Origin of the sequence: Imperialibacter sp. EC-SDR9, assembly GCF_902498805.1 — a bacterium.
In the GTDB taxonomy this organism is placed as follows: domain Bacteria; phylum Bacteroidota; class Bacteroidia; order Cytophagales; family Cyclobacteriaceae; genus Imperialibacter.
The window spans coordinates 1-218,448 of record NZ_LR701580.1 but is presented as its reverse complement, the minus strand read 5'-3'; the positions used below and the strand labels follow the sequence as shown (position 1 = coordinate 218,448).

The 218,448-nt window shown below is 46.6% G+C and carries 185 protein-coding genes and 2 tRNA genes; 83 read left to right on the top strand and 104 right to left on the bottom strand.

Annotation, left to right across the window (positions count from 1 at the left end; genetic code table 11):
• Window positions 1-179: 179 nt before the first annotated feature.
• From GC130_RS10390 to GC130_RS10380, 3 genes are all read right to left on the bottom strand, one after another.
• Window positions 180-1,430 carry a GAF domain-containing sensor histidine kinase gene (locus tag GC130_RS10390; RefSeq protein ID WP_151998230.1) on the bottom strand — a complete coding sequence of 417 codons (1,251 nt, stop codon included), beginning with the start codon at window positions 1,428-1,430 and terminating at the stop codon, window positions 180-182.
• Window positions 1,431-1,626: 196 nt separating this feature from the next.
• A complete protein-coding gene (locus tag GC130_RS10385; protein ID WP_151998229.1) occupies window positions 1,627-4,254 on the bottom strand; it encodes an ABC transporter permease in 2,628 nt (875 codons plus the stop codon).
• Window positions 4,251-4,589, bottom strand: a complete 339-nt coding sequence (locus GC130_RS10380; RefSeq protein WP_151998228.1) for a PadR family transcriptional regulator — start codon at window positions 4,587-4,589, stop codon at window positions 4,251-4,253. The genes GC130_RS10385 and GC130_RS10380 overlap by 4 nt, the downstream gene beginning before the upstream one ends.
• A gap of 393 nt (window positions 4,590-4,982) precedes the next feature.
• On the opposite strand from GC130_RS10380, the gene GC130_RS10375 reads away from it, so the two are divergent.
• Window positions 4,983-8,456: a DUF2341 domain-containing protein gene (locus GC130_RS10375; RefSeq protein WP_151998227.1), complete on the top strand. Its 3,474-nt coding sequence runs from the start codon at window positions 4,983-4,985 to the stop codon at window positions 8,454-8,456.
• Between the two features lie 568 nt (window positions 8,457-9,024).
• On the opposite strand, the gene GC130_RS10370 is transcribed toward GC130_RS10375, so the two are convergent.
• On the bottom strand, window positions 9,025-10,035 hold the full coding sequence (locus GC130_RS10370; RefSeq protein WP_151998226.1) for a cytochrome d ubiquinol oxidase subunit II: 1,011 nt from the start codon (window positions 10,033-10,035) through the stop codon (window positions 9,025-9,027).
• Window positions 10,028-11,344 (bottom strand): cytochrome ubiquinol oxidase subunit I, encoded by a 1,317-nt coding sequence (locus GC130_RS10365; protein WP_151998225.1) that lies wholly within the window; start codon window positions 11,342-11,344, stop codon window positions 10,028-10,030. Before GC130_RS10365 ends, GC130_RS10370 begins: the two co-directional genes overlap by 8 nt.
• A 366-nt stretch (window positions 11,345-11,710) precedes the next feature.
• Between GC130_RS10365 and GC130_RS10360 the strand changes: the two genes are divergently transcribed.
• Window positions 11,711-12,193, top strand: coding sequence for a hypothetical protein (locus GC130_RS10360; protein WP_151998224.1), 483 nt, complete (start codon window positions 11,711-11,713; stop codon window positions 12,191-12,193).
• Here the strand turns inward: GC130_RS10360 and GC130_RS10355 are convergent.
• Entirely contained in the window at window positions 12,190-12,828 is a 639-nt protein-coding gene (locus GC130_RS10355) for a 2OG-Fe(II) oxygenase (RefSeq protein ID WP_151998223.1), read from the bottom strand. The two genes, GC130_RS10360 and GC130_RS10355, sit on opposite strands and share 4 nt — an antisense overlap.
• Window positions 12,829-13,288: 460 nt before the next feature.
• On the opposite strand from GC130_RS10355, the gene GC130_RS10350 reads away from it, so the two are divergent.
• The 4 genes from GC130_RS10350 to nspC all read left to right on the top strand — a co-directional run bounded on the left by GC130_RS10350 (window position 13,289) and on the right by nspC (window position 17,368).
• A complete protein-coding gene (locus tag GC130_RS10350) occupies window positions 13,289-13,768 on the top strand; it encodes a hypothetical protein (protein ID WP_151998222.1) in 480 nt (159 codons plus the stop codon).
• A gap of 529 nt (window positions 13,769-14,297) precedes the next feature.
• Entirely contained in the window at window positions 14,298-14,756 is a 459-nt protein-coding gene (locus tag GC130_RS10345; RefSeq protein WP_151998221.1) for a hypothetical protein, read from the top strand.
• Between the two features lie 191 nt (window positions 14,757-14,947).
• A complete protein-coding gene (locus GC130_RS10340) occupies window positions 14,948-16,153 on the top strand; it encodes a saccharopine dehydrogenase family protein (protein ID WP_151998220.1) in 1,206 nt (401 codons plus the stop codon).
• A 75-nt stretch (window positions 16,154-16,228) separates the two neighbouring features.
• Complete coding sequence (gene nspC / locus GC130_RS10335; RefSeq protein ID WP_151998219.1) at window positions 16,229-17,368, top strand: carboxynorspermidine decarboxylase; 1,140 nt, start codon at window positions 16,229-16,231, stop codon at window positions 17,366-17,368.
• Here the strand turns inward: nspC and GC130_RS10330 are convergent.
• Window positions 17,360-18,745, bottom strand: coding sequence for a M20/M25/M40 family metallo-hydrolase (locus GC130_RS10330; RefSeq protein ID WP_151998218.1), 1,386 nt, complete (start codon window positions 18,743-18,745; stop codon window positions 17,360-17,362). The two genes, nspC and GC130_RS10330, sit on opposite strands and share 9 nt — an antisense overlap.
• A gap of 86 nt (window positions 18,746-18,831) precedes the next feature.
• Between GC130_RS10330 and GC130_RS10325 the strand changes: the two genes are divergently transcribed.
• Window positions 18,832-19,578 carry a TIGR00730 family Rossman fold protein gene (locus tag GC130_RS10325; protein ID WP_201568406.1) on the top strand — a complete coding sequence of 249 codons (747 nt, stop codon included), beginning with the start codon at window positions 18,832-18,834 and terminating at the stop codon, window positions 19,576-19,578.
• Between the two features lie 5 nt (window positions 19,579-19,583).
• Here GC130_RS10325 and GC130_RS10320 read toward each other — a convergent pair whose 3' ends face one another.
• The 6 genes from GC130_RS10320 to GC130_RS10295 form a co-directional block, all read right to left on the bottom strand.
• Window positions 19,584-20,657, bottom strand: a complete 1,074-nt coding sequence (locus GC130_RS10320; RefSeq protein WP_151998217.1) for an alanine racemase — start codon at window positions 20,655-20,657, stop codon at window positions 19,584-19,586.
• 76 nt (window positions 20,658-20,733) lie between these two features.
• Entirely contained in the window at window positions 20,734-21,183 is a 450-nt protein-coding gene (locus GC130_RS10315) for a GNAT family N-acetyltransferase (protein WP_193217825.1), read from the bottom strand.
• Window positions 21,170-22,621 carry a sodium:solute symporter gene (locus tag GC130_RS10310; RefSeq protein WP_151998215.1) on the bottom strand — a complete coding sequence of 484 codons (1,452 nt, stop codon included), beginning with the start codon at window positions 22,619-22,621 and terminating at the stop codon, window positions 21,170-21,172. Before GC130_RS10310 ends, GC130_RS10315 begins: the two co-directional genes overlap by 14 nt.
• Window positions 22,622-22,643: 22 nt before the next feature.
• Window positions 22,644-23,504 (bottom strand): universal stress protein, encoded by an 861-nt coding sequence (locus tag GC130_RS10305; protein ID WP_151998214.1) that lies wholly within the window; start codon window positions 23,502-23,504, stop codon window positions 22,644-22,646.
• A gap of 15 nt (window positions 23,505-23,519) precedes the next feature.
• A complete protein-coding gene (locus GC130_RS10300) occupies window positions 23,520-23,906 on the bottom strand; it encodes an arsenate reductase family protein (protein ID WP_151998213.1) in 387 nt (128 codons plus the stop codon).
• A complete protein-coding gene (locus GC130_RS10295; protein WP_226940423.1) occupies window positions 23,903-24,466 on the bottom strand; it encodes a Dps family protein in 564 nt (187 codons plus the stop codon). The genes GC130_RS10300 and GC130_RS10295 overlap by 4 nt, the downstream gene beginning before the upstream one ends.
• Before the next feature lie 260 nt (window positions 24,467-24,726).
• Between GC130_RS10295 and GC130_RS10290 the strand changes: the two genes are divergently transcribed.
• The 5 genes from GC130_RS10290 to GC130_RS10270 all read left to right on the top strand — a co-directional run bounded on the left by GC130_RS10290 (window position 24,727) and on the right by GC130_RS10270 (window position 31,676).
• Window positions 24,727-25,257, top strand: a complete 531-nt coding sequence (locus GC130_RS10290; protein ID WP_151998212.1) for a helix-turn-helix transcriptional regulator — start codon at window positions 24,727-24,729, stop codon at window positions 25,255-25,257.
• A gap of 121 nt (window positions 25,258-25,378) precedes the next feature.
• A complete protein-coding gene (locus tag GC130_RS10285) occupies window positions 25,379-27,766 on the top strand; it encodes an ABC transporter permease (RefSeq protein ID WP_151998211.1) in 2,388 nt (795 codons plus the stop codon).
• A gap of 392 nt (window positions 27,767-28,158) precedes the next feature.
• The gene (locus GC130_RS10280; RefSeq protein ID WP_151998210.1) at window positions 28,159-30,282 is read left to right on the top strand and encodes a nitrite/sulfite reductase; all 2,124 of its coding nucleotides are present in this window, start codon (window positions 28,159-28,161) and stop codon (window positions 30,280-30,282) included.
• A gap of 21 nt (window positions 30,283-30,303) precedes the next feature.
• The gene (gene cobA, locus GC130_RS10275) at window positions 30,304-31,086 is read left to right on the top strand and encodes a uroporphyrinogen-III C-methyltransferase (protein ID WP_151998209.1); all 783 of its coding nucleotides are present in this window, start codon (window positions 30,304-30,306) and stop codon (window positions 31,084-31,086) included.
• Window positions 31,083-31,676, top strand: a complete 594-nt coding sequence (locus GC130_RS10270; protein ID WP_151998208.1) for a bifunctional precorrin-2 dehydrogenase/sirohydrochlorin ferrochelatase — start codon at window positions 31,083-31,085, stop codon at window positions 31,674-31,676. The genes cobA and GC130_RS10270 overlap by 4 nt, the downstream gene beginning before the upstream one ends.
• A gap of 177 nt (window positions 31,677-31,853) precedes the next feature.
• Here the strand turns inward: GC130_RS10270 and GC130_RS10265 are convergent, their stop codons facing one another.
• From GC130_RS10265 to GC130_RS10255, 3 genes are all read right to left on the bottom strand, one after another.
• Window positions 31,854-34,478 (bottom strand): DUF5916 domain-containing protein, encoded by a 2,625-nt coding sequence (locus tag GC130_RS10265; protein ID WP_151998207.1) that lies wholly within the window; start codon window positions 34,476-34,478, stop codon window positions 31,854-31,856.
• A 163-nt stretch (window positions 34,479-34,641) separates the two neighbouring features.
• On the bottom strand, window positions 34,642-37,026 hold the full coding sequence (locus GC130_RS10260) for an ABC transporter permease (protein ID WP_151998206.1): 2,385 nt from the start codon (window positions 37,024-37,026) through the stop codon (window positions 34,642-34,644).
• 244 nt (window positions 37,027-37,270) lie between these two features.
• Window positions 37,271-38,185 carry a glutamate--tRNA ligase family protein gene (locus GC130_RS10255; protein WP_193217824.1) on the bottom strand — a complete coding sequence of 305 codons (915 nt, stop codon included), beginning with the start codon at window positions 38,183-38,185 and terminating at the stop codon, window positions 37,271-37,273.
• A gap of 209 nt (window positions 38,186-38,394) precedes the next feature.
• Between GC130_RS10255 and GC130_RS10250 the strand changes: the two genes are divergently transcribed.
• The 3 genes from GC130_RS10250 to GC130_RS10240 all read left to right on the top strand — a co-directional run bounded on the left by GC130_RS10250 (window position 38,395) and on the right by GC130_RS10240 (window position 41,693).
• Window positions 38,395-39,987 carry an amidohydrolase gene (locus GC130_RS10250; RefSeq protein WP_151998204.1) on the top strand — a complete coding sequence of 531 codons (1,593 nt, stop codon included), beginning with the start codon at window positions 38,395-38,397 and terminating at the stop codon, window positions 39,985-39,987.
• Window positions 39,988-40,165: 178 nt separating this feature from the next.
• The gene (locus GC130_RS10245; RefSeq protein ID WP_151998203.1) at window positions 40,166-40,915 is read left to right on the top strand and encodes a peptidase E; all 750 of its coding nucleotides are present in this window, start codon (window positions 40,166-40,168) and stop codon (window positions 40,913-40,915) included.
• Between the two features lie 145 nt (window positions 40,916-41,060).
• A complete protein-coding gene (locus tag GC130_RS10240) occupies window positions 41,061-41,693 on the top strand; it encodes an alpha/beta hydrolase (protein WP_151998202.1) in 633 nt (210 codons plus the stop codon).
• 61 nt (window positions 41,694-41,754) lie between these two features.
• Here GC130_RS10240 and GC130_RS10235 read toward each other — a convergent pair whose 3' ends face one another.
• Entirely contained in the window at window positions 41,755-42,933 is a 1,179-nt protein-coding gene (locus tag GC130_RS10235) for an alpha/beta fold hydrolase (protein WP_151998201.1), read from the bottom strand.
• Window positions 42,934-43,178: 245 nt separating this feature from the next.
• On the opposite strand from GC130_RS10235, the gene GC130_RS10230 reads away from it, so the two are divergent.
• Both GC130_RS10230 and GC130_RS10225 read left to right on the top strand, forming a co-directional pair.
• Complete coding sequence (locus tag GC130_RS10230) at window positions 43,179-43,961, top strand: hypothetical protein (RefSeq protein ID WP_151998200.1); 783 nt, start codon at window positions 43,179-43,181, stop codon at window positions 43,959-43,961.
• Window positions 43,962-44,076: 115 nt separating this feature from the next.
• Window positions 44,077-45,375 carry a dienelactone hydrolase family protein gene (locus GC130_RS10225; protein WP_151998199.1) on the top strand — a complete coding sequence of 433 codons (1,299 nt, stop codon included), beginning with the start codon at window positions 44,077-44,079 and terminating at the stop codon, window positions 45,373-45,375.
• 18 nt (window positions 45,376-45,393) lie between these two features.
• On the opposite strand, the gene GC130_RS10220 is transcribed toward GC130_RS10225, so the two are convergent.
• Window positions 45,394-46,005: a TetR/AcrR family transcriptional regulator gene (locus GC130_RS10220; protein WP_151998198.1), complete on the bottom strand. Its 612-nt coding sequence runs from the start codon at window positions 46,003-46,005 to the stop codon at window positions 45,394-45,396.
• A gap of 113 nt (window positions 46,006-46,118) precedes the next feature.
• On the opposite strand from GC130_RS10220, the gene GC130_RS10215 reads away from it, so the two are divergent.
• The 5 genes from GC130_RS10215 to GC130_RS10195 all read left to right on the top strand — a co-directional run bounded on the left by GC130_RS10215 (window position 46,119) and on the right by GC130_RS10195 (window position 49,301).
• Window positions 46,119-46,895, top strand: coding sequence for a sterol desaturase family protein (locus tag GC130_RS10215; protein WP_151998197.1), 777 nt, complete (start codon window positions 46,119-46,121; stop codon window positions 46,893-46,895).
• Between the two features lie 190 nt (window positions 46,896-47,085).
• On the top strand, window positions 47,086-47,421 hold the full coding sequence (locus tag GC130_RS10210) for a helix-turn-helix transcriptional regulator (protein WP_201568408.1): 336 nt from the start codon (window positions 47,086-47,088) through the stop codon (window positions 47,419-47,421).
• Window positions 47,418-47,927 (top strand): SRPBCC domain-containing protein, encoded by a 510-nt coding sequence (locus tag GC130_RS10205; RefSeq protein WP_151998195.1) that lies wholly within the window; start codon window positions 47,418-47,420, stop codon window positions 47,925-47,927. The genes GC130_RS10210 and GC130_RS10205 overlap by 4 nt, the downstream gene beginning before the upstream one ends.
• A 7-nt stretch (window positions 47,928-47,934) precedes the next feature.
• Window positions 47,935-48,402 carry an SRPBCC family protein gene (locus GC130_RS10200; RefSeq protein ID WP_151998194.1) on the top strand — a complete coding sequence of 156 codons (468 nt, stop codon included), beginning with the start codon at window positions 47,935-47,937 and terminating at the stop codon, window positions 48,400-48,402.
• A 5-nt stretch (window positions 48,403-48,407) separates the two neighbouring features.
• On the top strand, window positions 48,408-49,301 hold the full coding sequence (locus GC130_RS10195; protein ID WP_226940422.1) for an alpha/beta fold hydrolase: 894 nt from the start codon (window positions 48,408-48,410) through the stop codon (window positions 49,299-49,301).
• 196 nt (window positions 49,302-49,497) lie between these two features.
• Here the strand turns inward: GC130_RS10195 and GC130_RS10190 are convergent, their stop codons facing one another.
• Both GC130_RS10190 and GC130_RS10185 read right to left on the bottom strand, forming a co-directional pair.
• Window positions 49,498-50,175 carry a porin family protein gene (locus GC130_RS10190; RefSeq protein ID WP_151998193.1) on the bottom strand — a complete coding sequence of 226 codons (678 nt, stop codon included), beginning with the start codon at window positions 50,173-50,175 and terminating at the stop codon, window positions 49,498-49,500.
• Window positions 50,176-50,199: 24 nt separating this feature from the next.
• Entirely contained in the window at window positions 50,200-50,868 is a 669-nt protein-coding gene (locus GC130_RS10185; protein WP_151998192.1) for an OmpA family protein, read from the bottom strand.
• Window positions 50,869-51,116: 248 nt separating this feature from the next.
• Between GC130_RS10185 and GC130_RS28585 the strand changes: the two genes are divergently transcribed.
• Window positions 51,117-51,272, top strand: coding sequence for a hypothetical protein (locus GC130_RS28585; RefSeq protein ID WP_193217823.1), 156 nt, complete (start codon window positions 51,117-51,119; stop codon window positions 51,270-51,272).
• A gap of 49 nt (window positions 51,273-51,321) precedes the next feature.
• Here GC130_RS28585 and GC130_RS10180 read toward each other — a convergent pair whose 3' ends face one another.
• A complete protein-coding gene (locus GC130_RS10180; protein WP_193217822.1) occupies window positions 51,322-51,996 on the bottom strand; it encodes an outer membrane beta-barrel protein in 675 nt (224 codons plus the stop codon).
• An 84-nt stretch (window positions 51,997-52,080) separates the two neighbouring features.
• Window positions 52,081-52,683, bottom strand: coding sequence for a hypothetical protein (locus tag GC130_RS10175; protein ID WP_201568410.1), 603 nt, complete (start codon window positions 52,681-52,683; stop codon window positions 52,081-52,083).
• 342 nt (window positions 52,684-53,025) lie between these two features.
• Here GC130_RS10175 and GC130_RS10170 point away from each other — a divergent pair, with 342 nt between their 5' ends.
• Genes GC130_RS10170 through GC130_RS10160 form a run of 3 tightly spaced genes read left to right on the top strand, consistent with a single transcriptional unit; the run spans window position 53,026 to window position 54,616 of the window.
• A complete protein-coding gene (locus GC130_RS10170; protein WP_151998190.1) occupies window positions 53,026-53,238 on the top strand; it encodes a helix-turn-helix domain-containing protein in 213 nt (70 codons plus the stop codon).
• A gap of 24 nt (window positions 53,239-53,262) precedes the next feature.
• Window positions 53,263-53,595 carry a HipA N-terminal domain-containing protein gene (locus tag GC130_RS10165; protein ID WP_151998189.1) on the top strand — a complete coding sequence of 111 codons (333 nt, stop codon included), beginning with the start codon at window positions 53,263-53,265 and terminating at the stop codon, window positions 53,593-53,595.
• The gene (locus tag GC130_RS10160) at window positions 53,585-54,616 is read left to right on the top strand and encodes a type II toxin-antitoxin system HipA family toxin (RefSeq protein WP_151998188.1); all 1,032 of its coding nucleotides are present in this window, start codon (window positions 53,585-53,587) and stop codon (window positions 54,614-54,616) included. The genes GC130_RS10165 and GC130_RS10160 overlap by 11 nt, the downstream gene beginning before the upstream one ends.
• A 3-nt stretch (window positions 54,617-54,619) precedes the next feature.
• Here the strand turns inward: GC130_RS10160 and GC130_RS10155 are convergent, their stop codons facing one another.
• Window positions 54,620-55,156 (bottom strand): YfiT family bacillithiol transferase, encoded by a 537-nt coding sequence (locus GC130_RS10155; RefSeq protein ID WP_151998187.1) that lies wholly within the window; start codon window positions 55,154-55,156, stop codon window positions 54,620-54,622.
• A gap of 118 nt (window positions 55,157-55,274) precedes the next feature.
• Here GC130_RS10155 and GC130_RS10150 point away from each other — a divergent pair, with 118 nt between their 5' ends.
• Both GC130_RS10150 and GC130_RS10145 read left to right on the top strand, forming a co-directional pair.
• The gene (locus GC130_RS10150; protein WP_151998186.1) at window positions 55,275-55,493 is read left to right on the top strand and encodes a DUF2191 domain-containing protein; all 219 of its coding nucleotides are present in this window, start codon (window positions 55,275-55,277) and stop codon (window positions 55,491-55,493) included.
• Window positions 55,494-55,495: 2 nt separating this feature from the next.
• A complete protein-coding gene (locus tag GC130_RS10145) occupies window positions 55,496-55,873 on the top strand; it encodes a PIN domain-containing protein (RefSeq protein ID WP_151998185.1) in 378 nt (125 codons plus the stop codon).
• A 69-nt stretch (window positions 55,874-55,942) separates the two neighbouring features.
• Here the strand turns inward: GC130_RS10145 and GC130_RS10140 are convergent, their stop codons facing one another.
• Window positions 55,943-56,911: a YpdA family putative bacillithiol disulfide reductase gene (locus GC130_RS10140; RefSeq protein ID WP_151998184.1), complete on the bottom strand. Its 969-nt coding sequence runs from the start codon at window positions 56,909-56,911 to the stop codon at window positions 55,943-55,945.
• Between the two features lie 71 nt (window positions 56,912-56,982).
• Entirely contained in the window at window positions 56,983-57,666 is a 684-nt protein-coding gene (locus GC130_RS10135; RefSeq protein ID WP_151998183.1) for an SDR family NAD(P)-dependent oxidoreductase, read from the bottom strand.
• A 61-nt stretch (window positions 57,667-57,727) separates the two neighbouring features.
• Between GC130_RS10135 and GC130_RS10130 the strand changes: the two genes are divergently transcribed.
• From GC130_RS10130 to GC130_RS10120, 3 genes are all read left to right on the top strand, one after another.
• Window positions 57,728-58,060, top strand: coding sequence for an MGMT family protein (locus GC130_RS10130; RefSeq protein ID WP_151998236.1), 333 nt, complete (start codon window positions 57,728-57,730; stop codon window positions 58,058-58,060).
• A gap of 207 nt (window positions 58,061-58,267) precedes the next feature.
• Window positions 58,268-58,897, top strand: a complete 630-nt coding sequence (locus GC130_RS10125; RefSeq protein ID WP_151998182.1) for a 2'-5' RNA ligase family protein — start codon at window positions 58,268-58,270, stop codon at window positions 58,895-58,897.
• A gap of 200 nt (window positions 58,898-59,097) precedes the next feature.
• The gene (locus tag GC130_RS10120) at window positions 59,098-59,619 is read left to right on the top strand and encodes a transposase (RefSeq protein ID WP_151998181.1); all 522 of its coding nucleotides are present in this window, start codon (window positions 59,098-59,100) and stop codon (window positions 59,617-59,619) included.
• Window positions 59,620-59,698: 79 nt separating this feature from the next.
• On the opposite strand, the gene GC130_RS10115 is transcribed toward GC130_RS10120, so the two are convergent.
• Window positions 59,699-61,156, bottom strand: coding sequence for a sodium:solute symporter (locus tag GC130_RS10115; RefSeq protein WP_151998180.1), 1,458 nt, complete (start codon window positions 61,154-61,156; stop codon window positions 59,699-59,701).
• 195 nt (window positions 61,157-61,351) lie between these two features.
• On the opposite strand from GC130_RS10115, the gene GC130_RS10110 reads away from it, so the two are divergent.
• The 4 genes from GC130_RS10110 to GC130_RS10095 all read left to right on the top strand — a co-directional run bounded on the left by GC130_RS10110 (window position 61,352) and on the right by GC130_RS10095 (window position 64,765).
• A complete protein-coding gene (locus tag GC130_RS10110; RefSeq protein ID WP_151998179.1) occupies window positions 61,352-61,633 on the top strand; it encodes an ATP-dependent Clp protease adaptor ClpS in 282 nt (93 codons plus the stop codon).
• A gap of 8 nt (window positions 61,634-61,641) precedes the next feature.
• Entirely contained in the window at window positions 61,642-62,262 is a 621-nt protein-coding gene (gene recR / locus GC130_RS10105) for a recombination mediator RecR (RefSeq protein ID WP_151998178.1), read from the top strand.
• Between the two features lie 164 nt (window positions 62,263-62,426).
• Window positions 62,427-63,623, top strand: a complete 1,197-nt coding sequence (locus tag GC130_RS10100; protein ID WP_151998177.1) for a pyridoxal phosphate-dependent aminotransferase — start codon at window positions 62,427-62,429, stop codon at window positions 63,621-63,623.
• Between the two features lie 131 nt (window positions 63,624-63,754).
• Window positions 63,755-64,765 carry a bifunctional heptose 7-phosphate kinase/heptose 1-phosphate adenyltransferase gene (locus GC130_RS10095; protein ID WP_151998176.1) on the top strand — a complete coding sequence of 337 codons (1,011 nt, stop codon included), beginning with the start codon at window positions 63,755-63,757 and terminating at the stop codon, window positions 64,763-64,765.
• A gap of 61 nt (window positions 64,766-64,826) precedes the next feature.
• Here GC130_RS10095 and GC130_RS10090 read toward each other — a convergent pair whose 3' ends face one another.
• Entirely contained in the window at window positions 64,827-66,071 is a 1,245-nt protein-coding gene (locus tag GC130_RS10090) for an Nramp family divalent metal transporter (RefSeq protein ID WP_151998175.1), read from the bottom strand.
• Between the two features lie 8 nt (window positions 66,072-66,079).
• Complete coding sequence (locus GC130_RS10085; protein ID WP_151998174.1) at window positions 66,080-67,312, bottom strand: mandelate racemase/muconate lactonizing enzyme family protein; 1,233 nt, start codon at window positions 67,310-67,312, stop codon at window positions 66,080-66,082.
• Window positions 67,313-67,920: 608 nt separating this feature from the next.
• On the opposite strand from GC130_RS10085, the gene GC130_RS10080 reads away from it, so the two are divergent.
• Together GC130_RS10080 and GC130_RS10075 are read left to right on the top strand one after the other, a co-directional pair.
• Complete coding sequence (locus GC130_RS10080; protein ID WP_151998173.1) at window positions 67,921-68,118, top strand: hypothetical protein; 198 nt, start codon at window positions 67,921-67,923, stop codon at window positions 68,116-68,118.
• Entirely contained in the window at window positions 68,118-68,384 is a 267-nt protein-coding gene (locus GC130_RS10075) for a type II toxin-antitoxin system RelE/ParE family toxin (protein ID WP_151998172.1), read from the top strand. Before GC130_RS10080 ends, GC130_RS10075 begins: the two co-directional genes overlap by 1 nt.
• A 118-nt stretch (window positions 68,385-68,502) precedes the next feature.
• Here GC130_RS10075 and GC130_RS10070 read toward each other — a convergent pair whose 3' ends face one another.
• The 3 genes from GC130_RS10070 to yiaA all read right to left on the bottom strand — a co-directional run bounded on the left by GC130_RS10070 (window position 68,503) and on the right by yiaA (window position 71,059).
• A complete protein-coding gene (locus GC130_RS10070; RefSeq protein WP_151998171.1) occupies window positions 68,503-69,885 on the bottom strand; it encodes a serine hydrolase in 1,383 nt (460 codons plus the stop codon).
• A gap of 215 nt (window positions 69,886-70,100) precedes the next feature.
• Window positions 70,101-70,259 (bottom strand): hypothetical protein, encoded by a 159-nt coding sequence (locus GC130_RS28580; RefSeq protein ID WP_193217821.1) that lies wholly within the window; start codon window positions 70,257-70,259, stop codon window positions 70,101-70,103.
• Window positions 70,260-70,669: 410 nt separating this feature from the next.
• Window positions 70,670-71,059: an inner membrane protein YiaA gene (gene yiaA, locus GC130_RS10060; protein WP_151998170.1), complete on the bottom strand. Its 390-nt coding sequence runs from the start codon at window positions 71,057-71,059 to the stop codon at window positions 70,670-70,672.
• Between the two features lie 113 nt (window positions 71,060-71,172).
• Here yiaA and GC130_RS10055 point away from each other — a divergent pair, with 113 nt between their 5' ends.
• Window positions 71,173-71,709, top strand: coding sequence for a hypothetical protein (locus tag GC130_RS10055; RefSeq protein ID WP_151998169.1), 537 nt, complete (start codon window positions 71,173-71,175; stop codon window positions 71,707-71,709).
• A gap of 107 nt (window positions 71,710-71,816) precedes the next feature.
• On the opposite strand, the gene GC130_RS10050 is transcribed toward GC130_RS10055, so the two are convergent.
• The 5 genes from GC130_RS10050 to GC130_RS10030 all read right to left on the bottom strand — a co-directional run bounded on the left by GC130_RS10050 (window position 71,817) and on the right by GC130_RS10030 (window position 75,189).
• Window positions 71,817-72,314, bottom strand: coding sequence for a hypothetical protein (locus tag GC130_RS10050; RefSeq protein ID WP_151998168.1), 498 nt, complete (start codon window positions 72,312-72,314; stop codon window positions 71,817-71,819).
• Between the two features lie 213 nt (window positions 72,315-72,527).
• On the bottom strand, window positions 72,528-72,923 hold the full coding sequence (locus GC130_RS10045) for a type II toxin-antitoxin system VapC family toxin (RefSeq protein WP_151998167.1): 396 nt from the start codon (window positions 72,921-72,923) through the stop codon (window positions 72,528-72,530).
• On the bottom strand, window positions 72,920-73,156 hold the full coding sequence (locus GC130_RS10040) for a hypothetical protein (protein ID WP_151998166.1): 237 nt from the start codon (window positions 73,154-73,156) through the stop codon (window positions 72,920-72,922). The genes GC130_RS10045 and GC130_RS10040 overlap by 4 nt, the downstream gene beginning before the upstream one ends.
• Window positions 73,157-73,323: 167 nt before the next feature.
• Window positions 73,324-73,743: a hypothetical protein gene (locus GC130_RS10035; RefSeq protein ID WP_151998165.1), complete on the bottom strand. Its 420-nt coding sequence runs from the start codon at window positions 73,741-73,743 to the stop codon at window positions 73,324-73,326.
• 225 nt (window positions 73,744-73,968) lie between these two features.
• A complete protein-coding gene (locus tag GC130_RS10030) occupies window positions 73,969-75,189 on the bottom strand; it encodes a serpin family protein (protein ID WP_193217820.1) in 1,221 nt (406 codons plus the stop codon).
• A gap of 179 nt (window positions 75,190-75,368) precedes the next feature.
• Here GC130_RS10030 and GC130_RS10025 point away from each other — a divergent pair, with 179 nt between their 5' ends.
• Window positions 75,369-77,201 carry a DUF5060 domain-containing protein gene (locus GC130_RS10025; protein WP_151998163.1) on the top strand — a complete coding sequence of 611 codons (1,833 nt, stop codon included), beginning with the start codon at window positions 75,369-75,371 and terminating at the stop codon, window positions 77,199-77,201.
• Window positions 77,202-77,265: 64 nt separating this feature from the next.
• The gene (locus GC130_RS10020) at window positions 77,266-77,682 is read left to right on the top strand and encodes a hypothetical protein (RefSeq protein WP_151998162.1); all 417 of its coding nucleotides are present in this window, start codon (window positions 77,266-77,268) and stop codon (window positions 77,680-77,682) included.
• A 32-nt stretch (window positions 77,683-77,714) separates the two neighbouring features.
• On the opposite strand, the gene GC130_RS10015 is transcribed toward GC130_RS10020, so the two are convergent.
• Window positions 77,715-78,950: an arginine deiminase family protein gene (locus GC130_RS10015; protein ID WP_151998161.1), complete on the bottom strand. Its 1,236-nt coding sequence runs from the start codon at window positions 78,948-78,950 to the stop codon at window positions 77,715-77,717.
• 118 nt (window positions 78,951-79,068) lie between these two features.
• On the opposite strand from GC130_RS10015, the gene GC130_RS10010 reads away from it, so the two are divergent.
• Complete coding sequence (locus GC130_RS10010; RefSeq protein ID WP_151998160.1) at window positions 79,069-81,435, top strand: response regulator; 2,367 nt, start codon at window positions 79,069-79,071, stop codon at window positions 81,433-81,435.
• Here the strand turns inward: GC130_RS10010 and hemE are convergent.
• On the bottom strand, window positions 81,432-82,463 hold the full coding sequence (gene hemE, locus GC130_RS10005; protein ID WP_151998159.1) for a uroporphyrinogen decarboxylase: 1,032 nt from the start codon (window positions 82,461-82,463) through the stop codon (window positions 81,432-81,434). The genes GC130_RS10010 and hemE overlap by 4 nt on opposite strands.
• Window positions 82,464-82,587: 124 nt before the next feature.
• Between hemE and sdaAA the strand changes: the two genes are divergently transcribed.
• Entirely contained in the window at window positions 82,588-83,493 is a 906-nt protein-coding gene (gene sdaAA, locus GC130_RS10000; protein ID WP_151998158.1) for an L-serine ammonia-lyase, iron-sulfur-dependent, subunit alpha, read from the top strand.
• Between the two features lie 2 nt (window positions 83,494-83,495).
• Here sdaAA and GC130_RS09995 read toward each other — a convergent pair whose 3' ends face one another.
• The gene (locus GC130_RS09995) at window positions 83,496-84,752 is read right to left on the bottom strand and encodes a TCR/Tet family MFS transporter (protein WP_226940429.1); all 1,257 of its coding nucleotides are present in this window, start codon (window positions 84,750-84,752) and stop codon (window positions 83,496-83,498) included.
• 92 nt (window positions 84,753-84,844) lie between these two features.
• Between GC130_RS09995 and GC130_RS09990 the strand changes: the two genes are divergently transcribed.
• Window positions 84,845-85,597 carry a sterol desaturase family protein gene (locus GC130_RS09990; protein WP_151998156.1) on the top strand — a complete coding sequence of 251 codons (753 nt, stop codon included), beginning with the start codon at window positions 84,845-84,847 and terminating at the stop codon, window positions 85,595-85,597.
• 217 nt (window positions 85,598-85,814) lie between these two features.
• Entirely contained in the window at window positions 85,815-86,567 is a 753-nt protein-coding gene (locus GC130_RS09985; protein WP_151998155.1) for a hypothetical protein, read from the top strand.
• A 46-nt stretch (window positions 86,568-86,613) separates the two neighbouring features.
• Here the strand turns inward: GC130_RS09985 and GC130_RS09980 are convergent, their stop codons facing one another.
• Window positions 86,614-87,198 carry an O-methyltransferase gene (locus GC130_RS09980; protein WP_151998154.1) on the bottom strand — a complete coding sequence of 195 codons (585 nt, stop codon included), beginning with the start codon at window positions 87,196-87,198 and terminating at the stop codon, window positions 86,614-86,616.
• A gap of 111 nt (window positions 87,199-87,309) precedes the next feature.
• Window positions 87,310-88,509 (bottom strand): 2-isopropylmalate synthase, encoded by a 1,200-nt coding sequence (locus tag GC130_RS09975; protein ID WP_151998153.1) that lies wholly within the window; start codon window positions 88,507-88,509, stop codon window positions 87,310-87,312.
• A 194-nt stretch (window positions 88,510-88,703) separates the two neighbouring features.
• Here GC130_RS09975 and GC130_RS09970 point away from each other — a divergent pair, with 194 nt between their 5' ends.
• Entirely contained in the window at window positions 88,704-90,251 is a 1,548-nt protein-coding gene (locus tag GC130_RS09970) for a hypothetical protein (protein ID WP_151998152.1), read from the top strand.
• On the opposite strand, the gene GC130_RS09965 is transcribed toward GC130_RS09970, so the two are convergent.
• From GC130_RS09965 to GC130_RS09955, 3 genes are all read right to left on the bottom strand, one after another.
• Window positions 90,248-90,934 carry a hypothetical protein gene (locus GC130_RS09965; RefSeq protein WP_151998151.1) on the bottom strand — a complete coding sequence of 229 codons (687 nt, stop codon included), beginning with the start codon at window positions 90,932-90,934 and terminating at the stop codon, window positions 90,248-90,250. The genes GC130_RS09970 and GC130_RS09965 overlap by 4 nt on opposite strands.
• A gap of 130 nt (window positions 90,935-91,064) precedes the next feature.
• Window positions 91,065-92,993: a molecular chaperone DnaK gene (dnaK, locus tag GC130_RS09960; RefSeq protein WP_151998150.1), complete on the bottom strand. Its 1,929-nt coding sequence runs from the start codon at window positions 92,991-92,993 to the stop codon at window positions 91,065-91,067.
• A 108-nt stretch (window positions 92,994-93,101) separates the two neighbouring features.
• A complete protein-coding gene (locus GC130_RS09955) occupies window positions 93,102-94,244 on the bottom strand; it encodes a nitrilase-related carbon-nitrogen hydrolase (protein ID WP_151998149.1) in 1,143 nt (380 codons plus the stop codon).
• Window positions 94,245-94,256: 12 nt separating this feature from the next.
• Here GC130_RS09955 and GC130_RS09950 point away from each other — a divergent pair, with 12 nt between their 5' ends.
• The gene (locus GC130_RS09950; RefSeq protein WP_151998148.1) at window positions 94,257-94,934 is read left to right on the top strand and encodes an RluA family pseudouridine synthase; all 678 of its coding nucleotides are present in this window, start codon (window positions 94,257-94,259) and stop codon (window positions 94,932-94,934) included.
• Window positions 94,931-95,251, top strand: coding sequence for a DUF6787 family protein (locus GC130_RS09945; protein ID WP_151998147.1), 321 nt, complete (start codon window positions 94,931-94,933; stop codon window positions 95,249-95,251). Before GC130_RS09950 ends, GC130_RS09945 begins: the two co-directional genes overlap by 4 nt.
• 41 nt (window positions 95,252-95,292) lie before the next feature.
• On the opposite strand, the gene GC130_RS09940 is transcribed toward GC130_RS09945, so the two are convergent.
• From GC130_RS09940 to GC130_RS09860, 17 genes are all read right to left on the bottom strand, one after another.
• Complete coding sequence (locus GC130_RS09940) at window positions 95,293-95,784, bottom strand: hypothetical protein (protein ID WP_201568411.1); 492 nt, start codon at window positions 95,782-95,784, stop codon at window positions 95,293-95,295.
• A gap of 109 nt (window positions 95,785-95,893) precedes the next feature.
• Window positions 95,894-97,096 (bottom strand): DNA polymerase IV, encoded by a 1,203-nt coding sequence (gene dinB / locus GC130_RS09935; RefSeq protein WP_151998146.1) that lies wholly within the window; start codon window positions 97,094-97,096, stop codon window positions 95,894-95,896.
• A gap of 65 nt (window positions 97,097-97,161) precedes the next feature.
• Window positions 97,162-97,794, bottom strand: a complete 633-nt coding sequence (locus GC130_RS09930) for a 2'-5' RNA ligase family protein (RefSeq protein ID WP_151998145.1) — start codon at window positions 97,792-97,794, stop codon at window positions 97,162-97,164.
• Window positions 97,795-97,923: 129 nt separating this feature from the next.
• Window positions 97,924-99,138: an NADH-quinone oxidoreductase subunit D gene (locus tag GC130_RS09925; protein ID WP_151998144.1), complete on the bottom strand. Its 1,215-nt coding sequence runs from the start codon at window positions 99,136-99,138 to the stop codon at window positions 97,924-97,926.
• Window positions 99,139-99,177: 39 nt separating this feature from the next.
• On the bottom strand, window positions 99,178-99,678 hold the full coding sequence (locus tag GC130_RS09920; RefSeq protein WP_151998143.1) for an NADH-quinone oxidoreductase subunit C: 501 nt from the start codon (window positions 99,676-99,678) through the stop codon (window positions 99,178-99,180).
• Window positions 99,675-100,274 carry a DUF3226 domain-containing protein gene (locus GC130_RS09915; protein WP_151998142.1) on the bottom strand — a complete coding sequence of 200 codons (600 nt, stop codon included), beginning with the start codon at window positions 100,272-100,274 and terminating at the stop codon, window positions 99,675-99,677. The genes GC130_RS09920 and GC130_RS09915 overlap by 4 nt, the downstream gene beginning before the upstream one ends.
• 1 nt (window position 100,275) lies before the next feature.
• Entirely contained in the window at window positions 100,276-101,304 is a 1,029-nt protein-coding gene (locus GC130_RS09910; protein ID WP_151998141.1) for an ATP/GTP-binding protein, read from the bottom strand.
• Between the two features lie 152 nt (window positions 101,305-101,456).
• On the bottom strand, window positions 101,457-101,993 hold the full coding sequence (gene nuoB, locus GC130_RS09905) for an NADH-quinone oxidoreductase subunit NuoB (protein WP_151998140.1): 537 nt from the start codon (window positions 101,991-101,993) through the stop codon (window positions 101,457-101,459).
• A complete protein-coding gene (locus GC130_RS09900; protein ID WP_151998139.1) occupies window positions 101,993-102,505 on the bottom strand; it encodes an NADH-quinone oxidoreductase subunit A in 513 nt (170 codons plus the stop codon). The genes nuoB and GC130_RS09900 overlap by 1 nt, the downstream gene beginning before the upstream one ends.
• 189 nt (window positions 102,506-102,694) lie before the next feature.
• A complete protein-coding gene (locus GC130_RS09895; RefSeq protein ID WP_370455774.1) occupies window positions 102,695-103,327 on the bottom strand; it encodes an LON peptidase substrate-binding domain-containing protein in 633 nt (210 codons plus the stop codon).
• Window positions 103,328-103,551: 224 nt separating this feature from the next.
• Window positions 103,552-105,783 (bottom strand): NADP-dependent isocitrate dehydrogenase, encoded by a 2,232-nt coding sequence (locus GC130_RS09890; protein WP_151998138.1) that lies wholly within the window; start codon window positions 105,781-105,783, stop codon window positions 103,552-103,554.
• Window positions 105,784-106,090: 307 nt separating this feature from the next.
• A complete protein-coding gene (locus GC130_RS09885) occupies window positions 106,091-107,995 on the bottom strand; it encodes a DUF2207 domain-containing protein (protein WP_151998137.1) in 1,905 nt (634 codons plus the stop codon).
• A 3-nt stretch (window positions 107,996-107,998) separates the two neighbouring features.
• A complete protein-coding gene (locus tag GC130_RS09880) occupies window positions 107,999-108,547 on the bottom strand; it encodes a LemA family protein (RefSeq protein WP_151998136.1) in 549 nt (182 codons plus the stop codon).
• Window positions 108,548-108,686: 139 nt separating this feature from the next.
• A complete protein-coding gene (locus tag GC130_RS09875; protein WP_151998135.1) occupies window positions 108,687-108,965 on the bottom strand; it encodes a hypothetical protein in 279 nt (92 codons plus the stop codon).
• 202 nt (window positions 108,966-109,167) lie between these two features.
• Window positions 109,168-109,659, bottom strand: a complete 492-nt coding sequence (locus tag GC130_RS09870; protein WP_151998134.1) for a hypothetical protein — start codon at window positions 109,657-109,659, stop codon at window positions 109,168-109,170.
• A 19-nt stretch (window positions 109,660-109,678) separates the two neighbouring features.
• Window positions 109,679-110,500, bottom strand: a complete 822-nt coding sequence (gene panB, locus GC130_RS09865) for a 3-methyl-2-oxobutanoate hydroxymethyltransferase (RefSeq protein ID WP_151998133.1) — start codon at window positions 110,498-110,500, stop codon at window positions 109,679-109,681.
• Window positions 110,501-110,662: 162 nt separating this feature from the next.
• Window positions 110,663-123,160 carry an IPT/TIG domain-containing protein gene (locus GC130_RS09860; protein ID WP_151998132.1) on the bottom strand — a complete coding sequence of 4,166 codons (12,498 nt, stop codon included), beginning with the start codon at window positions 123,158-123,160 and terminating at the stop codon, window positions 110,663-110,665.
• Between the two features lie 228 nt (window positions 123,161-123,388).
• On the opposite strand from GC130_RS09860, the gene GC130_RS09855 reads away from it, so the two are divergent.
• Together GC130_RS09855 and GC130_RS09850 are read left to right on the top strand one after the other, a co-directional pair.
• The gene (locus GC130_RS09855; protein WP_151998131.1) at window positions 123,389-125,284 is read left to right on the top strand and encodes a sensor histidine kinase; all 1,896 of its coding nucleotides are present in this window, start codon (window positions 123,389-123,391) and stop codon (window positions 125,282-125,284) included.
• A gap of 67 nt (window positions 125,285-125,351) precedes the next feature.
• A complete protein-coding gene (locus tag GC130_RS09850; RefSeq protein ID WP_151998130.1) occupies window positions 125,352-126,074 on the top strand; it encodes a response regulator transcription factor in 723 nt (240 codons plus the stop codon).
• On the opposite strand, the gene GC130_RS09845 is transcribed toward GC130_RS09850, so the two are convergent.
• Window positions 126,071-126,631: a thioredoxin family protein gene (locus GC130_RS09845; RefSeq protein ID WP_151998129.1), complete on the bottom strand. Its 561-nt coding sequence runs from the start codon at window positions 126,629-126,631 to the stop codon at window positions 126,071-126,073. The two genes, GC130_RS09850 and GC130_RS09845, sit on opposite strands and share 4 nt — an antisense overlap.
• A gap of 362 nt (window positions 126,632-126,993) precedes the next feature.
• Between GC130_RS09845 and GC130_RS09840 the strand changes: the two genes are divergently transcribed.
• Both GC130_RS09840 and GC130_RS09835 read left to right on the top strand, forming a co-directional pair.
• Entirely contained in the window at window positions 126,994-128,604 is a 1,611-nt protein-coding gene (locus GC130_RS09840) for an amidohydrolase family protein (protein ID WP_151998128.1), read from the top strand.
• Window positions 128,605-128,731: 127 nt separating this feature from the next.
• A complete protein-coding gene (locus GC130_RS09835; RefSeq protein WP_151998127.1) occupies window positions 128,732-129,778 on the top strand; it encodes a tetratricopeptide repeat protein in 1,047 nt (348 codons plus the stop codon).
• Here the strand turns inward: GC130_RS09835 and GC130_RS09830 are convergent.
• From GC130_RS09830 to aspS, 3 genes are read right to left on the bottom strand one after another with little or no spacing between them, the layout of a single operon-like run.
• The gene (locus GC130_RS09830) at window positions 129,770-130,648 is read right to left on the bottom strand and encodes a glycerophosphodiester phosphodiesterase family protein (protein ID WP_151998126.1); all 879 of its coding nucleotides are present in this window, start codon (window positions 130,646-130,648) and stop codon (window positions 129,770-129,772) included. The two genes, GC130_RS09835 and GC130_RS09830, sit on opposite strands and share 9 nt — an antisense overlap.
• Window positions 130,649-130,684: 36 nt before the next feature.
• A complete protein-coding gene (locus GC130_RS09825) occupies window positions 130,685-131,794 on the bottom strand; it encodes a BamA/TamA family outer membrane protein (RefSeq protein WP_151998125.1) in 1,110 nt (369 codons plus the stop codon).
• A gap of 1 nt (window position 131,795) precedes the next feature.
• Entirely contained in the window at window positions 131,796-133,547 is a 1,752-nt protein-coding gene (gene aspS, locus GC130_RS09820; RefSeq protein ID WP_151998124.1) for an aspartate--tRNA ligase, read from the bottom strand.
• A 123-nt stretch (window positions 133,548-133,670) separates the two neighbouring features.
• On the opposite strand from aspS, the gene GC130_RS09815 reads away from it, so the two are divergent.
• The 6 genes from GC130_RS09815 to GC130_RS09790 all read left to right on the top strand — a co-directional run bounded on the left by GC130_RS09815 (window position 133,671) and on the right by GC130_RS09790 (window position 137,537).
• Complete coding sequence (locus tag GC130_RS09815; protein WP_151998123.1) at window positions 133,671-133,901, top strand: addiction module protein; 231 nt, start codon at window positions 133,671-133,673, stop codon at window positions 133,899-133,901.
• Entirely contained in the window at window positions 133,898-134,197 is a 300-nt protein-coding gene (locus GC130_RS29225; RefSeq protein WP_151998122.1) for a type II toxin-antitoxin system RelE/ParE family toxin, read from the top strand. Before GC130_RS09815 ends, GC130_RS29225 begins: the two co-directional genes overlap by 4 nt.
• A 77-nt stretch (window positions 134,198-134,274) precedes the next feature.
• On the top strand, window positions 134,275-134,832 hold the full coding sequence (locus GC130_RS09805) for a hypothetical protein (RefSeq protein ID WP_151998121.1): 558 nt from the start codon (window positions 134,275-134,277) through the stop codon (window positions 134,830-134,832).
• Entirely contained in the window at window positions 134,829-135,287 is a 459-nt protein-coding gene (locus tag GC130_RS09800) for a nucleoside deaminase (RefSeq protein WP_255471520.1), read from the top strand. The genes GC130_RS09805 and GC130_RS09800 overlap by 4 nt, the downstream gene beginning before the upstream one ends.
• A 137-nt stretch (window positions 135,288-135,424) precedes the next feature.
• Entirely contained in the window at window positions 135,425-136,027 is a 603-nt protein-coding gene (locus GC130_RS09795; protein ID WP_151998119.1) for a superoxide dismutase, read from the top strand.
• 160 nt (window positions 136,028-136,187) lie between these two features.
• A complete protein-coding gene (locus tag GC130_RS09790) occupies window positions 136,188-137,537 on the top strand; it encodes a Gfo/Idh/MocA family protein (protein WP_151998118.1) in 1,350 nt (449 codons plus the stop codon).
• A 36-nt stretch (window positions 137,538-137,573) separates the two neighbouring features.
• On the opposite strand, the gene GC130_RS09785 is transcribed toward GC130_RS09790, so the two are convergent.
• The 9 genes from GC130_RS09785 to GC130_RS09745 all read right to left on the bottom strand — a co-directional run bounded on the left by GC130_RS09785 (window position 137,574) and on the right by GC130_RS09745 (window position 149,604).
• Complete coding sequence (locus GC130_RS09785) at window positions 137,574-138,638, bottom strand: acyl-CoA desaturase (RefSeq protein WP_151998117.1); 1,065 nt, start codon at window positions 138,636-138,638, stop codon at window positions 137,574-137,576.
• A 216-nt stretch (window positions 138,639-138,854) separates the two neighbouring features.
• Window positions 138,855-140,873, bottom strand: a complete 2,019-nt coding sequence (gene uvrB / locus GC130_RS09780) for an excinuclease ABC subunit UvrB (protein ID WP_151998116.1) — start codon at window positions 140,871-140,873, stop codon at window positions 138,855-138,857.
• Between the two features lie 41 nt (window positions 140,874-140,914).
• Entirely contained in the window at window positions 140,915-141,667 is a 753-nt protein-coding gene (locus GC130_RS09775) for a shikimate dehydrogenase (RefSeq protein ID WP_151998115.1), read from the bottom strand.
• Window positions 141,667-142,608, bottom strand: coding sequence for a DUF368 domain-containing protein (locus tag GC130_RS09770; RefSeq protein WP_151998114.1), 942 nt, complete (start codon window positions 142,606-142,608; stop codon window positions 141,667-141,669). The genes GC130_RS09775 and GC130_RS09770 overlap by 1 nt, the downstream gene beginning before the upstream one ends.
• A gap of 73 nt (window positions 142,609-142,681) precedes the next feature.
• Window positions 142,682-143,452: a phosphosulfolactate synthase gene (locus tag GC130_RS09765; protein ID WP_151998113.1), complete on the bottom strand. Its 771-nt coding sequence runs from the start codon at window positions 143,450-143,452 to the stop codon at window positions 142,682-142,684.
• An 81-nt stretch (window positions 143,453-143,533) separates the two neighbouring features.
• Window positions 143,534-144,943 (bottom strand): tetratricopeptide repeat protein, encoded by a 1,410-nt coding sequence (locus GC130_RS09760; protein ID WP_151998112.1) that lies wholly within the window; start codon window positions 144,941-144,943, stop codon window positions 143,534-143,536.
• 280 nt (window positions 144,944-145,223) lie between these two features.
• The gene (locus tag GC130_RS09755; RefSeq protein WP_151998111.1) at window positions 145,224-147,599 is read right to left on the bottom strand and encodes a polysaccharide biosynthesis tyrosine autokinase; all 2,376 of its coding nucleotides are present in this window, start codon (window positions 147,597-147,599) and stop codon (window positions 145,224-145,226) included.
• 8 nt (window positions 147,600-147,607) lie between these two features.
• A complete protein-coding gene (locus GC130_RS09750) occupies window positions 147,608-148,390 on the bottom strand; it encodes a polysaccharide biosynthesis/export family protein (RefSeq protein WP_151998110.1) in 783 nt (260 codons plus the stop codon).
• A 65-nt stretch (window positions 148,391-148,455) separates the two neighbouring features.
• Window positions 148,456-149,604, bottom strand: coding sequence for a glycosyltransferase family 4 protein (locus GC130_RS09745; RefSeq protein ID WP_151998109.1), 1,149 nt, complete (start codon window positions 149,602-149,604; stop codon window positions 148,456-148,458).
• Window positions 149,605-149,922: 318 nt separating this feature from the next.
• Here GC130_RS09745 and hflX point away from each other — a divergent pair, with 318 nt between their 5' ends.
• From hflX to GC130_RS09725, 4 genes are all read left to right on the top strand, one after another.
• The gene (gene hflX, locus GC130_RS09740) at window positions 149,923-151,134 is read left to right on the top strand and encodes a GTPase HflX (protein ID WP_151998108.1); all 1,212 of its coding nucleotides are present in this window, start codon (window positions 149,923-149,925) and stop codon (window positions 151,132-151,134) included.
• Between the two features lie 37 nt (window positions 151,135-151,171).
• A tRNA-Arg gene (locus GC130_RS09735) sits at window positions 151,172-151,243 on the top strand.
• 43 nt (window positions 151,244-151,286) lie between these two features.
• A tRNA-Arg gene (locus GC130_RS09730) sits at window positions 151,287-151,358 on the top strand.
• A 91-nt stretch (window positions 151,359-151,449) separates the two neighbouring features.
• Window positions 151,450-153,783 (top strand): hypothetical protein, encoded by a 2,334-nt coding sequence (locus GC130_RS09725; RefSeq protein WP_151998107.1) that lies wholly within the window; start codon window positions 151,450-151,452, stop codon window positions 153,781-153,783.
• Here GC130_RS09725 and GC130_RS09720 read toward each other — a convergent pair.
• From GC130_RS09720 to GC130_RS09695, 6 genes are read right to left on the bottom strand one after another with little or no spacing between them, the layout of a single operon-like run.
• Window positions 153,780-156,152: a hypothetical protein gene (locus GC130_RS09720; RefSeq protein ID WP_151998106.1), complete on the bottom strand. Its 2,373-nt coding sequence runs from the start codon at window positions 156,150-156,152 to the stop codon at window positions 153,780-153,782. The two genes, GC130_RS09725 and GC130_RS09720, sit on opposite strands and share 4 nt — an antisense overlap.
• A gap of 21 nt (window positions 156,153-156,173) precedes the next feature.
• Entirely contained in the window at window positions 156,174-157,244 is a 1,071-nt protein-coding gene (locus GC130_RS09715) for a DUF4249 domain-containing protein (RefSeq protein ID WP_151998105.1), read from the bottom strand.
• Window positions 157,237-158,274: a DUF4249 domain-containing protein gene (locus tag GC130_RS09710; RefSeq protein ID WP_151998104.1), complete on the bottom strand. Its 1,038-nt coding sequence runs from the start codon at window positions 158,272-158,274 to the stop codon at window positions 157,237-157,239. Before GC130_RS09710 ends, GC130_RS09715 begins: the two co-directional genes overlap by 8 nt.
• Window positions 158,267-159,337, bottom strand: coding sequence for a DUF4249 domain-containing protein (locus tag GC130_RS09705; protein ID WP_151998103.1), 1,071 nt, complete (start codon window positions 159,335-159,337; stop codon window positions 158,267-158,269). Before GC130_RS09705 ends, GC130_RS09710 begins: the two co-directional genes overlap by 8 nt.
• Before the next feature lie 2 nt (window positions 159,338-159,339).
• Complete coding sequence (locus tag GC130_RS09700) at window positions 159,340-162,030, bottom strand: TonB-dependent receptor domain-containing protein (protein WP_151998102.1); 2,691 nt, start codon at window positions 162,028-162,030, stop codon at window positions 159,340-159,342.
• 59 nt (window positions 162,031-162,089) lie between these two features.
• Window positions 162,090-162,635 carry a hypothetical protein gene (locus GC130_RS09695; protein ID WP_151998101.1) on the bottom strand — a complete coding sequence of 182 codons (546 nt, stop codon included), beginning with the start codon at window positions 162,633-162,635 and terminating at the stop codon, window positions 162,090-162,092.
• A 1,073-nt stretch (window positions 162,636-163,708) separates the two neighbouring features.
• Here GC130_RS09695 and GC130_RS09690 point away from each other — a divergent pair.
• The 3 genes from GC130_RS09690 to GC130_RS09680 all read left to right on the top strand — a co-directional run bounded on the left by GC130_RS09690 (window position 163,709) and on the right by GC130_RS09680 (window position 168,032).
• On the top strand, window positions 163,709-165,250 hold the full coding sequence (locus tag GC130_RS09690) for an amino acid permease (protein ID WP_151998100.1): 1,542 nt from the start codon (window positions 163,709-163,711) through the stop codon (window positions 165,248-165,250).
• An 83-nt stretch (window positions 165,251-165,333) separates the two neighbouring features.
• Window positions 165,334-166,638, top strand: a complete 1,305-nt coding sequence (locus GC130_RS09685) for an NAD(P)/FAD-dependent oxidoreductase (RefSeq protein ID WP_151998099.1) — start codon at window positions 165,334-165,336, stop codon at window positions 166,636-166,638.
• Window positions 166,638-168,032, top strand: a complete 1,395-nt coding sequence (locus GC130_RS09680; RefSeq protein ID WP_151998233.1) for an inorganic phosphate transporter — start codon at window positions 166,638-166,640, stop codon at window positions 168,030-168,032. The genes GC130_RS09685 and GC130_RS09680 overlap by 1 nt, the downstream gene beginning before the upstream one ends.
• A 119-nt stretch (window positions 168,033-168,151) precedes the next feature.
• Here GC130_RS09680 and GC130_RS09675 read toward each other — a convergent pair whose 3' ends face one another.
• From GC130_RS09675 to GC130_RS09645, 7 genes are all read right to left on the bottom strand, one after another.
• Window positions 168,152-169,489, bottom strand: coding sequence for a PhoH family protein (locus tag GC130_RS09675; RefSeq protein ID WP_151998098.1), 1,338 nt, complete (start codon window positions 169,487-169,489; stop codon window positions 168,152-168,154).
• 204 nt (window positions 169,490-169,693) lie between these two features.
• A complete protein-coding gene (locus tag GC130_RS09670; protein ID WP_370455772.1) occupies window positions 169,694-170,350 on the bottom strand; it encodes a helix-turn-helix domain-containing protein in 657 nt (218 codons plus the stop codon).
• Between the two features lie 30 nt (window positions 170,351-170,380).
• On the bottom strand, window positions 170,381-171,913 hold the full coding sequence (locus tag GC130_RS09665) for a sigma 54-interacting transcriptional regulator (protein WP_151998097.1): 1,533 nt from the start codon (window positions 171,911-171,913) through the stop codon (window positions 170,381-170,383).
• Between the two features lie 25 nt (window positions 171,914-171,938).
• A complete protein-coding gene (locus GC130_RS09660) occupies window positions 171,939-173,036 on the bottom strand; it encodes a VWA domain-containing protein (protein ID WP_151998096.1) in 1,098 nt (365 codons plus the stop codon).
• A 394-nt stretch (window positions 173,037-173,430) separates the two neighbouring features.
• Window positions 173,431-174,057 carry a sterol desaturase family protein gene (locus GC130_RS09655; RefSeq protein WP_151998095.1) on the bottom strand — a complete coding sequence of 209 codons (627 nt, stop codon included), beginning with the start codon at window positions 174,055-174,057 and terminating at the stop codon, window positions 173,431-173,433.
• Window positions 174,058-174,147: 90 nt separating this feature from the next.
• A complete protein-coding gene (gene bshA, locus GC130_RS09650) occupies window positions 174,148-175,287 on the bottom strand; it encodes an N-acetyl-alpha-D-glucosaminyl L-malate synthase BshA (protein WP_151998094.1) in 1,140 nt (379 codons plus the stop codon).
• A 12-nt stretch (window positions 175,288-175,299) separates the two neighbouring features.
• Window positions 175,300-178,056 (bottom strand): serine hydrolase, encoded by a 2,757-nt coding sequence (locus GC130_RS09645; protein ID WP_151998093.1) that lies wholly within the window; start codon window positions 178,054-178,056, stop codon window positions 175,300-175,302.
• Between the two features lie 131 nt (window positions 178,057-178,187).
• Here GC130_RS09645 and GC130_RS09640 point away from each other — a divergent pair, with 131 nt between their 5' ends.
• The 4 genes from GC130_RS09640 to GC130_RS09625 are packed head-to-tail and all read left to right on the top strand — an operon-like array spanning window position 178,188 to window position 182,129.
• Entirely contained in the window at window positions 178,188-178,547 is a 360-nt protein-coding gene (locus GC130_RS09640) for a hypothetical protein (protein WP_151998092.1), read from the top strand.
• A gap of 3 nt (window positions 178,548-178,550) precedes the next feature.
• Entirely contained in the window at window positions 178,551-180,422 is a 1,872-nt protein-coding gene (mutL, locus tag GC130_RS09635) for a DNA mismatch repair endonuclease MutL (protein WP_151998091.1), read from the top strand.
• A 6-nt stretch (window positions 180,423-180,428) separates the two neighbouring features.
• Complete coding sequence (locus GC130_RS09630) at window positions 180,429-181,217, top strand: rhomboid family intramembrane serine protease (RefSeq protein WP_151998090.1); 789 nt, start codon at window positions 180,429-180,431, stop codon at window positions 181,215-181,217.
• Window positions 181,218-181,223: 6 nt separating this feature from the next.
• The gene (locus GC130_RS09625) at window positions 181,224-182,129 is read left to right on the top strand and encodes a rhomboid family intramembrane serine protease (RefSeq protein WP_151998089.1); all 906 of its coding nucleotides are present in this window, start codon (window positions 181,224-181,226) and stop codon (window positions 182,127-182,129) included.
• A 26-nt stretch (window positions 182,130-182,155) separates the two neighbouring features.
• Here the strand turns inward: GC130_RS09625 and rlmN are convergent, their stop codons facing one another.
• Entirely contained in the window at window positions 182,156-183,199 is a 1,044-nt protein-coding gene (gene rlmN, locus GC130_RS09620; RefSeq protein ID WP_151998088.1) for a 23S rRNA (adenine(2503)-C(2))-methyltransferase RlmN, read from the bottom strand.
• Window positions 183,200-183,557: 358 nt separating this feature from the next.
• Between rlmN and GC130_RS09615 the strand changes: the two genes are divergently transcribed.
• The 5 genes from GC130_RS09615 (at window position 183,558) to GC130_RS09595 (ending at window position 189,700) form a co-directional block, all read left to right on the top strand.
• A complete protein-coding gene (locus GC130_RS09615; protein ID WP_151998087.1) occupies window positions 183,558-184,307 on the top strand; it encodes a LytTR family DNA-binding domain-containing protein in 750 nt (249 codons plus the stop codon).
• 209 nt (window positions 184,308-184,516) lie between these two features.
• Window positions 184,517-185,254, top strand: a complete 738-nt coding sequence (locus GC130_RS09610; protein WP_151998086.1) for an outer membrane beta-barrel protein — start codon at window positions 184,517-184,519, stop codon at window positions 185,252-185,254.
• A 30-nt stretch (window positions 185,255-185,284) separates the two neighbouring features.
• Complete coding sequence (locus GC130_RS09605) at window positions 185,285-187,603, top strand: carboxypeptidase-like regulatory domain-containing protein (protein ID WP_151998085.1); 2,319 nt, start codon at window positions 185,285-185,287, stop codon at window positions 187,601-187,603.
• A gap of 257 nt (window positions 187,604-187,860) precedes the next feature.
• Window positions 187,861-188,388 (top strand): TRAP transporter small permease subunit, encoded by a 528-nt coding sequence (locus GC130_RS09600; RefSeq protein ID WP_151998084.1) that lies wholly within the window; start codon window positions 187,861-187,863, stop codon window positions 188,386-188,388.
• The gene (locus GC130_RS09595; protein WP_151998083.1) at window positions 188,381-189,700 is read left to right on the top strand and encodes a TRAP transporter large permease subunit; all 1,320 of its coding nucleotides are present in this window, start codon (window positions 188,381-188,383) and stop codon (window positions 189,698-189,700) included. Before GC130_RS09600 ends, GC130_RS09595 begins: the two co-directional genes overlap by 8 nt.
• 13 nt (window positions 189,701-189,713) lie before the next feature.
• Here GC130_RS09595 and GC130_RS09590 read toward each other — a convergent pair whose 3' ends face one another.
• Together GC130_RS09590 and GC130_RS09585 are read right to left on the bottom strand one after the other, a co-directional pair.
• Window positions 189,714-190,835 carry a TRAP transporter substrate-binding protein gene (locus tag GC130_RS09590; RefSeq protein ID WP_151998082.1) on the bottom strand — a complete coding sequence of 374 codons (1,122 nt, stop codon included), beginning with the start codon at window positions 190,833-190,835 and terminating at the stop codon, window positions 189,714-189,716.
• The gene (locus GC130_RS09585; protein WP_151998081.1) at window positions 190,822-191,595 is read right to left on the bottom strand and encodes an ion transporter; all 774 of its coding nucleotides are present in this window, start codon (window positions 191,593-191,595) and stop codon (window positions 190,822-190,824) included. Before GC130_RS09585 ends, GC130_RS09590 begins: the two co-directional genes overlap by 14 nt.
• A 194-nt stretch (window positions 191,596-191,789) precedes the next feature.
• Here GC130_RS09585 and clpB point away from each other — a divergent pair, with 194 nt between their 5' ends.
• Window positions 191,790-194,402 (top strand): ATP-dependent chaperone ClpB, encoded by a 2,613-nt coding sequence (clpB, locus tag GC130_RS09580; protein WP_151998080.1) that lies wholly within the window; start codon window positions 191,790-191,792, stop codon window positions 194,400-194,402.
• Window positions 194,403-194,626: 224 nt separating this feature from the next.
• On the opposite strand, the gene secDF is transcribed toward clpB, so the two are convergent.
• From secDF to GC130_RS09540, 8 genes are all read right to left on the bottom strand, one after another.
• Window positions 194,627-197,614 carry a protein translocase subunit SecDF gene (gene secDF / locus GC130_RS09575; protein WP_151998079.1) on the bottom strand — a complete coding sequence of 996 codons (2,988 nt, stop codon included), beginning with the start codon at window positions 197,612-197,614 and terminating at the stop codon, window positions 194,627-194,629.
• Window positions 197,615-197,773: 159 nt separating this feature from the next.
• The gene (locus tag GC130_RS09570) at window positions 197,774-198,184 is read right to left on the bottom strand and encodes a hypothetical protein (RefSeq protein ID WP_151998078.1); all 411 of its coding nucleotides are present in this window, start codon (window positions 198,182-198,184) and stop codon (window positions 197,774-197,776) included.
• 53 nt (window positions 198,185-198,237) lie between these two features.
• The gene (gene udk, locus GC130_RS09565) at window positions 198,238-198,867 is read right to left on the bottom strand and encodes a uridine kinase (protein ID WP_151998077.1); all 630 of its coding nucleotides are present in this window, start codon (window positions 198,865-198,867) and stop codon (window positions 198,238-198,240) included.
• On the bottom strand, window positions 198,864-199,463 hold the full coding sequence (rdgB, locus tag GC130_RS09560) for an RdgB/HAM1 family non-canonical purine NTP pyrophosphatase (RefSeq protein WP_151998076.1): 600 nt from the start codon (window positions 199,461-199,463) through the stop codon (window positions 198,864-198,866). The genes udk and rdgB overlap by 4 nt, the downstream gene beginning before the upstream one ends.
• A gap of 8 nt (window positions 199,464-199,471) precedes the next feature.
• Window positions 199,472-200,038, bottom strand: coding sequence for an FKBP-type peptidyl-prolyl cis-trans isomerase (locus GC130_RS09555; protein WP_151998075.1), 567 nt, complete (start codon window positions 200,036-200,038; stop codon window positions 199,472-199,474).
• Between the two features lie 13 nt (window positions 200,039-200,051).
• Complete coding sequence (locus GC130_RS09550) at window positions 200,052-200,534, bottom strand: FKBP-type peptidyl-prolyl cis-trans isomerase (RefSeq protein ID WP_151998074.1); 483 nt, start codon at window positions 200,532-200,534, stop codon at window positions 200,052-200,054.
• 3 nt (window positions 200,535-200,537) lie between these two features.
• Window positions 200,538-201,449, bottom strand: coding sequence for an FKBP-type peptidyl-prolyl cis-trans isomerase (locus tag GC130_RS09545; RefSeq protein WP_151998073.1), 912 nt, complete (start codon window positions 201,447-201,449; stop codon window positions 200,538-200,540).
• A complete protein-coding gene (locus tag GC130_RS09540; protein ID WP_151998072.1) occupies window positions 201,442-202,473 on the bottom strand; it encodes a bifunctional oligoribonuclease/PAP phosphatase NrnA in 1,032 nt (343 codons plus the stop codon). The genes GC130_RS09545 and GC130_RS09540 overlap by 8 nt, the downstream gene beginning before the upstream one ends.
• A 194-nt stretch (window positions 202,474-202,667) precedes the next feature.
• Here GC130_RS09540 and ndk point away from each other — a divergent pair, with 194 nt between their 5' ends.
• The gene (ndk, locus tag GC130_RS09535; RefSeq protein ID WP_151998071.1) at window positions 202,668-203,087 is read left to right on the top strand and encodes a nucleoside-diphosphate kinase; all 420 of its coding nucleotides are present in this window, start codon (window positions 202,668-202,670) and stop codon (window positions 203,085-203,087) included.
• Between the two features lie 53 nt (window positions 203,088-203,140).
• Here ndk and GC130_RS09530 read toward each other — a convergent pair whose 3' ends face one another.
• The gene (locus GC130_RS09530; RefSeq protein ID WP_151998070.1) at window positions 203,141-203,929 is read right to left on the bottom strand and encodes a ScpA family protein; all 789 of its coding nucleotides are present in this window, start codon (window positions 203,927-203,929) and stop codon (window positions 203,141-203,143) included.
• A gap of 166 nt (window positions 203,930-204,095) precedes the next feature.
• On the opposite strand from GC130_RS09530, the gene dxs reads away from it, so the two are divergent.
• Window positions 204,096-206,015, top strand: a complete 1,920-nt coding sequence (gene dxs, locus GC130_RS09525) for a 1-deoxy-D-xylulose-5-phosphate synthase (RefSeq protein WP_151998069.1) — start codon at window positions 204,096-204,098, stop codon at window positions 206,013-206,015.
• Window positions 206,016-206,033: 18 nt separating this feature from the next.
• A complete protein-coding gene (locus GC130_RS09520; RefSeq protein WP_151998068.1) occupies window positions 206,034-206,813 on the top strand; it encodes an alpha/beta fold hydrolase in 780 nt (259 codons plus the stop codon).
• Window positions 206,814-206,871: 58 nt separating this feature from the next.
• On the opposite strand, the gene GC130_RS09515 is transcribed toward GC130_RS09520, so the two are convergent.
• Complete coding sequence (locus GC130_RS09515) at window positions 206,872-207,846, bottom strand: hypothetical protein (RefSeq protein ID WP_151998067.1); 975 nt, start codon at window positions 207,844-207,846, stop codon at window positions 206,872-206,874.
• A gap of 665 nt (window positions 207,847-208,511) precedes the next feature.
• Between GC130_RS09515 and GC130_RS09510 the strand changes: the two genes are divergently transcribed.
• Window positions 208,512-209,246 carry a hypothetical protein gene (locus tag GC130_RS09510; protein ID WP_151998066.1) on the top strand — a complete coding sequence of 245 codons (735 nt, stop codon included), beginning with the start codon at window positions 208,512-208,514 and terminating at the stop codon, window positions 209,244-209,246.
• Between the two features lie 51 nt (window positions 209,247-209,297).
• Here GC130_RS09510 and GC130_RS09505 read toward each other — a convergent pair whose 3' ends face one another.
• The 3 genes from GC130_RS09505 to GC130_RS09495 are packed head-to-tail and all read right to left on the bottom strand — an operon-like array spanning window position 209,298 to window position 212,516.
• Window positions 209,298-210,740 (bottom strand): aldehyde dehydrogenase, encoded by a 1,443-nt coding sequence (locus tag GC130_RS09505; RefSeq protein ID WP_151998065.1) that lies wholly within the window; start codon window positions 210,738-210,740, stop codon window positions 209,298-209,300.
• A complete protein-coding gene (locus GC130_RS09500; RefSeq protein WP_151998064.1) occupies window positions 210,737-211,753 on the bottom strand; it encodes a dipeptidase in 1,017 nt (338 codons plus the stop codon). Before GC130_RS09500 ends, GC130_RS09505 begins: the two co-directional genes overlap by 4 nt.
• On the bottom strand, window positions 211,728-212,516 hold the full coding sequence (locus GC130_RS09495; protein WP_151998063.1) for an SDR family oxidoreductase: 789 nt from the start codon (window positions 212,514-212,516) through the stop codon (window positions 211,728-211,730). Before GC130_RS09495 ends, GC130_RS09500 begins: the two co-directional genes overlap by 26 nt.
• A 99-nt stretch (window positions 212,517-212,615) precedes the next feature.
• On the opposite strand from GC130_RS09495, the gene GC130_RS09490 reads away from it, so the two are divergent.
• From GC130_RS09490 to GC130_RS09475, 4 genes are all read left to right on the top strand, one after another.
• Window positions 212,616-213,140: a 3-hydroxyanthranilate 3,4-dioxygenase gene (locus GC130_RS09490; RefSeq protein WP_193217819.1), complete on the top strand. Its 525-nt coding sequence runs from the start codon at window positions 212,616-212,618 to the stop codon at window positions 213,138-213,140.
• A 12-nt stretch (window positions 213,141-213,152) separates the two neighbouring features.
• Window positions 213,153-214,178, top strand: coding sequence for an amidohydrolase family protein (locus GC130_RS09485; protein WP_151998062.1), 1,026 nt, complete (start codon window positions 213,153-213,155; stop codon window positions 214,176-214,178).
• A gap of 159 nt (window positions 214,179-214,337) precedes the next feature.
• Complete coding sequence (gene kynU, locus GC130_RS09480) at window positions 214,338-215,636, top strand: kynureninase (RefSeq protein ID WP_151998061.1); 1,299 nt, start codon at window positions 214,338-214,340, stop codon at window positions 215,634-215,636.
• Window positions 215,629-216,957: an NAD(P)/FAD-dependent oxidoreductase gene (locus GC130_RS09475; RefSeq protein ID WP_151998060.1), complete on the top strand. Its 1,329-nt coding sequence runs from the start codon at window positions 215,629-215,631 to the stop codon at window positions 216,955-216,957. The genes kynU and GC130_RS09475 overlap by 8 nt, the downstream gene beginning before the upstream one ends.
• On the opposite strand, the gene GC130_RS09470 is transcribed toward GC130_RS09475, so the two are convergent.
• Window positions 216,954-217,415, bottom strand: a complete 462-nt coding sequence (locus GC130_RS09470) for a tellurite resistance TerB family protein (RefSeq protein WP_151998059.1) — start codon at window positions 217,413-217,415, stop codon at window positions 216,954-216,956. The genes GC130_RS09475 and GC130_RS09470 overlap by 4 nt on opposite strands.
• A gap of 192 nt (window positions 217,416-217,607) precedes the next feature.
• Here GC130_RS09470 and GC130_RS09465 point away from each other — a divergent pair.
• The coding region (locus GC130_RS09465) for an NAD(P)/FAD-dependent oxidoreductase (RefSeq protein WP_151998058.1) at window positions 217,608-218,448 on the top strand (841 nt) is incomplete at its 3' end.

The following is a 218,448-nucleotide window of genomic DNA, read 5'->3' as shown; positions in this document are numbered from 1 at the left end:
CGGAAGGTCAACTCACGAACGAACCGCTGGCTTAGCTTTTCTTTTTTTTCATAACATTTGAAGTTTGATGATTCACTTCAAGATACGGATTTCGAAAAGCTACCTCCGTAAGGAGGTTTCGTTCAACATTTTTATAAGGTGCATTCAGGGCATTTGGGAGGCCGTTGGGTTATGTATGGCTAATCCAATGATGGTACCATGTTGATGTCTTTTGCCATTTCGAAAGCAACTTTGGTACCCTTACCCACTTCGCTTTCAATGATAAGGCGCCCATTGTACTGACTGGCGAACTGCCCGACAATGAGCAAACCAAGACCTGACCCCTTTTCTCCTGAGGTTCCTGTAGTGGTGCGCCTGTCGTTCCAGTTAAAAAGGGATTTAATAGCTTCCTGTGACATTCCCTGGCCAGTATCCTCCACAACAATCCTGTTCACGCCTTCACTCTCTTCCAGGGCTACTGAAATAGCGCCTTCTGAAGTAAACTTGTTAGCATTTGCAATCAGGTTTCTAATCACAAACCTAATGATGTCCCGATCAGCGGTTATTACGGAACCTTTCTTTACTTTATTCAACAAGCTATTCCCCTTGGCAACAGCACTCCTCTTAATTCTGTGAAGTTGTTCCTCAGCAATATCGTGCAAGTCAAACTTGTCTGAATGTAAGGATGCATCGTTGAGCTGGCTCGTAGCCCAGCTAAGCAGGTTTCCGAGCAGATCGGAGGTGCTTTCGAGGCGCTCATTCAAATCGGCTGCCAGGCTATCTATTTCATCTTTAGAAAGTTTCCCACTCACAAAAAGACTGAAAAGCTGCTTCAAGTTCTCTACAGGCCCCTTCAAATCGTGGCCAATGATCGACAACAGTCTGGTGAGTGTCTTGTTGTGGGAGGAAAGCTCTTCTTTCTGTTTATCAACAATTTTGAGTGCCTCAGTCAGGTGACGGTTATTTTTCCGAAGCTCGAAATAGGTGACTACCTGCTTGGCCAATATCTTCAGCGCCCGTTGTTGAACCTCACTGAGTGTGGTCGGTTCGGTTCCAATAACACACAAAGTTCCGAGGCTAAATCCCTTTGCCGACTTGAGAGGAACACCGGCGTAGAACCTTATGTGAGGGGCCCCTTCCACAAGCGGGTTGTCGTGAAACCGCTCGTCTTGTTTAGCATCCGGCACCATCATTAGATCATCGCCATGGATGGCATGAGCGCAGAAAGCGAAATCCCGCTCTCCTTCTCTGCCGTCAATTCCCTTTCTGGCTTTGTGCCATTGCCTTTTCTCGTCAATCAAGGTAATTGTTGAGATGGGCTTATTGCAGATTTCTGAAGCTAACTGCACAATTTCATTGAGCTCCTCTTCTTCAGGTGTGTCTAAAATGTTGTAGGAAAGTAAATCGGCCAAACGAGCCTTCTCATCCTTCGAAATCGGGGGTGTTACCATTTTTATTTATTACTCGATAAATACTTAACAGGTTAACGGCGGTAACATGTCACTACAACATACGAAAGCCTGGTATAGTTTGGATTTAAAATACACAATAGGAATCAAGCAGCAAGATGCGACGCCTGCTCTCTTTAATTGCGACAAAACAAAAAAGGGGCTGGTTGGCCCCTTTTTTGTTCAATTTTGAGAAAGCTTATTCTTGCTTCAGTGCGTTAACAGGGTTGCCAGTTGCTGTTTTCAGCGACTGATAAATAACCGTGAGCCAGGCTAACAGCGTAACGGATAAAACAGGTATAAGAAACACTAAAATGCCCAATTCCATTCGGTAGGCAAACTCTTGCAGCCATTGCTCCATCACATAGAACGCAAAAGGCACGGCTATCACAGAGCCTAAGAGAATCAGCTTCGTGAAGTCAGACAACACCAGCGTGGTAATGGAAAATACGCTGGCCCCCAACACTTTTCTGATTGCAATCTCCTTGAACCTTTTCTCAAGCGTGTAAGCCGCCATGGCAAACAGCCCCAGACAGGCAATAAGAATGGCTAGCGCTGAAAAAACAGTAAATATCTTTCCGAACTTTGCCTCCGACTCATAGAGCTTTGCAAATGCCTGATCGACAAAGTCATAGTCGAACGGCTCCTCGGGAGCAGTGGTGCCCCAAAGCTCATTCACGTAGTTGACAGTTTCCTGGTAGTTACCATTAACCCTCGCCAGGTAATAGGCAGAGCCCCGCTTGGTCTTGTGAATTTCTGGGTCATACCTGATAGCCAGGCTTCCTATTTTTCTTTTAAGAGAGGAGAAATTAAAGTCCTTCACCACGCCAATTACTGTGAACACCCCTTCAGTTCTCTCGAGCCGCTGACCGATCGGGTCGTCCCAGCCCAGCTCTCTTACGGCAGCCTCATTCAGCACAATGGAGGCAGTGTCACTCGCCAGCTCTCTTGAGAAGAACCTACCCTGAGCCAGCTCCACTCCCATGGTTTCCAAATAGTAGCTATCAGCAAACATCGTGTAAAGACTATAGTTCTCCTTCACATCGCCCACGGTGCTATAACCCCAGTCGCCAATAAACTGTGATGGGTAGGTAGTGCTTGTGGCCACGCTCTCGATGTTTGGACTTTCAAGGAGCTTTGACCTGAAAAACGGGCCGCTGTCTTTTAATGCTGACCCGGCCTTGATCACCATCGTGTTGCTCGAATTGAAGCCCAACTTCTGATCGGTCATATGGTTGATCTGCTGGTACACAATAACGGTGGCAATCACCAGAAAAATGGATATCGCAAACTGGAAACTCACTAAAGCCTTTCTCAAAAATGACCCGGATTTACCGGACTTGAGCTCCCCTTTCAAAGCAGCCACAGGCTTAAATGAAGAAAGATACAACGCAGGATAGCTGCCCGCAATGATACCCACAGCTGTAAGTAGCAGTGTCAACCAAAGCATATTTTCAACGGTGATAAGATCTGTTGACAGGAATTGCTTTCCCGAAAGGTCGTTGAAATATGGCAGCGCTACGAGCGAGAGCAAAATAGCCAAACCGAGCGAAAAAATGCTGATGAGAAATGACTCTACCATAAACTGTCTGATCAACTCACCCCTCACCGACCCAAGCACCTTTCGTATGCCCACTTCCTTCGATCTACTGCCTGATCGAGCCGTACTCAGGTTGATAAAATTGATGCAGGCGATAAGTAAAATAAAGAAGGCTACCGCCGAAAAAATATAAACGTTGTCCATGGAGCCAGCGCTTTCGGCCAGTGTTAACCTGGGATAGTTCAGGTGGATTCTTTGGATGGGCACCAATGTAAATCTATAGGAATCATCTGATGCGAGATAGTCATCAAAGTCCTCATAGTGGTAGGTTTCCATCAGGTCTTTAGCCATATGCTTGCGCATAAAATCAAGCATCTTAGCCTCAAAGGCCTCTTCCGAAGCACCTTCCACCAGCTTAACATAGGTAAAAAAATTATTGCCAGTCCACCAACCGGTGGTAACCCAATACTCATGGGGCATGGCCACCAGGTATTTAAACGGCATGTGGCTATTGATCGGCGGATCTTCCACCACTGCTGTAATTTTCACTGCATCACCTGACGACTTGATTATCTTTCCAACCGCAGTTTCATGAGGAAAATACTTATCGGCTACACTTTTCGTCAACACGACTGTGTTGGGTTCGGAAAGTGCTCCCCGCGGCGTTCCCTCAATGAACTTGACGTCAAACACATCAAACACTGTGGAGTCGGCCAGGCTGCCTCCCGGCTCCGAGAAGACATTATCCCCAATCGCAAACGAAAAATCATAAAGGCCATTGAGCCTCGTGTATGACTCTACCTCTGGATAGTCGCTTTTCAGCAATGCACCCAGCCGTGTGGGTGTGTAAGGCCCACGATCATTGATCGCAATTCTGTAAATACGGTCACCTTCCCTCCAAAACCTATCATAGCTCAGGTCGTGCTTGATGTAAATGATGATAAGCAAGCAACATGCTATGCCAACCGAAAGGCCCATTATATTGATGGAGGAGTAAAACTTTTGTCTCCAAAGGCTCCTTAGTGAGATTTTAAAGTAGTTTTTCCACATGTCGAATTGATTTAGTCGTTTTGAGTTTTCCAGTCCTTTTATGTATTTCCACCTGAAGAACCTTAGCACATCCCAGGCGAACCCTCTTCTTGCAGCTTTCTCTCCTGCACTTTGGCAACGCAAGTCAAAAAGCTCGTAGAGGTCACCTTCGATAGCTTCCAGGTAGCTTGGCTTGCAGTACCAATGCAGTAATTTCAAGGCCCAGCCGGGTGGCTCCGGTAAGTGCTGTTTGGTCATACAAAATTTAAATCCAACGTCACCTTCGGAATTTGATCATAGAGAGTGTTGCGCATTTCCTTCACGTCCGAAAGCGCTTTTGCGCCACTTGCCGTTACAGAAAAAAGCCTTTTTCTCCGCCCGCCTCTTTCATTCGTTGCACCCCCCAGGTATGATTTCAGGTACCCCTTTTGCTCAAGCCTGTCGAGTGCTGAATGCACTGCACTAATATTGATCTGCCGTCCGGTTTGAGCTTCTATTTCCTGTAATACACTGATCCCATAAGCGTTGTCATGCAGCACCGCCGTTATCAGCAATACAAGCTCTTCAAATTCGCCGAGGTTGATTCTTTGCATACTTATTGATGTTCAGAGTTGTCTGCAAATTATTTGATTTACTAACGTGAAAGTAATAGCTATGTTTCACAATTGTAAACTAAATAGACTGATATAAAATAAAAGGGTTGCACTAAGCCATAAGCAATGCTACAAGATGACTGATGGTTAAGTTTTACGTAGGGAAATTAAAAAGAAGGTCGTCGAATCAGTTTAAGGAGTCGACGGTAAGGTTTATTATTAGCGGTTAAAATTTGAAGTCGACGGTAAAAAGGGTTACTTTCGAAGTTAAAATTGTATTCAATTGTGAATTCTTTATGGAAAAGTGCCAGCAATGATGTTGTTTCAATTTTTGGTAATACCTAATTTATACCTCAAGTGTCTTATATCTGTAGAGCTTTTTCTATTTTTTTCTTGCTTGCGTTTTCAACAGAAGTCTTTTCCCAGACTGAAGGGTTTGGCTATGGCAAGCGAATTACTATCGATGCATCTGAAGTAATGGGTGCAAGCCCATTAACTGACTTCCCCGTCATGATCAGGTTCATGGGAGCCACCGCCGATTTGGATTTAAGATCGGTAGGCAACGGAGGACACGTTGAAGATGCTACTGGCTACGACATCATTTTTGGCGCTGACCAGGCAGGTGCAACCCTGCTGGATCACCAAATTGAGTCGTATGATCCTGCGACAGGCGAATATGTGGCCTGGGTGAGAATCCCCACGCTGAGTAATACAGTTGATACAGATATCTACATGTTCTATGGAAATTGTTCAGTGTCAGCAGACCCCTCTGTTACCAGTGTATGGAACTCAGATTTTGACGCTGTGTATTTTCTCAACGACGACTTCAGTGATGCTACTGGCGGAACTGCGGGAACAAATACAGGAAGCACCGACACATCGCCAGCTTTAATTGCTGATGGGCAAAATTTTGGTGTAAATGACTATGTTCAAATCCCCTCATCTTCTATTGCTACCGGGCAGGGCACGATTTCAATTTGGGCCTATACATCGACTTTCACAGGAACAGAACAGTATATGTATGGCCATACTTCCAACCCGTCAGGCTTTGCAGATAGGATCCAGCTATATACCGACGATGGAGCGGGTGGCCTTGATCTGGGGTTTGGCAATAATCACAACCTGGAGCAGGGGATTGTCACTTTAGCGGCCGATGTATGGAATTATGTAGCCCTTACCTGGAATGGCACCACGTGTTCTGTGTATGTTAATGGTCAATTGGAGCACACCGAGGCCTATGGTGGATTAGGTACACTGGAAAGCTACCTTGACATTGGCAACGATGGTAGAGCAAATGCAGCCCGGAACGAGGGTTGGAATGGCGACCTTGATCACGCCCGGCTGTCGAATGAGGTATTCAGCGCCAGCTGGATCGAAACTGAGTACAACAATCAACGTGAAAACGCAACATTTTACAGCACTAGTGGGGAGTTCAATGCGTCACGCACATTCTATTCTTTTGCTTCCGGAGCATGGGAATCCAATTCCAGCTGGTCGTTTACTCCCGATGGGTCAAGCGGTGCTGTGGGAGCGGGCGTGTTTCCGAAAAGAACCGACAATGCTGTTATCCAAAATGGCCACACTATTACTATTGACAATGTTGACGACAATGGTGGGTGTTCTCAATCCCCTGCCAACTTGGCCAGAGCCAATGTAGGTGCATTTACCGGCTCTACCGATCAAATGTTTTATCATACAGGAGATATTGTCGTTGCCAACGGAGGAACGCTCACCTCAAGTGAAGAGGTAATGGTTGAAGGCTATACACTGGTTGAAAACGGGGGCACTTTAACAGTAACAGAAGATATCGTTAACCTGGGTTACTTCGAATTAGCTGCAACTGCCAATTTCACCAATACAGACGACTTGATCCTCTCCGGAAATAGTGTTACCATCATCGATAATACTTCCTTTGGTGCAGATGATATTTACATCGATTGGACAGATGCTACACTTTGTGGCAGTGGCATCGTAAACCTTGGCAATGGGGGTGCAGACCCCACCATCCAATTCTTTAATGGTGGGAGCCTTGATCAGGTATGTGCCGATTTTAGTCTCACCTGTTCAAGTAATTGTGGCGCCTTTCCCATCACCCCAACAGGCAGTTTTATCACGGGAAATGCCGGCCCCGGTGGTGTTGGCAATCAAAACAATAACCAATTGTGGCTCAAAGCAAATGATTTGAGCCTGTCTGATGGTGTGGCGGTCACAAGTTGGCCGGATGTGTCGGGAAACGCCCTGACCGCAGTGTCAAGCGGTGTGGGAACAGAGGAACCGACATTTAACGCCAATGCAGTAAACACCTCGCTCCCATCGGTAAGTTTCGATGGAGGAGACTTTTTAAACCTTGGCACCCCAGCCGGCCTCAACCTGATTCCTGGCACAGACAGCTGGTCGTTTTTTATTGTCTACAATGTTGCCTCTGGCAACATCGGCACTTTTCTGTCAAAAGCTACCGCTACTTCAGGTACCCGCCAGTATCAATATACATTTGACGGCAACACCTTCACGTCATTTATTGGTGGTAACTATGGGCTCGGCACAATCAACACCGCTGATTCCTGGGCGATCGGAGCTCACATCAACAATACGACAGCAAAAAACTCCTGGTCTGATGAAGCTGTCAACGTATCAGGGGGCGGAGTAGGCACAGGAACCGTGACCACCACTGACGTGCTGGTCGGTGCCCGACGTGGAACAGCCACAACAACTGGATTTCTCTTGACCGGAGATATTGCTGAGATAGCGATGTACGATGGCGAGGTAAATACTGCGCAAAGAATAATTATTGACAATTACTTGTCCGCAAAATACAATATCGATATTTCCGCCTCCGGGAACGATGTATACACAATGGATGACCCGGTAAATGGAGACTATGACTTTGAAGTAGCCGGCATTGGAAGGGCTGTCGACGGCTCTGTACACACAGATGCCCGTGGATCAGGCATACTTCGTGTGTGGAACCCCAGTGACCTGGATGACGGAGAATTCATGTTTTGGGGACACGACAATGCTGCAATTAGCTCTACAAGCAAGGCAATTGGCACCGATGTCGACGGAACCGAGATAGAAGAAAAGCTGTCAAGAAACTGGATCGTCACTAAAGCAGGTGACGTAGGTACCGTTTCCATCTCTTTTGACTTCAGTGGAGTGGGCGGAAGCCCGCTTGGCTCTAATTTAAGATTACTTGTTGACAGAGACGGGGATTTTTCTACAAATGATGTAACACCGCTAGCGGGAACCGTCTCTAATAAAATCGCCGTTTTTTCCGGCGTGTCGCTTCAAGATGGGGACAGGTTCAGCTTAGGCAACACCGATGTTTCGGTGCCGCTGCCCGTTGAGTTGCTAAGCTTTTCCGCAACAGCAGCAAATAGCCAGGTTACTTTAGAGTGGGCCACCGGATCTGAGCTAAATAATGACTTCTTTTCGGTCGAAAGCTCAATTGATGCCCAAATTTGGCAGGAGATTCTTCAGGTAAAGGGAGCTGGAACTACTTCTGAAAAGCAAACCTACCGGACTGTTGATCATCAACCCTACCCGGGAAAATCGTTCTACAGACTAAAGCAAACTGACTTTGACGGTACAGTTTCATATTCCCAGGTTGAAAAGGTTGACTTTACGCTATCAAGCAGCCTGACAATCTACCCTAATCCATCAAGCAACAGGTTCAAGTTAAAAGGTTCGCACGATTTCAATCCTTCGCACGTGAAAATTTACAACACCGCCGGACAGCAGATAAAACCAAAGGTAACTGTTGCTTCCGGCGAGCTCATGATTGACTTGGTTTCGTATCCTTCGGGGGTGTATATCCTGCACTTCCCCACAAATGGCTCTCTACAGTCTTATAGGCTAGTCAAGTTATAAACACCCACAAAAAGAGAAATAATATACCTCATCGACCACTTTGCCATGTAGCGCTACGCCTCTACAGAATAGGTAATGCTCACCTCAAGATTCTTTTCTAAAAGAAGAAAAACAATGCATGAGCTGGTGGCATATGCAAAAATGACGGCTGTTGGTACATATACCAGCCGTATTAGTGTGCTAAAAAAGTGAGGGTGTCAACCTTAGCCAACAACAGCCAGCAATTTTTATAAGATTTCGAAGAATAGTTATATAACTAACTTTTCAAACGATTGCTTTGATAAAATTTCAGAAAAAGAGTTGTGAAAATGAAAAAATCTCAGTTACATTGGAGCAAATAAAAAGCACCTTGGGCCAAAAGCCGAAGGTGCTCAGAACACATACCTACTTAAACTACACTCTTTATTAATGAGAGGATTCTACTATCAGGGGCAAAGTTAGCCCCTTTTTTTATGCGCAGAATCAAGAGCTCATTAGCATATTGTTAATTTCTTGATTTCTCTTGTTTCAATACAGACGTAAATTTATTGAAAAAAGTTTAACGGAACGCCTGATTTGTTGAAAAAAATTACCGCAAACCTTTGCGATACTTAAAAACCCATATCAAATAGCCCAGTGCTGGTAATATTAGCACAACACCAACAGCCAACATCGTGCCTAAAATTGATATCACCAGCTCCGGGGCTGCCGCTTCTTCAAGTGTTATCACCGTCCCATCAACGAAGACAATCAGATTAGGGTACTGAAGTGCCAGCCAGCCCAGCACAATCAAACTTCCCTGCAGCCCTGCCAGCAGTCTCGAAAGCTGGTCCCATTTCTTTCTCAACGTAACAGCCAGTACCAAAAGGCCTGCCGTGGCAAGAATGACACTGACAAGGCCGAAAGGGTGGGAAAAGAATAGCCTGGGAAAGTCAATTTTTTCAACCAGGCCTGCCACAAACACTAATCCTCCCGTTACTACTACCAATATATTGGTCAGCAAAGCATTCTTGCGGAAAAGCTCTTTGGTGCTCTGGTCTTCAATTTCCGGTATGAGAAACGTGGCCGCCAAAAAAGCAAAGAGAGATGAAGTAAAAATACCAACTGCCACTGTGAACCAGTTGAGCCACGGCGCCACGAACGCCTGATGGAAGTTGTCAACCTCAACGGGCATTCTGCCCAGCACTATGGCGCCAGCAATAATCCCCAGAAAAAACGGCGTGATCAGGCTTGACCAGGCAAACATCCTGGAATAAACCTTTTGAGAGCTGCCCTGAACTGCATCATAATGCCGGAACACAAAGGCCGTTCCTCTGACAATGATGCCAACCAGCATCAACAAAAGCGGGATATGCAGGTAGATGGAAATGACTTTGAAGGCGGAAGGAAAGCCATTGAATAAAATAACGATGACAATAATGAGCCACACATGATTAGCCTCCCACACCGGCCCAATGGCCTGGTAGGTAGTAGCTTTCAGTTCATCAAACTTTTCTTTCGGCGAGAACAGTTCAAGAATGCCTGCACCAAAATCAGCACCGCCCAGCAGAACATAAAGTAAAAGCGAAATAACCAGTACCAGCACAACCCACTCAAACATGAGCTACCTCCCTTTCCTCATTGAAAACGGTGATTTGCCGCCCCATTAACCAAAAGACTAAAATGGCCAGTACCAAATAAATACATGTGGTCACATAAAATGAATATGCTATCCCGGGCATAGGTGTTACGGCATCGGTTGTTTTCATGATTCCATAAATAATCCACGGCTGCCTTCCTACCTCGGTCACCACCCAACCAGCCTCCACAGCCAAAAAGCCTAATGGAGTGGCGAAAGCCAACAGCTTGAGAAACCAGGAGCTTCGAACCAGCAGCGGTTTCTTCCATTGGCCGAAAAGAAAAATCACCCCAATTAACATGAGCAACACCCCTATCGCTATCATAGTCTGAAACGCAAAATGCACTATGGCTACAGGCGGCCATTCGTCTCTCGGAAATGCATCAAGCCCTTTTACTTCAGCCATCGGATCAGTAAATGCCAGTATGCTCAGCAGGTAGGGAATCTTGATCGCATAGTTCACTTCTCCTTTTTCTTCATCGGGAATCCCTCCAATCACAAATGAAGCACCTTTCTCTGTTTCAAAATGGCTCTCCATTGCTGCCAGCTTCACCGGCTGCCTGTGTGCCACATCATCCGCTGAAAGATGGCCGCTAAACGGCTGCAAAAAAGCGGCCACCGCTCCGAATGCGAGTGCTATTTTGAGTGCCCGGAGGTGGAGCAATTTGCTTCTTTCTTTTAAATATTGCCAGGCATGCACCCCAGCCACGCCAAATCCCGTGGCCACAAAAGCCGCCAACGTCATATGCAAAGCCTGAGTGAACCAGGCCTCGTTTAGCATAGCAGCTATGGGATCCACGTTCAACGCCTGCCCGTTTACCCAGTCGAAACCTGACGGGCTATTCATCCAGCCATTGGCCGCTACCACCAGAATGCCAGATGCCACCCCGGAAATGCCAACGAAAACTCCTGACGTAAAATGCACCCAGGGCTTTAGCACCTTTTCACCATATAGAAACAAGCCAAGTGCAACCGCCTCCAGAAAGAACGCTGCTCCTTCCAGCGAAAAAGGCATACCAATGATAGGCCCCGCATGTTCCATAAAACCCGGCCAAAGCAGCCCCAGCTCGAAACTGAGCACAGTGCCCGACACTGCGCCGACGGCAAAAAAGATGGCCACACCTCTGGCCCAGGCCTTCATTAAACGGTGGTAGTCCTCCTGACCTGTCTTGAGCCATTTGTAGTTGGCAAATGCCATGAGAAATGGCATGACCATTCCAATACAGGAGAATATGATGTGAAAACCCAGTGACACTGCCATTTGTGAGCGGGCAGCCAAAAGATCGGTCATAAAATAGGAGATTTAGCTAATTCGAAGAACGTAATAGTTGAGCAAGGGATTCCTTTAATTTTCTATTTTTTTGGAATTTTTACAACCCCTTGAACTAACCAGCCGCATCGATCACGTGTACTCAGTCGAGTGCAACGGCAATGACTCTATTTAAATAAGCTGATCATCGTCAAGTACTTTCCGGCATCTTCCGCACTCTCCCTTCATCATCCCGGCAAGTCACATTTCATATCTTTTGTTTCATTCCGGCGTGGGTGGATGTTTTTCTTTTTCCTCCGCAAGAAGCAGCGTTAAACGACAACCAGCTTCCTGTGTATATCTGAAAAGTGTAATTAATAGTTTAATTTACATTCAAATTCTCCATCCATGAAAAGGCTGCTGTTTATTACCCTGGTATTTTTTACATCTGTTGCTCCCGCATTTGCTCAAAATAGTCCTTTGCTAACCTTTGAAGAGCTTTTGGAAACCTTTAAGAGAGGATATGACGTGAAAGGCACTTTCTACTATGCCAAATGCGATTTTTATGTAGATGAAAAGAAAGTCGAAAATGCACCCGACATAGTGGGAGGAATGAACATAGACTTTTTTGAGTACTTCGGCAGGAATGCTGCGAGGAATAGCAAAGCGTTCATCACTTTTTCTGAGAACAAAATGATTGACAATCCAGTTGGCAGCGGCTATTTATACAACTACTTGAAGGTTAGAATTTATGAAGATGGAAATGTTTCCATCGATGTCAGGCATGTAGATCCACGAACGCTCGAAAACAAAAAACAGGAACGATTTGAAACAAAGCTCTATGACGGAAACTTAAAAACAGCCGGAGCCTATTTTTTCGTCTCTCACTAAAACGGCACATCGAGTAGCTGATCACGTAGCCATCCGGTTAGGCTTTTTCTTTCTTTTGCTGTGGGCAATACTTCGTGTTCCAGTAAATCACTTCTGAAACAAACCATTCTGCCTGCCATTGGCAGCACGTCTATTGCCTGCTCATCGGCTCCGCCAGGTTTGTACATCCGCAATTGTCCGCCGTCCGCCTCACTCCAATCGAAGTTTAGATAACAAATGACGCTCAGCTTCCGGTGGTCGTCCTGCTTGAACTGATCCAAATGCCGTTTGTAAAAAGTGCCAACCGGGTAAAGCGTGTAATGAAACTCAAAATCTTTCAGACTTAGAAAACATGTTCTGTTGATAAACTGCATCAGTTCTCGCATCCTGTCCAAATACACCTGGGTGGGGTCCTTCGCTTTCTCAGGCTCTATCCACCGGATCAAGTCTCCCCGCTGCGATCTGTCAACCTGATGATTTTCAGCCTGCCCTATGCCAGCTCTCTTTAAATCACCAGCTTCCTGATAGTTGTCCAAAACACTCAAGATGTCCTTTACCTCCTCATCGCTTAGAAAAGACTCAACGATACCATATCCATTTTCAGAAAGGTCATCTGCCAATTGATTGAAGCGGGTCTCGATGGTTTGTATAGTCATGTCAAAATCAGGTGCGCAAAAGTAACTCAATAAGCAATAATTCCGCAATCCGACCCTTTACGGCTTGCGTATTATTTGAAAGTTTCTGGTTCAGGTAATAAAAGGTGGAAATAAATGAGCAAAAAAATAAGTCATGTCGCCTTTTTCCAGCAGTTGAGGGCTTTCTACATGCTCCGGGGGATCACAAATGATGTAATGCTTTCAACGTAAAGTTGTCGTTTTCGCAAAATCCTGAATACTGGTTTTTCAATGCCACATGCGTTTTTATGCTTCGAAATGAGTGGACTTTTAAAATGAAAATCCGCCCGCTACATTTGATCATGGTTAACGGAAATATCTATCTGGTTGTCAACGAATCGCAGCCCAAAAATGGCTCCTTTGTGATGACACTGTCTAAGAGCTTCCTACACCGTTGCATTTTCACGACTACTATAAACAACATTATAACACAACCACTTCCATGAAAAAAGTACTGATTATCATTTGTGTCGTTGCCTTCGGTGGCAACCTGCTTGCTCAAAAGTTGTCTTCTGAAGACCCACGTACATTGGTTAAGGAACCTTGTTATCTCATTACGCTTTTCGAAAAAAGAAGCACCCTTCTAAAAAATGGTGAAAGTACGAGAGCAATTGATATTGAGCTGGCCAAGCATGGGGTACATTTCCCTGCGAAATTGGACTTAGACGTCGCCGGAAACAAAACGAACGTCACCTTCGCTTTGATTGAAAGCACTGATGATCCCCGGATCGAGCAAAAGCTTTCAATGATCAAAGCCAAGATACCAGAACTGGAAGCTATTCGGGTCGATAGCTATTACTGTTTTGCGACGTTCAAGAAAGGAGCTACAAAAAAGATGCTCAATGAACTATTAGCAGAATTTCTTTATGACGGCTATTACATAAGTATTAAAGCTAACTCAAGAGCACAGGCAGCACTCTGAAATGATACCGCATCCATTTTCGGAGGGGTCATCGGCAAATTGATTAAAGCGGGTCTCGATGTTTTGTGTCGTCATGTCAAAATCAGGTTTACAAAAGTAACTCAATAAGCAATAATTCCGCAATCCGGCCCTTTACGGCTTACGTATTATTTGAAAGTTTCTGGTTCAGGTAATAAAAGGTGGAAATAAATGAGCAAAAACAAATCATACCCCTCGTTCGAAGCAGCTGAAGCAGTTTTATGCGCTCCATGGGGTCACAAATGATGTAATATTTTAAGTGAAATGTTGTCGTTTTTCTAAAATCCTGAATACTGGTTTTCGAAGCCACATGCATTTTTACGCTTCGAAATGAGTGGATTTTAAAAATGGAAATCAGCCTGGTACATTTGATCATGGTTAACGAAAAAATCTATCTGGTCATCAACGAATCGCAGCCCAAAAATGGCTCGCCCATGATGAACCTGTTTAAGAGCTTCATACGCCATTGCATTTTCACGACTACAATGAATAACATTATAACACAACCGCTATGAAAAAAGTACTGATAATCATTTGCCTTGTTGCCTTCAATGGCATTCTTATGGCCCAAAGCACTGTAAGTGACCACTCAAAGGTTGATGCTCTTTTCGAAAAAAGAACTGCCCTTTTGGAAAACGGCGAAAGCACAAGAGTGATAGACCATGAACTAGCCAAACTTGGCGTACGTTTCCCAGCCAAATTGAATGTGAGCTACTCTGGCGACAAAGTCAATATAGCCTTCCCTTTGCTTGAAAACTCCAATGCTGCCTACATGGAGCAAAAGATTGTGCGGATAAAAGCAAAAATGCCAGAACTGGAAGTACTCGGTATAGACGCTTCTTACTGCTTTGCTACATTCAAGCAAGATGCTTCAGAAAAACAATTAACAGAGCTTTTGTCGGAATTTCTTTACGACGGATACTATGTAAGTGCCCACTCAAGAGTTCAGGTTGGCGCTTTGATGCACTAATTGACAATTATAACTACCAGCTATGGAAACCGGGGTTTACGCTCCGGTTTTTCTTGTTTATACCCCACACTTTCTTCCTCCTTTCTCTGGCAAAATTGCCACGAGTCAGAATATTGATCGCAGCGTTTTTAATACATTTCCGCATGTGCTACTTTTGCAGTTCAAGCAATTAACCTGTAATAAGATATAAGATGGGAAAAGTACTCATTATTGGTGCCGGCGGAGTCGGTCGAGTGGTGGCTTACAAATGCGCCAAAAATTCAAGTGTGTTTACTGAAATCATGCTCGCCAGCAGAACCAAGTCCAAGTGTGATGACATTGCCGCTGACATAAAAAAAGACGTGGGTATAAGCATACAAACTGCTAAAGTAGATGCTGACGTGGTGCCTGAGCTGGTGAAGCTGATCAATAGTTTCGGCCCTGATATTGTCATCAATGTGGCGCTTCCTTATCAGGATCTTACTATCATGGATGCTTGTTTGGAAACCAAAGTAAACTACCTCGACACAGCAAACTACGAGCCTAAGGAAGAAGCCAAGTTTGAGTATAGCTGGCAATGGGCGTATCAGGAAAAATTCAAAGCTGCCGGGCTAACAGCCGTACTAGGTTGTGGGTTCGATCCTGGCGCTACAGGTGTTTTCACTTCCTACGCCGCCAAGCATTATTTTGATGAAATTCACTACCTCGATATTGTTGATTGTAACGCCGGAGACCACGGAAAGGCTTTTGCAACCAACTTCAACCCTGAAATAAACATTCGGGAAGTAACGCAGGAAGGAAAGTTCTTTGAAGATGGCAAGTGGAAAATAACAAAACCGCATGAAATAGGGAAGGATATCAACTATCCGAACATCGGGCCGATGAAGTCTTACCTGATTTACCATGAGGAGCTCGAGTCGCTGGTGAAAAACTTTCCCACGATGAAAAGAGCTCGCTTCTGGATGACCTTCAGCGACAACTACCTGACCCACCTCAGAGTAATCTTGAACATCGGAATGGGCAGCATTGAGCCAATCAACTACAACGGAATGGAAATCGTGCCGCTTCAGTTTTTAAAAGCTGTATTGCCTGATCCTGGGGATCTTGGAGAAAACTACAAAGGCGAGACATCTATTGGTTGCAGGGTGCGTGGCATAAAAAATGGTGCTGAGAAGACCTATTACGTGTACAATAACTGCAAACACCCCGATGCCTACCGTGAAACCAAGGCACAGGGCGTTTCCTTCACCACCGGCGTACCGGCTATGATTGGAGCCAAGCTTGTGCTTGAAGGCAAGTGGGGCGGCGCTGGTGTGTTCAACGTGGAGCAGTTCAACCCTGATCCCTTCATGGAAGAAATGAACAAGCAGGGCTTACCATGGCATGAGCTGCATGATGTGGATCTTGAAATGGACTAAGCTTTAGCTTTATTAAAAGATAAAAGGGGCAAGGCACAGGGCTTGCCCTTTACTGTTTTACACGACCAAGTGACCATGATTGACTACTCAAAAATACCTTCACCCTGCTATCTGCTCGAAGAGTCGCTGCTCCGCAGAAACCTTGAGCTAATGAACGACGTGCAGGAGCGGGCCGGTATCAGCATCATTCTGGCCTTCAAAGGCTTTGCCATGTGGAGCGCCTTTCCTTTGGTAAGGCAATACCTGAAAGGAGCCACTGCAAGTTCACTCTCTGAGGGCAGGCTTTGCTTTGAGGAGATGAAAACAAAGTCGCACACGTATGCTGTGGCCTACCGTGATCAGGAGTTTGATGAGATCATGGCTTTAAGTAGTCACATCACTTTTAATTCACTTAGCCAGTATGAGCGATTCAAAGACAAGGTTGTAGCCTTCCCCGAAAAAATCTCATGTGGCATTCGGGTCAACCCCGAGTACTCAGAAGTGACAACCGACTTGTACAATCCTTCGTCGCCTACTTCCCGCCTGGGCATGACGGCAGCGCACTTTGGCGACAAGCTGCCAGAGGGCATTGAGGGATTGCATTTCCATGTCTTGTGTGAATCCACTTCGTTCACTCTTGAAAATACGCTAAAAGCATTCGAAGAGAAGTTTGGGCACCTGATTCCACAAGTAAAATGGGTGAATATGGGGGGTGGGCATCTGATGACCAAAAAAGGATATGATACTGCCCACCTCGTTTCTATTCTGAAAGCATTCAGAGAAAAGTGGGGAGTAGAAGTCATCCTGGAGCCTGGCAGTGCCGTGGCCTGGGAAACCGGCGACCTGGTGTCTACTGTTCTCGACATTGTTGAAAACTCAGGCGTGAAAACAGCCATCCTGGATGCGTCATTTACCTGTCACATGCCAGATACCCTTGAAATGCCTTACAAGCCGAGAATTAGAGGGGCCAAAATGGATCCGGAAAAAGGCAAACCCACCTACCGCATGGGGGGCATGAGCTGCCTGGCCGGCGATTATATGAGCGAATACTCTTTCGAAAAAGAACTAGCGCCTGGCGATCTGATCGTTTTCGAGGACATGATCCACTACACGATGGTGAAAACTACCACCTTTAATGGTGTGCCCCACCCGTCTATCGGCATTTGGAAAGAAGACAATTCATTTCAACTGGTAAGGGAGTTTGGCTATGAGGACTACAAAAATCGTCTATCTTGATTCAATCCTCATTTCGTCATCGATACCCACTTCAGCCAAAACAATCAGCAGGGCTCTCTTGATTCCCAGCACACCGTCCTTGTTGATGAAATACTCATCAAGGGAGTGAGCATTTCTACCCATGCCTCCGCCGCCAATCGTGATGGCAGGTATTCCTTTTGAAATCGGAATATTAGAGTCGGTGCTGCCTCTTCTTAAGGTCGGCCTGCCGCCTACAAACTGTGTGGCAGCTATACCCCTTTGGACGATGGCCATGCTTTCGGGGTGCTCTCCAGAAGGGCGGTCGCCGATCATCTCGATTTTGACGGTCAAATCGGGCCCATGCCTTTTGAGCTTATTCTGATCGGCCAGCGCCTTGCGAACCGCTCGCTGGAGAATAGTATCTACCTTAACAAGGCTTTCAGGGCTCTCGGAACGCATGTCCACCTCCATAATAGATTCAAAGGGGATAGAATTAACCGAGGTGCCACCGGAAATTACACCTACGTTATAGTTTGTCTTTGGACCACTGCGAGTAAACTTATCAGCCTCATCAGTAAAATAAGTAATGGCTCTACCCAGTGCATGGTGAGGATTGCCCAAACCAAAGGCACCCCACGAATGTCCTCCGGGGCCCTCAAATGTAATCCGGTACCGGTGCGACCCAAGGGCCTGGTTGGTAACCGACTCATGGCCACTGCCGTCGACTGAGATAAAGGCGTCAATCTTAGGCCCGTTAGGCCCAAAAAGATACTTGGCTCCACGCAAATCGCCTTGACCCTCTTCTCCTACATTCCCTATAAACAAGATGTCGTTTTCGGGCTGAATGCCTGCTTTACGGATGGCCTTCATAATGGTGATAAGGATGGCTAGCCCCCTGGTGTCATCCGAAATACCCGGAGCTTTTAACGTATCGCCCGATTGCTGCACGTGGGTATCGGTTCCTTCCGGGAAAACCGTGTCTAGGTGGGCACAAAACGCCAGCACTTTGCCCCTTTTGGTTCCTTTGACCAAGCCGAATGCGTTCCATACTTCATCCTGCCAAACTGAGTCGGCGCCCGCTTCTTTCAGCAGCGACAAATATTTATCGCTTCGGTTCTTTTCTTTGTATGGAGGCGCTTCAATCTCGGTAAGAGCGATAAGCGTCTTAATGGTTTGCTCATCATAGTCCTCAATGAACTGGAATGCTTCTTTTACCTGCGGGTGAGCCGATAGCGCATCTATTTCTGCTTTGAAGGTGTCTTCAAGCTTCGGAGCCGTCATGGCTACTGGTGTTCTGCCAGCCACTGTGCTGTCTTGCTTATTTTCGCTAGTATCCGTTGTTTTGTCGCCGCAACCGGCCAGCAAGGCAAGTGAAAAAGCAGAAAATATAAGTCTGGAGGGAAATTTTATAGTCATATTCACGGTTGAGTGTATGGGCTAATGACGGAGAATTTAAAAATAGAGCCAATACAATTGTGATTGAAGGCGATTTTATTTGATCAATGATGGACAACAACACCGATACTAATAACCATAACGAAAAGAAGTTTTTAGAGGGGCCCGGTACCAGATGGAGGGAATTTAAGTATATCGTAAAAGTGGCACTTGAGTTTATTCGTGGATTCAGGGCGCTGCACTTTACGGGGCCATGCATCACAGTTTTTGGCTCTGCGAGGTTTGAGGAGGATCACCCCGCCTATAAGGCCGCACAGGAACTCGGACAGCAATTGGCCCTGGCAGGATTCACGGTGATGACAGGAGGCGGCCCGGGCATCATGGAGGCCGCACCAAGGGGAGCTAAAGAAGTTGGTGGTAAAACGATTGGCTGCAATATTGTGCTTCCACACGAGCAGCACGCCAACCCCTATCTCGACATTGTAGTCAACTTCAACTACTTCTTTGTGAGAAAGGTGCTTCTGCTAAAGTACTCCTACGGCTTTGTCGTGATGCCGGGCGGTGCAGGCACGATGGACGAGCTTTTTGAAACGCTGACGCTGATACAAACGGGAAAAATAAAGGGATTTCCGCTGGTGTTGTTTGGCAAAGACTATTGGAGCCACCTGGTTAGCCAGTTGGATCACATGGTGAAGGAAAAGACAGTATCACCCGAAGACCTGGATCTGTTTCTGGTGACTGATTCAGTGGAGGAAGCCGTTGAATATATCGAAAAAGTGTCGATCAAGAAGTTTGGATTAAAGCGGATCATGCTCAAGCCAAGCTGGGTGTTTGGCGAGAAGGTAACCACCTAGCAAAGCTACTCTACTACATACTTTTCAATGTAATCGGAGTTGAGCACACCCAGCACGCCCATGTACTTCATCTGAAAGGTCACTATGTCTCCCACCTGATAGTTCCTGTCGGAGTTGCCCAAATCAAGCACCAGCATGTCCGAGCTTGCTCCTATCACCGTCACTCCCCTTTCTTCCGGTATCAGAAAATCAGGCGCAATCTCCAGCAGGCCAATATCAACTATGGCCCGGTATGAGGTCTTCCCTATGTCTTCCTGCCTAATTTCAAAAACTTCGCCTGATGGGTTCTCTGCCAGCTCGCCCTCGGGAGTTTTTGGCTTTTGTGTAAGTTCTATAATCTGTGTGTAAAGCTTAAAAACATCCGTTTGCATGCCTTCCACTGTTCCGCCTGTGAATAAATCGGCTCCGAAATACAGCGTCTCCCCAATTCTGAAGTGGTTAACGCCTTTGGGTAGCAGGTCTCTTTGTAGTAAAGGAAAAGTAACCGAGGTGCCTCCTGATACCCAAGGAATCTTCTTATTGAACTTGGTTTCCACCAGCTCTTTGTACAAACTTAACTGAACCAGCTTATCAGGAGATGGCATCACCCCATTCAGGCAATTGAGGTTCGTACCCAATCCCACAATCTCAAGGTTAGGCAACTCAAATACCTGCTCATAAAATTCCAGAAGGTGATCGCCGACAACTCCCTCTCGCAAGTCGCCCATCTCAATCATGATAATCACCTTGTGCACTTTGCCTTGCCGCCTTGCCTCTTTGGACAATAGCTGCATGGTGGTGTACTCAGTATTGAAGCTAACGTCAGCATATTTGACAATCTTCAATATGTTTTTTTTCGCCGGGGGCTTTATATAAACTGTTTGGACATCGGGATTAATAGACTTCACCACCTTAAGGTTGCCTATTCTGGAGTCGTGAATCTCCCTCGTGCCCAGTTTGATTAATTCCTCTATGAAAGTTTTGTTGCCGCAGAGTAATTTGGATACAACTCCCCACTCAATATTACTCTCTTCAAACTTCGAATTGAGGAAGTCGTAATTGTGTTTGAGCTTGGTTCTGTTGAGTGTAATATAAGCCATCTTAAAATGATAAATCCACTGAATACAGCTCAGCAGACGGGTTGGTGTTGTTGGGATTTACTCAAAAAAGAGGGGATCAGTTTTTCACCAGCCTCATTTCCAGGTATTTATTGGTAAAGCCTAGCTTTTTGTACAAGTGTACGGCAGGATTTTCCGGTTCCACATGTAAGGCAATGTTGCCATCAGCGGAATCAATCGCTCTCTGCATTAGCTGCTTACCAATACCTTTCCCACGGTAATCTTTATGCATGGCAATGTATACAAGGATGTTCTCGGGTATGTAACCTTCCATGCCGGTTCGGTTTACCACCACAGTCCCGACAATCTTATCTTTTTCTTTGTCATGCGCTACCAGCACAAATCCTCCTGGCTTCAGGTTATCATCTAGTGCATAGTCTATGCATTTTAGAATATCTTCTTTTTCATCGCCAAATTCATCCAGATGCTTGTGCAGGAATGCCGCAATTAACATGCGTTGGTTCATACCAACAGTGGCGCCAGGTGTGAGAAGTTCATAGCTTATCATGAGCATAGGTTGTTTTAGTAGTGACTGAATTTAATATGACAAAAGTGATCGCTGAGGCTGAAATACCGAACACATTCGGATCCAGCTGAAGAGGCAGATCAATGGGCGCAATGCTTAAACCTACCGTAGTGGCCCCACCGATCAGCATCGACCAAAAAGCTGCCGTGCTCGATACTTTGGTGCCGAATAGTGCGGCGACAAGTGGAACCAGTAGCCCTGAAACTAAAAACGCATAAGAGTAAAGCATAAGTTCAAGCACGTTCTCCATAGTGCTGGCAAGGATGAGCGCTGCAACACCCACTCCCAGCGTAATCAACTGCGACATCCTTAGAGTTGACTTCGAAGTAGCCTCTGAGGTCGATTTAACTCCCAGGATATCGGTAACAATATTACCCGAGGCAGCCATCAAACAACTGTCGGCCGTTGACAGAATCGCCGAAAAATAGGCCGACATCATCAAGCCAAGCAGACCCACCGGCAAAATATCTCTCAGAAGTAAAGGCAACCCAATTTCTTCATCCATGGTTCCTGCACCAGCATAACCTAAGGCATCAAACATCCCTTGCTCCGCCGCCACTCTGGCAAAAAGGCCCAAAACAACGCCCATGATTGCCATAATTGGCCACTCGAAAAGACCTGCAATAAACCAGGCCTTTTGGGCTTCCTTCGGCCCTTTGCAAGCGTAGATTCTCTGGTACAAAGTCATCCCAACAAACCAAATGGGAATGATGGTCACAGCCCAGTTCACCAGCATTTGCCAGGTAAGGTTATCCCAGCGCAGGAACTCGGGTGGAAGTGTTTGAACAATTGCGTCATATCCGCCAATGGCGTGATAACCCATCGGAATGCCTATGAAGATCAAACCGGCCATGAGAATAATCCACTGAACGGTATCAGTGTAGATCACTGCTTTCAAGCCGCCCATGACAGTGTATACCACTGCTATCACCCCCATAACGAACAGGGCAGTCATGAGATCAAGGTCAACAAAAGTGGCCGAGGCGAGTTTAGCACCAGCCAGCATCTGGGAACTCGTAAAGCCGAGATAACCTATGGCAGAAATGATACCCGCCAACAAAGCAACTTTCTTATTGTAAAAGAGGCCGAAAATCTGTGGAAAAGTATAAAGCCCTTCAAGCTTCGACATTTTGCTTACCTTGGGAATAAGCACCACAGCTGAAAGCCAGGCACCAATCAGGCCCGTGAACAGCATCCACGATCCTGAAATTCCCATTGTGAAGCCAAGACCACCCAGCCCAATAGAAAAGCCACCGCCAACGTCGGTGGCCACCACGCTAAGGCCCACGTGCATGCTGCCCATGGACCGCCCTCCTACGTAATAGTCGTCGTCACTTTTGTTTTGCCTGAGGAAGAAGAACCCTATCCCCAGCATGATTACCATGTAAATAAAGAAAATGAGTATGTCCAGCCAATGCATTAAGTAGAATCCCTCGCTTTGTTTAATTCATAGAAACATTAACAGCCAAAACGGCTGGTGACGGCGCTTTCACAACATCTTCGGTGATGCTCCCAAATAAAAAGCGTTCAAGGCCAGTCTTATCGTAGGTCTTCATCATGATGAGATCGGCATCTACCTGCTCGCTAAATTCAACAATGGCTTCGACTTCCTTATCATGGTGTGTCGCATTGACAAAGAACTTCTCAAACCCAAGTTCAAGCGCTACTTTTTGCATTTTTGACTTTATTTCCTCCTCATCTATTAATTCGGTGTGCACTACGTTGAGCAAGTGAACAGTGGAGTTAAATGAGTCAACCCAGTGACTGATGAAGTCGGCCTCAGTGGGAAGAAATCGGCTGACATCTGTCGGTAGCACAATATTTTTGAACGATTCGGGCAGCACAGAACCCTCCAGCGCCAGCACTGGCACATTGGTATGCCTGATAATTCGCTGAACGACTGAGCCCGTCAAAGGATTACTTCCTTTGAAAGCCTCTTTATGTATCACCAGCAACGACGGATCATAGTCGTGCATGAATTCTTTGATTCCTACCTCGGGCGACTCCTCAATCTGATGAAAATGAATATCTCTGTGCAAGGCATTCATCTCTTCCAATACCCTCAAAAATTCATCCATTCCTTCAAATTTCAGCTCCGTTTTCACCACCTGAGGAAATGCCGCTCCATACCCTGCCATCAAGCCCACGTTCGGCAGAAAGGCAGCGCTTTCAATCGGTTTGAATTGTATGACTTCTATTCGCATCCCCAATGTTTTACCGATCCTGAGGGCAGCTTTCAATGCCATTTTTGATTCAGCCTGAAAATCAAACGGCACCATTATATAATTTTCTTTCCTTTGCATGGATTGTTTTTTACGTTACAGATTACTCTTTACTGACGGTGAAAACAGCTGATCAATTGCCTCCAGATCCCCATAGTCCCCGATGTATTTGACACGTTCAGAAGTCACCACAATTGGCGTCTTGAGTAATTCCGGATTCTTGTTGATTAACTTTAAAGTACCTTCAGTGTCAGAAATTTTGTACCCCTCAATAATCCTGGGGTCGATAAGGTCGCAAACATCCACCGTCATATCAGAGGCAAGGCTTGCAAAATGGGTCGACGTGAGTTTTTCCGCATCAATGTCTATTTTTTTTAGCTTGACATTAAGCGCCTCTGCCCTTGCCAGTAGCTTCCTGTCTCGCACCTTTGCACGGCTGTAAATGAAAATAGCTACCCTTGAGTGAGTTTGTAAGCTACTCATTTAACCTCCCATTTTTCGTTCAACCATGCACTAAGCATCCAGTGGTGCTTTTCCAACCCCTGAATATAGCTAGTGAGCATATCCTCCGTTCCGGTGTCATCACTTTCCTGAGCGGTGTGCACAACACTGTGCATGTGGGAAAGCAGGATTCTTATGTCGAGCAAAACTTCCACTACCATTTCCCTGGCCGGAAGCTCCTTCCTGATTTCTTTGATTTCGGCATTTTCGATATACTCACCCATCGTACTCATGGGCATTTGACCAAAAACCCGTATCCGCTCGGCAATGTCGTCAATGTGCCCTCTTGCCTCATCGTACAACTCTTCAAACTTCTCATGCAGCCGAAAGAAATCGTTTCCTTTCACATTCCAATGGAAGTTCCTTAGCTTCTGGTAATGCACTGAGTAATTGGCCAATAGCTGGTTAAGACCTTGAGTGATTTCTATGGTGTCGAGAGCAGAAAACCCTAGCTTCCTAAAGTCCTTCTTTTTCGAATTAGTATTCCTGGTTTTCTCTGTAGTAGTCATGTCGTCTTCTTTTAAGTCAGAAAATAATTTCAATCACCTTGCCGGTTGATTCATGTAGCATGCCCGACACGGCGCTCTTGACCGACTATGTCGCTAAGGAAAAAATTGACTAGAAGAAGTGTTAATAGGATTGATATATCGATTAATTTGATGTTTTGTAAAATTCATAACACTAATATTAACGACTGTTAATAGAAAATGTTTAATTTTTTTACATAAATTTACCCAAAAGTACACAATTGTTGTGAAAAACAACGAGGCCCTTGATCTAAATGTGAATATTTTTTACAAAAATGAAGTTTTTCGCTGACAACCTGAAATTTTTACGAAAGAAAGCTGGGCTGAGCCAGGAGCAGCTCGGTGAAAGGATTGCCCTCAACAGGGGTAATATTGCCAGTTACGAAAAAGGAACCGCAGAGCCCCGACTTGAGAACGTCCTGAAAATTGTAAAATTATTTAACATTGAGCTGTCTGATCTCCTGGAAAAAGACCTGTCGAATTCAGCGGCGATACAGGAGGAGTTAGAAAAAATGGGCTTACCCAACGAAGCTGCACCCATTCCGGCGGAGGAAGCAACAGCTCACCTGAAAGCAGAACTCATCGACAACCGGGCAAGGCTGGAGCGTTTTATGAGTCAATCGGATGATATGCAGAAAATACTTGAGGGATTCAGGCAGTTTCACAAGTTCAAAATGTCGAAATCAAGCGACATCTCCCGTGACGTTAAAAATATTGCCGACGACTATGAAAACTTGCTGGAGGTGATGGACGCCCTGCTGCTGTCGCACAAGGAGCTCATCAAATTCCTCGATGAGTCAAAATGATGTACGGGTTGTTCCATTTTGAAACAGAACAACACACCCTCCTTGAAATTAATTGATTGATTAACAGCTGCTTATAAAAATGGCATTTACTTAGCCCTGGATTTTAGCAAAAAAAGTAGCTATGATCAGGAACTACCTTTTGATTGCTTACCGCAACCTTGTCAGGAATAAAACTTTCTCGCTGCTAAACATTATTGGACTGGCTGTTGGCATCACAGCCGCCATCACCATTGGGGCATTTATTATTGGTGAGCTCAAAGTTGATGCGTTTCAGCAGGAGGCCAGCAATACCTATTTGTTGTATTGGAATGAGGATTTGAAGGGTGAAGGCAGCAGAAACGTGGGCCTGACCACCAGACAAGACGCTGAATTACTCAAAGGCCAACTTGCTTCGGTTAGCGATGTCATCAATGTGCGCAACATCCGGTCTTCAGTCCAAATCGGCGACCAAAAGTACTCCAGCGACGTGCTTATGGCAGAGAAGCACTTCTTTCAGTTTTTTGATTTCGAGCTCCTCAAAGGCGACCCCAACACAGCGCTCAGCGATCCATCGTCTGTCATTCTAACAGAGACGCTTGCCCGCAAGTATTTCGGCAGCACTGACCCCATTGGCCAAACGCTCCGCCTAACCGGTGATTTTGAAGTGCCGCTAAAAGTCACCGGCATCGTCAAAAATTACCCAGACAGCCACATGAAAATCAGTGCGATAGTGCCCTGGGAAATCAAAACCACCGACGGTCAACTCATTTCACAGTGGTACAAGCTGTCAGTTTACACCTATATCAAGAGTACTCTATCAGCCGACACAAGAACGCTGGAAAAGCAAATTGAAGCTCTATATGCCAAGGCCGACTACCAGCTAGTGAAGGATCACCCAAGGCTAATCTCCGTGGCTGACATTTATCTCCAGGCAGGCAATTTCGATTTCATGGATGGCTTCCAGTTTGGCAGCCCATCAACCATAAAAACACTTGGTGTAATAGGTCTGTTGACCCTTTTTATGGCCTGCATCAATTTCATCAACGCCTCCACAGCACAATCGATGAAAAGAGCCAAAGAAGTTGGCGTCAGAAAAAGCATGGGTGCTTCATCGGCCCAGCTAAGGTGGCAGTTCTTGTTTGAGGCAGTCATTATCGTCGCACTGGCATGGGGCGTGGGTGCCACCCTTTCCGACATTGGCAAGCCTCTTTTTGCAGAACTAACCGGTAGAAGCATCTACATCAGCATTTGGCAGGAACAAAGTGGCATTATCCTGCTAGTCTCAGTGTTTGTCTTTACAGCCCTGTTCTCGGGCTTGTACCCGTCGCTGGTGATGTCATCGTGGAGTCCGGTGGAGTCGCTAAAAGGCAAGCTGTTGAAAGGTAAAGGAAGTCGAACCTTCAGAGAGCTGCTTATTTCTTTCCAGTTTGTAGTTACGGTTTGCCTTATTGCAGGCTCACTTCTTATTTACAGGCAAAACCAGTTCATGCTCAGCAAAGACCTTGGCTTTGACAAGGAGCAGGTGGTGGTGATGAGGGTGAGTCAAAACTCAGCGATCTTCAAACAACAGCAAGCATTTCTGCAGGAGCTGGCCACGGTGCCCAATGTAGTAATAGCCTCAGCCGGCATGGACGCCCTTGGCGACGGTTACACCAACAACTCCTACTATGCGGTGCCTGAAGGTGGCACGGTCAACGAAAGCGGTGTAATGTCCACCTACTTTACGGTTGACGATAAATTCAGCGACGTGTACAATATCGGCGTTACATCGGGAAGGTTTCTTGACACAAAATTCGCCTCCGACAGCACTGGTGTGGTGATCAACGAAACCCTCGCAGAAGGCCTCGGCTACGACGACCCTGTGGGCCGTACCGTTAAGATATGGGGAGACGACAGCCAGCCACTCCACATTGTTGGTGTGTTGAAAGACTTTCATTTTCAATCGCTTCACAAACAAGTGCAACCCGCCCTCTGTATCCTCAACCGCATGAACGGCTGGAACATTGCCGCACGGCTCAGCGGAAACAACTACCCGGCTACGCTTGACGCCATCAGGGAAAAGTGGGAAAGCATGGAATCAGAGGCAGCGTTTAATTACACCTTTCTCGATGAAGATTTCGCCCGCTTTTACAACGACGAGCAACGACTTCTCAGTGCCATCAATTTCTTTTCCATACTGAGCATTCTGGTGGCCTGCATTGGCTTGTATGGACTCACCAGCTTCATGGTTCAACAACGCACCAAGGAAATTGGCATCCGTAAGGTGCTTGGTGCTTCCATTTCCGGTATCCTCCTTTTGCTCAACAGAAGGCTGCTGGTGATACTTGGGTTGTCGGTTCTTGTTGCCACACCTATCACTTTTGCTGCCATCGATGCCTGGCTGTCAGCATTCGCTTACAAAGCCGGGATCAGTTGGTGGTCGTTTGGAGCAGCCGGGCTTCTGGTCGCAAGTGTCATTGTGCTGACCGTTTCTGTCATTAGCTTAAACGCAGCAAGGCGGAATCCCGTTAGAGTGCTCAGGTACGAGTAGCACATCCTGGCACCGTTGTGTACTATCTTGACGTCAGGCATATCCAAAAGCCAAAGAAACTTTTGAAAAAGTGCCTGAAAAGTGCCTGATTATTTGGATTGGGTAAAATTTATGACGCAATCTTTGGATTTATAAAATCCCAACTTTAGCATTGTATAAAATTTCAAAGTTAGTGATTTCGACTGCTACCCAATTTTTGATTAATGAGAAAGAGTTCGCCTCAAACAGGTGTGCTTGCTGGTTCTGGTGTTGTCCGGAAGCGGAAAGGCATTTAATTAGTGTGGTAGCAAATCGAAACAACGAGTAATAGCGCCATCCAAAACATAAATGAAAGCCTTTCCAGCTACCAAAGCGGAAAGGCTTTTTGTTTTTTATCCCAAGAAAATTCAGCCATGCAAAGTTTCAGAAGTGAGTTAGAAGACATCAACAATCCGGTCATTGAGAAAGACATCATTGACCTGGCAGACAAAATTTCAAAATTCAGGAACCTGCAAATCGATGACGACAAGTTCCGCAGCGTGCGCCTTGCCCGGGGCGTGTATGGTCAGCGACAGCAAGGTGTGCAAATGGTCAGGATCAAGCTGCCCTACGGCAGAATCACCACCAAGCAATTGGTGCACATAGCTAACTTGTCGGATGAGTTCGCCAGCAGCACCCTGCACGCCACTACCCGCCAGGATATCCAGATTCACTACGTGAGCCTCGACAGGACGCCGGAACTGTGGGCCAAGCTGGAAAAGGAAAAGATTACCCTTAGGGAAGCCTGCGGCAACACGGTAAGAAATGTAACAGGTTCGGCCAAGGCGGGCATCGACCCCAACGAGCCATTTGATATCACGCCGTATGCTCAGGCCACATTCGAGTATTTTCTGCGCAATCCTATCTGTCAGGAAATGGGCAGAAAGTTTAAGATTTCCTTCTCCTCTTCAGATGAGGATTCCGCCTTCTCTTTCATCCACGACATTGGGTTCATTGCCAAATTCAAGCAGGTAAATGGAAAAGAGGTTAGAGGTTTTAAAGTGGTTGTGGGAGGTGGTCTTGGTGCACAGCCCATGCTGGCTCAGGTGGCATATGAGTTTATGGAAGAAGATCAAATCATTCCATTTGCCGAGTCGCTCTTGCGGGTTTTTGACAGGTATGGTGAAAGGGCTCGCCGTCAAAAGGCACGCATGAAGTTTTTGATGGCTGAAATTGGGTTGCAGGGTTTACTCGATCTCGCTAAAGCGGAGTATCCGGCACTTAAACACAAGACGTACAAAATCGACACAAATTCGGTACAGCAGCCCGAACCACAACCGGAGGGAAAGGTGTATCAGGAAGTAAGCATCGACAATGAGGCACGGTACCAACTATGGCTGCAGACCAATGTGTTTCCACAGAAGCAAAAAGGCTTCTTCGCTATTGGACTAAAAACCCAGCTGGGCAATCTGAGTTCCGACAAAGCAAGAGCGTTGGCGGAAGTGGTGAGTGAATTTGCGGCTGATGAATTAAGAATCACTGTTACGCAAGGCTTTATCCTAAAATTCGTGAGGGAAGAGGCGCTCCGGGGTCTTTACGTGGCATTAGACAAGCTGGGGCTGGCCAATCCCGGTTTCGAATCGACTGCTGACGTGGCTGCCTGCCCAGGCACCGACACGTGTAACCTGGGAATTTCCAGCAGCTATGGCATCGCTGTAGAGCTGGAGAGAGTGATGACGGAAGAATTTCCCGATCTGGTTAAAAACAGTGACATCAGCATTAAAATCAGCGGTTGCCCTAACTCTTGCGGACAACATGGTATTGCTGGTATTGGCTTCCACGGCAGCTCTCAGAAAAAAGACGGGCTGGTACTCCCTGCTCTGCAAGTGCTCCTCGGTGGTGGAGTTGACGCCGACGGCAATGGCCGAATCGCCAACAAAGTGATCAAGATACCAAGTAAAAGAGGGCCTGAAGCGCTCCGTATGCTTTTGGCTGATTACGACGAAAATGGCAACGATGGTGAGTACTATAAAGACTACTTCGCCAGACAAGGCGACCGGTATTTCTATACTTTGCTGAAGCCCCTTACTTCACTTGACGATCTCTCAGAGGCTGATTTTGTGGACTGGGGTGAAGAACAGAATTTCAAGGTGGAAACAGCCGTGGGTGAATGTGCCGGGGTGATCATTGACCTGGTGGCGACGTTGTTCTATGATTCTGAGGAAAAGCTCGACTGGGCGAATGAAGCGTTTGCGGAGGGCCGTTGGGCTGACTCGCTTTATCATAGCTACAATGTGTTTGTCACTTCAGCCAAGGCGCTGTTGCTTTCCGAAGATGTGAAAAACAACACGCAGATAGCGATCATCAGAGATTTTGACAGAATTTTTGTTGAAAAAGGGGAGTTCTCCTTCCCGGAAGGCAGCTTCGAAGCACACATCACCAAAATAAGCAGTAACGAACCGACGGAAGCGTTCGCCAGCACATTTAAAGAGGAAGCAGCTGCGTTTATCGAAAAGGTGAAAGCCGTCCGTACCAGGCAGCTTATTACCTCCAACTAATTATTTAATCAGCGCCCGACAATGAATACACAAATAAAAAACTTACCGAAAGTCTCGCTGGTTGGCGCCGGACCGGGCGATCCTGACCTAATTACGCTGAAAGCAGTAAAGGCCTTGCAATCGGCTGACGCAGTGCTTTACGACGCCCTGGTTAACGAAGACCTGCTCGACTATGCCCCTGCGTCGGCGGTCAGACTTTTTGTGGGCAAAAGAGCTGGCAGACATAGCTACAAGCAGGAGGAAATCAATAAGCTGATTGTGGAGCATGCCTATAACTACGGGCATGTGGTACGCCTGAAAGGCGGCGATCCTTTCATTTTTGGTCGTGGGCAGGAAGAAATGGATTACGTGAAAAATTTTGGGATTGATGTGGAAGTAATTCCTGGCATCAGCAGTTCACATGCTGTTCCAGCCATTAACAATATACCATTAACCGCCCGGGGTATGAGCGATAGCTTTTGGGTGATTACTGGTACCACCAGCGGCGGCAAAGTATCGAACGATCTCTATTATGCCGCCCAGTCAAATGCCACTGTTATCATCCTGATGGGCATGAACAAGCTGAAGGAGATTATGAGGATCTTTTCCCGGTTTCAAAAAGACGAAACGCCTGTCGCTATTATCCAGAATGGCAGCCTTCCCAATCAAAAAATGGGGATTGGCACTGTGTCGAACATCACCTCTATTGCCCGGGAAAAAAGACTCGGCAGCCCGGCCATTATCGTTATTGGTGAAGTGGTAAAAGTTGCGCAGAAGGAAGAATTCATGGCAACGATATTGGAACAACTGGAAAAGAAGGCATGAGCCAAAATACGCTCTTTCCGGTTTTCCTGAAGCTTGAGAACTTTAACACGCTGCTTGTGGGTGGCGGCAATGTGGGGCTCGAAAAGCTTACCGCTTTGCTGGTCAACAATCCATTGGCCAATGTAACCGTAGTAGCTGATCGCTTTTTAGAGGAAACTGAAAAGCTGGCAAAAAGCTCTCCGAATGTAGTCCTCACTTACAGAAAATTTGAGTTTGACGACCTGAAAAACAAGCAGCTGGTGATACTGGCCACCGACAACTTTGAACTACACAAAGAAATCAAGCTAAAGACAGCCGAGCTGGGCATTTTGACCAATGTAGCAGATACTCCGGCTCTGTGTGATTTTTACCTTGGCTCTATCGTTCGCAAAGGAGACCTGAAAATTGCCATTTCTACGAATGGAAAGTCCCCTACCCTGGCCAAGCGCATGCGGCAGTATTTGGAGGAAGCCATCCCCGACAGCATGCAGTCATTGTTAGACAATATGAAGACCTTTCGGGACAAACTAAAAGGTGACTTCTCTACGAAATTGGAAGTACTGAACGACCTCACTTCTTCCATGATAGAAAAAGAGAAGAAAGATAATTAAGAACCCTTCACGCTTAACACACCTCTTCGAAGTTGGAAGGGAGGAATAGGTAAAGAAAAAGGACTCGCTGCTGTGAGTCTTTTTCTTTTTTTGATGACAAAATTTGGCAACGCCGATAGCGGCCTTACTGGATTAAATAGTGCTTCTTGATGAGGTCATTTCGTGAATTTAAAGTCTCTACAAAACGAACCTATACGTAAACTTGAAAAGGAAAATATTGTGGCCCTTTTCCTCAAAATCAAAAGAGTATTTGTCGTGGCCAGGAATTGAATCGTAAAATGCGCCGTTTCTTTCTCTCGTCCAGACAACGAACAACGTGGAGCCCGGAATATACTCCCAGCGGACGACCATATTGGAGCGAAACTGACCAAAATTGAAGTCCGGTTTCCCGAAGGAGTAATCGGAGGTTCCGTCATTGTTTTCATCCACAAAATATTGGTCGCTGCTTGTTGACATGACACCGGCAGGGAGCAGAATGTAACGCTGCGCATATTCGGCCGCACTGGCGTCCGTAATTGATTTGAATTCACTGTATTTACCCGAGGTGCCGAAGGGCTGCCCGTAGTATTGCACCGAAAGATTCGGTGTGATCATGTAGGTAGCTCTAAAGACGACCCTGGCGGTTGTTTGGTCAATTGTGCCTACTATATACCTGTTCTCGCCTTCTGCGGTAGGAGACGACACATATTGCAACTGGTTCTCGCTGGTCTCGAAAGTAGGAGAAACAGAGATATTCAGGGCATTAGTTGGCCTAAGCGTGAAGTCCAGATACACACCTGCGTATCGCCGGTAACTTTCTTTACCTATCCCAAATTCCGGATTGATGTTTACATGGAATTTTTTTCTGGGGTCTGTGCCTGTATAAGCCCAAAAATTGAATACCCCAGGATAAGCAATGGTTGGGCCTCCACGCAAATCAGCATTGGAAGCACTTCGGACTCTGTAGGTAACACCACCTCCCGACTGCCAAAAATTTTTGAACTCAGCATGCGCATTTACATTGTATCCTTCGTTGAGGCTGCGCCAGCCAAAATCATACTCCCGCCACTGGTTGATATTGTAACGTTGCCAGCGAGTGATACCTTTGGGTTGCAGGATGCGGTATTGCATCCAGAACCACTGCGAAAAATTATCGGTTTGTGCCAGGTAGCCTATGTCGTTTAGCTCGAACCCGGGAGACTGCCAAACCAAACCCAGATCACTAATCAGATTACCACTTTTCTTCCCAACAATCACTTCACCACCAGTGCCACTCAAGGAGGTGCGTGTTGGGTCGTACTCAGTGTGATCATTGTCTGGCCTTTGAAAATATCGCTCCGACGACAGCTGTGTGTTGGAAATAGCCTCCATGCTTCCCTGCACATGACTCATCATTATTTTACTGCTGACATAATATTTTCGTTCACTCCAGTTATGCAGAAAATCGACGCCAGCTGAGTAGGCAGCGTCGTGCAGCCAGTCCAGTTGTTGGTCTTTAATATTGCGGTTTACTCCGGTGACAATACCTCCAAGAATTGTATTACCCTTGTTAATATCCTGCTGTCCACGAGCGACAAAGTAGTTGGTAAACGGCTCTATCTCCTCTTTTCTGGTGCTGCCGAGGCTATCGATTTCAGCATACTCTTTTGAGGTAGCGCTTTCAAGGATTCCCCAGGAAAATCCTTTCTTATTCTTGCCTGTGAGCTTGGCAGCACCAAGAATAGTCGTTCGATTATTGGGTTTTACGTACTCATTCACAGTGTCATCTCCCGAAGCATCGGTGTCCACACCTCCCTGGGGCTGGCGACCAATGCGGCGTGAGTAAAACAGAATATTGCCGTCGTTTTGCGAAACAGGAAAGTTGAGTGTATTATTTCCTTCGGTAAAGAAGGGCCTCCGCTCCTGAAAGAAAAGCTCGAAGGCGCTGAGGTTGACCTGAGATGGATCGGCCTCTACCTGGCCAAAATCCGGATTTACGGTAAGGTCGAGGGTGACGTCGCTGGTGATCCCGATTTTTGCGTCAAGACCCACATCTACTCCAGCAGAGCGGCCGGTTGTGTATGGATTGCCCTCTTCTTTTTCAAAGCGCTCCATTTTAGTCACTATATAGGGTTGTATTTCAAGCTGTTTCTGTGGCTTTATTCCCTTGATTCCAGTCATTTCCCCCATCAGGTGTACATAACCGGCAGCATCAGGAGGGATATACTGCCACTGCGAGCGCTCCTGGTTGCGGAAGAAAAGGCGCTGCACTTGTATGCCCCAGGTTAACTCTGGTTTTTCAGCGAATCGAAGCTGGCTTAGCGGAATTCTTATTTCGGCGACCCAGCCCTCTTCATCAATGCTTGTTTTGAGATACCAAATTGGATCCCAGCTGTCGTCCCAATTGTCACCATTGTTCGAAATGTACTCATCACCCTTTACACCTGAGACCGACGAGGTGAAGGAGAATGCAGTCCTTTTATCGTAGTAGCTGTCAATATTAATTTCTACCCAGTCTCCATCGAAGCCGTCCCGCCGTGACATACGTTTCACTATTTTTTCTGGTTCGGGATCATAGCACCTGAAAGCCACATAAAGGTTTTTGGCGTCGTAGAGTATCTTAAATTTGGTCTGAACTGACGCTGGCTTCCCCTTATCAGGGTTCACCTGGCGAAAATCACCTCCAGCCCAATCTACTTCGTTCCAAACGGGGTCATCAATATATCCATCTATTTCAGGTGCAGCCCCTATGATATGCGCAGTGGTATATGATTTAGTAGAGTCAATTTGGGCCTGGGTAAAAAAATGGCAGGCCATCAAAAAAAATAAAATGGTGTCCTTCATTGATAATAATAGAATTGCTACCGTATAGCACTACCAAAGACTCCAAACGTTACACTTCCGACGCAAATTATTTTGAAATATTAAAAAGAAATATGCAAAGGCGCAGATTTGATGGGTCAAACCAACAAGCTTGTATAGTCTGCACCTTTGCATAAAAATTAGCCTACTCTGTTCGCAGTGATCCGGCAGGGTTTCTTATCGCTGCTTTGATCGACTGGTAGCTGACGGTCAAAACTGAAATGAGCACCGCTGCTCCCGTTGCAGCAATGAAGAACCACCACTTCAACTCGATGCGGTAAGCAAAGCCGTCGAGCCAGCCGTCCATGGAGTGCCACGCAATGGGCACTGCAATCAGGCAGGCCACTACCACCAGCTTCAAAAACTCCTGAGAAAGCAAAAATACTATTCCCTGCACAGAGGCTCCCAGCACTTTGCGGATGCCTATCTCCTTCACCTTTTGCTCGGCAGTAAAAGTGGACAGTCCAAAAAGTCCAAGGCAGGCAATAAAGATGGACAGCCAGGTAAAGTTCTGAATCAGGCCCGCAAACTCTTCGTCACTTTCGTATTGGCGACCAAATTCCTCATCGAAGAAGGTGTACTCATATGGGTGGGCTGGTAACATCGTTTTCCATGTGCTTTCCATAGCCGCCAGTACTTCTTTCGTCAGAGAAGCATCAATTTTAACAGAAAGTGTTGAGGTCGCATTGGGGTTGTAGGGAATGATGATGGGTTCAATCCTGTGACGCATATTAGCGAAGTGAAAGTTCTTCACCACGCCCACGACCGTTCTTTCAGCCGGCCCATACCCAATCTTTCTTCCAACCGGCTCATCCCAGCCCAGAGCAGCGGCTGCAGCTTCATTGATAATCAGGCTTTGCTGTTCGTCGGCAGGAAAGTCTTTCGAGTAATTCCTCCCCTTTACTATTTCCATACCCATTAGCGGAAAATAGTCTTCGTTGACTGACATCACGCTCACGATCCACACATCATCAGGGTCGCTTCCCTCCGGCCGAATGCCTCTGCGCCCAAAGCCTCTCCCAGGCATGCTCGATGAATAGGCTGCTGACAAAACGCCTCTCTGCTGTAGCAGCTCGTTTTTCATCGCCTCCGCCTTCTGCTGAACGGTCTGGTCGCTTAGGCTTAGTGTAATAATCTGCTCCTCAGAAAAGCCCTTGTCGATGCTTTTGATATAGTTGAGCTGCCTTCCTACCACCACTGTGCCGATGATCATAGTTACAGAAGCTGTGAACTGAATGATCACCAGCGACCTGCGAAGCCACACCCCACTCTTGCCCGTTTTGAAGTTGCCACGGAGTACCTTGAGAGCCTGGAAGCCAGACAAGAAAAAGGCCGGGTAAAAACCTGCAAGTACCCCAATACCCAATGTAATGGCGACAATGCCGACCACAGTGGTCGCATCAGAAAGGAGATAAGCCAACAGGTTACCAGGGATGCCAAAATCAAGGTAGCTGGACAAGAGGCCAACTGCCAGCAGCGAAACTAACGTGGCGATTGTACACAACAGAATGGCTTCGCTTAGAAACTGAACGACCAGTTGTGGCTTGTAGGCCCCCAATACTTTGCGCATGCCCACTTCTTTAGCTCGATTAGCCGAGCGGGCTGTGCTGAGGTTCATAAAGTTGAAAGTGGCAATGAGAATAACAAACAATCCCACCATCAGCAGTGTGTACACATAGTTGAGATCTGTTTTTGCGAAGTTGAAGTTGTCGAACAGTATGCCCGTAGAGCTCAGATGCACATCATTGAGCGGTTGTAAAGTGACCGAAAAATTCTCACCCACATCATTTTTTCTGATCAGCGCTTCCATGTCGGCTTCCGTAGTTTCCTCGCTGGCATCAGGCTCAAGCACTGCATAAGTGGTAATAGCTATAGACCGCCAGGTGCTGAGAAACTGCCTGGTAGAGCTGTCCGCTTCGGTGGGCACAAGTGATGCCATAAGGTCAAACCTCAAGTGGGTATTAGAAGGCAGGTCTTTCACAATGCCCACCACCTGCATGTTGGTTGAGTTATCGATTTCAACTGTTTTGCCCATCGGATCTTCAATGCCAAATACTTTCCTGGCGAAGCTCTCGGTCAAAACCGCAGTGTTGGGACTGAGTAACACTGTTTCTTTGTTGCCAGCCAGCAGCTCCAGGTCGAACACATTGAAAATCGAGTTTTCGACGTAAGCGCAGTTCTCCGTGTAAAGCGGCACGTCGTTGTACTCCACCAGGTTACGGCCGCTGTAGCTGACCCGTGTGATTTCCTTCACCTGGCTCAGTTCGGTTTTCATGGCCGGGCCAATAGCTGGCATGGTGATGCCTACCAGGTTGCTGCTAACTCCCAGGGCTTCGTCGATGGTGAGCACCCTATAGGTGTTGTCCTTTTGGCTGTTCCAGTTGTCAAAACTGAGCTGGTTTTTGGCAAAAAGAAAGATAAGAAGCGCACATGTGAAGCCTACAATGAGGCCTCCGAGATTAATAACCGAGGTTTCCCTGCTTTTCAGGAGGTGCCTGAAAGCAAGTTTGAGGTAGTTTCCAATAAGCATAATTAGTCCTTTTTTGAGTTGTCCTTTTGTATTCTACTGAATTTTAGAATGTTCAGCTCTTCAATATAACAGTATTCGTTGTTGCAGTAAGGGATTTAACGATTTTTAACGCATGGGTTGCTAAAAGTTGCGGATCGGCAAATTACGAAATGGTTACAGAGAATTCGGACGTTGGTTGGGGTGAAAAAGGTAGGGATTTTTTTGAGCCCGCAAGGACGAAGAGAACAACCGCCGACTTTGCCACTTAGTTAGAAATAGTTCGTGCAACACGCTCAAAAGAAAACTGCTTCATCATCTCCTCCAAACTCCCGCACGCCTCCGGTGGAACGCCAAGCCAGCCCCCAAGCTTTCGGAGCAGCTTTGCCTTGTCCTGAGAAAACTCATCCAACACGGCTGAAGACTGCTGCGACTTGGAAAGCTTCCGTCCCTCGTCCATGATCAGGGCGTGATGAAAAAATTCAGCCTGAGAAAAAGCTCTCAACCCCAACTTTTCAGCCAAATAAAGCTGTGCAACAGAGCTCTCAAAAAGGTCTTCTCCTCTCGCAATCATGTTCACACCAAAGTACTCATCGTCGACCACCGAAGCCAAATGATAAGCTGGGATGCCGTCCCTCCTTCTCACCACAAAATGAGACTGTGAGTACGGCAACTCCTCCACACTCAGCGCTTGTTTGTAACGCTTCATCTGTACCACAGCCATGCCATCGGTCTTCAACCGCCAGCTGATGTCATGGTCATCCAGGTCAAGACCCTTATACTGGCATATTCCCTTGTAGTTATGCTCTTCTATTAGTTTTTTCACCAACTTCCGGGAGCAATCGCAGCCAAACACCGCCTCCTCTTTTTTCAGATTTTGCAGAGCAGTCTCATACAACTCCATCCGCCGTAGCTGTGAGTATTCTTTCTCAAACTGTTGAACAGAAGAAGGCCCCAAATCCCAGTCCAGCCCCAGCCATTCCAGCGTGCGAAAAATGCTCTCCACATACTCCGGCCTCACCCTTTCCTGATCCAGGTCGTCGATCCGGAGTAAAATTTGTCCATTATTTTTTCTGGCTAATAGCCAGGTGATAAGAAAAGAATAAACGTTACCCACGTGTAAAAAACCACTGGGCGTGGGTGCAAATCGGGTAATGGGCGCAGGTAGCTGTAACTTTTGCAAACCGTTTACAAACGTTGTTTTTTCCGTTCGTCTAAGTTCGTCTGGTAAAAACGAAAAAGCCAGATTACTTCAATGAATATTTGACAATCAAAACCTAATTAATGAACGTCACTTCGAACCGCCACTAGGTGGGAGAAGTCTCCTCAAGGTGACTCTGCTCTCCAAGGGGGAACCTCTCTTCCAGGAGTTCTAACACTAAACCGTTTACTATGAAAAAGATTCTTACTGTTTGTTTTATGCTGGCATGCGCCCCTGCACTGTTGATGGGCCAGGCCAAAAAGTACAGTGCCAAACAAATTGAGGCGCTGAAGAAAGAAGCGGCCGCCAAAGTAGAGGCTAACGCCAAACTGGCGCAGGTAATGGTCGACAAGGTATTCAGCTTTTCGGAGCTCGGCTTCCAGGAGGTGGAAACATCCAAATACCTCACCGGTATTCTGGAAGAAAATGGCTTCACCATTGAACAAGGCATTTCGGGCATTCCTACCGCCTGGTTTGCAAAATGGGGCAACGGCAAGCCCGTGATCGCTATCGGCTCTGACCTTGACTGCATCCCAAAGGCATCGCAGAAGCCCGGCGTAGCCTACCACGATCCGATTGTGGAAGGTGCTCCCGGCCACGGTGAAGGGCACAACTCAGGCACGCCGCTCAACATTGCCGCCGTGTTGGCAGTGAAGGAAATCATGGAGCGGGAAAAAATGTCAGGCACGCTGATTGTTTGGCCTGGTGTGGCTGAAGAGCTGGTAGGCACAAAGGCGTTCTACACCCGTGATGGCTATTTCGACGATGTGGACATTTCGATCTTTACGCACGTAGGCAATAACTTTGGCGTTTCCTACGGGCAAGCCTCCGGTACCGGCCTGATCTCTGTGGAGTACTCTTTTGAGGGTGAGGCCGCCCATGCTGCTGGTGCCCCCTGGAGAGGCAAGAGCGCTTTGGATGCCGTAGAGCTTACGTCCATCGGCTGGCAGTACCAGCGGGAGCACCTTGATCCGCTACAGCGGTCGCACCACGTGATCAAAGACGGCGGTGACCAGCCCAATGTGGTGCCATCCAAGGCTTCTATCTGGTTTTACTACCGCAACGTGACCTACCCAAAAATCATGGAGATGTATGAAAAGGGCAACCGCATCGCCGATGGTGCCGCCATGATGACGGGAACGACAGTTACCCGGAGAGTGTTGGGCAGCGCCTGGCCCCGCCACTTCAACAAAGTGATTGCAGAAACCATGTACGAGAACATTAAAAAGGTTGGCCTGCCTACCTGGAGTGATGACGACCAGACTTTGGCTAAGGCGCTGCAAAAGGAGCTCGGCAACCCCAAGCAGGAGGGGCTACCAACGGCACTCGACACGCTGAAACCACCGACACGTAATTTCGTGAGCGGCGGTTCTGACGACATCGGTGATATCAGCTGGAAGCTGCCTACAGTCACCATGCGTTTTCCCTCCAATATCCCCGGGCTGCCCGGTCACCATTGGGCCAATGCCGTAGCCATGGCGACACCTATTGCCCACAAGGGGGTAGTGGCGGGTGCAAAAGCCGAGGCCATGACTTTGGTGGATTTTCTGCTGAAGCCAGAGCTGGTAACACAGGCCTGGGACTATTATCGCAACGTGCAAATGATGGACACTGAGTACAAGCCCATGATTGCTGACGATGAGAAGCCGGCAACTCATTTGAATACCGAAATTCAGGATGAATTCCGACCTCAACTAAAGCCGTTTTACTACGACGAAAGCAAATATGGCACCTACCTTGAGCAGTTGGGCATTAAGTACCCGACGGTGAAGAGTGAGCAATAAAATTTTTCAAAAATTTGGATGAAGGTGATTTTAAAGGCCACACAGATGTCAGGTTGAGCTTGTCGAAACCCTATCGATTACGTTTTATAAATATTTCGACAGGCTCAATATGACAGTGTGACTGCAAAGCCTTTAAAATCACCTCATTAACTATCACCATGCCACTTAATTTATAGCAATGAAAAAATTAATCCTACTCAGCCTCGCCATTCTATCTGCAACAGGTTTCGCTCTTGCCCAGGATCAGTACATTTTCCCTTTTGGCGGTGGGCAGAACAAACTGTTCATCAAAGAAATCATTAAGCTAACCGGGAAAGAACGGCCGAAGATCTGCTACCTGCCTACTGCTTCTGGCGACAGCCAGCAGGGGATTATCCGCTTTTATGAACTGGTTCATGACCTGTCAGTAGAGCCATCGGTGCAACGAGTATGGATCAGCTCATATAACCAAAAGCAGACGTTTGAAGAGGCGCTGCTCAATGTAGATGCTATCTATGTAGGCGGCGGCAACACCCTCAACATGATGGCTATCTGGAAAGCCCAGGGCATTGATGTAGTGCTCAAAAAGGCACTTGAGAAAGGCATCATCCTGGCAGGCGGAAGTGCCGGTTCGCTCTGCTGGTTCGACAATGGCACCACCGACTCCCGCCCCATCGAGCTGACGGTTGTGGAAGGTCTTGGATTCCTTCCTTATAGCCATAGCCCGCATTATGACGCCGAAGAATTTCGCCGCCCGCTCTACATGAAAAATATCGAAACCGGCATCTTCAAAGCTGGCTACGCCATGGACAACTACTCAGGCATCATTTTCAAAAACGGTAAGCCTTTCAAAGTGGTCGCCACCAAACCAGAAGCCAATTGCTACTTCGTGTCGATGAAAGATGGCAAAGTAGTGGAGGAGAAGCTGGAGAAGGTGATTTTGGAGTGAGCTGGCCAGACTCTTTTTGTAAAAATCATGTGCACTTTGTTATATAATGTCAGACTATATCCTGACGAAATCGAACTGCATGTCAGGTTATAGCCTGACTAATAACTACCTTCAACAATCTCCGATACAAACAATCAAGCGGCGCATGCGGCTAACAATAATTGTCATCATTCTTTGCACGTCGCTGCTTTCGTGCGCTGCCAACGACGAGCGCTACCTGTTTTTTCTGCACAACAAGTGGATAGAAGATCATGAGCTTAATGAAGGTCATCCCAAATACGGCAGGGCTGAGTACCAGGAGATCGTAAGCGCTTTTAAGAAAGAGGGGTTTACAGTGATCAGCGAAAAAAGAAAGGCCAATACCGACGAGAAAACCTACGCCCGCCAAGTAAAGGAGCAGATCGACAGCTTGCTTCAAATGGGTGTTGAGCCAGGCAAAATCACTGTCGTTGGAACGTCTAAGGGCGGATTCATAGCGCAGTATGTTTCGACCTATGCAAGAAATGAGCAGCTGAATTTTGTGTTTATCGGTAGCTCTTATGAAGGGCTGGTGGAGCAAATCCCTGACATTGACCTGTGCGGCAATATCCTGGCGATTAACGAAAAAACTGACCATGGCTCTGTATCACTTGCCGGCAGAATAGAAAAATCGACCTGCCATATAGGGCATTTCAAAAACATCGAACTCAATACCGGCAAAGAGCACGGCTTCCTCTTTCCGCTAATGAAGGAGTGGTTTGAGCCGACCGTGAAGTGGGCCAGAAAAGATTACCAATAGTCTAACCGACGATGCGCTGGTGGGTGAAGACAGCCCACCAGAACGGCGATATCATCCCGCATCACTTCAAATACTTATCCGCAAAAATGATAAACTGCGCCCAGTCGTAGAAAGTTAAGTCGTGAATGCCTGTGCGGTTGTGGTACGACAACGGCCAGGCAATGATGGGGCTATCAGGCTTTGGAGGTGTGGCGGGCAGGTGCGACTGACGGCTGTACAGATTAAACACCGGCTCGGCATTTCGCATCGCCAGGTAGGTGCCGGTGGGATCAGCCCAAAGGTCTTCGGTGGCATTGGTGGCATACACAGGCCGTGGGGCCGCCAGGGCAATCAGCATGTGCTGATCGACAGGAAGCGCCGCTTCGTTGCCGTTGTACTTTTTGTAATTGGCGTTGAACCAATGCGGAAAGGCGGTATTGATGACTTCCACGGTTTCCCCAAAATTCCTTTTTGACAAAGCGGCCCCTGTGTTCCCGGAACAGTTGGTCACACACATGGCAAAGCGCTGGTCTTTCGCAGCTGCCCACAAAGAAGCTTTTCCTCCACGGGAATGGCCGACTACAATCACCTTGTTGTGATCTACCAACGCTTCTTTTTCGAAGTAATCCAGCACCCTGCTTGCACCAAAGGCCCAGGCGCCAATGGCTTTCATGCCGTTGTCTCTGGTGAGCTCATCAGGGAAGAGCCTCAGCAAGCCGTTCTGGTAAGTGTCTTTGTCATCGGGTGCCGCATCACTCACATGGAAGGCAGCAATGCCATAGCCCGCTGCGATCACCTGCTCGGCAGGCCAGAAGCCCATGATGGTGTCACGTGAGGCCAGGGTATTTTTCGGGCTTCGATTGTTGATCAGCAGAAAAGTAGCTACTGCCTTTTTTGCCAGTTGTGGGGTAAACAGCACCACATGGATGGTGGCGTGCTGCCCGTTGTTGTAAATGGTCACCTCAGTTTCCTTCAGGTGTGCCGCTCCCTGCATCACACCGGGCTGGTCGTTGACAACCTTGAACGAAATACTGTCGAATGCTTTCGGCATTGTGCCATACACATTGTCCTCAAATAATTGGAGTACCTCTGCCCTCCTCGACGCTTCCCATTGGCTTTTGTTCTTTACTGTTTTCCCGTTGCTGTCTACTAGCAGCGGAGGGAGGGTGTAAGTACCTGCTTTGGACTCGTCGTAGTTTTGGGCGGAGACGGGTTGGAAAACGAGAAGAGATAAGGTAATTAGAATTAGTGATGGGGTCATAGCGCATTTGGAAAGTGGAGGGTAAAAGGTACGAAAATAGCAGGAGGTTTAAAGGATGCACGTCACCTATCTGGAAGTCCCTGGAGCCGACGAGGCAATAAGAAAATGAACAAACTAGGTGATTTGGGCGGTTGCGCTATGTCAATTCGCAAACTTGAACACCCTAGCAATATCATGAATGACGCAAATAATATTAGAAGAAGTAGACAGTTCTTATATTCGATTTCTACTACCAATTCTTGCGAATGAAGAATAGCTTTTTGATTGCTTTGACTATGGCTGTCTTGTTTCAGGTTCGGGGCCAACCAGCTAGGTTCATTTATTCCGGTGCTGTGACTGACACAGTACACTATTTCACCCCAATTCTGAAACGCCTCATATCTGAAGGAAAAATTGACACTACTGAAAGGATGGAGGAAAAGTTCGTGTTCTGGTCAAACTTAGAGCGAAATAGGATCAGACTTTTGCTTTTTGAAGAGCCAGTAATTGAAGAAGCGGAGTCCGTAGTGCTTCGAATTTGTTATTTTCCATGCCACGACGTTAGCAGAATAGTTAGAATCGAGAGTTCTCCAAATGGGTATCGGGCGGTTTGCAAGACCGAAGCTGACAATTCATATAAACTATCATACTTCGATCAGGAGAAATTAACTAGCCGGGAAATTTCGAAACTGCGAAGGAAAATCAAAAAAATGGGAGTAGAAGTCTGGCCCACTTACAAGAACGATATATTTGAGAAGTCGGCGATCTCAGATTCTCTGAAATTTAGATTTAAGACGAGTGAATTTGCACTAGACAGTTCGCTATTTCAAAGAAATATTGACCTCATAACTTATCTTGAAATCGGGGAATTAGAGCCTTTCATTTCAGAAAATATAGAGATGCTCAACCGTTCGCACTTTTGCGCTCCAGATTGGATTCTTGAGTGGAGGGAGAATGGACAGTACAAGGTGATTAAAAGGAGCAGCCCAAGTTTTGATCTAGAATCTCTTTTACGTGATTTTTTTCGCTTTTGCGACAGCAACAACTAGTTACCCCAACTGTAGGTTAGAAAACCTGCAAAGCCGTTGAACACCTCCCCCTCCAAAACCTTCCCCCAATTCCCGTGTTTTCTCTATATTGAAACACTACTTACTTCAACTACCTATGACACGCCGCCCTGCCCTATTTATCTTTCTGCTTCTTGTTGTTTCCAGCATTTGCCAGCCAGCTTTTAGCCAAAGCGCTCAGAAAACCTTCATTTACGGCGATGCACTGCCCGATGCTCCCGAGCTATCGGCCAGAGGCAGTTATGCAGTAGGCGTGCAAACCATAGAAGTGGTGAACAAAAACCAGGTGGATGTCCTGAGCTATGCCAAAGACAGCCTAGCCCGCTACGACCGAAAGCTGACGCTGGAGGTGTGGTACCCCACCAGTGCTCCGGCTGCCGTGATTAGCTACGATGAAGTGATGGGGCAAAATGGCAATCCTAACCGCCCCATCATCCCCTTTACCTTTGCTGGCAGAGCTACCCGAAAAGCGGCGCCACTGCTAAAAGACAGCCCCTATCCGCTGGTGATTGTGTCGCACGGCTACACAGGTTCCCGCTACCTGATGACCTACCTCACGGAAAACCTGGCTTCCAAGGGCTATGTGGTGGTCTCCATCGATCACATGGAGTCTACGTTCAGAGATGCGGCGGGCTTCCCTAGCACCCTGCTCAATCGCTCGCTGGATGATCTTTTTGTGCTGAACGAAATGGCCAGGCTTAGCAAAGACAAGAGTTCTTTTCTGGCAGGCCTGGTGAATACCGACAACACAGCGCTCGTCGGCTACTCCATGGGTGGCTATGGTGCTGTGAATGTGGCAGGTGGTGGCTACAGTCAGCAAGCCGTGGAGCTATTTGGTGGCATGACGGGGGGTAGCAAGGCTTTGGCCGTACGCATGAGAGGCAATGCTGCTTTTGAAGCTTCCATCGATCCGAGGATCAAAGTGATTGTGGCCTTTGCTCCATGGGGCATGGAAAGAGGACTTTGGGATGCGGAAGGACTGGCTGGTATCAAAATTCCATCGCTGTTTGTCGCTGGCAGCATGGACGATGTTTCCGGCTATGAAAAAGGCATCAAAGCCATTTATGAAGGTGCTGTCAATTCCGACAGGTATATGCTCACTTATATCGACGCACGGCACAATGTGGCGCCCAACCCACCGCCGGTGGAGGCCATGCAGCCGGGGTTGAATATCAACGAATACCTGCGCTATGCTGATTCGGTGTGGGACATGCGCCGGATCAATAATATCAATCAACACTTTGTTACTGCCTTTTTGGGCATGCATTTAAAGGGCATCACGGACTACAAGAAATTCCTTGATGTGCCTGTCAATTCGAGCGAAGAAGTGTGGACGGGTTTCAAGCCAAGGACATCAATTGGCTTACAGTTGGTGCATGACGGCCCTCAAAAATAAAGAAGCAAGACCGCAGACCTAACTTTCGAACAATAACTCGAGGTAGTTTTTGAAGTGCTTCAGCTGCTCGGCAGTTAGCTTTGGTTCATTCAGCGCTTTTGAAATAATAAAGGCTCCTTCGAGAATGACAACAAACTGATCAGAGAGCGATTTCTTATCGACAGGTATTTTCATGCCGTGTACTTTGATCGTTTCATCCAGCATTTCTTCCAGGGCGCTTCTCCAGGTAAGAATGGCATCTGATATTTTCTGCTTAATCTCATCACTGAATTGACTTGGCTCATAACTATACGAACCATACAGGCAACCGGGGTAGGGTGCTTCCAGAGTAGCCATCATGTCCACGTAACGCTGAACAAATTTAAGCAATCGTTGCCGTGGGTCGCCTATTAAAGGAGCAGTCTCCTTCAAGGCGTTGTCAAGATCAGCCAGGTCTTCGGCTGAAAAAACATCCATTAAAGTCCTGGCCAGGTCGGCTTTCGATTTGAAATGATAGAAGAACGCCCCTTTTGTAATTTGGCTCCGCTCCAAAATTTGGTCGACCGAGGTACCCGCAAAACCATTTTCCAATACGAGTGCCTTCGACTCTGCCAATATTTTATCCCTGGTGGGCTTTCCATCTCTCGCCATAGCCCAAATATAAAAAAAATTAAACAGACTAGTTGGTATAAAAATAACTATCTCTATATTTGCACCAACTAGTCTGTTTAGTTAAATCATTTTTTTAGTTTAAATCATTTTTTATGTCGACACCATTAGAAATTCTGCTTGATCCTCTGTCTCTTATTGTCATCGGGATGTTTGCAACGCTCTACATTTGGGAACAACTTTTCCCAAGAAACAAAAACATGCCCAGGATTAAATACGCTACACTAAGAGGCCTGACAGGCTTTGCCGTATTTTTTTTCCTGAACTCCTATTTACCCTATTTCACCGACGGCTTTCTTGCCAGCTATCAGCTGCTTGACTTGTCCTGGATGCCAACGGCCACACAGGTAATCATTGGCCTGTTTTTTTACCAGTTTCTGCTCTACTTCTATCACAAAGCCATGCACAAGTCGGATTTTCTCTGGAAAGTGGCACACCAGATGCACCACAGTGCGGAACGTGTAGATATTCCGAGTACATATTATTTCAGTGTGATGGACATGGTGGGCTTTACATTGCTGGGAAGCTTCTGTTTTGCATTTTTTATGGGCTTATCGGCCCCGGCTATCAGCATCATTATTTTTTCGCTGAATTTTTTAAGCCAATTCCAGCATGCCAATATCAAAACACCAGTATGGCTGGGCTACTTTATTCAAAGGCCTGAGCAGCATGCGGTGCACCACGCCCGTGGGGTACACAAATACAACTACTCCGACTTCCCCATGTATGACTACATCTTCGGCACGTTCAAAAATCCGGACGATTACCAGGGGGCGAACGGATTTTACGATGGTGCTTCGGCCAGAATTGGCGAGATGCTGCTTTTCAAAGATGTGTCTGCCCAACCTGAGGAAAAGCAGGTCGGAGCTTAGCTGGAAGGGTAGTTATACAGATATAGCTACCCTTTTTTCCGTCTTACTTTTTGCATACGCATCTCCATTGGGATGTTTTAAGCCTCCGCTTTTTTGGAAGGCTTTTTTTCTGTCACGGAAAAAATTTTCGACTCAATTATTGCGCAAGTAAATGCTTGCGTATATATTTGCAAGCAAACACTTGCATATTATGGAGGCCAGACGAGATGTATTTCAGGCAATAGCAGACCCTACCCGGCGGGAGATCATCGGTATGGTGGCCCACCAATCGCTCAATGTAAATTCCCTGGCGGAGAAATTTGATGTGAGCAGACAGGCGGTGTCCCTTCATGTTAAAATTTTACAAGAGTGCGGATTGATCTCCATTCGTCAGCAAGGCCGGGAGCGCTACTGCGAGGCCAAACTGGAAGGCCTTGGGGAAGTGTCGCAATGGATTGAGCAATACAAGCAATTCTGGATGGACAAATTCGATTCACTCGATAAATACCTGACCAAACTTCAATCAGAAAAAAAGACCGACAAATGACAGCTGCAACAATTTCAGACAAAGACAAGCTAAGGCTGTCTTATGAGTTCAATGCTCCCAAGGAGCTAGTTTTCAATGCCTTTAGCACAGCCGAAGCACTGAACGAATGGTGGGGACCTGTGGAAACTAAAAACAGTGCTATCAGCCTCGACTTCAGGCCCGGTGGTGTCTTCCATTTCAAAATGGATTTCAATGGCAACGTGAACTATGCCAGGTTTTTGTTCAAAACCATTGAGCCCTACGACTTGCTGGAGTTTTCCAATGCTTTTGCGGACGAACAGGCTAATCCAATTCCAGCGCCCTTCGACGTAACGCTTCCGGTGGAAATATTCTATAGCCTCCGTTTTACGGAAACAAATGGAAAAACTACGATTCACCTGACCGGTGAGCCCATCAACGCCAGCCAGGCAGAAATAGAGGGCTTTGTCTCAATCAATGAAAGCATGCACGAGGGGTTTGAAGGCACATTCGCAGCACTGGCGGCTTTCCTGGACAAACAAAAATAAACAGAACATGGCAGAGAAAATTACAGACACTTCGGACAGGGAGCTCCGTATTTCCCGGCTGTTCGACGCCCCCATTGGGCTGATGTGGGAGGTGTGGACTGACCCCAATCACCTGAAAAACTGGTGGGGGCCGGATGGCTTCACCAACACTATCAGTAAAATGGACGTGAGAAATGGCGGCGAATGGAGCCTGGTCATGCATGGTCCGGACGGCACCGATTACCCCAATGAGAGCGTTTTTACGGAAGTGATCGAGCACAAAAAGATCGTTTACAAACACACTTCGCCGCCGTCCTTCGTGACAACGGTAGAATTTGAACCTCAGGGTGACAAAACACTGATGCACTGGCACATGCTGTTCGAAAGCAGGGAGCAATTCATTGAAGTAGTGAAAAAGTACGGCGCCGACGAAGGCCTGAAACAGAACATCGAAAAACTTGCCCAGTACCTGACACAGTTTGTTACAAAAAAATGAGAACGATGAAGAATTTCTCTCAACCAATGATGCTGAGCCTTGGCGTGGCAGTTGCCCTGCTGGCTTCATGCAGTACAAAAAATAGTGAGCCCATGGAATCAACAAAATCAACCGAAAAGACCGCTTACTTCAAAAGCGGTTATTCGGACGTCAACGGATTGAAGATGTACTACGAAATACATGGTGAGGGAGACCCACTTGTACTCATCCACGGAGGCGGTTCAACTATACAAACCACGTTTGGCAATATTATCCCCGACCTGGCGAAAAATCACAAGCTGATTGCCGTTGAGCTACAGGCCCATGGCCGCACCAGCGACCGGGATGCACCGGAAACTTTCGAGCAGGATGCCGATGATGTGGTGACACTGTTGCAAAACCTGGGCATTGCCAAAGCTTCCTTTTTTGGCTTCAGCAATGGCGGCAATACCACTATGCAAATTGGCATTCGTCACCCTGAAATGGTAAACAAGCTGATCATAGCGTCCGCTTTTTTCAAAAGAGAAGGCATGTTTCCGGGGTTTTTTGATGGCATGGAGCATGCCAGCCTCGATAATATGCCAGCCGACCTGAAAGAAGCTTTTTGGGCAATCAATCCTGACTCTACTAAACTCCTTGCCATGTTCAATCATGACAAAAATCGGATGCTCGGCTTTCAGGATTGGGATGAGGCTTTGCTGCAATCGATTCAAGCTCCGTCGCTCATTATCAATGGCGACCAGGATGTGGTGCAAAATACACATGCCGCCCTGATGGCTTCCCTTATACCCAATGCCAGGCTGATGATACTGCCCGGCAACCACGGCTCGTACATGGGGCAGGTTGAAGGGTCTTACACAAGGAGCAAAACTACCGAGCTGACGCTGGCAGTGATAGATGAGCTTTTGAATGGTGAGTAGCCCGGGTTTGTGGTGCCCAAAGCGCTAGCTGGTGGCAACACAGGGAAGGCTTGGAGGAGTGGACTTGTCTTAAAGTAGAAGATTCCTACGGGATGGCTGGAGGGGCGAGCGGATTTTGCGAATGCAATAAAAATACCCCTCTGATCCTATCAAAGAGCAGAGGGGGTTCTGGAAATCCTTTTATACAGCTTTTGGTTTAAAACCTATAGCCGGCTGAAAGGCCAAAACCAGTATTTTTTACATTGGTTTTATCATCGGCAATTCTGTTATCGTCAGGATTAATTTTCACCATGCCCAGCTGCGAGTTCAACTGAAAAAACAAACCACCAGCCATCTCATAGCCAAACAGAATATTTCCCCCAAAATCGAGCGGCTTAAAATAGGGTGTCAACAATCCATCACCGTCATTAACTTCATTGGTGAATTCAATGTCATTATTGACTTCGACAGAACCAGATACGTACGTAGCCTTACCACTCACAGCATACCCCACGTAAGGCCCAAAGCCTAACATAATATAGCCATTGCCCACCTGGCTTTTGTACACCAGATTCAAAGGCAGTTCCAAATACGAGAGCCTGTAAGTGCTTGTCACTTGTCCCGTTGTGTTTTTGGCGCCCTTGGTGCTAAACATTAGCCCTGGTTGAAAGTAAAACTCCGGAGCAATAGGTATTTGAACATTGAGGCCAGCATGAAAACCCGCCAGCAAATCATTTTCAAGTTTGTCTCCGTTGAAATCCTTTCCATTAAAGTTCTGCAAGTTAACTCCGCCCAGAATGGCCACGCCGCCTTTTTCTGATTCAGTGCTTTGAGCCATGGTCGCTGACGTGGCGAAGACCAGGGCAAGTAAGGTATATAATTGTCTTGCTTTCATTTTGTTGTCTTTTGATCGTTTGAATTAATTGGAAGCTTCTTTGGCAGCTTCTGCCTTCATTTTTTCGCTGGCAGTGATCAGGAATTCAACCCTGCGATTTTGAGCTTGTCCGCTAGACGTACCATTGTTGTATTTCGGTACCGATTCGCCAAAACCTTGGATGCGCACCCGGTTGTAGCTGATTCCCTGGCTCCTTATATAATTTGAAGAGGTGCTTGCCCTTCTTTCCGACAAGCCCTGATTATAAGACTCAGACCCTTTACTGTCGGTATGCCCCTGCACTTCAATATCAGTGTCGGGATAAGCGTTGAGCACCTTCACCAGCTTATCCAGCGAAGTCTTTGATTCAGAAGAAAGGTCGGATTTATCAAATCCGAAGAGCACGTCGCTGCTAAATTCGACCACAATGCCTTCTCCTACCCTCTCCACCTTAGCGTCGGGAACGGTTTTTTCCAATTCGGCCGCTTGCTTGTCCATTTTGTTGCCAATCAACGCACCAGCGGCACCTCCGACTGCTGCCCCGATTATGGCACCCAACGCAGTGTTTCCTGATGCCCTGCCAATAACGGCACCCATGGCACCTCCACCAACAACGCCAACAGCTGCCCCTTTCTTGGTTTTGTTGGCAGCGCAGCCAGAGAAAACTAAAGCCACGCTTAAAAAGAAGATCAAACTCTTACTTGAATTTTTCATACTTAGCTACTTAATGATTGATGTGGCAGGGGATCACCTCGAAGTATTCAGATTGGATAAGACCCCACCTTTGGAGAGACGGAATATTTTTATCAAAAGTAGGCGCAATGACGCTGCTGCGAGTTACACATGTCTCCATTAGAGTTGTATAAATCACGCATTGATCGAAGCGCAGAGTGTGCGCTACTGCTAGAAAATCTCAGGGCCTTTTTTGACATGGCGGATTCCTTTGAGTGCTTGCCTTTGGAATGTTTGGCTACTTCGCTTCTGAAAACGATATAATAAAAGAGCTCGCTTTTGGAGTCATTGTGTTGGGCATCGGTTTAATTGGCATGCTGAAGGCTGCTATTGAGATGTTTGAAAACCATAGGAAGGACAAACAACGAAGCCCAATGAATGAGTAGTCCCTTTGGAAACTTACTTTGAGGAGCGTAGATCTAAAAAAACCCTGGCCTAAAACTTATAGCCAAGCGACACCCCAAAGCCCATATTTTTTATGCTGGATCTGTCACCGGGATATTGATTGTATGTTGGGTTGATTTTGACAAGGCCTTGCTGAGTGTTAACCTGAAGGAACAATCCACTGGACATCATATACCCAACGAACATATTGGCACCAACATCCATCCGTTCAAAATATGAAGTCCAGGATAAGCCATCGTCTTTCGCCGGATCGGTAAACTTGATATCACGTGAGAATTCGACTGCACCGGTGCCAGAGGTAACATGACCTCCGAAGCCACGAGCCACATATGGGCCAAAGCCGAGCATTATGTATCCACTTCCCCATGGTTTTTTGTACACCAGATTCAAGGGCATTTCGAGATAGGACAGCCGGGTAGTGGTGCTTGTTTCCACAACACCTTTAGATCCCTTGGTGATAATTAGAAATCCCGTTTGAAAATGGAAGTCTGAGCTCACGGGTATGTTCACATTCATGCCGAAATGAACTCCTGGTAGTAAGTAATTTTTTTGAATGCGCCCATCGGAGCCTCTCTCATCAAATTTCTGAAGATTGGCTCCGCTCCTTACGGCAATTGACACCCTTTCTGATTCAACACGTTGAGCCATGGCTAGTGAGCCAGTGAACACCAGAGCTAGTGTAAGAATGTATAATCTTTCTCTCACTTTTGTGTTTTTTTGAGTCAGATAGTGGCACTTATAAGCAGTCACCCTTTTGACCGTGTCCACAAATCTAATCATTTCCGAAAGCTATCTGTTTTGGAAGTCAACTGGCCTATCAGGCACAATAGTAGCATCATACGTCGCTCCCGCTGCTACCTGCACCATGGTGATCCGCACTTTAGTCGGGAAAAAGTGTTCATGGTCGGCTCGCTTGTGGGCGTGGCCTTGCCCCCCGCTGTCGTCTTTGATCACGAGATCCATTTGTTTGATGCCTTCACTCCAAATAATGGATTCATTTTCCCAAAAAGAAGTCATGGAAACGTCCAATTCGTAAACGCCCTCCTTCGTATACAAGCCAGTATTAGTGCAGCCATAGCCGTTGCCCTGGCCTTTGTTGGGGATGTAGCAAAGCGTCCATTGAGTGGGGAAGCCGCCTTCAGGCTTTTCCATCACTTCCAGACGGATATGAACCGTACCATTGCGGTAGTCGACAGGGGAAGTCCAATCGGTGGGCCGCTGGGCATTCAGCATATCGCCTTTTACGTAATAGTGCGATTTGCTGGGGGTGGAATTGTCGGCGTTCTCTTTGGTGTACGTGAATTCTGTGTCGAAAAGAAGGAATTGATTGGGTTGCTGCGCCAGGAGCAGCGTGGGGAGGATCAGTACAGCTAAAAGTGAAAGTCTTTTCATAGGATGATACTTGAAGAAGTAATGTGTGAGAAAGATACTCAACAGAATTGAGATAAAGGGTAAAAGCTGATCGATGAAGTTTGCTAAATTACTTGTACACATTGGTACCACACCTCGAGGTCAACTTTCAACGTGACTATCCTAAACTATACCCGCTCAGGTATAGTCAAGTGGAAAAGGCTTAAAAACTCTTCTTTATCGGCTCCATAATCACATTTTATTGTGATTATTAGGTGCTTTATTTCCCATCAGCTATTAAGAAACTATAAAATCACATTATAGTATGATTTAAATTGTTTTTTGTTCATTACAGCCCTATCTTTACGGAAAAATCACACTATAATGTTATCCAGCGAGATAGGTGAAACGATAAAAAGCCGAAGAAAGGAATTGGGGATTACCCAACCTCATTTGGCTGAATTAGCAGGTATCAATACCAACACGCTATATAAACTGGAAACAGGCCTGGGAAATCCGTCTCTTGCAGTCCTAAATAAGTTGGCCGAGGTGCTTGGAATGGAAATTAAAATAGAGGTAAAGAAACCCCTCGCTTAGTCTGAGTAAGCCAGATTTGAACTAATGAGAAGCATTCGAATATACAGAAACGATGAGTTTGCAGGTATACTTACCGAGGAGAACAGAAAAAGTTATGTGTTTCAATATACTGAGGACTATTTCTTTGACATCAACAAGCCCGCCATTAGTCTCACCCTCCCAAAAACTCAAAGAGAATACAGAAGCAGCTATCTGTTTCCATTCTTCTTTAATATGTTAAGTGAGGGCGTTAACAAGACGCTTCAAACACTACGTCTAAAAGTCGATCCGGAAGATAGTTTCGGGCTATTAATGGCCACGGCACAATTTGATACAATCGGGCCAATAACTACCAGACCATTGAGCGATGAAGAATGAAGGTGTGATGGTGAAAGTTTGTCCGGGAACCCTGGCAGATGGCTACACAAGCTATAGTCCTGGTTGCCTGAGGAAGATGTTTAATGGCAAAAAGGTCAGCCATATTCTACCCTATGATCCCCCACAGCAAAGTGAAGAAGTGGCGGAGCAATTCATCGACAACCGGAAAAGAATTTCAATCTCGGGCGTGCAGGAAAAGTTGAGCATGTTGATGGATAAGAACATTTTGCGACTAACCAAAGAAGGTGAGCAGGGAACGTACATACTCAAGCCAATACCCAGAGATTTGAAAAAGGTAGATCAGGTACCTGCCAACGAACATGTTACTATGCAAATAGCTCATCAGGTGTATGGCATAAACACAGCCGAAAATGCCATGATATTCTTCAGAGACTCTACACCAGCCTATATCACCAAAAGGTTCGACATCAAGGAAGATCCCAAGCAACCCAACAGACATTTGATTAAGTGGGGGAAAGAAGATTTTGCCACACTTGCTGGAAAAACCAAGGACAATGCTGGAGCCAATTTCAAATACACCTACAGCTATGAAGAGATCGGCGCCCTTATCCGTAAATATGCGCCGGCTTGGAGAGTAGAGATAGAAAAGTACTTTTCACTTGTTGTGTTTAACTACCTCTTCTCTAACGGGGATGCTCATTTAAAAAACTTCTCTTTGCTAGAGTCATCAAGAGGGGACTATCTCTTAAGCCCTGCCTACGACTTGATCAACACCCAGTTGCATGTGGACGATACAGACTTTGCACTTGACCGGGGGCTTTTTGCTGACGATTTTAAGAGTGAGGACTTCAAAAAAAACAGTCACCCATCCCAATCTGATTTTGCTGAATTTGGCAGAAGAATTGGTGTGACGGAGAAGAGAATTAGCAAATTGATGGAGCCATTTATTCAAAAACAAGAATCAGTCACCCGCCTGGTAGAAAACTCCTTTTTGAGTGCGCCCAATAAAAGGGACTATCTCATCTTATACCAAACCAAGCGAAATTACCTCGTTGGGTAAATCTCACCACCCCATCCTCTTCTTCAGCTCCGTGATATGCGCCAGGTGATGCCGACCATGCCAGGAGTACATAGCCAGCACAGTGGCCAGCCGGGAGGTCTTTCCGGAAGCAGGGTGCACAAAAGTTCTCTGGTAGTCTTCTTCAGACATCGCTTTTAATAGCACCACCCATCGCTTGTGGAGCATTTCCAACAAATCGAGAGAAAGATCAATTTCTCCATGAGCCGCATCGGGTAACTCAGCCCATAGCTGCTCTTCGTAGGGTCGGATGGTTGGGTTGTCCTCAGTGAGCGCCAATCTGAAACGCATATACGAATTCATATGGCTATCAGGGATGTGGTGCACTACCTGCCGCACCGTCCAACCGCCGGGGCGGTAGGGAGTTTCCAACTGTTCCTCAGAAAGGCCCACGACTGCAGTCCTCAATTGCGAGGGCAAATGGGCAATGTCTTCTATCCAGTGGCTGCGCATGCCGGACGAAGTGTCTTTTGGCGGGACAAAATCTCCTATAGGAAATTTGAGTGCTTCGAGGTTTTCCATAAAGAACCGATGTAAAAAATGATGGTGAAGTTAAAAAGAAAGGAACGAAGAACAGCCAGGAGTGGCTGTAATTTGAAAATACGATAGACTATCGTATTTTTGGATAAAGCAATACCAAATGAAAGTAACAGCCCTGATTTCTAATGACTTAATTGATGAGGTAAAAAAGTTCAGTCACGGTAAAAACATTACCGAAAGCATCACCATTGCCCTTAAAGAATGGGTGGCACAAAAAAAAATTGAAGAAGTCACCCATTTAGTAACTGAAGCCCCCCTGGCCTTTCAAAGCAATTTTTCGGCTGAAAAGGCACGAAAGCTCAACAGAACATCAGCCTGAAAATGATCCTGGTCGACACGTCAGTTTGGATAGAGTTTCTCAAAGGCAAAACACCCGAACTCACTGATAAAATGGTGCTTGAGCTAAGAAATAGAAATGTATTGGCAGCAAGTCCTGTTTTCGGAGAGTTGTGGCAGGGAGTGAAAAATGACCGTGAAAAAAGCATTGTTGATACCTACTGGCGCAACCTCCCGAAAGAAAACGAAACGGAGCTGTTCATTGAGGCCGGAAAGCTTTCCAATCATTACCAGCTCTTCAGCAAGGAAGTTGGGCTGATCGACTGTGTGATTCTTTCTCTTGCGTTAAAAGGAAACCATCAATTATGGACGCTTGATAAAAAGCTACTGTCAGTGACTGAAGAAATACTCGGAGTGGTCTGAAAACGCCAATCCCGGCTTTCTTGGCTACAAATCCTCGAAGGGTTCAAAACCTCCTGGAGGGTTATCACCTCAAACGGGCTGCTTCTTCGCAATTCCCTCCATGATCACCTCCGCATGCACCCTCGAGTTTTCGATGAACCATTTATTGGTTTTCAGGCCCCCACAAATAACGCCTGCCAGGTAAATGCCCGGCACGTTGGTTTCCATGGTCTCGGGATTGTGCTCAGGTGTTAGAAAATCATCTTTACCAATTTCAATGTTCATGCTTTTGAGGAAGGTAAAGCTGGGTTGGTAGCCCGTCATGGCCAGCACAAAGTCGTTTTCCAGCGTCTTCATTCCCGCCGGCGTCATGATGTCAACTTCCGTTTCCCGGATGGCCACCACCTGCGACTTGAAATAGGCCTTGATGGAGCCTTCCTTGATCCGGTTTTCAATGTCCGGTTTCACCCAGTATTTCACACGGTCGCCAATTACCTCGTCCCGGATCACCATCGTCACTTCTTTCGCCCCCTTCCGGTAGGTTTCCAGGGCCACATCAACGCCTGAGTTGGCAGCTCCAATCACAAGCACCTTCATCCCAAAATAGGGATGCGCCTCTTTATAATAATGTTGCACTTTGGGCAAGTCTTCGCCTGGCACGTCCAACAGGTAGGGTAAGTCGTAAAAACCGGTAGCCAGGATTACATTGCGGGCCTCAAAGGTGGCTTTGGAAGTGCTGATGACAAAGTAGTCTCCCTTCTTTTCCACAGCATTGACTGGTTCGTACAACCGGACGTCCAATTTCCAGGAGCTGGTCACCCTGCGGTAATACTCCAGGGCCTCTGGTCGGGTAGGTTTGGGGTTGTGAGAAATAAACGGCACCTCCCCTATTTCCAACTTGTCGGAAGTGGAAAAGAAGGTCATATTGGCCGGGTAGTTGTAAATGGAGTTGACCAGGCAACCCTTGTCCACAATCACATAACTCAAGCCTCTCTTCTGAGCCTCAATTCCACAAGCCAGACCAATGGGGCCCGCACCTATCACAAATACGTCTAACATCGGTAATATTTAAAGCTTAACCTTATGCCAACCCCAAAATCCGCCGACTGGTTTCATCTACAGCATTCAAATTAGCTATCGCCGTAAATCTTATAAACACCCTGCCTCAAGGCGTCGCCTTCCTCGGAGCAAATGAAGCCAATGGTCTTGGCAATCTTTTCTGGTTTCACCCACTTGTTGAAGTCGGCATCGGGCATGTTCTTCCTGTTGGGAGGCGTATCGATGATACTGGGCACTACAATGCTTGAAGTAATGTGCTTCCCTTTGCCCGATTCGTTCAATATGTCGGACAGGTTAAACAATAATGACTTTGACAGCGCATAAGGCAGGGTGTCCTTTCCGCCAGAAGCCTGAAGGGCTGGCCTGGCCCCGACAAACACCAACCTGCCTCCGCCTGCTTTTGCCATTGCCTGAAACGCTGGTCTGGCAGTGAAATAGGCCGTGTAAAAATTTAAATGGAGCATTTTGTCGAGTTCGGCACCACCCGTATCCTCAATATTTCCCATGGCAAAGCCACCCACTAGCATAATCACGGCATCGAGGCGACCATGCCTGGCAACCACTCCATCAATGGCATCTGAGGCAGCTTTCTCATTGGTCAAATCGGCCTCTACAAACTCGGCTTTGGTCGCTCCGGCTGGCAAGCGACCCGGCACGGCCGTACCTACGACCTTGTAGCCTAAGCTTGAAAACTCGTTTACAACTGCCTCGCCAAGATTTCCCCCGGCTCCTGTAATCAGCACAACTTTCTGCATAACAATTTCTGTTTTGCCTGGTCAAAATAAGATATTGCAAGATGTAATATTTGAGTCTCCCATGCCAGCAGACAAGACGTCGTTTTTCCAGGATGTGTATGAAGTAGCCAGGCTGATTCCCAAAGGCCGGGTGACCAGCTACGGCGCCATTGCTAACTATCTTGGCACCAAAGGCAGCTCCCGCATGGTGGGCTGGGCAGTCAACAGCGCTGGCATGCCCGATGATGTGCCTGCACACCGGGTGGTGAACCGGGTGGGTGTACTTTCCGGCAAACACCACTTTGGAGGTTCCAGAATGGAAGACCTGCTAAAAACAGAAGGGATCGAAGTAAAAGATGATAAAATTGTCGGCTTTCAAAAAGTGTTTTGGGATCCGATGAAAGAACTAGGGTGAAGGGGAAGCAACAAATAGCAAAAGGCAAATCGCAACTAAGCCACAAATACTAATTGCTGAAATTCCAAACCAGCCCTCCTGCCTTGCCTTCCACCTGAAGCACTTTTTAAGCAACACCACTTAAATACTAATTTTTGTAGTAATTATTACTCAAATGTTTTGCATATAATTTTAGTATTACTAAATTTGATAGTAAATACTACCGCTATGAAAATGTTCTACAAAGTCCAGCTTCCTGCGTCACAGCCAGTAGCTTCGTATGTACACCAGTGCAAGCTATACATTCAACAGAGGGCCGGGAAGTTCAAGTTCATTACGTCGGATGCACATATTTCACTTTTCTCCTTTGAGGCTGAAGTTGCCGACGAACAGCAGTTGATCAAAGCCCTCAGAAAAGCCGGCACTTATCTGGATACATTTGATGTGTCACTTAATGGCTTCTCACACTTCCCTCAAAGTCGCACCCTCTTTATCAAAGTGGAGAACGCAAGAATGCTGAAGGAAAGGAACAGACTTTTTCATGATACCTTTGTTTCCATCACAAAAGACATGGGCATCGACATCAGTAATATGTCATTTACCGATCATCCGCATATGACGATTGGTGCCGATTTTGATAGCAAAATCTATGGCTCTTTATACAATGCGTTTGTTCAGCATCGTTATCACCAGGACTTCAAAGCCGAAAGTGCCTTACTTGTAAAGTACATTGGCAGAGGAAAAAATAAGGTGCTTTCTAAAGCACCATTTCAAAAAGTTTCCAAACATCAACCACCTTTTGATGAAGCGCCAACCGCCTCAAATGAAAAAGGTCAAATGACATTGGAATTCAATTAGCTGTGTTAGTACCAGTGTGGGGAAGCTCACACTGGAACGCCTATTTTTTCGCCGTTCGTTGCGGGTGTGAAGACACACCCTCTAACGAATTAAACTACAGAAGCTGTGTTCTCGACCACATTCGCTATCGCTAGACTATCCTTTTAACACCTTTCGTTTGAAGGGGGTGTCTTCACACCCAAATAAAATGTCAACATTAGATGGAATTGAACAACATCTACTTTTACACCACGACTATCAAAGACTGGAATCTCCTCCTTGCGAACGACGGGTATAAAGACATAATCATTGATAGCCTTCGGTTCCTGGTTCAAAACAAGAAACTGGCCGTTTACAGCTTTGTTATAATGCCCAACCATTTACACATCATATGGGAAATGGTAGACACAAATGGAAATGAACTTCCGTGTACGAGCTTTGTGAAATTTACAAGCCACATGATTTTCAAAGACTTGAAGACAACCAACCCTCAACTACTTGCTGGTTTCAAAGTTCAGGCAACTGATCGGTCGCATAATATTTGGATGGCCGATTATTTAGCGATCCATTTATACTCCGATAAATTCATCCACCAAAAGCTCACCTATATCCATAATAACCCTTTGCAGGAACATTGGCGGTTGGCAGAAAGGCCAGAAGACTATAAATACTCTTCGGCCAGGTTCTATGAAACCGGAATTGATGAGTTTGGGATACTGACCCACATTGGCGAAAGAATATGAACACTATGATCCAGTAAATCGCTGAACAGGTGGAGGTGTCGACCGGAACGGGTGTGAAGACACACCCGGAACCACCTCCTCACACGGAAACGTCTATTTTTCTCTTGCTGCTAATCACCCAAAGCCCCAGAAATGTCAGCAACCCATTCAAAAGCAAAATCTCAAACCCAAACTTGTATCCCCACAAAAGGCTTTCGGAACTGATGTTGATGAGGTAAGACAATAACGGCGAGAGCACACAGATCACCGGCACATATTTGTCAGTGAGAGGCCGCTTAGTAAACAAACCAAACGAGAACAGTCCGAGCAACGGGCCATAAGTATACCCCGCAGCCGTGAACACTGAATTGATCACACTCGAGTCGTTGATGGCATTGAAAATAAGGATGACGAAAAAGAGCAGGAATGAAAAGCCCAGGTGAACGAGCATCCTAACCTTATCATTGTTTTTTACCTCTTTTTTCTCAAAACCCAAAAAGTCGACACAGAAGGAAGTGGTCATTGCCGTGAGGGCTGAGTCGGCGCTACTGTACGCAGCAGCTACAATGCCCAGGAGAAAGAGCACCCCGGCGAAAGTATTAAAATGACCGAGCGCCAACATAGGGTAAAGATTGTCGGTGCGGTCAGGAATAGGAATGCCCGTGGCTTCCGCATACATAAACAACAGCGCACCCAGGCTCAAAAACAAAAAATTAACGATAACCAACACCACGCAAAACCAAAACATGTTTTTCTGGGCATCGCCAATATTCCGGCAGGTGAGGTTCTTTTGCATCATGTCCTGATCGAGTCCAGTCATCACAATGGCAATAAAGGCCCCCGCAAAGAACTGCTTGAAGAAGTTCTTACTACTCTGCCAATCCCATTCAAATACCCGGAAGTAGTCACTTTTCACAACGGTGGATCCTATGTCTGCAATTCCAATGTTCAACTCAGTACTGATGAGATATATACTAATAACAACCGCCAGGATCATAAAGCCGGTCTGCAGGGTATCGGTCCACACTACTGTTTTTATACCCCCTTTAAAAGTATAAAGCCATATCAGCCCGATGGTAATGAGCACGCAAGCCCAAAAGGGGATACCAAAAGAATCAAAAATTGCCAACTGCAATACACCAGCCACCAGAAACAGCCTGAAAGACGACCCAACCACCCTGCTGAGGAGAAAGAAAAAAGATCCTGTTTTGTAAGAAGCCACACCGAACCGCTGTTCGAGATAGGTATATATCGTAACAAGATTGAGTTTGTAGTAAAGAGGCATTAATACTGTGGCAATGATCAGGTAGCCGGGCAAATACCCCAACACGACCTGAAAATAGGTAAAACCGCTATTGCCGACTTCGCCAGGAACGCTGATGAACGTAACGCCACTCAATGAGGCACCGATCATCCCAAAGGCCACCAAATACCAGGGAGATTCTCGGTTTCCCGTAAAAAATGTCGACGAAGTAGCACCTCTGGAGGTAAAATAGGAGATGACGAAGAGCAGTAAAAAGTAACTTCCAATGACGGCGAGAACAAGAGTAGGTGTCATATCTATCGGGATGTCAGTTTATTTTCTTAATTTTGCGGGATATTCAAACCAAATTAACGGACAGAACATCACTCTGGCAAAGTAATTCATCTGGAATAAAATAAACGGAATACTAAAATGGACTGCCTTCCAGAAGCATCCAAAGATGGCAACTGAGACTGGAAGAACCACAATTCATTTAAATTATAAAAGACTATGAGTTATCAACCGCAAAAAGAAGATCTGGTTGAGGTAATGGAAGACCTTGAGTCAACCGATTTACAGGACTTAATTGTCTACAACGACGACTATAATACGTTCGATCATGTAACCAATACATTGATCAAGGTTTGCAAGCACGATAAGCTGCAAGCGGAGCAGTGTACCTGGATCATCCACTATAAAGGCAAGTGCGGCGTGAAAAAGGGCTCTCTTCCCGAGCTAAAGCCTATGAAAGAAGCCATTTTAGAGGCTGGCATCAACGCCGAAATTCTTTAACGGTCTGCATGGAATTTCCATCTAAACTCATTGAAGAGGCCGTAGAACAATTTTCTCAATTTCCTGGCATTGGCAAAAAGACAGCTTTGCGACTCGTGCTTTACCTGCTGAAGCAGGAAAAGGAGCAAACAACCAGCTTTACCGAGGCGCTCAATAACCTCCGTCAAAAAATTCGCTACTGTGTCGAATGTCACAATATTTCAGACACCGAGGTTTGCAGCATTTGCACCAGCCACCGCCGTGACCGCTCGCTTATATGTGTTGTAGAAGACATCCACGATGTGCTCGCCATAGAAAACACATCCCAATACAACGGACTCTACCATGTCCTCGGCGGCATCATCTCACCCATGAACGGTGTGGGGCCTGATGAATTAAATATCCAAACTCTGGTAGACAGAATTGCCGGAAAAGACGGTGAAGTGCAGGAGGTGATTCTGGCGCTTAGTGCCACCATGGAAGGTGATACTACGTCGTTTTACATTACCCGCAAGGTGAGCGACAAAGGAGTGAAAGTATCAACGATAGCCCGAGGCATTCCATTCGGTGGCGAGCTGGAGTACACCGACGAAATCACGCTTGGACGAAGCATTTTGACCAGGGTGAATTATGACCTTCCTGCATCATAAAGCCCGCCCATTACGAGAAGCTAAATATTCGCCCGCTTACGAAAGAATAATTTCGATAATCTCAACTGATCTGCTGCATATTTTTGAAAGTTCTAAAAAAGCCGGGGCGCTTGGCATAAGCGATTCATTATCTTTAATTTGCGCCGCAATTACACCCGATCAACATGAGTTTCTTATCTAAAAGAGTGAATGCCCTGGCCGAATCGGCCACACTAGCCATGGCCAAAAAGGCCAGAGAATTGAAGTCAACCGGCGTTGACATCATCAGCCTAAGCTTAGGCGAACCCGATTTTAAAACTCCCAAACATATCCAGGAAGCAGCCAAGGCAGCCATTGACGAAGAAAAATACTTTGCCTATTCTCCGGTAGCCGGTTACCAGGATTTGCGGGAAGCCATTGCTGCCAAATTTAGAAACGAAAACGGGCTTGATTCGAAGCCGGAAAATATCGTGGTATCGACCGGCGCCAAGCAGTCGATCTACAACCTGATGTCGAGCATCCTCGATCCGGGAGATGAGGTAATCATTTTTGCCCCTTACTGGGTGAGCTACTCTGACATCATTCAGCTTTGCGAAGGCAAGTCGGTATTGGTGTCGGGCACTATAGAAAATGGCTACAAGCCAACGGCCGCACAGCTGGAGGCAGCCATTACACCAAAAACAAAAGCATTGCTTTACTCCTCCCCTTGTAACCCTACTGGTTCTGTTTTCAGCAAGGAGGACTTTGAAGGTTTTGTAAAAGTGCTGGCGAAGCATCCGCAAATTCTGATCCTGGCGGATGAAATCTACGAGCACATTAACTACGTGGGCAAGCACATTAGCATCGGCACATTCCCGGAAGTAAAAGACCGGACGGTAACCATCAACGGCATGGCCAAAGGATTTGCTATGACTGGCTGGAGAATTGGCTTTATCAACGCACCCAAAGAGGTGGCGCAGGCTTGCGAAAAAATTCAAGGTCAGGTAACAAGCGGCACGAACACGATAGCGCAAAGAGCGACTGTTTCGGCCCTTACCTCCAGCCTTGATGCCACTAAAGAAATGTCAGCGATCTATCGCAAGCGCAGAGACATGGTGTACGATCTGCTCAAAAGTATCCCGGGGCTAAAAGTCAATATGCCCGAAGGTGCTTTCTATTTCTTCCCGGATGTGAGCCACTACTTTGGCAAGAGCGATGGGGAAATGACCGTGAAAGATGCTGATGATTTCTGCATATATATCCTGGCTAAAGCGCATGTAGCCCTTGTAACAGGCGGCGCTTTTGGTGCACCCAATGCAGTGCGTCTTTCATACGCAGCTTCAGAACCGGAATTGCAAGAGGCCATTAAAAGGATAAAGACCGCTCTGGCGCTTTTGAAATAATTTGTCAGTCTGAGCTTGTCGAAGACGATTTCGGAGTGAACTCCCATTTCGACAGGCTCAGACGGACATCACTTTTTTAAACTTTCTTTTTTTAACTCATATATTTGGGTCGTTAACCCAATAATTTGTCCATGCCTTTCTCCTCCATTCAGGAAGTTTTCAAAGCTTTTGAAAATCTCAAAGTGCTCGTCATCGGTGATGTGATGATCGACTCCTACATTTATGGTAATGCTGCCCGCATCTCTCCTGAGGCGCCCGTACCGGTTGTTAATGTCAACAAAAAAGAAAACCGCCTCGGCGGTGCTGCCAATGTGGCGCTCAACATCCAGTCGCTGGGAGCCACCCCCATCCTTTGTAGCATCATTGGGGATGAGCTTGACGGCGAAACGTTTTTTGAGTTGCTGAAGGCAAGAAACATCTCCTCCCAGGGCATCATCAAAAGCAGAGAGAGGATTACGACGGTTAAGACCAGAGTGCTCGCTGGCTCACAGCACATGCTCAGGGTTGACAGCGAAACCGACAAGGCCCTGACTGCTCTTGAGCAGCGAGCGCTCATGGATCACATTCGCAATCTGGCAACCGGTTGTGACGTCATCATTTTTGAGGACTACGACAAAGGTGTACTTAACCCAGCCATCATTTCACAAACCATTAATCTGGCCAACGAGCTGGGCATCCCTACGGTGGTGGATCCAAAGAAGCGAAACTTTCTGGCCTATAGCGGTGCCTCGCTTTTCAAGCCCAACCTGCGGGAGCTGAAAGAAGGCCTGAAGCTGGAATTCGATCACCACGACCTGGATCAGCTGTCTTCAGCAGTGAACCAGCTCAATGCGCACATGCCTGTTGAAAAAGCACTCATCACGCTATCAGACAGAGGCGTTTACCTTACCGACCATGTGCAGTCCATCCACTACCCAGCCCACATCCGCCGCATTGCCGACGTATCGGGTGCAGGCGATACTGTGGTGAGTATAGCAGCACTCTGCGAGGCACTGCATTTGTCGCTGGAAGTGCAGGCCGAGCTTAGCAACCTCGGAGGTGGACTTGTGTGCCAGCACCTGGGTGTAATGCCCATCGAAAAGGAGAGCTTGCTTCAGGAAGCGCTTAAGAACGAAATGATTTTGAAGCATTTGAAAGACTAGCACTGTGTTATTTTAGTTCTAATCTCAGCACTGTAGCCAGCCCGGTTCACGCCATCCTGCTTCAAAAGAAATCCTTCAGTGCGCTGAACCCAATCACTGAAATAACGCAGGAAAAAACGAATGCCAGCACCAGCCCGGTATTTAGCAACCAGCCTGCTCGATGCTCACCCATTACCGCTTTTCTATTGATCATGTAAATGATTCCGCCAATGACCAGCGGCAGCACAAACACATTGGCCACCTGAGTGGCTATCTGTGCCACAATAGGGTTGGCACCGAGTATCGGAACTGAAAGCCCGACCACGCAAGCCACCGCTGTAAGTCGTTTAAAAAGCTTCGACGTCAGGTCAAGTTCGCCGTTTTTATAGTCAGAAATCAATAGCGGCGCCACCATCAGAATGGGAAACACCGACGAAAGCCCCGCACTCAATGCCCCGGTCATAAACAGCGCCACCGCAAATTTTCCTGCCACAGGCTCCAGGGTGTACACCATGTCAATCACCTTGTTGATCGTCAGCCCCTTGTAATAGAGGGCACCCATAGCAGTAATCATGATAGCGGCACTGATGACAAACATGAACAATGCCGATGACAGAGCATCTCTCGACTGTAAAGAGGTATCCTCCCTGGCCCAGCCTTTGCCCTTCATTAGCAGCGGCCTGACCACAAAAGTAGGCGCCGCCATAGTGGTGCCCACGAAGGCAGCCACGAGGAGGTTTCCTCCCTCTCCCTCAGGAATGGAAGGGATAAAACCCATAACTATTTCGCCAGGTGGAGGCAGCACGATGAACATGGAAATGAGAAATGACACGCCCATGATGGTGACGAAAAGGATAAGAATTTTCTCAAAAAACGAATATTTGCCCATTATCAGCAGAAAATAAAGGATAGCGAGAATGACGACGGCGATAGACAACACGGCCCAGTAACTCTCCGCAGGCAAGCCGGGCAGAAACAAGCGGGCGATCTCATAAAGTGCATTGGCCGAAAGCCCCACGATGCCCGACAGCGAATTCCACTGACCGATCACGATGCCGATAATAAGCACCACTGCCAGCACCTTGCCAAACTTCAGCTCTGTTTTGAAGCTATTCACGGCCGTTCGGCCTGTCACCACGGCATATCTTCCGTATGCCTCCATGAGCGCCCACGAAAAAATGCAGCTCAGCGACAACACCCAAAGTAGTTGGGAGCCGTATTGGCTGCCGGCTTTGGCCATGGAGGTGACACTGCCTGTGCCCACCGTGTATCCTATGCAAAAAAGTCCTGGCCCTATCGACAATAAAAAAGCAGCGATCTTCTTCATACGTTCTCTTACCAGTTGGTGAATGATCCGTCAGCTCTCCTGAAGCCTGGGTGGTTGTAGTCGCTGCCTTTGGTGATCTCGTTGATGAGTTCAACGTTTTTGGGATTGAACTCAACCCCCAGACCTGGCCTTTGAGTTGGGTAGAGTTTGCCATTTTTGAAGTTCAGGTAGTCGTCGTTGAGGTAGTCTGTCTTCGTTGCGGAATTGCCCACTATCTCTGTGAGCACAAAGCCAGAGGATGCCCCAAGCGTATGCACAATGGCGGCTGTTGAGATTGGACCGGTAAAGTGGGGAATCAAGCCGACATAATGCGTTTCGCAAATGGCTGCAATTTTCATGAACTCGGTAATGCCGCCTGTGTTGGGCAGTGTTACCCTCGAAAAATCGATCAGGTGATCTTCCACCAGCTCGTTGATGTCCCAGCGGTCGCCAAACTGCTCACCCACGGCAATGGGCACATTCACTTTGGTACGTAGCGTTTCATAAATGCCAGGATTTTCGGAGCGCACCAGGTCCTCCACAAACAGCGGCCGAAGTGGCTCTATCATATTGCAGACAGTGACTGCCTCGGCGGTGTCGAAACGGGTATGCAGGTCGATGCACCACTGCCCGTCTTCCCCTACGCCCTCACGAACCTGCTCACAATGTTTGCGGTAGTTGTTCAGCCATTTGTGCACGTCAAAAACGTCTCTTGACCCCACACCCCCATCCGTGCGGAAAGCATAAAAGCCAGCTTCCATGCAGGCCTTAGCCGTTTCCTTTACCGACCCCTGGCCGGGAAATCCGGTGGAGTAGCATGGAATATAATCACGGGTGAGGCCGCCAAGCAATTCATACACCGGCACATTCAGCGCTTTACCTTTGATGTCCCACAGAGCCATGTCGAGCGCACCCATGGCGTGGAGCCGCTCACGACCCGAGGGATAGAAGTAGCCCCTGTTCACTTTCTGCCACAGGTGCTCAATACGGAACGGGTCTTCACCAATCAGCATTTCCGCCACGTTCTGGATCATCTCTTTGGAGCCACCCTCCCCGATGCCTGCGATGCCACCATTGGTTTCCACCACCACAATGTCCCGCATCTGAGCAAAGGCCGGTTTGGTATAATCGGGGTCACGGTAGTGCCTGATTTTTGTGATTTTGAGGTCTGACTGGGTATGGGCGTTCAAAAATGGGAGCCCCATGGCGAGGCCGCTGGCCGTCAACAGGCTTTTTTTGACAAAGTCTCTTCGGGTGGTCATGAGCAGGTAGTTTTAAGTGGTAGCTATAATGGTCAACCGACAGCAGGTATATTACCAGTTGTCGGGTATCGGAAATTAGTAAAAGATGGGGAGAAAGCGTGACTTGGCCTACCTCAATTGAGATGAAAGCTTTCTGGCGCAGGCGGACGGGTGCTACTTGCTATGATCGGGCCGGAGATTTGAGCTTTCAGGTTTCTCCTGTTTCTCAACCTCCTGCACATCTGTAGTAGCCTTGCTCCGCTTGAGCAAACATGAAACAGCCTTGCGGCGGCCTTGCTCAACCTGAGCAAGTGTGATGTAGATCTGCGAGAGACTTGCTCAACCTGAGCAAGCGTGATGCAAGCTTACGGGAGCCTTGCTCAAGCCGAGCAAACGTGAAACAAACTTGCAGCGGCTTTGCTCAGGTTGAGCAAACGTGTTGCAGTACTGCGGCAGCTTTGCTCAAGCCGAGCGAATGTGAAGGACATCTGCGGTCTCCTTGGCAAATATAGCCCACCACTGCGGAATGTCTTTTAGCTAAAGGAGGGCTTGACTGGCCTCCTTAACCCACCAGGTGTTCATGGAAGATTCGTGTAGCTTCAATCTTTTCGATTAGTTATATTTGCTTTATGAGTTCAATCGTCGTCAATCCGCAAAGTGAGGAAGAATTTCAGTTTATTTCAGAGCTACTTAAGAAGCTGGGTGTTGATTCAACGGTCTTATCTGATGAAGATGCAGAAGATTTGGGACTATCTATCCTGATGAAAGATGTCGACCGTTCTGACTTTGCATCTGAAGATGAGCTAATGGCAAAACTGAAAGGTTGATGCAGGTTGTTTACCTTAAGAGGTTCAGCAAAGACCTTGATAAAATTACCCAACCCAAAGACCGAAAAGCTATTGCTGAGGTTATTGAACTGGTCAAGCAAGCCGAGAAAATAGAGGAACTACCTGGTGTTAAAAAACTCGCTGGCTTTGACAATGCTTTCAGGCTCCGCTCAGGAAACTATCGAATTGGCGTATTCATGGAAGGTAATATTGTTCAGTTTGCCAGAGTGGCGCACCGAAAAGATATCTACAAAATGTTTCCATAGTTGCCGCATTTATTTGATCCATTCGGATTAAGATTGGTATTAAAAATGAGCGTAAAAGTGTTGCAAAAAACTATCGGACGCTTCAGAACCTGGCTACGACGAAGTATTCATTCCCACCTCACTCAATCTTCCTGGCTACTCCACCGCCGCCGCCTTGAAACAGCGTTAAGCTCTCTACCATTCCATTATCGACAACCTGAAACGATATCTTAGCCCTCACCTCAGGCTGGAAAAAAACGGTGTCATTTTCGGCGTAAATCTCAAAGCGCTCCTCGGCTGTTGGCTGTCCATAGAGCTGCTCGCCTTCTCTCGTGATGGTGATCATGAAGCCAGGCTGTAGCTCGTACACCCCCACATACTGCTCCAGCACCGACTCAGGCACCTGCACCGCATCGCTCTTAAAATACTGCTCTGCCAGCTCCGATCCGGAATCGAGCAGGTTGAAACCGATGTCGTCGGCGCCTGTGCTGGAGTTGGTCAGCACCACCACCCCTTTGCCAGTTTCCTTCACAAACCCGGCAAAGGTTCTGTAGCCTCCCGTTCCGCCATTGTGCCAGATCACGTCTCCTTCCCTGCCATTCTTAATATGCCAGCCCATGCCCACCTGCATGCCGCCGGCCTTGTCATGTCGCATCGTGTGCGACATATCCATGGCTGCCCGCAAGGGAGTATCCACATAGCCCAGGTTGGCCGAAATGAATTTGGCCATGTCCGAGGTGGAACTCCTGATGGCTCCTGCACCTGCCAGCGTAGGAATATCCCAATTCTCCACCACATAGGGGCCGGTATGCCCCAGCGCCAGGTTTTGTTTCATTCTTTCGGTGAAGGCAATTCTTGTATCGTTCATTCCCAGCGGGTCGGCAATGGTTGCCACCATCAGTGCCTCATAAGTTGTGTTCTTGTTCTGGGCAAGCAGATGCCCCAAAAGACCCTGGGCCAGGTTTGAGTATTCATATTCGGAGCCAACCGTTCTGATGGGCTCATAGTTAGAAATAAACTCGTACATCTGCTGAACAGTGTAGTCGGCATAGGGATTATTGGGATTGGCCGGGGCAAAATTGGTCGGCATTCTTGGGATGCCCGACGTATGGTCGGTGAGGTTGCCAAAGGTGATGGGTGCATCACCCATTACGGGCACTTTCACACTATCGGGGAGGTAGTCGTTAATTTCGTCCTCCAGCTTCACGTCGCCATCCAGCACCCGCTGCGCCAACAGAATAGCCGTAAACACCTTTGAAATAGACCCTATTTCGTAAATGGTGTTTTCATCAACCGGTTTACCATCCAGCGTCATTTTACCAAAATTGTAATATTTCACTCCCGACGAGTCGATAATGGCCAGGGCCATGCTGGGCATTTGTCCGTTCTGAATGCGTTTTTCAATAGTGGCTACTACTTCGGGCGGCAAGCCATCTGTGGTCGCCTTGTTTGATTTGTCGGTGCACTGGTAACTAACAACGCCAACAAGAAGAAGGGCGAAAACAATTCTGAGCTGCTTCATAAAGGTGGATAGGTTTAGGTAATCAAGATGAAAAAAAAGCGCCCGGGTTGCTTGCGGGTGTTTGGTGGAACCGGGCGTTAATTAAAGATAGGAGTTTTTGTGGTTTTTGGTGGCAGAGGAATAGGCTTTTTCAACGGGAGATGACCACAAGCGGGCACTTACCTGGCAGCTTTTCGATGTCGAAAACACTTGCCTTGTAGAACTCTGCCGACCTACTAGGCATTTACTTTTTTCCCATCAGTCCGTTTTGCTTTTGCTAATCTCGCTTTCTTACGATTTTCTATGACGTCACTTATTAGTTTTTCCTCTTCTTTTGTCAAAGGCTCCAACCCTCCGATAAAATCCACATCCAATTCTTTCCTTTTTTTTGTCATGACTCAATGTCTTTAAAGTACCTGTCTATAAGTCGTAGTGCGGCCCCGGTTTCAATAATCATTACACGACCGCCAGCATGAAACGCACCCAAGGTTTCAGTGTAATGTCTTATTAGCTGGGTCTTCGAAATGAATGATATTGGTTGTGAAACTATCTCCAGTCATTACATTCTCTATGGAATTACTCAGCCTGTCAATTACAAAGTCAAGCCCTTTATTCGTTCCGTTTGCCACTCTACAATTTACAAAAGCTTGCCGACTTTTAATTAACTGACAAAGAAACGGATGCTTCCACTAGTGGGGCACTGGAAGCCCACATTAAAAAGTCTGCACTGAGTAAAAAAGACAGCGCAGACTTTCTGATTTTAAAACGTTGCTAACCTGTGATGTTTACACCATACCTGGCAACATCACTCTGTTGCGATTGAATCTCGGGTGTTTTTTTGCACCGCAATCACCCCAAAAAGTGAAAGGATGAAAGAGAACGCATAAAAGCCTTTTTCGCTGGGAAGCAAATCAGCATTCCACAAGCCGATGGTAAGAAGTACTAAGCACAAAACTGTGCAGAACCAGCAAATGGAATAATACAAATCAGTTACCGGAATGTTTTCCAGCTTGTCACGGACGGCCTTTTGCAGAGAAATCACGGCAAACAAGCCAAACATCAAAACAGTAAAATAATAACCCTTCTCGTTTAGCATCATCTCTGCTCTGAAGAGACCTACGAGGTACCCAATCATACCGGTCAGCAGCGCAATCCATGACGCAGCGACAAATGCATTTGATGGTTTTTGATTCATGGTTTTGTGGTTTTTGCTTTGAATAAAATTCAACCTGATGCTTTCAACGAGGTAATTTGACTACTTTGTTTGTACAATAGTGTACAGAGAATTTTTTGCCGTGGCTTCCTGAAATGAAGAAAACAAGTGAAAACAAACTGAAATGGATAGAATGCGGATATTCGCTATTTGCGTCGATAGGCCCGGAAGCACTCAATGTAGAGCGGCTGTCAGGCCTGGTGTCGCTGGCCCGGTCAAGCTTCTATTACTACTTCGGTGATCTTGTCAATTTTGAGCATGAGCTGCTGAAAACCCACATCATGCACTATGAAAAGTTTGGGCAGTTGATGCGTGACTATGTTCATTTCGAACAACTGTTTTCGGACGAAATAATGGAAAACAAAATCGCCCTTGCCTTTCAGCGCCAGTTGCTCATCAACAAGTCAGTAAAACGGTACCAGGAGTGCTCGGACGAGGCACGAGAGTTTACTGAAAAAAAGACCTACGAACTTTGGGCAAAGGCCAAAAACGTGGATAGCAACTCCGAAGCGGAATGGATGCTGTTCAGGGCCATCAGAGACTTCTATTTTGTTCAGTTCGGGCAGGCAGGCCAGGATCCGCAGGATGTGCTGGTGCTGCTGTATTCTTATTTGGGGAAGTTGAAGGAATAGAGGATGTTGATTTGAGCAAGCCGGAAGCTTGAATAGAAATATCCACAAGTTTACCCGGCCCGATTCGTTGATCGCTAAATCTAAATCTTCGGGAGGAGGAACATGTCTTAGGTTTGAGTTGAGATTCCTTTTTCCTTCTGGTATTCGTCAAAAGTCGGCAGGTATTTCTTCCAGGTCCATTCAACAAAAAAAACTCCATAAATCAAGTGTATCACCCCAACCATCCAACTCAAGTCGCTTGGTAGCAGCTCTAGAGCTATCACTAACAAGGGCAAGTAGAGTACAGTAAGGCCTAGCACTGTCCAAATTCCTTTTCTGTTACCAAGCTCCCATATATTGAACGCCATGAAAGATCCGATAACCAGGGGAGTCACCAGGAAAGCCAAAAAGTAAATGGTGTTCTTCGAAGTTAGTTTTTTCTCAAATTCTTTGACTTGTTGCTCCGCTTCAAGTTTGTCGGTCAGTTTGGCTATGAGTTGATCTACTGCGTCTGACGTAGTTCCTCGGCTTTTGAGCTCAAAAGCAGCCGCCAATTGAGCTTCTTCTGCATAAGTCGCTGGACTGTTAATTACCTTAACAAGCTCTGCATCAGATTTGTTGGCCATGACCGTCGAGAAATGGTTTATTCGCATCTGTTTTCAATTATCACTAATGGGTCGCTACAACAAGCTCGTGGGATTTTCAATACAATTCAAATACCCCTTGCGCTTAGCCATGCCATGTTAAAATTATGCTTTGTTGCGGAGAATCCAAGCGAGCTGCTGCCAGCTTACAGCCGAGCCTCTCAAGCGTGATAGTAGCCATGTGTTGTGGAGCTATTAACTGGCCCAGTTTTCCAGCTTTATCCCTTTCAAACGCTCGAAGTGCTTTTCGTTGTTCGTCACCAACGTTAAGTCATTTGCTATTGCAGATGCTCCTATTAGTAAATCGAAGTCGTCAACTATACGCCCCTCTTTCCTAAGGCGTGCTTTTTCAGATGCAAAAGTGTCCAAGGCATCAAAAATTGGGAGGATTTGAATGCCAGAAAGGAAGTTGTCAAGTGCTTTTGAATTGCGAGACGGCTTTGCGCTTTTGGCCACTCCAAATTTGAGTTCGGCCAATGTAATTTCAGATATAAACAGCGAGTCTACGTCCAGTGAGTCGAATTTTGCGTCTAGCCCAAATCTACCCTTCATGTAGTAGATGCAAATATTAGTGTCCAGCAAGTATTTCAAAGCTCCTCAATCTGGCGGTTAGTGTGCCTGCTGGTTCTGAGTTCATCGATAAGTTCGTCTGCAGATTGTTCAGAGTCCCAAGCTCCAAATGAAGAGCGAATCTTGGATTTAGAAGAAGTCGGGGAATTTATAGAGGCTGTGAGTCGCTCAATAAGGTTAACCTTCATAGAGGGGTTCATCCGCTCCAGAAGGCCAAAGTAGTTGTTCAATATTTTCTTCTCAGCTGCGTCCATAAGGTAAAGTTACGAAATTATGCAATTAGAAGAAATATGAGCCACTAGCGGCTAGCCACGGGGATGTTAACTATACTTTGTGGCGGAGATTCCAAACCTCAAATGACTGAAAGCCGATGACGCCGCCATTCATTGTTAACGATGTGTTATGCATTTTTCAAGACTGATTACGTGTCGTATTCTCCATCCCAAGGCTCGGAAAACGCAATAGTTGAGCTTGGTTGTAACTCAATGGATTCGGTTTCATCGTCAGGAATTAGACCAAACTCAACTCCGTCTATGATTGTTTTGAACGGTTTCACTGCGATGTCACAGTATTCAATGGGCCCGAGTCTATCGACCATTTCCATCAATTTACTGCGGGTTGTGTCAGCAGATATTTCAGCTGTCGTACCAGCATACCAATGATTTGTATTTATATGATTTCCCTTGCTATCAAAAGTATATAGCACTACGTACTCTTTTCTCAACTTTTCCCAATCCTGACCCGGCGTTCGGGCTGGAAACACAAAGGTCTCATATCCGAAAAATTGTTTACCGTCCGATGTTCGTCCAACAAAATGAGTATGATAGTCTTCCTCTCGCATTATTGGGAGAAGCTTTGGTATCCATGATTTCTTGAAAAAACTGAACATTCGTGGTTTCTAATGCATAACGACTAGCTCGTGCGTGGGGGTTTTTGATCCAGTTTAGTTCCCGCTGGCACTTAGCCACTCAATTGATAAATTTATACTTTGTGGCGGACAATCCAAGCGAACCACCGCTTCCCTACAGCCGAGCCCCCCATGCATGAAGGTTTGTGTTAGCCACTTTTATTCCTGAGCAAATCTACCCACAAAGACGATAGCACTTGTTCTGTTGTCAATTATGCAAAAGAAAAATGGGTGGTCGGCATTGAATATTTTAGGTGCTGGCGGTGTTGCAGGGTCACCACCTCCCGCATAGCCAGTAACAATCATGTCTACCTTGGTAGCCGCTGCTGCTTTAGTAGTTTTCTCATCCAAAGTAATTCGTGTTTTGTGCGTTATGCTTCCGATTTTCATAGGCTTGTCAGATAGTCTGGAGAAGTCAGCCTCGTCGGTGAACATCTTTTCACAGCCTAAGCCTGCCAAACTACTTTTGGGAAAGGTCTCAGTTTCAATTTCCAGTTTAGGCAGTGATAAGATGACTTGCTTGGTAATACTCGAATCAACAATTGCCTTTAGGTATTCATAGGTTACCATTTGCTCCAATTCCTGGAAGCCATGCCTCTCGTGTGGCAGAAAAGCTAAAAATGAAAACTGATCACAAGAATACGGTATCTGGATCGACTTGATTTGATCATCTTCGTAATAACGGTAGGGTCTGGTCGCTCTTAAATATCCTATTTTCGAGGTTCCTCCGTTTATTGAGTAAAACTTCCTCTCCTTAGTTTGTTTTCTTTTGAAGGGCGTATCCCATTCTCCATGAAAATAGACAGCATTCACTAAACTTACCTCCGTTGTTTCGTCGACTGGCGATATATCAGCTATATGTCCCCTTGTTTGTTCAGAAATCAGCTCGGAAAGGCGTTGATTGGCACGATCCAGATTATCAGTCGTGAAGGCCTCAATTGTTGAATTAAAGTAATTGTTAGCGCTCGCTTTGAAAACGTCATTAACTGGAATCCTATCATTTACCCAAAACGAATTCGCTATGTACAATTCGTTTTTTCCAGCTTTTTTGTCAGGTGACCATCTTAAACACTCTAAGTAAATCGAATCCTCTTTATTGACAACTTTGTCCATCAACGCCTTGTACTTCAGCTTAATGTCAGGAATCCCGTCGATGTTCAGCAAAGTCCCCAACTCAGTCTTGGTTGTAGAATTGGCTCCCTCATTGACCAGTCCGAGTGCTAGATGAAGACCGAAGGGAGAAATAAAGTAGTTGGAACTATCGTCAACGGTCGTCTTATAGTACTCCAAAGAGAACTCGTTGATCCCTTCAACTAAACTTGGCTGAGCAAAGCCAGAAAAAGACAGGATAGTAAAAAGGATAGTTGTTACTGCCTTCATGCAAGTATTTGTGGCTAGCAAATCGGTATGGCCCTGGCTCATACTTCCCTTGTATTTTCAATCAAGATAATTCCTTTTTCGAGTCATCATATACAATTTGGCCGCTCCCAAAACAAGCAGCTATGCCTTCTACCCAATTTATCGTAAGTTCAACCCATTAAACATACCTAATGCCTACTATGCACAAACTTTCTGCTACTCTGCTATCAGCAGCCCTATTTTTAGCGCTGCTTACCAATTGCACTCAAAAAGAACCTCTGCAGGCCACCAAATGGGACAAAGTCACCCTCAGTTTCGCCGGGCCTGAAACAGCCGAAGACGCTGCTGACAATCCCTTCACCGACTACCGGCTGAACGTGGTCTTTTCCAAAGGGCTGAAGAAGATGCTGGTGCCGGGCTACTATGCGGCCGATGGCAACGCTGGTGAAAGTAGCGCTACCGCTGGCAACGTGTGGAAGGTGCATTTCCGTCCTGATGAAGAAGGCGAATGGACTTATCAGGTTTCGTTTCGCAAGGGTGCCAATATAGCCGTGGATGATGATCCACAGGCGGGCGAACCCGTTGCCTTTGATGGTGAGGAAGGTAAACTCATAGTGGCAGCGGGCAACTACCAACTTCCCGACCTTCGGGCCAAGGGTCGCCTGACCTACGTGAGGGAGCGCTACCTGCAGTTTCAGGAATCCGGCGAGTACTTTCTGAAAGGCGGAGCCGACAGCCCGGAAGACCTGCTCGGCTATGCCGACTTCGATGGCACTCATAAAGAAACGGAAGGCGAAAACAGGTCGGGCGAAGCAGAGAATAAAGCCACTTTGCACAATTACACCCCTCATGCTGCCGACTGGCAAGCAGGTGACCCTACCTGGCAGGGCGACAAGGGCAAAAACCTGATCGGCGGCATCAACTACCTGGCCAGCAAGGGCATGAATTCCATCTATTTCCTCACGATGAACATCGAAGGTGACGGCAAAGATACATGGCCCTACACGGACTACGACGAGCGCAGCCGCTTCGATTGTAGCAAGCTCGACCAGTGGGAGGTGGTGTTCGACCACATGGAGCGCAAGGGCATCATGCTTCACATAGTGACCCAGGAAACAGAAAACGAAAAGCTGCTCGACGATGGCGACACCGGCCCGCAGCGGAAGCTTTACTACCGGGAGCTGATCGCCCGCTTTGGCCACCACCTGGCCGTGACCTGGAACATGGGCGAGGAAAACGGCCCAGCCAGCTTCAGCCCCAACGGGCAAACCACCGAGCAGCAGAAGGCCATGACCGACTATTTCAAAACCCACGACCCCTACCAAAACTACGTGGTAATTCACACCCACTCTCACAAGGAGCTGCGTCACGAAATGTTCGACAGGCTGCTGGGTCACCCAAGCCTCGACGGTCCATCGATCCAGATCGGATACATCGGCGATGCTCATGAGGACACAAAACGATGGGTAGAAAAGTCAGCTGAGGCTGATCACCCCTGGATAGTGAATATCGACGAAATTGGGCCCGCTAATCGTGGGCTGGATCCCGACGACCGGGAAGACAATAACCAGGACACTGTGAGGGTGTCGGTGCTTTGGGGCAACCTGATGGCTGGCGGCGGCGGCGTGGAGTGGTACTTCGGCTATCTCAACCACGACAACGACCTGGGCTGCGAGGACTGGCGCTCAAGAGACCGCATGTGGGACTATACCAAAGCCGGCCTCGACTTTTTCCAGACACACCTGCCTTTTGTGGAAATGGAAAGCCACGATGAACTATCGGGAGAGAACACGTACTGCCTGGCCAAGCCGGGAGAAGTCTATGCGGTGTTTTTGCCGCTGGGAGGAGAAGCCTCTATCGACCTGACCGGCGCTGAAGGAAGCTATTCCGTAAGCTGGTATAACCCAAGAACTGGAGGTGAGCTACAGCAAAGCGATATCCAGACAGTAGAAGGAGGCGAGGTGCGTTCGCTGGGAAACCCACCTTCGGAGCCAGAAAAGGATTGGGCGGTGTTGGTAAAAGTCGGCGGGTGAGGACACCCCGCCAGAACGGTGGTGTTTGCAATCAGACCCTTACAATTAGAATTGTCAGCTTGATATGAAATTAGTTGCAACAATTTTGACAACCGTCGGCAGTGCGATTTCCATTGGGTTCGGCATATGGCACTTTTTTGTTCCTAAAATATGGAACTGGTACTCCTATATAGACAAAAGTGCAACCGAGTTGGTGGTCGCTGTGCGGGCTGTTAATGTTTTCTTTTCGCTGGCGCTGGTGTTATTGGGAATCGTGAATTTGATCTTTGTCTATCGGGAGCCCCGGGATCAGTTTTCACTTGCCACGATGCTCTCTGTTTCAGTTGTCTTGTGGGGAACACGCTCAGTATTGCAGGTAATCTATCCGCAAGGGTCTCAAAATGCTGCGCTTCAATATGGTATGCTGGGCACCTTTCTGTTTGCCCTGGCTTGCTTCGCCGTTTCACTATTTATTTTGGTCAGCCAAAAAAACATGGCCTAACATAAACAAACAGCACTTTTACGTCCCCCAACCTATCCTCTCTCAATAGGGAATGTGAGGCAATGCGGCCCGCCACTGCCACGGCTAAGCTCACCGGCAGGAATGGTGATGATGGTATTTTGAATCTTCTCTTTGTCAATCTTGCCTTCGGTGGCCTGCTGTAGAAATTGCTCAGCAGGGATGACGGTATATCCAAGCTGCTGAAAGCCTTCGATGGTTTTGGTGTTCCGGCGGTAAGTAACTGCCACACCAGGCCTTACGGCCACAAAATTGCAGGCGCTGCTCCATTGCTCCCGCTGATCGAACGGGTGCTCCCCATTGCCGCACGACACAAACCTGGCCCCGGCGTCTTCGGCCAGTATCAAATCCTTGATGGTATCAAATCGCTGGGAGGTGTTGCCCTGCAAGTCGAAGCTTTCTATACTAATTTGAGTGGGATCCTGCAGCACATGTTCGTAGAGCACATAATCGTGCGTGTTCACCTTGGAGAAAATAGTGTCTATATGCATGCAATATTCTTCCTTGGGAATATCTACGATGGTAAACTTCTCCACCACCTTGTGCTCACGCAGCTGCTCCCTTATTCTCCAGAGCGCCACCATGTTTGTTCTCTCGCTGCACCCAATGAGCAAATGCGATGGACTTAAATGAATAATGTCGCCCCCCTCAATTGTCTCCGCTCTGTTGGAAAGTGTCGTAGCCAGGTGATCCGACGAAGTGCACAAGTCAAGATATTTGTAACCCACTTTTACAAATACCGGGTGGTGATGGGTGATGAACCAGGTAAGAATGTTCTCTCTTTTGCGGGGCATTTTTTCAGCCTGGCAGGTGATTACATAATTGTTCACCACAGCGCCAATGTCCCGGGTGAAAATAAGGTTGGGCACTGGGTTGAGCAAAACATTTCCGCTCGTCTTGTATCCACTAATAAGGGCCTTGGCCAGGTTTTCTGGTGAAAGTTGTTGCAACACCAACTGTGTGTCGGGCGTCAGACTCTCCAGCTTAAACACCTCATCGAGCAATTGTGACCTTAGCTTCGCATCGGTCAAAATATCTGTCAACAGGTCTGTGAACTCTAGCACATTTTCTTTCCCTGCAAAAAACGAAAGTACGCCGGTAAGCAAGCTGTGCTCCTCCTGCATTTTGGGTAAGAAAACAATGTCATCATACAAGAGCTCAGCCTTGTTGAACGGAGTTACCCATTCTATTCCCTGATCAGGGCGATGGACTATTACCTTTCTTAGTATGTCAATATCTGAAGTAACCATGGGTTGATCTGCCGTTAGGTATTCGTCGAAAACAATTATATTCGGAACTTATTCAACCAGCTCGCACGGCCATTTGTTGAACTATTAAGCCTATATTGAATCCCTTTAAGGGGCTAAGATGTCGAGATTTTTATTTTTTGTTGGAGTCCTCACCACTTTTATTTCATTTTCCCTGCACGCAGATGCTGAAAAACCAACAGCAACGAAGGGGACATTGGACTTGAGGGGCTGGGATTTTTTGCGGGATGGCCCAATAAAGCTGGATGGAGAATGGGGCTTTTACTGGAAAGAATTGCTCGAACCAGAAGGTGCTGAGTTAGCCAAAAAACCTCCCCACTACTTTCAGTTTCCCAGGATTTGGAACAATGCGGAGGTGGACGGTATCGAGCTAAGCAGAGCAGGCTACGCCACCTACTCTCTTACTGTTCTTTTACCCAAAGACCATCCTGCCTTGCTCATGTGGGTAGAAGACTTTTTCACCAGCTACCAGCTATTCATCAACGGCGAGGTGTTTTCAAAAAACGGCATTGTTGGAAAAACCAGGGAAGAATCGCAGCCTCAGTCTTATCCAAAAACAAAGCCGCTGAGAGAAAAGGCAGATACACTTCACCTGGTGCTTCAAGTCTCCAATTTTATTCATAGAAAAGGCGGAAGTTCCCAAAGTATTACCCTTGGTGAGGAAATGCAATTGGCCCGAGCCAAAGAAGTGGAGCTGGCTTACGACTGGATTTTGGCAGGCGCCATGTTCATGGGTGGGTTTTTCTTTTTTGGACTCTACCTATTTGGGCGGCACGACAAGCCCATGCTTTACTTTGCGCTGTTTTGCCTGGTATACGCCTATAGAAATATCGGTTCGGATATCTATGCTATCAACGCAGTGTGGGAGATGCCTTTTTCTCTACTGCTAAGGCTCGAGCACCTCAGCGTATTTATGGGTCTCTATTTCTTTGTCCGTTACATCATCAGTCTTTATCCCGAAGAAGTATACAAGCCTGTTTTCTCTGTCTTTCTATGGGTCACTTTGGGCATAAGCTTGTTGACAGTGGCAGGCCCTATCCTCCTGTTTACTTCTATCCTTCCCTACTATCTCTATGTTCTTCTGCTGGCTATTTGCTACGGAATATACATAGTGGTGATGGCTGTCATACACAAGAGGCCGGCAGCTGTATATGCACTTGTGGCAAAACTGATCGTTTTTGCGATAGTGGGCTATAATGTACTGGTGTATTTTGACCTAACACCGAGAATTGTTCTGTTTAATTTCATTGCCCACATCCTCTTCTTCTTTTGTCAGGGCCTTATCCTGTCATTTCGGTTTGCACAAAATCTTAAGGAAGCCAAAGAGCAAGCGGAAAAGGCTTCCAGGGCCCGCACGGAGTTCCTTTCGACCATGTCTCACGAAATGAGAACCCCATTGAATGCCGTGTTGGGCATGACCAACTTTTTGATTGAGGACAAGCCCAAGCAGACACAAAAGGAAAGCCTGAATACACTTAAGTTTTCAGCCGAGCGACTCATGAACCTGATCACCGAGCTACTTGATTTTAGTAAAATCGACTCGGGTCAAATCGACTTTTCTACGGAAAAAATATCTCTTAAAGAATTCCTTCGATCGGTTTACACCTCATTTGAAAAAACTGCTAAACAGAAGCAACTGGACTTTCAACTTCAAATAGCCGACGACGTCCCCGATGACATTCTTTGCGATAAAGCCCGGCTGTCGCAGGTGTTGGTCAACCTTTTGGACAATGCTTTCAAGTTCACGGCGTCGGGCTTTGTCCGCCTTAAGGTTTCGCTGGAGGAAAAAGAAAGCGACAGCGTCAAGTTGCTATTTGAGGTGATTGATAGTGGCATTGGCATAAAAGAGAGTCAGAGTGAGATGATTTTTGAAAGCTTTTCGCAGGGCAACGCTTCCACCACCCGGGAGTACGGAGGAACAGGGCTTGGCCTCAGCATCATCAGGCGGCTGCTGACACTGCAAGGCTCCGATATTCAGTTTGTCAGCACTCCTGGCGAAGGTTCCCGATTCTATTTTAGTCAATGGTTTGGCCTGGTGAGAACGGCAGAAAAATTACCCGCCCCTGTCGTGCCCAAAGTAATCGACAGAAACATTGTGGAGAGCAAGAAAATATTAGTGGTGGAAGACAACAAGGTGAATGTGCTGGTCATCAAAAAGTTTTTGCAAAAGTGGGGAGCCAATATAGAAATTGCAGTCAATGGCCAGATAGCCGTTGAAAAGCACAGAGCCACGCCTTTTGATATTATCCTGATGGATCTTCAGATGCCAGTTATGGATGGTTACAAGGCCACGGAAAAAATCAGGGAAACGGATGCGAAAACGCCCATCATCGCCATTACCGCCGCCATCCCCTCAGACATCCGGGATCAGATTTTCACTGTTGGCATGAACGACATCGTCACCAAGCCCTTTGTGCCCGAGGATCTCCACGAAAAACTGATCAAATATCTTTCGCAGGCAAGTTAGCGGTGGCTGTACTCCTTCACTGTTTCGATAAAGCACTTCACCTTTTCAGGGTCGGTATCAGGATAAACGCCGTGACCCAGGTTGGCGATATGACGCTGAGGCCCAAAGGCCTTCAACATGCTTTTTGTCGCCTTCTCTATCTCTGCAAAGCTCCCATAGAGGGCACAGGGGTCGAGGTTGCCCTGTAGTGTTTTGCTGGCTCCCACTTTTGCCCTCGACTCGCCCACGTCCATGTTCCAGTCGAGGCCAACCGTAGCGCAAGGCAGTTGGCCAATTTCTTCAAGTGAAAAAAAGGCGCCTTTGGCAAAAACTGTGACCGGCACCTCCGGAATAGCCTCGCATATTTTCCTGATATAAGCGAGCGAGAATTCTCTGTAATGCTGAGGCGGCAATACACCTGCCCACGAATCGAATATCTGCAACATGTGGGCACCTGCTTTTACCTGAGCCTTCAGGTAGCTGATGGTGCTTTGTGTGATCTTTTCAAGCGCCTTATGTGCCAATGCCGGTTCGGTGTACAAAAAACCCCTGGCTTTTGAGAATGTCTTGCTGCCAGAACCCTCCACCATATAAGAAAATAGTGTCCATGGGGCGCCGGCGAATCCTATTAAAGGTACTCGGCCGGCCAGCTCTTTATTGGTAAGCTTGATGGCCTCTATCACATAGCCCAAATCGGTTTCGCCGTCGGCGATACGCAATTCGTCTATATCTTTCTCAGTCTTTATCGTTTTGGGGAAAGTTGGCCCTCTCTTCTCCACCATTTCGTAGGAGCATCCCATGGCCTCTGGTATCACCAAAATGTCGGAAAAGATAATGGCAGCGTCTACTCCCAGAATGTCTACCGGTTGCACTGTTACTTCTGCAGCAAACTGCGGTGTTTTTACCAATTCAATGAATCCGCTCAGGCTGTTTCGCACGGCCCTGTATTCTGGCAAAATCCTGCCTGCTTGCCGCATCATCCATACCGGTGTCCTCTCCGTTTTCTCTCCTCTGGCAGCCCGGAGGATCAGGTCGTTCTTCAATTGCATGGGGCAAAGTTAGTCAGGCTTTGCATATTTCCATTCAGATTTTATCAAGACAAATAGACACTTGGGGGCAAAACGGTTCCGGGTTCCTTTTTCGTTATCTTTGTTGAACAACAAATGACCCATTATGAGTATCTTATTTGAAAGCTTCGCCAGCTGGAAGAAAGATTGCCAGGACAGAAGCATTAAGCTTTTTGAGCCTGTCATCGAATACGAGATCCAGCAAAAGAATAAAACGGAAGAGGAAATTTGGAACGGACTCCAAAGGGCCTATGAGGTGATGAAGGAGGCCGTCCAAACGGGGCTCACTGAGAATATGACCTCCCGCTCAGGGATGATCAACAACGGAGCAAAAAAAGTATACAATAACCCCATCACTGTCCTGTCAAAGGAATTTCAAGTGCTGATTTCACGGGCCCTGGCTGCCAAAGAGGTCAATTCTTGCATGGGCCGGGTGGTGGCGGCACCTACAGCCGGTGCTTCGGGCATCCTGCCCGGAACGCTGGTTACACTGCAGGAGCTTCATCAGCTGGACGATCGGAAGATTTTGGAAGGCTTACTGGTGGGCGCAGGCATTGCCTTGATCATGGAGCAGAAGGCCTCCATTTCCGGCGCAGTAGGCGGCTGCCAGGCAGAAACAGGCAGCGCCGGGGCCATGGCTGCCGGAGCCATCGTTTATTGTCTTGGAGGTAGCGTTGATCAGGTTTTCAACGCTGTGGCTATCACGGTCCAGTGCATGCTCGGTCTTGTGTGCGACCCCGTGGCAGGGCTGGTAGAAGTGCCCTGCGTAGTGCGCAACGCCAGTGCAGCAGCCATTGCCAACTCCTCGGCGCAAATCGCTATTTCCGACGTAAGTAGTGTCATTCCTGTGGACGAGTGTGTGGAGGCCATGGGCGAAATAGGCCAGGCGATGGAAAGCCGCTACAAGGAAACGGCAGAGGGAGGACTTGCCACCACACCTACCGGGCGATCAATAGCCAAAAAGGTTCTCATCCATGATATTGAAATCCTGGATGATGATGCCGAAAATTGAGATCAAGAATTTCTTTTGTTGAATGAAGGGATGGCCAGAAAAACAGCCACCACCGTAATGACAGCCGCAGCCAGAAAAGCTGCTCCCGGGAAATAAACGATTGGGTTTTCGCCTGTGAAATAGGCAAAGAGGTTGGTCATCAATGGAGGCCCGATGATGGACGTTACGCTGGTCATGCTGGTCAACGCTCCCTGTAGCTCCCCTTGCTCATTGGATGGCACCTGTCCGGAGATCAGGCTTTGCAGCGAGGGGCCGGCGAAACCACCTAAGGCAAAGGGCACCATAATGGCGAACATCATCCAGCCCTGCGATGCAAATGCAAAAAGGATAAAGCCGAAAATATAAAAAAACATGCCAACGAACACGGCATTCCACTGCCCTATTCTCGGCACCACAATGCGGATAAGTCCTCCTTGCACAATAGCAACGGTTAACCCTACAAAGCCCAGCGAATAGCCAACCCAGGCCTCATTCCAACCAAACTCAAGCATAGTGAAATAAGCCCAGGTACTTTGGTTGACATGCCCGGCCAGATAGATAAAAAAGAAAGCGCCCACCAGGCCGAGCACCTTGGGGTACTTTTGCAAGGCTTTCAATGAGCCCAACGGATTGGCCCGACGGATACTGAAAGGCCGCCTTTTATCGGCTGGGAGCGACTCAGGCAGCACAAAATAGCCGTAGAGCCAGTTGAGCAACGCCAATGCAGCAGCAGCAAAGAAAGGGACTCTTGAGCCGTACTGACCTAGTAAGCCGCCAATCACGGGGCCTATGATAAAACCAAGGCCAAACGCAGCCCCTATGATTCCGAAGTTCTGTGCTCTTTTTTCAGGCGTGCTTATGTCGGCGATGTAGGCCGATGCTGTTGTGAAGCTGGCACCGGTTACCCCCGCCAGCAAGCGACCAACAAAAAGCCACCAAATATTAGGAGCGAATGCTAACAGCAAATAATCGAGTCCGAACCCAAACAGCGAGGCAAGCAGCACAGGTCTGCGGCCAAAATGGTCACTCAGCCCGCCCAACACAGGGGCAAACAGAAACTGCATGCCAGCGTAAGCAAACAATAACCAGCCACCATACTGGGCCGCCTGGCTAAGGTCTCCATTGATAAGCTCTTTGATAAGGCTGGGCAGCACTGGTATAATGATGCCCAGCCCGGTAACGTCTATAAGAAGCGTAATAAAAATAAAGCCGAGGGCGGCCGGACGTTTTTCGGACATGTACTTAAAATTACGACGGCGAAAGGTACAAAATAAGCGGATAGTCCAAACCGCTTTTTTGGTTAAGCACTATACAAAAGGCCTGCAAGGTTCTTTGACCACTAAATCGTATTTTAGAGGAAATATTGGCGCCAATGGATCAAAGGTTCTATATCCTTCTTTTAATCATTTTTCTGCGATATGCCCTGATCGCCAGCCTCGCCTTTTTTATCTTCTATAAGATTTTAAAAAGCCGTTGGGCTTCCCGAAAAATCCAACAGGTCTTTCCGAAAAGAAATAACTATTTGCGTGAAATTGGCTACAGTCTGCTAACGATCCTTATTTTCTGGATCGTGGCTCTTAGCACATTTACGCCTTTTATAAAACCCTACACCAAACAATACGCCGTAATTGGGGATTATGGGTGGGGCTACTTCGCTTTTAGCATCGTGCTGATGCTACTCATTCATGATGGCTATTTTTACCTGATGCACCGTATTATGCATCATCCCAGGCTTTTCAAGACCTTGCATAAGGTACATCATATGTCTACCAATCCTTCACCATGGGCGGCGTTGGCCTTCCAGCCAGCTGAGGCGGTGATAGAGGCGGGCGTTATCTATGTCATTGTATTTTCCATTCCTACTCATCGGTCGGCCGTCATGATTTGGCTCGCACTCATGATGCTCTACAATGTGTACGGCCATCTTGGCTATGAGCTCTATCCAAAAAACTTTCAGCGATCATGGCTAGGTAAGTGGTTCAACACGTCGGTGAATCACAATCAACACCACAAGCACTTCCAAGGTAACTACGGTCTGTACTTCCTTTGGTGGGATAGACTTTTCGGCACAATTCGCAAAGACTACGATGAAGAATTTGACCGGGTAAAATCTTTGGCCAAATAAACTTCCAACGAGCCGTTTCGAAAAGGGAAGGCATAGGAATGCTAGTGTTACCTTATTTTTTTCTAAATTTGATCATATTAGCTTGCTATCCGCCCCCTGGAATATCTTTGGCACCGGTAATAACCCCTGAGTTAAAAATAATTAAGGGCCAACTTCATTAGTGAATTTATCTTTTATATACTTTTGCCTCGCAATTTTAAAAATGCACCAAACTATTATGAAAAATCAATTGGCAGTGTTGGTTATTGTTACCTCACTCATGGCTTCTTGTGGCCTTAAACAGGAAAATGAAACACTTGTGGCAAAGATCGACTCCCTTAACACGGAGCTCGCTTTCCAGCGTCAAATGTCGGCGGTACTTGAGAACGTCGGCGTATTACTCGATTCGATCGATCAAAACAGGAATGCGCTAAAGGTCAACATGGAAATGGGCACTACTTACGATGACTTCAACACTCGACTGAGTGAACTGAATCAGTACGTAAAAGATTCTGAAAAGAAAATCGACGAAATGGAGAAGAGCCTTGCGAAGTCGAATTCTTCAAACAAAACATACGCAAACTCTATCGCAAGGTTGAAGAAGCAGTTGGAAGACAAAACGGCTCAAATAGCTCAGTTGGAAGCAACAGTTGCTGAATACAAAGAGAAGAATGAGCAGCTGGGCACTTTGGTTGAGCTTCAAAACACTGAGTTGGAAGACAAAGCGCTGCAAATTGAAGCTAAGCGTCAGGAATTGACTATGCTGGAAACCAGAATCACTGAACTGCTCACTCAGTCTAAAGTTTCGCAGGCCGACTCTTACTTTATGAGAGCTCAGGCAGCGGAAGAGGCAGCCCGTCGTACGCAGCTTGCTCCGAAGAAAAAGAAGGAGTCTTACAAAGAGGCGCTCGACTTATACCAGAAAGCGTTCGACCTTGGCCGTGAAGACGCCAAGCCAAAAATTGAAGAAATAAGCAAAAGACTTAAGTAATTATTAAGAGGCCTTCAAATTTGAAGGCCTCTCTTTTTTGTTTCCCCTATCCTGCCTTCCTTGTTGCTACTACTATCCCTGTTGACCAGGTCTGTTTTGTCAGCAGCAAGCTTTCATTTTTTTCCAGCTCTTCCACCAGTCGAAGCGCTTTCTCATGGTGACCTTCAGGCCAGTTAGGCTGAGGCAGCATGTCGTCGATGATGTAGAGCCCTCCTGGTTTGAGCATCGCCAACACATCTTCGAGCATTAAATACTTCCCATGCCACGTATCAGCAAAGATATAGTCGAATCGCAGGCTACTGCTGGCTAATAACCACTCCTCGCCATCGGCGCACACAAGCTGTAGCCGGGGATCATGGTCCAAAAAATCGGCGGCGATACCCAGAAATGTCTCGTTATTGTCGACCGAAATCAGGGAGGACTTTTGATCCATGCCGCTCAATATCCACGAGGTGGAAAGCCCCGTACCAGTACCCAGCTCCAAAAAGCTGCCCTGCGGTTTTGAGGCGGCAAGCGTACGTAGCAGGGAACCTGTCAAAGGGTCGGAAGCCATTGTGAAGCCAGCTTTCTCAGTGGCCACAGCAATTCCACGATACGCAGCCGGTACCGCTTGTTTGATTTCGTCGGTCATAGGGGTAACGTTTACAGAAATCTCCTGTATTAAAAATTTGTCCGTATTGACTTATGAATTCTGAAGTGTTCGGGAAATCAGCCTCCGATGCTTCAAAGGCTCCCGCCTGGTTTATAGCACATCCTTGCTTTTTCCAGTTTTGGTGCTCAACAAAGCTTCCACCTCGTCAATCTTCACCAATTCAAACAAATCCTCATCTTCGATTTGCTTTTTGCGGTCGGCCATTTCAAGGAAGTGCATGTAAATCACTTCCATTTCGTCTTTGTCGAACTTGTAGCCAAGCACCTGAAGCCGGTGCGTAAGCGCAGCCCTGCCGCTGCGGGCAGTAAGAAGGATCAATGACGAAGGAACGCCAACATCCTCCGGATCGATGATTTCGTAGTTTTCTCTGTGCTTGAGGAAGCCGTCCTGGTGAATACCCGATGAGTGTGAAAAAGCATTTTTGCCCACAATCGCCTTGTTAGGCTGCACAGGCATGTTCATCATGTGCGACACCATTTTGCTCATCGCATAAATGCCTTTGGTGTTAATATTGGTTTCCAGGTTCAGGTATGGGTGCGACTTCAATGTCATCACCACCTCTTCCAGAGAAGTGTTCCCTGCTCTCTCTCCAATACCGTTGATAGTGACTTCCACCTGACGGGCACCATTGGCCAAACCAGAAATTGAGTTGGCAGTCGCCATACCAAGGTCGTTGTGGCAATGCACAGAGATAATTGCCTTATCGATATTAGGCACATGGTCGTACAAATACTTGATGCGCTCACCAAACTGCCATGGCAGTGTATACCCGGTGGTGTCGGGAATGTTGACCACAGTGGCTCCGGCGGCAATCACGCCTTCAACCATCAGAGCAAGAAATTCAAGATCGGCACGGCCAGCATCTTCGCAGAAAAACTCTACGTCGTCGACAAAGCGGCGGGCGTATTTTACTGCAGAAATGCCCTGCTCAAGCACCTTCTCACGGGTCGACTTAAGCTTATGTTGAATGTGGATATCGGAAGATCCGATGCCAGTATGGATTCTTTTTCTTTTGGCTAAATGGAGGGCCTGAGCCGCACAATCAATGTCAACCACTTTGGCCCTGGTAAGCGCACAAACCACCGGCTCAGTCACATTCCTGGAAATTTCTACTACAGAGTTAAAATCTCCAGGGCTTGACACTGGAAAACCAGCCTCAATTACGTCAACGCCGAGGGCCTCAAGTTGCTTGGCAACAATTACTTTTTCTTCAGTATTCAATTGACAGCCGGGAACCTGTTCGCCGTCTCTAAGGGTAGTGTCGAAAATGTAGACTCGATCTTTGCTCATACTAAGGTGTGTATTTTTTTAACAAGAATCCCATTTCTGGTATTCGATAATTGATTCTATGCAACAAATCTACTTTAACTGAAGGTCTGCCAAAGCCTAAAATTCAAAATCACTACGACAGCCAAACGCATGTATTTACTGAATAAGAGGCCCAAATTGCAAAATAAAGGCTATATTGCCAGCTGCACAATACAATGGCCAAACAAGAAACAGACCCCTTATTCCAGCTGATTAAGTCGCTCACCAAGGCTGAGAAGCGCAATTTCAAGCTGTACGCCAGGCGCATCAACGGCAAGGAAGACAGTAAGTTTATCACTCTTTTCGACGTGATGGACGATGTTGATGTCTATGACGAAAAGGTGATCCTTAAAAAGGCTCCATCATTGATTCCTCAGCAACTTTCCAACCTGAAAAGTCATTTGTACGGGCAAGTGCTTAAAAGCCTCCGGCTTATCCATATCAACTACGACTACCCTATTGAAGTGCGGGAGCAAATTGATTATGCGAGGGTGCTTTATAACAAAGGACTCTATAAGCAAAGTCTCCGGATTCTCGACAAGCTGAAACAGAAGGCCGCTGAAAACAATGAAGAAATCCTACAATTGGAGATCATCGACTTCGAGAAGCTGATAGAAGGACAGTACATTACCCGAAGCATTGGCAACAGGGCAGAGGAGCTGGTCAATGAGTCGAGGCATGTAACCAAAATAATTGCCAAAACACAAGAGCTATCTAACCTGTCTATTTCGCTTTACAGCCTTTATATCAAGCTGGGTTATGTGCGAAATGAAGAAGACTACAGGGTTGTGCAGCATTATTTTAAAAGAAACCTGCCTGACTACGAGTATGACAGTCTCAGCTTCAACGAGAAGGTGTACCTCTGCCAATCGATGGTTTGGTACTACTACATCGTGCAGGATTTTGTGAAGTGCTACCGCTACGCTGACCGCTGGGTGGAGCTTTTCAAAAGCCATCCGGCGATGATCAAAAGGAAGCCCGACCTGTACATCAAAGGACTACACAATCTTCTTGCGGCACTTTTCAATATTCAGCATTATCCAAAGTTTGCAGAAAAACTCCTGGTACTGGAAGAACTAAAGAACTCGGCATTGTTTTCCCAGAATGAGAACATCCAAAGCTTGCTGGCTTTCTATTATTATAATGACAAGATCAACCTGTTCTTTATGGAGGGTCGGTTTACCGAAGGCGTAGTCATTGTTCCTGATGTATTGGAAATCATTGATAAGTTTGACAACAAAATCGACTCGCACAGGGTACTGCTTTTCTACTACAAAATCGCCTGCCTCTATTTTGGAAGCGACGACAATAAAAACGCCGTCAAATACCTCAACAAAATCATCAATCTCAAAGATGTTAGCCTTAGAGAAGACATTCATTGCTTCGCACGCATACTGAACCTGATTGCCCACTACGAAATGGGCAACAGCGATTTGCTGGAATACCAAATCAAGTCGGTGTATCGGTTTTTAGTGAAAATGGATAACCTCCAGGGGGTGCAAAAGGAGATCATCAAATGGCTGCGAAAAGTGCCGGGCATGCTGCCAGAAAACATCAAAAAGGAATTTCAGGCACTGAAGGAAAGGCTGGAGGAAACACTGAAACAGCCCTTTGAGCTACGTGCTTTCCTTTATCTGGATATCATTTCGTGGCTTGAAAGTAAGATCGATGGCGTGCCGGTTCAGCTGGTGATTAGGAGGAAGTTTGAGGAGAGAAATGGTTAGCCCTCAGGCAGTTTTTGCTTTTTCCGAAGTCCGAACACATAGCCCACGTTGATTTGAACAACGGGATATCTGCCCTTTCTGAAATTTTCAACATACTCCCTGTTTTCTTCCCAGCTCTGATGGTTATTGTCCCAATCGTTGTATCGCCAGTAAGAAGGGTTGCTTGTGATTTTATCGGTATTGAAAGTGTTGAAGTAGTGTCTGTAACCCACCAGGGTAGCCAAAGTCACCCGCTTGAACATCGTAATTTTAGCGCCAAAGTTTATTTCGGGCCCTATCATTACTCCTTTCATTTGTAGAGAATCAGTCGGCACAAATGCGCCTTCTCGAATAGCCAATTTTCCAGCTTCAAGGTTTAAGTTGGCCGTTGCGAAAGCCTGCATCCAACGAACCTCCGTAGGCATGTAGAATCTGTGGCCAAGGTCAAGGCGGTAGCCTTTATAATTTCCATTTCTAAAAAAGAGCTCCCATAGCTCCCCGCCTTTGTAGCCCGCTGTTGCTACCCAACTTCTTTTTGGCGTTACGTACAGCTCCGACTGCAGGTAGTAATTTTCGAAAGTTCGAATGAACGGGTGCAGAGGAGCTGCCACCTCTATTCTTTGGTATGCTTCCTGCCCGTTTGCGAAAAAACTTATGCAAACAAAAAAAGAAGTCGACAGGGTAAAAATTTTACTTGCTCTCATCTGAAAAAATATGAATCAATGACTAAAGTAAGTCAAAAATGGCTTCTTTTCGAGAATCGTGTAAAATAAAACACAAAAAAGCCCCTCAGTTTCCTGAGAGGCTTCGTGATCTATGATGTAGGGCAAACGACTACTTTTTCGTATCGTCTACCTCTTCGTATTCTACGTCAGACACATCGCTGTCTGCTTTGGCTTCGCCTCCGGCGGCTCCGTTAGCTTGCTGTCCCGGATCTGCACCTGGCTGTCCACCTTCAGTCGAAGCATACATTTCCTGAGAGGCTGCTGCCCATGCCTGATTCAAAGCCTCAGTGGCAGTGTCTATACCTGCGATATCCTGAGCCTTGTGAGCAGTCTTCAGATTTTCAAGGGCCGCTTCAATAGCGGTCTTGTTACCTTCGGAAAGCTTCTCACCATACTCCTTCAGCTGCTTCTCGGTCTGGAAGATCATAGAGTCCGCACCATTCAGCTTATCTATTTTTTCTCTTTCAGCCTGATCAGAATCTGCGTTGGCTTTTGCTTCGGCTTTCATCTTTTCGATTTCAGCGTCGGTCAATCCAGAAGAAGCTTCAATCCTGATCTTCTGCTCCTTACCAGTTCCTTTGTCTTTGGCAGACACATGAAGGATACCATTCGCATCAATATCGAATGTCACTTCGATTTGAGGTACGCCACGTGGTGCTGGTGGAATACTGTCAAGGTGGAAACGACCGATGGTGCGGTTATCTCTCGCCATTGAGCGCTCACCCTGCAAAATGTGTATCTCCACAGATGGTTGGTTATCAGACGCCGTTGAGAACACCTCCGACTTCCTTGAAGGGATCGTTGTGTTCGACTCAATCAGCTTGGTCATTACACCACCCATGGTTTCAATACCCAATGAAAGTGGAGTTACATCAAGCAGAAGCACGTCTTTTACTTCTCCAGTCAATACTCCACCCTGAATAGCTGCCCCTACGGCCACCACTTCGTCGGGGTTAACACCTTTAGAAGGCTTTTTGCCAAAGAACTTCTCTACCTCTTCCTGAATTCTTGGAATACGGGTGGAACCACCTACAAGAATTACCTCATCAATTTCTGTAGGATTCATGCCGGCATCTTTCAATGCTTTGCGACATGGCTCCAGCGTGCGCTGCACAAGGCTGTCAGTCAATTGCTCAAACTTAGAGCGAGAAAGTGTGCGAACAAGGTGCTTGGGTATACCATCAACTGGCATGATGTAAGGCAAGTTGATTTCGGTGCTGGCAGAGCTTGAAAGCTCAATTTTAGCTTTTTCAGCTGCTTCTTTCAAACGCTGTAGCGCCATTGGATCCTTGCGGAGGTCGATATTCTCGTCCTTCTTAAACTCTTCAGCCAGCCAGTCGATGATCAGTGAGTCAAAGTCGTCGCCACCCAGGTGAACATCACCGTTGGTAGATTTCACTTCAAACACGCCATCGCCCAGCTCAAGCACAGAAATATCGAATGTACCACCACCAAGGTCGTACACGGCAATGGTCATGTCCTTGTTTTTCTTATCAAGACCATAAGCCAATGCAGCGGCAGTAGGCTCATTGATAATTCTTTTCACATCAAGGCCTGCGATCTGTCCGGCCTCTTTGGTAGCCTGACGTTCCGCATCGTTGAAGTAGGCCGGCACGGTGATTACCGCTTCTTTCACTTCAGTACCCAGGTAATCCTCAGCTGTAGACTTCATTTTCTGAAGAATCATTGCTGAAAGCTCTTGCGGAGTATAGTTACGATCACCAATTTTCACCCTTACAGTGTCATTGCTGCCTGATTCAAGACCGTATGATACATTTTTACGCTCGGCAGTTACTTCAGAGTATTTCTTACCCATAAAGCGCTTTACAGAGCTAACTGTATTTTGTGGGTTGGTGATGGCCTGACGTTTAGCAGGATCGCCAACTTTGCGCTCACCCTTGCCATTGTCCAGGAAGGCTACAATTGAAGGGGTAGTCCTTCTTCCTTCGCTGTTAGGAATCACCACCGGCTCATTCCCTTCCATTACAGCGACGCAGGAGTTAGTCGTTCCTAAGTCAATTCCAATAATTTTTCCCATGATTATGTATTTTATTCCTTTTAATTTTCAATCCGTACTCACTTAGCTAAACAAGGGTTGTGCCAAGTGGTTTTCGGGGCAATAGTTGTGACAAGATGTCAGAATTACCTAAAACTGAAGATTAACGATGGCAGCCCCATCTGCAGGAATTTCAATCATTTCGGGCTGGCCTTCAGACAGCACAAGGGGGTTTCCGTTGGTGCCAAGGTTCCATAGCTGGCCTCTCAGAAAAATGTTGAGCCCCGTTTGGATGCCAAATTCCGGCGCCCGGCCAAGCATGCCATATTTCTGCCAGGCTTGACCTTCTGTCAGTGTGCCGATGTCATCGGGACTGACATTGGCAGGAGGCTGGCCTCCATTGTATCCCTTCCATGTTTGGTTCCACACATTTTCGCCAGCCAAAAAAGAGGGCACCACCACAAAATCGACTTCCTTGTCTGCAATGACCCGATATGCATCATCATACCACGAATCTGCGCAGATCAACGTTGCTGCCTTCCCGGCCGACGTACCAACTATAGGCAGTTGGCCACTATTTCCAGCCACGGTAAAAGCCGTTTCCTCGGATGTCAAAAAATTCTTCACTGTCAGTGGAGCCACCAACTTGCCCGTGGCATCAAAGGTGGCCGACACGTTAAGCAAGGGCCCTTTACCCACCCGCAGCACGTCAGCTTCTACCGACGGCGAAGGTAAAACAATAGATCCTGCCACCACCGTGGCCTGGTATTCAGTTGCCAGCCTGCTGAACACCCGCTGATAAGCTTCTGCCATTTCAACCGCCTTCGATAAAAAAAGAGCCGCAGTTGCCCGATCTTTAGCATCCGACGCAAAATAGTTGTTCAAGAAAGACATCGGATGAGAATAAGCCGCTGTACGTAGGGCGTCTTCAGCCTTTTCTGCTGTATACACTGAGGCCTTTTCATTGATGGCCACCAGCCATGTTCCAATGTATTCAGGAAAAACGACCACGGTAGCTGCAGTGAAGCATCCGTTCTTTTTTGCTATTGAAAGGTAACGGTTCAACTTAGCATAGAGCGCATCGGCCGACCGGTAGTCTGCCGGCACCATATAGGGCTGAATGCCAACGATATTGCCTTTGGTGTAGGTGCCCGCTTTGACAAAAACAGAGCGCTCCGATGTCATTTCAAATTCAGCGTAAGATCTGCCGGACTGAATCCACCAATAATAGGCTCCACAAAGAACTAAAAAAACCAGCACAGCGCTGACCAATAAATTTCTACCTTTGATCATTAGAAAAAACTTGTGGATTTTAGAAAACTAATTCTGTTCGAAGATAACCACCTGCTCATCGTGAACAAACCCGGGGGCATGTTGGTGCAAGGTGATGAAACTGGCGACCAGTCGCTTGTCGACTATGCAAAGGACTATGTTAAGGATAAATACAACAAGCCAGGAGCAGTATTTATGGGGCTGGTGCATAGGATAGACCGGCCGGTAAGCGGAGTGGTAATGCTCACCAAAACGTCAAAGGCCCTGGAGCGTATGACCAAAGCTTTCAGGGAAAGAACCATTGAGAAGATTTACTGGGCAGTAGTTACCAGGAGGCCTCCCAAAGAGGAAGCTACGCTGGTTCACTGGCTTGAAAAAGACTCAAAAAAAAATACCGTAACAGCTTACAACAAGGAAAAAGGCAGTGCGCAGCGCTCCGAGTTGTCGTTCAAAGTTCTGAAGGTATTCCACGACTATTGTCTGCTTGAAGTAAGGCCGGTGACTGGCCGACCTCACCAGATAAGGGCTCAGCTGAGCAAGATGGGTTGCCCCATTAAAGGCGATCGTAAATATGGACAGCAGTTTCCGAACGAGGATTCCTGTATCAACTTACACGCAAAAACGTTGATATTTGCTCACCCGGTCACAAAAGAAACAATGACAGTGGACGCTCCGTTACCTATCAAAAGTTATTGGCAGGCAGTTTCATGAGTAAAGAAAAAGAAAGCTGGTTAACCCGACTACAGGACAGATGGAACCTGAAAAGCGGCTGGCAGGTAGCAATCGTGTTGATTGTATTTGCATGCACTGGCTTTACAGTTCTTTTTCTGAAAAAGCCCCTCTTTCGTCTTATCCACGCATCAGAGGAATACTACACGCTACTGACTATTCTCTACTACATCTTGATACTACCTATCTACAACCTCATCCTGCTTTTTTACGGCTTCATTTTTGGGCAGTTCAATTTCTTTTGGGAGTTCGAAAAAAGAATGTTTAGAAGATTTAGCGGGAAAAGGCCTCGGCAATAATCATACGCCTTTGTAACAACGAAGGCCTCTAACTTGTCCTCCTATTTCGCTATTCCCTGAGACTTAAGGTATTCGACCACTTCTACTGCCGCCTCTCCTCCCATCACAGCATGTTTCATCAAAGTAATGCCATGAGGCCCGGCGCTGGTGAGTGAGGCTGGATAGGTAGCCACAATCAACTTCACTAAATCTAACTTTCCCATCATGGCTGCCGTGAAGATATCCAGTCTTGCTCCTTTGTCTATTAAGTACTGAGCGATGTCAGGCCTCCCCATGTGGGAAGCCCCACCTAATGCCGTTTCGTAGTCGCCATTCCCCCAATCCCAGGTAGCGTTGAGTATGGTCGGTATTTCCGCCAACATCTGTTTGGTCCCGTCCAGGTCGGTATGGCCTTTAGAAACGAAATCTTTCACAAGCGCACTATCGATAGGTGTTGGCCTGTTCTGCGCCGTGCCGCCAATGGCCGATACTCCGGGAATTAGTAGCGCTGAACTTGCAACGACTCCCTTAATAAAGCTCTTTCTTGTTAGCATAAGTAATTGAGATTAGTCCTATTACCGTTACGGTCTTGACTACTAGCAAGTTACCGCAATTACAGGAAAGGCATATATCACCTTGAAAGCGCCTGCATGGTGGTGCTGATCACGCAGCAGCACCATTGAATGGATTGAAACTCCTCCTAGATACGCCCATGCCTACAGCACGAACAACGGCCTTATCCCCATGCCTTTGACGAAGCTTGTCCATTGCCTGGTAGAGCTTGATGCCCTCTTCGGTGTCTTCAAAAAGGTTGATCTGGTAATTGCCATGCACCAAGCCGCTGAAGCGAACCCCAATAAGGCGAATGAGCATCCTGCGGCTATAGGCTTTTTTGAAAAGCTCCTTCACCATAGGAATCAGCACGTGGTCTGCCGAGGTGTAGGGCATTTTCCGCTGCAAGGTATGGGTATCAAAATCAGAGTAGCGAATTTTGACTGTGACACAAGAGGTCAGTTGCTGTTCCTTCCGAAGCTTAAACGCTAGCTGCTCAGTCATGGCAACAAGTATCGACTCCAGTTTTTTTACGTCGATGGTGTCTTGCTCGAAGGTATTCTCAGTGGAAATAGACTTTCTCTCTGAATAAGGCACAATGGGCGTACGGTCAATGCCGTTCGCTTTCTCGGAAATAACCCTGCCCATTTTTCCAAAAACCGCAGCGAGCATTTCCACTGGCACTTGCTGCAGGGTATGGATTTTCTGCACACCCATTTTTCGCAACGTGTAGGCCGTCTTCTCACCCACCATCGGAATTTTATCTACTGTCAGAGGAGAAAGAAAACCCTTCTCGGTGCCATAGGCTATTTGCCTCTGTCCATCGGGCTTCGACTCGTTGGTGGCTACCTTTGAGACAGTCTTATTTTCAGAAAGCCCAAAGGAAATAGGCAAACCGGTTTCTTTTCTGATCCGTGCTTTTAGTTCGGTGGCCAGCTTCATGCAGCCGAAGAACTTTTCCATGCCTGTTAAATCAACATAAAACTCATCGATAGATGATTTCTCGTAGGAAGGGACGGCTTCATGCACGATCTCGGTAACCATCTGCGAGTACTGAGAATACCTCTCCATGTCGCCACGAACAACGATAGCTTCGGGGCACAACTGTTTCGCAAGTCGCATGGGCATGGCAGAGTGTACACCAAATGCCCTGGCTTCGTAGCTACAAGAAGCCACAACTCCACGGTCGCTACCGCCACCAATCAGGAGTGGCTTCCCAACGAAATAGTCGTTTTGTAGCCGCTCCACAGATACGAAGAAGCTATCCAAATCCATATGGATAATAGAGCGATGATCAGTTGCAGGTGACCACATAGTAGCCATATAGTTAAGGGTGAAAGACTTCGGGAAAAGAGCCGACTAAAAAATAGATGTGCTCGTTAGGCTACATGCGAAAACAAAGACATCTGCGGCTCATTTACCATCCAAACTTTCTCTTCCGGCCACTTCAAACTGATAGCAGCTTTCTCTAATAGAGCAATGGCTTCTACCGAGTCATTTTTGCCATTGCCTATGTCTCTGAGTAAGCGCACCTGATCAACCTGAAAGGTCTCCTTATATTTTTGGTCAACGAACGTTTGGTGTATTTTTAAAAAGGCCTTCTGCTCAAACTCACTTCCAATAATCATGTGCGGATATTTAGCAAACACAGGATCGATCACCCTAACACCGAAGCTTTTGGCAGACTCTCTAAATTTCTGATAAAATAGCTGATTGATCCGGGCCACCTGCGACCCATTTCCGATCTTGAGGTAAATGGCTCTGTTGCTCTTCAGGTAGGCAAATCCGTTGAGTGAGATGTCAAATGAGTCGACAAAAACAGACGTCTCCCTTAATGCCTTAGTGATAAGATGTTCGTGAGAGATGTCTGCCTGAAAAGAAAACAAACTAACGTGAGGATGGGAATTGTAAAACTTGTACTGCCCAAACTCGTCAAGTATTTGTGTTTTACGATCCCTCACATAGTCCGTTATGGACTGGGAAGGATATATCTGAATTTTGTATGTCACCATAATAACCTCCTTTTATACTATCAAATATAGCAAGTGACAATTATAATGTCAACATATTTAGCTTTAATTAGTAAAATATTTAGCAAAATAGGTTTTGCAGCTATTATGACTGGCAAACGGTCTAAAAAGTCACCTATCAACCTCTCCCAGCACAAAATCTACTGAGCCAACTATGGCAATGAAGTCGGCAATAAGGACGCCTCTCGATATTTCAGGAACGACTGACAAGTTGGAAAAACAACAAGAGCGAGCCTTGCAGCGAACGGGCACGTCATTCCGGCCATCGGCACGGAAATAGAAGCCAAGCTCTCCCTTTGGGTTTTCTGCACGAACATAGAAGTCCTGCGCCTGGGGCCTGATCTTTTTCGGAACCATGGCTCGTGGATCATAATCACGGGTGCGCTTGTGCTCTTTTGTAAGCACTTCCAGACACTGTTCAATAATCTTGACAGACTCCTCACATTCCCTGTAGCGCACCCAAGTCCGATCCCAGCAGTCGCCTACCGTTCCGACGGTGCCTTCTCCAACCGGAATTTCAAAATCAAGCTCCGGGTATACGCTATAGCCATCTATCCGGCGTAGGTCAAAGCGAAGCCCGGAAGCCCTTAGCATCGGCCCGGTCACTCCGTAATTGATGGCCAGGTCACGGGACAGCACCCCTACATTGGCGGTACGCTCAACGTAGATTTTATTGCTCAGCAACAGGTCTCTCGTTTCCACCAGCTTCGGCTTCAAGTAGGTGACAAATTCCTTGCAACGCTCTTCGAAACCTACAGGCAGGTCGTAGAACAGGCCGCCTATCCAGATGTAATTATAAAGCATGCGAGCACCGCTCACCCACTCGAGCATGCGCAGGATGTGTTCCCGGTCACGCATCATCCAGAGGAAGGGGGTGACTGCACCAATATCCAGTCCGTAGGTGCCAATGGCCACAAAGTGAGAGGCCAGACGGTTGAGCTCTGCCACAAGTACCCGGATGTATTCAGTTCTTTTTGGAATATCGTTTTCAATGCCCAGCATGCGCTCCACTCCCATTACATAGGCATGCTCGTTATTCATTGCCCCCACGTAATCGAGCCTGTCTACATAAGGAATGACTTGGTTGAAAGGCATGCTCTCAGCGTGCTTTTCGAAGCAGCGGTGCAAATAGCCCAGGTGAGGCACAACGTCGACCACTACCTCGCCATCGGTAATTACCTCAAAACGCAAAACACCATGAGTGGACGGGTGCTGAGGGCCGATGTTGATGAGCATTTGCTCTTCCGTCAGGTCTTCCGGTTTGTATTTCGTAGGCTCTGAGGCTTCGAGGTGCTTGGGGTCGTATGTGTATTGAACGGTACTCAAGTGGTTACCTGTTATTAGTTAATCGTGTTCTGATTTTCATTAGTAGTCAACTTTCATTCCGTGGTAGTATTCCTGGGTCGAATAATCCTTTCGTAGCGGATGGCCCTGCCAGTCGGTTGGCAAAAGAATGCGACGCAAATCCGGATGACCTTCGAAAGTAATTCCGACAAGGTCAAAAGCTTCCCGCTCATGCCACTCGGCAGTTTTCCAAACATCGCTGACTGTGGGGATAACTGGCAGGTCCGCCTCCTCCTGGTTTCTGGCGACAATTACTCGAAGAAGTAAATGAAAGTTGTAAGGAATGGAATAAAGGTTATAATTCACCTCGATTGTATTGGCCTCCACGCCATTATCGATAGCTGTCAGGCAGGAGAGAGAGTCAAAATAGGTTTGCTCGTTGTCACGCAGGAAAAGGCATACGTCCTGCAAATTGTCAATTGACACAACGAGGCCCTTTGGTGTGGCGTTTTCGATGGTATCCAGCACGGATGAGGCCCCAAATTCAGCTTCGATACGAGATTTAATGTCGGTGTGGGTCATTGATTTCTTGTAAAATACTTGTCCAAAAAGGCTAATAAATTATCGAGGCTATTCGATTCAAGATTCCAAATCTCGGTATCAAGCAACCACTCCTGAGCATTCCATTTTACGTGATCATGTGCATTTACGTAGATATATATCTTTGTTTTAGCGTCAATTGCTCGAAAGCCAGGAGTTTGAATTTGCTCCACACATTTTGAGTAACCATCAATACAATTCCATATGTCACTTTTATTCAATGGAGCTAAGTTTCTCACCAGTGATTCCAGATTGCCGTCCAAGATATCATTTGGAAATAGAAATGAATCTGCCTGAAAAGGTATATTTAAACGTTCTTGCTCTTCTGCAATCCGGTCAAGCAGTACCTGAACGCCGGATTTAACCTGGTTGAAATTGTTGACGTCTGCGTCTACGATAATAAGGTTCCTACGTCCGTCTTTTAATTGCTCAACCCTCTTTTTCTCTTCCAGCCTTTTATAATTGCCTCCAAGTGAGATAAACTGTACTCGATCCCCATCAGAATAGTGCCTCAGGAAAATAGCTTGAAGAAACTTCTCGTCGGTATCCCCCTCAACAAAAATGTAAGTGTCTTTCATTTCACCTTACCTCATTACCCAAAGCGAGTTCGGATTCCAGCACATCAAAATGATTGGTGTGAGCCAAAATATCTTTAGTCTGAAGATGTTCAACAAGCGTTATAGTCCTAGCCTTATCTTGCAAATCAGATAATTCTTCCAAGGCTTCTTTAAAATATTTAATACACTCAAGATTATGCGTCGAAGCAAAAAGCTGCACATCGTTTTCTTTTGCTGCCAGGAGTATTGTCTCCCAGAAATCCTTCATCCGGCTGTAGTGGATGCCTGTGTCGATTTCGTCGATCATTAGACGTTTCCCACGAAACCAAATGATGTCACATAAAATCCGAAAAAGCTTGTTTACACCGTCTCCGAAAGAAACAAGCGGCATTGAAAATCTATAATCGCTCCTTTTAATAAGCAAAGAAGGCGAATCTTTTTGTTTCAAGCTGACTTCGATATCATTGATGCTTGGGACTATTATTTTTAGCCCATTAATCAAGGCATTCTTAGAATACTTATCTTCCTGAATGTCCTTCGAATATTGATAAACGAGATCATCTTTATAGGCTAAAGAAAAAGGAATCAAAGGAGCTTTGAAATCTGGAGATAGTTCTAGCCTTTTAGAGGCATCACTTTCATATTGTAATAACGGGCTCGTAATCGGCGGCTCAACTACAAATCCCCCGCCGCTCACGTTTATTTGGAAATCTTTGCCTTTCCTGTCATCAAAGTCTCCCGACGCAAACTCAAACCTATATTTTATCAGTTCTTCACTATATTTTCCAACCTGTTCTCTATTTAGGTAGGCATACATTACGTCGCCTTTGTAAGAAGCATCTGCATTTTTTTGGATTAGCGCCCATTTAAAATTGAGAAATGACCAATCAGAATACCAAGACTCGAACAACAAAGCCTCCAAAAAACTCGTCTTCCCTACATTATTATCCCCCAGCACCAAATTGAACTGCCCAATGTCTTTCACCTCAAGCTCTTTGAAGCGCTTGAAGTTCTCGACTTTGAAATAGGTTAAATGATTTTCTCCAGCCATTTTTTTCTAATTGATTGGCGAGCCAGTTGTTGCCACCAGCTAACGCTGTGGGCACCAAATGGCAGTACCTTTCGCTAATCTACGAAAATATAGGATTTCTGGTAATACCTGACAACCGCTCCGGGAGCTTAGAGCCGCCTGGAGGGTATGGATTAAGCCTGCGTTGCTTTTTCAGCTTTTTTTGCCATCAGTCTTTCAAGTGCCGCAGGAGCCATCAGGCTCTCACCTCTAATTTTTTCCTGAAGTTTCAATATGCCCCCAATCAATGCTTCTGGCCTTGGGGGGCACCCGGGCACGTAAACGTCCACTGGAATGATGCGATCGACCCCTTTCACCACATGGTAGCCGTGTTCCCAGTAGGGGCCTCCACAGTTGGAGCATGAACCCATGGAGATGACATAGCGCGGTTCGGCCATTTGCTCATAAAGTCTGCGAACCCTATCGGCCATTTTGAAGGTAACTGTCCCTGCCACTATCATCACATCGGACTGCCTTGGAGAAGGGCGAGGAAACACACCCAGCCTGTCGAGGTCGTAATTGGAGGCCATGGACCCCATCATTTCGATGGCACAGCAGGCCAGTCCAAAACCCATGGGCCAAATGGACGAAAGCCGGGCCCAGTTGATCAAGTCGTCCACTCTAGTGATAATCACTCCGCCTTGCCCTAGTTGCTGATCAAGTAGTCCCATTATACAACCTCCTCTTTTACTACAGGTACTTCTGCCCGAATACTTTTTACTTTTTTACTCACTGCCTCATACAGCTTATCCGGCACTTTTGAATCCATCCGGGTGGCTTCCACAACTGGCCTCTCCCACTCCAGATAACCTTTGGCCCAGGCAAACACAAGCCCAAGCGCCAGTATTAATACGAAGACCGTCATTTCTCCAAGTGCAAACCAGCCCCATAGCCCACCGGTAGCGTCGACGAGTTCTTTTTGCCCAAAAACGGTTGCCCATGGGAAAAGAAAGACCAGTTCTACTTCGAACAGGAGAAAAATAAGTGCTACGATGTAGAATCGGACATTGAATTTGCCCCAGGCGCTTGTCGATGGATTCTCACCACATTCGTAGGTGGTGAGCTTTTCGATATTGGGTCTGTTGGGCCTGACAAGCATAGCAAAGCCTACGGAAAGCAGCACGAAGACGAAGCCTCCTATGATAAATAATAGTATGGTGCCAAATCCTGAAAGCTCGGGCATAGAGGTCTTTTTATGCTAAAGTAACTGATGTAGACCAATGATGCACTAAATTAATGGATTGAACTGGTTGGAACATCGTCGTTCGAAAGATGAGTCATTCACGCTGATGTGTTGTAGGCAATTAACAGAGATGCCTGCTTTCGCAGGCATGACGTTTCTTATACTGATATTCTTTGAATGAAGAACCACCTAAAAATCAAGTGCATCCAGGTGTTTGAAATGACCGTTCTGGCGAATACGGTCTTTGGCCTGCTCCATTTGCTTAACAATGGGGATTGTTAGCTTCAAGTAATTAATGAGGAACTCCTGCCTCTTCTTTTCAGAGGTGGTCTTCAGCAGCTCGTATTCCTGCTCTTTGCTCAGGCCGATCTTGTGAGCGATGGCGTAGGTGAGCATTTTTTGATCAAATTTCACGAGCCCCTCCATGCCAAGCCACTCAAACAGGTCGTTGACCAACTTAAATAGCTCTTCCTGCAAAACTACATCGCCATCCGGCATGGTTTTAACCATTTCGACCGTGCCACCGGAATACAGTTTGCCTGGCCATGGGCTGACAAAATCGAGTACTTTGAAAATACCCATGCCGACGGTTCGAACGTCCATTCGGCCATCATCGTAGGTTTTTTCAAGCTTCACAATTTTTACTTCGGTGCCATACTCGATCTTGCTGAGAACGTAAGACGGAACACCAAAGGTAGTGTTGGTATTGACACACTCCGTAATAAGCTGCCTGTACCTTGGCTCAAAAATGTGCAGGTTCAGCTCCTCGCCGGGATAGGCTACGAGGTTGAGAGGGAATAACGGAAGTTCCTTTTCAATCATCTCAATCGGTAGTATGCGTCAACATACGAAAGGTTGACAAAATAAAAAACTCGACAACATAGGACGGTTTTTTATATAACAATTAGGAATGCGTTCTGTTCTCTGAATACAAATCATCCATGGGGCTCAGAAACAAAAAATCAGGATCATCAACCTTAGACAATCCTGACGTCTGCATAAATTTTATTATCGGCTAACTCCTTAACCAATAACCCCACACCAGATCATTTCTTCAAGCTATCCACAATGGCATTCAGCGTAGCACTTGGACGCATGGCTGCGAATGTCAAAGCCTCATCAGGCTTGTAATAACCGCCGATGTCAACAGGTGAACCCTGGGCTGCCAACAGTTCTTTGTTGATCTTGGCTTCGTTTTCGCTGAGGCTCTTATAAACACCCGCAAAAATCGACTTCAACTCTGCGTCCTTATCCTGAGCGGCCACAGCTTCTGCCCAGTACATTGCCAGGTAGAAATGGCTGCCACGGTTGTCAATCTCATTTACGTTACGAGAGGGCGACTTGTCTTCCTGCAAAAACTTGGAAGTGGCGGCATCCAAAGTGTCTGCCAAAACCTGCGCACGAGGGTTACTTGTGGCAATGCTCAAATGCTCCAATGAAGCCGCCAACGCAAGGAATTCGCCTAAAGAGTCCCAGCGCAGGTGACCTTCTTCGTTGAACTGCTGCACGTGCTTGGGCGCTGAACCTCCGGCTCCTGTTTCGAACAGTCCACCACCATTCATCAACGGCACGATAGAAAGCATCTTCGCACTGGTGCCAACTTCCAAAATAGGGAACAAGTCGGTGAGGTAATCCCGTAATACATTTCCTGTCACAGAAATAGTATCAAGCCCTTTTCTGATGCGCTCCACAGTGAATTTAGTCGCTTCCACCGGTGACATGATTTGGATTTCAAGACCCTTTGTGTCATGGTCTTTGAGATAAGTATTTACTTTCTTGATAAGTTCGGCATCGTGAGCACGCTTTTTATCCAGCCAAAATACCGCTGGAGTAGCAGACAGCCTTGAACGAGTCACAGCCAGTTTCACCCAGTCCTGAATCGGAGCATCTTTTACCTGACACATTCTCCAGATGTCGCCAGCTTCCACTGCATGTTCAATCAAGGTATTACCATCGGCACCAACCACCTTTACTTTTCCAGCCGACGGGATCAGGAAAGTCTTATCGTGAGATCCATATTCTTCAGCCGCCTGAGCCATCAACCCAACGTTTGGCACACTGCCCATCGTAGTCGGATTGTATGCTCCATTCGTTTTACAGTCTTCAATTACAGCGTCATAAACACCTGCATATGATCTATCCGGAATCACAAACTTGGTATCCTTTGCTTTACCGTCTGGCCCCCACATCCGACCGGAAGTGCGAATGGCAGCTGGCATAGAGGCGTCGATAATAACATCACTTGGCACGTGCAGGTTGGTAATTCCTTTATCAGAGTTCACCATTGCCAAAGGGGGCTGCTTATCGTAGCATGCCTTTATATCTGCGTCAATTTCAGCCTTCTTATCGGCAGGAAGGGTTTCCAATTTCGCAAGCAAATCTCCCATTCCGTTATTAGGGTCTACGCCCAGACCTTTAAAAGTAGCTGCATGCTTTTCAAACACAGGCTTGAAGTACGCAAACACTGCATGACCAAAAATGATAGGGTCGGAAACCTTCATCATAGTTGCTTTCAAGTGTACTGAGAACAGCACTCCTTCGCTTTTAGCTTTAGCAACCTCGTCCTCCAGAAAAGCACTGAGCTTTTTCGCACTCAATACAGAAGCATCGATTACTTCGCTTTTTTGCAGGGCCAATTTTCCCTTCAATACAGTTACAGTACCGTTAGCAGCTACATGCTCTATTTTTATGATGTCCGCTTTATCCATGGTCACTGATTTCTCAGTTCCGTAGAAATCGCCTTCTGTCATAGAAGCAACGTGCGATTTGGAAGTTGCTTCCCATTTACCCATCGAATGGGGGTTGTTTCTGGCGTACTCTTTCACTGCCCGTGGCGCACGTCTGTCGGAGTTTCCTTCACGAAGCACAGGGTTGACCGCACTTCCCTTAATCTTATTATAACGCACATTAATGCTTTTCTCTTCAGCATTTTTGGGGTCTTCAGGATAGTCTGGCAGGTCATAGCCTTTGGCCTGCAGTTCCTTGATCGTGGCTACCAGCTGTGGAATGGAAGCACTTATATTCGGCAATTTGATAATGTTGCATTCCGGTGTTTTGGCAAGTTCACCAAGCTCTGCCAGATCATCATTGATCCGCTGCCCTTCGGTCAGTTTTTCCGGGAAGCTTGCAATAATCCTCCCCGAAAGAGAGATATCTCTCGTCTCCACTGCTACACCAGCTGGCGACGTAAATCCCTCAATGATTGGTAACAATGAATGTGTAGCCAATGCAGGCGCCTCGTCTGTAATGGTGTAAATGATCTTGCCTTGTTTTGCCATTTGTTTCCTGAGTTTCAAAAGACCTGTTAGGTCTGCGATTTATGTAAATGATTGCTAGTTTCCTTCGTTATTGGAAAATCGGCCGAGTGAACGTCCCCGAAACCTTAGGCTTCCGTTTTAGCATATGATTTTCTGCTCACTCATTATTTGAAAATCATACCGTTGACAGCGAGAAAAAATCAACCTCCCTCCTGCGGCGCCAAATTACAGTAATTTTGCTATTTCTCACAGCTAAAGGGCGATAGTGTACCCAGCTCAATTACGAAAGGTATTTGATTTAACCACGCTGTACTGATTGACAGTGACTTTACCAGCCACCGCCACCACCGCCGCCACCGCCGCCGCCCGATGAGCCACCGCCCCCGCTGCCTGAACTACTACCAGGAGCAGTGGATGAGCTACTAATGTTGGAGGTCAAACTCGAGCTGATGCTGCTACTAAATGTGCTGCTACTGAAGTGTCTCATTGAGGCATTGTGATACCAAATTGGGTGATAATCCATGCCATCGTTCGACGTGGCTTTCAGGTAAGACTCAAAATGCTCACCCCACTCGTTTTCCACACCAAGAGCAATGGAAAAAGGAAGTAGTTTTTCGAAAAGCTCCAACGCTGACCCTTTGCTTTGGAGCCGGTTGAACCTGTCCTCTTCCGCTGTTTTCATAAACAATCGTAACCCCTCCAGCTGATCCAGTATCTTCCTTCCCTCGACAGTCGGCGCTTTGATCAGGTAGATGAACATACCATTCACTATGATGTACCCGAGAGCGATGACTAGCATGAGTGCGCTCTCCAGGTTATAATATATGACAAACAAGTAACCCAATAAACCTGGGATAGTAAAGATCATGAAAGCGATGAATGCTCCCAGGCCGTATCGTTTTTCAACGAAAGTCATTCCCGAGCTGATGCTTCCGGCTACCAGGCCAATCACAGGAAGGCTAACCAGGGGAAGCCAAAATATAAGGAAGCCTGCTCCATACCTTCCCCATGGCACCATGGCAAGCATCCCGATAATTGTGATCAGAAATGCCAGCCATATATATGAACTGTTCATTCTAAAATAGACCCCGTCAAGCTCACTTTTAACCCCTTTTTGGTGGGCGGCTATGGCAGCGCTAATCGTACTATGGTTTTCCTGCTCCAACACCAACTTTTTTCGGTATGTGCCGAAAATTTTATCAAACAGCACCCTTTGAGCAGTAGAGGCCACTTTGATTTGGTTTTCGTCGTTCTTATGGAGGCTGAACTTCTTGTCCTCGTAGTCAATTGTTAAAAGGCCTTTGACGCCCATATCGACCAAGTCGGCTGCAAGTCCTTTCTGTCCATACCCTTCGTGATAGACATAATAACAGTCGGCGGGCGAAAAACCATTTGGGGGTTCAAATAAAGGAATGATGGCTCCCTTTTTAGGATCGACCCCTACCTGATTCCACGCTCTTAGCCAATAAATCAAAAGCAGCCCAAGAAGGCCGGCGCTGATATAAATGCCCCATTGATCCAACCAAATATAGAAAGCTTTCAGCGGCCGTTCAGGCTCCGTGACTATTCCTTTTGGCCAGGCAACAGCTATGGTTAAGTTCTCGTAGGCCTGAAACGGGCGGGTCGTGGTAAAGGTGATTTGATTGCCCTCCTCTGTCACCTCGAAGTCCTTGCCATCGTCGCCTTCGAAACCGGTATAGCCACTGTATTGTGTAATGTCCGCATCAGGCGGCAAATGGATAGTAGCTGAAACTTTTCCCATAGGAAAAATCCAGCCATTACCATTGATGTTGTAGTAGAGTTCATCATAACCGTCGAAAAAACCCAACTGATTTTCCGACCGGTACTTAATGGTGTAAGTATATTCGCCTGGCTCAAGAAACACATTTTCCTCACCTATATAAACCACTTCCCCATTTCTGCTGCCTTCAGTGTGGTAAGGCGCTCTCTCCCCATCTTTCAGCACTTCCAATACTTCGAAGCCAACAGACATCGAAAAACCGTCGCTATCTGTGTATTCTGTTGGGTACGCCCGGTAAATGCCCCTCCTTATCTCATTACCATTGGCATAAACTTTAATCGTTTCCACTACATCGATGGAAGCATCCTGGTTTATCGTGATGTCACTTTCATAAGAAATGACATGCTCCTGATGAGGAGAAATGATGCTTTCCTGTGCTGCAAGGCCCGAAAAGAACAGGCCTCCCAGCAATAGCGTTACCAGCTTCTTCATGGTTCAGAATTTTACCTCCGGAGCTTCCCGCTGGGCGTTGTCCATTTCGAAATAGTCTTTTTTGCTAAAAGCAAAAGAGGAAGCCACAAGGTTGCTTGGAAAAGACTCGATAGTGATATTCAAGTCACGCACCACACCGTTGTAATATCGACGAGAAAGCTGAATAGCATTTTCGATCTCGGAAAGCTGCTTTTGAAGGTCTTGAAAATTAGCGTTGGCTTTCAGATCCGGGTAGTTTTCGGACAAAGCAATCAGGCGACCCAGCACGGCGCTTAGGCCCACTTCTGCGTTCTCCTGGTCTTTTACTGTGTTGGCCGACACGCCCATGTTCCGCCATTTGATCACGTTTTCAAGTGTCTCCTTTTCATGGCTGGCATAGCCTTTCACAGTATTGACAAGGGCCGGTATCAGGTCGTAGCGCTTCTTGAGCTGAACGTCGATACCGCTCCAGGCCTCTTCAGCCATGTTTTTGTTCTTAACAAGCCGATTGTAAACACTGATGGTGTAGAGGAAGAGGACGACCGCCGCCCCCATGATAATGTAAAAAATCATAGATCAGGGTTGGTTTTTGATTCAATATACATCAAAGGGAAAAGAGAAAAAAGGCCGAAGCATCATCTATGATCAAAGTCATGGAGGAAGGCTAGAGATTGATGACGTTCAGCACCTAAAACGAGGCTTCATCCCTTCTTTAGATGGGAATCTCTATTCCAGCTTCTAACATTCTCTCTCTGAAAGTTGAATATCTTAGAAGAGATATATCAAAGCCTTCCGCTCTGGTTAACGCCTTTTTGTCATTTGAAAAGAAGACAATATCAGAAAAGGCAAAGCTATCACTCGATTTGGCCTTTTGACATTGGATTATTGCATCAGCCTCGCCAGCATTCTCGTCATTGCTACCCACGAAAATCTCTATTTCCTTCTTACTCACTTTGATCGGACACAGCGTAACTACACTAAATTCCTTCATTATCCATTTTAGAACTCTGTTTCTTTTCTTATCCCTGCGCTTAATGAGAAACTCGTATCTAACTGTCGCTGGAATCCAAATAGCAGTGTAAGTAATTGCGAGAAATGAGATTACTTTCATGAAGCTGTCCTTTCTGCCAGCTTCAATAAGTAAAGAAAGATTTACTAAGACGTCATTATCAATTAACAGTATTGATCGATATCTACTTATTCCCATCGTCTGACGAAAGTCCGATAAAGAGAATAACCATTGCCAACAAGGCCAAAAGAACTGCAAAGTCATTCCCGCTTTCACTCTTTGCACCGTTTTTTGGCTCCAGTTGCCGAACAGTTTCCTGGACAATATCGGCAAACGCCTTGTTGGTTCCTCCCCCATAGGGCAGAACATTTATTTTCTTTTCAATATCCTTTGGCAGTACAACATTCGAAGGCAAAATGGCATGGATGTTTTTCGAGCGGCCTAGAAGATACCTTATCTCTTCTTCTGTCCCTTTGTCCAATCCAGTCTTGTCATGCATTAACAATAAAGCCGTGCTTGACTTGGACAGTTTCTTATATATTGCCTCCGGGTTTCTCCCCAGGTGTTTAGGGACAACATAAATAGTATTCTTACCCTGGCTTTGCGCCAATGCTTGAAGCCTGATAGCTAAGTCCGAAGACGAGTAGTCTCCTTCAGGGTATATTATTGATATCATACTATAAATCTAATGAAAATTAATAACTCTCCTCTTGCGTTGGGAAGTCGTTCTTTTTCACATCGTCAATGTAGTTTTCCACCGCAGAAGTCATCACGCTGTCGAGGTCGGCATAGCGGCGCAAGAACCTTGGCTGAAATTCCTTGGTGATGCCCAGCATATCGTGCACAACAAGCACCTGACCGTCTACATCAGGCCCGGCACCAATGCCAATAATCGGGATGCTGACAGCCTCGGCTACTTTTTTAGCCAGCTTGGCTGGAATTTTTTCCAACACGATGGCAAAGCAGCCTGTTTCTTCCAGCAGCCTGGCGTCTTCGATAAGCTTCTGTGCTTCAGCTTCTTCCCTTGCCCGGACGGTGTAGGTACCAAATTTGAAAATAGACTGCGGTGTTAGGCCAAGGTGCCCCATTACCGGCACGCCTGCGCTCAGCACCCTCACAATGCTTTCCTTGATCTCGCTGCCACCCTCCATCTTCACGCCGTGTCCGCCCGACTCCTTCATGATCCTGATGGCGGATCGCAGCGCCTCAGTGGAGTTGCCCTGATAGGAGCCAAACGGAATGTCGACAATGACCAGGGCACGAACCACAGCACGAACCACACTTGTGGCGTGATAAATCATCTGATCCAGTGTAATGGGCAAAGTGGTATCGTTGCCCGCCATGACATTGGAAGCGGAATCCCCAACAAGAATGACGTCTATGCCTGAGCCGTCCAATATTTTGGCCATGGAATAGTCATAGGCGGTAAGCATGGCTATTTTCTCCCCCCTGTTCTTCATTTCCTGAAGCTGGTGGGTGGTTATCTTCTTAAGATTCGTGGAACGGGCTGATGGCATTTTGCTGATTTTGGGTGAAAATTAAAGAAAAGCCTTATCGATAAGAAATTTGATTCCCTCTTAACAAAAGATAGGACGCAAATAGTTTAAAAAAACAAAAACCCCAACCAACCTGATAGTGATCAGGAGGAAGGGGTTGTTGCCGAAAACTGTTGTTGTGACCTATTTAGCAATCATGACTTTTATCTGATAAGGTAAGATCTCATTTGTTTCCGCTCTTACAAACTTACCCATATACATGCCATTTTTCAGATGGGAGACGTCGAAGATCCATTGGTGGTTCCCCTTGTCAGTTTTCAAAAGTTGAGACTCAAAAACCTGCAACCCCGCCAGGTTAAAGATGACGAACTTCACGTCGCCAGCCTTTTTATTTGAAACTTCAAGGGTCAGCTCATTTTGCACCGGCATTGGGTAGGCTACCAGCTTTTCGACAACCAGCGGATCGTTTATCCCTGCCACCACTTCATCAATCCTCACCAGCACCGTTCCGTCTTCTGTAACAATGGCAGTTAAGGCCACTTGATCAGTTTCATTAACAAGGTCGATGACTGCCGAGCCGAAATCCATCGGCACGCCTGCCAATTCCACACTTAGCATGTACTGACCAACAACCAACCCTCTCATGGTGAAGAGGCCATTTTCATCAGTTTCTGCGTCTGTCACATAAGCCCCGGTTGCGGCATTCAGCAGGTTGACTGTTACGCCAGCAAGTGGGTCTCCCTCATCCAGAATCCGGCCAATCTCAAGGCCACTCACCCGACTGTTGCCGCTGGTATTGACCAGCTTACCTCTCACGACACCCCGTCCTGTAGGTGCAGGTGCCACCTCGACCACTTCTATGTCAACATCACTCCGGGTAGCTGAAAGCGAAAGGGTAACAGCCTCCCTTACAAGGAGCGTATTTCCGAACCAGGTATTTCTCAGATTAGGGAACCTTGCCCGGTCAGGCTTGGCAAAAATCAGGTAGTCGGCAGGCTCAAGATTGACGAAACTGAATGTATTGTGGTTTTCTGCCAGTATCAACTCATCAGTGCTCACAATGTCCCAGCCGCCAGCTGCATTGGCTTTGTAAAGAAGCACTTCAGCCACATTCACTGCGGATCCGCCTGGTGTCACCAGCAGCCCTGAAATACTCAGGCTGGTCACCTGGGCCTGAATAATTAAGGCTTCGTCGTTGGTATCGCTTACTGTGCCGTCTGCTGTTCTCACCCTCACAAATCCATTGGCTGTGGCTGCGTTAGGCACACTCCAATCGAACGAGTCATTCAGGGCAGCCACCGTTCCTGAGGTCAGGGATTCATAAGTGGCTCCGCCGTCGGCTGAATATTCCACAACAAGTTCGGCACTCTGATCAACGGATGTCGTCGTCCACGTCACTTGCTTCACCACTCCGCCCGAAAGTACTTCACCGCTTTCCGGAGAGGTAACGACAATGGATGGAGCTGGTACTACGCTAAATGTCGCTGAGGTTGCTGAAACGTCATTGCCAGCATTCACCAGCTTAAACTGGGCTTCCTGAGAGACGGGACCTTCTATCGTTACCGTCATTTTACCGGCGAGTTCTGAAGCAAGCCCGGTTCCTTTTGAGCTAAATGTTGTGCCGTTATCCGCCGAGTAAAGCAGCTCCAGCTCGTCCGAATCAAGCAAGTACTGTGCGATCCAGGTCACATCATGTGATTCGCCAATAAACAAGGTCTCGCCTTCAGTCGGACTTGTGAAAGCCAACACGGGCTTTGGCAAACTTGTGAAAACTTCGTCAGACACATCGCTTACTGACTCCCCAGTCTCCGTACTGATTCTGACAAGTGCCTCATCGCTGTATGCCTCTTCCATCACCAAGTCATAGACGCCCGCCAGTTCTCCGATAGTGCCTACACCCAACTCCTGGTAGGTCGTTCCATTATCAAGAGAATACTCGAACAGCAGAGAAGTAGCTCCGGCAAGTCCTTCAGTCGTAAACTCAATTTGCGCAGGCTTCCCAAAGCGAACTGTTTCTCCTCCGTTAGGGTAAACCACAGTAAGCAATGGCTTGATTCTTACCGTGAAGTCATCATCACTTTCATCAGACGCCTTATCGCCATCAACTGCGACTTTTATTCTGGCGGCAGTAGTTGGGTCACCTTCTGGGGTCCAATCGAATGTACCAGAGAAGTCACCTACAACACCTGCAACAATTTCTGTGTAGCTGACCCCACCGTCAGCCGAGTAACTGATGATCAAAGGCGAGTCAGCATCCAGTCCTTCCTCAGTCCACGTAATAGCGTAAGAATCTCCCAGATTAAAGGTTTCTCCTCCATTTGGCGCTGTCACCACCACCGATTTGCGGATAAATGTCTGCGCACTTGCGGCACTTGCTTCTCCTGATGTAGTTACTGTTAACGCACCAGTGGTAAAGCCAGCGGGCACCGTCACTTCCAAAGATGTGGTTGTAGCGGAGAAGGTCAGCGCAGAAACTCCTCCTCCAAAGTTGACTGTGTTGTTGGCTGCAATTGAGCTAAAGCCCTTGCCGGTGATCGTCAAACTTTCTCCACCATAACCGGACGTAATCGAAAGGCCGGCTGCATCAATTTGCGGTACTATAACAAAGCTCGCCGCTGAAAATGGTCCGGTGGTGGTCCCATTGGATGTTACGTTAAGCGCCCCTGTAATGGCGCCTTCCGGCACCAGCACAGTCAGACTGGAGGCTGTGGCAGCACTCACCGTAGCAGTTACACCCCCATTGAAATTCACCACATTTTGGGAAGCATTTGCGGCTATAAAGCCCGTGCCGGCAATCGTCAAGGTAGAACCTATCGCTCCTTTGGCTGGCGAGAACCCTCCGGAGGAAATGGAGGGGAGCACTACAAAACTATTGGCCGTCGCTGCCGAGGTGCCCGAAGGGGTAGTAACCGTAAGTGAACCAGTAGCCGCACCAGCAGGCACAGTTACCGATAGAGAATTAGCAGAAACTGAGAATGGCACCGCCGTGGCTCCGGCAAATGCTACCTGAGTGGCACCACTGAAATTAGTACCGTTGATCTGAATAATGGCACCTGTTATAGCTGCAGCTGTGAAAGTGGTAATCTTCGGTACAATGCTGAAGTTACCAACGGATTGTATGGTAATGCCTCCCAATCCCAACGATATTTTTCCGGTCGAAGCTCCCGAAGGCACTATGGCACTGAGCTCGTTATCACTGGAGACTGTGAAGGAGGCATTAGTATTGTTGAATTTTACAAAAGTTACTGTTGACAGATTGGCACCCGAAATGGTCACCACATCGCCTGAGCCACCCGACACAGGGCTAAAGCTTGCAATCGACGGCTGGCCCTTTATTTCGATGGTGCTGCTGCTGCTGGTTCCTGAACCCGAAGGCGTCGTCACCACTATGTTGCCAATTCCGACATTTTCTGCAACCGTCGTTACTTTGACGAAGTCAGAAGAGACCTGGTCAATCGTAGCAGCTGTGCTATTGATTGTCACGCTTGTCGCTCCGGTAAATGTTTTTCCATTGATGGTGATCTGGCTGCCTACCACAGCCAATGCAGGGAAGCTGATCACCTTTGGTGTCACGTTAAATGTGCCTGCCGTAAACGACTGCCCAGCCTTTTTGATGACCACATCGCCGGATGTTGCTGATGAAGGTACCGTAACCGTAATGCTGGTACCATCAGGGTCGACGGTGAAAGAATTGGCAGATACTCCATTTACTTTCACCTCATTGGCCCCATTCATATTAACGCCGCTGATAGTAAACTGGGAGGCAACCGGCCCACTGGCTGGATTGATGCTGAAGCTGCCTGGTGACGGAAGCAAGTTGAAGTTAGCACTACTCAGCACCTGCTGAGAAGAGGTTGTGTTGATAACTTTTATCGGCCCAGTGATTGCACCAACAGGCACCGTCACTGTAAGACTATTGCTGTTGGCACCAGAAACAGTCGCCTGAACAAAGTCAGCCACCCCTGTGAAGTAAACTTCGTTGGTACCGATAGTCGAGCCGAAATGGGAGCCGTTGATCGTCACGATGCTTCCCTCCAGGCCTGTGTTGGTGAAGCTGAAAATCTTTGGCACAACACTAAAGGCAATTGTATTGGACGTCACGCCTCCTCTTGTCACAGTCACATTTCCGGTCGCAGCAGCATTCGAAGGCACCGTTGCTTTGATATTGTCATCATTGAGAATGTCAAAAGTAGCAGCGGCTCCGTTAACGGTCACCGTGGTTACGTTTGGCAGGCTGAAATGGTCTCCGCTGATAGTAATAGTGCCACCGGCAATTCTGGCTGCCGGATCGATTGCAGTAATACTTGCTGCAGGAGAAACGATCAGCGCCTGGGCACTCTCTGCCAAAATACCTCTGCGGGTAACGGCCACTTTGCCGACTCCCTGCGAGCCGGACGGAACCACGATCTGTAGCCTGTTGCCATTGACAAAGATTGGTGTCACTGCCACGTCATTTACGGTCATACCACTGATGCTACCCAGGCTTTCGAAGTGACTGCCCTCCACATATATTGTTTGTCCTTCTACCACCCTTTCGGTGGCAGGAGTGAGGCCGGTAAAATCTGATTTTAGGAAGCCCAGGATTTTGTGTTCCACCACAAACTCGTCCATGGCGAAAATGGTAAGCCCACCCCTGATGAGTTCGATATTGTTCGATGTCCCATCTGCGTAAGCAGCAGCACCCGAAGGCACCTTGGCCGTGATGGTATTGTCATCGTCGACAGTGAAGTTACCCCCACCCACAAAAGCACTGTTTATTTTCACGGATGTAACATCGGGGGACGTAAAGCCTGACCCGGTGATGGTCACAAAAGAACCCGCCGGAGCACTTGCCTCGGTAATCTCAGTGATGGCACCCTGATCGTCAAGGGTCAGCTGATCGGCGAGTGTCACTTCTATATTACCTTCTGCGCTTGTCACCGTCTTCACCAGCTTCACATCGTAGCTGGTAGCTGTCAAGGCCGGGCCGCTTTGGGCCGTCAACACCAGCTGCAGGGCGTTGTCGCTTAGCACTGTGCTTTGGACGGTTGTTTCATTGCCTCCATCGATGAGCACCACCGAATTGACACCAGGAGCAGAGAAGTTGCTACCGCTAAGCGTCAAAGTTTGCCCAATAACATAGGTGGAAGCAGCAACATCTGTAGTCACCGATGGCTTCATGTAGAACTGAGCTGTGCCCGAGAAATCTACGTCCGATCCGTCAAACCCTGATACCGTCAGGCCTCCTCTTGCTATCTTTAGCGAAACTGTACCCCCGGTGATATTGGACGGAACGGTAAGACTAATTTCACTGCTGCTGTTAACCGTTGAGCTTACCAGCACATCGTTGAGATACACCTGAGGTGTGTTATCGAAATTAGTGCCGGTAATAGTCAGCGACTCCGTTTTTCCTTTTCTGTCGCTGTCAAGTGAGGCGATAGTGTGTGGCGCCAGCACGGTGATGTTGCCAGCAGACACCTGTTCGCCCAACCTGGTAAGGACTATTTCGTGGCTGCCTGGCGTGGTATTAGTCGGCACAGTAAAAGTAAGACTATTGGCGTTGATGGACGACACAGACACAGCCTGTCCACCCAGTGTCAAAGTTGCAGAAGGCGAAGTAAGAAACGTGCCATTTACCGTTACGGAAGCACCTGCTGCCACGGTAGAAGCCGACAAACTGCTGAATGTATGCTTCACAGTAAATGTCCCCAGCGACTGAGTGAGGCCTGCTCTGGTAATCTGCACATTTCCCTGTGCATTGAAATTGGAAATATTGGGCACCGTGGCCGTTATTTCCGTGGCGCTATTGATTGTAAATGAACTTACTGAAGTATTGTTGATGATGACAGAAGACACCGCCGGACTGGTGAAGTTCTGGCCGGTCATTGTCAATGTTCCGCCGATCGCCTGAATTGTTGGGCTGAAGGAACTCAGGACTGCTCTTGGCACTATTGTGATGTCGGTTGTGCTTTCTACCGTGCCCACAGGACTCGGCTTGATCACTTCTACCTTGCCAGTTCCCACAGCGTTGGGAATGGTCACGCTTAGCGAACCATCACCTGCAATGGAGAAGGTCGCATTCACGCCATTCACCTTTACCTGGCTGACAGAAGGATAGTAGAAGTTACTGCCTGAGACGCTTATCTGCTGACCTACCACATAGTTTTGTGTATTAAAAGTGGTGGAAATACCATGGCGTACATAGAAATCGGAAGTACTCTGGATCGTTAGTCCGGCACGTGTGATCGCCACCTTGCCCTGGCCGGCGAAGTTCATGCTGTTCGGCACTTTCACGACAAGCTGCGTAGCCGTAGCCGACTGGACCGCAGCAGCCACGCCGTTGAGTGTGACAGACGTAACTGCTGGCGACGTAAAATTAGTCCCAGTGATTGTCACATCCTGCTCCAACCCGGCTACCTGAGTGAAATTGGTGATCGTGTGCGGTGCAACAACTGTCAGCTCTGCATCGCTCTCATCGCTCAGACCATTTTTAGTCACAGTAACTTTATAGTTACCTGGAGTCATGGCAGGCACTGCAATCGACACGCCGTAGTAGTTGTTATTGCTTATGATGGTGGCAACGGTGCCACCGACCTTTACCTGTGAAACAGCATTAAGGAAAGTGCCACCAACGTTGAGTGTGGCTCCCGAAGCAAGGGTTGAAGCAGAAAGGCTCGTAATGTCGGGGACAATTTCAAAATTATTGGTGGACGTGACCGTTTCACCTGCCCTGGTAACGCTGATGGCTCCATTGTTGAAGATGGAAGGTACCGTAGCCTTTATTTCCGTGTCTGAGACCACATTGAAAGTAGCGTTGGTGCCGCTGAATCTGACAGCGGAAACAGCCGGACTACTGAAATGCTCGCCGGTAATGGTTACTTCTGTTTTCGTTACCTGGCCACTTGCCGGCGCAAATGACGAAATGATGGCGTGAGGTACGACAATAAAGTCGCTGGCACTCTCACCGCTCTCCAAAATGGTCTGGTTGGTCACCCGCAATTTGCCTGTGACAGCCCCAACCGGAACTGTTACGTTCAGAGAGGTGCTGCTTCCATTGGAAATAGTTGCCTGCTTGTTGTTGTAGAAAGTAACAAGGTTGTTGGAAGCGGTAGGATTAAAGCCTGTTCCAGAAATAGACACACTCGCTCCCTCAACCGCTCCGGTGGCAAGCGTGAATGATGTTATCTTTGGCAAAACAGTAAACTGTTGTGACCCTTCAACTGTCACGCCTCCTTTCGTGAGTTCAATCTTTCCCGCACCGTAAATCCAGGTGGGGACGGTAAACTGCATGGTGCTATTGTCAACGACACTAAACGAGACGCTGTTCCCATTAACCAATAAACTGCTTGGTGCCGGGCTCTGGAAGTTTTGCCCTGTGATGGTCACTACCTGACCGGAAGTGGCTTTCAAAGGAGAGAAGCTCGCAAACACCGGCGCAGCCACCACATCGAAGCTGGCGGAAGACACACCTTGCTGAGACACATCGTTATTAACGACAGTCACTGAACCATCAATAGCGCCCTGCGGTACTATGACTGTGATTGCCGACGTATTCTGCGAAACAATAGCCGCAGGCTTATTCTGATTAAAATATACTGTGTTGTCGACGCCACTGAAGTACGAGCCATATACAGTTACCTGTGCACCCGGTGCCGCCTGAAGCGTACTCAGCGAGGTAATTGCTGGAATAACAGTCACGTCTTCCAAACTTTCAACCTCCAGGCCACCTTTGGTCACGCTCACTTTTCCGGTACCCGCAATGGAAGATGGCGAAATATGCACGGTGATCTGTTGATCAGAGTCTATAGTGAAATATGGATTTCCGAAGTAATAGTATTGATAGGTGATGCTTTGTCCGTTAATTTTTACCGAACTGGCTCCTGTGAAATTATCCCCGGTGATGACCAGCGATTGCCCCTTGGTGATTTTGGTAGCAGACAAGGATGTGATCTTGTGTTGCTCAACTGTGAGGTCATCCGACGCCTCGAAGAATCCATTGTTAGTACTCACAGTCACCTTGCCAGTGCTGGCTCCCTGGGGCACGGTCACACTGATTTGGTTGTTTGACACTACGGATGCGGTAGCAGCCAGGCCGTTGATAAATACCTGGGTGTTGTTGTTGAGGAATGATGTATTCACACCTGAAATGGTGACAGTTTCAAAAATGCCGGCCATTTTTGGTGTGAAATCAATCGACTGAATTTTAAACTCCTGTGCGGATGTATAAACGGTTCCATCAACATCCACCTCCACTGGGCCGGTAGCTTCCACGCCTGTTGGAACCACTACTGAAAGCAAATCAGCACTTTCCACCACTACAGAGGTTGCTGCCACAGCTCCTAAAATGCCATTTGTAAATGTTACCGAAACAGATGTGGCCGCATCGAAATCAATACCACTACCGTTGATAAAGATAGTGTTGCCCACCTGCCCCTGGTCTGGAGTAAGGGTAATTCCCGAAAGCACGAGCTGACTCGGCGAAATGGCCGTTCCTTTGCCGGAAACATTCACTTTGATGAAGCCAGAAACCGCTCCCTGTGGCACTTCAACCACCAGCTGAGTAGCCGAGGCGGACGTTGGATAGGTGTTTATATCCGGAAAACCAGGGAAGGTGATTTGGTTGTGATTGGCAATAGATGAAAAGCCGCTTCCGTCAATTTGAAGATCGGCGCCGCTGTTGATCAACGTAAGCGAGCTGATGGAAGGAGCAGGAAGGATTGATACTTCAGCGCTGGCGATTGCTGCAACGCCTGACTGATCCACAAGGCGGATGACGGCGTTGGTTTGGGAGGCAACTTCGGGAACCAGCCAGTCGAATTCGGTGAATGAGGGAGACAGGTCGTCTTCTATCAGGAACCAGGTGGATCCAGCATCAAGCGAGTACTCAACACCAAGCAGATCAACCAACGTACTACCCCATCGAATGGTGGTGACACTATTGGCAATAAGTTCAGCGGCATTTTCCGGAGCAAACATCACAAGAGAGGGGCCTGAAGTGGCTGCTCTACCTTGCACGCTTACATTTACATCAATGTTTGATAGGTTGGAATCGACAAATCGGTTTCTTACGACGCCCTGCGAAAGTGCTCCATTATTGGCAGCAGGGGCAAACTTCACATACACAGGAATGCTCCGGATACCAGCTTGTGGTGCTATCACCAAACTGTTCGTAAAGCCGGATTCGTCACTCAGCGAAATCTCAAAATCGTCTGGGCTAGTTGAAGTGACAGTTACGCCAACGTTGGTTACATTCAGCAGATAAGATAACACCGTTGACGTGCTCGCTTGCCTGATGCCAAAGTCTACAAGGCTGACAAGGTCGTATCCCTCATCGGTCGCAACCACAGGATACACCACATCAAACGTTTCTGTTTCGATGGTTTGCCCTCCTCCAACGATTCTGAATTTGGCATTTTCACCGACAAAATCGGGTGTGTAGCTATAGGTGACATCAAAGTCAGCAGAAATATCAATAGCGTCCTCGATGAGCACCTGAGTCTGCCCGGGCACCACATAATAGAGGTCAAAAGCGCTGAGTCCGTCATTCGTGAAAGTGATATCAACGGGAAGATCGTACACAAGAACATTTCCACCTTCCTGAGGGTAGCTGACGGCCAGGTTATAAATGGCTGGGCTGGCAATGTAAAATATGTCGGAAGCCCCCAGAACAGTTGTTCCATACTTAGCTCTGATGATACAGGACTCAGAAATAAACGAAGGATTGGTCGGCACAAAATCGAAGAAATATGACCCGGCAATATTGTCCAGGGTATTCAGTGCGGCCGTTTGGATTGTATAAGGGAAACTTACGCCGCCGTTGGTCGACAGCTCAAAAGTAAGCACATCAGTTTCCGCAATTTCCGAAGGCAAAAACTCGACAGCGACCGAGCCACCCAGGTACACCACATCACCTGATGGACTGGAAAATTCAACCGCCCTGACTGGAACAGGCACAATACTGAAAAAGCTGTCGCTTTCATCAGATTCTACAGTGGTTGTGTTGGTGATTTTCACCTTTACGTCTGAATTCACATCATCAGGTACTGTCCACACATATGAATTACCGGGAACAGCCGAGTACAATCCAGAAAATATGGTTTGGTCTCCTGCCCCTGCATTGTAGCTGATCACGATATTGTCGGAGCTATTCCAGGCATCAGAAAGTGCCCAGGAAATGCTTACCTCATCGCCGACGAAAAAGCTTTCGCCTCCGTTCGGATACGAAAGTGCCACTGGCTCGCAGTTAGTACAAACAACAAACGAGTTGCTCATGTCTTCTTTATTGCGGGAGTTGTTCCAAACTCTCACTTGAACATTTGCGTCTACTCCAGTGCCAGGATTTGGAATGGTCCATGCCCGTGTCATGACGTTGCCAACGGGGTTGAATGAAGTCCCTGACCCTTGAGCAACAGATAACCAACTCCCTCCATTGATTCTGTAGTAGATATAGAAATAGTCAGAAGTTTTGTGATCCCCATTTTCCCAAACAATACTAAAGGGGCTCCCTACAGCTTTGTACTCTCCGCCTAGAGGGGAGGTAATACTTACAGAAGATTCGTAATACAGCCTGAATGGACTGCTGATATCCTCGACGTTGCGGGAGTTGTTCCACACCCTCACCTCTATGTCGCTGTCCAGGTTGGTTCCCAAATCCGGCAGTGTCCAGTTGTAGCTCATTTGGTTGCCCACAGGACTGAATGACGTGCCACTGCCTTGTGTAATGGCATACCAGCTGCTTCCGTTTACCCGGTACTGCAGGTAGAAATAGTCACTGGTTTTATGGTCGCCGTTCGTCCACTCTACCAGCTGGGTTTGCCCGAATTTCTTTTCCTCAGCGCCGGTTGGTGTATCAATAGCTAAGGAAGATTCGTAGTAAAGCCTGAATGAGCTACTGATATCCTCGACATTGCGGGAGTTGTTCCATACCCTCACCTCTATGTCGCTGTCCAGATTGGTTCCCAAATCGGGCAATGTCCAATTGTAGCTCATTTGGTTACCCACAGGGCTGAAGGACGTGCCACTGCCTTGTGTGATGGCATACCAGCTGCCTCCGTCTACCCGGTACTGTAAGTAGAAGTAATCACTTGTTTTATGGTCGCCGTTCGTCCACTCTACCAGCTGCGTTTGCCCAAATTTCTTTTCCTCAGCGCCGGTTGGCGTATCAATAGCTAACGAAGATTCGAAATAGAGCCTGAACGAGTTACTGATATCCTCGACATTGCGGGAGTTGTTCCACACCCTCACTTCTACGTCGCTGTCCAGATTGGTGCCCAAATCGGGCAATGTCCAATTGTAGCTCATTTGGTTACCCTCAGGACTGAAGGACGTGCCACTGCCTTGTGTGATGGCATACCAGCTACCTCCGTTTACCCGGTACTGCAGGTAGAAGTAGTCACTGGTTTTATGGTCGCCGTTCGTCCACTCCACTAGTTGGGTTTGCCCAAATTTCTTTTCTTCAGCACCGGTTGGAGCATCGATCGCCAACGAAGATTCGAAGTAAAGCCGAAAAGCCGGGCCGTAACCATAGTATCCCTGATTGTTGTTCCACACCCTCACTTCTATGTCGCTGTCCAAATTGGTTCCCAAATCAGGCAGCGTCCAATTGTAGCTCATCTGATTACCCGAAGGATTGAATGAGGTGCCACTTCCTTGCGTAATAACATACCAGCTGCCGCCATCCACACGATAGTGAAGATAGAAGTAGTTGGAATTGAGATAGGTAGCGTTATTCTTCCATGACACCGTTAGTGTTTCACCAAACTTCTTTTCTTCTGTGCCAAGCGGGCTTAAAATGGTGATATCACCCTGCGGAGAAATAGTAAATTCGTCGGATAGGTCGAAAACGCCCGCATCCTGGTCTGCCTCCACTCTAACCTGGGCAGTTGACACCGCTGAACCAGTCACTGTCCACTCATAACTGTTTTCGCCATCAGGAGAATCCACATTTTCGGCTATCACCACATCGCCCGAGCCGGTATTGTAGTAAAGATTAACCCCGCCCGTGCTACCCGAAGCGGCGTCGACGTTGGTACTTTCCCAGGTGATGAATTGGCTGGTGCCTATTTCCCAATTGGAGGCTGATGTTGGTGAGGTGACTACGACCTCCGGATCGGAAGAACCACCGCCATCAAAAAACCTGCTCCCATCAGGCTGATATTTGTAGTCGAATGTAAAAGAAGTGCCAAATCCGCCATCAGGAAGACCTGTGATCTCCATTACGGCATAATGGCCTTCACGTGTGTATACTCCCCACAGTTGCCCTACCGAAATAGGAGCACCCTGTGTTCCGTCAGGCCAATCCCATGACACCGTCACCCAGGGTGAAGCATTGGTTCTTTCAGCCACTTCTGTGACGGATTCGATGTCTCCGGTGCCTATTAGCAAAAACCGTCTGCCAGTGGAGTTAAGCGAAGTGCTTCCCTCGTTACCAAGGTTCACTCCTTCATTGCTCACAAATACAAAGTCGACAAGGTAATCGGCATCGTCCTCTTTGCCTGCAGTTTCTTCTCTTGAAAAATCAAATCCGCTGTTGAAAGAACTTGTAGCTGAGCCTGTAACTATGCCCTCTCCTGTGAACAGGACGACTGTAGAATTGTGAGCATTTAAGTCAGGCGAGGAAAAGTTCTCGGCACCTAACGCCCAGGCAGTCATTGATGAAAAAAACAGGGCGGCAATAACAAAAATCTTGATAACAGCTTTCATTTCAACAGGTCTTTCGGTCTAATTGGATTTTAACATCCTAAAATTAGACCAGGCCAAGACCGTCCGAAATACCGTCTTCGGGGTATATTACACTAACCTTTTCCCGAAAAAGAAGTCCGTTCAACTGGCAGGCTGTTTTACAAAATATTTGATTAGTACTATTCTAAAAGGAAAAAAACCAATAAAAGCCTATCTTACCGGAGCCAACAACTTATACCGTAAATCTTCATGCGACCGAAATTGTGTCTTGCCGCATTGATGCTTTTTTTCTCCCTAAGCTCAAGCAGCCAACCCGCCTACATTGACAGTCTTGAAAATGTACTGAAAACCGATATTCCGGACACCAGCCGGATCAACATCCTCAACGAGCTGGCCGAAAAATACCGCTACTCCAATCCGGAAAAGATCTACCAGTACAGTCATTCGGCCAGGGCAAAAGCACTGACCAAAGCGTTCGCTCCAGGTCTCACCAGATCCATGTATAATCTGGCTATTTATTACGAGACCTACCGAAGCGAAGACTCACTTCAATACTATTTCGAAAAATCCCTGCACCTCTCTGATTCGCTCGGCGACAAAAAATACCACACCCTCACCATGAACAGCAGGGGCCTTTATCTGATATCGAAAAGAAGGTTTGAGGAGGCAGTCAACATATTTTATGACGTGCTGAGAAGCCACGAAGAAGCTGGAAACCCTTATGGAGAAATGGCTGCTCTCAATAATATTGGTCTTGTATTTATGGAACTGCATCAGTATGCTAAGGCGATCTCCAACTTCAAAAAGGCTTTACCAAAAATTCCGGAACCACATCCTGTGGTGCTCAACAACATCGGCTCTTGTTATGGTAGCCTGTCTCGTTACGACTCAGCCGAATACTTTGTCACGTGGGGTATAGAACGGGCCAGAGCAACCAACAACCTGCATGCGGAAGCAAACGGCTTGCACATCCTGGGAACGGTTTACGAGTCAGCGGATGACTATAACAGGGCACTGGAGACATTCTTGACAGCAGAAAAAATACGTGAGAAAGTGCCCGGCACTGCTATGCAAATAGCCGACCTGACCAATATTTCCAACATTTATGCCAAGCTCAAAAACCCATCGAAAGGCATTGAGTATGGCAATAGAGCATTAAAACTGGCTGAGGACGATCAGGTAGACTACAAGATTGAAAACATATATGAGGCACTTGCCTTGAACTATGTGGCGGCCGGAAACTTTCAGCGAGCGACAGAATTATACAGGAAGTGGGGTGTTGAAAAAGACTCTTCCTATGCGAAAGCTCAGTCGGAGGCGCTAGCAGAAATGCAAACAAAATATGAAACCGAAAAGAAGGAGCAGGAAATACAGATCAGAGATTTGCAGCTTGCCGAGCAGGCTTTGCTTATCCAACAAAAGAATCTCCAGCTTTACGCATTCATTGGTGGAGTGGTCGTTTTGCTTATCCTTTTGTACCTGGGCTACAACAGACTAAAACTACAGCGAAGGGTGCAGCAACTGGAACTGGTTCAAAAAATTCAGTCAGAGCGAGAACGCATTTCAAGCGACCTCCACGACCACGTAGGCGCTCAGCTGACAAGTATTCTCTCTGGCCTGCAGATTACGGATCAAATTGAGGGATTCAGGAAAGATGAAGAAGTGCAAAAAATCGTGAGCAGTCTGAAAGCAGATGCGCAGGACACGCTCACAAGCCTTCGTGACAGCATCTGGAGCCTGCATCAGAGCGAAATAACCCTGGCAGATTTCGTCGACCACGTAGAGAGGTATCTTTCCAGCACCCTTAAGTACAGGCCGGATCTTTCGTTTGAAATTATCAACCACATAGCCTATCCCTACAAGCTCGCCCCAAGGGAAGCGCTCAACATTACACGGGTAGTGCAGGAGAGTATTCAAAACATTACCAAACACTCTCAGGCTCGTCGCATCATCTTGGACTTGTCCTTGAAGGATTCCCTGGTGATAAGAATTTCCGACGACGGAGTGGGATTCGATACCGAAGCCATGGCTAAAGGCGAACACTATGGCATTGAAAATATGAAACGACGTATGGAGGAAATTGGAGGGGGCTTTAGTATCTCATCCGTAAAAGATCAGGGGTCTACCATTAGCCTCACAGTTTGATTTACCCCAAATTGGGTATTGGGCCAATTGGTTCTTTACCCCACCTTTGACACTGAACAAAAAAGCTATGGCTATTCGTATTGCATTGGTTGAGGATAATCCGTCGCTGCGAAAGCGATTCATCGACAACTTTAAATATTTCCAGAGTATTGACCTGGTAATTGTCAGTCCAACCGGGGAGGACTTTCTCAACAAAATGGAGCAATCCTCCGCACAAGAACTTCCACAGGTTGTTCTCATGGACATTGAATTGCCCGGCATCGATGGAATAGAAACGACCAGCCGCCTTAAACAGTCGCTGCCAGATATTGAAGTAATGATGCTCACGGTGTTTGAGCAGCCCGACAAAATATTCAGCTCGCTGAAAGCCGGGGCGGTGGGCTACATGCTGAAGGATGAAAGCCCAGCTAATATTGTAAAAGCTATTGAAGAACTGCTGGAGGGCGGTGCTCCGATGTCGAGAACTATCGCCCGCAAAATGATCGGCTTGATTAGTTCAGACCCAAACCTCGGCGAGGATTCGAAACTGAAAGATCAGGCCATTCAGGAATACGGACTCTCTGAGCAGGAAGTGAAAATAATCCAGCGGCTTGTGGACGGAAACAACTACCTCGGTATAGCTGAAGGGCTCTTTATCAGCCCTCATACCGTAAAAACACACATCAAGAACATCTACAGGAAACTTCATGTGCACAGTCGAGCCTCGGCCGTGAAGCTGGCCATTGACAAGAAAATAGTGGGAATGGTGTCACTGGTTTTGGCAGCAGCCGTAAAACTGCTGTCGGTCTAGCTCTTCCACTTAATATTGCAACCCAGCGACGGCATCTGCTCGTCTTCCTTCACGGTGTCGCCAAGCAAAACAGCATCCAGCGCATTTCGTAAGTCTTTTCCAGTCAGTGGCTGTCCATTTCTCGGTGTGCTGGCATCAAGCCGCCCCCTGTAAACACACTTCACTTCGCTGTCAAACACGTAAAAATCTGGCGTGCAGGCAGCCTGATAGGCTTTGGCAATCTCCTGGGTTTCATCATACAAATAGGGAAAGGAAAAGGCTTTCTCCTTTGCCTTGATTTTCATTTGCTCAGGCCCATCCTCGGGATAGTTCACCACGTCGTTTGAGCTGATGGCCACAAAACTGATGCCCTTCGATTGATATTCGCCAGCAATCGCCAGCACCTCGTCCAATACGTGAATGACATAGGGACAATGGTTACAAATAAACATCACCACGGTGCCTTTCTCAGCTTTGACATTGCTTAGCGAAAGGAGCTTGTCAGAAACGGTATCTAAAAGTTTAAAATCCGGGGCTTTGGTTCCCAGCGGGAGCATCGTAGAATAAGTACTGGCCATCTTTTGACTTTTATTTACTTAACGTGAGTTCGATATAAGAATGTCGTCATTCCGGAAAATATTGGCCTAAAATGAAAATGGGCCAATATTTATCCGGAATCTTAAATGTCTTGAGGCGGAGATTGCGGATAATTTTCTTCAGATCAGAAAAATATCTGAAGAAAATTTCCGCAATGACGCCCCTTGGTGATGTTTTGCAACATTTTTATACCGAACTCACGTTACTTAAAGACCTAAACAAGTAAAAAGTTCTGAAAACTAATAAATACGTTAAAATTACCTTCTGTAAAAAGCCCTGTTGGGTGGGTCGCCACTTATCTCTATCTTGATGAACATCTTCGAAAACTTAGTATATCCAAACCATGAGGCGACTTAAGAAACAGACCATATTCATTTCAGCTTTAGCGCTTTTTCAAATATTTTCCATTGGCGTTTCTGCTCAAAGGAGAAGTATTACCCCATCGCCAGCCAGAGCGGAGGGCGACGGCCCCTACACACAACTTATTATCCGTGGTGCCATCATGGTCAACGGCACCGGGGCGCCTCCAATCGGGCCGGTGGACATCGTTATCGAACAAAATAAAATCAAAAGTATCCAGACCGTTGGCTATCCTGGTGTTGAGATCAACGCCGAAAGACGCCCAAAACTCAAAGAGGGCGGGAAGGAAATCGATGCAGCGGGCATGTATGTGCTTCCCGGGTTTATCGATATGCACGGGCATATCGGCGGCGTGACGCAGGGAACTCCAGCTGAGTATGTCTTCAAACTCTGGATGGCGCATGGCATCACAACGATTCGAGAACCTTCGGCCGGCAACGGCCTGGACTGGACACTTGAGCACAAACGAAAAAGCCTGAAAAACGAAATCACTGCTCCCCGTATCCTAGCTTACACGGCGTTTGGGATGGGTAAAGAAGGGGGTATCAATAGCCCGGAAGAAGCCAGGCTTTGGGTGCAGGAAAATGCTAAAAAAGGAGCAGACGGCATCAAATTTTTTGGTGCCAGCCCCGACATTATGGAAGCTGCACTGCGAGAGAATAAGCGGCTTGGTCTGAGAGCTGCCTGCCACCATGCCCAAATGGACGTGGCCCGGGCCAATGTGCTCAACACTGCCAGCTGGGGCCTCACCAGCATGGAGCACTGGTATGGACTTCCCGAGGCTATGTTCGACAACCGCACCATTCAGGACTTCCGACTCGACTACAACTATCAAAACGAACAGCACCGCTTCGGCGAAGCCGGAAAGCTTTGGAAACAGGCAGCGGCACCCCATTCAGAAAAATGGAACGCAGTGATGGACTCACTCATTGAGCTCGACTTCACATTAGATCCCACCTTCAATATTTACGAAGCCAACCGTGATTTGATGAGGGCCCGAACTGCAGAATGGCATCAGGACTACACCCTTCCCTCGCTATGGGATTTCTACCAGCCCAGCAAACAATCACATGGGTCATACTGGCACTACTGGGGCACCGAAGAAGAAATTCAGTGGAAAGAGAATTACCGCCTTTGGATGACTTTTGTAAATGAATACAAGAACAGAGGTGGCAGGGTAACTACCGGTTCGGACTCAGGGTTTATATTCCAATTGTACGGCTTTGCCTATATCAGAGAAATGGAACTGCTGAGAGAAGCGGGCTTCCACCCTCTGGAGGTGATCCGCTCGGCCACTTTGTATGGAGCGCAGGCCCTAGGCATGGAAAAGGAGATTGGTAGCATCGAAGTGGGTAAGCTGGCCGACCTTGTGATAGTAGAAGAAAATCCATTGCAAAACCTTCAGGTACTTTACGGAACAGGTGCCATCAAATTGACGGAAGACAATGAAGTTGTAAGAGTTGGCGGCGTGAAGTATACGATCAAAGACGGCATTGTTTACGATGCCAGGCAACTACTCGAGGACGTGAAAACGATGGTGACGGAATCCAAAGAGGCAACCGGTAAGACCATCAAACAACCGGGCGTCAACTAAAATTTTAGCACCAGAGCATTTAATAACTGCTTAGAAACGAAGTAAACCTGTTAAAATTATCTTTTTTCAAGATTTTTTAGTATTATGAAGATTATTTGAAGCATCGCCTATATTATAGTATTATTAAATGCGTATCCCTGACCAACCCTTTTTACCAAAACCTATTTTTGAAAAGTTTCCTCTTTCAGCGATAGTCACTTTTGCAGTCCTACAGGTTCTTTTATTCGGTTGTATCCCCACTGAACCGAGCAGCGAAGGGAAAAAAGACAGGACAGTAGAGACAGGTCAAGCTTCAGTAGAAACTGATGCAGAACCCTTCGAGGCTCTTTCTCTTCTGGGCAAAAAACTAAAAAGACCGGAGCTTGCTGACAAACAGCGAGCGGCACTTGAAGAAAATCTGGCTAAGGCTAAGGCAAATTTCGAAGCGTATCCTGACAGCCTGGACTTCATCATTTGGTATGGTAGAAGACTTGCCTACATGTCGATGTACAAAGAGGCCATACAGGTATACACCGACGGACTAAGAGAATTTCCTGATTCGTACAGGATCTACCGCCACAGGGGCCACCGGTTTATTTCCATAAGGCAGTTTGACGACGCCATCAGGGATTTGGAGAAAGCGGCGTTTTATATGCGTGGCGAAGAAGCCATGATCGAAAAAGATGGTATCCCGAATAAGCTTAACATACCGTTATCAAGTACGCAGTTCAATGTTTGGTATCACCTTGGACTTGCTTACTATTTGAAAGGCAACTACGACAAGGCTATTTCTGCTTACAAAAAATGTATGGAGTTCTCCACCAACGATGACCTGCTGGTGGCTACCTCCGACTGGATGTACATTACCTACAGGAAGCTGGGAAATCTGCAAGCCGCTGACAAAGTGCTTGAGGCTATCAAACCAAAAATGAAGATCATAGAGAACGACTCCTACCACAAGCGCCTTCTCATGTACAAAGGTCTCCTACAGCCAGAAGATGTACTTAGCACTGACGAGGAAGATGGGGTTCAACTCGCCACACAGGGCTATGGGGTGGCTAACTGGTACCTGCTCAATGGCAACATCGAAAAGGGCAGGGACATTCTGCAGAAGGTGGTCGACGGGGAAAGCTGGTCTGCCTTTGGGTACATTGCCTCTGAGGTGGAGCTAACCAACCTACAGGCGCTACTTTAATTCGTTTCTCAGGGCCAACGCAACATCAGGGTAGTTCGTAATCACCCCGTCTACGCCCATGCCAAGTACCTTAATCATTTCATCGGTTGTATTAACTGTGTAAGGAATAACAGTCAAGCCTTCTTCGTGATGCCGTTGAACAAGCGACGCATTGATCATTTTGTGGTAGTAGTTTATTGACTCCACGTGGGTCGTAGAGGCCCGTCCTAGCCGGAACCTGTTATCCTGATGAAACGGAACGAAGAAAAGTGAGGTCTGGCTGACAAGCAGCTTTTGCAAGGGAATATTATAACCGCTGGCATGTGCCTCCTCCAAATATTTTGAGTCAAACGACTGAATGATGCACCACTCTTCGGCTCCATACTTGTGCACTTCCTCAGCCACCTGCTTTCCAAGCCCATCGTAAAGCCCTTCTTTTGGCCATTTGATTTCGATCAAAACCTTCACTTCACCGTTGATGCCTACAATGACTTCCGCCAGTGAGGGTGCCAACTCACCCTTGAATGCCTCGCCAAACCAGCTGCCTGCGTCCAGCGCACGAATCTCGTCAAAAGTCATGGCTGAAATAGCGCCTGAGCCATTGGTGGTTCTGTTCACTGTGGCATCGTGTATGACTATGAGATGCCCGTCTTTACTTCTGTGCACGTCGAGTTCGATCACATCAGCTCCCAACTCTATTGCCTTACGGAACGATGCCATGGTGTTCTCAGGAGCATGACCGGCCGCACCACGATGCCCCACGATGATGAAGTCCTTTTCTTTGATGTCGTCAATTGTGTGAGATTCCATATTGTTTGCCATTACTGGCCAGAAGAACCAAGCTAACCCGACAGCGATCAGGCCGAGCCCACCAAGGATATACTTTAGCATAACAGAGATTTGAGGATAATTTAAGCAATTAGGTGGTCAAAATGCCTCCGCAACGTTGAGATAAACAGCATAGAAGCCATCTGTTGCCACGCCGAAATCGAGTCGGAGGTTGAGCTTTTGATCCTTTATCGGCCTGAATCGCCCGCCAGCGCCAACCACAGCCTTCACCGGGGTTTGAAAAGCCGAAGCTATGCCCGGGGAAACATTTCCAACACCTGCAAAAAGCACGCCTCCCAGCCTCCAAAAAAGCGTTCTTCTCCCCTCCACCTGAAAATACCACGAGACTTTGTCACGGTACAGGTTTTCATTCTTAATTCCCCTCAGCCTGTCGTTTCCGCCTAGCTGCGGAAGCCTGTAAAACGGGATTTTATTACCAGCCACAGAGTTAATAACAAGCTGCAGACCCAAAACATGCTTTGGCGAGATCACTTCCCGAAAGTACCTTGAATCGATGTTCAACTGTGCAAAGGAATAGTTGCTGCCCACCACTTTACTAAAGTAATGGAGGTTGCTGGTCACGTACCATCCTTTTGAAGGGTAAAGGACATTGTCTCTGGTGTCGTAGATAAATATCGGCCCCAAACCATTCGTCCAGCCGCCATCGGTTCCCGATACTGCTCCAGTCTCCAGCACTGCCCCATCTTTGAAGTCGCTTAGCTTGTCATACCTGAAGTCGTACGACAATCCAAAAAAGTATTTTTCGTCCCTGATCTTCATCCACCGACCGTTCAGCTGGCCAAACTGATCCAGAAACATTTCCAGGTCATCCGGGTGCTTGTCATTTCCGATGCCGAAAAAAAAGTCAGGGTAGTTACGCACCCTCAGGGTATTGCTCAGGTAGGTAGCATTCTTAAAGTATTGCTCCGACCGCAGCGAGCTGATCACTTGCTTGTTGGCCGTGTAAATGAATATCGGAGCCAGTGTGCTGGGTCGCTTGAAGCTACTTGTGTCTACCCCCTTTTTGGGCAAAATCCACATGCCCATAAATCCGCCAAAGAACCTTGACTCGGGCGAATAGCCCAAAATAGGAGCCGCAATGACCTTCCCTTTTTTTCTGGCAACCGAATCCACCTTTTCCACGGTCTGACTTAGCCCAGCCCATGGTGCCAACAGAACCAGTAGAAAAAGAAGGTAAGAACCCTTCATCTTACGCCTTACCAACAGAAATATTCAGCTCCTTCAACTGCTCTCCAGAAATGGTAGAAGGCGAATCAATCATTACGTCCCTGCCCGAGTTGTTTTTAGGGAATGCAATAAAGTCACGGATGGAATCTACCCCACCAAACAAGGAACAAAGCCTGTCGAAGCCGAAGGCAATACCACCATGCGGAGGTGCGCCATATTCGAAAGCTTCCATCAGGAAGCCGAACTGCTTCTTGGCCTCTTCATCTGTAAAGCCAAGCGTTTTGAACATCAACTGCTGCGTTGGCCTGTCGTGGATACGGATAGAGCCACCTCCCACTTCAACACCATTGATCACCATGTCGTAGGCATTGGCCCTGATGGCACCTGGGTCGCTTTCCAGCAGCTTCATGTCTTCTTTCTTCGGTGCGGTAAAAGGGTGGTGCATCGCATGGAAGCGTTTTGTGTCCTCATCCCACTCAAGCAATGGAAAGTCGAGTACCCAAAGAGGTTTGAAATCGTCCCTTTTTCTAAGCCCTAGTTTGTTCCCCATCTCCAGCCTCAGCTCATTCATGGCTTTGCGGGTCTGGTTTTTGTCTCCAGCCAATACTAATATCAGGTCGCCAGCCTCGGCACCGCAGGCTGAGGCCCATTCCTTCAGCTGATCCTCTGAGTAGAATTTGTCTACCGAAGATTTGAAAGTGCCATCGGTATTGCATTTGAGGTAAACCATGCCTTTAGCTCCAACCTGTGGTCGTCTGACAAAATCGGTCAATCCGTCCAGCTCCTTGCGGGTGTACTCGGCGCAACCTTTGGCACAAATGCCCACCACCAATTCTGCGGCATCGAACACCTGGAAGCCTTTGCCCTGGGTAAGCGCATTCAGCTCCACGAACTCCATACCAAAGCGAATATCTGGCTTGTCACTGCCATATTTTGCCATGGCTTCATCGTAGCGCATACGGGGAAAAGCACCGAACTCCAGCCCTTTTTCTTCTTTAAAAAGAGACTTAACCAGCCCCTCAAAGATGTTGAGTATATCCTCCTGCCCAACAAACGACATCTCGCAGTCGATCTGGGTAAACTCAGGCTGGCGGTCTGCCCGAAGATCTTCGTCACGGAAACATTTCACGATCTGGAAGTAGCGGTCGAAGCCAGACACCATCAGCAGCTGCTTGAAAGTCTGGGGGCTCTGTGGCAAGGCGTAAAACTCCCCCGGGTTCATACGGGAGGGCACCACAAAGTCACGGGCACCTTCAGGCGTAGACTTGATGAGTACCGGGGTTTCCACTTCGATGAACTGGTTGCCATCCAGATAGCGGCGGGTGTACTGCATCATGCGGTGGCGCAGCTCGAGGTTGCTCCTTACGGAGTTTCTACGCAGATCCAGGTAGCGGTACTTCATGCGAAGTTCATCGCCACCATCGGTTTCGTCCTCTATAATAAACGGAGGTACCTTGGCGGGATTTAACACCTCCATCGCCGTCACTCTGATTTCTATGTCGCCAGTCGGCATTTTAGGGTTTTTCGACACCCTTTCTATCACTTCGCCGGTAGCTTTCAGCACAAACTCACGACCCACACCCTGTGCCATTTTCTGAATGTCGGCAGCAGTTGATCCTTCATCAAACATGAGCTGTGTCAAGCCATAGCGATCCCTCAAGTCGATCCAGGCCATGCCGCCTTTGTCCCGGAGGCGTTGCACCCACCCGCAAAGTGTTACGGTAGTTCCTACGTGTTCAAGTCTTAATTCGCCACAAGTGTGAGTTCGAAGCATTGCAAGTCGTTTTGAATTTTGGGAGGCAAAGTTAGCAATACTTTGGTCAAATGAATTTCAATTCTGTACCTATTTCAAATCCATATATCCGTTAAAGCTGTTATCTTTAATCAAACATTTATTATGAGTGCCGAAAACATAAAGGATGAGCTTCATCAGTTGATAGAAAATGCTGATGAGCAGTCTCTAAGAATTGTACTGGGTGTGCTAAAATCTGAAGAAACAGAAGCTGACTATGCGCTATCTAGCGAGCACAAAGAACTCCTTGACAACAGGCTCGATGAACATGAGAAAAACCCAACGTCCGGCTCTTCCTGGCAAGAAGTCAGAAAAAGAATAGAAAAGAGGATATGACCTTTGAGGTGGTTATCAAGCCAGACGCCGAAAGGGATATTTCTGAAAGTGCCATCTGGTATGAAAAGAAAGTAACTGGACTGGGGAGAGATTTTTTGGATGCCCTGGAGACTATGTTTTTGAGATTGGAGACTCGTCCTCTCATTTACCAACCCAGATATAAGTTGGTTCGAATGGCAAAATTAAAACGATTCCCTTTCTGCGTTCACTTCACAATTGAAAAGGAAAAAATTATCGTCCACGCTGTGTTACACACAAAGAAAAGTCCTCGTATATGGCTGAAAAGACAGAAATAAAATCGTCTTTTCGAATAGAATGACAAGAGCCTGATATTTTCCCTAGTTTTGTATGAACCAGAACGCTATTTAAGCCCATGAGATCATCATATTGCCTGTTCCTTTTTTTGGTCACCTTTACCGTTAAAGCCCAACTAAGCCCCACCAAAGTAACTGACTACATCACCGTGAGCCTTCCTTCCGACTTTCGTCCGATGAACGAGCAGGAGATCAACAGTAAGTATGTGTATACCCGCAGACCGATGGCTCTGTACACTGACTACGGTGTCACGGTCGATTTTGGCATCAACAGAGGTAACAACCAATGGGCCCAGGGTGACTTAAACATTCTGAAGGATTTTTATAAAGCCAACATTTCTTCTCTTTACGATGAAGTGAGTTTCACCAAAGACGCCATCGAAACTATCAACGGCCGGGAGTTTGCTGTATTTGAGTTTGTTGCAATAGTTAAACCTGAGGAAGACGCCATTACCAACGAATCAGCGCTCCGTACTTACAGCTATATTCAGTACACCATTGTCAACAACCAAACGCTCGTGTTCACGCTTTCATCGCCTTACCAGCATATGAGAAAATGGAAGGATTTGGCACCACAGATCATGCAAAGCGTATCCATCAAAAAGAACTTCAAGTGAGTGGGCTCACAGTTTTCAGCGACGATCATTTCATGAAAGTCGCTTTGCGTGAGGCCGAAAGAGCGCTGGAGGAAGATGAAATTCCTGTTGGCGCCGTCATCGTTTGCCAAAACAAAGTCATTGCCAAAGGCTACAATCACACGGAAAAGCTTACTGACGTGACAGCCCATGCGGAAATGCTGGCGATCACTTCAGCGGAAAACTACCTCAGCTCCAAGTACCTCACAGATTGCACATTGTACGTGACACTCGAACCCTGTGTGATGTGTGCGGGTGCTCTGCACTGGACGCAAATAGGCAGAATCGTTTACGGGGCCTCCGATTTACAAAGAGGCTATTCACTGCTGACTGAAAACGTGCTGCACCCAAAGACGAAGGTCTCGTCGGGAGTCCTCGAAGACGAATGCCGACAGCTGATCAACACCTTTTTCAAAAAGCTGAGGGGGAAGGAATAAACTCATCGATACTTCAATATACATATCTATTACATCAAGGAACTATACCCACCTTTTGGCGTTATTTATTTGGGCAGTTCTTAGTAGATTTACTGTTCAGTAAGATAAATGTTCAACCATAAAACAAATCAATAATTATGGCATTCGAATTACCAGCATTACCATATGCAACCAATGCGCTGGAGCCGCATATCGACGCCCGCACCATGGAAATACACCACGGCAAGCATCACAATGCTTACGTGACGAACTTAAATAAAGCCATCGAAGGCACTGAAATGGCTGGCAAGTCGCTCGAAGAATTGCTGAAAAGCCACTCTAACGTGCCAGCTGTGCGCAACAACGGCGGCGGTCACTGGAACCACTCTCTTTTCTGGACAGTTATGGGCCCTGGCAAAGGCGGCCAGCCTTCAGGTGCTTTGGCGGATGCTATCAACGCTGCCTTCGGTTCATTCGACGGCTTCAAAGAAAAGTTTTCTGCGGCAGCAGCTACCAGGTTCGGCTCAGGCTGGGCATGGCTTTGTGTGAAAGGCGGCAAGCTTGAAATATGCTCTACTGCCAACCAGGACAATCCATTGATGCCTGACGCAGGTTGCAGTGGTACACCTATTCTTGGTCTTGATGTTTGGGAGCATGCTTACTACCTCAACTACCAGAACAGAAGACCTGACTACGTTGCAGCTTTCTACAATGTGGTAGATTGGGATGCAGTTGCCAAGCGCTTTGCAGCGGCAAAATAATTAGCCAGTTGCTACTAAATATCAGAGCCCTTCCAGCAACGGAGGGGCTTTTTTATTGCCCATCGAACAACCCATATGCCTGACCACGCAATTAGCCCTTCCTTTTTAGGTATCGAATTAGGATATTGAGAAATAAACGATTCAAAACATACCTACTATTATGAGTTCAACATCCAGAAGAACATTTATACAAAAGACCGGCATGGCCGCTGCGGGCGGGCTGGCACTTAGCCAAATGCCTTTTTCGTCATTCGCCGGCGTACGGAAGCCGGTCGCAGCAGCCGACAAGCTGCGCTATGGTGTGATCGGCTGCAACGGCATGGGCTGGAGCGACATGCGCTCCCACCTCAATATGGACGAGGTCGACTGCATCGCACTATGCGACGTTGACCAAAGCGTGCTTGACAGACGCTCCGCTGACGTGGAGAAAATGAGGGGTAAAAAACCCGCCCAGTACGGTGACTACCGCAAAATGCTGGAAAACAAAGACATCGATGTTGTTATCATCGGCACGCCAGACCACTGGCATTGTAAAACCATGGTGGATGCTGTGCAGGCAGGAAAGCACGTGTATGTGGAGAAGCCCATCGCCAACACCATGGAAGAGTGCAACCTGATGGTGGCAGCAGCTAAAAAATATGGAAAAATCGTGCAAGTTGGGCAGTGGCAGCGCAGCGGTCCACATTACGAGCAAGCGCTCGATGTGGTTCGCTCAGGCAAGCTGGGGCAGATCAGGCTTGTGAAAGTGTGGGCCTACCAGGGTTGGATGAAGCCCGTGCCGGTTTTGCCCGACACAGCCGTACCTGCCGGCGTTAACTACGACATGTGGCTCGGGCCCGCTCCGAAACGGCCTTTCAATGCCAACCGTTTCCACTTCAACTTCCGCTGGTTTTGGGACTACGCCGGAGGCCTGATGACCGACTGGGGAGTGCACGAAATCGACATTGCTCTTTATGCCATGGGTGTGAAGGCACCCAAATCAGTGATGGCCTCAGGTGGTAAGTTTGCCTACCCGGATGACGCCTCAGAAACGCCAGACACACTGCAAACGGTATTTGAATACGACGGGTTCAATATGCTGTGGGAGCACGCCACGGGAATTGACGGCGGCAACTACGGCAAGACGGAAGGCATCGCTTTTATTGGCAACAACGGCACGCTGGTAGTCAACAGAGGTGGCTGGGAGATCATCCCCGAAACCCAACAGAAAGACGGAATGACTGCCTGGAAAATGGATGATGTGCCTGACCAACGCCCGCAAGGCAATGCCCTTGATCTTCACACCCGGAATTTTGTTGACGCTATCAAGGCAAACGACTCGTCGAAGCTCAAGTGCGGGATCGAAACAGGCAGCATTGCGGCCATTAATGCGCAAATGGGCAATATCGCTTACAAAACCGGGAGGAAAGTTTTCTGGGATGCAGCGAACGGGCAATTCAAGAACGATGCCGAAGCCAACGCCCTGATGAAAGCGAAATACAATAATGGATGGACTTTGCCGAAGGTTTAATCAAAAAAGCCCTTCTCCATGGAGAAGGGCTTTCTTTTATGCCTGACCCATGGCCTTTAAATAGGCTGCATGAGAGCCAAGGGCGATCCGCATGCGGGGGTATTCAATATACACGATACCATTCTCCTCACACACCTTCTTGATGATCTTACTGATCTCAGGGTAGTGGATATGTGAAATCTTGGGGAACAAGTGGTGCTCAATTTGGTAGTTCAATCCACCCACCCACCAGGTAATTAGCTTGTTTTTAGTAGCAAAATTCGCTGTCGTCTTTATCTGATGAATCGCCCACTCGTCTTCAAGCTTATTCAATTCATTCGGGACAGGAAAATGAGTGTGTTCTACCGTGTGCGCCAATTGAAATACAAGCGTAAGTACTAATCCGGCAAACAGACCCATTACCAGGAAGCCGGTTAACCATGGCAGGAAACCCACCATATAAATTGGCAGCGCCATGTAAACGACCGCATGAATGACTTTGAAACCCCAAAAGCTGATATGATCCTTAGGCTTCATCTTCATTAGCGGCATAGAGCCTACCTTCTGGGTAAAGTACTTCTTATAATCTGTAAAGAATACCCAATACAAGTAAAGCAACGAGTAAGCAAACCAGCCATAGATATGCTGATAGCGATGAATTTTTCGGTGACGCTGCGTAGAGCAAAGTCGCAGGAACGGCCTGGCATCAATATCATCGTCAATTTCATCAATATTGGTGTAGGTGTGATGAATAACGTTGTGCTTGGTATTCCACATAAACACATTGGCTCCAAGAAAATTGAGCGATAAACCTGCGAGCTTATTCACCCACTCCTTGCGGCTAAAACTTCCATGTGAGCCATCATGCATCACATTAAATCCGATGGCAGCCGTTAAACCTCCCATTATTACTGATTCTGTGAGGGCCAACCATGTGCCCGGAGTAAAAAACACTAAATGGATATAAAAACCCACCCAGCTCAATACCAGAACAACGGCCTTGAAGTAGAGCTTATAGTTACCAGTCGACGGCTTTCCTGCCTCTTGAAAGTATTCGTTTATTCTTGACCTCAGTTCGCCATAAAAGGAATTTCCCTGAGATGAAAATTTCGGTGCACTCATTAGAGTTCTTGTTATTTTACAGTACAAAAGAAACCTTTTGCACCTTGATAATTTGAGTTGACAAAGGTACGATTAAAACCGGAAATATTTTTCGCAATTTTATCGGCGGCAAGCTTCTTGAAACGACTCACGCTTAGGGATGCGTTTAGTCAACGGTATTTCAAGAAAGTTAGTTCTTGTCAACTAGTTCACATGCCTCTGCGCCGCCCCTGTCCACTATTTTTCGTAAAGTTTTTTCAGGTCGCTCAATTCATCTCTCAATCTGGCTGCGTCAATAAAATCCAGCTCCTTGGCAGCTTTTTCCATGGCTTTTTGTGTTTGCTTGATCAGCTTTTCGAGCTCAGGCTTTGGCATGTATTGAACAATCGGGTCGGCGGCAATACTTGGCTCCTCATTTTCAACGTAGTACTTCCTTCCGTCCTTTTTGGAGTCAGCCACTTTAGTTTGACCCATAATTGAGCCGATATTCTTTTTAACAGATCGGGGGGTAATACCGTGCTCTTTGTTGTAAGCAATTTGGATGTCTCTCCTCCGATAGGTTTCGTCAATGGCCTCACGCATGGAGTCAGTAACCTTATCGGCATACATAATCACCTTTCCGCTTTCATTTCTGGCCGCCCGTCCAATTGTCTGAACCAGAGACCGCTGGTTCCGAAGAAAACCCTCTTTGTCCGCATCCAAAATAGCTACCAGCGAAACCTCCGGTAAGTCGAGGCCCTCACGCAGAAGGTTGACGCCTACGAGGACATCGAAAACGCCTAGTCTTAGCTCTCTAAGAATTTCTACTCTGTCGAGCGCATTCACCTCTGAGTGGATATAGCGTGACTTCACGCCAGCCCTCTCAAGGTACTTCTGTAGCTCCTCCGCCATTCTTTTAGTAAGCGTTGTTACCAGTACCCGTTCTTCTTTTTTCACCCGCTCATCAATCTCTTCCAGCAGATCATCAATCTGATTGATACTTGGCCTGACATCAATCTCCGGGTCAAGAAGGCCGGTTGGCCTGATGATCTGCTCAACAACTACACCCTCTGACTTTCGGAGTTCGTACTCAGCCGGAGTGGCACTAACAAAAATCACCTGACTCAACATCCCTTCAAACTCGTTAAACGTCAGCGGCCTGTTGTCCAGCGCCGATGGAAGCCTGAAACCGTAGTCGACCAGATTCACTTTCCTTGATCTGTCACCTCCCCACATGGCCCTGATCTGAGGCACAGTTACATGGCTTTCGTCAATCACCATCACAAAATCCTCAGGGAAATAGTCAAGCAAACAGAACGGTCTTTGGCCTGATTGCCGCCTGTCGAAATAGCGGCTATAGTTCTCCACTCCTGAGCAATAGCCGAGCTCCCTGATCATTTCAAGGTCAAACTCTGTTCGCTCTTTCAACCGTTTTGCTTCGAGAAACCTACGCTCGCTTTCAAAATAGTTGACCTGGGCCATCATGTCGTCCTGTATTTCAATAATGGCCTGCTGGATCACGTCTTTCCCTGTTACAAACAGGTTTGCAGGAAATATTGTGATGATTTTCTCGTCGCTGAGCTTTTTGCCCGACTGAGGATCAATTCGCTGAATAGACTCAATTTCGTCTCCCCAGAAAATAATGCGGTAGGCAAAGTCGGCATAAGCAACGAAAATATCGACCGTATCACCCTTCACCCGAAAATTACCCCGCTTGAACTCCACCTCTGTTCGGCTGTACAAAATATCTACAAAATTGAAAAGGAGCTGATTTCGTGTCAGCCGCTGCCCCTCTTCCAGCCGGATAACATTTTTGCCAAACTCATCCGGATTTCCTATACCGTATATGCAGGAGACGGAAGCAACCACTATCACGTCCCGCCTTCCGCTTAGCAGCGCCGAAGTAGCACTTAGCCGTAGCTTTTCAATTTCTTCGTTGATGGAAAGATCCTTCTCTATGTAAAGTCCTGTGGTTGGAATGAACGCTTCCGGCTGGTAGTAGTCATAGTAGGAAATGAAGTACTCAACAGCATTGTTAGGGAAGAACTGCTTCAGTTCGCCGAATAGCTGAGCAGCCAATGTTTTGTTGTGGCTGAGGACAAGGGCTGGTCTGTTCACTTCCTTGATCACGTTGGCTACGGTGAAGGTTTTTCCGGAGCCCGTCACTCCCAGCAGCGTCTGGGCGGGCTCGTTAGCATTTAAACCTTTTACAAGCTCAGCAATTGCCTTGGGCTGGTCGCCGGTGGGTTGGTATTCAGAAGTTAGTTCGAAGTCCAAAGAGTAGAAATTTGTTGGTCAACGAATAAACGAAATAATCATCACTTTTGATTCCATATTTCCCAGGCTCGCTCGGCTTGCAAAACCAGCATGTCGTATCCGTTTTTTACTTTGGCTCCGTTCTGTAGGCCTTTTTTCATAAAAAGTGTCTGGGCTGGATTGTAGACCAGGTCATACAATAAATGGCCGGCACCAATCTGATCAAACCCAATGTCCGGGCATTTTCCAATATCCGGGTATGTGCCTAATGGTGTCGTATTAATAATAAGCCTCCGCTGCTCAATAATCCCGGGCTCTTTTTTCAAACCTTCATAGGTTATAACACCATTCCCGGCAGACCTTGACACCTGAAGGAATTCAATCTTCAGGTCCTCCAGCGCCACTTTTACGGCAGAAGCCGCTCCACCTGTGCCCAGCACCAGGGCTTTTGCTCCAACTATTTCATCGCCGGCCCAATTTTGCAACGAGCGCAAAAAACCTATGTAGTCCGAGTTAAATCCTGTCAGGCTTCCATCCGGCTCTTTTCTGATCACATTGACTGCCCCGACTCTTGACGCACTCTGGTCAAGCTTGGTCAGCAGAGGAATGACTGCCTTTTTATGCGGGATGGTGACGTTTATGCCTACCAGGTCGGCGTTCTCTTTAAACAACGATGCAAAGCCAGCGGCGGCCTCCATCTCGAACAACTCGTAAGACGTGTCGTTGATTCCTTCTTCGAGAAACTTTTGTGTAAAATATTTCTTCGAGAATGAATGTGTAAGAGGAAAACCAATCAGACCAAACAGCCTAGACATTACTTTTTCTTGATACTTGTGTGTGCAATCTTTTCAATTACCACAACAACACCAAAGCCAAGAGCAATGAAAAGCAGTGCGAACAGAATTTGAGGATCCTGCCCTGTCAGCTTATGATAGTAATGCGGCCATACATTGCTTTCAATAAAGGGCACCTGTTCGCCTGCACTATTCAACCGAAACTGCACCACCCGTTTCCAGGGCCATATCTTGTACAGAGACCCCACCATAAAGCCGGAAAGCAGTCCGATGGCCATATTGTGGTACTTTTTTAAAAACCAGGAAATCGCCCGTGAAAATGACAAAAGCCCTATAATACACCCGGCAGCGAAGAGAGCAATAACAAGATAGTTTAGCTCCTTAAGCGCCCTCAACACATACTCGTATTTGCCCATGATCAGCAAAATAAAGCTGCCGGAAATACCAGGAAGTATCATGGCGGTAATGGCTACCATTCCACTCAGGACGATAAACCACCAGGCCGTTGGTGTGGTGGCTGGGGTAGATGAAACAATGATGTAAGCGGAAGCCAGTCCTACTACGAATGCCACCACTACGCCGGGAGACCAGCTCTTGATCTGCCTGGCAATGGTAATGGAGGAAATGATAATGAGGCCGAAGAAAAAAGACCACACATAGATCGGATACAGTTCAAGCAAATGTGTGATCACCTGCGCAAAGATGATGATGCTCAACCCGATACCGGAAAGCAGGGTCACAAGAAAACTACCATTGACGTGGCGCCAAAGCTCCTTGATTTTGAAGCCTGTAAGCAACCTCAGCGCCGTTAGGTCAAATGCTTTGATAGTGTCCAATAGCTCTTCATAAATACCTGTGATGAAGGCAATTGTTCCGCCGGAGACTCCAGGTATCACATCCGCACTTCCCATAGCCAGGCCCTTCAAAAAGAGCAAAAAATAGTCAGTTAACTTTCTAGGCATTTAAATGACGTCCAGGTGTTGACAAAAGAGGTCATTTCTATTTAAGAAATGACCTCCCAATAAAATCATATAGTTAAAACTGGCCCAGGAAATGATCAAACGTATCTCCTCTCAAGCCCAGTCTTATCGTTTCTAACGGAATTACCTCTTGGGGGGCAATATTTCCCAGGTTCACATTGGCCCCCAGCAACTTAATAAACCAAACTTGCTGTGCCTTTTGAGGTGCCTCCCATATAATCCGCTCAAACGGAATTTTCGTTAAAATTTCCTCCACCAGACCCTGGCGTACTTCTCCAGAATCTCTGAACAAACCAACGTTTCCTCCTTCTCTGGCCTCCCCAATCACTTTCCAGGCACCGGCGTCCAACTCCGTCTGCATCTGCTCAATCCATTTATAAGGTGGGATGATCTTGGCAGCATCCTTTGATCCGACTTCTGACAATACAGTTACCTGGCTAGACAACTGCTGAATGTATTCGCATTTTCTGTCATGATCGAGGGTAATAGAGCCGTCCGACACCTCTGCATACTTCAATCCGTATTTGTCCAAAACCTTTCTATAGTCATCAAATTGATCCCTGATTACAAAGGCTTCAAACAAAGTGCCTCCAAGATATACAGGTATACCCGCCGACTGATAGAGGTCAATTTTCTCTTTTAGTTTTGGGAACACGTATGAAGTCGCCCAGCCTAACTTAATAATATCGACATACTCACCACATGTTTCAAGCAAATCCGCTGCTTCTCTAAGACTGCTCCCTTTATCCATCACCATGGTAAAACCTGTCTGTCGTGGCTTCTTAGTTCTCTCCGGAACCTTACTTAATGCATAGTTTTCTAACATCTCAATTTCCTAAAATTCCAAACAAAAAAAGCCAATACACACAAGGCATGGCTTTCAAACAACCTTAAAAAAAGGCAATTCTTATTTATCTTTATTATTAGACTTATAGCGTTCAATGATTTTGTATAATGCCTTCTGTGTCTCAAGTTTTGGAAAAAACTCAAAGAGGACGACGTGATTTTCAAAATCCAAAGTTAAGGCATTTTCCAAAATTGCAAAGGCCTCTTTGAATCGGCCTGCAGTTATTAGATACACGGTAGCTCTGTAGTATAAATCGGACTCCTCGGGGCATTCATCCATGCCAGAAGAAACAGTGTCGATAGCCTTCTCATACTGGCCCTGCTCAAAATAAATGTGCGACCAGCCAAGCCAGGCCATAGGGTTTTTGGGATCAAGAATGGTTGCCTCCTCAAAAGCATCCATACTGGAAACGATGTTGCCCACTTTGTACTCAGCCTCAGCCACGGCCAACCAATAATCGGGGTTTTCAGCGTTGAGTTTCAGTGCTTTATTATAGAAATGAATAGATTCAAACCACCTTTCCTGGGCCTTCAAACATGATGCAATACCAAAATAGGCTTCGTCATACATGTCATCAAGCTTGGCAGCTCGTCTGTAGAAAGACAACGCCTCATCCAATTCGCCCAATTTTTCATAGGCAGCTCCAATATAGCAATAGGTTTCGGAGCTTGGCCCCTCTAATTCCTCAGTTGTTTGAAACGCCTTTAATGCTTTATCGTACTCCTCTATATTAAGGTAAGCATTGCCCATATTGAAGTAGGCTGAGCTAAAACTATCGTCGATGGCAGCGGCGTACTCATAGGCATCAATAGCTTCCACATGCCTTCCAAGCTTGTTGTAAACTATGCCGAGGTTATACCAGGCATACTCCGAAAAAGGATCTCTATCAATGAACTGCTTATAATAGTCAAGGCTGCTCTCAAGCTCCCCGGCCACATCCAGGCAGTAAGCCAGTTCGTACAGCGCATTCTCATGATTGATATTGAACTCTATGGCTAGCTTGTAATTATCAGCCGCCTGCTTGTAGTCTCCTTTTCCCTGAAATGCCAACCCGATATTGTAAAACACCTCATCTTTGTCTTCTATCCATTCAAGGGCGTTATTCAAGGCCTCAATTGCTTCATCATAGTTTCCATTGAGCGACAGGATATTTCCTTTAAGAAGAATGATCTCAGAATCTCCAGGCTGTAGATTTTCAGCGGTTTCCAGCAATTTGAGTGCCTCGTCATACTCTTCAAGCGAGGTGAGTATAGTTGCCTTTCGCAACATTAATTCCACTGAAAATGGAAATTGATCGAATGCTACATTGACTGCTTTTAACGCCTTACTGAACTTCAATTTATCAAGGTAATAATCGATAATATTCTCGAAGTCATCTTCCTCAAAATAATGGCTGGCTCTCCCCTTCACAAAGTCCTCAAATTTCTCTACCAGCTCTTTAAGCTCTTTCTTACGAAAATCTTCCGCCATTAAATGTGATGATTAATAGTGTGACAAAGGTAGGAACAAAAAAACTAGGGTATTGAATCCCCGAAAACAATCTTTCTAAGTGAAAAACTTCTTTGCTCATTATGTCGCAGAGGGTTTATGTAAGATAGGCAATTATTTAAATTTCTGTCAAAGAAAAATCAAAATAATTGGATGTGTTCCAATAAAAAGATCGGTTTTCAAAAAAAATAGCAATGATTCCTATTGAATGGCAAATTGAAGTGTTGACCTATTATTTATTGACAGTCAGTCAATTGACAAATCATTTAGCTTTTCCCTTATGATCCTCATCGTAATAGCCGTAACCATAGCCATAGCCATAGCCGTAGCCATATCCTTTCTTATTTAAAATTTTCACTGAGTTCAGAATGACAGAAATGTTGTTGAACTTGTTCATTTTGATCAACTTCTGTAGCGTTTTTAAGAATATCTTCCTGGAATAGTCGGCCCTTACGACGTACAGGGTTAAATCCGCTTTTTTCATCACAATCACACCGTCTGTCACCAAGCCAACAGGAGGCGTATCAAGTATTACTACGTCATACTTTTTGGATGCTTGTTTGATAAAATTGTCAAACCTTTCCCCAAGCATCAGCTCAGAGGGGTTTGGAGGAATAGGGCCAGCACCTAAGTATTGAAGCCCCTCAATCTCTGTCGTCTGCACACAATCCTCAAATTTGTCCCGCCCGATAAGGACAGTAGACATTCCCTTGTCATCTTTCTCTCTACCAAACGCCAAATGTATCTTGGGTTTTCGCATATCAAGATCCACCACAAGCACCTTCTGCCCTGTTTTAGCCAAAATACCTCCCAGGTTCACCGCAACAAACGTCTTGCCTTCACCGCTAATGGTTGACGTCACAGCAATTACCCGCTGGTCTCCTCCGTTGAGTAAAAAGTCCATGTTTGTCCTGATACTGCGTAGCGATTCGCTTATTACTGACTGAGGAATCTTATGCACCAACAGCTTTGTGGTCAACAACTTTTCTCTCTTGTACACTGGAATGGAACCAAGAATTGGCACGCTAACCAAACGCTCAAGCTCTCTTTGGTGAGAGATCTTATTGTCTAACAGGTATCTTAAGCCGACAAAGAGAAGGCTCAACAAAAGGCCGCTAACGGCACCTACACCGTAAATGAGTAGTTGTTTGGGATGCACTGGATCCGTTGGTAAAGATGCTGGCGACAGAATGTCGAAGTCCTGAACTGTTCCCGCCTTGGCTATTTCCAGTTCGGCTTTGCTCTTTATCAAAGAAAAGTAGAACTCTTCCTGAAGATTGTAAAACCTTCTGGTTTTGTTAAACTCGGTACCCATGGAAGGTAATTCGACGAAGTTTCGCTCGAGGTTGGCCCTTCTAACATCCAACTCTCTTAGCGCCTTCACAAGATTTTCTTTGTACTCTTCTGTGATGCCTCTAACATTTTTCTTCAAAGTCTCCAGCCGCTGAGTCATGCGAGACACCGCATGGGTATTCTCATTGTAAGACCCCAGCAACACTTCCCGCTCTCCGAACAACTTGTTATATTCTGTCAAAGAACCGGATATGAACTCTGGTAAAGACCTGGAGTTGTAGTTGGCTAGCAGCAACGGCTCGCCCTTGTCCATTTGCTCCTGTGCCATCTGAATATTGGTCAGCTTGTTTTGCAGATCGTATCGCTGCGAGTCGAGCGACTGTAACAGTACGATTGTTCGGCCTAAGTCTGTCTGAATATTCGTAGTTCGGTTCTCTATCGTAAAGTTTTCAAAATAGTCCTCGTACTCCTCTATTTTCCTTTCTGTAATTCCCAGTTGCTCATCCAGGAATGAAAGCTTTTGCTCAATAGCCTGGTTTTTTTCCTCGGTTGTATATTTGAGATATAGGGTATCAATAGCTGTCACAAAATCTCTCGCTTTATACTTATTGAAGTCTCTCAAAGAGATCTTTATCGTTTTTGCACTAAAGTTGAGTGGCTGAACAGTGACGTTTGATTGGAAAAAGCTAATTAACGCTGACTCACTATTGATAGTGAAATAATATTTGCCGATGCCATTATCCTCTGCGAAATTCTCAGTCTTCTCAATCAGAAGATTGTAGTCAGGGGTACTGATCGTTTCGCCAAATTTATGCCGGGAGGCACCTGACTGCTCAGCAGGTTCAAATGACAATTCAAATTCGCTTTCCGAAATAATTTCGATATCGATAGGCCTATCGAAAAAGCCGGTATTATGCAACTTATAACTGACCACAAACGGGCTGTTCCTGTATCGCTCCTCGGTAAGGATATTTCCATAGTAGTGGTAAGACACATTATAGTTAATCGCCTCAACAACCCGACTGAAAAACAGGTTTGATTTAAGGAGTTCGATTTCACCGGATAGTGAGTTCACACCCGAATTCTCCAGGGGGTTTTGTACCCCCAAAATCACTGCTTCATTCTGAATATTGAGCTTTAACTGCGACTCAGATTCGTAGACAGGCTTGGTGTACCTGAGAAAAGCGTATGAAGCAGTGCCAGCGACCGCAAAAATGGCTACCACATATAAAATACTACTCCTTACTACCTGAAGTAGCTTTTCGACGTCAAGGTCGTTGAACGCATCTGATTCATTCACGTCCGCACCTAAACCTGATCCGCTTGTGTTGCTGTTCTCTGTCAATTGCTACCTTACTTACTATTGATACTGTTTATTACCAAAACCAAAGTTACCACGCTGCTGACTAAACTTAAAACTGGAGATACGTCTCTGAGCGACTCTATCCACACCCGCCGCCATGGGTCAATGTAAATGATGTCACCTGGCTCAAGCCTCACAATCGACGACCGCATTCCACTTACGGTTGACAAATCAATCACATATACCTCTGGGTTGTTCAGGTTTCCCCTAATTAGTCGTACAGTCTGACTTTTGGCCCCTTGATTAATTCCTCCCGACAAAGCAATAACCTCAATAAGTGAAGTATTTTCATTGACAAGCGGAATCACTTGTCCGCCGTTGGCACCGAGCACAATCACCCTCCTGTTTTCGTAGCGTAATACAACATAAGGCTCAATATAGTGTTCACTGTAAAGTGCTTGAAGTTTTTGTTCCGCTTCGTATATGGTAAGGCCGAGAATATCCACATCTCCTACCATCGGCAGTTTCACCAGGCCATCCTGTCTGACCAAATAAACGAACTGCCGGGTATTTTGCATGTTCTGATTTGTCATCCCCTGGCGAAGCTCAAAATTAGGATCGACAATTCTTTCGCCTCCATTGGTGAACACATCTAACCTAAGATAGTCGTCTTTCTTAACATGGTAGTTCTTCTCTGCTAAAGAAACTGCCTGAGCGAGGTCTGATTCCGTGAACTTGTCGTCCATCTTGAACATGATATCCTGCTTGTAGAGCTTGCAGGAACTCAAAATAAGTAACGCTAAAAAAACAACTGTTCTTCCACAGTTCTTCATACCATGCTTCTATAAAGTAGAAAAGTTAACCCTGGAGGTCAATTAATGCGGAAAAGTAAAGATTCTCAACCAAATACTTCTTTTAATTGATGAGTTTTTGGTGTCTCAGAAGAAGTATAGTAGTTGATTTTCTCTAAGTACTCGTCAACAACGAAGCTGTCGTCAAAGTGTGTGATAACATGCTGTCTGGCGTTTTCGCCCATAGCACTCCTCTCATCATCGGTAAAGAACATCATTCGCTGCATAGCATCAGCAAGGCTATCAACATCCCTTTCTTTGCAAAGCAGCCCGGTGACTCCATCATGAACGACGGCGTTGCACCCGGGAACGTCTGAGGCTATCAAGGGCCTGCTCATGGCGGCACCTTCAAGCAAGGTTTTGGGCAGCCCTTCTCTGTAAGACGGAAGAACGACCACGTGGGCCCTGGCAATCCAGTCCTCGACCTTATCGGTAACTCCTACATATTCAATGACCTTTTCATCATGCCACTGCTGAACCGTAGCCGCAGATATCGCTCTCAAATGCTTTTTCTCAATCTGCCCAAGCAGCAGGAACTTAACATTAAGGCCCTTTCCCTTCAAAATTCTAGCCGCTTCCACATATTCTTTCACGCCTTTCTCCACCAGAATTCTCGCTACCATCAGAAAAGTGAAATGCCCATTCGTATTGAATTTTGGGAAAAACCTGTGGTGGTCGATACCAGAACCAGGAATAACACTCGTAGAAGGACCTTCTGGGTTGACTAAAGAAAGGAATAGCTTTTTGTCGTCCGGATTCTGGAAAAAAATGTGATCGGCAAACTTGAACGAGTGCTTGTAAAGTTGCACCGCTACAGATAGCACCCAATTATCCTGGATAAAAACAGTTCCTAGCCCGCTCACGTTGTTAATAACAGCGGCATGACCGACAAATTTGGCGGCGAGAGTACCGTAAATGCCTGGCTTAATAGTATAGTGAAGAAAAACATCTGCCTTCACCTTTTTGTATATTCTGATAAGCCGAAAGAGAAGCAGTAAGTCACGTATGGGGTTTACTCCCGTAGTATTCATGGGAACGGGATAAAACTCACAGCCCATTGCCACCAACTTTTTAGAATACTCATCCTTGGGAGCAATAGCTATCACTTCATCACCCCTCTCCAAAAGAGCTTTGATAAGGTTCTTTCGAAAGTTGTATACATTCCAGGACGAATTGATTACGATAGCAATTCTCATAATAAGGCGAGGTGGTTTATAAACAGTCTATGCAAATAATTGTTTCTAGCTCGTTAAAACATATTTGAAAGAAAACCGAGAAACAAAAACCAACTGCTACAGACTGACTATGCTTCCAATGGTCGTGCAAATTATTATTATTCCTCTAATAAGTTAAACTTTTTTTATGGAGTTTGAAGCTCGCTATTGGCTAAATTCCATTTATTCTTGTCTAAAGTATCAATTAAAAGGAAAGCAAAGTTAATATTCAGACGAACAGGATGAACTTTTCGATGAACGATTGTTATTTATTGATTTACTTGCAAGTTACTTCAACAAATGGATAAACTTATCTCTACGGCCCCTGTTCCACTCAAAGCTGTGTTAGTGGCTTTGATTAATAAAGATCAGCCGCCATCGAAGGCGGAGGAGTTCCTTGATGAACTGGAGTTCCTGGCGCAAACACTTGGTCTGGAAATCGAGGGGAAATTTTCTCAAAGGCTCCCCAAACCCGACACCCGCTCGTTCGTGGGCAAGGGAAAATTAGAAGAAATAAACACCTTCGTGAAGGCGGAAGAAATTGACGTGGTCATTTTTGACGATGACCTTACACCGTCTCAGCTTAGGAACCTGGAAAACGAGCTAAAAGTAAAAATATACGACCGAAGCCTTCTCATCCTCGACATCTTTCTGGAAAGAGCCCAAACCTCCCAGGCGAGAACTCAGGTGGAACTGGCACGATATGAATATTTGCTGCCAAGGCTTACCAGAATGTGGACTCACCTTGAAAGACAAAGGGGTGGGACTGGCACAAGGGGTGGTGCTGGTGAAAAAGAAATAGAAACTGACCGCCGGGCCATTCGGGATCAGATTACGGTTCTCAAAAAACGGCTGGAAAAAATAGAAAAACAAGGTATTACCCAGCGCAAAGCCAGGGGACAGATGGTAAGAGTTTCATTGGTAGGCTACACCAACGTTGGCAAGTCCACGATTATGAACAGGCTTAGCAAGTCTGACGTGCTGGCCGAAAATAAGTTGTTTGCCACCGTGGATTCCACTGTCAGAAAGGTAGTTATCAACGACATCCCTTTCCTGCTCTCAGATACGGTTGGGTTTATCAGAAAACTCCCCCATGCGCTCATCGAGTCGTTCAAGTCTACACTTGATGAAGTACGGGAAGCAGATATTCTCCTACACGTTGTGGATATATCGCACCCATCTTTTGAGGAGCATGCAAAGGTGGTGGAAGCAACACTGAAAGAAATCGGCGCTGATGCTAAGCCTGTTATCACTATTTTCAATAAAATAGATCTTATACCCGAGAAGGTTCACGAAGAAACAGCAGACGAATTTGAGATTCAGGAGCCTGAAAAGCCCACGCCCAGAGAACGTGCCATGGCTCTTTACACTGAGAAACCCGACACAAAACTGATCTTCATTTCAGCCACGAGCAAGGGTGATATCAGCAAGTTGCGGGAAACTCTCTACAAAGAAGTATTGGAGCATCACATTAGCATTTACCCCAATTACTTGAAAAACGTCAATTATTAATTTAATTTTGCACTCCTTTTTGTTGAAAAGACATCAAGGTCTCGTAGTTCAATGGATAGAATAGAAGTTTCCTAAACTTTAGATACAGGTTCGATTCCTGTCGAGACCACTTCTTCGTGCAGCATTAAGACATTTGCTTTTCAATTCTTACCGGTCCCGTAGTAAAATGGATATTATGCAAGCCTCCGGAGCTTGAGGTGCAGGTTCGATTCCTGCCGGGACCACTTTTCACCTTTTCGAAAAATTCACCCTCCGAACACTAATTAAGCATTCTTTTCTTTTTTTAACCGGCGGTAATTCTGGAAATTACTACCAATGAGAATTCAAATCGTCTGGCTGTGTCTTCTATTCCTTGCACTTTGCACCCCTTCAAAAGGACAAATCAGCGACAACGCATACACCACCCAAGTCGAGCTCTTAGCCAAAAAACAGGGCAGGTGGGAGAAACGGCTTCTCCGGCACCGCCTTCAGTTAACCACAACGCCCGATGGAAAAACCGACCTGAAGGCACATCCCGTGTCAAACATCAAAAACCTGGGCTTTTCACTTATTCTTGAGGAAAATGGCGTCAAACAAAAAGTCAAGCCAAAACAGGTCATACAAACCATCTTAAGTCGGCAGGCCGCACTTCCCTTGGCAACCAAGTTGTCGATGGATGAACAGACGTATGAGAAAAATCAACAAAAATACAACGACGACCTGCTGGGCTTCACCACCGGTAAAAGACCTAGCAGATGGGTCTACAGCCAGTGGATTACTCTGGCACAGTGGGAAGGCACTGCTGTGCCTTCGGAAATCTCTGTGCTGGTAAAAAGGCCTTTTAGAAAGGTGGCAAGACTAACACTGGAGGAGTTGCGCACAATTAATCTACCCTACTTACCAACCCTGTCAAATATAGAATGTGTGCCTATCGACCGGTTCTTCGAACTACGAAAGCTCAAGGGCTACGGCATCGACAAAATAACCTACCAACCCTACACTGGCCACGACCAGGACATTCTCAAAAGACGGCAGAGAATCTACTTTCCAAAAAACAAATACGAACCTGAGTCGGTCTCGATCGACTCACTCAGAAAATACCTGAACGATAACGACCTCAGCATTTTGAAGGCTGATTTTTATGGATATTCTTCACTGGAAGGCGACAGCCTCCTGAACCGCAGCCTACAGGAAAGGCGGGCTTCATTTCTCTACAAAATGCTTAATGAAATGAGCAGCGACCCAGTGGAAGCGGATTCGATTGGCTTTGATGATGGTTATGAGGCGCTCGTGGCACTCGCAAAAAAGAATTCTATCAAGTGGATTCAAGCCATGCCAAAAGCCCAGTTGAAGGATACCTTGCAAAAGGACACCCTTTTACTGGCCAGGCTGGAGCCTTTGCTACAGCAATCGAGAAAAGCCGAACTGCAATTAGTGCTGGCCAAAAGGCTTAACAAAGAAGAGCGGATTGACAAAGCCTTCAGGGTGTTGAATCAAACTGCCTACAGAGTGGTAGCCACCAGGTCGGGTCATATAAGCACAGTCGACCAGCAACGGGTCAGTGGCATTCTTCATTACCTTTTCAGAATCTACGTGGGCGATGAAATCACAAGCGATGAGTTGGTGTATGCCGTTAACGCAGCTCCTAATGCCCCATTCGTTCGGGTGCTTTTCATGTATATGCTCATTGAGCAGTTTGAGAGGAAACGACCGATTCAGGTAGACTCGCTAGTATGGCGTAACAAGCTGGCTGAATTTGACCAGGATCGGCTGTTCGAAGCAGCCAACGAGGATATCATTGCTCTTCTCTATTCGAAAACCATGGCTGCCAATACCAAGACTATGCTCAACGGGATGGCCGTCGATCTACAATATTACACCTTTAAATACATCATGAATGGCTCACTGAGCCCATCCGTGTTATGTCGGTTTTCTTACCCAAACACACCTGGTTTTTATGCTCTTAAGCTTAATCACTGTGCCTTCCTCCAGCAGCTCCCACCCGATTTGGCCGCTGGTGTAAGCTGCTACTCTGGCAGGTCATATGAGTACTCATACAAAGGTGCAAACCGCCGATTTAGGTCAACAGATGTGGAAGGTCTCGCTGAAAGACTTGAGCAAAGCGCAGCGACTTATCAATCAACTGTTGAAAACGGGAACCTGGAACCGCCTTCCTTTTACAAAGGATCCTATTCTGACTACTACTTCTTTCTCAAAGTCCTTTTTATCAACGAAGACGAAACTATGCTGCGGTTGGTTAACCAGTCTGATCAGCTTCTGGAATTTGACCTCTATCACTTTATTGACTATCAAGTGGAAAGCTTTGACCCCCTACGCAATTTTTGGCTGGATGAAGACATCCCCATTCAAAAGATGCAGGAGCTTGTGAGAAGGCTGGCCAGGGATCCTGGCAGGCTGTGCCCCGTGCTAATTGAAAACATTTCCTTAAGCTTTTATTTGAAATCGCTCTACTATCTCAACAACTACTACGACCCAACCAATCCCTATCACATGGCGCTTGCGAGAGACGCTCTTTCGTACATCAGTAGCTACTACAGAAATAAGAAGGCTTTTATGACTTCAGAATTGCACGACCTTATCCAGCACCAAATCAACTTCTTCCATTTGATGCCCGGCACAAAGGACATCTCAGAATATGCCATCGATTAGTTGCCTGCCATTTCCACAGGAAGGGTACTAAACTCCGCAGTGCCTGTTTTTAAACTCCCCTCCGGGGTGATTGCAACAATGTTCACCTCGTAGTTCGACAACACATCCGACGAAGTACATTCTATGTAAGTGGGTAGACTAGTTCCGGTGCGCCAGTAAAGCAGGTGACGCAAGTCTGGCAAGTACGCTTTTTGCTGCGCCAGGCTGGCATTGGTGAATTCTTCTTCGGGCTGAAATCCCTCAAAACTGAAGCTGATATTCTCCTGGTTGGGAATTTCAAGGGCTTTGTCCTTGGTGGAAATGGATAGAATACCGTTCCGAGCCATAGCGCCAAACCGCTCCTGAGCAGTGGCAGACCTATATAGCTGGATGGTTTCAATCACATCGGGATCCAGCGTGAGTACCAGGTCATAGTCAATCGTAGGAATGCCATTGATGAAGATCAGCGCCGGATCATTAAATAAAGTAGCGTTAACAGGGTCATACATCATGATTACTCGTTTTCCCCCTCTTTCTCTTACCACGATACCACGACCTATTTCAATGAACACCTCTCTTAGGCTGCTAAAGCTCAGGTATTGGCGTAAATCAAGCTGATAGTCTTCGGTATTCCTTGTGAGAGGTGAAAACTCTCTGCTAACCTCAGTCTCCTTCCTCTCAGGATAAAGCCCAGGCACCAGCTTTCTGTAAGACCCTTTGAACACCAGCTTGTCTCTCTTCTGATCCGCAAAGGTGATTCCGCTTTGAGCTATCTTTCTCATCATGTCAACTTCCAGGGCCGTGGAAGGAAGGCCACTTTCAATGTCTATTTTCATCTCTGAAAATGAAACACTAGTATTATCGGACAAGCAAACAATTTTAGTAGGCCCTGAAAAATCAAAAACAGGAAGCAAAAACCATCCATACTCGTCGGTTCGGGCGGGGATGATTTCCTCGTGGGCAAAGCTATAAAATGTGAAAAGCTCCTGGCCTAGCAGCAGGCTATCAGAAGTTCGTACTTGCCCATAGGCACTGATGTACTTTTCGTAAGGCCATTTAGGATAGGTTGCCTTATACGACATTATTTCCCGCCAGGAATAAGCTGGCAGCTTTTTGGTGAGCAAAAACAAATCCCAGTTTTCAGGGGACTTAAAGCTGCTATCGAAGAACTTGATCATTTCAGCGGCATCCGGCGCAAGCGCATCAGCCATATAATAGACCTGGTTAATGGCAGGGGCGACATAGTCACCTTCGAGCAGCTTGTCGGACACAGTAACTGAGTAGGCAGCCACATTGCTGGCAGAGAAAGACGTCCTCACCTTTTCTCCTCTTTTGAAACTTCTTTGATCGAGCGTCAGCGCTAATTCACCAGAAGCTGGATATATCTGAAATACTCTCTGACCTACTTCTATCCCATCCCCATCGAGCAACGACAGCTGATAAATACCTGTTTTAAGGCCGGCCGTCGGTATGCTGAGGGCCTGAGCAGGCTGGGCAGCAAAATCGACCCCCCGATCCAGGTAAATGGTGCCTTTCGACTGGAGGATGAGCCTGAATCTCTGCCTTTCAACAGCTCCCAATTTACTCTGCAGCGATACCCTGACCACAGTGGGCTGCGTTGTGACAAGCATCGAGATGCCTTCCGCCTTCACTTCGGGTAAGAAATGAGTGATCGCATCACCATGCTGATCTTTTAAAATCACTTCATATTTTTCCCCAGCCTCAGGACGCAAGATGAAAGCACCATATCCGTGCTTGTTGGTGGAGAAAGTAGCCAGCGACTCGTGCGCCTTGTTCACCACCTCGCCTGCAAGTTCCGTTCCTCCTCCAAGATCGTCGAAAACCCTTACGGTGAACCTTGATGTAAGCCCTGAAACAGGTTGCAAATTACCCTCTGTAGTTATAGCAACTTCCATTTCATCAACATGCGGTGGCTCGCCCACAGCAAGGGACAGTTCACCTGGCTGCTGATTTACCCAAAGCCAATCTCTGAAAAAATGTTCCGGCCCAAAGTTCCTCATCCACCCGGTGTAGGCCCTTACCACATACAACCCTTTGCTGAAGTCGGCTGGCACATCAATATACCCCTCACCAACGCCTGCTTCAAGCGATATCTTTTCATCTACAACCACGTCCCCAGCTTTGTTTACCACATTTAGGTAAAGCACTTTGCTTCCATCCGACAACCTCTGATTGGCGTCGTCAAATACGTAAGCGCTGAACCATATTCTACCACCCGGCTGGGCATAGTGTTGGGTCATGTGCAAATACACTCTTTCCTGCGTTTTGTTGGCCGCAAAAAGCTTGAACTGGTCAATTACTTTATCCTGTGCCATACCAGCTGAGCAGGCAAGAATAAGAAGTGTAATGAGTGCATATAGCTTTTTCATGTTTCGTTGATTCAGTTTCTTTTACCGCCAAAAAACTGGCTCTGTAGTAGTACTGTTCGGCAGGGTTCTACAGTCATCTGTGTATCGGTAAGTATAGACTACATTTCTCGGAATAAAATCTTTAGTCATGAACTCCCCCTTTGTTGTAACATCTGACACGGTAAAATATCCTACTACCTGCTCGCTCCTATCATCGACGTTGAAAATATTGCCCGGCAAACCTGAAGGGGCTGGATCAAACAGTGTTCCTTGTCGAAATTTCAGGTCGTACAATCCTTTCCAAAAAACATAAGCCTCAGCAGAGAGAGAATATTGAGTTACTTCAAAATATACCTTATCATAAAAGTATTTTTGGTCAATCGGATAAAAAATAAGGGGTATCTCTGCTTCCTCTCTTCCATTCACCAGTTGGTCACTAAAGACAACAAATTCATCCAGGGTTTTAGTAACCCAACAAATATTACAACAGGATTTAGGTTGAATAATGTAATTGCCAAGCTCCCGATCGAAGACCTGATAAGCAGAGGGCTCGGTCAGCACTTTGAATATAGTAGTCATCCTGAGCAGATAGTAGTTCTTTTGGTCGGGTAAATCATCGACGATGGCCTTCACGCTGAATCCGTCAACATCTACAAAATTTCCAAGTTCATTCTTTTCCGACTTGATGGTATACGCTATTTCTACTTTATCCATCTCAGAAGTGGGCAAAGCTGTTTCTTCATTCGATTCATAAACCTTCCCTTCGTTCGTGACAATCCGGAGCCTGTACGCCTTTCCGCCAACGGCACTAAAAGACGAATCGGAATAGTATTGCCCCGCCGCCCGCTCCTTGAAAGCAAAGGACTGACCATCGCTGTCCAGGACAGACACTTCCGCACCGCTCACATATAGAATGTACTGATTCCCCTTATTGTAAATATTTCTGGTGGTAGTCAGCCTGACTGTCTGCGGCCCGGGATTACTTGAAACCAGTGCTTCCACCACCAGGTTGTTGCTCTTTTCGTCAGCGGGATAGTCGTAGGGTTCAACGCAGCTATTCAAGGCAAACGCAGATATAAATAGAATAGCGATATGAAACGCAGCCTTAGTCATTCCAGTCGTGGGGCTCAACGTCAGTGATAGTCGAATGATCTTCCTTGGGATACTTAAAACAAGGTTCCCAATAATTAATTTCAGTAGTCACTCTTTCCGGAAAATCCTGAGCATAAATATTTCTCACTATGCTCTTGACATCCGAAGCTGAGAACTGTCCCAGTACAATTTCGCCAGGTTCATTTACACTATGAACGTTTGATGGAATAAATGCTGGTGCCGGGTCAAAAACTCCTCCCTGCCGATAGGTGGTATTGTATACACTATTCCAAAACTGATAAGAAGCAAAGTTCTCCGAAGAAACGGTTACGTCAACTTTTATCTTTTCAGCAAACATCACACCCCTAACTGGTAAGAAAAAGAGAGGGTACTGTGAGATACTGTTACTCGCAGTCAGTTCGCTAGAAAAAACCCCGTATTCCAAAGGAGAAACATTTATCCAACAAGTTGTTGGGGTGTCTCCCACAGTATTGATGAGGTATGTATACCGCCACCGTGCCCTATAGTAGCTGATTTGCTTTGCTGGCTCTCTTACAAAGGCGTCAATAAAAAAGCCAGTGCTTTCCAACGCAGAATTCAGCTCCGACACATAGTTTACCGAGCCGTATCTTATTCCAATGCTATCTATGTCAGGCATTGCCTGTAGCTGAACCGAATCTGACAGGTATTCCCGGCTATCCTCCAAGACTACTTTCAATTGATACTTTTCTCCTACTTCACCCCGAAAATCTGCCGAAGTAAAGTAAACGCCAGATGTATCTTGCTCAACCAGTCGTTCTACCCACCCCGAAGAAGTCGCAATCGTTACTCTTGCGTTCTGCATGCGTAGTTTGAAAGCGTTTTTTTCGTTCCTGATGTTTCTGGTCGTGGTGAGGGTTACTTTGTGAGGGCCCGGCTCAGTTGTAATCGAGCCCTCTACAACCAAATAGTTGGTTTTTTCTTCGAAATGATAGTCATATGGGTCGATACACCCCTGGAGAGCAATCAACCCCAGTGTCAGAACAGAATATATATATGGGCTATTACTCATTCCAGTATTCGGGCTCCTCGGCTGTCGTATTTGGATAAAAAAGGCACGTGTCGGGATAATTGGTGTCCGAATCAATCCGCTCAGGGAAATCGGTTGGGTGTATAAATCTCGAAATTGTTTTTACCTCCGACGCATAGAAATAGCCCAATACCAGCTCGTCTTTGTCTTCCACGTTGTAAACATTGGCTTCCACTGTGTTCGGTGTCGAGTCGAATATCCCTCCCTGCCCATAACGAGAATCATACACCGATTTCCAAAATAAGTAGGCATCCTTGCTCAGCGAATTAATTGTGACCTCCAGATAAATTTTTTCATATAGCATTATGCCGACAACGGGCAGAAAGAAGAGGTCGTACTGCGTGACCGAGCTCCCGTTATTGAGCTGGTCGTTAGCAATGGTGAAGTCCGGGACTTTTTCCTCTACCCAGCAAACGGAGCAGCAGGCCTTGGGCGTAGCTACCCAACACTCACATCCTTCTGCGTCATAAGCTGTGGCCAATTCAGGGTGCGTAAAAATCTTATATGTGTAATCCCAATTTACCAGATAAGTATTCTCGGTTTCCGGGGGATCGTTGATGAAAGCCCTTGTGTAAAACCCCGTTCTTTCAATTACAGTATTCGCTTGCGAAATATATTTCTGTGAGGCATACTCAATACCAATACTGTCGATATCCGGCATGGGCAAAAGTTCTACCTGCTCCGACTCGTAGCTCTCACCATTTTCGAGCACTATCGTTAGCTGGTACTTTTCCCCAACTTGCCCTCTAAAGTTCCCTGACGTGTAATAAACCCCCGAGGTATCCTGGTCTATCAGCCTCACCACGCTACCGGTCGAAGTAGTGATAGAGACCTTGGCATTTTGCACCCGCAGCTTAAAAGCGTTTTCCTCATTGCCTATGTTTCGGGTGGTTGTCAAAGTGACCGAATACGGACCCGGCTGGGTCGTAATAGCCCCTTCTACCACAAGATAATTGGTTTGTTCCTTGAAAGGATAGTCGTACGGATCAATGCAGCCAGCCAGCAACATCCACATTGTCCACGATAGTCTTTTGACAACCAGCATGACTAAAACTTAAAGTTGTAGGTGATCGAGGGAAAGGCGGCGCCCAAAATGGCCAGCTTGTAGGCCGTTGGTCTTGCATCGGCTGTGTCTTTAAAGAAAACGCTGTACGCATTTTTTCTCCCGTACACATTGTACACAGCGAACGTCCAGCTACTCTCCCAAAGCTTCTCTATCTTCAGGCTGGTGTCGAGCGTGAAGGCGAGATCGAGCCTGTGGTAGTCAGGAATTCGGCCATTATTTCTCTCCGTATAGTTGCCCACAAGCACTCCGTCGAAAAGAAAGCCATTTTCAGGAACGGAAAAGGGTCGCCCGGTAGAGTAGGTAAAATTAGAGCTGATCGTCCATCTTCTGGTCGCTTTGTAGCTGCCCGACAGCGTTAGATCGTGGGGCTTGTCATAGTACGAAGGAAACCAGTTGCCTTTGTTAATTGTGGATTCCCTGTCAGCGCCTTCCATTTTCCTGAGCGTTCTTGAATAGGTATAACTTGCCCACCCGTTGAGCTTGCCTTTGCTTCGCTTCACGAGCAGCTCAAGGCCATACGCCATGCCCCGGCCCTGAATGAGTTCTGTTTCTAAGGTAGGATTGAGCACCAGATCGGCTCCATCCTTGTAGTCCACCAGGTTATCTATGTCCTTAAAGTATACTTCAGCAGAGGTCTCCCATGTATTGTCATCATAGTTTTTGAAGTAGCCGATGCTATACTGGTCAGCTATCAACGGCATTAAATAATAGTTGCTTCCCATCCAGATGTCATACGGCGTAATGGCTGTCGTATTCGACACCAGGTGGATATACTGATAAATCCGGTTGTAGCTGGCCTTCAAAGAAGTCTCCTCATCGAGGCTATATCTGAGAGACAGCCGGGGCTCCAGACCTGAATAGGTTTTGATGGTTTCATTGCCTGAATACTGAAGGGTATCCGTCAGCGTCGATGTCCTTCCTGGCCTTTCTCCAGCATACACAAATACGTCGGCTGGGCCATAGCTGCGATACATGGAATAACGCAGTCCCGCCATCACTGACCAGGTCTCGTTCAGGTTAATTTCGTCGTTTGCATACAAAAAACTTTCCTGGCTTTGCTGCTCCGGCAAAGCAACAGGAGTAATCTGCGTGTCAGCATTTATGCCACTTCGATGGCCTGGCTTGAAATCATAAAAAGTGGTGCCGCCTCCAAATTGAAGCGTCTGCCTTTCGGTGTACTTGGTTACATCAGCCTTTACATCAAGCTGCCCCACGCCACTCGAAACCTTGTAGGGGTCAGTCAGCTGAAGATCTCCCAATTGGTATTGATAGTCGCTGTAAGCCACCGATAAGCCGCCAAGCAAATTTTCCGAAAACACATATCCCAACTCCGCTGAACCGAGTCCGTTCTGGTAGTCGAACGACGACTCGTTAGCAATGGTGAAATTGTCTTTGCTTACATAGCCGGAGGCAGTTAATGAAAGCCGGTCTGATAGCGAAAAGTCCAGCTTGCCCGATAAATCCCAGAAGCCAGCTTTGTTCCCAACAAGCTCCTCCACTTTTATGAAAGTATCGAAAAGATAGTTGACATAAGACTTACGGGCCGCCACAATAAAGCTACTCTTGCCTTCTTTGATTGGCCCTTCAACCATTAGTCGGCTTGCCACTAAACCGATCCCCCCTTGCGAGCCAAATTTTTCCTTGTTACCCGACTTTTGCTTTACCTCCACTACGGATGAGACCCGGCTGCCCAGGTTAGCTGGAATACCCGCCTTGTAAATGGTCACGTCATCAGTCGCATCCGGGCTGAAAATAGAAAAGAAGCCAAAAAGGTGGGAGGTGTTGTACACAGGCGCTTTGTCAAGCAAAATGAGGTTTTGATCGGCAGTGCCACCCCGCACATTGAGCCCAGTAGTACCTTCACCAACGGTACTCACACCAGGCAGCAGTGTAAGCGATTTGATAATGTCGACCTCGCCCAAAAATGCGGGCAGTTTTTTCACATCTTCCACCTGTAGCTGCACAGTACCCATCTGAATCCCCTTGACGTTGATATCAGGAGCTTGGCCTGCAATGGTAACGCCTTCCAGCTGTATCGTCTTTTCATAAAGATCCAACTGAAACTCCCCAGGGCCAAAAACAAACATCCGCTTGGCCTCCTGCTGGAGGGTTACGTGACTCACTCTCACATGATAGTCACCAGGCAAAAGCTGGAGGCTAAACCTGCCCGCAGCATTCGTCACTGTTCCACTGGCCAGCTCATCCACATAAACACTGGCTCCAAGAAGCGGCTCGTTGGTTTGACCATTTCGAATGGTGCCTCTCACAGAAACGGCGGTACCCGAAACAGCATTTGTAGAGTCGCCAACGACGATAAAGTCGGTGTCCTTGAGCCCCGCCAGATTCAGCGTAGAAAGCAGGTCACTCCTGAGATAGAGGACTACATTGTAGGCGTCATAAAAATGATAGTTGAGTCTTGTGTTCGCTGTCCAGTCTTCCAAAGCCGACCGTAGCGAGGCACCGGAGTACTCGCCAGAAACACGCACATTTCCAAGCCACGCAGGGTCGTAGAAAAACTTAACAGATGAATTTTCTTCAATTTGACTGAGCACATCAGTTAAATATTCGCTTTCAAATTTTTTATCAATCCTTACGTCGGAAATTTGCTGCCCGAACGAATGAAAAGATAAAAAAGTGAATACGGTTAGCGTTAGTAGTAGAAATCGTAGCATCCAATTATAATTACCCTTTCTGAACAAACCTTCTCACCTAGCCCCTTACTAGACAAAAATCAATTGCCATTTCTCGGCACTCTTGGGTCTTTTACTCTTTGCGTTTTTAGAAATAGCACCAAAGTGCCAACCAACTCTTCAAAATCATCAAATTCTCTGTTATCGCCAAGATCTATGTTCCACTCATCAGCAAGAAAATCAAAAAGCCTGGCCGGTAGGCCATCCAAATAGCCATCGACACGGCTATTAAAAAAAAGTCCTCCGACTGGTATTTTATAAATACCTGAGATGACGTTAGCCAGGCTGATAAGAATATCGTTCGGAGTAAATTTATTCCTGTAGAAGTCAATACGGCGCTCAAATTCAATGCTGCCTCTTTCGAAAATAGTGAACTGAGTAGCCAGGCCAAGCTCGTCAAAAGTATAGCGACAGTGATGTCGTTGCCCGCCAAGTTTGAAGCCGTAAGACTTTGCAAACAACGATCTGCTGGTGTAGACTTTCAATATCCGAAGATCCTGATAGTCGACTTCCTGCAAGCCCCTGGCGAAGAAATCCCTGTGAAAAGAACTGTTCAGTACTCGATCCGGAAGATCCGGTAATGCCATAGTATGAAATTATATTCCTATTGAAAAAAGGTACACTTATCCTTTGACAGTGCCTAATAGTTTCCCGCCGTTCCTCAGGAAAGAAAAAAATATTTTGTCGCCTTCCCCAACTCCCCCTTTTTTTTATTCTAGATTTACAGCAGATTGAGAACCATATGAGGTCTGTTTGTTCAACAACGGCTTTACTTCTAGGTCTCCTGTGCCTGATTTTTGTGGCCAAACGGCCCATTTCTTGTGGCGAGACAGGAGAATATTCGTCTGCTTCGAAATTTGTCCAGTCAACAATGCTGGGCCAATGCCTAGACAATTCATTTTTTGTTACTCCCAATCCTAAGCTTCAAAATTTTTCTTTATTCATTTTCAACAACAGATCGTCTGGGCATTTCTCAATTACATTTCTTGAAAGGCTTCTAGTTTTACCCGCCGAATACGCCAGCAGCAGAGCTATACTCAATCACCTGCTGAACGACTCCCTCACTAAAGCACCCTAACAGTTCAGGGCACACCATTCTATAGGTACCATTTATTGCCGGTGAGGTTCAAAGTAGGTGTAATAATGAAATGCCAAAAAAAAGAGTCGTTAAATAGCCCACAAAGTGGGCTGCTAGTCAATCAGCGAGGTATCTTGACCGCTGCTACTGTACTGTTTTTCATAATTGTCGGGCTTTCCGGTACAGTGAGGCAAAACGCTTCGGGTCAAAACTCCTCTGCGGATTCCCAATTTGAGCCGATCTGTAAAAAGAAGAATAACAACCCTCTCAGCGGTTTACACACTGTCCTAGTTGCAGGCAATCAGTCTTTTTTAGCCATAGCGAGCGTACCTGTCAGCAAGTCGCTTCCCAAAGTTAAGGCAACTAACTGGTGTGAGCGGCCATGTCACAAACGACTGCTAGTTCGAGGCCGTTCTTGTCTAGGTCTCTTGTCTGGCGTCGGACGCCCCACCTATTTCCTTCGTATTTGAAATCGAAGCTAGTCCGAGAATTACCCGAGTACACATTTTTAAAAAATCGATTTCACTTCCAAGGCAGAATGGGAATGCCATATGCTGCGGTCAAAAAAATATTGATTAACGAATGAGCACGCAACTATTCGCCCGAAAACCACCTGAGTGGGTGGTCAGGGATATCAAAACAAATCCTTTGAAGAAAGTCCTCAGCCGATGGAACCTAACTACCATGGGCGTTGGCGCAATCATAGGTGCCGGCATATTTGTTATGACGGGGTTGGCGGCAAGAGAATATGCAGGGCCGGCACTGGTCATTTCCTTTGTCATTGCCGGTCTGGGGTGCTCCTTTGCGGCTCTGTGCTATGCAGAATTTGCCTCGATCTATCCTGTAGAAGGATCGGCGTATTCGTACAGCTACGCCACAATCGGAGAACTATTTGCATGGATTATTGGCTGGGATCTGATTTTGGAGTACTCCATGGCTGCGTCTACTGTGGCGGTTGGGTGGTCAGGCTACTTTGGAAAATTATTAGGCCTTCTTCACATCCATTTGCCCCTGTGGCTGACTAACGACTTGCATACAGCGAGGGCCCTTTTGACGGAAGCCTCTGCTAATGGCACTATTTCGACACTGCAGCAGAACTATAGCTCGCTGGCTATTCCTGAAGTCTTCGGCTTGCCATTGGCTGTTAACCTCCCAGCCATTATCATTGCACTTGTCGTCACAGCCATCATCACAATTGGTATAAAAGAAACCGCTGGAACCAATCTGTGGCTGGTTGCTATCAAGGTCAGTGTCGTTCTGTTTGTCATTATTGCTGGCATGTTTTTCATTGACACTGCCAACTGGAGTCCCTTTATTCCTGCAAGAGGCCTGAATGGAGATGGGGTAATGGCCTTTGGGTTTGCTGGCATCACTGCTGGGGCAGCATATATATTCTTCGCCTATATAGGTTTCGATGCTGTGGCTACTCAAGCCGCTGAGTCAAAAAATCCAACCAAAGACCTCCCATTTGCAATCATTGCCTCCCTTATCATTTGTACGGTTCTCTATATCGCCATTTCCCTTGTAGTGACAGGCATGGTCAATTATACCCTGCTTGACAAAGCGGCACCAGTGGCGGCAGCATTCATGGGCCGGGGACTGAACTTTGCAGTCTGGATCATCTCAATTGCCGCAGTTGCAGGCCTCACTTCTGTGCTGCTGGTGATGACTATGGGCCAAACTCGAATATTGATGGCCATGTCAAAAGACGGTCTTCTTCCGGCCAAAATATTTGGCTACGTTCACCCAAAATTAAAAACCCCAAGCAGAAGCTCCATCTTGATCGGCGCTCTCATCGCCCTTGTAGCGGGCTTCACACCCATAGACACTATTGCAAAGCTGGTCAATATTGGTACCCTGCTTGCATTCGTCCTGGTTTGCATTTCTGTGTGGAGACTGCGGCACACTCAGCCTAGCCTGCCGAGGCCATTTCGGGTCAGGGCGCTGCCCCTTGTAGCAATTTTGGGAATAGTATTCAATTTTGGAATGATGCTCAGCCTTGAATGGGAGAATTGGTTAAGATTACTGATTTGGCTATTTATCGGCCTGTTAGTCTACTTCATCTATTCACGAAAGCACAGCGTTCTTCGCAAGCACTTGGCGGACGCCAGCGAGCGCTCTTAACAGCGTTCTCGCCACAAAACCTCACACCAGCAACCAGTGGCAAAGTCCTATCCACCCTTTATCAACTTCTCAACTTAAACCTCATGAAAATCAATATCCCAAACTCGTCTCTTCCCAGAATCGTGATTATTGGAGGGGGATTTGGCGGCCTCACGTTAGCGAGAGAGCTCAAAGGAAAACCCTATCAAGTAGTCTTGCTCGATAAGAATAACTATCACGTTTTCCAGCCTCTACTTTATCAGGTAGCTACCGCTCAACTTGAGCCTTCAAATATTGCCTCACCTTTCAGAGAGCTTTTTGAAGATAGCCCCAACCTTTTCTTTCGAATGGCTGAAGTCCTATCGGTTTCAGCTGAAGCCAAGCTTGTAGAAACTAATATCGGAAGTTTGTCATTCGACTATCTGGTTATTGCCACCGGAGCTGTTACCAACTTTTTCGACAACGCCGAAGTTGAAAAATATTCTTTGGCAATGAAAAACCTCCCGGAGGCTCTGGATTTGCGTAGTGTATTTCTTCAAAACCTGGAAGAAGCAGTGAATATGGAAACCGGAGACGACCAGGAAAGTCTATTGGACCTGATCGTGGTGGGAGGCGGGCCGACTGGCGTGGAAACTGCAGGTGCTCTGGCTGAACTCAAGCATCATGTTTATCCAAGCGACTATACAGAACTAGACTTCCGCAGAATGGATATCTATTTGGTAGAGGCGGGGGCAAGACTCCTCCCCTCTATGTCTGAGACATCGTCCGAACGAACAAAATTGTATCTGGAAAAATTGGGAGTACAGGTACTTTTGAATACAACTGTAACTAACTACGACGGCCGATATGCTACCCTAAAGTGCGGTAGAAAAATTTTGTCGAGCTCGATGATCTGGACTGCCGGTGTCAAAGGGAACCCAGTACCGGGACTTTTGAAAAGCTCCATTACCAAAGGCAACCGACTAACTGTGGGTCAATACCTTCAGGTGATTGGCTATAAAGGGATATTTGCCATAGGGGATGTCGCTGGTGTTTCCACCTTGAAGCAACCCAACCCTCACCCGATGGTTGCGCCGGTGGCCATTCAGCAAGCAAAGTCTTTGGCTGGTAACTTCCAACGACGAAGCCTTGGGAAAAATCCCATACCTTTTAAGTATGTCGACAAAGGGTCAATGGCCACCATCGGCAAAAACAAAGCCGTTGTTGACTTCGGCAAAGTTCACTTCAAAGGAATTTTTGCTTGGTTCGTTTGGGGACTGGTGCATATCATGTCTCTGGTCGAATTCAGAAGTCGGTTTGTTGTGTTTTTTAGCTGGGCATGGTCATATCTCAGCTCCACGAAAAGCATTCGGTTGATCATAAGACCCTATAAAAAAAGACGTTTACAACATATCCACAAAGCAGCATGATCTTTGGCCTTGAAACCTGGCTGGCTGGCACTCTTCTTCTCTGTCTGCTTGCAGCTGTTGTTTTCGAATTCATCAATGGCTTTCACGATACAGCCAACGCCGTCGCAACAGTTATCTACACCAATACACTAAAACCCTGGACAGCCGTTGTCTGGTCGGGTCTATGGAATATTGCAGGGGTACTGGCTGGTGGAATTGGCGTGGCTATGGGCATCGTATACCTTTTACCGGTAGAATTGCTGGTGGATCAGCAAGTCAACCATGCAGTTGCCATGATTATTGCCTTGCTGGGGGCAGCTATCCTCTGGAACTTCTCTACCTGGTACCTTGGTATTCCCTGCTCCAGCTCCCACACGCTAGTAGCGGCCATTCTCGGCGTGGGCGTAGCTTATTCTCTTCTTCCGGGCTCCTCCAGCACTGCTGTGAACTGGAATAAAGCAATCGACATTGGCACCTCGTTACTGGTTTCCCCATTTTTTGGATTTGCGCTTACAATTCTACTCATGTTCATCTTACGGTGGTTTGTAAAAGGCAAAAAGCTGTTTGAAGAACACAAAAAAAAAGAGGTACCTCCTATTTGGATCAGGGCGGTTCTAATTTTCACTTGTACATCAGTCAGCTTTTTCCATGGCTCCAATGATGGCCAGAAGGGGGTTGGCGTTATCATGTTGATACTCATTGGTCTCCTACCAGTTCAATTTTCCCTAAATCCGCATATGGATCTAAACAAGGTCAGAAACGCCTCTGTACAATTGGCAACGGAATTGGGAACACTGTCACAGTCACAATCGTCATCGTCTCTTTCGGCAGAAGCTAAGCTGCTCAGTGCCCGATTTGAGACACTAAGCCATGCGCTTGGAGTAGGAGTCACAATTACTGAGGATCGGAAATTTGAGGTAAGGAATATGATCATAACCGAACGCCAAAACTTAGAAAGATTTGAAAAGGCTTATAAATATGCCCTAACTACGCAGCAAAAGGATAATCTAGTGCACCACAAAAAAGCCCTATTGGGCGCCACCGACTACGTACCGTTTTGGGTGTTGATCATGGTATCACTCTCGTTAGGCTTAGGAACTATGGTCGGCTGGAAACGCATTGTTGTTACTATAGGCGAAAAAATTGGTAAGCAACATCTTACCTACGCTCAAGGAGCGTCGGCAGAAATAGTGGCGGCCAGCACCATAGGTGTTTCGACCCTTCTCGGGCTGCCGGTCAGCACAACGCAAGTGTTGAGTTCGGGAATTGCAGGCAGTATGGTCGCAAACAAAGGGCTGAAGAATCTGCAAATGGGTACGATTAAGAATATGGCCATCGCCTGGCTATTGACATTTCCTGTGGTATTTATGCTAGCGGGCACGTTATTTTATCTCATTCGGGCATTCTGGGGTTAAATTTTTGCAGAACACATACAACCATTCGTAAATCTCTTTTGTTCTGCTTCACTGAGCCAGAAATGACCTATTTGGCAACTGGAGTCTGGCTTATCAGGAGTCCTGACAAAGCCAACATGCTACAGTAGCTGATTCGCAATGTTTGCCAGTTCAGACCTTTCCCCTTTTTCCAATGTAACGTGGGCGTAAAGAGGGTGATCTTTGATGCGGTCGATCAAATACGATAGTCCATTACTTTGAGAGTCGAGATAAGGAGTGTCAATTTGGTAAATGTCCCCCGTAAAAATGATCTTGGTATTTTCACCTGCCCGTGTAATAATTGTTTTCACCTCATGGGGAGTTAAGTTCTGCGCCTCGTCAACGATAAAGAAAATGTTGGAGAGGCTTCGGCCCCGGATGTAGGCAAGCGGCGTAATTACCAGTTTCTCCTGATTCACCATATCCGTTATCCGGGAGTATTCCTTATCTGACTCGCTAAACTGGTTCTGAATAAATTTTAGGTTGTCCCACAGTGGCTCCATGTAGGGATTCAGCTTCGATTTGATATCACCCGGCAGGTAGCCAATGTCTTTGTTGCTCAGAGGAACGATTGGGCGGGCCAGGTATATCTGTTTGTAGTTCCGTTTCTGCTCCAGCGCACCTGCCAACGCAAGCAAGGTTTTGCCTGTGCCAGCCACCCCGGTGATGGACACAAGCCTTACCTCAGGGTTCATAATAGCGTGGATGGCAAAGGTCTGCTCCGCATTGCGGGGCTTGATGCCATACACGGGCACTTTATCCACCTTCTCCACATTCTTTGAGTTGGGATTGTAGGTGGAAAGAATCGAGTTCTTATCGCTTTTCAGAATGAAGTAGTTATTGGCAGTGGGCTTAACCCCCTTCAGAATCTCCTTTCTGTCAATCACATTTTCTTCATACAACTTACTGATGTGGTCGGGGTCTATGTTTTCGATGATCGACTTGCCTGTATATAGATCGCTTACATTCTTAATTTTGCCGGTTTCATAGTCTTCTGCCAGCAATCCCAGCGACTTGGCCTTCAGCCTCAGGTTGATATCCTTGCTGACAAGTATCACCTTCTTCGTTTTTTCCTCCCTTTTCAATGTCAGAGCGGCGTTCAGAATCTTATGGTCAGCTTTTGGTTCGTCAAACACCTTTTCCGCATCTACTTCCGGGTTGCTCTGCATCACCACTTTAAACTTGCCCTTTGTCTTGCCGTTCAGTGGAATCCAATCCTGTAGCATGTAATTCTCCGACAACGTATCTATCAGTCTGATGAACTCCCGGGCCTCAAAATTCTTGGTGTCGTTCCCCTTTTTGAAATTATCAAGCTCTTCCAGCACGGTGATGGGGATGGCCACATCGTGCTCTGCAAAGTTCATGATTGAGTCGTGAGAATAAAGAATAACTGATGTGTCGAGTACAAAAACTTTCCCTTCCTTCGATGCTTTAGCCATGTGTACTTTATCAAAAAAACCAACAATACAAGTTGCTCTAAGGTTAATGATAAATGCCTAAATCTCTAAGTTAACTTTATAAAAAATTTGTCATTTTTTTTGACTTCACTCAACGTTCCATACCACCTGGATTGACCACAGAAACTCTTATCTGTCAGTGGCATAGACATGTACATTCCTTTTCTTTAGGTATTAAGTGAAGGCTCAAAAGCTCTCCTTCAGCGTGAACAAATCTCCTTTTTCGAGGGGTTGAATTGTTAGCACATTGGCAAGACACAACCGCACCAATGTTCTGGAGGCAATGATGACAGGGATTTTTGCTACTGATGCAAACTCAGAAAGGGTAATCGTCTTGTTGAATTTGAAATGCTCCATCAGCTTTTTTTCATTCTCACCATAGGTAAACTTGATGTTTTTTGTTCGCCGACTCCGCTTCAAAATTTGGCGCATCTCATCACTGGCCTGAATACTTTTGTCACCCACTCTGATATAGGCCTTGCCAAAAGCTTGTGTCGTGTCGGCAAGCGCATAATGCGGGCGCCTTCTGCTTGGCTTGATGAAATAATAGAGCACCCCCAAGTTGTCATCAATGGGCACTATCTCCGACTTATAGTCAAGAGTTGGTCTGCACAACTCATCAATCGCCTTTTTCAGCAGGTAATCATGCTCTTCAGCATATTTTAACCCGGGAATGCCCCCCTCATCGCTAATGCCAACAAGTAAATAACCTCCATCGGCATTGGCAAAGGCCACAATCTCCCGTACAATCTTTTCCGGATGGGCTACCTTCCGCTTGAACTCTATCTGCTGACCTTCTCCCCTCCGAACAAGTTTTTTGATTTCCTGAAGTGACACCGGCATGATACAACTTAATCAATATCAGCCTTAATATTATGTATTAAAATCGTCATCCTCATCATCTTCCTCGCCAGGGCCAGGCATGCTGAACATGCTGCTCAGCAAATCTTTGAACGACGTGCCTGTGGCCAGATGGTGCTTGGAAAGCTGGCTGAATTCGGCCAGGCCATGGAGGGCAAACTCCATCAAAAAGTATTTCAGCTTGTCGTCTGCTTGCTTATGGTATTCCTTCACCAGCTCCTTTAGTCCGGGCACTCCCTCAAGCAACTTGCGATGCTCCTTCTCAGTAGACTCATTTAGCAAGTCGACCATATTACCCTCACCAAACCAATCAGTGATCGCTTTGTACGGGTTGGGGGCGTTTCTTTTCTTTCTTATTTCTTCCGGATTTGGGAAGTAAAGCAAAAACTGGCTCCTGATCGCCTTACCCACCAGGTTCTGTGCCACTATACCAGGACCCTCCTGCTCGCCTTCATATACGAGCTCCACTTTTCCAGTAATAGAAGGAAGCACGCCAACAAAATCGCCCACTCTCACATTGGTGGACTTCTCACCGTTAATCAGTGCCCTTCTTTCTGCCGAACTGTACATGTTTTCCATGGCAGAAATAGTCAACCTGGCCGACACGCCACTCTTCGCATCCACATACTCGCTGGAGCGTGCTTCAAACGCTATCTGCTCAATCAGATTTTTAGCCAACTCTCCGGCACTCACAACATCCAGCTGCTCTTTTAAAACCCTTGCTTCCTGATCGGTTATCTTCCGTCCTATCTCAATAGATTTAGGATAGTGAGTGATAATCTGGCTGTCAATCCTGTCCTTCAGCGGTGTCACTATACTTCCTCTGTTGGTATAGTCTTCAGGATTGGCCGTAAATACAAACTGAATATCCAAAGGCAGCCTTAGTTTAAACCCACGAATCTGGATATCGCCCTCCTGAAGGATATTGAAAAGCGCTACTTGTATCCTGGCTTGTAAGTCAGGAAGCTCATTGATCACAAAAATCCCTCTATGCGACCTTGGCACAAGTCCATGATGAATCACTCTCTCGTCCGAATAAGGAAGCTTCAGTGAAGCAGCCTTTATCGGATCCACGTCTCCAATCAAGTCGGCAATGGTCACGTCGGGTGTTGCCAGCTTCTCTGTATATCTTTCATCCCGGTGCAGCCAGCTAACGGGCGTCTTGTCTCCGTGCTCAGCCACCAGGTCTTTGGCAAACCTCGAAATCGGGTTCAGGGGATCGTCATTCAAATCTGCTCCCTCAATCACCGGAATGTATTCGTCCAGCAGCTCGATCATTTGGCGGGCCATTCTTGTCTTGGCCTGCCCCCTTAGCCCGAGGAAGTTAATATTGTGCCTCGATAAAATGGCTCTTTCCACATCGGGAATCACCGTTTCTTCATAACCCCATATCCCTTCAAAAACGCTCTTTTTGGCTTTGAGCCTGGCGATCAAATTGCGCCTGAGCTCGTCTTTGATGGATTCGGGTTGGTAGCCACATGCCTTGAGCTCGCCGAGTGTATGTATTTTGCGTAGTTGTGCAGAGGAGAGATCCCTATATTTCATTTGTACGTGCGAATTTTCTGGTTGGTTAAAATCTTTTCTTTTTGTTCCGGCGGTAATCTTCAAATATGAGTTCGCCCAGGCCCTTGAGGCTGCTGTAGTAAGCATTACCGTTGTTGACCATGGTAAACTCCTTCACAAATTGCTTTAAATATGGGTCGGAAGCGATCATGAAGGTGGTGATAGGGATATTGAGTTTGCGGCAGGCAGCCGCCAAATCTAATGTTTTGTTCAGAATCTTTGGGTCAAGGCCAAAGCTATTCTTGTAGTACTTGATACCTTGCTTGATACAGGTGGGCTTCCCGTCCGTGATCATAAATATCTGCTTGTTCTTATTCTTTCTTCTTCGCAGTAAATCCATTGCCAACTCAAGTCCGGCAACAGTGTTGGTGTGGTAAGGCCCTACGCTAAGGTACGGCAAGTCTTTAATGTCGATCTGCCAGGCATCGTTGCCAAACACGAGTATGTCCAGCGTGTCTTTTTTGTATTTGTGCATGATCAACTCAGAGAGTGCCATGGCCACTTTTTTTGCCGGCGTAATCCTGTCCTCGCCGTATAAGATCATCGAATGGCTGATATCTATCATCAGCACGGTGCTGGTCTGCGTCTTGTATTCTGTTTCAACAATCTCCAGGTCGTCTTCAGTCAGCCTGAAATCAGAAAACCCGTGGTTGATTTGTGCATTCTTAATAGAATCGGTAAGTGAAATCTGCTCGAGGGTGTCCCCAAATTGAAATTCTCTCCTGTCGGTACCTGGCTCATCTCCATGACCCGGCATAGGCGTAGCGTGGTTTCCCTTGCCTGATTTTTTCAGCTTTCCGAAAATTTCCTCGAGAGAATTTTTTCGAATGGCTCTCTCCGATTTCGCCGTTATCTTAAACTCACCATCCGGCGTCTTATCAGTAATAAACCCTTTGTTCTTAAGGTCATCTATAAAGTCTCCTATGCCGTAGTCGGGATTTGTGATGGAATATTGTTTGTCGAGGTTGGTCAGCCAACTCAAAGCCTCCGAAACATCCCCCGATGTAATCACCAGGAGCTGATGGAAAATGTTGAGCAAGTTCTCAAATTCGGTCTTGTCTTTGTCTTTGGAGGGTATATAGTCAGTAAAGCGGTAGCCTATCATGTGTTCCTTTTCGTTATAACCATTAACCAACAATTAAAGTTATTGATTCAGTCCTTAACACAAAATAACTTGTGCTGCTCGAATCGATGGTTATTATAATTTGTATTAATTAAATATTAAATTGAACTTTAAATATTGAATTAATATTTTTCTCCTTGAATAATTTTGAATACTTAAAGTAATGCTTTAACTTATTTATCCCATTTGAGCATTATAATTATGAAAGGTAGAAGAAGATTCTTTTTTACACTCGTTAAAGACCTGTTCTACAAGTTTTTAGCGCATTCAGATCAAAAAGGTACTGAGACTAACAAACACCACCACTATAGTACACATTGACTATTGGTGAATGTTTAACTTCAAAATGAAGGTCACTTAGTGCGGCCTTCATTGACTACTTTTTTGGCAAGGTTCCAAACACAAAATCCCAAAATGGGGATGAAACGCCGAACCCACGGTCGTCGTCCTTATAATGGTGTATGCCGTGGTTGACCCACAATACCTTCAGAAAGTTTTTCGGAGGTTGATAGGCATGTATGGCATAGTGCATAAAGGCATAGGTCACATACCCAAGTAAAAAGCCCGGAACAAACGCAAATGCGTATTGTTGCATCGGAATCCAGAAGATCACAAAAAGTACACCTCCTATCATTAATGCGCCGGCCGGCGGCATTACAACCCTTGATTTATCCTTAGGATATTCGTGATGAACACCGTGCAAAGTGTATTGAATGGCATTCTTGATCTTGTTAGTCGGTGCCATATGAAACACAAAGCGGTGCAACAGGTACTCAGCCAGTGTCCATCTGAAGTAGCCAGCAGCAAACAAGCTGGCAATTTGAGTGATAGAAAACCCTATTTCCCTGGCCGACCAGTACAACAAAAAAGCGGCTATTGAGCAGAGTATCCCAAGTGTTACTGAATAGTGGGCCCTTGTCAGTCTTTCAAGAACAGGGTTTTTAAAAAGCTGCGTGGTGCCACTGTTGTTCGGTTTTACCTTCGTTCTAACACTTGCAGGCATTTTTCCTTACTTCTTATTTCCAACAAAAATTTATTTGGCGCTCGAAAATTGGCTCGATTTACAACAAAATTCCTACCCCCTTAAATTCCACTATACCGCACTTATTTTGAAAGATTCCACGATTTTGTTATAAAATGATTCATACATGGGAAGAATATTGGTTATGTCAAACTCCTTAGCACGCTTAAGTGCACCTTCTTTGAAGCTGGGTAAGTTTTCGTCCTTCAAAATGTGAAGCGACTTTTTAGTCATGCTTTCGATATCACCTATATCACAGGTAAACCCGGAAACACCATCAATATTGAGCTCTGTGAGGCCGCCTGTATTTGATGACACCACAGGGACTTCGCATGCCATTGCCTCCAACGCTGCCAGGCCGAAGCTCTCCTTTTCAGAAGGCATCAGAAACAGATCCGCCACTGACAGTACTTCCTCCACATGATCAAGCTTGCCGAGAAACCTGGTGTCCTCAAATGAACAGGTTTCACGGCAAAGTGCTTCTGCCTTGCTTCTTTCAGGGCCATCACCCACCATCAGGAGCTTTGCCGGCATCTCCTTTCTAATACCAATGAAGATTTTTATCACATCCTCCACCCGTTTTACTTTTCTGAAATTGGACGTGTGCACCACCAGTTTCTCTCCGTTAGGACATATTGCTTGCTTAAAATGATCCTTTTTTTGCTTCTTGAATCGCTCGAGGTCGATAAAATTGGGTATTACCTCGATCTCCTTGGTGATAGCAAAATGCTCATATGTTTCATCCCGCAGCGAGCTTGAAACAGCTGTTACCCCATCGGACTGATTGATCGAAAATGTAACCACGGGCTCATAGGATGGGTCCTTGCCAACCAGCGTAATATCAGTACCATGCAGTGTAGTGATCACCGGTATTTCGATCCCCTTGGCTCGCAGTATCTGCTTTGCCATGTAGGCAGCCGACGCATGAGGAATAGCGTAGTGCACATGCAACAAATCCAACTTCTCGAACTGCACAACCTCTACCATCTTACTGGCCAACGCCAACTCATAGGGCGGATACTGGAACAAGGGATACGACTGAACGTCTACCTCGTGGTAGAAAAGATTCTCGTTAAAGAAATCAAGTCGTGTGGGTTGTGAATAAGTAATGAAGTGAATCCTGTGTCCTTCTTTGGCCAGGGCCTTTCCAAGCTCGGTGGCCACCACTCCGCTACCACCAAAGGTGGGATAACATACTATTCCGATGTTCATATCTCTTGCTAACTATTCACCGGAAGTAAGCTGCCAACCTAGCGACTGATAGATTACGTCCTGGATTCTTGTACGTATATTCGATTCTACGAGTTTGTTATTGTGAGCGTCGGGATGAACCCTGTTAGAAAGGAAGATATAAATTAGTTCCATTTCCGGATCCACCCACACCGCCGTACCAGTAAACCCAGTATGACCATAAGTAGTTTCAGAACTCCAAAAAGAAGTATTATTTCTTGTGAAAGAGAGGTCTTTCATGTCCCAGCCTAACGCCCGTGGAGCGTTGTTAGACAGGCGCTGAGTAAACAGATCAACTGTCTTATTGTCAACATATTGCCTGCCTCCGTAATAACCCTTTTGCAGGTGCATTTGAAGCAAAATCGCCAGCGAATTGGCATTACCAAACAGGCCGGCATGCCCGGCTATTCCACCCATTATTGCTGCGTTTTCATCGTGCACAGTTCCCCAAACCATGTTTTTTCTGAAATAGAAGTCGAGCTCAGTTGGTGCGATTGACTGGTAGGGATAACTGCACAAAGGTTGGAAACAAAGCCGATCCATGCCAAGAGGCTTATACACCTCTCTGCTCACAAACTCGTCGAGTGGCATTCCTGTCACTTCCTCTACGAGCTTTTGGATGATCATGAACCCAAGGTCACTGTATTTGTAGGTGTAAACTGAATCGTTCGGCGCCAAAGTCATCAAATCCGTTTTCAGCGTCCATTGCCAAACTGAGTCTTTCATCGCCGGAGTTGAATACATACCGGGCAGAATTTCCATGGAAAATTCCTCGCCGGCGGAAGCGTTGAAGAACATAGGGTCAAGTATCTTCTTTCTTTTGCTTTCGTAAGATCGCTGCCAAAAAGGAATGTAAGGCTTAAGCCCCGCTTGATGAAGCAGGACATCCTCCACAATCAGCCTCTCTTTGTTTGTGCCTAGCGTACTCTTAATGTAGGCTCCAAGGTTGGATTTAATATCGATCTTTCCCTGATCCACCAAAATCATCAACGCCTGTAAAGTAGCACTCACCTTGGTTAACGAAGCAAGGTCATAAAGTGTCTCGTTGGTAACAGGCATCAGGCTGTCGTAGCTCAGGTAGCCAAAGGCCTTTTCGTAAAGTACCACTCCACTTTTAGCAACTAAAATCTGGCAACCAGGGGTGGCTTTATCTCTAATGGCCTTTATTGCAATGCTGTCAACCACATCGAGCCCTTTAATAGTCCTCATCCATGGCTCTCCATACTTTAGTCTGGCCAGCGGTGCTGTTGAAGATGCGCTAGCAAATAATTCCCTCGATCCATTCCATTTACCTGAGTAGCCATAGGCCCCAAAAAGAAGCTGCGGCGCCAGCCGCTCTGCCTGTTCACCGCCCACAGGGTGGTAGCTTATGTGCTCAATGCCCGCAAACAACTCAAGGTTTTCGCTCAATCCCAAAAGCACCAACGTAACCTTCGTCCGGTCTTTTTGCAGTTTGATCAAAAAACCCAGCAGCCTGGCCTGCTCCTCTTGGCTCAGGGCATCGAACCACGCCAGATCGATAGCGGCGATGTAATTGTCAAAATGTGCAATCTGCCAGGCTGGCATTTCTGCGCTCATCAGCCCCATGGGAAAGGCAAATTCTGTTACGGACGCATACTTGTGCATATGCTCAAGAAAATCCTTGCTCACGTCGCCAAAAGAAGATGTTGCAAAAGATTGATTTTCCAGTTTTTTGAACGGAATCAAGGCCTCAGCATTGGCAAGAAGCGTGGCAGACTTCAAATTCAGTTGAAAAGCAAATGACCTTTCAGCTGCGTTGCCTGCGGCTGCCATAACCTCCTCAGGCTGGCTTCGGAGCAGGAGCCGCTGCAACTTCCATTGCGAAATTTTCCCGGCTACTGCTTTTTGTTTTTTGTATTTAATCTTGGCATCAGCAAGCCTTGCTGACTCGTGAAATGCCTGCCCTGGCGACACGAAAAGAAAATCAGCAACAGGGTTCTTCAAGTCTTGACTCCAGGCCTTTTCTGAAGGGTAAGAGGCGAATGTGATTGGATGGTAGCTAAACTCCTTAGCCAGGAATTTAGTCGCCTCGTAGCCGTTTTCGAAAGCCACTGGCTGATTTTGGAGAGAACTAATATTGACCCCCCTAATTTCGGCCTCCTTATACAGGCTGAGCTCTTCGGTTAAAGGAAGTCTTAATTCACCAAACGCACTGGATGAGAAATTACCGACAACATCAATTCCCCCTTCGGTAAGACCTTTCAGGTAAGCAACGGCAGACTGTTTTACAGCCTCGGGCTCCTCACTATAGCCTTGCCAAAAAGAAAGCCGAAAGAGGTCTACCATCACAAAGCCAATGCCTGCGCCACGTAAGAGCACTGCGTCACGTGAGGCTGCCGTACGTATCAAGTCGTCGTCCGCCACTGCTGCCAGCACCGACGGTGGCGTGAGCCCAAGGTTGCGATAGGTTTTTTGATCAGCGGCACTGAGATTGAGCCCTATCAGCAGCTGCTGCGGTGTCCCTCCTTCAACCAAGGCGATATGGGCTGCAATTTCGGAAAGGGAGTGGTGCGACTGATATAAAATACCCCCCAGTTGATTTTGATTCAAAAACTTTACAACAGAGTCGTTTTGTGATCTTCTATCAACCTCCTCCAGCGTTAACATCCACCTCTGTGTTACTATTTCACCGAAAACTTCCTGCTCACCCCATGCATACGCCCCGCCACCGAGGTGCATCAGCACCAGGCAAAGTAGCGTTATTAAGGCCGGGTAAAGTTTTTGGAACATTGATCTTTTGATCTGTGTTAATCCTAAAATATAACCTAACTTTGTTTTAAAACGTAAAGAATTTATTCGCCTTTCTGCACACAGTAGCAAAAGCGGTACCAAATTTTGAAGAACGGAAGACCTGCTTTATTATGAGAATTCCTTCAATTATTCGCCTGCCAAGGTATAAGAACTTTGATTATACACCAAGACACTATGACCCTGTCAAGGAAGATATCGAAGAGCGTACCAGAAAAATAAAGAATGAGATGAATGAGGATGCCGAAAGTGGCACTACCTCCAGCATTGCCGGAGCATTCAGAAGAAAAACGGGCTCATCGTTTACGGGCACCAATTATTCCACGTCGCTCCTTCAGCTTGTCATTGCTGTGATCCTCCTCGGCGGGTTTGTTGGCTATCTTTTTTACGGCAATCAAGTATTTTACTTCTTAATGCTAGGTGTTCCTGTTTACCTTTACTTTCGCTTCAGAGGTATCTTTTTCAAAAAATAGCAAATGAGTGATATCATACGTCTCCTTCCTGAGTCGCTAGCCAACCAAATAGCGGCAGGAGAAGTCGTACAACGCCCCGCATCGGCTGTCAAAGAATTGCTGGAAAACAGCGTAGATGCTGGAGCCACTTCTATTCAATTGATCGTGAAGGAGGCTGGCAAACAGCTGATCCGGGTGATCGACAATGGAGTTGGCATGTCGGAAACCGACGCCCGCATGAGTTTTGAGAGGCACGCCACCTCCAAGCTAAGAACGCCCGAAGATCTCTTCCGGATTCAAACAAAGGGGTTTCGGGGCGAGGCTCTCGCTTCCATTGCCGCTGTGGCTCAGGTAGAGCTCAAAACAAAAAGAAAAGAGTCGGAGCTGGGCTCATTTATATGCATTGAAGGGTCAGAGATCAAAAAACAGGAGCCCTGTGTAACACCCCAGGGCAGCACAGTATCAGTAAAAAATCTTTTTTTCAATGTTCCGGCCAGGCGTAATTTCCTCAAGAGCAACCCAGTGGAAATGCGCCATATTATTGATGAATTCCAGCGGGTGGCACTGGCACATCCGGGCATTGCATTTTCCCTCCATCAAAATGACCTGCCGGTATATCAGCTCGAGGAAGGAAAGCTATCAGGCCGGATCATTGGGCTCTTCAACAAGAATTACAGGGAACAATTGGTGCCGGTGGACGAAAGCACCGACCAAATAAAAATCCATGGCTACATTGGTAAGCCTGAGTTCAGCAAGAAAACCCGTGGTGAGCAGTTCTTCTTTATCAACAATCGCTACATCAAAAACAATTACCTGAATCACGCCCTCACAAGTGCGTTCGAAGGACTTTTGTCGGCAGACACCCACCCGTTTTACGTGCTTTTCATTGACATGGATCCTTCCAAAATCGATATCAATGTGCACCCGACAAAAACAGAAGTAAAATTTGAAGATGAGCGAATGATATATGGCGTGGTAAAATCTGCCATCAGGCAGGCACTGGGTGCACACAACATTGCCCCTTCGCTGGACTTCAATTACGACGTGAACTTTGAGGCCATCACCCGCTCAAAGCTTAATTTTGATGAAATAAGCCAGGCGAAACGACCTATGCCAACCGGTTCGTCATCTTTCAGTTCTCCGTTGAGTAAAAACAACGCAAAGAACTGGGAAAGACTCTACGAAGACGCCAACCTGGAAGCCCAATATTCTTTTGAAGAGGTGAAGAAAGAGGGAGCTGCTGGCGTCGAACCTGTTGTGAAAACGTTTGCCAGCGACGCAACACCAGAGGAACCTACTCAGGAAATTCAGGCCTCAGTGCTTGAAGTGGAAATCAACGCACCGTTTCAGCTTCATAAAAAATACATTTGTAAGCAGGTGAAATCAGGCTTGCTGATCATCAATCAGGAGCACGCCCACGAAAGGATACTTTTCGAGCGGTTCACACACCACCTCGAAAAGGGGCAGGCAGCTTCGCAGCAATTCCTTTTTCCGCAACAGCTCAACCTTAATCCGTCCGATTATCAATTAGTGATGGAAATGGAAGAAGAAATGAAAGCACTGGGATTTGTTTTCAGTATATTCGGCCAAAATACCCTCGTGATCAACGGCATGCCTGCCGAACTTTCGGGCTCCAACGAGAAGGAAGTGCTTGAGGGGTTGATAGAACAATTTAAAGTTTATAAATCTGAATTGAGTATAAATCGTAAAGAGAATCTGGCGAGGTCTATGGCCAAACGCACCGGGCTCAAAAATGGGAAGATGCTTAGCAACGAAGAAATGGTCTCATTGATCGATCAGCTTTTTGCCTGCACCCAACCTAACTATACGCCCGGAGGCCAGGCAACCATGTACATATTGGGCCTTGATCGGCTTGCCAGTTTCTTTAATGAATAAACGCCTATGTTCAACCTGACACCCATGGTGAAAAACCTCCTGATAGTAAATCTGGTGGTGTTTTTTTTGGAAAGTATTTTAAAAATGGACTTCGCAGCCACATTTGGGCTGCGGTATATTCTGGCCGACTCGTTTGCTCCGTACCAGTTCATCACCTACATGTTTGTGCATGGTAGCTTTATGCACCTGTTCGGGAACATGTTTGCCCTGATCATATTTGGCAACATGCTGGAGCGTTTTTGGGGGCCGAAAAAATTCCTCTTCTTTTATATGGTCACTGGCATCGGTGCCGGTGTTTTGTACGCTGCGATCGACTATATTGAAACTTCGGCTGTGTCAAATGATGCGATGGCCTACCTGGCCGACCCTGACCCCGAAGCATTCAACCTCTTTGTGGTGCAGCATGCCAGCCAGTACTACGAAAGCTTGATTAGCTTTATCGATGCCTATGTAGAAAACCCAAACAATCCGGAGTATATCAGCCAAAGCAGGGTATTTGTGCAGGACCTTATGGGGAGGATTGAAAACGTGCCCATGGTGGGAGCATCTGGAGCTGTGTTTGGGATTTTGATGGCCTTTGGGATGCTCTTTCCCAATACTCAACTGTTTTTGTTATTCCCTCCCATACCCATCAAAGCAAAATATTTGGTATTTTTCTACGGAGCTTATGAATTGTATTCGGAGCTAAACCGTTCTCAGGGGGACAATGTCGCTCACCTGGCCCACCTGGGTGGTATGCTCATCGCATTTATAGTGATTAAATACTGGCAAAAAAACTCCAGCAAATTCTATTAGAAGACTATGTACGGAAACGGCGGACTTTTCGACGATTTTAAAAACGCCTGGAGCAGGCCTAACAATGGGCTGATCCAGCTCATCATGATCAACGTGATTATTTTTGTTGCGCTGATCATTTTCAAAGTGATATTGGTCTTGTCGGGCAACCCTGATGTCTATCAGACGATCCTTCGCCAGTTCATGTTACCTGCGTCCATTGATAGCTTCATCGTCAAACCATGGACGCTGCTTTCGTATTTCTTCACCCATGAGGGCTTCTTCCACATCATCTTCAATATGCTTTTCCTTTTTTGGTTCGGGAAGATCATTGTAGAGTACCTGGGTGACCAGCGGGCCATTTCCATGTATGTGATTGGTGGCATAGTTGGAGGACTGTTCTACATACTCATTTATAACCTTATCCCCTACTTTCATGAAAGAGTGGCTGGATCGGTCATGCTGGGAGCTTCTGCAGGTGTGTACGCCATTGTGGTAGGAGCTGCCACGTTTATGCCCAACTACACCTTTTTCCTGCTCTTTCTAGGGCCTGTTAAAATCAAATACATCGCCATTTTCTATATACTACTATCTTTTTCACAAACCATTGGTGCCAACGCCGGCGGCGAGCTGGCTCACCTGGGAGGTGCTTTGATGGGTTTTATCTTTATTCGACAGCTCCAGCGAGGCAACGACATAGGCACGCCCGTGGTAAGTGTGATGGAATGGTTCAAAGGCTTATTTAAACCCTCACCAAAAATCAGGGTAACTCATAAGAGCACAAAATTTACCGGAACGAAGAAAGCTTCATCCTCCAATACTAAATCCGATCAGGATGAAATTGACGCTATCCTCGACAAGATTTCTCACTCTGGGTATGAGAGCCTGAGCAAAGAAGAAAAGCAGAAGCTTTTCAATGCAAGCAAGAAATAGAAAATGTAGCTGATGTCAAGAGCAGATCAGGCAGCGGGTTTGTCTTTGATGGCTAGCTGCCCGCAGGCGGCGTCGATGTCTTTCCCTCTGCTTCGCCGCACATTCACCACCACACCCCTGTCTTCCAGGTAGGCTGAGAACTTATCAAGCGCCTCGGGGTCGGCATTTTTATAAGTAGCTTCCGCAATCGGATTGTACTCTATAATGTTCACCTTGCTTGGCACTGATTTGGTAAACTGGAAAAGCTCTTCCGCATCCTTCAACGTGTCATTGAAGCTATAGAACATGATGTATTCGAAGGTGATTTTGTTCTTCGTTTTCTGATAGAAATACTGCAATGCCTCTTTCAATGCCTCCAATGTATTGGACTCGTTGATGGGCATAATCTGGTTGCGCTTTTCATCGTTGGCGGCGTGGAGCGACAAAGCCAGGTTAAACTTCACCTCGTCGTCCCCCAGCTTTTTGATCATTTTGGCAATGCCGGCTGTAGAAACAGTAATCCTCTTGGGCGACATGCCTAGCCCGTCAGGAGAGGTAATATAATCCACCGACTTGAGCACATTGGCATAGTTGAGCAGCGGTTCGCCCATGCCCATGTACACTATATTAGTAAGAGGTACATTATTGGCCTCTCTTGCCTGCTTGTCAATCATCACCACCTGATCGTAAATTTCTGCGGGATCCAAATTCCTTTTGCGCTCCATATAACCGGTGGCACAAAACTTACAAGTCAATGAGCAACCCACCTGTGAAGACACGCAAGCGGTCATCCGATCATCGGCTGGTATCAGCACACCCTCAATCATGTGGCCGTCGTGCAAGCGAAAGCCTGATTTGATCGTTCCATCTGAAGACATTTGCCGGGTGGCCGTGCTCACAGCCAAAATACTGAAATGCTCCTTCAGCATCTCTCTTGTCTTGAGTGAAAGGTTGGTCATTTCATCAAAGGAAGTGGCCGACTTTTTCCACAGCCATTCGCTCACCTGCTTGGCTCTGAAAGCAGGTTCTCCCCATGTTTTAAAAACATCGACGAGCTCTGATGATGAAATTTTCCTGATATCTTGCACTATGTGTGGGTATTAAAGCTGTAAAGTTAGCGACTATTAGTTGTTAAGTGGTGCCAGAGGCAAAGGAATTTGGGTTTTAACAAGCCAATGAGGTCGAAACGGAATTGATTTGACGACAAACAACCAATCACACAGCTAACCTTCCCGGGTCTTACGAAGTTCCTTCAGCCTGTTTACTTGCTCCCAATAAGCACCATCAGACTTGGTGGTGATCGGAACGGCTGTGACCATTAAAATTCTTAAATGGAAGACGAAAATTAACCAGGAGACCTTTCAGACTTAAACGAGTTGGCCCGGGCACAAAAGTTTCACTATTATTACTTTTCAATAAGCTTATCACATACTAACTGTTAAAGACTAGTTGGAAGCAATCATTGTTGATGACGAAGCCCCACTGCGAGAGGCGCTAAGAGCTCTCTTGAAGGTTTCACACCCTGATATCCAGGTAGTAGGTGAGGCAGCCTCGGTTAGTACTGGGTTTGAGGTGATCAGCGCTAAAAAACCCGATCTCGTTTTTTTGGATGTCGAGATCAATGAAGGCACGGGGTTTGACTTACTCTCAAAGTTTGAGACGATCGACTTCAAAATCATTTTTGTCACGGCGCACAACGAATACGCCATCCGGGCTTTTAAGTTCAGTGCGGTAGACTACTTGCTGAAACCAGTTGATCCAGGCGAACTCAATTATGCAGTATCCAAGGCCAGAGAATCCGTAAAAGCCCATTCCGACAAACTTTCTCTCAAATTATTGCTTGAGAACTCAAGAGATGAGCGTCTGCCCAAAAGGGTGCTGCTGAAGGATCACGATAGCATTCACTTGATTGAAACGGATGAAATTGTGAGGTGCGAAGCTGAAGGAAACTATACAAAGTTCTATTTAGCCAATGGCAAGTTCTTACTTATCTCAAAGACGCTGAAAGATTTTGACAGCCTCTTCTCTTCGAATCAATTCTTTCGTGCACATCAGTCTCACCTGGTTAATCTTAAGTTTTTTCTTCGCCTCGATAAAGCCGATGGGGGTTCAATTGTGCTGAAGGATGGAACGACCCTTCCTGTGGCTACAAGAAAAAAGGAGCATTTGATGGGAAAATTAGCTGCATACACAAAATAGCGAATACTAATTGACAAAGTACTTTTGCTAAAACTTGACTAACAAATAAAAATTTCCCTATTTCATGTCCCGTGTTTTTTGAACTTTTGGATTAGATAATGATAAAATACCTAGAAATGGGTATTTCGAGCGAAATCTGTTGTGGTTACTTTTAGACTTTAGTCATCAAACAGAACTAAGTATTTAAACCATTCTTAACTATATAATATATGAGAAGTTTTGTTTCACGCTTAAGGCGTTTGCGAAGCACCCATTTAATATTTCTATTATGTGGGTTGTGGGTCCATGATGCGTCCGCACAGGATGATGGACTTAGTGCCTTTAGCCCTTTACGGTATGGGGCAAAGGTTGGTGCGAACCTAAACCAGTTCAGTCAGACAGGCATGACACTTGATGTAAATGTTGGCGCAGTTGGCAACTATCAGGTGACAGAAATGATTGCGGTCCGGGGTGAGTTGCTGTACATGGGTATCGGTGGTGGCTTGGAGAACAGAACCGTTGATTATTCTGAAATCGAGGGAAATGTGTCTTCAATCACTTTTATGAACAGATCAGTGTCGATAAAAAATGCAGAGCTGCCTGTGATGGCAGTAATCAGCATTCCAACATCGGGAAGCTCTGTTTCTCCAAAAATCCTGATTGGAGCCAGCTATGGTTATTCAGTGGCCTCATTTGAGACACGGGATAACTATTACAATTTTGCTAATGGCACCACAGGTATTCATTCCAACTCTCGTGAAAACATTACCAGCAGTATGCAAAGCCACCAGTTCGCTGGCCATGCTGGTTTCGCACTGGAGTATGACCTGGGCAACGGTAAATCCTTTTATCAGGAAATACGCTATCGCCACGGACTAGACAACATTAACATCTATTCAGGTTATCCTGGTACCGGAGGAAGACTTATTCCATCCACTCTCAGTATCAACTTTGGGTATTTCTTTTAAAGATTTAAAAAAACAAACCTTCATAAAATCATGAAAACAATTAAACTCAATTTTTTACTCGTAATAATGGCGCTGGGTGTGTTCACCTTTACGTCGTGCGAAGATGAATTTACAGAGGAAGACTTCCTCGACAAGCAAGCTGAATTGGCTGCTGCGCAGCAAAGCTTTGATCTGGAGAAACTGATTCTTCAGTATGAGCTTATGCGTGAGAATGACTCTTTGATGGCGGTATTCTCAAATCAGCTTGCTGGTATGCTGAAAGATGAAAATACTGAAGCTTTGCGTCAGGCAGGTCTTTTGGCGTCCTACACACTAACAATTGAAAATCAGGGTGGTGCGCCGCTGGAAGGCGTTACCGTTTCAGTTGGAGGCAGTAACCCTGCAGCCCGTGTGGATGCAGTAACTGATGCCACCGGCCAGGTCATTATCAATGATATTGTCATAGGAGCAAGCCCTGTTCAGGTAACTTTGGCAGGCTTCGTTGGCGTTTCTTACATACTGGATTTAGGAACTATTTCCAGTGGTGAAGAATACTTCCAAATTGGAAGCTACATTTATCCATTAGGAAGACATGAGACTACTCGCATCGTTCTGCTTTCAGCAGATGGCGCAAGCGGAACATTTGCCACTGTGAATGGCACAGCAACTATCGAAACTGATCTTACCAACTCGGCATCTGAAGTTCCACAGGATGTGACTATAGTTGCCTATCTCGATGGTACAGATTTCGACTACGAAAGTGCCCAAAATTTTTTCCACTCATCTGTTGATATTTACGACGTAAGGTTTAGCGGTGAGGGAATTGGCTCAGCTATTGTGGACAATACAACAGGTAGGTTCAGCATGTTATTGCCAGCAAATGAAAACGGAATATCATACACACTAATGGTACCTGACGTAACAGCTGACCAAACTATCGTTATTGATACGAGAGACGATTTACCTGTTACTCCAGAACTTGCTACCGTGCCTGCGAGATACGGACCTGTGAATGCCGCTTCTTTCTCTCCAACAATTTCTATCGCTGGTGCCAAAGCTGTATTCCCTGCACCTACGGGCGCTGGAAATGGCGCAAATTTGACGTTTACGGTGGTTCCTAGGGATTTAAATATCGGATTCACTATTGATGGCAATGCAGGTACTACTCCTAACTCTGGAAACGTTGAATTCGACATTATCAGTGACGGTGGTACTGTTCAGATTTCTCCCACAGCTGCTGTAGCAACTGCTACTACCCCTACCACGCCAATTGCGCTTCAGACGTCTATTATTGGCGACCTTGATCTAACGGTTGCTGGTGGTGTTGGCTATACAATTGGTGAAGACTATGACATTACTATTGATGTACTTTCCGGCGCTACAGTTCTTCAGACTGTTACGGTAACTGAAACCGCCGTGGATGATGGTACTGGAAACGGCGTTCTGCCAACCATAGACGAAACCGGTGGAAATATCCTTACCAATGGCAGTGATAACCTTAACGCTTTCGGTGTAACTGGCTATCAAGTTACTGTAGTAGAGGTAGCTCCTGCCGTTGCTCCGACCACAGCTGCAACAATTACAGTTACTTGCGACTGTAGAGTAGATGCTATTCAAACTACTACTACAGGAGTTGGGTATTCTGCCCCCATCACAGGGATAACTTTTGCTGGAGGCGGCACGGGAGCTGCTTTGCCAGTTGTAGACGTGGTAGCAACCGGGTTTGAATATACTATAGCGATTGACAACACCGGTATTACCGTACCTTACACTATTTTGCCAGCGGTAAACTGGTATAACACAACCGTTGCAAGCTTCCCAGACGCTAGCGCAACTGACACAGACGTAATCTCTTATACAGAGGCCGGAACAGGCTTGACAGGCAACCTTGACGATCTTCTTGGAATCGACGGCACAGGGAACCTGATCTTGACAAGAACAGTAACCAACTTGAGAACTGGAATCTCTTACGCCGCTCCCGTCCTAGAAATTGTTGAGCCAATGGCTATGATGGCTTCGGCTGATGTTGATATCAATTCAGATGGAACCATTGGCGGCCTATTCAACGAAGATGGTGGTATGGGTTACACTGGAGTATTCGGCGTAACAATCATGCCTACTCTGGCAACCTCTCCTGGAACAGGCGCCGCCGTGCAATTGTTTGATTTCACAACTCAGGGAACCAGAGAGGTTCAGTGGAGCACTAACTGGACAGTAACTGACAAAGGCTCCGGCTATTTGGAAGAGTTGAACAACAGCGCTTTTGGAGCCTACTCCGGACCTACCAGCGTTTACGCCGTTTCTGGAGAAGTATTTGAGTTGACAGTTAAATATGGTTCAGGTGTGCGTTTGCAAAACGTGAATCAGTGACTTGACGATGATCTTTAGACACTTAAACCCCGGCAATTGCCGGGGTTTTCTTTTTGTCTTTTCTGGGATGAGTAGATTAAAGGATAGCAGGATTCTTCATCTGACTTGCCCTTCTTCCGACTACTAAAGGTTGAACTGGCCTCGCTCAAGTCGCAAACCACTCACTAAACACCTTGCAAATCATTTACCGGGCTCTCTTGCAAATGTAGCCTTGCTCTTCAAAAGGAAAACCATATCTTCATTCCACAAAAGTTGATATGCACCTACTTACCCTTATTTCAGAAAGGATTGATGCACTGAATGAGTACACTGGACGCCTTATCTCCTGGCTGGCCGGCATCATGGTCTTGGTCTTTTGCTTCGATGTAGCAATGAGGTATATTTTTAATGTCAGCTTTGCTTCTGTATTTGAGCTGGAATGGCATTTTTTTGCAGCCATTTTTTTAATTGGAGCAGGTTACACACTCAAGCATGACAAGCATGTAAGGGTTGATGTGTTTTATGGGGAAATGTCGCCCAGGAAGCAGGCTTATGTCAACTTACTCGGAGTATTGCTTTTTCTTCTGCCAATATGTGTAGTGATCATCAAGACCTCCCTGCTTTTTGTCTACAATTCGTGGATCATCAGAGAAAATTCTCCTGACCCGGGTGGTCTTCCCGCTCGCTACATCATCAAAGCTTTTATCCCGATGGGCTTCTTTCTTTTGTTTTTACAGGGCGTTTCCGTAGCGTTCAAGTCGCTGTCCACCATTTTGAACCCTCTGAAATCGGCAGACAATGAATGAGATTTGGGCGCTGGTACTTTTTGGTCTGATATTCATTTTTATTCTCTGGGGATTTCCTGTTGCCTTCACGCTAGGGGGCCTCTCAGTGATTTTTGGTCTTATATTCTTCGATGCCGATTTCTTTTACCTGGTGGCGCTGAGAATTTATGGCACCATGAACAATTTTGTTCTCATAGCTGTACCCTTGTTCGTTTTTATGGGAATCATGCTGGAGAAGTCCGGGCTTGCAGAGAGCCTGCTGGAAACGATGGCCCTTATTTTTGGGAAGTTCAAAGGTGGCCTGGCCGTCGCTGTTGTGCTGGTTGGTGCCATGCTGGCAGCTTCCACAGGGATTGTTGGGGCTACTGTCATTACCATGGGGCTTATTAGCTTACCAACCATGCTCAAGCGGGGTTTTAGTCCTGAGTTGGCAACAGGCACCATCGCTTCAGCCGGCACTTTAGGTCAAATTATCCCGCCATCTGTGGTTCTGGTATTACTGGGCAGCGTGCTCAACGTCTCCGTTGGGGATCTCTTCACTGCTGCCGTTGTGCCTGGCGTTGCACTGGTTTTTTGCTACCTGGCCTTCATAGTGGGGTACGCCATAGTTAAACCAAACAAGGCACCGGGTATGCCGGAAGAGGAAATCCGGGCTTTCAGGGAAAAAGGAATAACCGGACAGGTTATAAAGGCTTTCGTACTTCCTCTCCTGCTGATTGTAGCTGTGTTGGGATCCATTTTTGCGGGCATTGCGTCTCCTACTGAAGCTGCTGGAGTTGGTGCTCTTGGCGCCACATTGCTCACCGTTATGTCTGGCAAATTCAACCTTGACGTATTGAAGGGCGTGATGAGAGAAACAACCCACCTCACCACAATGGTCTTTACAATCCTCATTGGCGCAACCGCATTTTCGCTGGTTTTCAGGGCATTAGGAGGCGATCGATTCCTTATTCAACTCATTGAGAATTCCGACTTGTCTGTGAATGCATTTCTGTTTGTTGTGATGCTCGCCGTATTTATCGCTGGCTTCTTCATCGACTTTATCGAGATCATCTTCATCATAGTGCCGGTAGTAGCACCAATATTTGCTAAGTTGGGAGTTGACCTCGTATGGGTGGGAATACTGCTGGCCCTCAACCTGCAAACTTCTTTCCTCACACCACCATTTGGCTTCTCACTTTTCTACCTGAAAGGAGTAGCACCAAAACATATCACCACCGGGCAACTATATAGAGGCATTGTTCCTTTTGTCCTGATACAGCTTGTATTTCTTCTGCTTGTAGTTCTCTTTCCAGAGATTGTTTCCTTTTTACCGAACCTGCTCAAAAAGTAGATGAAAAAAAGTCCTACTGGCCTAGCACATCATTATAAAAAGCTCGTTCGCTAATATCTGACCAGGGTTTCACCTGATCTCGAAACGTTGTAAAGCTGTCGTATACTTTTTTAATGACAGGATCGCTTTGAGCCATATCTCCAAGCATCACATCACTTATTTTCTTTAGCTCCCTCAAAATCACATCGGGAAGTTTTCTGATATCCGTTCCCTCTTCCTGCCGGAGCTTTTTAAGGTACAAACTGTTCTTTGCGTCAAACTCAGCAAGCATCCATTCATTGAGCTTAGACGCCCCTGCCCGCACTATTTCTTTCAGATCTGTTGGAAGTGCCTCAAATTTGTCTTTGTTCACCATCTGCTCCAGCACCGAGCCTGGCTCATGCCAACCTGGATAGTAGTAGTGCTTAGCCACTCTCTGAAATCCCATCAGGTAGTCATGATAGGGGCCAATCCATTCGGCAGCATCGATCACGCCTCTTTCAAGGTTGGTGTAAATTTCGCCACCAGCCTGTAGCACCGACGTGCCTCCAGCTTCCGACAACACCTTCCCGCCCAGCCCGGGAATCCTCATTTTCAGGCCTTTCAGGTCGTCCATTGTGTTCAGCTCCCGGTTGAACCAGCCCGCCATTTGCACGCCGGTATTCCCGGCGATCATGGGCACCAGCCTGAAGGGCTCATACAGTTCCTCCCACAACGCTATGGCCCCGCTGCTTATGATCCAGGAGTTCATCTGCTGAGCGTTCATGCCAAAAGGAACAGCGGCGAAAAACTGGGCAGCCGGTACCTTGCCAGCCCAGTAATAGGAGGCACCATGGCCTATCTCAACAGCGCCGCTGCTTACGGCGTCAAACACCTCCAGCGCCGGAACCAGCTCTCCTCCCCCATAGACTTTTATTTTTAGGCGCCCTCCACTCATGGTTTCCACCCATTTCGACATCATCACGCAGCCCTCACCTACCACCGGGAAATTTGGAGGCCAGGTGGTGACCATCTTCCACTCAAACGACTTGTTAAAATTGATGTATGGAGTTTCAATCTGCTTCTTTTCCTCAGTGCAGGCAGAAAGCATTCCGGCCGTGCCACCAGCCAGCCCCAATCCGCCTTTCACTAAAAACTTCCGTCTATTGATTTCCATTCTTTTGGGATTTGGACAACTCTTCCAGCTTCTCAGTAAGCGTATCTAGTTTCTTCTCAACCTCCATCAACTTATCATGCACCCGATTAACGTTCACCTGAATATCTTCATCCTCAATAAAATAGTCAGTAATCGTTGCAATCATGGTAGCACCAATAATCATCCCGGCAAAAATAAGAACGACAGAAAGCACCTTTCCTTCAGGCGTCACGGGTGGAATATCCTGCAGAAAGCCAACTGTCATAGTGGTAATTGTTGTCCACCACAGGGAATCAGTGAACGTGGAGATATGAGGGTTGGCATTTCTCTCCGCATGATAAAAACTGATCGTGAAAAGCAATACCACGACAACATTAAGAATGACCACATTCCGGAAGGTGCTGAAAGAGGTTTTTCTATTAAAAAACTGAAAAACATACTTCGCTGACCTAAGTACCCTCAAAAGCTTAAAAATCTTGAAAATTCTCGCCGCCCGAAGGAAGCCCACAGTTGGTATGGAAGCAACAAAGTCTATCCAATTGTTGGCAACAAATTTCCACTTGTTCTCTGCCTTCCAAAGCCCGTTGAAAAAGTCATACAGAAAAATCATACATATGGCGAAATCGACATAATATGTTATCTCATATACCAGCGGAGTATACTCTGTGACTGAACTCACGTATAACTCCACCACCACATACAAAGACAGCCAAAGCAAAAGTTTTTCAAATTTCGTCGCCTTGGGTGGCTGCTCTAAATTATCCTCTGCTACCGATTCCATTCATGATTTCTATTTCGGCCTGAAAATAAGAAATAAAGAATGGAATTGGTATTACATTTTTATGAAGCTTGAATACGCCAAATTGTCTGAAAAGTCCACGGATGATCTGGTTTTTCTGTCATTTTGACCTAAAAATAATCCTATTGCGGCCTGGTTCGATATTTGACCGCTGGATAAGCACAAAAGAAAAAGAGATGAACTTCAATAACTACACTATAAAATCACAGGAGGCTGTTCAAAAGGCGGCCGAGGTCGCTCAAAGTTATGAGCAGCAGGCTATAGAGCCAGCGCATCTACTCAAAGCAATCATGTCGACAGATGAGAATGTTATGCCTTTTCTTTTGAAGAAATTAGGCATCAACAGACTAAATCTGGACGAAAAAATTGAGGAAATAATAAATTCCTATCCTAAGGTCTCAGGATCACAGCCCTATCTCTCTAATGAATCAGCGGCGGCCCTACAGAAGGCTGTCGGCTATCTCAAAGAGTTTGGGGACGAGTTTGTAGCGATTGAGCATATCATTCTTGGGTTACTTAGTAGCAAGGACAAAATTGCAACTGCGATGAAGTCGGCTGGGTTTGCAGAGAAGGAAATGAAGTTGGCCATCAAGGAACTCAGAGGTGGCAACACTGTAACAGATCAAAACGCCGAAGCAAAGTATAAATCGCTGGAGAGGTATTCGAAAAACCTCAACGAAATGGCCCGCCAGGGCAAGATCGATCCGGTTATCGGACGGGACGAAGAGATCAGAAGGGTGCTGCAAATCCTTTCCAGAAGGACTAAGAATAATCCAATACTATTGGGTGAGCCGGGGGTGGGTAAAACCGCCATTGTTGAAGGGATGGCTCAAAGAATTGTGGACGGTGACGTGCCAGAGAATCTGAAGGAGAAAGTCCTTATCTCTCTGGATATGGGTCTACTTGTGGCTGGCGCCAAATACAAGGGTGAGTTTGAAGAGCGGCTAAAAGCAGTGATCAAAGAAGTGATCGACAGCGACGGGCAAATCATCCTCTTCATAGATGAAATACATACCCTTGTTGGAGCCGGTGGGGGAGGCGAAGGAGCCATGGACGCTGCCAACCTGCTGAAGCCCGCCTTAGCACGTGGAGAACTTCATGCGATCGGGGCCACCACGCTGAAGGAGTATCAAAAGTACATTGAGAAAGACAAAGCTCTTGAAAGACGGTTCCAGGCGGTTGTGGTAGACGAACCGTCTGTAGTGGACGCCATATCGATCCTGCGGGGCATTAAGGACAAATACGAACTGCACCACGGCGTTCGGATAAAAGACGACGCCGTGATAGCCGCAGTTGAGCTTTCAAGCAGGTATATCTCTGACAGGTTTTTGCCCGACAAAGCCATCGACTTAATGGATGAAGCAGCATCGAAACTTCGGATTGAAATTGATTCACTTCCTGAGGAACTGGATGAGCTGAACAGGCGCATTATGCAGCTGGAAATCGAGAGAGAGGCCATTCGACGGGAAAAGGACAAGGAGAAAGAAAAAGAACTTTCAAGAACAATTGCTGACTTAAGCGAACAAAGAGATGCACTGAAGGCCAGGTGGCAGCATGAAAAGTCTGTGATTCAAGGCATTCAGCATGAAAAGGAAGCCATCGAAAAATACAAACTGGAGGCAGAGCAAGCCGAAAGAAGTGGCGACTATGGGCGTGTAGCCGAGATTCGCTATGGGAAAATTGTAGAGAGCGAAGAAAAGCTCAAAAAATTCCAGGAGCAGCTAAAGGAACTTCAGGGAGGAAATTCGCTTTTGAAAGAAGAAGTTGAGGCCGAGGACATAGCCGAAATAGTAGGTAAATGGACAGGTATACCCGTAAGCAAGATGCTTCAGAGCGACCGGGACAAACTTTTGAAGCTGGAAGAAGAACTTGGAAAAAGAGTGGCCGGACAAAGTGAAGCCATTGAGGCGGTGGCTGATGCTGTCAGGCGAAGTCGTGCCGGTCTTCAGGATCCTAAGCGGCCTATAGGTTCGTTTATCTTCATGGGTACGACTGGTGTTGGTAAGACCGAGCTGGCAAAGGCACTGGCCGAATACCTGTTCAACGACGACAACGCCATGGTAAGAATAGACATGAGTGAGTACCAGGAACGTCATGCTGTAAGCAGGCTGATTGGGGCCCCTCCGGGATATGTGGGCTACGATGAGGGCGGTCAGCTGACAGAGGCGGTGAGGAGAAAACCTTACTCAGTCATCCTTCTGGACGAAATTGAGAAGGCACACCCCGATGTGTTCAACATCCTGCTACAAGTGCTTGATGATGGAAGGCTTACCGACAACAAAGGAAGAGTGGCCAATTTCAAGAACACCATCATCATCATGACCACCAATATTGGTTCCGGAATTATTCAGGATGCCTTCGACACCATGAACGACTTGAACAGAGAAGCCACTTTGGCGGAAGTGAAAAAGAATGTGTTTGACCTTTTGAAAAAATCTGTGAGACCAGAGTTCCTCAACAGGATCGACGAGACCATTCTTTTCGAGCCGTTGAATAAGAAGGACATTAGAAAAATTGTCGAAATTCAGTTTAAGCTGATTCAGAGGAGACTGGAAGAAAACGGTATAAAACTGGAGGCTTCGGCAGACGTACTGGATTACCTTGGCGAAATGGGCTTTGATCCTCAGTTTGGTGCCAGGCCTTTAAAGAGAGTGATGCAAAGAATGATTCTCAACGAGCTGTCGAAGCAGATTCTTGCAGGCAAGGTACAAAAGGACTCAGTCATAGGAGTGTCGCTCAACGACAACCGGGAGATTGAGTTTATTAACCTGGATGAAGTCAAGATTTAGCCGTGGTTGATCTGAAATAAAAAAAGTAAAGGGAAGTCAGTTAACAACTGCTTCCCTTTTTTTATATTCTTATAGCTGGATCAAAAGACCTTGAAGATCTATACAAAGGTATCCAGCTCACTTTGACCTAAACTATCAACATCAGCATACATCTTTCTCATGTAAGAAAAATAAAAAAAAGGAGCACATTCCTGTACTCCTTTTCTTAGCGACGGTTTACACTTTTACTTCTTTTTCCTCTCAAAGTCTAAAACAACCGGAGTTGCAATAAACAACGAAGAGTATGTTCCTATCAAAATACCAATCAATAGGGTAAAAGAGAACCCTTTGAGGACTGCTCCACCAAACAAGAAAAGAATCAACACCACGAAAAGGGTGGTAGCAGAAGTGATTGTAGTTCTGCTTATTGTTTCGTTCAATGCCAGGTTAAACACTGTCTTGTTATCGCTTGACGGTCTCAATTGCATATTCTCCCTCACCCTGTCAAACACTACAACGGTATCGTTAATTGAATAACCGATCAGCGTCAACATGGCTGCTATAAATACCTGATCAACCTCGAAAGAAAGGCCGAACAAGTTCGCAATTGCCAAAGCCGCCAGCACGAAAAGCACGTCGTGGAACAGAGCCACCAGGGCGCCCAGGCCAAATTGCCATTTCCTGAACCGTATCAGTATATAAAGGAAGATCGTGATAAGAGCAAAAACCACAGACTCCGTAGACGAAGCCTTTATGTCATCTGCAATTGTTGCACCTACTTTCGAGGAGCTCGAAATTGCAAAATGTGTATCGTCCACTTTACTATCGTCCTCGGTGTATTGGAACCCGGTGATGCTACTCACACCGCTGATCAAAGCCTCCCTCACTTGCAAGTCGGCTTCGTCCGATTCATTATTGATCAAAAAGCTAGTTGTAATTTTCAGCACATTGTCACCGCCGTACCACTTCACTTCTGTGCTCTGCCCATCAAAGGAGTCTGACAGCTTCACTTTCATCTCTGATGGCGTCTGGGGAGAAGCGAACGACACAATGTAAGAGCGCCCGCCAGTGAAGTCAACACCCATGCTTAGGCCTCCTTTGATAATAAAAGCTACTATACCCAGCGCAATGAACGTGCCTGAGAAAATGTAAGCCAAACGTCTTTTTCCTATGAAATCCACTTTTGTATCCTGTAGGAAGTTCTTCGAAAGAGGTGAGTCAAAGCTAATCTTACTCTCATCACCTTTCTTAGACCACCACTCCACAATTACTCTTGTGATGAATACGGCCGAGAAGAACGAACAAACAATACCAATCATCAGCGTGATGGCAAAACCTTTCACAGGTCCCTGGCCCAACGTATAAAGGATAAGACCAGTAAGGAAGGTGGTAGCGTTGGAGTCAATGATAGAGCTGTAAGCCTTTTCATAACCCCCAGAGATTGCCTGCTTAATAGAGGCACCGCCTCTTAGCTCCTCACGAATCCTTTCAAAGATTAACACGTTGGCGTCAATCGCCATACCAATGGTAAGCACTATACCCGCAATACCCGGAAGGGTGAGTGAGGCACTTAGCTGGGCCAAAATCCCAAGTATGAAGAACACGTTGAAGGCAAGTGCCAGGTTGGCGATGAAACCACCCTTGGCATAATAAGCCACCATGAAGATGATCACAATGGCCAAACCAGCCACAATTGATATGATTCCCTGCTGCTGAGCCTCTTTACCAAGCGTCGGCCCAATTACTACGTCTTCCACGATAGTCGTCGGTGCCGGAAGTGTACCGGCCTTTAGCACATTGGCCAAATCCTTGGCTTCCTCCAGTGTAAATGTGCCGGTAATAGAGGAGCTACCGTTAGGTATTTCACCCTGCACCATTGGCGCTGAATAAACGTAATTGTCAAGTACAATGGCAATCCGCCGATTGATGTTCTCGCTGGTAAGCTTTCTCCAGGCTTTTGCCCCTGTAGCATTCATTTGCATGCTCACAGCCGGTCTGGCGCTTTGATCCAGGTCCTGACGGGCATCCGTGATTACTTCGCCGGTAAGAGGGGCTCTGCCGCCTCTGCTCGTTTTTACTGCGTATAGCTCCAGAAGTTCCTCGGTTGAAAATTCGTCGATTTGCGTCGGTTTTACTGCCCAAAGAAATTTCATCGTCGAAGGAATCATGCCCTGCACGTCTTTGCGCTCAAAAATGCGGTTGATTTTGGCAGTGTCCTTCACATCATACATCAGCCCATAACCACCTTTCATCAAGCTGAAAAGTGGTGACTGTCCGCTCGACAGCGCTGATATGTCAGAGGTATCTGACTCCAACTGAGCAGCCAAATCTGTAGAATCGTCAGCCGTTGAGTCAGAAAGTAAGTCAGCCAGGTCATTTGATGCAGTGGTTGACTCTGCGGCGCTCGAGTCTGGATAAACAGTTACTTCAGCATTCTTTGCTTTCTCATCGTCAACAACCAGCTGATTGATAGCCGAAAGTGTACTAAAAATGTCATTGACTTCATTTACTTCCCAAAACTCAAGCTGCGCAACACCCTGCAAAAGCTTGCGAACCCTTTCAGGGTTATCAACTCCGGGCAACTCTATCTGAATGCGGCCTGTGCCTGGCAGTCTCTGAATATTTGGCTGCGACGTTCCAAACCTGTCGATACGAGTGCGCAAGATCTGAAAAGAACGATCAATTGCATTTTCTACTTCGAAATTGATGATTTCCAGCACCTCTTCGTCAGTAGACTGAAGGCTGATGCGCCCCCTATTTGCTGCATTGGCAAAAATATAGCTTAGCTTTTGACCGGGAGCATTCCGCTGATAGGCAGCATAGAACTCGGGAACAAAGCTGGCCTGAGACGTCAGGGTTACCTGTCTCGCCTCATTCAGCGATGCGATGAAAGCCGGATCCTTGCTATCACCGCTCAGCCCCTTTACAATCTCAATCGGCGACACCTCAAGGGTTACATGCATCCCGCCCTGAAGGTCTAGGCCGAGGTTTAATTCAGTCTCCTTTATTTCTTTGTATGTGAATTCAATACCCAAAAAATTGTAGACTGGCTCATTCCAAACCGAATCCAGGTATTGTTGTTTTTTGGTAAAATCTACCGTTCCCGATGCATCGGTCGCATACTGCTCAGCCTTGCGCTGTACTCCCTTCGACACGAATGTGAAGGAGAGGTAATAGATACATAGTAAGGAAACAACTACGGTAAGTAGTATTATTCCACCTTTATTTTTCATGAGTGTTATGTTTATTTTTCAGTAGTTTATTTAATAGCTCATCACCATGCCGCACAAAATTCCTCTGCTTTTTACGTGATTAGCCCTAAAAGCTATTTGTGGGCAGTATGTATGAGATCATCAGCAGGCCAGACTCGGCCTTACAGGGAAAGGGATTCCCTAAGGGGCGTTTGCAGCTATAATGTCTGTGAAGAGCACCCTAAAATACTCCCAACCGGCTTTATATAGCTGCTGCGGAATCTCCGCCTTAAATTCAGGTAAATCAACGTCGAACGACTCCCAAACGATGGGCGTATAAGTCACATGCAATTGGATTCCCTGCGAAACAGCCTGGATTTTATATACTGTTTTTTGCGAATCAGTATTATCGTCCGCCGTCCGGTGGGCTTCAAACTGCAAATTGTCTGTGTCACCCTGGGTCTGAGCGACTTCACTTTTACTAACGTCAGCATCGATAGAAGTTAAGCTAAACTGAAAAACAGACGTGCAAGCCACTACGACGGCAGCCAGTAGACCCACTGCCAGCGTGATGCTTTTCTTCTTGCTTAATATTTTCAACTGAGTTTTCATGAAGAACCGCAAAAGTAAGGCTTTCCGCCAAACTTCCCAGTAAAGTTGTCTATTTATGCCTTTCTGTCGGCCAGTTCCATTTTCAGATAAGCAACCACCACCTGAAGCGCTTTGTGAAAATGGTGGTTATTGGGAATAATTATGTCGGCCTCATGCTTAAGGGGTTCTATGTATTTTTCGAAAGTGGGAGCCACATGCTTTTCATATCGATAGAGCACGTCATCCAAATCATATCCCCTTTCGAGGGCGTCCCTGGTTATCCGGCGCTTGAGCATGAGGTAGTTTTTGGCTTCAATAAAAAGCTTCAAATCGAAAAGACTGGAAAGCTCCTTGTCATAAAACACAAAAATGCCTTCGGCAATAATTATGGGCGACGGCTTAAAGACCAAGTCCTTTGGAGTGACGTTCGGGTTGTTGAAGGTATACTCTTGTCTTTGCACGGTCTTGCCTCTTTTGAGCTCCTCCAGGTCATGCCGAAATTCGTCGAAATCTATCGAAAGAGGGGTGTCGAAATTTTTGACACCGTTTTCATCAACTGGTTGCGTGTCTCTTGACTTGTAGTAATTGTCCTGAGAGACAAGACAGATTTCGCCGTCCTGAAAAATCTCCATCAGGCTGCTGAGAAACAACGTCTTTCCTGACGCACTGCCTCCAGTCATTCCTACAACAAGCGGTTCTTTCATTTTAGGCTAGCGGACATTTGCTGATACTTCAAAAAGGCAGCAAACTTTGCGAGGGCTCTGCCCCGGTGACTTATTGCATTTTTTTCCTTGCTACCCATTTCAGCAAAAGTAAGTGTTTTACCCTCAGGTAAAAAAACAGGGTCATACCCAAAGCCTCCCGCACCTGTGGTCCTTGTAGTTATTTCTCCAAACACCTTTCCTTCGAACTGATAAATGCTGCCTGCATCAATAAAGGTCATTACTGTTTTGAAATGCGCATTTCTTTTCGGATTTCCATCGAGTTTGTTTAGCAGCAGGGCAATATTGTCATCCCCGCTTCTTTGGTCACCGGCATACCTTGCAGAAATGACGCCCGGCTCACCGTTGAGGGAGTCTACCAGTAGACCTGTGTCGTCTGCGAGGCAATTTACTTTGTAACGATCCCAAATGTATTGGGCCTTCTGCAGAGAATTCCCTTCAATAGTTGGCTGCGTTTCCGGAATGTCGTCGGTACAGCCAATATCAGAAAGGGAGAGCAATTGATAGCTCTCCTCCAGTATTTCTTTTATCTCCTTTAGCTTGTGTGCATTGTTAGATGCGATGCAAATTTCATTCATTTTTTGCGTCAACGAATTTGAACCATTTTCAACTCCCACACCGAAGGCGAGTTGGCCGGTATTTGCCCGTAGGCAACCGTCCCAAAGGCTAATTTTGAAGGCAGGTAAAACACAAACCGGTCATTCAATTTCATTAACTGACTGCCTTCTTTAAGCCCTGCCACCTGAAAGCCTGAGAAAACAAATCCGGCACCAAAATTGAATTTGTAGGGCACGTAGGCAAACACGGTATCATAGATATTATAGCGAATTGCTACATCTTTTAAGGTGGTCTCTATTACGGCGCTATCCATCCTGCTGATGGTAAAGTGCACCGAAACGATGTCGTTCTTATTTGGCGCTGGCCCGCCGCCCTCTTCGAGGATCTTGTACCTCAGCCCACTCTCTGTTGTCTGCACGCCCTCAATGCCATACTTAGCCAAATATTCATCGATGGCTATGCTGTCCTTTTTGTATTGTGCCTCCACATCAAATACGGGGTCGGGCTCATCCACACTAAGATCGCAGCTCGCAAGTGACGCTGCCAGCGTTCCAACAAACAAAATAACCGCAGCTGTTTTAACTCTAAATATCATCACTCGACTTTATTTATCTTTTGCTATCCAAAACTTCAATCTTAAAAACCAAAACTTGATTGGAGCCTATATCGTCCCCAAAGCCTCTCGTGCCATAGCCAAGATTTGAAGGGATGAGCAATATGGCTTCGCTGCCTACAGGCAACAACGCCACTCCCTCGTCCCATCCTTTAATTACTTTGCCAACGCCAAGAGTAAACTTATATGGCTCACCGCTATCATAAGAAGAATCAAATTTCTTGCCGCTAAGCAGTTTGCCTTCGTAGTTGACTGTAACTACGTCGTTCACCCTGGGGAAGGCACCGGTGCCTTCCCTGGTGATTGTATACCTGAGACCACTTGCGGTAGTTTGAACATTTTTCAGGTCGTTCTTCTTAATATACTTATCAATAGCATCGTACTGCTCCTGTAGCGTAAGCGGATCATCGTCCTTCTTACACCCCAACGTCACCAGCCCAATCACCACAAGTAAAAGAAGAGAAATTCGCTTTATCATAGTCTACATTTGTTCGATCCCAACCAACACTACTTCAAATTTCAAAATTTCGTTCGGCTTAATTGCTCCGCCCGCACCTCTTGCTCCGTAAGCCAGCGAAGATGGCACATAAAGTGTAGCTTCAGCACCTGTATTGAGCAGGGCAATGCCTTCGTCCCAACCTGGAATCACTTGCCCCCGGCCTATCACAAACTGTAGAGGCTCGCCTCTGTCGTATGAAGCATCAAACTTCTCGCCTGCAAGGGTGGTGCCAATATAATGCACGTTTACCATGCTTCCGGGCGTTGGAGTTTCGCCGGTGCCCTGCTTTGTGATAACGTAGCGAAGGCCGGACTCAGTGGTTTGAGCAGCAATATTATTGTCAGCCAAATATTTGTCGATGATTTCACCGTCAACTATAATTTGACCTTCGGCCTCCATCTGCATTTTTTCCATTTCAGCTTGCTGTAACGCCATCTGCTCCTCCTGATATTGTTCTTCGCTCATCATATCCACCAGGCTGCAATTGAAGGTGATCTGGCTGCCTCTCTTGATAGAGTCCGGCAACTGAGTTCCGAATGTATCCTCAAATAGTGCTTCAGCAGTCATTTTAAATTGCACACTGTCTCCCTTTTTTAGTTCACGGAACACTTCATAAAGTACTCCCTGAGTTTGCCAGGCCGAGTCGTTATAAAGCATCGGCAATGGTCGGCCTCCTCCTGCTTCTACACTGTTGAACAGCGCATTTCCATTCTCGTTGAGGTACGAAATATGCATAGTAAGAATCTGGCCATCCGCAGGTTTCTCTCCCTCGCCGTTTCGAATGTAAGACACCTCTGCCCCGGATTTCGTTGTAAATTTGTCAGCACCACCACAGGCAATTACCAGAGCTGCCAGTCCCAGCAACCCCGATAGGTTTTTAATTTTATTAAACATGTAAGAATGAAATGTTTTTGTTTAAATCTTCTTTATATAAAGGCAATAAATTCTTGAACTTTTCAACTGTAGCTTCCAGGCTATCCGTGGAGGCTCCTCCTGCTGCATTTTTGTGGCCCCCGCCATCAAAATGATCTCTGGCAAACTGATTGACAGAAAAATCTCCCATCGACCTGAAAGACATTTTTACCTTTCCGTCTCTTTCGATGATTGTGGCCGCCATCACCACGCCCTTTATAGACAAGGCATAGTTCACAAGCCCCTCAGTGTCACCGTTCTTTGAGTTGAACTTCTTCAGGTCTTCCTTGCTGATAACAAAGTAAGCAACACCAAGGTCAGAGACTACCTGCAACCTTTGGCTGAAGGCAAACCCTAAAAACTTCAGCCTGTCAATGGAGTTATTGTCGTAAATTAGTTTACTCACTTTGGTGACATCCGCACCGCTATCTATCAGGTCAGCCACTATTCGATGAACCCTGGATGAGGTTGAAGGATGCCGAAATGAGCCTGTGTCGGTCATAATGCCGGCGTACAGGCATTCTGCAATATCTTTGTCTATAAGAGATTTATCCCCCAGCTGCTCAATAAGCTGAAAAACGAGCTCAGCGGTTGCCGAAGCTTCTATCGTCCAAAGGCTGTAATCGGCGAAGTCACCTGGGTTGAGGTGATGATCGATGAGTACCTTCACTGCCTTGGAGGCAGCCACCAGCTCTCCTACTTTTTCAATCCGGGACAGCGTGGAAAAATCCAGGCAGAAAATGATGTCAGCTGCATCGATTAGCTTGGCCGAGAGCGTCTCATTGCCATCTTCGAAGTTGATTACAGCGTCATTTCCCTTCATCCAGACCAAAAACTCCGGGTAATCAGTGGGGGTAATCACATCCACATGATGCCCTTTTGCCAAAAGATAATTCGCCAAACCCAACGAAGAGCCCAATGCATCGGCATCTGGCTTTATATGGGTAGTGATGATTATTCGCTTGGGTTGAAGGAGTAAATCCCTAAACTGGTCAATTTGCTGCATGTAAAATGATACCTTCCGAGGAGAACAGGTAAAATGTGAAGTGCAAAAGTGAGAAGAATATTTTAATTAGAAAAACGCATTCCCGAACGCAAATGGTTAAAGGAGTGCCTATTTAGTGCCAGCGTTCGTTCAAAACAAATTAATCTGCTAACTTTGCGGGCGTTTTGAAAACCCTTTCTAATATATAATCAAAAATGGCAGGATCAATTACCTTTTCAATGATTAAGCCTGACGCTTACGGCGCAGGAAACTCCGGCGCAATCCTAAAAATGATTGAGGAAGCTGGGTTTACTATTAAAGCAATGAAGCTAACTAAGCTGACTCCCGAGGTGGCTGGTAAGTTCTACGAAGTGCATAAGGAACGTCCTTTTTATGGTGAACTTTGTGCCTACATGTCTTCAGCTCCAATAATTGCACTGGTGCTTCAAAAAGCCAATGCAGTAGAAGAGTTCCGCAAACTGATTGGTGCCACCGACCCTACCAAGGCTGCCGATGGAACCATCCGCAAGATTTTTGCTAAGTCAATTGAGGCAAATGCTGTGCATGGATCAGACTCAGACGAGAATGCTGCCATTGAAGCTGGCTTCTTTTTCTCTCAGTTCGAGAGGGTTTAAGAAAGATTAGCCAAAGCAAGCCACAGAGCCATGAAGCATTTCATGGCTTTTTTTTATTCTTCAGGCAGCACCACCACTTCTTCGCCTTCAAGTTTTTCAATCCAAAAGTTGTTAAATCCTTCGCCAATGAAAATGGTGATCATTCTCATTTGCAGCAGCTCCAGAATGGCAAGAAAGTTAAATATCACTGCGATTTTTGTTGGCATATCTTCCATTACATTAGCAAACGACAGCCGGCCAGCATCACCCAGTTTATTCATGATGAAGTCCCTTTGGCTGGATATGGTGAATGGGTATTGCACCACATTGTGTATCGGTTTTTTCTGCTCGTACTCAAACCTCTCCAACACCCGCATATACACTTTCAGCAGCTTATAAAGGTCAATATCCTGCAACTCGGCTTCCACATTGTTTATTTCTGACAGCGACCTGAGCTCTTTTTCAAGATTCCCCCTCATTTCTCTGTCCAATCTGTCTGCCTCCATTTTCGAGAGCTCCTCCACCACCGACTTGTACTTCTTGTACTCCAGCAGGTGTTTAACAAGCTCCTCTCTTGGGTCAATTTCATTGCCTAGCTCGTCCAGCACTGGCCTGGGTAGCAGCATCTTTGCCTTTATGCGCATCAACGTAGCTGCTACTAATATAAATTCGCTGGCCACCTCAATATTCATCGACTCGAGGTGCTGCAGGTAGTCAAGAAAGTCGGCCGTAATTTTAGAGATCGGAATATCATGAATATCCAGCTCGTCTCTTTCAATGAAGAACAAGAGCAGGTCAAACGGCCCTTCGAACAATGCCAATTTGATTTCAAACTTTGAAGAATCGGTTTGTGAGATATCCATTTTCTGTAAGGTAGCATCAAATTTACCAACTCAGTAAATAATAGTAAGCCTTTAGCCAAAAAAATGTACCTTTGCCACCTCGATTGACTCATAAAGAGAAAAAAGTTACAATAAACATTTAAGGAACTGGTTAGTTGATTACCTTATATCACAACCTGCGAATAGTATGCTGATACAGCCCGGCGAGCTTCTTTCCACTATCAATTACCCTTCTGACGTCAGAAAACTTGATCCATCACAGCTAGTGCAGCTGGCGGATGAATTACGTCAATTCATTGTCGACAATGTGTCAGTATATGGTGGGCATTTTGGAGCCAGCCTTGGCGTTGTGGAGCTTACCGTCGCCCTTCACTACGCATTTAATACGCCAAATGATCAGCTGGTTTGGGACGTGGGGCATCAGGCATACGGGCATAAAATTCTCACAGGAAGAAAGGAGGTATTCCACACCAACCGTTTTTATGGTGGGATATCCGGCTTCCCCAAAAGAAAGGAAAGTGAATATGACGCCTTTGGGGTAGGTCACTCTTCAACATCTATTTCTGCGGCGCTTGGGATGGCAGTGGCTTCCCACTACAAAAAAGAAAAGCAGAAGCAACATGTAGCTGTAATAGGCGACGGTGCCCTTACTGGTGGAATGGCCTTCGAAGCCATGAATCACGCCGGCGTAGCGAACAGCAACCTGCTGATAGTGTTGAACGACAATTGCATGTCGATAGACCCCAATGTGGGCGCACTAAAGGATTACCTTACTGATATAACCACGTCCCACACCTACAACAAGGTGAAGGACGAAGTGTGGAACATCCTGGGAAAAATCAGCAAGTTTGGGCCAAACGCCCAGGAAATTGCTTCCAAAGTCGAAAACAGTGTAAAGGGCTTTTTGATAAAGAGCAGCAACCTCTTTGAATCTCTTAACTTAAGATATTTTGGCCCGGTAGACGGCCACGACGTTACGCATCTGGCACAGATTTTTAATGACCTGAAAGACATTCCCGGGCCTAAGATCCTGCATTGTGTTACGGTGAAAGGCAAGGGCTTCGCTTTAGCGGAAAAAGACCAAACAAAATGGCATGCGCCGGGTAAGTTCGACAAGCTAACAGGAGAGATTCACAAGAAAGTTTATGATGCGCCACAACCGCCCAAGTATCAGGACGTGTTTGGACACACTCTTGTTGAGCTGGCCAAAAAGAACGAAAAAATAATGGGGATCACCCCAGCGATGCCCTCTGGCTCCTCCATGAACATCATGATGAAAGCCATGCCGGACAGGGCTTTTGATGTAGGCATTGCCGAGCAGCATGCGGTAACTTTCTCTGCCGGCCTGGCTACGCAGGGATTAACACCTTTCTGCAATATATACAGCACATTTATGCAACGTGCTTACGACCAGGTGATCCACGACGTGTGCCTTCAGAATCTGCCGGTGGTATTCTGCCTCGACAGGGCAGGCTTTTCAGGAGCTGATGGGCCTACGCATCATGGGGCTTACGATATCGCCTTCATGCGTTGCATCCCTAATATGGTCGTTTCCTCACCGATGAATGAGGAGGAGCTTCGAAACCTGATGTATACCGCCCAGCTGCAAAAAGAAGGTGCATTCACTATCAGGTATCCAAGAGGCAACGGGGTAATGCCCAATTGGAAGACCCCTTTCAAAGAAATACCAATTGGCCAAGGCAGAAAGCTAAGAGAAGGCGATGACCTGGCTATACTAACCCTAGGGCACATTGGGAACTATGCCACCGAAGCATGCCATATGTTAGAAGAGGATCATGTGGATGCAGCACATTACGATATGCGGTTCGTGAAGCCATTGGATGAGGCGATGCTGCACGAGGTCTTCAAAACTCACAAATATGTAATCACAGTCGAAGATGGCTGTCTACAGGGTGGTTTTGGTAGTGCCATCATTGAGTTTATGGCCGATAACGGTTATGCCTCCAAAATTGTGCGCCTGGGAATACCCGACGATGTAATTGAGCATGGGGAGCAGCATGAGCTGCACCATGAGTGCGGCTTCGATACCCAGGGAATTTATGAGGCAGCTATCAAACTGCTTGAGCCGTCCGGCGTACTAAAATAATCTTACTATATTGGCCATATGGCCCTATTTGTAAAGAAACTATCTCTCGAAGAGCTACCATCTTCTAATGACTCTCCCGTACTTTTGCTTCACGGTTTTTGCGAAGACCACAGCATCTGGAAAAACATGCTGTCGGCTTTTCCAGGCAGAACAATCTATCTCGTAGACCTTCCCGGATTTGGGAAGAGCAATTTAGAGCTACCCCACCCACTTTCCATCGATTGGGTGGCTGAGGTTATTTACCATCAGGTGATTGAACCTGAACAGATTGAACCGATTGTTGTCGGACATTCACTGGGAGGCTATGTGGCACTGGCTCTGGCAGAAAAATATGGGAATAGCCTGAAAGGCCTGTGTTTGTTTCACTCCACTGTCTTTGCTGATTCACCGGAAAAGAAAGCAACAAGAAACAAAGTGATTGATTTCGTCAACAAAAGCGGAGTAGAAAGTTTTACTACTGAATTTGTCCCAGGTCTTTTCCACAGCCTCTTTAGAAGAAAGAATCCAGTCATTGTGCAGCAAGTAGTTGGCCTGGCAGCAGAAACCAGGCTTGATACTCTGACCGCCTACACTGCTGCCATGCGGGACAGGCCTGAAAGAAGCGAAGTGTTGAAGATGTTTAAGCAACCAAAGCTCATCATTGCCGGTGAAAAAGACGGTGCTGTGCCATTAGAACAAAGCCTGCTAATGAAAGAAATGGTTGGGTCTGATCAGTTTGTGCTTTTGGAGGAAACAGCCCACATGGGCATGTACGAAAAGCCGGAAGCGTGCAAAAAGGCGCTGGACTCGTTGGTGTAAAAAAGAAAGGCCATCCCGCTGGGATGGCCTTTGCATTTATTTGCTTGAACGCAAATTTTTAGTCTTCAGATGGCTCTATCTTAACTGTAACAGTAATCGACCTGTTAGTTCCAGAAGTTCCATCAGTTTTCACAACCTTTACAAGACCTTTCTTTGATCCTCTTGCAGAAGCTTGAACAAACGCAAATACTTTACCAGCCTCAAGGTTATTCACTTTAGAAGCATCTGCCGCCACTTCGCCATAAGCACTGGCTAGTGCGTCCACATCTCCGATTGCGTCGAATTGTGCAGCAGTCAATGTGGTTACCTTAAACTTAGTAGCGTTTTTAGTTGGCATTATTGCAGATAGCGCATTGGTAACGTTTAGGGCAGCAGAAAATGCAGTATTTGCATCGGCATCATCCATTGCAGCAATTGCGTACTTATTAGTGTCACCATAGAAAAACAAGAAGTCGACGCTGGCTGAATGAGTATCTCTGGTTTCAGCGTACTTATAAACTTTGTTCTCCTCCGCATCATAAAAGCTTCCTAGGGTTGCATTTGACTGACCGCCAATAAGTGTTTCAGTATACACAACTACTTCAACAGGAGCTGCTTCAACAGTAGCTGTAAAAGTTTTCTCTGTTGTTTGGTTGCTATCGTCAACTCCCTCGAAAGTCCATGACAAATCTTTATCAACGTCATCAGCATCGAAAGTGTAGGTCAGACCAATAACAGCCACAGTGCCTTCCTCTGATAAAGTAACATTTGACGCAGTTCTTGGATATGGCGTAGATGTACCAGCAACTCCATCAACAGAAGGAGTAACATTCAATGTGTTAAATACACCTGGTGCTGTTACTGTTACTGTAAAAGTAACCGTTTCACCCTCAACAGCAGAAATAGCTGCCCCTGTTACTTCAACACCTTCTACTTCTACTTCCATTGAAGGTGCAGTTGGAAGTGGCTCTTCTTCGTCACCACCGCAACTTGCCAGAATGGCTACAGATCCGATTGCACTAAAGAACAATAAATTTCTAAATAGTTTTTTCATGGTTAAATAATTTGAATTGGTTTGCAAGATTATGAATTATATCGTAAAAATTAAAGTTTATACCCAGTTAATGCTATTTTTAAATTTTACCAACGTTTTTATCAGGTCAAATGAGATTTTACAAAAAAATTACACTTTGATAACAAACAGAGGCCTAATTGCCCTTAGGGTTAAAAATTTGGGTTGCTAACAACATCTATGCCCCCAATTTATATTGAGGCATTCTAAATAATTATGGTTGGCTTTGGGGTAATGAAATTGAAGAGTCAATAAACTACCCAAAGGTACCAATAACCACCTGCAAATTCCATACCTAATAATAGGTATTTCTAATACTGAACCAGATTTTCATCAAAAAGTTGCGAAAGAGAGTGCTATTTTTGCCTTCCACAAGAAAATCAAACAGCTATGCCTGCCTTTTTGATTAGCATATTACATTGAGCGGTAGCCCAAAACGACCCGGCCCGGCATTCTAATACTTTTGGTAGCCGCCATTTTTTTTTTAATTTTAGCTGTCTATAAGATTGAATAAATGCTGAATTAAATATATTTGTACATTGCAATACTGTAAATGTGCAATTCTCACAACGAAAGAGCTATTTAATTGCCACATAAACCTTACATCGAACAAAACTTACTTTTGAACCTATTAACGTCGAATCGCTATGCAAGAAATTTCACCTAGTCTGCTTGAAGCTTGGAACACCTATGGGAAATATGGGGCTTATGCTTTAGTTGCTATCGGTTTAGTTGTCCTTATTTATCATTTCCTCAGATTAGCTTCTATCGGTGATAAGAAAACTAAATATGACTATATCAACAAAAACGAGATTAACTTTTTGTGGTATGCCTTTCTTCTTATAATCATTGGTGCTGCTCTGTATTCAAATACGCTTGTAGAACAAACAGGTGTTCTTTGGTTCTTCGTAAGGATATTCGTTAGTTCCATGCTTGGTATCATTGCTGGCGTGGTTGTTCAAAATGTACTCAAGTTTTACTACCCCTTCTATATTGAGAAGCGTCTGAAGAAATTGAGATACTCTCCAAGGCTCTCTCCCGATGGCCGTAAGATGAAGCTTCTGAGTGAAGAAGAGGAAGATGAATACCTTGACGAAGGTATGCAGGCTGAAGAACTTGCCTTCTCCGTAGACTATGACGTTTGGATTGATGAGGTGTCAGGCTACGTGAAGATTGAAAAATACAATGGTCGACTTCATGCACTACAGTGCAGCGAGTGTAACTATCAAACCCTCAGAGTGATGAAAGAGGAAGTTACCAGGACAGCCACTAATGATGAAGACGGCGAAATGATGAAATACTACGAGTGCTCTTACTGCGGCCATAAGGAGCGTAAGCCATTCAAAATCAACAGACTTAAGCCAGAAGGCGAAGCTGTTTAATCGATCACACCCATCATAAAAAAAGAAAGGCCTCAATTGAGGCCTTTCTTTTTACAGTTTGATGCAAATGTTTTGGGCTTCGGTAAAAAACCGCAACGACTCGAAACCACCCTCTCTACCCAAACCAGAATTCTTCATTCCGCCAAACGGGGTGCGAAGATCCCGCAAAAGCCAGGTATTGACCCATACAATACCAAAATTCAGCTTGTGAGAAACATTGTGTGCTTTCTTCAGGTCAGACGTCCAAATATTTGCCGCCAGACCATATGATGACTCGTTGCCCAGGCTAATGGCCTGATCGGCCCCTTTAAAAGGTTGAACCGTTACTATTGGCCCAAATATCTCCTCCTGATTTGTCCGGCATGAGTTTGGCAACCCAACAATCACAGTCGGCTGCACAAAATAGCCCCCTTCACATCTGCCAGCAACCATTTCCATGCCGCCGCCACACAAAACATGCCCACCTTCCTGTTTCGCTACCTCCAGATACTGTAGCACCTTCTGTTGATGTTGTTGAGAAATAAGTGCCCCTATCTTTACGTTGACGTCCAATGGATCGCCCACCTTCAAACCGCCAACCTGTTTTACAAATTCACTCAAAAACTTCTCATAAATACCCTCCTCAACATAAATTCTCGAACCACAGAGGCATATTTCACCCTGATTGGTGAAGGAAGATCGAACAGCACTTTCAACAGCCAAATCAAATTCACAATCTTCAAAAATGATGGTTGGGTTCTTACCACCAAGCTCAAGGGATGTCCTTTTAAATGTCTCGGCAGCGGTAAGAGCAACCTTTCTCCCTGTAGCAGTGCCTCCGGTAAACGACACGGCCTTGACCTCGTCGTGTTGGACGATGGACTGACCAACCTTGCCGCCGGCCCCGTGTACTATATTCAGGACGCCAGGAGGCAGTCCGGCCTTTATACAAATTTCTGACAACAGGAAGGCCGTGTGGGGAGTGAGCTCAGAGGGTTTGGCGACCACCGTGTTGCCTACAGCTAACGCCGGCGCTACCTTCCAGGTGAAGAGGTATAGGGGCAGATTCCAGGGAGAAATGCACCCAACCACGCCAAGAGGACCACGGCGGGTATAATTCAGTGCAACACCGTCGACCAGATGCGACTCGGAAGCAAATTGGGTAATAGCGTGCCAAAAAAATCGAAAATTGGCAGCCGCCCTGGGAATATCCATGGCATTTGAAAGCCAAAGGGGCTTTCCCGTGTCGGTTGTTTCGGCAAGAGCAAGCTCCGCCTGGCACTGTTCCACAGCTTCTGCAATTTTAATAAGGTACTGTGATCGATCCCCGGGGGAAAGGGCAGACCACCCCGGAAATGCTCTTTTTGCTGCGGCAACTGCCTCCTCGACGTCTTCCTGGCAACTGTCGGGTAGCAAACTGTAGACGTCTCCTGTCGCCGGATTATAGTTGTCCAGATAATCCTTTGACTTTGAGGGCACAAGCTTTCCGTCGATATAGTTGGCAAACTTCTTCATTTCAATGATGAGTAATAACCAATCGCATTCTTATAGGCAATGCCACTTTCAAAATGCTTCGCTCCTTTCTCCCTCATTTCGGCCAGAATCTTTTGATACCAGGAGGCGTTGTCTTGCCCTTGAAAATAGATTGGGTAACGAGATGGGTCAGGATGATTCAATGCATAAAAGAAGTCGGCCCCAAATGCCAGAAGGTGCTGCGCCCCAAGCTTTATGCCATGGTCAATGTGATCATATAGCACTCCGGGATCGGTGTCGTTGATATAGTTACGCAGAAAATTGATGCCGATCAGTCCATTTCGTCTTATCAGCTCCATCGCCAGCTCATCCGGAAGGTTTCTGACATGGCTGTGAACGTTTCGAAAGTTCGAGTGACTAGCCAACACCGGGACATTCAGGCTCCTTTTGTCGATATAATTCAGAATGCCGTAAGCCAGCTTGTCGCTCGTATGTGCCAAATCAACCGGAATCCTTTTTCCGTCCAGAAAATCAAGCAGCACCTCGCCATCGGCCTTCAGCCCCACATCCGAATAGTTGCCGCCTCCAAAGCGATTTTCATAGTGATGAGTCATAATAATGTAGGCCAGCGGGCCGGATGATGCGACCATTTGCTCCAGCCGGAGCAAGCCGGAGCTGAGACTCTCGTCCTCTTCACAAAAGGCTGATCCATTTTCTATTGCCAACCAGGCGTAGCAGCCTGAGTGGTTCTCCAGTGTCTCCAGAGAAAGTGCACTGCTTGTAAAACGGCTAAAAGAACTGTTGGAGAGAATAGGTAGCTCCTCAAAAAGCTTTCGCTGCTCCTCGCCAGCCGCACTACTTCCTGCTTTGGTATCGGTGTAGATGGCCATTACCTGAAGTTTAACATTGCCAGCCTTTAAATGCGGTACAGCGGCGCCAAATTCCATAGCCTTATCTACCCGGGCACCTGGTACTGACGACAGATAGGATAGCAAATCGCAATGAAGGTCGACAATAGGCTGCTTCATATCAAATGGAGCCAGTTCTCCCACCATCCACCGGGATGCTTGTGCCGTTAATATAAGCCGCAGCCGGTGTCGCCAAAAAAGCGACCAGCCCCGCAATTTCCTCTGAGGTACCAAAACGCCCCGCAGGTGCCTCCATCTTCATCGACCTGGCCACTTCCTCTTCCGATTTGCCTTCTTTTTCAGCCTTCGATCTGATGAGGGAAAAGAGTCTCTCAGTTTCAGTGAAGCCGGGCAACACATTGTTTACCGTTATTCCAAAAGGTGCCAACTCAAGTGAGAGCGTTTTTGCCCAGCTTGCTACTGCCCCTCTCACGGTATTGGAAACGCCCAAACCGTTGATAGGTATTTTGACTGAGGTGCTTATTACGTTAACGATTCTTCCAAACTTCTTTTCCTTCATCCCCGGTGACAGCTTCTGCACAAGTATATGGTTGCAATGCAGGTGCGCCTCCATGGCATCGAACACCTGCGAATAATTTGCGTCGAGCAATGGCCCGCCCGGAGGTCCGCCGGTGTTATTGATTAGTATGTCATAGCGAGCTCCTCTGTTGATGGCGGCTGCGACGGCTACCTCAACACTAGAGGGGCTACTGAAGTCGGCCGAGAGGTAATTGTGCGACTGCCCGTTTTCAGAAGCCAGACCAGCGACAATTTTTTTCATAGCTGCCTCATTTCGGGCCAGGAGCGTAACTTCAGCGCCTAGCCTGGCCAGCTCAATGGCGCTGGCCAGGCCAATTCCCTGAGTACTGCCACAAACCAACGCCTTCCTTCCTTTCAAATCTAAATCCATAGTTTAGTAACCGTTACCGTTTTCTCGTAATACTACCTTTTCCTAAATGGGTATTATTCGTTATTTTTAGAAAAATACGAAAACATTATTCGTTTAGCTATGACTATTAAAAGACCCTTCAATTTTAAAGGTTGGATAGATGAAAATCGACATTTATTGAAGCCTCCGGTAGGAAACCAGCAAGTTTATAAAGGAAACGATGATTTTATAGTGATGGTAGTTGGGGGCCCAAACTCCCGAAAGGATTATCACTATAATGAAACTGAAGAATTTTTCTATCAGGTAGAAGGAGATATAAAACTGAAAATAATAGAAGATGGGAGGCCACTTGACCTGATCATTAAGGAAGGAGATATTTTCTTGTTGCCAGCCCGAGTACCGCACTCCCCGCAAAGGCCCGCCAATACTGTGGGGCTGGTAATGGAAGTGTACCGGGGAGAAAAACACAAGGATGGCTTCATGTGGTTTTGTGAAGCGTGCGGTCACAAACTCCATGAGAAGTTTGAGGTAATTACTGACATCGTTTCGCAACTGCCTCCAATTATGCAGGAGTTTTACGAGAGTGAAGAAAAAAGAACCTGTGGCAACTGCGGCACTGTGATGGAGCCTCCAGCAAGAACCTAACTTTGTGTCAAAGTGGATAATGATTTCAAAATAGACATACACACCCATATTCTACCGGAAAAATGGCCGGATTTGAAGGAAAAGTATGGCTATGGCGGCTGGATCAGGCTGGAGCACCACAAGCCCTGCTGTGCCCGCATGATGATTGACAATAAATTTTTCAGGGAGGTAGAAGACAATACATGGGATCCGGCGAGGAGAATTCATGAGTGTGACCAGCATGGAGTGGGTGTGCAGGTGCTATCGACTGTACCAGTAATGTTTAACTACTGGGCCAAGGCAGAAGACGCCCATGATCTTTCGATGCTGCTGAACGATCACATAGCCTCCATTGTGCAGGAATATCCCGACAGATATATCGGCCTCGGCACCCTGCCTTTGCAGGACACAAAGCTCGCAGTGAAGGAACTGGAAAGGTGCGTGAAGCAACTAGGCTTGCATGGGATTGAGATAGGCACACACGTAAATAAACTCAACCTGGATGCAGAAGAGCTTTTCCCCGTTTTCCAAGCGGCAGAAGAGTTGGGTGCTTCGGTATTTGTTCATCCATGGGACATGATGGGCAAAGAGGACATGCCAAAGTATTGGCTGCCATGGCTTGTAGGAATGCCTGCAGAGACCTCCAGGGCCATTTGCTCACTCATTTTCGGGGGAGTTTTCGAAAGACTTCCAAATCTTAGAATAGCCTTTGCCCACGGAGGCGGTTCATTTCCCTCAACCATCGGCAGAATTGAGCATGGCTTCAATGTTCGCCCTGACCTTTGTGCCGTTGACAACCCTGTTAACCCGAGAAATTATATAGGCAAATTTTATCTTGACTCGCTGGTGTATGATCAAATGGCGTTAGACATGTTAGTGAAGCTGGTCGGCGAGGATCACATTGTTTTGGGGTCGGACTACCCTTTTCCCCTGGGTGAGCATGAACCGGGAAAACTTATACAGTCAATGCCCTATTCGAAGAGCACCCGGCAGAAGTTACTTCACAAAAACGCCCTCAACTGGCTGGGCATCCATCAAAACAAACTGGTAAAAGCGTGAAAATTAGCCACTCTCATCACTCCAACCTTTCTAATTTACCTATTTTTGCCGTTGGCAGGGACTAAATGGAAGCTAGCTTCAAACCTTCAGGCGTTACTGCTCATTGCGAGGACGGCGCATTGACCATATATTTTATAGACAACTTTAGCCAAACAATACATGAGCATCCTTTATAAACATTCTCTTAGCTTCGCCCGGGGGCTAGACGAGAATGATCCTATGAATTCGTTCCGCCCTCTGTTCAAAATCCCTCAAAGGAACGGAAAAGATTGCATTTATTTCTGCGGCAATTCACTTGGCCTCCAGCCAAAAGCTGCAACCAACAGCATAGAGGAACAAATGGATAATTGGGCACACTTTGCCGTAGAAGGTCACTTTGAAGGAGCGACACCCTGGATGACTTATCACAAGCAAGCCAGGAAAACGCTCAGCCGCCTCGTTGGGGCGAAAGAGCACGAAGTCGTTGCGATGAACAGCTTAACGGTGAACTTGCACCTGCTACTCGTCACCTTTTATCAACCTAAAGGGCAGCGCAGAAAAATTCTGATGGAGAAAGGTGCCTTCCCTTCTGACCAATATGCCCTGGAAAGCCATTTGAAATGGTATGGCTACGACCCGGAAGAGTGTATCATAGAAGTGGAGCCAGATGTCGACACCAATCTTTACTCTACGGGTCATATTGTAAATGAAATCTCGAAAGCTGGAGACGAACTTGCTTTGGTGCTGTTCAGTGGGATACAGTACTACACCGGCCAGCTTTTCGACATGGCTGCTATTACCAAAGCAGCCCATGGGGTCGGAGCGCTGGCGGGCTTTGATTTGGCCCACGCCATGGGAAATGTGCCGATGTCCTTGCATGACGCTGAGGTTGATTTTGCAACCTGGTGCTCTTACAAATACCTGAATTCCAGTCCGGGAGGCATTTCGGGAATTTACGTCCATGAAAAACATGCCGCCAATAAGGATTTGAATCGCTTTGGCGGATGGTGGGGACATAATGAACAAGAGCGATTTAAGATGAAAAAAGGGTTCGACCCAACACCCAATGCCGACGGTTGGCAGCTAAGTAATGCCCCTGTATTACTGTTGGCGGCGCACATGGCTTCTCTGGATATTTTTGAAAAAGCTGGCATTGATGAGCTGAGAAAGAAGAGCATGGCCCTTACCGGTTTTTTGGAGTTTTTGCTCAGGGAGCTTAATGAGGATGACGAAACTGTTCAAATCATTACGCCTTCCAATCCCGAAGAAAGAGGTAGTCAGTTGAGTTTGTTCATTACCAACGGGAACAAAGAAGTTTTCAATGCTATCCAAAGAAGAGGAGTTATTGCGGACTGGCGGGAGCCGAACGTAATAAGAATTGCACCCGCTCCACTATACAATACCTTTGAGGAGGTCTTTCAGTTTGTTGAAATTCTTAAGGAAGAACTTTTAAAGCTAGCATCAATAAAACATGGCTAAAGAAAAAATACTGATCCTGGGTGCGGGGCTGGTTGGTTCGCTGCTGTCCATTTTTTTAGCAAAGAAGGGTTTCAAAGTAGAAGTTTTTGAAAAGCGCCCTGACCCAAGAAAAAATGATGTGTTAGGGGGTAGATCCATCAATCTCGCTTTAAGTGACAGGGGCCTGCTGGCTTTGGAAAAAGCCGGGGTTACCAGGAACCTCAACAAGGTGATGCTGCCTATGCATGGTCGTATGATTCACCAGTTAGACTCCCAGGTTCATTTTCAGCCTTACGGAAAGGCCAATCAGGCTATCAACTCAGTATCGAGGGGTTTGCTGAACGAATACCTTATTGGTGAGGCAGAAGCTGCCGGTGCTTCCTTCAGGTTCGGACACAAATGTGAGCAGGCCGATATCGAAAACTCGACACTCCATTTCTCAGCGGCTGGAAAAGCGAAGGAATATCCTGGTGACGTTATTATCGGTGCTGATGGAGCCTATTCTGTTCTAAGAGCCTCCTTTTTACATTCCGACAGGTTCAACTTTTCGCAAGACTACCTGCCACATGGGTACAAAGAGTTAAACATTCCTGCAGGGAAAAATGGGGAGTTCCAGATTGACCCCAACGCCCTCCACATTTGGCCAAGGGGCAAATTCATGCTCATTGCCCTGCCCAATATCGACAAGAGCTTTACTTGTACGCTCTTTCTTCCATTTGAAGGGGCCTCCTCTTTTGACGCATTAAATACACCAGAAAAAGTGGGTGCTTTCTTTTCAGAAGTTTTCCCTGATACGCTACCGGTTATTCCCAATCTCACCGATCAGTTTTTCACCAATCCCACCTCCTCCTTAGTCACCATTCAGTGCTTCCCGTGGAGTAAAAAAAGAAGCTTGCTGCTTGGCGATGCCTCCCATGCCATTGTTCCTTTCTTTGGGCAGGGGATGAATGCAGGCTTTGAAGACTGTCGGATACTGGATGAGATCATAGATGCCGAATACCCAAACTGGGAAACAGTGTTTCAGTCTTTCGAAAAGGCACGCAAGCCAAATACTGACGCCATTGCCAAGCTTGCCAATGATAACTTTATTGAGATGCGGGACAAGGTAGCGGATGCGGGCTTTATCTGGCAGAAAAAGCTGGAAGCGAGGATCCACGAAAAGTATCCTGACAAATGGACACCGCTTTACACCATGGTGACATTTTCGAACATGCCTTACAGCAAGGCACTTGAGCGTGGCAACAGGCAGGAGTCGATTATGCGTAAAATAAGGGAGGTGTACCCAATGAGCACACCTCCGGAAGCTATCGACCTGGAAAAAATCGTTGGTTGGCTGAACTAGTTATTTAAATCCAGCCTGCTTGACAGTTCGTCAATCAATTTTTGCTCAGCACTTGAAATCCCGTCCGTAGCATTGGCAAACAGGTACATTGATTCCAGTACCAAATCCTTTGCTGTTGGGTCTTCCTTAAGGAAGTCATTCAGTGCATTAATAAATTTCTTTCTCCAGCGTTCGCTATTGTCAATCAGGTAGCGAAACTCTGTTTTGTACACATCGGAAAGGGATTCGACTTCGTCGGGACTTGCTGCCAGGTTCTTGCCGAGATTTTCGGCAGCCCTTAGCACAGCATCCCATTCCTCTTTGTCCAACACCCCATCGCTCATAGAAACCAGAAGCGAAGGAAACATTTGAACCAAATAAGTAAATTGCTCAAGAGTAAGCTTGGCAGGGCGGTACCTCTGGTATTCCTGCTGTAATCGGTCGATGGCGTAAGACATGGTGTCGTTAATTGCGTTCATTTTAAGTAGAAATCTAACTGCTGGTTGTCTTTACATCATCGATTAATACGCCTTACAAAATAAAGGTAACCAATTTTTAGAAACTATCTTATAAAAAATATAATTTTTTATAGTAAAATTTTCCTGTGCGAAAAAATTGTGCTCAGAGAATAACCTAAGCCTGACTTTAATGTTACTAAGAAAATACATTTAATGGAAAAAACCGTCGGAATTATTGGAGCGGGTATAGCAGGCATGGCTGCGGGTATCAGGTTGGCTAACAAAGGATATCAGGTTTCAATTTTTGAAGGAAACGATTATCCTGGAGGCAAATTGACTGAACTCAGGCTTGGTAAATATAGATTTGATGCTGGGCCTTCTCTATTTACCATGCCTGATTATGTCGATGAATTATTCAAAATATCAAAAAAAGATCCGAAAAATCACTTCACATACAAGCGACTCTCAACCACCGCTAATTATTTCTTCGATAACGGAATTTCTCTGAAGGCCTCTGCTAACCCACAACTACTGGCCGCAGAGCTCGAGGAAAAGCTGGGGGAACCAACTGCGAATACGCTAGCTGCTCTCAAACACAGCTCCTTTCTATACAACCACCTGGCTGATCTCTTTATTCACAGGTCGTTGCACGATGCAAGGACGTTTTTCAATGAGCAGGCATTTAAGGCATATAAAGTGCTGCACAAGCTTGACCTTTTCCGGACTATGCACGCTGCCAACCAACAAAGATTCGCCAAGGACAAAACCACACAACTGTTCAACCGGTATGCGACCTACAATGGCTCCAGCCCCTACCTAACGCCGGCCACAATGAATATTATTCCCCACCTGGAGTTTGGTGTGGGGGCATTCATCCCAGAAAAAGGCATGCACCAAATAACAGAAAGCCTCTTTAAGCTTGCGAAAGAGAGTGGGGTAGAATTCCGCTTCAATAGCTCGGTGCAAAAAATCAATCTAAAAAATGGTAAGGTAACCGGCCTCAGGGCTAACGGCCACGATCATCCATTTGACAACATAGTCAGCAATATGGACA

Coding starts and splice junctions, on each gene's coding strand:
- GC130_RS09555 (WP_151998075.1), bottom strand. CDS start 200,038: ATGATATTTAGAGTTAAAACAGCTGCGGTTATTTTGTTTGTTGGAACG.
- GC130_RS10195 (WP_226940422.1), top strand. CDS start 48,408: ATGAAGAATTTCTCTCAACCAATGATGCTGAGCCTTGGCGTGGCAGTT.
- GC130_RS10130 (WP_151998236.1), top strand. CDS start 57,728: ATGCCAGCAGACAAGACGTCGTTTTTCCAGGATGTGTATGAAGTAGCC.
- GC130_RS09630 (WP_151998090.1), top strand. CDS start 180,429: ATGTTCAACCTGACACCCATGGTGAAAAACCTCCTGATAGTAAATCTG.
- GC130_RS09475 (WP_151998060.1), top strand. CDS start 215,629: ATGGCTAAAGAAAAAATACTGATCCTGGGTGCGGGGCTGGTTGGTTCG.
- GC130_RS09860 (WP_151998132.1), bottom strand. CDS start 123,160: ATGAAAGCTGTTATCAAGATTTTTGTTATTGCCGCCCTGTTTTTTTCA.
- GC130_RS09600 (WP_151998084.1), top strand. CDS start 187,861: ATGCACCTACTTACCCTTATTTCAGAAAGGATTGATGCACTGAATGAG.
- GC130_RS10280 (WP_151998210.1), top strand. CDS start 28,159: ATGCAAAGTTTCAGAAGTGAGTTAGAAGACATCAACAATCCGGTCATT.
- cobA (WP_151998209.1), top strand. CDS start 30,304: ATGAATACACAAATAAAAAACTTACCGAAAGTCTCGCTGGTTGGCGCC.
- GC130_RS10175 (WP_201568410.1), bottom strand. CDS start 52,683: ATGAAAAGACTTTCACTTTTAGCTGTACTGATCCTCCCCACGCTGCTC.
- GC130_RS09870 (WP_151998134.1), bottom strand. CDS start 109,659: ATGATATCAATAATATACCCTGAAGGAGACTACTCGTCTTCGGACTTA.
- nuoB (WP_151998140.1), bottom strand. CDS start 101,993: ATGGGACTACTTGATCAGCAACTAGGGCAAGGCGGAGTGATTATCACT.
- GC130_RS10330 (WP_151998218.1), bottom strand. CDS start 18,745: ATGACTATAAAATTTCCCTCCAGACTTATATTTTCTGCTTTTTCACTT.
- GC130_RS09610 (WP_151998086.1), top strand. CDS start 184,517: ATGAGAAGTTTTGTTTCACGCTTAAGGCGTTTGCGAAGCACCCATTTA.
- GC130_RS10385 (WP_151998229.1), bottom strand. CDS start 4,254: ATGACCAAACAGCACTTACCGGAGCCACCCGGCTGGGCCTTGAAATTA.
- GC130_RS10240 (WP_151998202.1), top strand. CDS start 41,061: ATGCGGCTAACAATAATTGTCATCATTCTTTGCACGTCGCTGCTTTCG.
- GC130_RS10285 (WP_151998211.1), top strand. CDS start 25,379: ATGATCAGGAACTACCTTTTGATTGCTTACCGCAACCTTGTCAGGAAT.
- GC130_RS09595 (WP_151998083.1), top strand. CDS start 188,381: ATGAATGAGATTTGGGCGCTGGTACTTTTTGGTCTGATATTCATTTTT.
- GC130_RS10215 (WP_151998197.1), top strand. CDS start 46,119: ATGTCGACACCATTAGAAATTCTGCTTGATCCTCTGTCTCTTATTGTC.
- GC130_RS09505 (WP_151998065.1), bottom strand. CDS start 210,740: ATGAAGAAGTTTGCCAACTATATCGACGGAAAGCTTGTGCCCTCAAAG.
- GC130_RS10120 (WP_151998181.1), top strand. CDS start 59,098: ATGGAATTGAACAACATCTACTTTTACACCACGACTATCAAAGACTGG.
- GC130_RS09705 (WP_151998103.1), bottom strand. CDS start 159,337: ATGCTGGTTGTCAAAAGACTATCGTGGACAATGTGGATGTTGCTGGCT.
- hemE (WP_151998159.1), bottom strand. CDS start 82,463: ATGCAATTGAAGAACGACCTGATCCTCCGGGCTGCCAGAGGAGAGAAA.
- GC130_RS10345 (WP_151998221.1), top strand. CDS start 14,298: ATGAAAAAAGTACTGATAATCATTTGCCTTGTTGCCTTCAATGGCATT.
- GC130_RS09830 (WP_151998126.1), bottom strand. CDS start 130,648: ATGCTAAAGTATATCCTTGGTGGGCTCGGCCTGATCGCTGTCGGGTTA.
- GC130_RS10365 (WP_151998225.1), bottom strand. CDS start 11,344: ATGACCGATCTTTTGGCTGCCCGCTCACAAATGGCAGTGTCACTGGGT.
- GC130_RS10380 (WP_151998228.1), bottom strand. CDS start 4,589: ATGCAAAGAATCAACCTCGGCGAATTTGAAGAGCTTGTATTGCTGATA.
- kynU (WP_151998061.1), top strand. CDS start 214,338: ATGAGCATCCTTTATAAACATTCTCTTAGCTTCGCCCGGGGGCTAGAC.
- GC130_RS09665 (WP_151998097.1), bottom strand. CDS start 171,913: ATGAAATATAGGGATCTCTCCTCTGCACAACTACGCAAAATACATACA.
- bshA (WP_151998094.1), bottom strand. CDS start 175,287: ATGAACATCGGAATAGTATGTTATCCCACCTTTGGTGGTAGCGGAGTG.
- GC130_RS09530 (WP_151998070.1), bottom strand. CDS start 203,929: ATGGATATCTCACAAACCGATTCTTCAAAGTTTGAAATCAAATTGGCA.
- GC130_RS09745 (WP_151998109.1), bottom strand. CDS start 149,604: ATGAGAATTGCTATCGTAATCAATTCGTCCTGGAATGTATACAACTTT.
- GC130_RS10260 (WP_151998206.1), bottom strand. CDS start 37,026: ATGCTTATTGGAAACTACCTCAAACTTGCTTTCAGGCACCTCCTGAAA.
- GC130_RS09585 (WP_151998081.1), bottom strand. CDS start 191,595: ATGGAATCGGTAGCAGAGGATAATTTAGAGCAGCCACCCAAGGCGACG.
- GC130_RS10305 (WP_151998214.1), bottom strand. CDS start 23,504: ATGCAAAGGAAAGAAAATTATATAATGGTGCCGTTTGATTTTCAGGCT.
- GC130_RS09875 (WP_151998135.1), bottom strand. CDS start 108,965: ATGAAGGAATTTAGTGTAGTTACGCTGTGTCCGATCAAAGTGAGTAAG.
- GC130_RS09540 (WP_151998072.1), bottom strand. CDS start 202,473: ATGCAGCAAATTGACCAGTTTAGGGATTTACTCCTTCAACCCAAGCGA.
- rdgB (WP_151998076.1), bottom strand. CDS start 199,463: ATGAATGAAATTTGCATCGCATCTAACAATGCACACAAGCTAAAGGAG.
- GC130_RS09785 (WP_151998117.1), bottom strand. CDS start 138,638: ATGAGTGCACCGAAATTTTCATCTCAGGGAAATTCCTTTTATGGCGAA.
- GC130_RS09590 (WP_151998082.1), bottom strand. CDS start 190,835: ATGGAAATCAATAGACGGAAGTTTTTAGTGAAAGGCGGATTGGGGCTG.
- GC130_RS09795 (WP_151998119.1), top strand. CDS start 135,425: ATGGCATTCGAATTACCAGCATTACCATATGCAACCAATGCGCTGGAG.
- GC130_RS10235 (WP_151998201.1), bottom strand. CDS start 42,933: ATGACCCCATCACTAATTCTAATTACCTTATCTCTTCTCGTTTTCCAA.
- GC130_RS09915 (WP_151998142.1), bottom strand. CDS start 100,274: ATGAAAGACACTTACATTTTTGTTGAGGGGGATACCGACGAGAAGTTT.
- GC130_RS09895 (WP_370455774.1), bottom strand. CDS start 103,327: ATGATTGAAAAGGAACTTCCGTTATTCCCTCTCAACCTCGTAGCCTAT.
- GC130_RS10205 (WP_151998195.1), top strand. CDS start 47,418: ATGACAGCTGCAACAATTTCAGACAAAGACAAGCTAAGGCTGTCTTAT.
- GC130_RS10125 (WP_151998182.1), top strand. CDS start 58,268: ATGAAAATGTTCTACAAAGTCCAGCTTCCTGCGTCACAGCCAGTAGCT.
- GC130_RS10160 (WP_151998188.1), top strand. CDS start 53,585: ATGAAGAATGAAGGTGTGATGGTGAAAGTTTGTCCGGGAACCCTGGCA.
- GC130_RS10025 (WP_151998163.1), top strand. CDS start 75,369: ATGCACAAACTTTCTGCTACTCTGCTATCAGCAGCCCTATTTTTAGCG.
- GC130_RS09910 (WP_151998141.1), bottom strand. CDS start 101,304: ATGGCTGGAGAAAATCATTTAACCTATTTCAAAGTCGAGAACTTCAAG.
- GC130_RS10040 (WP_151998166.1), bottom strand. CDS start 73,156: ATGGACGCAGCTGAGAAGAAAATATTGAACAACTACTTTGGCCTTCTG.
- GC130_RS09670 (WP_370455772.1), bottom strand. CDS start 170,350: ATGCCGGTGTCACTTCAGGAAATCAAAAAACTTGTTCGGAGGGGAGAA.
- GC130_RS09690 (WP_151998100.1), top strand. CDS start 163,709: ATGAGCACGCAACTATTCGCCCGAAAACCACCTGAGTGGGTGGTCAGG.
- GC130_RS10325 (WP_201568406.1), top strand. CDS start 18,832: ATGATGGACAACAACACCGATACTAATAACCATAACGAAAAGAAGTTT.
- GC130_RS10360 (WP_151998224.1), top strand. CDS start 11,711: ATGAAAAGGCTGCTGTTTATTACCCTGGTATTTTTTACATCTGTTGCT.
- GC130_RS09545 (WP_151998073.1), bottom strand. CDS start 201,449: ATGTTTAATAAAATTAAAAACCTATCGGGGTTGCTGGGACTGGCAGCT.
- GC130_RS09880 (WP_151998136.1), bottom strand. CDS start 108,547: ATGATTTTTTACATTATCATGGGGGCGGCGGTCGTCCTCTTCCTCTAC.
- udk (WP_151998077.1), bottom strand. CDS start 198,867: ATGAAAGAACCGCTTGTTGTAGGAATGACTGGAGGCAGTGCGTCAGGA.
- GC130_RS09520 (WP_151998068.1), top strand. CDS start 206,034: ATGGCCCTATTTGTAAAGAAACTATCTCTCGAAGAGCTACCATCTTCT.
- GC130_RS09470 (WP_151998059.1), bottom strand. CDS start 217,415: ATGAACGCAATTAACGACACCATGTCTTACGCCATCGACCGATTACAG.
- GC130_RS10080 (WP_151998173.1), top strand. CDS start 67,921: ATGAGTTCAATCGTCGTCAATCCGCAAAGTGAGGAAGAATTTCAGTTT.
- GC130_RS10350 (WP_151998222.1), top strand. CDS start 13,289: ATGAAAAAAGTACTGATTATCATTTGTGTCGTTGCCTTCGGTGGCAAC.
- GC130_RS10220 (WP_151998198.1), bottom strand. CDS start 46,005: ATGGCGAGAGATGGAAAGCCCACCAGGGATAAAATATTGGCAGAGTCG.
- GC130_RS09815 (WP_151998123.1), top strand. CDS start 133,671: ATGAGTGCCGAAAACATAAAGGATGAGCTTCATCAGTTGATAGAAAAT.
- GC130_RS09570 (WP_151998078.1), bottom strand. CDS start 198,184: ATGAAAACTCAGTTGAAAATATTAAGCAAGAAGAAAAGCATCACGCTG.
- GC130_RS28585 (WP_193217823.1), top strand. CDS start 51,117: ATGTTTGGCTACTTCGCTTCTGAAAACGATATAATAAAAGAGCTCGCT.
- GC130_RS10030 (WP_193217820.1), bottom strand. CDS start 75,189: ATGAAGGCAGTAACAACTATCCTTTTTACTATCCTGTCTTTTTCTGGC.
- GC130_RS10015 (WP_151998161.1), bottom strand. CDS start 78,950: ATGGTTACTTCAGATATTGACATACTAAGAAAGGTAATAGTCCATCGC.
- GC130_RS09930 (WP_151998145.1), bottom strand. CDS start 97,794: ATGGTGACATACAAAATTCAGATATATCCTTCCCAGTCCATAACGGAC.
- GC130_RS09720 (WP_151998106.1), bottom strand. CDS start 156,152: ATGAAAAAGCTATATGCACTCATTACACTTCTTATTCTTGCCTGCTCA.
- GC130_RS10135 (WP_151998183.1), bottom strand. CDS start 57,666: ATGCAGAAAGTTGTGCTGATTACAGGAGCCGGGGGAAATCTTGGCGAG.
- GC130_RS28580 (WP_193217821.1), bottom strand. CDS start 70,259: ATGACAAAAAAAAGGAAAGAATTGGATGTGGATTTTATCGGAGGGTTG.
- GC130_RS09660 (WP_151998096.1), bottom strand. CDS start 173,036: ATGATAGGCTACCGCTTTACTGACTATATACCCTCCAAAGACAAAGAC.
- GC130_RS10310 (WP_151998215.1), bottom strand. CDS start 22,621: ATGCATTGGCTGGACATACTCATTTTCTTTATTTACATGGTAATCATG.
- GC130_RS09825 (WP_151998125.1), bottom strand. CDS start 131,794: ATGAAGGGTTCTTACCTTCTTTTTCTACTGGTTCTGTTGGCACCATGG.
- GC130_RS10200 (WP_151998194.1), top strand. CDS start 47,935: ATGGCAGAGAAAATTACAGACACTTCGGACAGGGAGCTCCGTATTTCC.
- GC130_RS10010 (WP_151998160.1), top strand. CDS start 79,069: ATGTCGAGATTTTTATTTTTTGTTGGAGTCCTCACCACTTTTATTTCA.
- GC130_RS10020 (WP_151998162.1), top strand. CDS start 77,266: ATGAAATTAGTTGCAACAATTTTGACAACCGTCGGCAGTGCGATTTCC.
- dnaK (WP_151998150.1), bottom strand. CDS start 92,993: ATGGGAAAAATTATTGGAATTGACTTAGGAACGACTAACTCCTGCGTC.
- GC130_RS10145 (WP_151998185.1), top strand. CDS start 55,496: ATGATCCTGGTCGACACGTCAGTTTGGATAGAGTTTCTCAAAGGCAAA.
- GC130_RS10110 (WP_151998179.1), top strand. CDS start 61,352: ATGAGTTATCAACCGCAAAAAGAAGATCTGGTTGAGGTAATGGAAGAC.
- GC130_RS10055 (WP_151998169.1), top strand. CDS start 71,173: ATGAAGAAAACAAGTGAAAACAAACTGAAATGGATAGAATGCGGATAT.
- GC130_RS10300 (WP_151998213.1), bottom strand. CDS start 23,906: ATGAGTAGCTTACAAACTCACTCAAGGGTAGCTATTTTCATTTACAGC.
- GC130_RS10165 (WP_151998189.1), top strand. CDS start 53,263: ATGAGAAGCATTCGAATATACAGAAACGATGAGTTTGCAGGTATACTT.
- GC130_RS09985 (WP_151998155.1), top strand. CDS start 85,815: ATGAAAAATCAATTGGCAGTGTTGGTTATTGTTACCTCACTCATGGCT.
- GC130_RS10150 (WP_151998186.1), top strand. CDS start 55,275: ATGAAAGTAACAGCCCTGATTTCTAATGACTTAATTGATGAGGTAAAA.
- GC130_RS09700 (WP_151998102.1), bottom strand. CDS start 162,030: ATGCTACGATTTCTACTACTAACGCTAACCGTATTCACTTTTTTATCT.
- GC130_RS09695 (WP_151998101.1), bottom strand. CDS start 162,635: ATGGCATTACCGGATCTTCCGGATCGAGTACTGAACAGTTCTTTTCAC.
- GC130_RS09840 (WP_151998128.1), top strand. CDS start 126,994: ATGAGGCGACTTAAGAAACAGACCATATTCATTTCAGCTTTAGCGCTT.
- GC130_RS10245 (WP_151998203.1), top strand. CDS start 40,166: ATGAAAAAATTAATCCTACTCAGCCTCGCCATTCTATCTGCAACAGGT.
- GC130_RS09515 (WP_151998067.1), bottom strand. CDS start 207,846: ATGAAAAAACTATTTAGAAATTTATTGTTCTTTAGTGCAATCGGATCT.
- GC130_RS09715 (WP_151998105.1), bottom strand. CDS start 157,244: ATGACTAAGGCTGCGTTTCATATCGCTATTCTATTTATATCTGCGTTT.
- GC130_RS09835 (WP_151998127.1), top strand. CDS start 128,732: ATGCGTATCCCTGACCAACCCTTTTTACCAAAACCTATTTTTGAAAAG.
- GC130_RS09990 (WP_151998156.1), top strand. CDS start 84,845: ATGGATCAAAGGTTCTATATCCTTCTTTTAATCATTTTTCTGCGATAT.
- GC130_RS10095 (WP_151998176.1), top strand. CDS start 63,755: ATGCCTTTCTCCTCCATTCAGGAAGTTTTCAAAGCTTTTGAAAATCTC.
- GC130_RS09490 (WP_193217819.1), top strand. CDS start 212,616: ATGACTATTAAAAGACCCTTCAATTTTAAAGGTTGGATAGATGAAAAT.
- GC130_RS09805 (WP_151998121.1), top strand. CDS start 134,275: ATGAGATCATCATATTGCCTGTTCCTTTTTTTGGTCACCTTTACCGTT.
- sdaAA (WP_151998158.1), top strand. CDS start 82,588: ATGAGTATCTTATTTGAAAGCTTCGCCAGCTGGAAGAAAGATTGCCAG.
- panB (WP_151998133.1), bottom strand. CDS start 110,500: ATGCCATCAGCCCGTTCCACGAATCTTAAGAAGATAACCACCCACCAG.
- GC130_RS09945 (WP_151998147.1), top strand. CDS start 94,931: ATGAGTAAAGAAAAAGAAAGCTGGTTAACCCGACTACAGGACAGATGG.
- GC130_RS09500 (WP_151998064.1), bottom strand. CDS start 211,753: ATGGTGGGAGAACTGGCTCCATTTGATATGAAGCAGCCTATTGTCGAC.
- secDF (WP_151998079.1), bottom strand. CDS start 197,614: ATGAAAAATAAAGGTGGAATAATACTACTTACCGTAGTTGTTTCCTTA.
- GC130_RS09885 (WP_151998137.1), bottom strand. CDS start 107,995: ATGAAGAAGCTGGTAACGCTATTGCTGGGAGGCCTGTTCTTTTCGGGC.
- GC130_RS09605 (WP_151998085.1), top strand. CDS start 185,285: ATGAAAACAATTAAACTCAATTTTTTACTCGTAATAATGGCGCTGGGT.
- GC130_RS10140 (WP_151998184.1), bottom strand. CDS start 56,911: ATGTTAGACGTATTTGTGATAGGTGCGGGCCCCATTGGTCTGGCTTGT.
- GC130_RS10250 (WP_151998204.1), top strand. CDS start 38,395: ATGAAAAAGATTCTTACTGTTTGTTTTATGCTGGCATGCGCCCCTGCA.
- GC130_RS10075 (WP_151998172.1), top strand. CDS start 68,118: ATGCAGGTTGTTTACCTTAAGAGGTTCAGCAAAGACCTTGATAAAATT.
- GC130_RS10035 (WP_151998165.1), bottom strand. CDS start 73,743: ATGCGAGAGGAAGACTATCATACTCATTTTGTTGGACGAACATCGGAC.
- clpB (WP_151998080.1), top strand. CDS start 191,790: ATGAACTTCAATAACTACACTATAAAATCACAGGAGGCTGTTCAAAAG.
- GC130_RS09855 (WP_151998131.1), top strand. CDS start 123,389: ATGCGACCGAAATTGTGTCTTGCCGCATTGATGCTTTTTTTCTCCCTA.
- GC130_RS10085 (WP_151998174.1), bottom strand. CDS start 67,312: ATGACCACCCGAAGAGACTTTGTCAAAAAAAGCCTGTTGACGGCCAGC.
- GC130_RS09775 (WP_151998115.1), bottom strand. CDS start 141,667: ATGTCTAGGCTGTTTGGTCTGATTGGTTTTCCTCTTACACATTCATTC.
- GC130_RS09495 (WP_151998063.1), bottom strand. CDS start 212,516: ATGGATTTAGATTTGAAAGGAAGGAAGGCGTTGGTTTGTGGCAGTACT.
- GC130_RS09510 (WP_151998066.1), top strand. CDS start 208,512: ATGCAAGAAATTTCACCTAGTCTGCTTGAAGCTTGGAACACCTATGGG.
- GC130_RS09760 (WP_151998112.1), bottom strand. CDS start 144,943: ATGGCGGAAGATTTTCGTAAGAAAGAGCTTAAAGAGCTGGTAGAGAAA.
- GC130_RS10100 (WP_151998177.1), top strand. CDS start 62,427: ATGAGTTTCTTATCTAAAAGAGTGAATGCCCTGGCCGAATCGGCCACA.
- nspC (WP_151998219.1), top strand. CDS start 16,229: ATGATTGACTACTCAAAAATACCTTCACCCTGCTATCTGCTCGAAGAG.
- GC130_RS09940 (WP_201568411.1), bottom strand. CDS start 95,784: ATGCTAACAAGAAAGAGCTTTATTAAGGGAGTCGTTGCAAGTTCAGCG.
- GC130_RS09765 (WP_151998113.1), bottom strand. CDS start 143,452: ATGTTAGAAAACTATGCATTAAGTAAGGTTCCGGAGAGAACTAAGAAG.
- recR (WP_151998178.1), top strand. CDS start 61,642: ATGGAATTTCCATCTAAACTCATTGAAGAGGCCGTAGAACAATTTTCT.
- GC130_RS09850 (WP_151998130.1), top strand. CDS start 125,352: ATGGCTATTCGTATTGCATTGGTTGAGGATAATCCGTCGCTGCGAAAG.
- GC130_RS10265 (WP_151998207.1), bottom strand. CDS start 34,478: ATGAAGGACACCATTTTATTTTTTTTGATGGCCTGCCATTTTTTTACC.
- aspS (WP_151998124.1), bottom strand. CDS start 133,547: ATGCTTCGAACTCACACTTGTGGCGAATTAAGACTTGAACACGTAGGA.
- GC130_RS10170 (WP_151998190.1), top strand. CDS start 53,026: ATGTTATCCAGCGAGATAGGTGAAACGATAAAAAGCCGAAGAAAGGAA.
- GC130_RS10155 (WP_151998187.1), bottom strand. CDS start 55,156: ATGGAAAACCTCGAAGCACTCAAATTTCCTATAGGAGATTTTGTCCCG.
- GC130_RS09920 (WP_151998143.1), bottom strand. CDS start 99,678: ATGACCCACACCGACATTAAATCTCGTATCGAAGCTGAATTTGGGGCC.
- GC130_RS09790 (WP_151998118.1), top strand. CDS start 136,188: ATGAGTTCAACATCCAGAAGAACATTTATACAAAAGACCGGCATGGCC.
- GC130_RS09645 (WP_151998093.1), bottom strand. CDS start 178,056: ATGTTCCAAAAACTTTACCCGGCCTTAATAACGCTACTTTGCCTGGTG.
- GC130_RS09625 (WP_151998089.1), top strand. CDS start 181,224: ATGTACGGAAACGGCGGACTTTTCGACGATTTTAAAAACGCCTGGAGC.
- GC130_RS09685 (WP_151998099.1), top strand. CDS start 165,334: ATGAAAATCAATATCCCAAACTCGTCTCTTCCCAGAATCGTGATTATT.
- mutL (WP_151998091.1), top strand. CDS start 178,551: ATGAGTGATATCATACGTCTCCTTCCTGAGTCGCTAGCCAACCAAATA.
- GC130_RS09750 (WP_151998110.1), bottom strand. CDS start 148,390: ATGAAGAACTGTGGAAGAACAGTTGTTTTTTTAGCGTTACTTATTTTG.
- GC130_RS09845 (WP_151998129.1), bottom strand. CDS start 126,631: ATGGCCAGTACTTATTCTACGATGCTCCCGCTGGGAACCAAAGCCCCG.
- GC130_RS09955 (WP_151998149.1), bottom strand. CDS start 94,244: ATGATCAAAGGTAGAAATTTATTGGTCAGCGCTGTGCTGGTTTTTTTA.
- GC130_RS10270 (WP_151998208.1), top strand. CDS start 31,083: ATGAGCCAAAATACGCTCTTTCCGGTTTTCCTGAAGCTTGAGAACTTT.
- GC130_RS10190 (WP_151998193.1), bottom strand. CDS start 50,175: ATGAAAGCAAGACAATTATATACCTTACTTGCCCTGGTCTTCGCCACG.
- GC130_RS10355 (WP_151998223.1), bottom strand. CDS start 12,828: ATGACTATACAAACCATCGAGACCCGCTTCAATCAATTGGCAGATGAC.
- GC130_RS09550 (WP_151998074.1), bottom strand. CDS start 200,534: ATGATAAAGCGAATTTCTCTTCTTTTACTTGTGGTGATTGGGCTGGTG.
- GC130_RS09970 (WP_151998152.1), top strand. CDS start 88,704: ATGGCCAAACAAGAAACAGACCCCTTATTCCAGCTGATTAAGTCGCTC.
- GC130_RS09655 (WP_151998095.1), bottom strand. CDS start 174,057: ATGCCTGCAAGTGTTAGAACGAAGGTAAAACCGAACAACAGTGGCACC.
- GC130_RS10340 (WP_151998220.1), top strand. CDS start 14,948: ATGGGAAAAGTACTCATTATTGGTGCCGGCGGAGTCGGTCGAGTGGTG.
- hflX (WP_151998108.1), top strand. CDS start 149,923: ATGGATAAACTTATCTCTACGGCCCCTGTTCCACTCAAAGCTGTGTTA.
- GC130_RS10070 (WP_151998171.1), bottom strand. CDS start 69,885: ATGAAGCAGCTCAGAATTGTTTTCGCCCTTCTTCTTGTTGGCGTTGTT.
- dxs (WP_151998069.1), top strand. CDS start 204,096: ATGCTGATACAGCCCGGCGAGCTTCTTTCCACTATCAATTACCCTTCT.
- GC130_RS10090 (WP_151998175.1), bottom strand. CDS start 66,071: ATGAAGAAGATCGCTGCTTTTTTATTGTCGATAGGGCCAGGACTTTTT.
- GC130_RS10230 (WP_151998200.1), top strand. CDS start 43,179: ATGAAGAATAGCTTTTTGATTGCTTTGACTATGGCTGTCTTGTTTCAG.
- GC130_RS10225 (WP_151998199.1), top strand. CDS start 44,077: ATGACACGCCGCCCTGCCCTATTTATCTTTCTGCTTCTTGTTGTTTCC.
- GC130_RS09675 (WP_151998098.1), bottom strand. CDS start 169,489: ATGGCTAAAGCATCGAAGGAAGGGAAAGTTTTTGTACTCGACACATCA.
- GC130_RS10390 (WP_151998230.1), bottom strand. CDS start 1,430: ATGGTAACACCCCCGATTTCGAAGGATGAGAAGGCTCGTTTGGCCGAT.
- GC130_RS09965 (WP_151998151.1), bottom strand. CDS start 90,934: ATGAGAGCAAGTAAAATTTTTACCCTGTCGACTTCTTTTTTTGTTTGC.
- GC130_RS09900 (WP_151998139.1), bottom strand. CDS start 102,505: ATGCCCGAGCTTTCAGGATTTGGCACCATACTATTATTTATCATAGGA.
- GC130_RS09890 (WP_151998138.1), bottom strand. CDS start 105,783: ATGGCAAAACAAGGCAAGATCATTTACACCATTACAGACGAGGCGCCT.
- ndk (WP_151998071.1), top strand. CDS start 202,668: ATGGCAGGATCAATTACCTTTTCAATGATTAAGCCTGACGCTTACGGC.
- GC130_RS09640 (WP_151998092.1), top strand. CDS start 178,188: ATGAGAATTCCTTCAATTATTCGCCTGCCAAGGTATAAGAACTTTGAT.
- GC130_RS10290 (WP_151998212.1), top strand. CDS start 24,727: ATGAAGTTTTTCGCTGACAACCTGAAATTTTTACGAAAGAAAGCTGGG.
- GC130_RS10315 (WP_193217825.1), bottom strand. CDS start 21,183: ATGATAAGCTATGAACTTCTCACACCTGGCGCCACTGTTGGTATGAAC.
- GC130_RS10210 (WP_201568408.1), top strand. CDS start 47,086: ATGGAGGCCAGACGAGATGTATTTCAGGCAATAGCAGACCCTACCCGG.
- GC130_RS09710 (WP_151998104.1), bottom strand. CDS start 158,274: ATGAGTAATAGCCCATATATATATTCTGTTCTGACACTGGGGTTGATT.
- GC130_RS10370 (WP_151998226.1), bottom strand. CDS start 10,035: ATGTTTGAGTGGGTTGTGCTGGTACTGGTTATTTCGCTTTTACTTTAT.
- GC130_RS09980 (WP_151998154.1), bottom strand. CDS start 87,198: ATGACCGACGAAATCAAACAAGCGGTACCGGCTGCGTATCGTGGAATT.
- GC130_RS10320 (WP_151998217.1), bottom strand. CDS start 20,657: ATGGCTTATATTACACTCAACAGAACCAAGCTCAAACACAATTACGAC.
- GC130_RS10115 (WP_151998180.1), bottom strand. CDS start 61,156: ATGACACCTACTCTTGTTCTCGCCGTCATTGGAAGTTACTTTTTACTG.
- GC130_RS09770 (WP_151998114.1), bottom strand. CDS start 142,608: ATGCCTAGAAAGTTAACTGACTATTTTTTGCTCTTTTTGAAGGGCCTG.
- dinB (WP_151998146.1), bottom strand. CDS start 97,096: ATGTGGTCACCTGCAACTGATCATCGCTCTATTATCCATATGGATTTG.
- GC130_RS09975 (WP_151998153.1), bottom strand. CDS start 88,509: ATGAGCAAAGATCGAGTCTACATTTTCGACACTACCCTTAGAGACGGC.
- GC130_RS10050 (WP_151998168.1), bottom strand. CDS start 72,314: ATGGCCAACAAATCTGATGCAGAGCTTGTTAAGGTAATTAACAGTCCA.
- GC130_RS10185 (WP_151998192.1), bottom strand. CDS start 50,868: ATGAAAAATTCAAGTAAGAGTTTGATCTTCTTTTTAAGCGTGGCTTTA.
- GC130_RS29225 (WP_151998122.1), top strand. CDS start 133,898: ATGACCTTTGAGGTGGTTATCAAGCCAGACGCCGAAAGGGATATTTCT.
- yiaA (WP_151998170.1), bottom strand. CDS start 71,059: ATGAATCAAAAACCATCAAATGCATTTGTCGCTGCGTCATGGATTGCG.
- GC130_RS09725 (WP_151998107.1), top strand. CDS start 151,450: ATGAGAATTCAAATCGTCTGGCTGTGTCTTCTATTCCTTGCACTTTGC.